Below are 226,424 nucleotides of genomic sequence, written 5' to 3'. Positions count from 1 at the left end.
GGATCGGGACTCCGGCCGTTTGGCTGATCGTCAATTACGCCGAATGCCGCTGGTAAGTGTCGATCACTCATCCGGGGCATTATGTGTCCTGGATCACTACCTCGGGTGTGAATGGCTGGATTTGCCGCGTGTGGGGGTTACGGACCGCTTTCAAGTAAGGACCAAGTGGGTGGAAGTGGTCGGGCGGTAGGGACACGCTGGGTGGTCGGTTGATACCGTGCGGTCAGATCCGGCGCTACCCAAGGGGTTCTCATGTACGAGGATGAGAAATCAGGCGTTCCGGCGGCTTGGAATGATCGTGCGCGCGCCGCGATGGATCAGATGCTCGAGAACATGAAGAACTTCAAGGTCAGCGCGGCATCCGGCCAGTTCTCGGTCTCGCCGGCGTGCGGCGAGGATCTGCTGAAGGTGATCCGGATGCTGCAGGACTGGCTCGGCGGCGGCCACGCGAACACCCTCGACCAGAAACCGATGCTCGGCGGCAGTTACGGCGCCCGCGCGATGGCGCCTTTCGTCCAGCAGATCGCATCCGACCAGCAGGGCTTTCTCACGCAGCTCACCCGGCTGCGCGATGTGCTTTCCGACGCCGAGAACGGCGTGCGGCAGGCAATGGCCAACTACCGGCAGAACGAGCACGCGGTCGCAGGCACTTTCGGTAAATAACGAAAAGAGGTGGCCATGCCGAACGAGTCCGACGGCGTCTACGTCGACGACCTGGGCACGGTGGGCACCACCGGCCGGGCCGAGCTCGCTGTCTCCGGTCTGATCGCCAAGATCGCCGGGCACGTCACCATCGCGCCACGGCCACATGAGAGTGCAGGCACCCGACAGGCGCCGATGCCCGAAGGCGTGCTGTACGAGAACATCGACCACCCCACGCTCAAGGCGATGGTCACCGAGAACGTCGATCCCGACCAGGTCGGCGTGCTGGCCAGCGCGTGGCAGAAGGCCGGCGCCAAGCTGACCCAGTTCCAGGACGACGTGACCGGCGCGATCAACAGCAGCCGGGATGACTGGCAAGGTGCGGCAGGGGAAGCCGCCCGTGAGTTCATGATCAGTGTGGGACGGTGGATCGGCGACGCGGGCCGGGGTGCCGAGCTGGCAGGCAAACAGGCCGCCAAGCACTCCGAAGCCTTGGCAGCGGCCAAGAACGCGATGCCGGAACCGGTTTCGTTCGATGTGGACGCCGCGAACGCCGAGCTGCGCCAGATCACCGACCCGATCACGTGGCTCTCGCGCTACGCCGACCACATGAAGGCCTACGCCGCCCAGAAAGCCGCTCAGCAGCGGGCCGCCGAAGTGGTCGCGACATACGACGCCGCACTGGCCGAGTCATCCACGATGCCCGCTTTCGCGCCTCCGCCCGTCATGGCAGGCGCGGGCGCGCCGATGCCTAGGACGCCGCAGGACGGCACATCGCCTATGTCCGCGTCTTCCAGTGTGCCCACGCCGATCAAATCGCCGGAGAGCGTGATTCCCGACGAAGCCCCGCCACAGGCTGCTGCGGCCGTGCCCATGGCGGGCGGCTTCGCGGCGATGCCGCTCGCGACACCCAGCGCCAGGTCGGTCGAACACGCCGTACCGGGAGCGCTGGCTGCTGAGAACTACCTGCTTGAGGGCGACGGGACGTTCGGGACCAAGCCGACGACTCCACCGGTGATCGGCGGATGACTGATTCGTTCACGCTGTCGCTCGCGGCGGTGGACATCCTGGCCGAGGCGCTTGGCGTGGACTGCCGCCGTTATCCGTTCCAGCTGCCCGGAATCGGCGACTTCGTCGACGATCGCGTGCGGATCGCACGGGCGGTGTTCGCGGATCTGACGCGACGCGGACTGGTCCGCAACGACCAGTTGAACCCCGACGTCGCGGAGGGGCTGCGGCTGATGTCCCGCTATCGCGTCTCGATCGCGGTACTGGGCACGTTGGACGACGAAAGTCCGTTGTACGCCAGGGTATCCACTGACGGCGAGCGTGGCTTGCTGGTCATCCAGGACGGCCAGATGTTCCGGTTCGAGTTCATCCGGCCGGAATCCTTGGCGCGCACCGCGGTCAGCCTGTTGCCAAGACTCCGCCCAGGGCACGGGCAATCGGTCACGATCGCGGCGAAATCCGCTGCCGCGGAGGAAAAACGCGAAGGCTTCGGCCGTGAGGTGCGGCCGGCGCGTACCGCGTCACAGGCGCAATTGATTGCAGCGCAAGAGATGCTGCGCAAGCCGAGAACCGGCGCCGGTTACTTCGTTGTGTCCGTTATGGACAGAGACGGCCGTGAGACAAGCGCACCGGGCCTGAGCTGGCTGGACACCGAGGACGGCCGGTACATGGCGCAGGCGCACCCGGACGATGGCGGCGGGACGTTCGCCCCCGCCGACACCATCCGCCTGGTGCAACAGCTGGAAAACCTGATGGACTCGCTGGCTTAGAGCTCGTCGGTGTCGTAGCCCGGCATCTTGCCGGTCACCACGAACACGACCCGGTTGGCGACCGACACCGCGTGGTCGGCGAACCGCTCGTAGAAGCGGCCAAGCAGTGTCACGTCGACCGCCGCGGCCACACCGTGGTCCCAATTGCGGTCCATCAACACCGTGAACAGGTGCCGGTGCAGGTCGTCCATCTCGTCGTCGGTTTCGTCGAGCGCACGCGCCAGGTCGATGTCCTGCGTCCGGATGACCTGCTCAGCCTGTTGCGCCATCTTGCACGCGACTTTGCCCATCTCGGCGAAGTAAGGCTTCACCGCCTCCGGCAGCACCGGGTTGGGGTGACGGCGGCGCGCGGCCTTGGCCACGTGCAGCGCCAAGTCGCCCATCCGCTCAAGGCTTTCCGCCGCGTGGATGACCGCGAGCACGGTCCGCAGGTCGGTCGCGACCGGTGCCTGCAACGCCAGCAACGCGTATGCCGATTCTTCAGCCTTCGCGCGGGCGTCATCGACCTTCGCGTCGTCGCCGATCACCTGCTCGGCCAGTGCCAGATCAGTCTCCAGCAAGGAACGAGTAGCCAGCGACATCGCGTCGCCGACCATGGAACACATGTCCGCCAGCTGATCGGCAAGTTGTCCGAGCTGGTCCCGGTAGGCCTCACGCATGGCGACAGCCTACGTGCAGGTGTCTGTTCTTACCGAATCCTCACGTGAACCGTGGGTGAACCACGGCCGACATCTAGGCGCAACCCTCGTCGCCCGCGTTGACGGTCGAGAGGTTCTTCGGTACCTCCGGCGCTGGTGGCGGGGCCTGGGTGTTCTGCCCGCCGGGGGTGCCCTGCGACGGGTTCTGGATCTTGCCGCCGAAGTCCTGGCCGAGCAGCAACATCACCGCGCCACCGAGCGAGTCGTCCTTCTCCAGCTTCGAACCGGGCACCGCCGCGGACACCGTGGTCGCCGCGTTGAGGTCCGTGCCGTACTTGACGACCGTGTTCGGGACCTTGATCCCGGACTCGACCGCTTGCAGCACCACGAAGCCCTGGTTGCGCAGCGCGGTCTGGGCACGCCTGCCGTCGCCGTCCTTCGCGCCGGAGTTGAGCACCTGCACCTTCACCGACTTCGGGTCGACGATCTGGCCTTGCTGGTTCTGCAACGATTCCGGCGGCGTCTGGCCTGCTTGTGCCTGTGGCGCACTGTCCGGCTGCTCGCTGGGCAACGGCACCTTGTTGATGATCGCGTTGAACAGTGCCCTGTTGTCCTTCTCCCGCAACACTTCGTTGCCGCGGCTGTTCGGATCGCCCACCGTGGGCACCGTGATGAACGTGACCTTGCCCGCGCCGACGCTCTGCAGCGAACGGCCGAGGGTGATCAGCTGGTCGGTGTCGATGCCCTCACCGAAGGTCGCCTTGGTGAACGCGCCGACGAACCCGCTGAGCTTGTTGGGATCGAGCAACACCTGACCGGACATCGCCTTGCGCAGCAACGAGGACAGGAACCGCTGCTGGCGCTTGATCCGGCCGTAGTCCGAGGTCTTGTCGCCTTCCTTCGAGGTCGGGCTGTCCCTGACGTGCCTGGCACGCACGAAGTTCAGCGCCGCGTCGCCGGCCAGCGTGACGTTCTGGCCGGGCTTCTCGATGATCCAAGTCTTCAACTCGATGTCGTACATCGGCCTCGACGCGCACACCTCGACGCCTTGAACGGCGTCCACCATGTCCTTGAAGCCGTGGAAGTCGATGCCGACGAAGTGGTTGATCTTCAGGCCGGTGAGGTTCTGGATCACCTTGGTGACGCACTTCGGCCCGCCGACCATGAACGCGACGTTGATCTTCTGGTTCGCGAGCGGCTTGGCCACCTCGCCGTACTCACGGGTCTTGGCGTCGTACTTCTCGCACGCCGGGATCTGGACTTCCAGATCACGGGGGAACGACACCATCACGACGCGTTTCCGGTCCTTGGGCACATGCGCGATCATGATCGTGTCCGAACGCGCGCCCTTGACCTGCGCGGCGGTGCCGACACCGTCCTCGGCCTCCGCGCCTTCGCGCGTGTCCGAACCGACCATCAGGAAGTTCTCGTCACCCAGCTGCGCGGCGCCGTCCTTGATGTCCGACGAGTTCTGGTCGAGCGCGGCGACGTCGTTGAACTGACCGTCGATCCATTCCTTGCCGCCCCACACGATGCCGGTGCCGACGAGCAGAACCGCGGCAATGGACGCGGCGGCTATCCGGCCGGACCGAACCAGCCGGTTGGTGGGTGGCTTGCGCGTGCCCCCGCCGCCGGTCGCCTCGCGCTCCGGCTCTGGGGGATCGACGTGCTGTGTGCGTTCGACGGGATCGACCACTGGCCGTTCGTTCACCGTGGGAAGATCGGCCAGTTCACGGTCGAGGGTGCCTGCTGCCTGGGTTTCTGCGAGGACGTCAGGCTCTTCGTCGCCCTCGCTTTCCCCTTTTAGCCACGGCATCAAGCGCTCGCGCTTTTCCTTCTTTAGTCGTTCCTCTTCGGCGAGTTCATCGTGCACCGCGGAGAAGCGCGCGAGGGTGGCGTCCACCCGGCGGATCTCCTTGACAGGCTCGGAGATGGCCTCCATCTCCGTGGTCATGCTGATGGCGTCGATCTCGCGGCGCGGCGGCAGCGGCTTGCGCTCCTTCGGCGGCGCCGGGCGCTTCAACGCGGGCGGGACCTGCCCGTTGCCGTTCGCTGGGTGCTCTTCCGGCTCGGCCGCAGGCGCCTGCGGGATCGGCAGCTGGGCCGACATCTGGCCGACCGGCCTTGGCGGACGGCCGTTCTGATCCGCGTTCGGCACGGGAAGCTGCTGGGACGGCTGCGGTACCGGCAGTTGCTGGGACGGCTGCGGCGGGCGCTGGGGCCGCTGCTGCTGGCCGGTGTGCCCGTTGGCCGGCTTGGCAGGCGCCGGGAGCGCCGCCGAGTTCTGAGGTATCGGCCGTGGGCCTGAGGTGTGCCCGCGCGGGGCAGGCGGGACCTTGGCGGCCGCGACCTGAGCTGCGGGTATCGAATATGTACCGGATGCTTGCGCGACTGGCCTCGGGGCCGGGTTCGGCGGCATCGGACGCTGTCCAGTCGCGTCACGCGACGGAATGGGCCGTTGTCCAGTCGCCTGCTGCCCGTTGGGCGGCGGCGCGGACGGCGGTTGCGGGGCGCGGCCACGGGGTTCAGGGCGCGGCATCTGCTGCGACATCTGCTCCGGACGCGGCTGAGCCTGCCTACGTGGCGGCGCGGCGCGGCGCTGTGCCTCCGGCGGAGGGGGCGGCGGTGCCTGCGGTGCCTTCGCCTGCTCGGCTTCGCGTGCTGCCCGTTGCGGGGCACGCGCCTGCGTCTGCGGTACCGGTTGACTCGCTGCGGGCGCACCGTTGACCTGCGGAATCGGCAGGTCTGTTCGCGACGTGTGGCGCTTGACCAGGTCCGAGACGCTGACGCCGCCCGAGTCCTCCATTGACCGTCTGCGACGGCGTGGCTGCTGTTCGGGTGACGCTTCCTCGGTCGAGTGACGACTGCGGCGAGCACCGGTGCCGTACGGGCGATCTTCGTCGGGCACCAGGTCTCCCTCCAATCTCAGTCACGTCACGATATCAACACGGCCCCGCTTGTCCAGACGCGCCGGGGAGCTCAAGTGTTGCAGACCGACAGTGGTCGTTGCCCAGCGATAGTACGGGCGGTGTCCACTGTTGACGACAGGCCGACGAACTTTGTTTACGTTCAGTACGCGGAATCGCGCAGGCTGCTAGGCCGAACGGGGGACGTCGCCCGCTAGTAGACCAGGGCCTTCGACTCGGTCACGGCCCGTCGCCCGGCCGCGGGGCCTGCCAAGAACGTTCTTCCGCCGACGCGGTACGCGACGGCGTTTCGTCCGGATTGCTTGGCGGTGTACAGAAGTCCGTCCGCCTGGCGCAGTTGGCGCTCCGGGCCGGAACCAAGGCTGAGGGTCGGCTCGTGGGCGATCCCGATGCTGACGGTCACCCGCAGCCCGAGAACGATCTTCGACCAGGGATAGCTCTCGATCTTGATCCGGGCGGCCTCGGCCATCGCGACCGCGGTCGAGCCGTCGACACCGGGCAGGACCAGCGCGAACTCCTCGCCGCCGTACCGCGCGCAGAAAGCGTCCTCCGGCAGGCCGTCCTGCAGCAGATCGACGACCCGTTGCAGCACCCGGTCGCCGATCAGGTGCCCGAAGGTGTCGTTCACCTGCTTGAACCAGTCCAGGTCGACCAATGCGACGGCAAGGCCGCCGACCATGGTGTGGCGGTCAGCGAGCAACGTGACCAGACGCTGGTCAAGATAACGGCGGTTGTAGCTGGCAGTCAGGCTGTCGCGGATGCTCTGCTCCCGGGCTTCGGCGTGCTCACGGCGCAACCTGTCGACTTCCCGGCGCAGCTGCTCGGGGATGCGCGGCGCTTCGGTCTTGTCGGCGTGGATGAGTTCGAGTGCGGAGCGGAGGTGCTGGTAGGCCTGGCGCCACTGGCCGCGCGAGGCCAGCAAGGTGGCGATCGACTCGTGCAGCTGGACAAGAGACGTGCCGTCTGGCGTGTTCGCGCCGCCTGTGTCCTCGTGCACGGCCCACTCCGGCGGGTCTGACACGGGCTCAGGCTCGGCGATATCGCGTCCGAGTCCGGTCACCGCCTTCACCTCCCTCAAGTATCTCTGTCGACCGGTTGGCGGCCCGGCTTGAGACACTGAGGGCAGGTGTATACAGAAATCCCTCATCTGGTGGATGAACGACTGCTCCAACCCAGTGATGGCGTGTGACACGCCTCGCAGTCGTCTTCAGTTTTGGCGGAGGCAAGGCATAAAGCCGTAAACGGTGCCGTCGAGCACCACGATCCGCTCGGATCCGATCTGATCGCCGAGTTTCTGGCCGTCCCGGCTGACAGTCAGCGAGACAGCGACGACATACACGTCACCGCGCGGCCGATCTGCCCCTTCGGGCACCCATTTCGTGTCCGGCCGCAACGTGGACAACGTCGGTTCGACGGTGATGGTGACACCGGCGAGTTCGCAGATGCGGTCGGTGAAGTCGGGGTGTTGCGTGCGGCGCAGGAAGTCCTGTTGGGCGGCTGGTCCTCGCTGCGCGGCGGCGTCGAAGTCGGTGAAGTACTTGACGATGAGGTCCTTGGCACCCACATCACCGGCGACGGGCCTGCCGTCGACCGCGGCCGAGCAGCCCGCCAGCAGCGTGACCACTGCGAATGCCGCTCGCATGGCTAGGAATTTATCGCCTTGGCGAGCTTCGCGGGTGCCTGCATGTGGGCAACGTGGCCGAGGTCGTCGAGCAGCAACAGCTCGGCTCCGATCGTGTACGCCAGCGTCTCGGTTGGCCTGCCGAACGGCATAGTGCCGACATTTTTGGCCCCGAGAACAACCTTGGCCGGCGCCTGTGGCGGTGTCACTTGGTCGTAGTCGATGTCGTACGCGAGCATGGCCTCAAGTTCCTGGATGGCCGACGGTACGAACGGCAACTGCGACCGCCACATCCGGTTGCCGCGATAGCGCTCCAGGACATCGGGCGGCGTCGGCGACACGTCAGTGACCAAGATCTCCATGGCGGCGTCGAGGTCGCCTGCCTCGACTGCCCGCTTTGCCCGTTCCACTGCCGTGCCAATGAAAGCTTTGAGTTGATGACCCGTCGCGATGGGCTCGTACAGGATCACGCTGTGTAGATCGTCGCGCTGTTGCGCGGTGAGCAACGCGATCACGGCGCCATAGCTGTGGCCGAAGAGAATTGAGCCGGGCCCAGCTTCGTCGAGAATGCGGTGCAGGTCCTCGATCTCTGTTTTGACGCTGTAGTCCGCGTTGAGGGCGATGCCATTGCGGCCACGGCGATCCCTCGCGATCACTTGATGGCCGGTGGAGACGAGTTCGGTACGGACGTCGTTCCACTGCGCCGCATCGGCGAGGACCCCGTGCACCACGACCATGGCCATGTTGAAAGGAACCCATTTCGGCGGTGAAGCATGCCGTGACGCGTGTCACTAGCCGCCGGAGTGCATGACATCCGCGCCCACGGGGACGGCGCGGTCGTCCGGATCGTCGAGCCAGCCGTCCGGCAACGTGACCTTCCCGGGTGAACCCTGACGCCCGCGCGGGCCTTCGGCGTCAGCGGGGAAAGGCGCGTCGTGGTCCAGTTGCGTGATCAGATCCTCGATCTGCCCGACGGTGTCGACCAACGCGAACTGCTGGCGCAGCTCGGATCCGATCGGGAAACCCTTGAGATACCACGCCATGTGCTTGCGCAGGTCGCGAATGCCCTTGTCCGGACCGAGATGCTCGGCGAGCAGCAGGGCGTGCCGGTGCAGGATCCGGGCGACAGTGCCGAGATTCGGGGCGTCCGGAATCGGCTCACCCCGCAGCGCTGCCTGAAGTTCAGCGAAAAGCCAAGGCCTGCCAAGGCAACCACGCCCGACGACGACCCCGTCGCAGCCGGTCTGCGCCATCATCTTGATGGCGTCGTCGGCGCAGAAGATGTCGCCGTTGCCCAGCACGGGAATGGTCGTCACGGCCTCTTTCAGCATCGCGATCTTCGACCAGTCAGCGGTGCCCGAATACCTTTGCGCGGCCGTGCGCGCGTGCAACGCGACCGCTTGCGCCCCTTCGGCTTCCGCGATCCGCCCGGCGTCAAGGAACGTCTGGTGCTCATCGTCGATGCCGACCCGGAACTTGACCGTGACCGGCACATCGCCCGCGGCGTCCACGGCAGCCTTGACGATGTCCCCGAAGAGCTTCCGCTTGTAAGGAAGAGCGGCCCCGCCGCCCTTCTTGGTGACCTTGGGAACCGGGCACCCGAAGTTCATGTCGATGTGGTCGGCCCGGTCCTCGCCGACGATGATCTTGGTGGCCTCGGCGATGGTGGCCGGGTCGACGCCGTAGAGCTGGAGCGACCGCGGGTTCTCGTGCTCGCCGAAGGTGATCATGTGCATGGTCTTCTCGTCGCGTTCGACGATGGCCCGAGCAGTGATCATCTCGCAGACGTACAGCGAGGTGGAGCTGCCGAATTCGCGGCAGAGCTGCCGGAACGCCACGTTGGTGATCCCCGCCATCGGCGCGAGCACGACAGCGGGATCGACCTGGTAGGGGCCGATTTTCAACGACGGAGTTCCAGCATTCACGTCCCTAAGGCTAGCGGTTACAGTCATGGTGCTACCGTGGTAGTACCGGACGAGCTATCATCAGGCCATGGCGGTGGAGAAGTTGAGTGTGTCCCTTCCGGACATCGTCGCGGCGCGAGCTCGGCGAGCAGCTGACCGGGCAGGCGTGCCGTTGTCGGCGTGGCTGGCGCAAGCCGCCGAGGCTGCTGCGGATCTTGCCGAGGCTCAGGCCGCCGCGCAGGAGTACGCGGCCAGGTTCGGTGAGCCGGATCCCGCTGAGCTGGCACAGATTCGTGCTCAGCTCGCGGAAGTGGGTGTCGGTTCGCCTGAGTCGCCGGAGGAGGCTTCGGCGCGTGCGGATGCTCTGGCCCGGCTTCTGGGATTGCCGAACGAAAGGCGAGCCGGTTGAGTGCTCGTGGTCTGATCTTGGATGCCGGGGCGCTGATCCACGTCGAAGGCAATCCCAGGGGACGCGTCTACGGGGCTTGCCGTGATGCTCTTGACGCGGGAACACCTGCGCTGTTGCCAACAGTCGTACTCGCACAGGTGTGGCGGGCGAGTCCCAAGCAGGCCCCGGTCTCGATGCTTCGCCGGATGTGCCGGTCCGTCCCGTTCACCGAGGATGTCGCGGAAGCAGTCGGCCGCTTGCTCGCGTTGGCTGGTACGGCTGACGTTGTCGACGCAGCCGTTGTCATTGCCGCGATTAGCCACGGCGGTGCCGTGCTCACCTCGGATCCTGGCGACCTTGGGAAACTCGCGAACGCTGCCGGTGTACAAATACCGCTGATTACCGTCTGATCGTTGTTGTCACTGTGTTGACTTCGGGCACTTGATCCGGCGGGTCACAGCTCCGGCAGCGGCTCGCCCACGAATGGCTCGCGTCCCTCGGCCAGCCAGAACACATAACCCCTCAGGTACGCCTCCATGCCGTTGTCCAGGTACGCCACGAGGTCAAGCGCTCCGTTCGCCGCTTCGACCTCTTCGTGTACCTCGCTGATGGACCACTTGTCGGCCAGCTTGATCGCCCATTCCCTGAGTCGCCCGCGATCAGCCCACCACTCGCGCACCGACGTCGGCGTCCAGTAGTCGTCACCGTCGGCGGCGTAGCCTTCCCACGGGTCGTCGATCGCCGCGTCGAGCACGCGCCTGACCTCGTCTGGATTCTGCGGCTGGCGGTAGATGAACTCCCGGCCATGGTCGTCGTCATACATGACGTGTTGTGGCGCGACCAGCCTGCCCGTCCAGCAGTTGTCGGTCGTGGCTCCGTAGAACGGGCCTGGGGTGTTGCGCCAATTGCGCTCCTCCCAGACGCCTTTGAGGTTGTCGGCTATGACGGGTAAGGGATTCCAGTACACGCGCCGGATCCTGCAACCTCCACTGGGCTTGAAGTCAAGCCCACGGCCCGACGCCGGAGATGCGGTCCGGCTTGATCCGGCCGATCAGCCCGGTCGGTGAGAACCTGTTGGGGAACGGGAAATCCGTGCCCAGGTACCGATGCGACTGCTTGTCCATGAACGCGGCCCACTCGTCGACGATACCCGGACCGTGGAACGTGACCGTGCCACGGACGATCAGGTGCTGGCGGAGTCCATGCGGGTCGTTCCGGTCATCCTCGATCATGACGGTGATCCGTGGGTCGCGGCGCAGATTCCGGGTCTTCACACGGAAGTCCTCCACGCCGAAGAGCAAGTCATCACCGTCCCTCGACACCCACATCAAGCTCGTTTGCGGCGTGCCATCCGGGTTGATGGTGATGAAGGTGGCGTAGCGGTCGGTCTCGAAGAGCCGGTAGGTGCTCGGCGGAAGCGTCGTCATGATCAGCAGCTTAGGAAGCCGATGGACACCCATCGGTACCCTGGGAACCGTGGGTGACTTTACTGGTGGGGACGTATTTCTGGCCGACTGCCCGGCCCGGCTGGCCGTCGAGATCATCACCGACAAATGGGCGGTGGTCACGTTGTACGGGCTCAGTCGCGGCCCACGCAGGCACGGCGAACTCATTGATCTCATCGGCGGCATCTCGAAGAAGATGCTGACCCAGACCTTGCGACGGCTCACCGAACACGGGCTCGTCACGCGCATCGCGTACGCGGAAGTACCACCGCGAGTCGAGTACGCCCTGACCGAACTCGGCACCACCTTGATGACACCGATCGAAATGCTCACCAAGTGGGCGGAACAGAACGGCGCCGCCGTCGTCGCCGCCCAGGAAGCCGCATCAGCTCAGTGAGCGTCGGGATTGCGGGCACGGCTGGGCGCCACCCGGTCGGGTTCGTTGGGCTGCTTGGGATACACCGGTGGCCACGGCGCGTCCATCAACCCAGCAGCCATGTCCCGGGAATGCATCTCCAGCAACGGTTCCAACGACTGCGGACGCATCGACTCCCACGGATCTCCCAGCGAAGCCAGCCGCTCGGGCACCGAAGCCAACGTCAACGACTCCGGCGAAATCGAGTCCACTTCGGACCAGAACAGTGGCGCCGAAACCGGCCCGGTCACCTTGTCCCGCACCGACCACGCACCGAAAACCGTCTTGTGCGGGGCGTTCTGGTTGTAGTCCACGAAGATCCGCTCGCCCCGCTCCTCCTTCCACCACGCCGCCGTGATCAGGTCCGGACGACGACGCTCCAACTCGCGGGCCACCGCCACTGCCGCTGACCGGACCTCGTAGGAGTTCCACCGCGGCTCAAGCCGCATGTACACGTGCAGTCCACGCTTCCCGGTCGTCTTCAGGTACCCCTCAAGCCCCAGCGACGACAGCAACGCCCGCAGCTCGTGAGCGGCTTCGACGGCCTGTGCGAACTTGGTCCCGGGCTGCGGATCGAGATCCAGCCGCAGCTCGTCCGCGAAATCGGGGTTCGCCGCCGTGAACGGCCACACGTGAAAACCGAGGCACCCGAGGTTCACGGCCCACGCGACATGCGCGAGGTCCGCGATGACCAGGGCGTTCGACGGCGTCCCGTTCACCGTCTGGACGACGGTCGTCTCCAGCCATGGTGGGACCTTCTCCGGCACGCGCTTCTGGAAGAACGACGGCCCGCCCGCGCCGCGCGGGAAGCGCTGCATCAGCACCGGCCGCCCGCCCATTGTGCGCATCAGCGGCTCGGCCACCGCCAGGTAGTAGTTGACCAGGTCGAGCTTGGTCTCGCCGCGAGCAGGGAAGAACACCCTGTCCGGGCTGGATACCGCCACCTCACGTCCAGCGACCTGCATGTTCCGGACGCTACCGGGCAGAATCGACGTGTGCGAGCGAGTCGGTTGCTTTCGGTCCTCCTGCTGCTGCAGGCCAGGGGCCGGATGACCGCGCAGGAACTGGCCGACGAGCTGGAGGTCTCGGTCCGCACGATCTACCGCGACGTGGAGTCGCTCAGCGCCGCGGGCGTGCCGGTGTACGCCGACCGTGGGCCAGCGGGTGGTTACCAGCTGCTGGACGGGTACCGCACCAAACTGACCGGGATGACCACAGCCGAAGCCGAGACGTTGTTCCTCGCCGGCCTGCCTGACCAGGCCAAACAGCTCGGGCTCGGTGAGGTGCTCGCGGCCGCGCAGCTCAAGCTGATGGCCGCGTTGCCGCCCGAGCTGCGCGAGCGAGCTCAGTCCATCCGGGAACGGTTCCTGCTCGACGCACCCGGATGGTTCCGGGAGGGCGAAGCCGCGCCCTATCTCTCCACTGTCGCCGCGGCCGTGTGGGAGCAGCGGCGGATCTCGGTGCGCTACCGGCGGTGGGGCAACGCGGAGGTGGACCGCCTGCTGGAACCGCTCGGAGTCGTGCTGAAGAACGGAACCTGGTACCTAATCGCTGCGAGCAAGGGCGAGCCGCGCACCTACCGGGTGTCGAGAATCCTCGCGCTGGAGCCGACGGATCAGAAGTTCGACCGGCCCCAGGACTTCGACCTCGGCAAATACTGGGAGGTCTCCGCCGAACGCGTGCAGGACACCCTGTGGAAAGGCGAAGCCACGGTCCGTCTTTCGCCAACCGGCCGCAAGATGGCGTTCCTGCTCGGCCCGGTCGTCGGCCGTGCGCTGCGTGATCACGAAGCCGAGCCCGACGAGGACGGCTGGATCACCGTCACCGTTCCCATCGAGACGAACATGCACGCCCTGCACGCCATCCTGCAGCTCGGCGCGGACGCGGAAGTCCTTGAGCCACAGGAACTCCGGGACATGTTCGTGAAAGCGGCCGCTGATCTCTCGCGGCTGTACTCCTAGCCGACGTCCCGAGCCATCAGGTCCTCTTCGGTTTCCCGGCGTACCAAGGGGCGGGCCCAGCCGTCGCGCACACCGACGATCGGTGGACGGCAGACCTGGTTGTAGTTCGAAGCAAGTGAATGGTGGTACGCGCCGGTCACGGGCACCGCGAGCACGTCACCCGCGTGCACGTCAGCGGGAAGTGAGACGTCTGTGGCGATCACATCTCCTGCCTCGCAGTGCCGTCCGACGACCGAAACGGTCCGAAGTGGAGCCGTGGAACTCCGGCCGGCGAGCCGAACCAAGTAGCGCGCGCCGTACAAGCTGGCCCGCATGTTGTCGCTCATCCCGCCGTCCACCGCGACATAGGAGCCCTTCACCGTGACGACACGGTAAAGCGTGATCCCCGCGTTGGCGACGAGGGCTCGGCCCGGCTCGATCGTCAACTGTGGCGCGGGCAGCCCGAGCGTGGCAGCCGTGTAGTTGACGGCGACCTGAACCCGTTGGGCGTACCCGACGAGGTCGAATTCCTGTTCACCAGGCAGGTACGGCACCGCGTGACCGCCGCCGAGGTCCAGTGACCGCGGCACGATCCCGTGCTGGTCCCGGATCTGGCCGATGAACTCGACCATCCGCCGGGCGGCGAGCTCGAAACTGGCCACGGACTTGATCTGCGAGCCGATGTGGCAGTGCAGTCCGTCCAGCCGCAGGCCTGGCTGCGCCAGCACGGCCGACACCGCGGTCATCGCCTCCCGCAACGGGAAGCCGAACTTCTGGTTCTCCACCCCGGTCGCGATCGCCTTGTGCGTGTGCCCGTCCACTCCCGGCGTCACCCGGATGAGCACACGCTGCGGATGTCGTGCCAGCGAGCCGAGCTGTTCGATCTCGTCGAGCGAGTCGACCACGATCCGGCCGACCTCGTAGCCGAGCGCCGCCTTCCAGTCTTCGGTTGTCTTTACGTTGCCGTGCAGCAGGATCCGCTCGGCTGGGAAGCCGACGGCGCGCGCGACCGCCAGCTCACCGGCTGAACACACATCCAGCGAGAAACCCTCCTCGGCCATCCAGTGCAGCACTGCACGGCAGGTCAGGGACTTACCCGCGTACGCGATCTCGAAGCCGGGCAACGCGGCCCGATAAGCCTGGCAGCGGCGCCTGACCTCGTCCTCGTCGAGGATGTAGGCGGGGGTGCCGAACCGTGCGGCGAGTTCGTTCACCGAGATGCCTGCGATGGACAGTCCCTCGGCTGTGGCGCTGGCACTGCGTGGCCAGACGTCCGGCTCCAGCTTGGTCTGCAGCGATCGACCTATACTCGGGAGCACATCTGTGAGAGTCACGTCCCCAGAACAGCGTCATTCAGCCGTTCCGGCCCCGGGCACGACGCGGTCATGATGACCAGAGGGGACTTGTTAGCGCGGTCTTGACGCCTCGAGTGACGGCGACCACTCAGAAGTTCTTGGCGATATCACGTGCTTTCTCGTGTGCTGTCCGGCGATCGGCGTCGCCGGTCGTGGTGACCAGATCCGGCCGGAACTGGATCTCGGTGATGTCGTGCACACCGGCCCAGCGCAGCCAGTTGTCCAGGTACGGCCGCTGGAAATCGGCTCCGAACGACGGTGGCAGCCCTTCGCCGTACACCGCGCTCGTGTAGATCACCGCAGCCTTCTTGCCCTGTAACAGGCCGGTGTAGCCGTGCTCGGGATCGAACGAGAACACCATGCCCGGCTGGCTGACGACGTCGATGAACTGCTTGAGGATGTACGGCACCGTCGCGTTCCACATCGGAACGCTGAACAGGTACCTGTCGGCGGCGTTGAACCGCTCGAACGTCCGGATCACCGCGTCCCATGCGTCGCCAGAGGGCTGCTGACCGGCGAACACAGCCATCTTCGCCGCTGCGGCCGCTGGACCGAACTCAGGCAGCGTGCCGTCCCACAGGTCAAAGGTGACGATCTCGTCTTCCGGATGCGTTTCCTCATACGTGTCAAGGAAAGTACGTGCGATCGCCAACGACTCGGACGCCTCGCCGCGTGGTGAGGCGGATATGTGCAACACAGTGCTCACGACTGACCTCTCGGTAGAAACGGACTTCGGTCCGGTTTCTTCAAGATTAGCGGACTACGGTCCGCTTGTCGCGCCGGTGAGGACCAGCTTGGTCAGTGCCACGGCACCTGAGGCGGCGCGTTCCGACGGGTAGTCGAGGGCTTTGTGCAGGTCAGCCGACAGTGGGGCGAGGATCGCGTGCGCGAGATAGTCGGCATCTAAGTCGGGACGGGCCTTGGCGAGCAGGATCGTCACGTGCCGATGCCAGAGCTGGTACGAGCCGATCCGATACCGAGCGCCTGGTGAGGCCGTCTCCGAGACGTGGATCAGATCGACATTGGCATCCAGGAAAGCCGCGTAGGCCTCGACGAACGCGATCAACCGGACATCGGCGGGCGCGTCCGGGCCGAGCGGCGGCGGGCCGGACAGGATGGCCTGTTGCAGCTCGCGTTCCCGGTCGTCCAGCAGTGCGACGGCGAGGCCGGACTTGTCGCCGAAGCGGCGGAACACGGTGCCCTTGCCCACCCGGGCCTCGACGGCGACTTGGTCCATGGACACCCTGGTCACGCCGTGCTTCTCGAACAACTTCGCCGCGGCCTGGAGAATCTTTTCGCGGTTGCGGGCCGCGTCGGCGCGTTCTCTCGGCGGCGTGGCACCGATCTTCAGTAGCTCATCGTCAGGCACAAGGGGACTGTAGTCCGAATCAGTGCTTGCCTGCGTACTCAGCCAGCATGTGTGCGAACTCGTGAGTGACCTTGTGCAGCGCACGCCGGTAGATCCAGCCCATGCCAGGCACTTTGGGCCGGAACGACGTGTGCCAACGGATGTCCGTGCCTTCGCCGTTCGGCGTCAGGTCGATGTCGGCGCGGTAGTCCTTCAGGGCGAGGCCGGACAGCAGGGTGTAGCTGAACCGCTTGTCCTGCACCAGTTCGGCGACCTGTTCGCGCATCTTGTACCGGCCGGTGTAGAAGTTGCGGATCGCGCCGACGCTCTCCGGCTCTGGTGAGCTGGCCTTCTCCAGTTCGAACCGCTCGAGTTTCGACCAGACCGGCCAGGTCGAGCCGTCCCGTAAGAGCGCGTAAACGCGGCTTGGCGCGGCGGCCGAATGGGCGTTGACCTCGAATTCCTGCTTCGCCATGTACCAGATGGTACATGTACCATGTGGTTCAATGGTAGACGCGAAGCAACAGCTGTTGTCCGCGGCAGTGGACTACGTGGCCGAACACGGAGTCGGTGAGCAGAGCCTGCGGCAGATCGCCGCCGGGCTCGGCACGAGCCATCGGATGCTGATCTACCACTTCGGGTCCAAAGAAGGCCTGCTCGTGGAGATCATCAAGGCGGTCGAGGCACGTCAACGCGAAGTCCTCGCCGACTTGGCGCATGAACCGGGCGAATCGGCCGGGGACATGGCCCGCCGGTTCTGGCGGCGGATCTCCGATCCGGCGCTGTGGCCGAACGTCCGGCTGTTCTTCGAGGTCTACGGCCAGGCACTGCAGGGCCGGCCTGGGACGACGCACCTGCTCGACGACGTGGTCCACGCGTGGCTCGACCCGGTCATCGCCCTCGGTATCGCCCAAGGCCTGTCCGAACAGGACGCTCGGGTGACGGCGCGCCTGGGCCTCGCGGTGACTCGCGGCTTGCTGCTGGACCTGCTGGCCACGGGCGACCGCGAGGCCGTGGACGCCGCGATGGAGCAGTACATCGTGAGTTACGAGGCTCAGCTGCCCGGCCGGACCAGCCCGCTCTCATAGGCCAGTACGACGGCCTGCGTCCGGTCCCGAGCGTTGATCTTGGTGAACAACCGGGAGACGTATGTCTTGACGGTCGCCGGGGTGAGGTCCAATTCGGCCGCGATCTCGGCGTTCGTCCGGCCTTTCGCGATCAGCCTGAGCAACCGGCTGTCCTGTTCGGACAGTTCGGGCAGCTTGACGCCGCCGGGCAGTGCGACGGTGTCCAGCAGGCGCCGGGTGACCGAAGGGGAGAGCACGGCGTCGCCTGCGTCAATCGCCCTGATGGCCTCGATGACGTGCTCGGGCGGAGCGTCCTTGACCAGGAACCCGCTGGCGCCTGCGCGCAACGCGGCGTAGACGTTGTCGTCGTGGTCGTAGGTCGTGAGCACGAGGACACGAGTTTTGGTGTCCTCGGCCAGGATCTGACGTGCGGCTTCGATCCCGTCCACGCGCGGCATCCGGATGTCGAGCAGCACCACGTCTGGCTGTAGTTCCTTGGTGGCGGCAACGGCTTCGGCACCGTCAGCGGCTTCACCGACCACGGACAGGTCCGGTTCGGATTCCACCGCCATCCGCAGGCCCATCCGGACAATGGGCGCGTCGTCGCAGATCAGGACCGTGATCATGCCGGCACCGGGAAGATCGCACGGACTGACCAGCCGCCTTCCGGTCGTGGACCGGCGCGCAGCGCGCCACCGGCGAGTTCGGCCCGCTCTCGCATGCCGGTCACGCCATGACCAGGGTTTACCGAGCCGCCTTCGCCGTCGTCGGTGATCTGCAGTTCGAACACGTCCGGCCAGTACTTCACGCTGACTGTGACGGCTTTGGCACCGGAGTGCCGAATGACGTTCGTCAGCGACTCCTGCACGATACGGAAGGCCGCGGCGCCTGCCGTCAACGGCATTCGCACTGGTTCACCCTCGATCTGGACCTCGACGTCCAGGCCGGTCTGCCTGGCTTCATCGACCAATGTGGACAGATGGTCGAGGGTGCGCACGCTGCCCTCCTGCACCGAGTCGAGCAGCATCCTGGTCTCCGCCATACCTTTCCGGCCGACGTCCTCGATCTTGACGAGCGCGGCGACTGCGGCCTCGGGCTTGGTCTCGGCGATCTTGCGTCCGCCGCCCGCCAGCACGACCATGCCGCTCATCGTGTGCGCCAACATGTCGTGCAGCTCCCTGGCGATCCGGGCGCGCTCCTCCGCTGCGGCTTGTGCGGCAACAGCTTCTCGCTCGCGTTCCAGCTGTGCTGTGCGTTCTTCCAGCTGGGCGAGGTAGGCGCGTTTGGTCCGGTGGTAGCGGCCAAGGAACCAGGCTGTGCCGACCCAGCCGAACGCGAGCAATACCGTGATCGCGAAGTTCTGATGGGTCTCCTCGGTGACGAAGTAACCCATCAGAACGATCACGGCGGTGGTCGCCCCGATCAGGCCCAGCACCGTCTTCGTCGGCTCGACTTTGATCGAGTACGCCGCCAGTCCGTAGAGCCCGAACCACGTGATGAACAGCAGCGGGCCTGCGGACTCCCAGTGCCACAACAAAGAAGCGATGAACACGAATGCCGTGCCGAGGAAGATCGCCCGAGGAAAGCGGCGGCGCCAGATCAGCAGCACACTGCCGGCGACGGCGACGGTGACCGGGAGCCAGCGGCCCCAGAAGAGAGTGGTCAGCACGACAGCGAGGATCGCGGCGAGCGCGATGTCCTGGCGGCGTTCGGTCCACATGGGCTCCACCATAGGCCCATCAACCCCGGTCAACTCGAACCATCACCCCTGGTCAACTCCAAATTCGGACCACAGGCCGATGCCCCCGACCCACCCGAATTCGTAGCGTGGAACCACACAAACCAGTCGGGGGACCAGATGAGAAAACGCATCACCTTGGCCGTGTTGGCCCTGGCCGCGGCCACGTTGTCGAGCGCGCCCGCATCCGCGGCCCCGCGCGCCATGGAGGTCAAAGACGTCGTAGAAGTCAGGCAGATCCCGGAAACCCGGATCTCGCCGGACGGCAGACAGGTCGCCTTTCTGGTGTCCGAACCGTCCGTGACCGCGAACAAGGTGGTCAGCCGGGTCATGGTCGCCGACTTCGACCGACCGGACCGGGCCAGATCGGTCTACGCGGGTGAACGGATGACCAACCTCGGCTGGCACGGCGACTCGATCACGTTCCTGAGCGCCGTGGACGGTGCCGACGAGGTCTGGTCGGTGCCCGCTGCCGGTGGCAGACCGCGCAAGCTGATCGACGCGCCGGTCCCGGCCGTGCCGATCGGCGGACAGCGGTTCGCGTTCTACAACTCCTACACACCTGCCCATGACGCGAAGGTCCTTCGACACGAATGGTCGCCGGACGGCCGCAGCCTCGCGTTCATCACGCCGCACCTGGTGCAGCCGGACACCCGCGCCGGAGTGGTGTACGACGAGAACAAGTACGGCCTTCAGTCCATTGTGGAAGGACAGTACAGTTCGGCTCGGGTCGGCGTGTGGCTGTGGGAGGCAGGTCGGCCCCGACATCTGACCGATCTGGACCTCGGCCCACAGGGCGGTCTCGGGCCCTCGGTGACGTGGGCGGCCGATGGCAGCCGGTTGGAACTGGCCTTCCGAGGCAAGTCCTGGGTGATCGACGTCCGAACGGGCGCGCAGGTCAACGTTCCGTTGTCGAACCCGCCTGCGCCGCCGTCACTCGGCACCGACAACTTCAGTGCGTTCTCCTATGCGGGAAATCGAGCCGCCGCCGTCCGTCAGACCTGGTCTGCTCCGCCTCGACTGGTGGTGATCGACGGCCAGCAGGTCCGTGACGGCCACAATCCCAACGCGCATTTCGCCGGAGTGCGGTTCCGGCCGCCCGTCGCAGCACAGTGGACAGACGTACACGGCCACCAAGCCAGTGGGTACCAAATCGTTCCGCCACAGTGCCAGTCGACGAGATGCCCGGCCATCGTCGTCACACACGGCAGGGATGCCTCGACCAACCGCTTCATGTCCGACACCCATGAGTGGCAGTACCCGTCACAGCTGTTCGCTGCCAAGGGATACGTCGTACTGGGGGTCGACGAATCCGCCACCGCCCCGGGTGGACCAGGCAAGGACTGGCCGGAGACCTTACAAAACCTGTTGGAACCCGTCGCCATGATGGAAGCCGCGGTGCGGTCTGGCATCGACGCCGGCTTCGTGGACCCGAACCGCGTCGGCATCGCGGGCTTCAGCCGCGGCGCCGAGGTCAGTCAGCTCGCCGCAGCCCACTCCACGATGTTCAAAGCCGTCTCCGCAGGCGAAGGAGGCAACGGCACAGTCGGATATTGGCTCTTCGGAGCCCAAGCCCCGAACACAGAAGAGACGGCAAAGCGCACCTTCGGCGGCTCACCCGTAGACCCCAAAGCAGCGGAACACTGGCGGCAGTTCGCCGCGGACTTACGAGCCGCGAATATCCGCACACCGATGCTGCTGCAGGCAGCGTCGTTCAACGCAGTGGCGAGCATGGAACTCCGCGCCTACCTGAAAGCCCAAGGTGTCCCCGTGGACCTGATCGTCTACCCCGGCGAAACCCACCTCTTCCACCAACCAGCACACCGCGCCGCGGCAATGACCCAGAACTTGACCTGGTTCGACCGCTGGCTCACTGCACCGTGATCGGACGGCTGGCGATGCCGTCCGTCGACCCGGCGGACGGCATCGATAATCACTAGTGAGATCCGCCAGAGTGCTCAGCGAAAGCGGTGGCACCTCGGGGATCCGCGCTGTGCGGAGCGGAGCGAGCCTAGGCCCTCTTGCAGGTGAGGTGATCTGGTCCGTCGGGGTGTCACGTCGCCGGAGGTATCCCGGTCGCTTCACTGATTTCCGACGCCTCACCGCCGGGTCCTATCCGGCGGCTCATGGACGAAGCCAAAGCCAGATCGCGGCGACGGTGATGGTGCCATCCAAGACGTAGGCCCGCTTGTCGTGCCTCCATCTTGGACAAACGTGGCTATTAGCCGGACCCTTCGTCGTTTGGCGTGCACAGTGTTGTTCGAACAGAACGTGGGAACGGACGCTGGGCGTGGTGCGGGGTGTCGGACCGTAAACAAAGACCCAGTAGGCCAACCGGAAGAACAAGGGCGGACGGCCTCCGGTCTTCGACCCGCGAGGCCTACAAGGAACGCAACACCGTCGAACGCTGCGTCAACCAACTCCGCCGACACCGCGCCGTGCCACTCGCTACGACAAGAATGAACTCATCTACCAGGGCGCCATCGACGTCGCCTCGATCCGCATCTGGCTCCGCCACCCAGTCACATGGTCACATGGTCACAGGCAGAGCCTGATCACGGCCGAGGATGGCGACCAGATCCTCAAGGATGCCAGCGAATTCCCCCGCCTGGATCTCCACCACAAAGACCGCTCCCACATGCCCGGGATGCTTGAGCAGCTGCTCCTCGCGCCAGAACTGGAACGTGAGCACCAGCTCGTCACCGTCGCGGAACAGGAAAGCAGTCACGTTGTCGGTCGTGGGTCCCCAGCGAACGAACCAGAACTGCTCCCTGAGCAGCTCATCCTCGTCGTCGTTCCCGGTCGCGGCGACGAACCGCAGATGGGTAGCCGCTGGCGACAGGCCTGTAAAAGGCAGGGTCCGCCCAAAGTACTGCCACCCGGATACGGTGGCAGCCTCATCGCCTCGCGCACAACGAACTCCGAAACCACATCGCACGTGTGAAGCGGCTCTGGTTGTCAGCAAACGGCATGATCACGGGACACGCTCTGAGCTGTGAGGAGCCCGCCCGCCAGACCTCGCGCGCCGCAGATCTGTCTCTGCTGACACGACCAGGTCGACCTGCCTTGTTTGTATTTAGTCACATTCCTCGCCCCTTTACCGGCGTTAGAATCGGAATGTTTCCTCCGCATCATCGCGACGCGGCGGACCAGGCGATTTCGACCGGGTGAGGAGCATGACGGAGACCGACAGGCCGCTCAGGGCCGACGCGCGGCGTAATCGGGCGCGGGTGCTTGAAGTCGCCCAGCAGGTCTTCGAGACCGAGGGGCTGGCTGTTCCGGTCGACGAGGTCGCCAAGCGGGCAGGAGTTGGCATCGGCACGGTCTACCGGCATTTCCCCACCAAGGAGGCGTTGCTCGAGGCCATCCTGATCAGCAGGGTCGAGGGGCTCGTCGCGGATGCGCAAGCGCTTGCCGACGCACCGGAGCCCGGTCCGGCGTTCTTCGGCTTCGTGGTTCGGATGGTCCGCAACGTCGTCGGCAACAAGGCCCTCGGCGAGGCGCTGGCTTCCTCAGGCCGTGACCCCGTCGAGGTGCTGGGGTCAGCCCACACGGAGTTGCGCGCTGCTCAGGATCACTTGCTTGCCCGTGCCCAACAGGCCGGCGCGGTGCGTGCGGACGTGACTGGCGCTGACCTGAAGGCGATCATCGTGGGGATCATCGCCGCCGAACGGCACGTCGACGGCGAGCCGGGCAGGCTGGGCTCGATCATGATCGAGTCCCTGCGCGCGTGAGAGCTCAGAGGTCCGCGAGGGTGTTCCAGAACATCAGCTCGTAGTTCAGCAACATGCGCCCGTGCCGCCGCGCCTCGTCCGGCTGCCAGCCGACGTCCAAAGCCGATTGAATTGCATTCAATGCATGCTGTTCCGGTTCGGGGACGGGCTTGGTGAAGAAGTCAAAGAATGCGCACGCGCGATCGTCGAATCCGTAGTGGGCGCGCAACGACGAGGCTATCGCCGCGCAGTATTCGCCCCACGCCGCAAAGTTGGCGAACAATGCCAACAGTGCGTCGACCGGTGAGGCGTTGAGCGCCAAGGACGCCACATATGCCGGATATGCCTGACATCCAGCCTGCGGCGTATAGCTGTCCAAATCGGCGCCTGATGCCTCGGCCAGTGGGACAAGCAGATTGAGCGCTACGCTCTCGCCACCGGCAAGGAAGCTGAAGAACTGTCTGGTGGACTGTTCCTCCGCGCGAGCGGCCAATGTCAGGAACGCCCGCCAGTCACTGGCGATTATGTGCCGTTCTTCACCGGCCAGCGCCGCGATGACCGACACTGGGGCCCGTCCGTCCGCAACCAGCGGTAGCAGGCGGTTTGTTCCAGGCAAAGGGGTGAGTTCTGCTTGGGTCTGACTCAACACTGCGCGGGCTGAGGTCGTCATTGCGCAAACGTTACGGGAACGAAGCATGGTGAACGTCACCTTCCCGGACACGTCACCACTAAGTTCACCGCACGTCTCAACCACATGAGAGCAGGAGGAGTACACAGGAGTATGGACTACCTACCGGACTTGGTCGCCGCGCAATGTGAGCGCGCGTACAAGTCCGAGATGGCCTACGAGCGTCTCGCCGGTGAAGCAGGCATCGGCTCCGAGCACGCCAGCCATCTGCTGCGGTTCGCGGTGCAGCGCATTGCCGAGGGCACAGCGACCACGGTGGATCCGTACGCCCTTGCCTCCGAGTGGATCCGCGCATCCCACTCACGCGCCCGGCCATGAGTGCCGGGCGCGCCACGCGACTCCCCCTCGCATCCGGCGTGTCCACGCCACACCAGCAAGACCCCTAGACATGCTGCTGTTCAGGCGCGGACACGCCTGTTACGTTCCGCTTATGGTCAACGATTGACTGCCGCGGCATTGGTTTGCAGGGGTGACTTGTCGACTCTTTTGGGAGACACCACTGCGTCACCCCACTGGAGCAGGGAGGGGCACCTGTGGTCGGGGTCGCGCGGGACAGCTGGCAGATCGAGCAAAAGGGCATTGACTGGGTCGGTGACACCGAGCGGCACAGCAGCCCGCCCAGCCTGTTCTGGCCGTGGACAGCGGCGAATTTCAGCTTCTTCACCGTGGCTTATGGCGTCTTCGTGGTGGGTTTGGGCCTGAATCCGTGGCAGGGCGCCTTGGCGGTGGCCATCGGGTTGGCGGTCTCGTACCCCGTTGTCGGCTTGGTCGCCCGGGCGGGTACCAAGGGTGGCGCGCCGACCATGACGCTCAGCCGGGCGGCCTTCGGGCACCATGGGAACAAATTGCCAACCTTCTTCGTGTATTTGTCGTTAGTAGGTTGGGAGACGGTCAGTGTCACGCTCGGTGTTCTGGCCACCCGCACGATCCTCGAGCGGATCAGTCCCGAACTGAACAACACACCCATGGTGGTTCTCGGCTTCGTGATCACGGCCGGGCTGGTCATGGCGATCGCGATCTACGGCTACGACGTGATCCTCCGGGTCCAGAAGTGGATCACGCTGGCTGTCGCCGTCGCGGTCGTCGGTTACCTACTGATCATCATTCCGGACCTCGACTTCTCGTCCAACACCGGAACGGCGGGCGTCGCGCTGGTGATCGGCGGCATCACGTTGGTGATAGCAAACGGCATCGGCTGGACACCAGGAGGCGCTGACTACAGCCGGTACACCAAAGGCTCGGCGAAGTCGGTGGTCTGGTGGACGGCGATCGGCGGTGCGACCGCGCCTGCCGTGCTGATGCTCTTCGGTGTGCTGCTGACGGCGGGTAATCCGGAGTTGGCCGCAGCGGCCGCAGCCGACCCGATCGGCGCGTTCGCCGTCGCCTTGCCGACGTGGTTCCTGATCCCGTTCCTGATGGCCACGATCCTCAGCGTGATCGCAGGCGCGGTGTTCAACCTCTACAGCTCAGGGTTGAACTTGCTTGCCCTCGGCCTGAAGATGCCGCGGTGGGTGGCGGTCGCGATCGACGGCGTGCTGATGGTCATCGGCGGGATCTACTTGGTCTTCATCGCGCCGAGCTTCTTCGCTCCCGTTCAGGCGTTCCTGATCGTCATCGGTGTGGTCACGGCGGCTTGGTCGGCGATCTTCGTGACCGACATGTTCCTGCACCGCAAAGGCGGCTACGACAAGGACGCGCTTTACGACCCGTCAGGCAGGTACGGTGCCTTCAACGCGGCCGGAGTGGTGTCGATCGTGGTGGCGATCATCGTCGGCCTCGGCCTTGTCACCTCGGCAGACGAGAACATCCGCACGATACTGGGCTACTGGCTCACGCCGGCTGCCGAAGCAGGCAACATCGGCGCCAGCAACATCGGCGTCGCCGTCGCGTTCGTCATCGGCGCTGCGCTGTATGGGTTGCTGAGCACGACTTTGCTGCGACCGGCTGGTCGTTCTGGTTGAGTGATCGGTCGTGCGCATCATCCTGGACACCGACCCGGGCATCGACGACTCGCTCGCGATCCTGTTCCTCGCGGCACAACCAGACATCGAAATCGTCGCGGTGGGAAGCGTGCACGGCAACGTGCCCGCCCCGGCAGCCGCCGAAAACGCCCTACGGGTCCTGGACATCGCGGGACTGCACAACGTCCCAGTGGCCGTCGGCGCACACCGCCCACTGGCGCAAGAACTGCGCACGACCGAGTTCGTCCACGGCGCCGACGGCCTAGGCGGCCAAGCAGGCCCAGCCCCAAGCCGCCGCCCAGCGGGCATCTCGGCCGCGGAACAGATCGTCACTCTGGCGAGAGCAAATCCCGGCGAGCTGACCCTGCTGGCGTTGGGCCCATTGACAAACGTCGCACTGGCAACGCTGCTCGAACCCCGCCTGCCGCACCTACTGCGCTCAGTCATGGTCCTCGGCGGAGCACTCGGCGTGCCCGGAAACGTAACCACCCACGCCGAAGCAAACATGTGGCACGACCCAGAAGCCGCAGACCTGGTGTTCGACAGCGGGTTCCCGGACATGACCCTGGTCAGCCTGGACGTGACGGAAAAAGCCCGAGCCGACGAAGCCTGGATGGCAGCACTGGCGGAAATATCAACACCCCGAGCCCAATTCGCCAGCGCGTTGCTGAAGCACTACTCGGACTTCTACTCAAGAATGTTCGGCTTCCGCACATGCACAATCCACGACCCACTGGCAGCAGTGCTACTTCAAGACCCGACTTTGGCGGAATACAAGGAAGTCGTGGTCACCGTGGAACTACGCGGCACCCACACCCGCGGTCAACTGATCACCGACTGGCGAAACATAGTCGACGACTCCGACATCGAAAGCAAAGCAGGCCAAGGAAGAACCCCAGTCCGCGCAGCGACGTCGGTGAACACGGAAGCCTTCCTGACCCGCCTGTTCGAAGCCTTGAAATAATCCTGACCCGCCCGACCTGGACAACCCCATCCCAGAAGAGGACATCCCCCACCACTCCCGGGGGACGACCCCGACCCAGTCTACCCGGGATAAGGCCTGGTCAAGGGGGTTACTGGCCGGTTGTGGACAACCAGATTTGCGAACGGTCCGCTGGTGCGGCGTCAGCCCGCCGTGCGAGGTGTTGACGAGAGCAGTGCCCGTACGTCCTCGGCGCGCGGGTCGTCCAAGTCCGTGAAGATGGCGAGGGCGTCGTGCCAGGACTCGCGGGCGGCCTCGGCTTCCCCGGTGTCGAGCAGCAAACGGCCTCTGCTGTGCAGGGTTTCCGCTTCGCCCCAGCGGTCGCCGATTTCGCGTCGTGTTGCCAGGGCTTGCTCGAAGTTTGCCAGGGCGTCCTCTGGCTTGCGCAGTCGTGCGTACAGGTCCCCGAGTTTGACCAGGGTGTAGCCCTCGCCGTGTTTGTCCGCGATTTCGCGGAAGATGTCCAGCGCTTGGGTCAGTTCGTCGAGTGCTTCGTCGTATCGTCCTAGTTCGCGCAAGGCGGTTCCGAGTGAGGCGCGCGCGATTCCCTGGCCTTGTTTGTTCGCGGTCAGCAGGGCTTCGTTGCCTGCGTGTTCGCGTTCGACTTCCGAGCGGATCCGGAGCGCTTCGAACAGGGAGTCCGCTGCCGCCGCGAACTCGTTCTGGTCGCAGTCGACGAACCCGATCGCCGTGAGTGTCCACGCCAGGCCGACTTGGTCGTTGATCTGCTTGCGGATTTCCAGGGCTTCGGCGAGGTGTTCCTTCGCGTCCTTGAACCTTCGGAGCTCACGGAAGCCGTGCGCGACGTTGTTCAACGTCCACGCCTCGCCGAAGCGGTCACCTAGCCGTCGGGCGCCTGCGATGCCGAGTTCGTGCGCGCTGATCCATGGGCTCCACCGTTTGCGCAGGAACACGAAGTTGAAGCTGCCGACCGGGATTTTCCAGGCGATCGCGTCTTCGCCGTATTCGAGTGCCAGCCGGGGTGCGGCGATCAGGTTCGGCATTTCGGCTTCGCACCATGCCAAGGCCTCGTCGTACGAACCGAACGTCAATGTGGGCAACGAGAACGGGCATGGCTCGAGCGGCGGGTCGAAGCGCTGCGGGGACAGCACATGGTTCGCCTCGAAGCACGTCTGCAAGTACCAGTGCAGAACTCGTTGTACCGCAAGGTTCCGGGCCTCAAGCGGTTCCTCTTCGAGTGCGCGTTCAGCCGCGTAGACGCGCAACAGGTCGTGGCACCGGTACCGGCCGCCACCCAGGCCTTGAACCAGGTGTACGCCAACGAGACGGTCGAGCAGTCGGCGTGCGTGGGGCACAGGGATGTCGGCCATCGCCGCTGCGGCATGCACGCTCAGGTGCGGGCCGCGATGCAGGCCGATCAGCCGGAACATCCGGGCTGCCTCGCCGGACAGGTCACGGTATGACCAGGAGAACACCGTCCGCACGGCGACCGAGTCGTCGTCTGTGGACAGTACGTCGAGGCGTTCTTCTTCCGCGCCAAGCTCATCGGCGAGTTCGTCCACCGAGTGGTGCGGGTGGGTCGCGACGCGTTCGGCCGCGATCCGCAGGGCGAGCGGCAAATGGCCGCATCGGCGGGCGAGGCCTGCCGTGGCCTCTGGTTCGTCGTCGGTCCGGGAGGTGCCAATCACCGTACGCAACAACAGGATTGACTCTTCTTCGCTCAGCGGCCCGAGCGTGATCCGCTGGTCCTGCCTGATCGGCAGGCCGCCGAGGCGCATTCTGCTCGTCACGATCACGCCGCACCCCGCGGAGCCGGGCAGCAGGTGTTCGATCTGACGAGAATCACGCGCGTTGTCCAGCACGAGCAGAATCCGGCTGCCGTCGAGCAATGACCGGTACAGGGCTGCGCGCTGGCTCGTCGACGACGGGATCGCGGCGGCGCTCGTGCCCAGTGCGACGAGGAATTCCTCGAGTACGACGTCCGGCCGGGACGGCTGGCCGTCCGGTGAGTAGCCGTGCAGGTCGACGTACAGCTGCCCGTCGGGGAACCGGTCTTTCACTTGGTGCGCCAGACGCAATGCCAACGCTGTTTTGCCAACGCCCGGTGGCCCGTCGATGGCGACTGTCCACGGTGTACCGGTCATGTCGCCCGACAGGGCAAGGTCCAATTGGCTCAGTTGATGCTCGCGGCCGACGAATGTAGCCGCTGCCGCGGGCAACTGGGCCAGTCTCGGCAGGCCTTCCGACGTCGCCAGCGCGATCAGCTGGCCGCTCGCCTCGAGGACTTGGTCGCAGCGCCTGGCCAGTTCCGTGGTCGGCGGTTTGTCCCCGGTTTCGACTTTGCCGATGTACCCGCGGGTGTAATTGACCAGCTCAGCCAGCTTCTGCAGGGACAGGCCGCGCCGGGTGCGCAGCCTGCGGAGCTCACGTCCGAATGGCGAGCTGTCATCCCCCAGCTTCACCTGCGGCATGTCTCCAGACCCAATCGTGTCGACGCCCCCACCCGAGGATTTCAGGGTTCTGGCTGCCAGAACAACCTGGGTGATCAGCGTCCCTCGATTGGAGTAGCCCTAACCACGAGGAGTCGCGGTCGTGATCAGCTCGGCCCAGTTCGGCCCCGCATCCGACCACTCCAGACCGGTGCGCACTACGGCGACCGTGGAGGTCTTGAAGGTGGTGTGGGTGCCGGTCAACAGCTCGACCAGGTCTTCCATGTCCGGGTTGTGGCCGACGAGCATCGCCGAGGTGACCTCCGGCGGCAGGTCACGGACCACTTCGAGCAACGGGCCGTAGTAGATCTTGGCGTGGTGCCGGACTTCGGGCTGTGTGGCCAGTTCGGCTGACGCCAGGTCCCATGTCTGCCGAGCCCTGAGCGCGGTCGAGCACACCACGAGCTGCAGGTCGGGCACGTTCTCGTTGAGCCAGCGGCCGACCTCCGGAGCGTCCCGGCGGCCGCGATCGCCAAGCGGGCGCTCCAGGTCGGGCACACCGTCCGGCCAGGCCGACTTGGCGTGCCGCAGCAGCGTGAGTTTCCTGGTCACCGGCCCAAAACTAGCAGGGTGAGGCCGACGAGATGATGGTCCGAAGTGTCGTTCAGCCGAGCCAGCGGCGAGCTCGCGACTGGCCAGAACACCTCGGAGTGCAGCGGGATCAAGCCGTACGACGGCAGCACGTAGTCCACGCGCAGGTTGCCGGGCGCGTTGTCGTTGAAGTCGCCGGTGTCGTAGCGCGGGTTGGTGCCGTGCTTGAGGTTCGCGCCGCCTTGCGTCTCCGCGGCTTCGACCGCACCGCGGCTGCTCGGCTTGGTGTCGATCAGCCGTCGCGAGTCCAAGAGCTGCTGGATCGCGCCCGGCACGCTGTCGCCGTCGATCGGGTCGGAGTTGTTGTCCCCGGCGATGACGAACTTGGCGCCACGCGGCAGCCCGCCGCGCTTGCCCTTGTCGTCGTAGAGGTAACCGGCCTTACCAGTGATGTAGTCGGCCCAAAGCCGGATCTCGTCGTGGTTGCGTGTGCCATTCCGATCTTCGGCGCCGTCGAATGCGGGCGGAGTCGGGTGGGAAACCAGGAAATGTACGGTTTGCCCCTTTATTCGCAGCGGCACATCCCAGTGCGATTTCGAGGAAAGCCGGAACACGTCGAGGGCTTGCGGCGAGTACCAGTCCGCCTTCGCCGGCGTGGCCGGGTCGTCCGGCAGCAGCGCGCCCGGCATGTCCTTCCAGCGGAAGTTCTGGAACGTGCGGACGCCCGAGCGGTCGATCGGGAACTTCGACAATACGAGCATGCCGTACTGACCTGGGAAAAGCCCGAAACCGTACGCGTCGTCCGGCCCGTCGGCGCGGCCGTCGCGGTTGAAGTCCAGGCCGCTCGGCACGCCGGTGTTCACTGGCGCGGTGTAGGCGTACGGGTAGTCGATCGGCTCGGCGCCGTTCTGGCCGCGCCGCAGGTAGTTGGCGCGGAACAGCTCGGCGGCCTGATTGTCCGGCACGTAGTCGAATTCGTTGATCAGCAGCACGTCCGGCCGGTCGAGCTGGATGACCTCGGCGACCTTGCGGGCCTGCGCGTTGTCCGGGGTGGACAGATCGGCGACCAGCTGCCCGGCGGCCGACCGGTTGAGCGAGGCGTTGAACGTCGAGAAACGGACCTTCTCCGGTCCGAAGCCGCGCTGTTCAGCCTGGGCAGGCTGGGCGGCGACCGCACCTAACAGGACACACGCAAGCAGCACCCGAATTCGCACAGCGGATGACTCTGCCACGCGTGAGCAACTGTCGCACCCACCCTGGGGTGAACTTTCGGTTCAGCCATCCAGGGGGCAAATAGTCCGTTGGATGGTGTTCACATGGACCGATTGTTTGTATGTTAGGCCGCCGATGAACCCATTTGGGTTAACCCAAAGGAGTTGTCTCGGTTGTCTCTCCCTGCACGGGCAACCGGTGTGACCGCTGCCGCCGCGGCCGTCGCATTGGTCCTGCTCATCCCTGCTCAGGCGCAGTCCGCGCCCAAGGCCGTGTCCGACCAGCCGGTCGACACGGTCAACGCGATCGCCTTGTCCGTGGTCAACGACATCCCGGTCGCGAAGGTCAAACAAATCGTCCGCAGCGATCACTTCCAGGTCGACCAGGAAGGCCGGATCAGATCGGTCGAGAAGAAGAACGCTCCGGCGGCGGCTCCGGCCGCGACGCTGGCCGTGCCGCCTGGCGTCGACGTGTTCAAGCTGCACAGCCGTCAGGGCTCGAACCGCACGATCTACCTCGACTTCACTGGTCACAGCGTCGAAGGCACGGCGTGGAACGGCGGTGCCCGCATCGACGCCCCGCCCTATGACGCCGACGGCAACCCGTCGTCCTACAACGACGCCGAGCGGGAGGCCATCTACCAGGCGTTCCTTGCTGTAGCCGAGGACTACCGGTCGTTCGACGTCGACGTGACCACCGAGGAAACGACCGAGGACAAGATCACCCGGTCCGGCTCCTCGGACCAGGTCTACGGCACCCGCGCGGTGATCACGCCCAAGGACGTCACCAACTGCCGTTGTGGTGGTCAGGCGTACATCGGCACGTTCGACGAGGCCAACCGGCACGCGAACTACCAGCCCGCCTGGGCGTACGCGACCAGTAACTACGACGGCAAGTCGATCGCCGAGATCGTCTCCCACGAGACCGGCCACAACCTGGGCCTCGGTCACGACGGTCAGTCCACTGGCGTCGAGTACTACGGCGGCCACACCAACTGGGCGCCGATCATGGGCGTCGGCTACGGCCAGCCGGTCACGCAGTGGAGCAAGGGCGAGTACACCAACGCCAACAACACCGAGGACGATCTGTCGGTCATCCCAGCCAATGGCGCCCCCACATTGGCTGACGACTTCCCGAACGACTCGGGCTCGGCCGCGTCGCTGACCGACAACACGCCGGTCACCGGAATCATCAGTACGGACGCCGACGTGGACGTGTTCGCCATCCAGCACGCGGGTGGAACGTTGACCGCGAAGGCGTTGCCCGCGATCTTCGCTCCAGACCTGGACATCAAGCTCACGGTCCGGGATGCGAGCGGCACGGTCGTCGCGACCGTCGACCCGCCGGTGCGACGCGTGAACACCAACGAGGCGAGCGGGTTGGACGCGAGCTTCTCGCAGAGCCTCGCGGCCGGCCGGTACACGTTCCAGGTCGAAGGCACGGGCGCCGGCAACCCGGCCAGCAACGGCTACTCCGGCTACGCGACGCTCGGCCAGTTCACACTGACCGTCGACGCGGGCTAACGCAGTACGAACACCTTCGTCAGGCCGAACGGCGATCCCGCCGTTCGGCGCCTGGCGTGGACGAGTCTGCGCGTGATCGCGGCCCGGCCGGTGGCGAGGATCGTCTGCTCCTCGACCGGGTTGTAATAGATGATCTTGAGTTCCCTCGGGTTGCGGTCGAGTGTGGCGACCAAGCGCTCGATCACCGTGGTGAAGACCGGTCCTTGGAACGGGTTGTTGAAGAACACCACGCTCACGTCGTCCGGGATCTCGTACTCGAGCACGTCGGTCTGCACGAGTTCGATGTCGCGGCAGTGGAGGCGTTGGCGGGTCCGCCGCACGTTGTCCTGCGCGATCTTGTGCAGCTCGTCGGACAGTTCGACGCCGATCACCCGGCCGAACGGGAACCTCGCTGCCTCAAGCACCATCCGGCCCATGCCCGAGCCGAAGTCGATGAACACGTCGCGGCCGGTGATCTCCTTGCGCGACAAGGTGCGGCGCAGAGTCCGCCAGCTCGCGGCGACGTAGTACCCGCGCCCCTCGCTGTCGATGCCGAGCTTGTCCAGCTCGATCAGCTCCGCGGTGCGGACGCCGTAGCGCTTCTCGTATGCCAGCTGGCCAAGGGTCCTGCGGAGCCGGGCGTAAGTGGTCTTCATGGCTCGCTTCCGGTCGGAGGGATGCATCCGATAGGTCCGATTTCACCCGGCCCGGCGTTACCGCCCCAGTCCGACGACTGCCCACAAGGGCTGTCCGAGGGAATAAAACAGACGCCCTAAGATGTTCTCAGCTGAGAACGTTGGCAACTGAAAGGTTCTGGGGTGTCTGACTTCAATACGCAGGTGATCGAGGAATTCCGCGCGAACGAGGGCAAAGTCGGCGGCATGTTCGACGGCGCGACGATGACCATCCTGACCACGACGGGTGCCAAGAGCGGCCGGTCGGTCAGCAGCCCGCTGGTGTACCTGCCGGATGGTGACCGCATCGTGATCATCGCGTCCAACGGTGGCGCGGACAAGAACCCGGCCTGGTACCACAACATCAAGGCCAACCCCGATGTCACCGTCGAGGTCGGCGCGGAGAAGTACGAAGGCAAGGCCGAGGAAGTCACCGACCGCGCCGAGCGTGACGCGCTGTACGCCCGCATGGTCGAGCGGGCGCCCGGCTTCGCGGACTACGAGCGCAACACCAAGCGCTTGATCCCCGTGATTGCCGTCTACCGCAAGAACTGATGTCCACTCTGGACGGACGATGAACTAGCCGTCAGGTTTGGAAAGTACGGCGGTAGGCGTCCGGAGGCACGCCAACCGTGCGATTGAAGTGACGACGAAGCGTCGCGGCGGTACCCATTCCGGTCGCCGCCGCGATGACGTCGACGCTGTTGTTGGTGGTCTCCAATAGCTCCTGGGCGCGACGGATCCGTTGTGTCAACAGCCATTGCAGCGGAGTGGTACCGGTCGCCGACCGGAAGTGGCGGCCCAGGTGGCGTGAACTCAAGTTCGCCTGCCTGGCCATGTCCTCCACAGTCAACGGTTCGTCCAACCGTTCCAGCACCCAGGGGAACAACTCTGTCAGCGGGTGATTGTCCTTGGCAGGCACGGGAGTCGGCACGAATTGGGCCTGCCCGCCAGCCCGATGAGGTGGCACAACCAAGTTGCGCGCAACCGTGTTGGCTATCGCTGAACCGTGGTCGGAGCGGACCATGTGAAGGCACAAGTCCATCGCCGCAGCTTTGCCCGCGGAAGTGAGTACGGTGCCGTTGTCGACGTAGAGCACGTCCGGATCGACCTCGACCTGCGGATATCGAGCGGCCAACGCGTCCGCATGTGTCCAGTGCGTGGTCGCACGCTTCCCGTCCAGCAGCCCTGCGGCGGCCAGTACAAAGGCGCCCGTACAGAGCGAGGCCACGCGAGCACCCCCCTCATGCGCCGCGCGTACCGCGTCGACCAGGTCAGCGGGTGGATCCCGCTCCACATCGGCCAACGCCGGAACGATCACTGTGTCGGCCCGTACGAGCTGGTCAAGGCCGCGATCCGGCTCGATCCCGAACCGTCCCGCCCGCACTGGGCGATCCCCGCAGACCGCGATCTCGTACCACTGCCTGACCGCCTCCGAGCCGAAGACTTCGTAGGCCATCGCCAGCTCGAAGTGGAGCATTCCGTCGGTGGCGGCCACCGCGACAGAACTCATGTCCGAAATTGTACGCATCACGTCGTTCCGGACACTGGTCAGCGACCGCCGCGATGATCAGGATGTCCAGTGTGGACAAGGTGATGGTGTACGGGGCCTACGGGCACACCGGACGATTTGTGGTGGCAGAGCTGGAAAAGCGCGGGTACGAACCGCTCCCGTCCGGCCGTGACGCGAACAAACTGGCGGAGTTCCCAGGAGCCCGGCCAGCCTCGGTCGACGACCCAGCTTCGCTGGACCGCGCCATGGACGGCGCGGCGGCCGTGATCAACTGCGCCGGACCGTTCGCGGCGACTGCGGCACCGGTGATCGACGCGGCAGCGCGCGCAGGCATCCCGTACGTGGACGTGGCTGCCGAGATCGAGGCCAACATCGACACGTTCAAGGTGGACGTGTCCACGTTGGTGGTCCCGGCAATGGCCTTTTTCGGTGGCCTCGGCGACCTGATGGCCACAGCCGCGATGGGCGACTGGACGTCGGCTGACTCCGTGCACGTCGCTTACGCGCTGAGCAGCTGGCACCCAACTGCCGGAACCCGTGCAGCGGGCGCGGTCTCCCGGGAGCGACGCAACGGCCGCCGCATCCGCTACGCCAACGGCCAACTGGAGTACCGCGACGACGCCCCACCGACCGAGGAGTGGACGTTCCCAGCTCCACTCGGCACCCAGCCGGTGATCGGCGAGTTCTCCATGGCCGACATCGTCACGATCCCCACGCACCTCGACGTGCATGAAGTGCGCACGTACATGACGACCAAGGCAGCCAAGGACGTGTTGACCCAGCCGGTATCCGACGAGCGCACGGCCGAGTCGTTCGTGGTCGACGTGATCGTGCGATCGGGAGCAGTAGAGCGTCGAATTGTCGCTCGCGGCCAGGACATCTACGCCGTCACCGCGCCGCTCGCGGTGGAAGCCGTCCACCGCGTCCTCAGCGGACAGACGAACGCGACCGGGGTCGTATCCGCAGGTGAGGCCTTCGATTCGGAAGATTTCCTGCGCGCGCTGTCACCGCAAGTGGAGGTCGAAATCGTGGGGGTATGGGGGGCTCGGCCCCCCAAAATTACGACGAGCGACTCGGCGAGGTTGCAAAGCAACCGAGCAGAGTCGCCCTGAGGGAGTGGGCCCCCGGGGGATCGAACCCCGAACCCGCGGATTAAAAGTCCGCTGCTCTGCCAATTGAGCTAGAGGCCCTAACTGCACCTAGCCTACCTAGTCGCGCGACCGAGTTATGCGGAGGCCTCACACCGCTGTGACCAGCATGTAGCTCATACCCAGCGACATGACTACCCGCGGCGCGCACGGCGGGCGTGTCGCAGACCACAGTGCATAAGCCAGGAAGTACGCGGCAAGCGCCCACGCGATGTACGGCAGGGCGAGGCCGGGCTGGTGGATCACCCAGGGACCGGACATGTGGTGGGCGTCGTGGGTGCCTGCGGCGAGCATGTAGGCCATCGCGGCGCCTGCCACGGCGAGGTCGAGTCGGCCGCGGATCGCTGCACAGGCTGTGAGCAGACAGAACAGCGTCAACCAACTGGCAGGTGAGAGGGGCCCGCCGACGGGTGACGACATCACCGCCATACCGGTTGCCATGATGACGTGGGCGACGTCGGCGGCACGGTCACCGTCGGGGTATGACGGATGCCGCCCGGCTGTGGCCAGGCGGCGTATGTGGAAGCCGGCGGTTGCCAGGAACGCGAGGGTGAGCAGCCACCGGATCCAGATCGGGCCGGCCATGCCCCCGTGCTAGGAGGGCGTGGTCGCCAGCAGTGCGTCCAGTGCACCGTCTTTCACGTCGCTGACCAGCGCGTGCAGTTGCGCGAGGCTCATCTGGATGCGCTGCCCGAAGTCGTCGGTGATCACGACGCGCTGCTCTTCCGTCGCGTCCGCGTCGATCCACAGTTCCGGGCAGCCGCAGTTGCACTGCCCGCAGAAGGTGGCGATCCGTTCGAGCTTGCTCATTGTCCTTGCCGTCCTCGGGTGCGGCGAAAATTCCGACTAGCAACCAAAGCAGAGCGCCTACGGTGCAGACCATCGGGCAATCAGGCGATTGACCGACACACACGGGGGATTACGCCTCGTGACGGATCACAGGGCGGTTACTCCATGCCGGTATTTGCACGTAGCCATAGGGGCGTGGTGTTGACTCTGTGACCATGGGAGCTCCGGTCAGTGCGCCGCCGACGCAGCGGGGTGACGCCGTGCGACGGATGGCTCGCTCCGCGCGCACCACGCCAGGTCGGTTGGGGATCATCGCGAGCGCGCTCGTGGTGCTGAGTGTGCTGACGGGTTTTGTCGCGGCCTTGGCGCTGCAGACGAAGCAGAACACGATCAGCAATCTCACCGAACATCGCGAACCGCTTGCCGCTGCGGCACAACAGATCTACCGGTCGCTCTCGGACGCCGACGCGACCGCATCGAGCGCGTTCCTCTCCGGCGGCCTGGAACCGGCCGTGCTGCGCGAACGCTACGAGGTCGACATGGCGCAGGCGGGTGCCGCGCTGGCCAAGGCAGCGTCGGATATCGGCGGGATTCCGGAGGCCGAGAAACAGGTCGACACGCTCGGCCAGCAGTTGCCGGTCTACGCCGGCCTGGTCGAGACGGCACGGACGAACAACCGCTTCGGATTGCCGATCGGTGCGGCCTATCTGCGTGAGGCGTCGACCTTGATGCGGACGAAGCTCCTGCCCGCGGCGCAGGAGCTCTACCGGATCGACGTCGGCAGGCTCACCGACGAACAGGACGACGCGACGAGCTTCCCGTGGCTGACGGTCGCGCTCACGGTTGTGCTGCTGGGCGCCTTGATCGCCACCCAAGTGCATCTCACGCGCAAGACCAACCGGCTCGTCAACGTCGGGCTCCTGGTCGCCACGATCGCCGTCGGCATCGGGCTGATCTGGGGCGTGGCCGCGGGTTGGGTGTCCGCCGCGGCTGTCGGCAGCGCGCGGGACGACGGCTCGCAGCAAGTGGATGTGTTGGTACAAGCCAGGATCGTGGCCTTGAAGTGCCGTGCCGACGAGACCCTCACGTTGGTCGCGCGTGGCGACGGCGCGATGTACGAGAAGGAATGGCAGGAGCTCGCGCCGACGATCTCCGGCAAGGGCGGCAGCGACAAGGATCTGCTGGTCAAGGCCCGTGAGGCGGCGACGGACTCGACGATCAGCCAGCAGGTCCGCGGCGCCATCGACAACGCGCAGGCCTGGCAGGAAGCGCACCGCCAGTTGCGTGAGCTCGACGACGGCGGCCAGTACGAGCGGGCCGTCGACATGGCCATCGGCGACAAGGACGACAGCGCGGCCAAGGCCTTCAACAGGTTGGACGAGAACCTCTCCGGTGCTATTCAGAAAGGCAGGGAGAAGTTCGTCGAGGCGACATCCTCGGCCGAGAACGCGCTGACCGGGCTGGTGCCCGGCGTCGCGGTGCTCGCGTTGATCGGCGCGGGCGGCGCCTTGGTGGGGATTCGGCAACGGCTGCGGGAGTACCGGTGATGAAACGAGTCGCACTGCTGCTTGTGGCGGCATTCGCGCTGACCGCGTGCGGCGGGCCGGGGCGCCCTGTCGACCTCGCCGTGGTGACGTCCGCCGACCGCCCGGAGCCGGAAGGATCCGGGCCAGGTCAAGCCAACGCCGCCGGCTCGCAGACGCCTGACTGCGGCGACCCGACAGCCAGCCTGCGGCCCGCCGGCCTCGGTATCGGCTCAGGCTCGACGATGGCCAAGATCAAGGAACGCGGCCGGTTGATCGCCGGTGTCGACCAGAACACGTACCTGTTCGGCTTCCGCAACCCGGCGACCAACGCCCTCGAGGGCTTTGACATCGACATGGCCAAGCAGGTGGCCAAGGCGATCTTCAACGACGAGAGCAAGATCCAGTTCAAGGTGATCAGCTCGCGCGACCGGGAAAAGGTGCTGGAAGCAGGCGAGGTCGACATCGTCGTGCGGACGTACACGATCAACTGCGAACGGCTGCAGAAGGTCGCGTTCTCGACCGTCTACTACACGACCGGGCAGCGCGTGCTCGTGCCGAAAGGCGCGCCGGTCAGCAGCATCGACGACCTCGCTGGCAAGAAGGTGTGCGCGAACGCGGGATCGACCTCGCTCGCCCAGATCGCCAAGCACCCGGCCAAACCCGTGCCGTGGTCGGTGATCAACTGGTCGGACTGCCTGGTGTTGCTGCAACAGGGCCAGGTCGCCGCGATCTCGACGGACGAGCCGATCCTGGTCGGGATGGTGGCGCAGGACCCGGCCGTGAAGATCGTCGGTCCGAAGCTGACCGAGGAGCCGTACGGCATCGGCATTCCCAAGGGGAACGTCGACATGGTCAAGTTCGTCAACGCCGTGCTGGATCGCGCCCGCGGCGACGGCTCGTGGCAGCAGAGCTACAACCGGTGGGTGGCGGAGCGGCTCGGCGAGTCCGCGACCCCACCCGCGCCGAAGTACCGGGACTGACAAGGGGAAGCACCGATGGCCAAGTGTCAGCGACCGGGATGTGGCGGCGAGACGGCGTTCGGCAAGTGCACCCAGTGCGGCGCACCGGACCAGCAGGCGTGGACGCCACCACAGCAGCCTCCGAGGCGTGAGGACGAAGCCGGGACCGGCTGGTTCCGGCATCCCGACGTGCTCAGCGGCTCCCAGCCCTCCCCGCCGAAGCCGAGTGCCCCCAATGCCACTTCGGGGGCGCAGCCGCCACATCGACCGTCCACGCAGCCGCCGCAGCCGCCGCGGCCGGTCACCCAGTCACAGCAAGCACCTCAACCCAAGGCCAAGCCTGATCCGGAAACCTTGACCATCAGGCCGGTCACGCCGCCGCACGGGCAGCCCGCACCGGCGCCAGGCCAATGGGCCCAAGGGGTTCAGGTCCCGGCTGTCCAACCCCAAGAGATGCATTCGCCGCTCGCGGACGTACCACAGCCGACGAGCGTCCTGGCGACCGCGGAACCGACGCAGAGCATCGTCCCGCCGAAGCCGGTTGTCGAGGAAGCCCCGCCGTCACAGGACTCCCAGCCCCGCAGCGACTCGGTGCCGTTCCCGGGACCTGGCCACGGCACGGGTTCGCGGCGGACGAGTTCCCGTGTCGCCCGCGGCCGTGGACTCGGTGCCGGTCTGGTCGACGTTCCCCCGGTGCCCTACCGGGATCCCACGTCGGCCGTGATGACCGATCCCGTTGTCGCGGAGAACAAACGGTTCTGCGGCAACTGTGGTGCCGCGGTCGGCCGTGGTGCCGACGGCGAACCGGGTGCCGCGGAGGGCGAGTGCCCGAACTGCGGGGCGCGGTTCTCCTTCAAGCCGCGACTTCGCCGCGGGGACATCCTCGGCGGGCAGTACGAGGTGCTCGGCTGCCTTGCGTACGGCGGTCTCGGCTGGATCTACCTGGCCAAGGACCACAACGTCAGTGACCGGTGGGTGGTGCTCAAGGGCCTGATCGACACCGGTGACCCGACCGCGCTGGCCGCGGCCGTCGCCGAGCAGCGGTTCCTGGCGCAGGTCGAACACGCGAACATCCTCAAGATCTACAACTTCGTGCAGGCGCCGGACCCGACCACAGGGACCTCGGTCGGCTACATCGTGATGGAGTACGTCGGCGGCCAGTCGTTGCGGCAGATCGCGCTGGAACACCACCGCACGCTCGGCCGCGCCGAGCCGCTGCCGATCGGCCAGGTGATCGCGTACGGCCTGGAGATCCTGCCTGCCATGGGTTACCTGCACAGCATCGGCTTGCTGTACTGCGATCTCAAGCCGGACAACGTGATCCAGACCAACGAGACCCTGAAGCTGATCGACCTTGGCGCGGTCCGCCGCGAGGACGATTACGAGAGCCCGTTGTTCTTCACGCTCGGCTACAGCGCGCCTGAGCTGTCCGAACGTGGCGCTTCGGTGGCGTCCGACATCTACACGGTCGGCCGCACGCTGGCGGTGTTGTCGATCGAGTTCACCGGGTACACCGGCAAATACCGGCACACGTTGCCGGGCCCGGACGAGATGCCGCTGTTCAAACTGTTCGACTCCTACTACCGGGTGCTCAAGCGGGCAACGCACCCCGACCCGGACCGCCGGTTCCCGACGGCCGAGGACATGGCCGAGCAGCTGACCGGTGTGCTGCGCGAAGTGATGGCGCTCGGCACGAACCGGCCGCGCCCCGGTGTGTCCACAGTGTTCGGTCCGGAGCCGCGGACCTTCGGCGCCACCGTGCAGACCGACGAACGTGGTGTGTCGCTGACGGTGCCGGATCCGTCCGAAGTGATCGGTGCGTTGCCGGTGCCCCAAGTGGACACCGACGACCCGGCGGCCGGTGTGCTCGCCGCGACCGTGGCGTCGGATCTGAACGACCTCGTGGAGGCGCTTACCCACGCACCGCAGAACTCCGTCGAGGTGCGACTGCGGATGATGCGCGCCCGCACCGAGCTCGGGGACATCGCCCGCGCGTCCGGCGAGCTGGAACTGGCCAGGCGGATGGCCTCGGACCCGCATGACTGGCGTCTGCAGTGGCACCGTGGCCTGCTTGAGCTCGCGATGCGGCGGCCGAACGAGGCTCGCGCGGCGTTCGACGCCGTGTACGACGCCCTTCCGGGTGAAGCCGCGCCGAAACTGGCGCTGGGGATCAGCCTCGAATACCTGCGGGACTACTTCGGCGCCGCACGTTTCTACGAGCAGGTCTGGCGGACCGACCGCTCGTACGTCAGCGCGGCCTTCGGTTTGGTACGGGTGTACCTCGCCCAAGGCGCACGTGCGGGTGCGATCGAGGTGCTCGAGTCCGTTCCGGACAGCTCGAGCCATTACGTTGCGGCACAGGTCGCCGCGATCAAGATCAAGGCCCGGGCCCACGAAGTGGCGAAGCTGGCCGAGCCCGACCTGTACGACGCGGCACGCCGACTCGAAAGGCTCGCGTTGGACGCGGAACGTCGCACACAGTTGTCGGTCGAGGTGCTGGAAGCGGCATACGGGTGGGTGAAAGCGGGCCGTCCGGGTGGTGGTCACGCGACCGGAACTGTCTTGGGCTGCAACCTTTCCGAGCGTGAACTACGCTTTGGTCTGGAGCGCTGCTACCGCGCTCTGGCGCGGCTGGCCAGCACACCGGAACAACGCCACGAGCTGGTCGACCGCGCCAACGCCATCCGCCCGAGGACACTCACCTGATGTGGAGACATATAGGTCGCGTGTGGACGAACGGTGAGCAGTTCCTGGTCATGGACAGGTACTTCCTGTACGCCTGGCAAGGCGAAAAGGACCAAGTGGACGCTCTCGCGGATCTGCACTGGTCGGAGACCGCGACGCAGGTCGGTACCGGAATGGCCGCGGTGGTGGCGGTCGACGGAGCGGTGAAACCGGAAGGCTGGCTCGAGGTCTTCAAGAACCGCAAGACCATCGCGATCGTGCAGGCGCAAGGCGAGCCGTACTCCCGAGCACTGGGCAAGGCGCTGGAGTACCCGGCCGACGGCGACCACGTCGGCGACGTCGTCCCGGTACCCAGCGGCGACATGTACTTCTTCTCCTCGATGCTCGGCGGTGACGGCGACTGGCCCAAAGCCAAGCCCGGCAAGGCACCCGTCAGCTGGGAGCCCGCCGAGGACGCACCCAACGGCCTGCGCTTCGACGTACCCCGCGGTGATTACGTGCTGCAAGTTCGGTGGATGACGGAGCCGGACGGGGAGACGTGCTTCGCGCGCTGGCTGTTCACGCCCGTCTTCATCTGATCAGCTGGGCTTCCGGGTAGATCTGCCGGTCGAACAGCGAAGTGTGCGTGTCTTCCAGGTGTTCGGCGAAGAACGCGGCGAGGTACGTGCGCTGGATCGTGACACTTCGACGTGGGTCGATGGTCCCGATCGCCGCACTTCGCTTGTCCGCCGGGAGGCCAGGGAGCTGCGTCAGCATCACCTGGGCGTCGGTGAAACTCGAGTGCTCGGCCGCGGGCAGGTACAGGTCCCGCTGCCAGCCGGTTGACTTCACCCAGAACGACCTCCAGTCGTCGGAGTGCTGGTGGTTGTGCGGTTCGCCGCTGCTCAAACCGCCGCCCATCAGCAGAAACGGCCGGTCCACGCCGGTCGTCGCGGCCTGGCCCGCGCGCGGATCCATGCTGCCGTCGAGGTTGGCACCGGCGTCGATCCGGCTATCGATGATCATCGCTTCCGCGGTGGTGAATCCACCCATCGAGTGACCGAACATGCCCACTGCGGACAGATCGACGCCCCGGGCGCCCAGCTCGTCCAGCACGAACGACGTGTCCTGTGCGCGCGTCCGCATCACCGTGGCGTTGTCCACGCCCCGGCCGAGCACCTCGGTCCGGTCGGGGAACTGCACCGGCCCGGTGAACGTGTGGTCGACCGTGACCACGAGGTATCCCCGGCTGGCCAGGTCCTCGACCAGGACCGTGCCCATCGACCGGGAGTGCCCGCCACCTGGCGAGTAGATGATCACTGGCCGGTGGCCGGGCAAGCGTGGAGCGTCGAGCCGGGCGTGTGTCTTCGTGCCCGCGAAGTCGGCCATCCCGGGGGTGATCCCGGCCGAGGCGAAGTTCTTGTCGTAGAAGTCCGCCACACCCGGCTTGAACTGGCTGGCCACCGGCCGCGCCGACGGCCAGGCCGGGTACCACAGTGACACCATGAGCTCGCGGGGTTTGGCCGACCACGGATCGAGCCGGTCATGGTCGGTCAGATGCAGTTCCGTCGTGCCAATCGGATACGGGCCGGTTGGACCGGAAAGCGTCATCCTCGCAGGCGCCGCGATCGCCGTCCCGGCCGGAATGAGTAGCGCTGTCAGCAGCACTGCGGTCATTTTTCTGAGCATGCGCCCTATGTTCTTCACCACGCGGGCCGAGGCCATCTGCCTTGTGGCAGTAACCGGACTATCCGAAAGTCATAGATCGACCAGGCCCGCCTCGTACGCGATGATCGCCGCACGAACCCGATTGGACACCTGAAGGCTCCGCAGGATCGCACTGACGAAGACCTTCACGGTGCCTTCGACGATGTGCAGCCGTTTGCCGATCTCCGCATTGGAAAGTCCTTGACCGACCAGCGCGAGCACTTCGCGTTCGCGCGCGGTCAGCGCGCCGACCAGCTCGCGGGCCTCAGGCCGGCCGGGGTTGACGTTCTGGATGGCCCATTTCGCGATCTTCGGCGACAGATACGCGGCGCCCTCGGCGACCGCCCGGATCCCGGCGAACAACTCGCGCGGATCCCCGGTCTTGAGCAGGAAACCGCTGGCGCCACTGCTGAACGCCGTCGCGATGTGCTCGTCATCGGAGAAGGTGGTCAGCATGATCACGCCCGCCCGCGGCACAGTCCGGGTGATCTCGGCGGCCGCTCTCAGCCCGTCGAGCTTGGGCATCATGATGTCCAGCAGCACGACATCGGGCTGGTGTGCCTGCGTGAGCTGGACGGCTTCGTGCCCGTCCGCTGCCTCGGCGACGACCTCGAACTCCGGCTCGACGGCCAGCACCGCCCGGACGCCCGCGCGGGTCAACGGTTCGTCGTCGGCCAGCAGCACACGGATCACGGAACGTCCTTTCGTGGCACGATCTGCTTGTCGGCCAATCGTCCGTCAACGAAGCACAGCCGGTAGTACAGCCGATCGTCGCGCTGTTCGGTCGCCCAATACCGTTGGCAGGCGTCACTGTCCTGGTCCGGGTTGCCGAGCATGGGGAACAACGGCAGCTTATCTTCCACAGAGGACTGTTCGGCGCCGACTGGGAGGCTGTCGAACACGGCAGGGGCGAGTCGGTTGTTCAGTCCAGCCACGACGTAGAAAGCCCCGCCTACCAGGAGAATCGTGGCCGCGGCGATCGCCGGGACCTTCAACGCCTGCGCAGGGTTCTGCTTTGCCTGCGGTAGCGGGATCGTGGCGCGCAGCTCGAATCCGCCGTCCTTCGGTCCCGCGTGGACGGTCAGGTGTTCTTTCAACCTGGCCAGACCTGTCCCGCTGGACACGGTTTCGCCGGATTCACCAGGCCCGCTGGTGATTGTGACGGTGTTGTCGACGCGGCGGATCGTGACGGGCGCGCCCCTGGCATGCTTGGCCGCGTTCGTAAGACCTTCCTGAACGACCTGGTATGCCAGCTCAGGCAGGTCATCAGGCGCGTCGATCTCCATGCCCGCGGCACGGGACCGTTCGATGAGCCCGTTGACACCGGTGCTTTCCTTGGCGCTGTCCAACATCACGATGATCTCGTGCAACCGCTCGGTCGCGTGCGCCACGTCAGCACGCAGCTCGCCCGCCAACTGCTGGTACTTCGGTGGAAGGTCCGTGGCGACTTCGAGTGCGGCGGCCCGCAGTGCGATCAATCCCCATTGGTGACCAAGGGAATCGTGCATGTCGCGGGCGATCCGGGCCCGTTCGTGGCTGATCTGGAACTCCCGCTGCCGTTCCAGCAACGCGGCCCGCTCCCACCCCGCCGCGGCGATTTCCGTGCGCTGCTGGCGAAATCGCCCGACCAGCCACGGTGCCATCACCGCGACGAGCAAGACGAGCACAGAGACGAACCAGTCGTAGAGCCCGACGGTCAAACCGTTGACCAGCACACTGACCGGAAGGACCGCGAGCACAGGCAGGAAGTTGATCCCCGCGACCCGCCGCCCGGCGAGGTAGCTGTACACCGCGACCGCGAGCAACGGCCATACCTGCGTCAAGGGCGCTCGCAGGACAGCCTCGGCTGTGGCGGCGGTGACCAGGACGGACAACGTCACAACGGGAAAGCGTTCGAAAAGGATCGCGGCCACGCCGAGGACGGCCAAGCCGATCGCCAGCTCGATCCAGTTTGCCTCTACGAAAAGCGGGACAAGGGGAATCGCCGCAGGCCACAGCGATTTCCATGGGACGGACATATTCCATGGTTATCACGGCCGCCGAGTGTCATGATCCGCTTATGGAGCTCCTGCCACACAACCCGTCCTCAGGCGTGTACCCGGCTTCGGATGACTACGTGCACGCGATGGAAGTCCGCAACCCGTCGCGGCTGGTCTATGTCGCCGGAACCATGGGCCTTGACCAGCACGGCGTGCCTGCCGCGAGCCTCGAGGAACAACTCGGCCTGATCTGGAACAACATCAGGACGATCCTGGCCGCCGCGGACATGACTGTGGACAACATCGTGCGGCTGACCAGCTACCTGCGTGACCCGGTCTACGCGGAGGCCAACGCTCGGGCGCGGGTCGAGGCGTTGAAGGGCCGCCCTGTCCCGACGACCGCGATAGTCGCTCAGACTCTGGAGAGTAGCTGGCTCGTCGAAATCGAGGTCATCGCCGCGGATTGACCTGCATCGTACCGACGGGCCGTTCGTGAATCTGGTTGTCCACAACCGACCAGTAGCCCCTTTCACCAGCACATATCCCGATAGACTGGCCAGGGGGCGTCCCCCGGGAGTGGTGAGGCCTGACGATGGTCAAGATCGAGTCGGGTCATCCTGGTCGACCTCGATGACGCCGAATTCCCGCCGTCTCTCCGCGTCCACATCGGTGGGCCAGATCGTCGTCCTGTCCGCGAGAGCGCCGGTCAGAACGGCCCGATCAAGGATCGCCCCGGTCAGGTTGGCGCCGCGAAGGTCCGCGTAACTCAGGTCGGCGTCGCGCAGGTTCACATCCTGCAGGCAAGTCCGCGTGAGGTTGGCTCTCGCCAACTGTGAGCGTTCGAGGTACGCCCGGCGGAGGTCAGCGCCGGTCAAATCGGCGTGCTCCAGTTGCACCTTGGCCAACACGGCGCGCGCGAGGTTGGCGTGCCGGAATTGCGCGCCGGCCAAGCGTGCGCCTCGAAGTGCGACGCTGCGGAGATCCACTCGCGACAGGTACATCACTTCCTCGGGTTGAGATGGGGTGCGGCGCCCCAAGACGCCCATCGCCGCCTGAATGTCGGGTGCACGGACACGCATCCACGGCAAATGCTCGTCTACGGACTGAGTGGGGTGTTGCGGTCCATCGGGAGCGCCGACAGGCCAGGGTGCGTGGTTACGCACAAAGGCAGCAAGGATGTATTGGATGGTGCTCCGGTCCGATGGGGAGTTCCTCGCGATTCGCTCCAGTGAGTAGATCCCGCCAATGCGCACGTCACGGTTGTCGCTCCCGATTTGATCGACGGCACGGGTGAAGCGCTCGGTGATCTGCCCATCGCGGTTGACGTAGGCCTGTCGCCACGCTGCCGCCGCGCCAGCGGTGACCAGCAGCCCTGCGGTCAGTTGAAGCAGGGTGGCGCGGACGTTGTTCTGTAGTTGGGCTTGTGCTTGTCGCAGTTGGATGCGTATCTCCGCGCTCGGCACACCTTGGAGCTCGGCGTCGCTCAGTGGTGGATGGAGCCACTGCGGCACCAGCGTCAGCCCGACGATCACGATGCTGAGCAGGCCGATGATTCCTACTGCCGCGCGCCAGAGCGTTTGTCGTGTCACAAGATGTGAGTCTTGTCCGGCCTTGTGACGCTGTGGAGTACGCCATTCAGGGCGATCGCCGCGGACTGAGGCGGGCTTCCAGGCCGTCGAGGATCGTTTCGAGGCCGAACTCGAAGCTGTGGTCCGGCTCGTTGGCGTACGTCTCCAGCCGTGCCTTCAACCGCGGAAACTGTTGCGCCAGCTCCATCACCTCGGCGCTGATGTCAGCGGACTTCCCGTCCCGTTGCGCCCGCAGTTGCGCCTCGACCTGCGCGGCATGACCCATCGCACGGCCGAGCACGAACAAGAAAACTGTGCTCAGTGCCGAATCGGCATCCGTGCCGACAAATCCGGCGGCCTCGTAAACCGCTAGAGCGTGATCGTCGTGCCGCATCTTGCCTGGGCCGTGAATCGGGTGAGTGCTCATACACGTCACGAGCCACGGGTGGCGGGTGAGCATCGAGTACAACCCGTGTGCCATCGATGAAGCCGCTTCCCGCCACGGCTCTGTCGCGGGAAGTGAGATCTCCCGCCACACCTCGTCGCCGGCGAGGACCACGAGGTTGTCCTTGCTCTTCACGTGCCAGTAGACGGCCGTCGCCGCGGAGTTCAGCCGAGCGCCCAGGTTGCGCATGTTCAGGCCGGCCAGGCCTTCGGAGTCCAGCAGGTCGATCGCGGCCTTGACGATCTGCTCCTTGGTCAGCGTGTCCCGTGGCATGCCTGCAGCCTACTTGCACAAAGTTCAAGTTTGGGCCTATGGTGACTTGCACATTGTTCAAGTCGAGGGGTCAAAGATGAAACGCCTGGTCACGGTCATTCAGCTGCTGTTGGCGGCGACGTTTGCCATTTCCGCGATCGGTGCGGCGTTGTTCGGGCCGCAAGCACAGGAACGAGGCATCGCGGAGATCCAGCGCCAAGGTTTCCCAGCGAGCTACCTCGCCGACCATGGCCTCGCGTTCGACGAGAACGCACTGAACATCGTCTTACCGATTCTGATCGCGATCGGGCTGGCAGTCCTCGCGTTGAAGGGCAACCGGACCATCTCGTTGATCGTGCACCCGATCCTGATCGTCCTCGGGGCGACCGTCATGGCCGCGCAAGTCTTCATCGAGAGCAGCGTGCAGTCCTACCTGGAGAACACGACCGTCGACGTGCCCGCGCTCGTGGCCGCGGCGAAGTCAGCCTTTCCGGCCTGGTATCCGGTCAACGTCCACGCCCGCTTCATCCTGGCGACCGTCGGTTCTCTGGTTGTCATCATCGTCCTGGTGTGGCAGCGAAACCGTGAAGGTGCTGCCCTTGCCAAGGTCTGAGGAAACCGTGACGTGGCCGCCGTGCGCCTCGACTACAGCAGCCACGATGGACAGTCCGAGGCCGGCGCCGCCATGCGTCCGTGATTCCGCGGCTCGGTAGAAACGCTCGAAAACGCGCTCGGTGTCGGCGATCCCCGGTCCGGTGTCCCGTACCTCGATCACCGCCCACGCGCCAACGGCGACAACCCGGACGTACGCCGAAGAAGTCGTGTGCTGCAGGACGTTGGACAGCAGATTCCCCAATACCTGCCGCAACCGCAACGCATCGCCGAGTACGGTCACCGGCGAGGCATCCAGGGCGATCTCCCGTCCGGGATCCGTCGCCACCGCGTCGGCGACGGCGTCGGCCGCCAACGCCGACAGGTCGACCGGAGCGCTTTCCAACGGCCGCCCCTGATCCAGCCGGGCAAGCAGCAGCAGTTCGTCGACGAGTTCGCCCATCCGGGCCGCCTCGGACTCGATCCGCCGCATCACCTTGGCGAGGTCGTCCGGCCGGGAAGCCGCGCCACGCCGGAAAAGCTCGGCATGGCCGCGGATCGTGGCGATCGGCGTGCGCAACTCGTGTGACGCGTCGGCGATGAACCGCCGCAGCCGGTCCTCGGACGCCTCCAGCCGCGACAGCATCCCGTTCAACGCAACCGAAAGCTTGCCGATCTCGGTGTTCGGCGGCGCCGAAGGCACCCGGCGGGACAGGTCACTCGAGCCGATTTCCGTCGCGGTGTCAGCGATGTCGTCCAGCGGCCGCAGACCCCGGCGGACCACGTGCCAGGAAAGCACACCGACCGCGAGCAGCGCGACACCGCCGGAGATGAAGGCCACGCTCAACGACCGTGACAGCAACTCTTCGGCGGAACGAGTGGTTTTCCAGTCCTGCAGGGCTCCCCAAGTCGCACCCAACGCGATGAAGAGGCCGAGAGCCAGCAGCCCGAGCACACAAAGGACAAGACGAGTACGCAGCGACATCAGCGCACCCGCACGATGTAGCCGATCCGAGGGATCGTATGGATGAGCGGCGGGTCGAACGTGTCCACCTTGCGCCGCAAGTAGGACACGTACGTCTGCACGACACCGTCGTTGCCGTTGAAGTCATATTCCCAGACGTGGTCGAGAATTTGCCGTTTCGACAGCACTTTTCCCGCGTGCACGACCAGGAAGCGCAGCAGTTTGAACTCGGTCGGCGTCAGCTCGATCAGCTCGCCGTGCCGACGGACCTCGTGCGCGTCCTCGTTGATCTCCAGGTCCGCGAACCGCAGGACTTTCGTGTCACCTTTGGTCCTGCGCAACACGGCCTGCACGCGCAAGACGAGTTCCTCGAGGCTGAACGGTTTCGTGACGTAGTCATCCCCGCCGACAGTCAGACCGGCGATCTTGTCCTCGGTCGCGTCCCGCGCGGTCAGGAACACCACCGGCGCCAGGCAGCCGGTACGCCGCAGCTTGCGGCAGATGTCGATGCCAGAACCATCCGGCAGCATCACGTCCAGCACGATCAGGTCGGGCTCGAACGACACCACCAGCGCACCCGCCTCCCGCCCGGTGCCCGCGATCGCGGTCTCGAACCCCTCGTACCGCAACGCGGTGGCCACCAGGTCGGCAAGGTAGTGCTCGTCGTCGACCACCAGGATCCGCCCCATGCGACTGGAGTCTGCCAGGCCGTTCTTAAGGAACTCTGTGACAGCGAACTCCCAGAACTCCGGCAGAACGGCCGAAGACCGGCTTGGTGGCCTGTACGGCATGGAGAAGCTGTCACGCTACGTCCTCGCGCACAAACGCTTGGTCGGCTGGCTCACGGTCGGTGTCGTGCTGCTCGGCGGCGCGGCCTTGGCGCTGCTGTTGCCGAACGTCTCCGAGCGCAACGCCTACCCTGGCCTGCCCGGTTACGAGGCCAACCAGAAGATCCTGCAGACCTACGGCACGGGCGGCTACGAACGGCCGTTCGTCCCGGTCATCACCTTGCCTCAAGGCGTCACCGCCCAAGACGTCGGACCGGCCTTCGATGCCGTCGCGCGGCAGACCAAAAGCCGGGTCGCCTCCTACGCCAACACAGGTGATAGCCGATTTGTCGGCGGCCAGACCACGTTCGGGCTGGTCTTCGGCGGCCCTGTTGAGCAGGGCGGCATTCCCGGCAGCGCGTTGGGTGAGGGCTCCGAATTCCACACCGCGATCGACGCGATCATGCGACCGCTCCTGCCACCCGGCAGCACGCTGGACGTCACCGGCCTCGATGCCCTCGCGACCGGCGCTGACACCGGCGGACTGAACGTCCCGGTCAAGCTGTTGATCACGATCGGCGCCGCGATCGTCATCCTGGCATGGGTGTTCAGATCGGCCCTCGCGTTCGTGCCCCTGCTCACCGCGCTGATCGCGTTGCCCGTGTCGTTCATCGGCTTGCTGATGGCCAGTCTGGTGATCGACGTCCACGAGACGACGTTGACGATGATCCCGTTGTTCGGCCTGGGAATCGCCATCGATTACGCACTCATCCTGGTCAGCCGATGGCGTGAGGAAGGCGATGTCCATCGGGCGATGGCCACGGCAGGGCACGCGATCGTGTTCTCCAGCGGCGCGGTCGCGATCGGTTTGCTGGCGATGATCGTGTTGCCCGTTCCGATCATGCGCAGCCTCGGCATCGGCGGCATGATCGTGACGGCCGCGAGTGCGTTGGTATCACTGACAGTGCTTCCGCTCCTGCTCACAAAAGCCAAGCCGGAAAAGGAAAGCACCGCGTGGGCGAAATGGGCGGCGACAATCGTCAAACATCGTTGGTCAGCCTTGATTTCCGCCGCAGGCGTACTCGTGGCGTTGTCCATTGCCGCGCTCGGCATCAACCTCAACGTCCCGACCACGGACAATCTGGCCCGGTCCGGAAGCGGCCACGACGGGCTCGTCGCATTGACTCAAGCCGGAATTCCCTCAGGTGTCCTGACTGCCTTCGACGTCTACGTCCCACCCGGTGTCGTCGGGGTCGACGAGACTTTGCGTTCTCTGCCCGGTGTTTACGCCGTCGCGGCACCTTGGGACGGCTTGCTGACGGTGTTGCCGGTCGAGGAAGGCGGTTCGGAAGCTGGCGAGGACACGATTCACCGGGTCAGGGCCGCGGTGCCGGACGGAGTCCTGGTCGGCGGAAACGTCACCCAGCAGATCGACTACGTCGAGGTGACGTATCGTGCCTTCCCCTGGCTGCTCGGGCTGATCGCGGTGATCACGTTCGTCATGCTGGCCAGGGCTTTTCGGTCGATCGTCCTGCCGCTCAAGGCGATCGCGATGAACCTGCTGTCGCTGGGCGCGGTTCTTGGCGCGACCGTGATCCTGTGGCAGTGGGGCTGGGGGACCGAAGCTGTGCTGGGCATCCAGCCGGACGGCGCGGTCGGCACCTTCATCCCGGTGACCGTGTTCGCGTTCCTCTACGGCCTGTCGATGGACTACGAGGTCTTCATCCTCGCCAGGATGCGCGAGGAGTACGACCGCACCGGATCGACGCACCAAGCCGTCATCCAAGGGATCGGCAAAACCGGACGGCTGGTGACGTGCGCGGCACTGATCTTGTTCTTCTCGTTCGCGGCCATGGCCACCGGCGGCGAGTTGGACGTCGCGATCTTCGCATCCGCTGTGGGGTTGGGGATCCTGATCGACGCGACGCTGATCCGGTCGGTCCTCGTTCCCGCGGTTGTCGCGACGATGGGGAAATGGAACTGGTGGCTGCCCGGCTGGGCAGCCACCGTCCTCAAGGTGCGGTCGTCACCGAAGAGCTGACTTGCTGAGCCACTTGTCCCAGCTGACCGCCCAGTCGTAGTAGTCGAACTGGGTGTCGGACATCTTCACGCTGCTGCCGGTCACCTCGACCGGGTCGCCGATCATCGCGCTGTCGAAGTAGATCTTCGCGTTGGCCGGCGACAGGTTGGCGCAGCCATGCGAGACGTTGCGCTTGCCCTGGTCCGGGATCGAAGGCGCGTAGCCGTGGATGAACTCGCCGTGGTTGGAGAAGCGCACTGCCCAAGGGACAACAACGTTGTCGTAGTTGTACCGCGGGTTGCTCATCGAGTACGTGTTGTGCTTCTCCATCACCACGTGGATCCCGCTCGGGGTCACGCGGCCCGGGTCGGACTCAAGACCGAAGCTGGCCGGGAAGTCGTGCACCACGGTGCCGTTCTGTCGGACGATCAGCCGCTTCGTCTGGGTGTTGGCCTCGACGGTCTGCTCCCGGCCGATGTTGAACGTCGCCGTGACGTCGTTCTTGCCGTACACGCCGTTTCCGAACGAAACGCCGTACAGCTTGGCGCTGACCGTCACCTTGGTCTCCGGCTTCCAGTACTCCTTCGGCCGCCAGTGCACCTCGGACTCACCCAGCCACGCCCACGCGCCCTCGGTCGGCACCGAGGTCTCCACCTTCAGCGCCTTCTCCACCGATGCCTTGTCGGCGATCGGGTTCTTGAAGTCGATCTTGACCGGCATCGCGACGCCGTACGTCTTGTTGTCGCCGACGTTCAGCGAGGCCTGCTCGGTGCGCTTCGGCTTCACAGTGGTGAAAGATCCGGTGATCGGCACCTGCTGGCCGTTGCCGCCGACCGCGGTGCCGGACCATGTGTAGGTCTTGCCGAAGCCGAGCTGCTCACCCACGGACCACGTCTTCTTGTCCGCCGCGAGCTCGCCCTTGACCTCTTTGCCATCCGGGTTGGTCAGCCGGATCTCGTTGATGGTGCCGTTTTCCACAGCTGCCTGGATCGTCCCGCCCGGGCTGGCGTCGGTCGCGCCGTTGGCCGGCTGCGTCGTCACCGTCGGCATGGTCACGGCGGCCGCGGGCGCCACGCCCGTGTCTGTCGATGTTCCTGGCTTCGGTGTGCCTTCATCCCCGCTGCACGCGGTCAACCCCAGCGCCGCAACGATCGCCAGGCTGGCGATCAGCTTGAAACCGCGTCGATTGGTCATGGTCCTTGCCCCCGTCCTCACACCCATCACGACGCGGTTCTGGGGCACGGCGTTGACACGCTGTCACTGTGACTCACATCACACTTCTGGGATGGCCGGGCGCCAAGGTCATCAGCCGAAAAGTTGTGGCAGGCAGCGCGCGCATCGGTACGTTCGGTAACGAGGGAGGATCACACGAACGGCCCAGCGGATAGTGAATTGAGGCAGTAGTGCGCCGAGTTTGCAGGCGATAGGCTCGTTCTCGCAGGCCGTAAGTTTCTGTGTTCGTGCTCCATCACGCTCGCGGAACAAAACGCGGGCGTGCTGCTTTCTCGCTGCAGTTGGCGAAGGGCGACGCCCGGGACGGCCCGGGATTGCACGGTGTAATCCCAAGCTGATCCGGCGACGGAGGCAGATGTATGGCTCAGGGCACTGTCAAGTGGTTCAACTCGGAAAAGGGCTTCGGCTTCATCGCGGTCGACAGCGGTGAGGCTGACGTCTTCGTGCATTACTCGGAGATCCAGGGCAAGGGTTTCCGTACGCTCGAGGAGAACCAGCGCGTCGAGTTCGAGGTCGGCCAGGGCACCAAGGGCCCGCAGGCCACGAACGTACGGCCTATCTGACCTGACAGCGAAGGGCCCTGGACGACGGATGCCGTCCAGGGCCCTTTGTTGTTCTCTCGGGGTTGTTGTGTCGTCAGCTCTGCGGGTACCGCGGCAACTGCTGGGCTTCCCACGACAGACGCTCCATGACCCATTCCTGAGCCAGTGCGTGCGGGGAGGTCTGGCGGTGCGCGGCCAGCTCACGGAGCTGCTCGTTCGCGATGAGGGACAGGCGCAGCTGGTAGACCTCGGCGTTGCCGAAGCGGCGGCCGGACGCGGTGGTTTCCACGTCGGCCTCGGGCGCGATGGCGGCCAAGTAGCTTTCCAGCTCAGTGTCGGGGGCGAGCTGGTCGGCTGCCGGGCGCCGGGTGTTGGCGCTCTTGCTGCGGCTGCGTCCCAATGATGGCAAAGGCACCCGGACACGATAACGGTTAGGTTGCGGGAAGGCATGCTCTGTGACCCGCGACACACCGGTGGAGTGCAACCATTCGCCGCCTGGGGCGTCTGTATCCCCAGGTCGAGTGCTGCAACTCGGACCCGGCATGTGCCGCATCACAGTGGCCCGTTCACAGTGCTGAGACCCCAAGTGAACGCCGACAGTGATCACCCGATAAGGTGAGGTCCATACCATCCGCCCCGAAAAAGCAGTGCACAACAAGCACGGCCAATCGGTGCACAAACTTGAATACATATACAACAGAACAGCAACTCCGATACCGCGCGTAACCAATAGCAACAACAAACGCAATAAGCAAAAAATAGCTATTGCAATAAGGTTGCGTTAGTTCCCCGTTAAAGTGCCCACGCTGGTTCGTAAGGAACCGGTACGTGGGGGTTTGGGGGGCTCGGCCCCCCAAAACAATTCGCGGGGGCCCGGTGCGAAGCCGACGAAGGAGGCGAGCACCGATGCGGAGGCCCCCGCGCCAGGGGGAGGAACGCGGGGGCCGGAGGGGATCTCCACAGGCGCTGACCGGGGGTGTGTCAGCTCCTAGATTGTTGCACGCTCACCTGTCGTAGGCGAGATGTCTGCGCCCAAAAATTCCAGGGAACTGTTCACTTGATGTTTCCCTGCCTGGTGAACGGCTGGGACTGGGTGTTGTCCGCTGTTCTGGGCGGATGAGATTCGCTTGTTCGCGGCAAAAGATTAGAACGTGTTCTAGCTAGCCAACTCGTATCCGGCTTCAGTAACGGCGGCTTTGATCGCGACGTCGTCCAACTGTGCCGAACTGGTGACGGTGACCGCGCCCGTGGCCAGATCCACTGTGACGTCGGTTACGCCATCGACCTCGGACAGCTCTTCGGTCACTGATGCGACGCAGTGCTGGCACGTCATGCCGGCGACGGTGTAGGTGGTCTGCAACTCCGGGTCCCTTCGCGACATGTCCTTACCCATAGGGGGTACAGGTACAGCGGCGGTTTGTGTACACAATATCGTCCACCGTGCTCACCCGAATGGCCCTACCCGCGGCCCGACAACACGCGTACTACCCACTACCGCCGGTGCCAAACGCGCACAAACGACTACCCACCGTCGTACCCGGTTCACTCTGCGGGGGGCTGTGTGCAGGGCTTTTAGTCCCATAACCTCACGGCCACAGCCGAGCCGGGGAGGCGTCATGAGCGGGTCCCTCGAAGTGCGGAACTTCTTGATGCAGCAAGACACGATGACCGGGAACGGAGCCGGGCTCACCGGCGGCGTCCCGGCCCAGCGCGGCGGAGAAACCTCGCGGGTCACCGACGAGCAAATCCGCAAGGCACGGCTCGCCGTTGCCCGAAGCGCGCTGGATGCCGACGACTGCCGACTGCTCCTGGACATGCTCGGCCTCGTGCCGGGCGATGACGGAATCCCGCCAGTCAGCCGGTAACGCCAGGTCAGGCAGCTGGGGACTGGGGGCGGCAGCACACCTCGTCGCGGATGTGACGAGGACCACCAAGTGGTCCATGGGCTCAACGAGGCGCCCATGGACCCGAAAACAGCCCGTTTCGCAAGGGTTTTCGCAGGTAGCGGTCTTTTGGATAACCCGTTTTGTAGGACCATGGGGTCGTGCCCTATAGTTCTCCTTGCTCCCAGCGGCAAGCCAAAGGGACTGGGCTCCCATCGTCTAGCGGCCTAGGACTCCGCCCTTTCAAGGCGGCAGCGCGGGTTCGAATCCCGTTGGGAGCACGCGGTAAAATGTAAGAAGCAAGGCCCAGTGGCGCAGTTGGTTAGCGCGTCGCCCTGTCACGGCGAAGGTCGCGGGTTCGAGTCCCGTCTGGGTCGCAGACGAAGGTCCGGTCATCATCCACCGGGCCTTCACGGCCAGGTAGCTCAGTTGGTACGAGCGTCCGCCTGAAAAGCGGAAGGTCGGCGGTTCGACCCCGCCCCTGGCCACGTAACTCGATTGACTCCTCTTGCTCGTCGCTTCGCGACTTCGCTCGGGATCTCGTTACATAATGTAGGGGGGCCGAGCCCCCCAAACCCCCCACGGTGCGTGCTCCTTTTCTTCCAGCGCTGGTTGCTTTTTGGTTTTACCAGCATGCTTTTGTTTGGCTGGCGTGGGTGCTTTGTGCTCTTTTGGCGCTTCTGCTCTTGGTCTGCGGGAATCGTGGTTGGTTTTGTTGCCTTTGGGCCTCTCTCTGAGGTGCGGGTTGTTTTCTTGGGGTGGGTTATTTCGTGGGGTTCTTGGGTCGTTGTTTCTCGGCTTTTGGGGGATAGGAAACTTTCCGTTCTCTAAGTTGGGTGGGCGGTGCTTGTCTTAGGGGCTTTGGGTTTTGGGGATGTTTTTCGCTTGGTTAGCTGGGTGGTGGTTTTGAAGGTACGTTCCGTACTCTAAGTCGGTTGCTGGCTTTGTCTTGGCGCTTTGGGCTTTATTGCGGCGTCTTGCCCAGTGGCTTGCAGGTGGTTTTGAAGGTACTTTCCGTTCTCTAAGTTGGGATTGATCTTCGGCTTGGGTAGCTGGTTGTTGCCTTGGGGATCTTGTTTCTCGCGAGCTTGTTCCGGCACCTCGGCAACTGGCTCGTCCTCTAAGCCGGGGCCATTGGTTGGCTTGGGTGTCTGCTCGTAGCTTGAGGATCCCGTTCCTGCGGTCTTGTCCCCTGTGACTTGTCCCCTCTCCGCGTTCCTTTCTGTCCTTCTCTGGTCTTGTTGTGTGTCAGCCCTCGGGTAGTCGGGTGAGGGCGACTATCCGAGGGCTGGGGGTGTGTTGGCTATTGGCGGCGGGATGCTGGGTCTACTCGGGCGTAGGTGAGCAGGTCGACCGTTGTGAAGCGGTCAGCGGTTCTTCTGGGGAAGGTTGGGCGCCAACTGGGTTGGGATGCCAGGTAGCTGCTTGGGTCCAGTTGCAGCAGGCCTATGAAGACCTCACCGACGATTCGGGCGCCGATGCCTGACAGGGTGATGCCGTCACCAAGGACTTGGGCTTCTTTGAGGATGTAGTACCAAAGCGGGGTGCTCGAGTCGAAGCCGACGTTGAACTGGCGCAGCTCCGGGAAGCTGTCCGGGCCGAGGACGGGGATGCCCATGGCGTTGGCGATCGCTTGACCGGACGGCAGCGACCACGTCACGTGGCGCAGCAGGTTGCGTTGCGGCAACGCGGTCGGCGGGTCACCGGTCGCGATGGCTTGCAGTGGCAGGTTGAACAAGGCCGTCGAGATCCTCGTGTCGATCCGCTTGTTCGGACGCACCTCGCCGTCACCGAAGTCGAAGAACGTCTGCCAGCCGATGAACCGGCGCCTCGCGCGGGCACGGCCGCGCAGATCGACCGGATCCGACTGACCCTGACCCGCCGGGTCGAAAATGAACCCGAAGAACGGGTTGCCGTTGTCGCCGGCCAGATTGGCCCGGTACGACGGGCGCACCATGCTGTGCCCGAAGCGGTACACCGCACCCTGGAACTCCACCGGCATGAAGTGCTGCCCCGCCGCGGGCCGGTAGTGCCTGCGACCGTGCCGCAGGATGTCCTGCGTCAAGCCGAAACCGATGATCTGCGGCAGGAACTCGTTCAGGATGATCCACTGGTAGTGCCAGGTGACCAGCCGCTTGGCCTCGTTGTACACCTGGTTGCTCGGTACACCCCGAGCGCGAGCCTCGTCGACCGCGCGGTTGTGAGCCAACAGGAACGCCACGTGCAGACCCGCGATCATCAGGTTCTCGTCGTTACGGGGATCGGCGATGATCGCGACCCGGTCGGAGCGCCGCGGCAAGTCCTCGAACAAGCCGCCACTCTCCACCCGGAACTTCACCCGGTCACCGGGATCGAACAGTTCCGGATTCGCCCCGGGCCCTCCGCCGTACACCGAATCCAGTGACAGGGTCGGGACCCGGGTATTGGGCGAAGTCTCCGGCTCGGTCGGCACCCCGAGCTGAGAATTCAGGTCGAACGTGAAGTCGTGGTCGATGAATTGCCCGAGAAATGTGGTACCGGCAGTGTGGAATGGATTGTCGACGTTGTTGGGGCTCAGCTCCGGGTTGGTGATCAACCGGATCGGGCCCTCGTGCAGCGGATCTCTGGCGTCCATCAGGCCGCCTGGCCTGCCAAGTTCCCGCAGCGCCTCCAGCACCCGCTGGCTGGGCTGCGCGAACGGCGGAAGCCGGAAGATCCGACCGAAGAACCTCGGATTGGTCGCCTCCGGTGCAGTTTGCGCAAAAGCCGTGCCATGCAATGAGGCAGCGGCCGCACCAGCGGTAACACCTCCGATGAATCCTCGCCGAGTGAAACGTGCAGGGTTTTTATTGTTTGATCCACTCACACAAAAATTGTCCATTTTTGACTGAATTACGGCCATGACGAACAAGTCCTAGGAGTGGCCCACATTCCCTAAGCGATCAGCCACCCGAGTCCCAGCCACCGGCACGCCAGGCACGCCGGGCAGCAGGTTGCCTGGCGGTGCAACAGGTCCGGCCAGCGGTTGGAGAGCTTGGGCGGTCAAGGGATCCTCGCCGATGCCGATGCCGATGCCGATGCCGATGCCGATGCCGATGCCGATGCCGATGCCGATGCCGATGCCGATGCCGATGCCGATGCCGATGCCGATGCTCGTGTCGCAGCTGATGTCGACGGTGCCGCGGCTGAAGCCGATGCCGATGCGGACGCTTGTGCTCTAGCTGAAACCGATGGCAGCGCGGCCTCCGGCCCCAACGCCAGCCTAGCCATCACCACCGACACCCCACCGCCCAGCAAGATCCACAAAGCCGAGTTGTCCACAAGCGCCAAGTAGTCCACAGCGCGCACGACACAAACCCTGTTGATCAACACCCGCTGATAGACTGGCCAGGGGACGCCCCCCGGGGAGTGGTGGGGGATGTCCTGGGGGCGGGGTTGGGGTTCGTCGAAGTCGGTCGCTTCTCCCCGCCATCTCTTCAGTTGCCCGAAACCCAAGTGCCACGGAGACACCGGGGATCAGCTTGGCGAGGTCGCGGCGCTGCACGCACTTCGGAGCCCGCTCAGCAAGGCCGGCATCACCAGCAGTGGGGGTGTCGCAGCCAGCCGAAGGATCTTGGACACCGGGACGGCGGCCCCTGGAGTGCCGTCAGCGGGACGATCGACGGCCGGCGCGCGGAAGGCGGCACAGAGTTTGTCAGGTTGGTGCTAGGTTTGGGAAAACATCACTGACCTGCGTCGATGCCTTTTTTGCTGGGTAATCTTATTCCGTTTGCGCATTGTGGTTGTGTTCACATTTGCCAGTTTGCTAAAGGGATTGCCGGGGCGTCCTGGAATGTCACTCGGCTGGGTGGCTGGGCAGTTCGATTGGGTGAAATACCCCGCGCGGGGGATTCTTGTGACGCGGGCCGTATCGGCGAATGGTCTAAGGTCGTTCACCAGGATGGCGCAGGAGCGACATGCTGCGTGACCACCAGGTTCGATGATGTTGGGCCGACCGGGTGATAGTTGCTGTCGGCGGTCACGGTGAGTCGCTTTTTCACGGTGACCCACGTGAATGGCTCAGAAGCGCCATTCGTAATGTTCCACAAGCGGTAACGGTGTCCGAAGATGGAACGACTCCCTTCGTGAGTGCGGGTCTGATCATCTTTTTCGCCGCTCCAACCTGCCATGGCTGCACACCAGGAGAGACTGCATGAGAGAACGGGCCGGGTCAGTGCGTCGTTTTCCTCCTGCCTCCCAGCGGCATATGCCCGAATCGGCCCGGCCCATGGTCGCCGCATGGGAACGTCGTTATCAACTTGCGGTCATCGGTGCGGATCTTGCGGTCATTCTCGGCGTGGTCATCACCGTCAACGCCGTCGTCGGCGCGGTGACCGCGTTGCACGCGAGCATCTTCGCGGTCTTCACCCTCGCAGCGGTTTTCGTTGGGCTGAGCGGATCCCGTGCTTGGAGCGCGGCGGCGCTCGGGGATGGGGCCGAGGAGTTCCGCCGCCTCTACCGTGGCTTGTTCACCGCGTTGGTGATCTTGGCGATCGGTGGCTACGCGCTGAGCCTTGAAGGCCTGCGCCCCTGGGTTTTCCTTGCCGTACCGGCGATGGCGGTGATCGACTTCCCGGTCCGCTATCTCCTGCGCCGCGTGCTGCACAAGCGCCGCCAGGCCGGCCGTTGCCTGCTGCCAGTGCTTGCGGCCGGTGGCGTCGGCACGGTCAAGGACCTGATCGAACGGACCCGCAAAGCGCCACACCAAGGCTGGCGCGTCGAAGCGGTCTGCACGGCAGACGGGCTCGGCACCGGTCCCGATGGACGGGTCGACGGAGTGCCTGTGGTCGGGCGGATCGAAGACGTCGCCGAGCAGGTGCAGCGGGGCGGCTACCGGATTGTCGCGGTGACGGCGGACGCGTACTGGACCCCGACGCGCCTGCAGCACTTGGCGTGGAAGCTGGAGAACACCTCCGCCGACCTGGTCGTCGCGCCCGTGCTGATGGAGGTCGCGGGACCGCGGCTGCACGTCACCGGCGTGCTGGGCATGCCCCTGCTCAAGTTGTCCGCTCCGGTTTTCACCGGCGCGCGCCGGGTGGTCAAGGAGATCGTCGACCGGATCGGCGGCGCGCTCCTCGTCGCACTGTTGAGCCCGTTCCTCGCGGCGGTCGCGTTGACCGTGAAGCTCGGCGACGGCGGGTCGGTGTTCTACAAGCAGCGCCGGATCGGCAAGGACGGCAAAGCTTTCACCATGATCAAGTTCCGGACGATGGTTCCGGACGCGCACGCTCAGCGCTACCAGCTGCTGGCCGTGAACGAGGCCGAGGGCCCGCTTTTCAAGATGCGCAAGGACCCGCGCGTCACCAAGATCGGCGCGGTTCTGCGGCGGTTCTCGATGGATGAACTGCCCCAGCTGTTCAACGTCATCGCCGGGCAGATGTCCTTGGTCGGTCCGCGTCCGCCGCTGCCGGAGGAGACCGAGCGCTACAGCTCCGACGCCCGACGTAGGCTGCTGGTCAAGCCGGGGCTCACCGGGTTGTGGCAGGTCAGCGGGCGTAGCGACCTGCCGTGGGAGGAAGCCGTCCGGCTCGACCTGCGATACGTCGAAGACTGGTCGCTCGCGCTGGACGCGCTGATCCTGTGGAAGACGGTTCGCGCCGTGCTGAAAGGCCAAGGAGCGTATTGATGATCTGCCGACTCTGCGGCTCGGCTGAGCTTCAGAGCGTGGTCGACCTGGGAGCAACCCCGCCGTGCGAGCGGTTTCTCGCCGCCGCGCAGCTGGACGAGCCGGAACCGACGTATCCGCTGCACCTGCGGGTCTGCACGAGCTGCTGGCTGGCCCAGATTCCTCCGCTGATCACGCCGGAGGACACGTTCACCGAGTACGCGTACTTCTCGTCGTTTTCCACGTCCTGGGTCGAGCACGCCCGCAAGTTCGTCGACAAGGCCGTCGAGAAGATCAACCCGGAGTTCGTCGTCGAGGTCGCGAGCAACGACGGCTACCTGCTGCAACACGTCGTGGCCAAGGGAATCCGGTGCCTTGGTGTCGAGCCTTCGGTCAACGTCGGCGCGGCGGCACGGGAAAAGGGCGTACCGACCAAAACGGCGTTCCTGGACAAGGAGACCGGCGCGAGTGTCCGTGCCGAACACGGTCCGGCGGATCTGGTTGTCGCGAACAACGTCTACGCGCACATCCCGGACATCCAGGGCTTCACCGCGGGCCTGCGGGAACTGGTCAAGGACGACGGCTGGGTGTCCATCGAGGTCCAGCACCTGCTCAGCCTGGTCCGCTACAACCAGTACGACACGATCTACCACGAGCACTTCCAGTACTACACCGTCGCGTCAGCCCAGCGAGCGCTTGCTTCGCATGGTCTGCACGTCGTCGATGTCGAACTCCTGCCGACCCACGGCGGCTCGATCCGGATCTGGGCGCGCCCGGTCAAGGCCGAGCCGGGTAAGGCGGTCGGGTTCGTGCTCGAGGAGGAACGGAAGGCCGGACTGCACGATCTGTCCGGCTACCAGGACTTCGCGCGCAATGTCGACAGCGTTCGGCAGAACCTGCTCAGATTCCTGCTCGGCGCGGCGGCCACCGGCAAGACGGTCGTCGGTTACGGCGCGCCCGGCAAGGGCAACACTCTGTTGAACCACTGCGGAATCCGGCCGGACATCCTCAAGTACACAGTGGATCGCAATCCGTACAAGCACGGCCGGTTCACCCCCGGCACGCGGATCCCGATCCACGCCCCGGAGAAGATCGCCGAGGACAAACCGGACTACGTCCTTGTCCTGCCGTGGAATCTGCGCACGGAACTGACCGAGCAGCTGTCCTATGTGGGCGAGTGGGGCGGCAGGCTGGTGTTCCCGATCCCGACACTGGAAGAGGTCAAGCCGTGAAGGTCGTGCTGTTCTGCGGCGGCTACGGAATGCGCATGCGCAACGGCATGGCCGACGACGTGCCCAAGCCGATGCAGATGGTCGGGCCGCGGCCCTTGCTGTGGCACGTGATGCGCTACTACGCCCACTTCGGCCACACCGAGTTCGTGCTGTGCCTCGGTTACGGCGCGCACCACATCAAGGACTTCTTCCTGACCTACCAGGAGACCGGGTCCAACGACTTCGTGCTCAAGGACGGCAAGGTCGAGCTGCTGTCCACGGACATCCGCGACTGGACGATCTCCTTCGTCAACACCGGCCAGGACTCGCCGATCGGCGAGCGCCTCCGACGCGTCCGGCACCTGGTCGATGGCGAGGAGATGTTCCTGGCCAACTACGCCGACGTGCTCACGGACGCGCCGCTGGACGAGATGGTCAACCGGTTCAGTGACAGTGACGCGGGCGCGTCGATGATGGTCGTGCCGCCGCAGTCCTCTTTCCACTGTGTGGACATGGGTGAGGACGGCAGGGTCAGCGGGATCACACCGGTCAGCAACCTGCCGCTGTGGGAGAACGGCGGCTACTTCGTGTTGCGCCAGGACGTGTTCGATCACCTGCCGCAGGGCGGCGACCTGGTCCAGGACGCTTGTGGGGAGCTGGCCAAGGAAGGGCGGCTGCTGGCCTACCCTTACCGTGGTTTCTGGCAGCCCGCCGACACGGTGAAGGAGCGGGCCGCTCTCGACGCCGCGTACGCACAGGGCGACCGGCCATGGATGCTGTGGGAGAACGATGCGGGCGTTTCGGCCTGATGCCCTCGACCGTGTCGTGCTGCTCGGCGCGCACTGCGACGACATCGCCATCGGCGCGGGCGGAACCCTGCTGACACTGTGCCAATCGCGACCAGGGCTGCAGATCGATGCTCTCGTGCTGAGTGGAGGCGCGACGGCGAGGGAGGCCGAGGAGCACGCGGCGCTTCAGTCGTTTTGCCCCGGCGCGGAGCTCAAGCTCACCGTTCTGGACCTGCCGGACGGCCGGTTCCCGGCCAACTGGGAGCGGGCCAAACAGGCCGTCGAGGATCTGCGGGCCCGTACCGAGCCCGATCTGGTGATCGGGCCCCACGCCCGTGACGCCCATCAGGACCACCGCACGCTGGCGGAACTCGTGCCGACCGCGTTCCGGGACCACGTGACCCTCGGCTACGAGATCCTTAAGTGGGAGGGGGATCTCGGTGCCCCGACCGTGTACCAGCCCTTGCCGGATGAGGTCGCTGAGGCCAAGGTGGAGAAGTTGCTCCGGTACTACCCCACCCAGTCCGGGCGGTACTGGTTCGACCGCGACACTTTCCTGGGGCTGGCGAGGGTTCGCGGCGTGCAGTGCCGGGCGCGCTATGCCGAGGCGTTCTACCTCGACAAACTGATCGTTGGCTTGGAGGCGTGACGTGCGTGTGTTGCTGACCGGACACCAGGGCTACCTGGGCACGGTGATGGCGCCACGGCTGGCGGCCGCCGGTCACGAGGTCGTCGGCCTCGACTCCGGGCTCTTCGCCGCCTGCGTGCTGGGGCCGCAGCCGCAGGACCCAGCGGGCCACCAAGTCGACCTGCGTGCGGTCACGGCCGATCACGTGTCCGGTGTGGACGCGGTGATCCACCTTGCGGCGCTGTCGAATGATCCACTGGGGTCGCTGGCGCCGCAGCTCACGTACGACATCAACCACCACGCCTCGGTCACGCTCGCCAGGCTGGCCAAGGACGCCGGAGTCAAGCGGTTCCTCTACGCGTCAACGTGTTCCGTCTACGGCGCGGCAGGCGACGGCCTGGTCGACGAAGACGCTCCTCTGCGGCCGGTCACTCCGTACGCGGAGAGCAAGGTACGCGTCGAGGACGATCTTCTCGAGCTGGCTGATTCGGACTTCACCCCGGTTTTCCTGCGCAACGCCACGGCTTTCGGCTTCTCACCGCGGTTGCGTGCGGACATCGTGCTGAACAACCTGGTCGGGCACGCGGTGCTCAGCGGCGAGGTCAAAGTCCTCTCGGACGGCACGCCATGGCGGCCGTTGGTGCACGCACAGGACATCGCGGACGCGTTCGCCGCGGCGTTGGACGCGCCGAAGGAAGCCGTGCACGCCAAGGCTTTCAACGTGGGCACCGAGGACAACAACCTCACGGTCGCCCAAATCGCCCAGCACGTGGTCGAAGCGGTCGCCGGGTCCAAGCTCGTGATCACCGGCGAGGCCGGTGCCGACCCGCGCTCCTACCGGGTGGACTTCTCCCGGATCCGTGCCGCGATGCCGTTCACGGCACAGTGGACGGTCAAGGCAGGTGCGGTCGAGCTGTTCGATGCCTACACCGAGCACGGCCTGACGCGCGAGGACTTCGAGCAGAAGTTCACCAGGCTGGCTTGGTTGAAGAAGAACGGCGGCCTCTGATGGGAAAGTCCCAGCGTGGGTCTCGTGCGTGTGTTGGCCGGGTAGCGCCGGCCAACACACGCATGAGGCTAGCTGGGCTGCCAGGGGCCTGCGGCGAGGTCCCGGCCGCTGATCTCGGTGACCGGCAATGGCCAGTCGATGGCCAGCGTCGGGTCGTCATAGCGCACGGCGATGTCCTCGCGCGGGTCGTGCGGCCGGTCGATCCGGTAGCAGACGTCCGCGATCGGCGTCAGTGCCTGGAATCCGTGCAGCATCCCCGGCGGGATGTACAAGTGCGTGAAGGTCTCGTCGTCCAGCCGGAACATCTCGTGGTGGCCGAAGGTCGGCGAGTCCGGCCGGGCGTCGACGACCACATCGGACACCGCCCCGTGTGCGCACCGCACGAGTTTCGCCTCGCCCCGGCCGGATCGGCCGTGCAGGCCGCGCAGCACGCCCTGCCTGGAGCGCGACTGCGAGTCCTGGATGAACGAGTTCGGGTCGATGCCGTGCTCCGCCGCGATGGTCGCGTCGAACGTCCTGGTGAACAGGCCACGCGAATCGTGGTGCGGGGTGGGCACGAACAACAGGACGCCGTCGATCGAGGTGGTCCGCACATGCATCGGTCCATCATGGCGTCCCCATGTTGACGCCGATCTGCCGGTCCTGCCGGGCCCGCCGCGGTGAGGTCGTACTCGACCTCGGCCGCCAGCCGGCGAGTGACTTCTTCCCGCCGCTCGCGGACAACGGCCCCGACCCGGTGTACCCGTTGCGGATGTGGCTGTGCGCGGAATGCGGCCTGGCGCAGCTGGCTGAAGACCCGACTGTGCCCGAGGAACCGCGCGGGGTCGAGCCTGCCGCGCTTGTCGCGCAGGCCAAGGACGCGATCGAACGCGTGATGCGCTCGGGCCTGGTCAAGGCGAACGCGCAGGTCTTCGAATACGGCAGCCCGCACGGCGGTTCGTGGCTGCCGATGCTTGCCGAGCACGGGTTGCGGGCGGTCGAGCAGCCGAGCGATCCCGCGGACGTCGTGCTGGACAGCTTCGGCATGATGCACAGCGCCGACCAGCACGAGGCCGTCGCCGAGCGGGCCAGGAGGCTGACCGACGGGGGAATCCTGCTGCTGCAGTACCACTCGCTGGCCACGATCATCCGAAATGGACAGTGGAATGCGCTGCGGCACGGGCACTACGCGTACTACTCCACGGCCGCGCTGACCAGGATGCTGTCCATCGCTGGCCTGACCCCGTGGACGGCATGGCGATTCGATCTCTACGGCGGCACCGTTCTGCTGGCCGCGGGCCGTGGCGGGCAAAGTGATCCCGAGGTCCGCGCGCTGATGGCCGAGGAGACCGGAAGCGGCGTCGACGACCCACGGATCGTTCGGTCGTTGCAGGAGACCGCGGAGAACAGCATCAACGCCCTGCGCGGCTGGTTGCAGCGCCAGCGCGGCACCGGCCGCCGGGTTTTCGGTTACGGCGCCGCGTCGCGTGCAGTCGCTTTGCTTGCCGCGGCGGGGATCGACAACACCATGCTGTCCGGTGTGGCGGACGCGTCCCAAGCCAAGTGGGGCAGGCGGATGCCGGGCACCGCGATCCCGGTGATCAGCCCGGCCGAACTGGTCCGAGCGAAGCCGGACGCGGTCCTGTTGTTCGTACCGGATCTGCTGGAGGAAGTCCGCGCCGCGCTGCCCGCGCTGGCCGGGCGCTGGGTGGTCGCCGAGCCGGTGCCCACCGAGGATCCGCAGACCCGCCGGATCATCCCGCCCGCGCGGCTGGCCGGTGACAACCGGTCATGAACCGCCTGGCCGTCCTGATCGTCCTGGCCAGCATGGTCTTCGGTGCGCTGGTCGGGTTCGCCGTGCCAACGCTCGGCGGGTCGGTGTACCGCAGCGGCGCGAACATCGTCTTCACGGCCGTCCAGATCCAGCCCAAGCCCGCGACGGCATCCGTCGCCAGGCACGTCTCCCAGCGGATGCCCAGCTGGGCGAAGGTCGCCGCGAGCGGTGCGGTGGCAGGTGAAGCGCACCTGGGCGCGGGCGAGTTCATCACCGCGCACGAGATCTCCGGGGTGCAGTCGCTGCGGATCGAGCTCCACAGCCCGAACCGGGACGGCCTCGCTGAGCGGACGACGGCCGCCGCGAACACGGTCATTTCCGTGGTCACACGGATGGAGTTCAACCGTGTGTCTGGCGTTGTGTCCGAACCGGGCGGCGAACCCGAGAACATGACGCGGGCCTGGGCGATTTGGGCGGCCATGTTGGGCGCGGTGCTTGGCGCCTTGGTCGGCTGGCTTGGCTGTTCGCTTCGACGACCTGGCCGGTGGGTCGCCCGGATCGCCGATGGCGGGTCACGAATCGAAGGCGCAGAAGCGTTTGCGGCCAGCGTCGACCACGAGATCCGGGCGCTGTGGTCTGCCGTACGCACTCGGCGTGGGCTGCTGGTCATCGGCCTTGGTTTCTTCGCCATCGCCGGCTACGCGGCGACGGGCTCGGTGGGCCCGCCGTTCCTGGCCCTGCTGGTCGCCGGGTACGCGGCATTCCGTGACCCACGGTGGATCGCGGGCGCGCTGCTGATCCTCGGCGCTTCGGTACTCCCGCCCAAGCTGGAGCTGGTGAAGGTCGGCCCGGTCACGCCGACCGTGCTCGAAGTCGCCGTACTGATCGGCCTGGTCGTGGTCTGGCGCAAGCCCGGTAAGTCGATCTTCATGTGGCCGTTGATCCTGGTCACGGCGGCTGTCGCGATCGGCTGCGCGCACGGGATCACCAGCGGCGGCGAGTTCTCCGAGGTCGCCGACGCCATGCGGGCGCTGCTACTGGTGCCGCTCGGGTTCGTGATCGTCTACCGCGCGTTCGCCGGAAAGCTCCCTCAACTCGTGGCGGTCGTCGCCATCGGCGCGGCCGTGGCCAGCGCCGTCGAGTTGCTCGCGGCGGTGATGGACTGGCAGCGGCTCTTGGTCGACGAGCGCACGTCCGTGATCACCGGCGATGACACGTCCGAGGTGTCCCGGCTGTCCGCGCCGATCCTGCCGCTGTGGGGGCCGCTGCTGATCTTGCTGGTCTCTGGGGCCTTCCCGACCAGGCCACGCTGGCGGCTGCTACTGATCGCGCTGCCCGGCCTCGCGCACGAAGCGCTGAGCTTCAACCGGTCGACGTGGGCACCGCTGCTCGGGTGCGTCGTGCTGGTGGCCGTTGCCAGGTTCGGCTCTCGTGGCCTGGTCAAGCGTTTGCTCGCCGCCGCGGCCTTGGGAGCGTTGGGCCTCGCGCTGGCGAGCGGCGGCGCGCTCGGTACGACGGGTGAGGCCCTCGCCGGGCGTGTGACCAGCGTGTTCAGCGGTGAGGCCCTGGTCGAGGACAGCCTGGCCGACCGCGTTCGCGAGAACACGGCCGCGCTGAACACCTTGCTGGCGCATCCGGTCGCGGGCAGTGGCGTCGGTGTTCCGTACGGCGGCGAGATCATTTGGTACGACGAGGTACACGACCGGACTGTGGTCGAGGCGCGGCCGTGGATTCACAACCAGTACCTGAGAATGTGGCTCTGGTTCGGGGTGTTCGGATTGTTCGCCGTCGGGCTGCTGATGGTCCGCGTGGCCTCGGCAGTCGTGCACAGTTGGCGCCTGCGAGCTCCGGGAACCGTGCTGGTCGTCGCGTTGGGGCTTGGGCTGGCCTGTATGGCCATGCAGTCGATCTTCCAGACGACCTTGATCGACCGGCCGTCGCTGATGGCGATTGCGCTTACCCTGGCAATGCTGGCACTCGCAGTCGGCTGGCGGCCGCGATTCGATCAGGTCGGACAAACGCCGTCATCAGCGAGAAGGATAATGACACGGTGAGGTTGCTCAAGAACGTAGCGTGGTGGCAGTGGCTGCTCGCGGCTGGTGTCGTGGTCGGCCTGCTCGGTGGTGCGTACTACAGCAACCGGCTCAGCAACGCCGTGTACACCTCGGCCTCCGAGGTGCTGATGACCGGGCAGAGCGACCCGAACCAGCCGGACACCGCGTACACCAGCAATCAGTACGTCAACCAGCGGATGACCACGTACGCCCAGATCGCGTCGAGTGCGCAGGTCACCGCACCGGCCGCGCAAGCGCTTGGGGTGGACCCGGCCACGCTCGCCACGCAGATCACCGCGACCGTCGCCGGCGACACGACTGTGTTGAAGCTGCAGGTCACCGGACCGAATCCGGAGACTGCACGGCGTAACGCGGTCGCCGTGACCCAGTCGTTCATCAACGCGATCACCAAGCTCGAGACCATCCCCGGTGGTGCGTCGCGAGTGGTCGTCAACGTGATCACCGACCCGACGACGCCGCCGGCCCGTTCAGCACCGGGGCTGTGGCTGCTGCTCATCGGCGGGTTCTTCGGCGGCCTCGTGCTCGCGGTGATCGCGATCCTGGTGTTGCGGTGGCTGTACCCCAAGCGTTTCCCGGTGCAGCTGCGGCGCGAGAAGAAGAGGCCTGTCGGCGAGGAGACCAGCCGGATGCAGCCGGTGACGCAGCCAGACAAGAACACGTGGGTGCCATGATCCGCGTGCTGATGGTCGGTTCCGCGCCGACCGAACGCGGTGGGATGGCGACTGTCACGAACCTGCTGCTGCGCCATGGCTCCGGGGTCGCCCAGATCCGGATGATCACCACCCACAAGGAAGGCCCGGCCGCGACTCGGCTGCGACTGTGGCTGACCGGCACCCTGCAGGTCGTGAAGTCGCTGCGGTACGCCGATGTGCTGCACGCGCACGTGTCCGAGCGGGGCAGCGTGATCCGCAAGGGCGTGCTTGTCTGGATTGCCAAGGCTTTCCGCAAGCCCGTGGTGTTGCACTGTCATGGCGCCGAGTTCGTCGACTGGTACCGGGGGCTGCCCGGCTTGGCCAAGCGCTTGATCGCGTTGACGTTCCGGCAGGCCGATCTGGTGGCGGTGCTCGGGTCGTCGTGGCGGACCACGTACATGGACCTGCTCGGCGTCAAACGCGTTGTGAACCTGGGCAATCCGATCGAGCTGCCGCGCACGGTGTCGGCGGCACCTGGCTTCAAGATCGTGTTCCTCGGCCGGTTCGGCGAGCGCAAGGGCTCGGCGGACGTGCTGTCTGCTGTGGCTGGGTTGTCCGCGCCGGTCGAGTTGGTGATGGCTGGTGACGGTGAAGTCGCGGAGACCAAGGCCTTGGCCGCGCGGCTGGGCGTGAACGCCCGGATCCGGACGTGGATCTCGCCGGAGGAGCGGGACGTGCTGCTGAGTTCGGCGCACGTGTTCGTTCTGCCGAGTCGCGACGAAGGCCTGCCGATGGCGATGCTGGAAGCCATGGGCCACGGCCTTGTTCCCGTGGTCACCCCGGTCGGCTCGATCGGCGAGGTCGTCAAGGACCGGGAGAACGGCCTGCTGGTGAAGGCCGGCGACGTCGGCGGGCTGACCCGTGCTTTGCAGTCCCTGCTTGACGATCCCGGCTTGCGGGCGCGCCTGGCCAAGGCAGCACGCTCCACAGTGGAGCCGTACGAGATCTCCCGTTACATGCAGATCCTCGGGCGGCACTGGGAGCGGCTCGTCACCTCGTGACCTGCGGGCGGATCACCGCGTTGCGCGGTGTGCTCGGCCCTGGTGACGTCGTCGGCCCCGTGGGCCGAGTCGTGGACGTGGCCGGGACGGTCTTCGGCCGCCAGTCCACTTTGTCCCGGGTGATCACCCACGGGTCGTTCATCAGCTCTTCGACGTACTTGTCCCTGGCCAGCTCCATGACTTTGTTCTCCCAGCCGTGCCAGCAGTGGAAGTACGTCATGGCCGGGTAGGTTTCCTTGATCCGCTTGATGATCGTGCGGGCGTCCCACGAACCGTCCAGTTTGGTCGACGGGCCGCATTCACCGAAGCCGACGGGTTTCCCGGTCGAGATGATGTCCTTGTAGTCGTTGTTCGGCGATTCGCCTTTGCGCTCGCCCAACATGTACATGTCGTCGTCGTACCGGGTCGGGCAGACCATGTCCACGTATTCCGGGCCCGGGTAGTACGACAGCGCGGGCCCGTCCCAGGACGCGCCGGGCGAGTACACCCAGAGAACGTTGTGCAGCCGCCGGGTCTGCGTGATGTAGTAGTAGACATCCCGGTACAGGTCACGCGCGAACGTCCGGCGGGTGGACATGTCCTGACCCCACCAGAACCACGACCCGTTGCCTTCGTGCAACGGTCGCAGCATCACCACGGCGCCTGCCTGCCCGAGTTCCTCGACCAGGTCGCCCATCTTCTCCAGCTGGCCGCGCCACACGTTGCGCTGCGGGCTGGAGTCCGAAGTGGCCAGCAGCATCCGCAGATCTGGCTTTGTCGCTTTCGGATCCTTCACCCAAGCGGAGTTCGCGCCACTGGAAGGGTTCCACGGGTTGGTCGGATGGATGTCCATTGTGATCAACCCGCCGCGCTTCCAGTGGTCGATCAGGATCTTCGAGTCCGCTCGCGTCCACGCGTCCCGGACCATCACGCCGACCATCGCGGGGTATTTCCCGGTGCGTTTCACCAACGCCTCGATGAAGTGGTCGAAGCTCGCCGCGGAGATGTCGTCGATCTGCTGTCCACTCACGACTCGTTGCGAGTCGCGCGTGGGCAGGTCGCGGAACCACTTCAGCAACGCCTGCGCGTCCGGCGTCGCCGCCGGGTCCGCGGTGATCGGCTTCGTCTCCTGTTCGGCCGTTTCCTCAGGTCCGAACCACTGCTGGTTGGCCAACGCGATGCCACCGGCTGCCCCGAGCGCGATCGCACCGGCCGCTGCCCCGATGAACCGGCGCCGTCCGATCTCCTCAGCCATGCGCACCATAAAAACACGACATTAGGCCAAATGTCGTAACCCTTCGCCGTTCAAATCCCCCTTACGGGTGATAAACAGCGGCTATCTGGCCGCCTGGGCGAGGACATCGGCGAGTCTCTCGACCACGAGCCCCGCGCTGTAGGTCTGCTCGAAGTGCTTGCGGCTCGCCGCACCGCGCCGCATCGCAACGTCCGGATCGGACAGTTCGGCGAAGGCCGTCGCCAGACCGTCGGCGTCGTTCACTCCGATGCCCGGCTCGCCCGGCGGCTGGAACTCCTGGAGTCCACCGGAGTCCGAAACGATCGGCGTGACGCCGAGCTGCATGGACAACAGCTGCACGCCGCTCTGCGACGCCTGGCGGTAGTGCACCACCGAGCCCTTGGCACGCCCGAGGATCGGCAGAACGTCCGAATAGGAGTAGCGCTCCCTGCGCCACTCGCACCGTGACGGAAGGTCCTGTTCGGACACGTCCAGTGGGCCGTCGCCGAGCAGGATCAGCCGATCGCCCTTGTGCTGCCCGGAAAGCAGGTACTTCTCCCAGGCCTTGAGCGCGATCGGCACGTTCTTGTAGGGCGACATCCGGCCGTACAGCACGAAGTCATGCCGCTCGGTCGCCACCGGCGGAAGGTCCTTCTCGCGGACATCGCTGGTCAAGGGCACCACGCTGGCCGGATACGGCAGCTGCTTGGCGACGTACTCGCTGAACGCGACGACTCGTGTGGCGCGGTTGCTGAACCTGCTGAACAGGTGGCGCTGCCAAGCAGGCCTTTGCTCGGTCTCGTCGTGCGGGGCGTCGTCGTGCACCAGGTGCACCATCGGCGCCAGCCTGGCCAGCATGAGCCAGCGCGGGTCCCAGACGAGCTCGACCACGACCACGCTCGGCTGCCACGCCTTGGCTTCCCGGACGGTCCGCATCAGCGGGCCGATGGTGCGCAGGTCCTTGGGCCGAGGGTCAAGGACACGCTCGTACTCCAGCGGTTCCATCTTCTCGTAGTGCTGATCGGACGTGATCAGCAGGCATTCGTGCCCGGCAGCCCGCAGCGCCTCCACGTGCACCCTGGACAGCGTGCGCATCCAGGGCGACAGCCACAGAACTCTCATCTGACCGCCGCGATCGCGGTCTCGTACGCATCCGTCATGGCGTCCACTGTGTACAGTTCGGCGGCCCGTCTGGCGCCCGCCGCGGCGAGCGGCGTGAGCCGGGCCGGTTCTTCGATGATCGGGCGCAGCGCCGTTGCCCATGCCGCTGCTGTGACTGTTTCGACGAGCACCCCAGCACTCCCATTGTCCAGCAAATCCGGCACAGAACCAACGGCAGATGACACAACCGGCAGACCTCGTGCCATCGCTTCGACGATGACCAGCGGGAACGCCTCGGCCCTGCTCGGCACGCAGAGCACGTCGAATGTCTGGAAAGCGTGGTCGGGCCCTGGCGACGCGCCGTGCCAGCGGACCCGGTCGTTCTCCGGCGCCATGGCCTGGAGTTTCACCCGGTCGGGGCCGTCGCCGTGCAGGTCGAGCGTCCAGTCGAGGTCCTTGAGCTCGTCGAGCGCCTCGATGAGCAGGTGCGGGTTCTTGTGCTCGACCATCCGGCACAACATGCCCAGCCGCACGGGTTTCTTCGGTGTGAAGCCACGATCCTGTTGCTTCGGTACACCGTTGGGTGCGATGAAGTGGTTCTGGTTCAAGTGCTGATGCCGGGTGATGGCGTCCCAATGCCTTGGCGACAACGCGATCACGCCGTCGCTGCGGCTGATCACCTTGGCCAGCTTGTCGCCGTACGTGGGCTTGCCGGCCTCTGCGGGCTCGTGCGTGGCCGCGAGCCATTTCCCGTGCCGGTTCAGCGCCTTCCACCCGGCGGCGAAACCCGCTTCGGTGTTCGTCACACCGGTGATCAGAACGGCGTCGTTGGTCGGCAGATCGACGAGCGGCTGCCACCACGGCGTGAGGACAAGCCGCACGCTCGGGTCGAGTTCCGGCGTCAGCGGCCCGAAGTGCTGCAGGCACGCCAACGTCACCGGATAACCCCGCCGGCTGAGCTCATTGGCCAGCAGGACCCGTTGCCGCTCGGCGCCGCCTTGGCACAATTCGTTGCTGGTCAACAAGATGCTCGGCTTCCCGGGGACGGCCCGTGCTTTTGCCGCCGCCTTCTCACGGCTCCGGTCCTGCCGATGCGACCGCTGCACGCGGTCGAGGACATTGAGCCCGGCGGTGAAGATCGCCCCCGGCCCGTAGTTGCTCATCCCGAGCATTTCGGCCTGGCCGGCCCTGAGCAGGTCCCTGGCCCGGCGTTCGGCCAAAGGATCACCCGCCATCGTGCCGCCCGCGGCATGCCGGACGTCGGCTTCATCGGCGAGGATCAGCCGCCACCCGTTGCTGTGCGCCCTGCGCTGCCACTCCGACTCTTCGCCGTACAGAAAGAACTTCTGGTCGAACCCACCAAGCTCGTTCCAGGCACTTCTGGAAATCAGCAGGCAGCAGCCGGAAAGATAGCCGTCGACCGCACCGGGCTGCTGGGGGTAGTAGTCGGAGAGAGCCTTGCCCCGCAGGCGTTTGCCGTAACCCGAATGGCTGACAAGACTGCGGAGGACGGTCTGCTTACGCCTGGCGACATCCCAATCCGGACCGCCGGCGTCGTCCTGCACCTTCGGCGAAACAGCAGCGACCCTCGGCTGCTGCAGCGCCGCCCGCGATTTGGCGAGCGGCCCGGTCAACTCGGCATCCGGGTTGAGCAGCAGCATGTCGTCTTCGGTCCGCGCAGCCAGACCGTTGATCGCGGCGGCGTACCCGACATTGCTGTCGGAGAACACCCATTCCACGCCCGGATACTCGCTTTGCAGCTCCCGAACCGCCGGACTGCCCTCGGACAGGTTGTCCCACACCAAAACCCGGCACCCGGACAGGTGCTTGTGGACACTGTCCAGGCATCGCCGCAGAAGATCCGCCCGCCGGTAGCTGACGACCAGCACGGAGAGCGGACGAGCAGCCTGACCGTCGATCACGCCGTCACCTTACTCACGCCTCAAACCGCCGAGTTAGCGACGCCGTGCGGGTTCGGGGTACCATGACACTGTTGCTTCAGCCACTAGGCTGGAGAAGTGGGCCCAGGTGCGCGTCCGGACGGTCGCTGCCTGGGCTTCGCGCTTCACTGGACCACTCCAGCGTCGAAAACGCACTCGACCAGCGGATCGATTCGGCGCCGCCAGTCGCCGCCAGCGCCGTGACACCAAGCGACGGCGTCAGCGATCCAAGTCCCTGGTTCACTCGATGAGGGCATGTGCTCATAGAGCAAGTCGTGCACACGGGCGGGTGTCTTCGCCAGTCTTGACCGGTCGCGTTTGTTGCCGGCTTGGTCGCGCGAGTCCAGCACAAGGCGTTGGACCCCGAGTTCGATCGCATCAGCGACCACGTGGTCCAGAAGCGTCCCGCGCACGGCTTCACTTGGTCCCTTTCCGAAGTAGACACGGACGCGGAACTCCGCAGCGACCATCCGTGCGATGATCAACCGTCTACGCGAATCGTTTTCGCTTTTGAAGTGCAGTCGTCGCTCCCCGGCCAGACACAGTCCACGAAGCAGACTCCGCGTTTTCTGCAGTTGTGGCACGGGAACCACGGCCGCCGCGAGCAGGTAGCAACCGCGCTCCGACTCGTCGACGAACATGTGCACCGAAACAGCGTCTCAGTAGCCCAGCGATGACGTCTCTGGGGGTCTGGTAGCGCCAATTTCCTTGCACACCACGTTGAATCTGGCGCGAATGAGCAATCAAGACTCGCCACGCAGCACTCGTACGGGGATCGTGTCGCTCGTGCGACGTCAGAGTTTTCGTCCGTCAGGCCGGGGTGTTGTTGCGGCCGGGTTTCATGGCGCCGAGCAGGGCGCCGCGCATTTCGTCGGGGATGGCGCCGCCGAACCAGGCGCCGACGAAGTAGCCGATCATTCCCGCGACGATGGGGAACACCAGCGGCAGTGACCACGTCAGCAGCATCGCCAGCAACGACAGGTTCAACCCCGGCACCAGGCGCACGATGTACGTCAGCGGCAGCGGGTCCACGCCGACCTTGCGCAGTCGGATCTGCGTGAACACGACCCCGGACAGTTCCGTGACGATCAGGGCGATGCCGCAGCCGACCGCGCCGTACATGGGGATCAACACGATGTTCAGCGTGATGTTCACGACCAGGTTCACCGCGGACAAAGTGGTCAGGAAGCGTTGTTGGTGTGCCGCCACCATGGCGTCGCTGATGATCGACGTCAGGAAGCTGATCGCGCACGCGATGAAGAACAACCGCAGCACCGGCGTTGCCCCGTCGGCGAATTCGTCCGTGCCGACCGCGGTCACCAGGCGTTCGGCCAGCGGTATGCCAAGGACCGCAACGGGTGTGGCGAACAGCAACAGGAACCGGTATCCACTCGCGACTGCCCGCCTGAACCGTTCCGGGTCGGTCGCGTAGCCCTCGTTGATCGTCGACAACGCTGTCCTCGAGAACACCTGAGGCAGCATGTTCAGCGTGAACGCAAGCTGGACCGCGATGCCGTATGCCGCGACTTCGCGAGTGTCGGACAACAGCGACAGCAGTACGCCGTCGACGCGCCAGTAGATCACCGCGATCAGCATGATCAAGGTGAACGGGATGCTCTCCTTGACCAGGCTGATGATCCCGTTCACGTCGCCGACCGGCCGGAGTGGCGTGAGTTTGTGGGCCGCTAAACCGGTCACCACCATCTTGATCAACTGAGGCAGGATCTGCACCGCGCACATCGCCAACAGTCCGGCGTCGGTGAACGCGATGGTGGCCGCGCTGGCCAAAGTGACTACGCGTGAGAAAAACTCGGCGGTCGCGACCGTTCCATAACGGACGTGTACGTCGAACACCGCGTCGAAACACGAAGCGATCGCGCTGCACACCAACCCCGCGGACAGCACCAACAAGGCCCCTTGGACCTGGGGATCGGAGTACGTCAGCACCCCGATGCTCGCCGCGGTCAGTGCCAGCGGCACCGCGTAGACCAACGAGAACGTCAGGTCCAGGCCGATCAGCCGGGACAGCGACGCGCCTTCGGTGCCGCTCACCCTGCGCACGATCACCGTGCCGATGCCCTGGGACGTCAGGGTCTCGAACAACCCGACGAACACGATCGCGGTCGTCATGATGCCGTAGCCGTGTTCGCCCAAGTACTGGGTGGCTATACCGAGAGTGACAATTGCGAGCGGCAGCGCCGTCACCCTCGCCACCACTTGGAGGGCGACCCCTCGCGCGATCGCCGCCGCCCTGGACACGGGCCGTAGTCTAGTAACTTCGCGTTGCCGCAGATCCCATGCGGTGCACAGGCGAGGTGGAGGTCAACACTGTGCGCGCTTATCTCGAGTTGTCGCACGGACTACATCCCGCCGAATGGAGTAGCCGACACGCTCGTGGGGAAGTCCCCGATCACTGGCCGTATGGGCTTGACCGGCTGGCGAACCACGGAGTGCAGCCGATCATGCGAATTCCGGCCAGCAGCCGTGTCGCTACGAGGATCGGCCGCGCGGCACGGCACCGCCTCGGTGGATACGAGTGGGTCGACGCGTTCCGCCGCACCACCGGCGACGTGATCTTCTGCTGGGACGAGTACTCAGGCGTGCCCGCCGCGCTGCGCGAACGCCGTAAGCCGGTGATCACAGGCGTGGTCTGGCTGACCGACGAGGTCGACAAGACCACCGCTTGGTTCGCGAAACGGGCCCTGCCGCGAGCGGCCAGGGTGTGGGCGTCGTCGAGTGCGATGATCCCGCGGCTCGAACGCGACTGGGGGGTCAGCAAAGCGCATCACATCCCGCTCGGGATCGACGTCGATTTCTTCACCGCCCGTCCGAAAACCGAGGAAAGTCTGGTTGTCAGCGCGGGCAACGACCGGCACCGCGACCACCACCTGCTGATCCGCGCGGTCAACAAAGTCCCCGGCGCCCGGCTGGAGATCGCCACCCGGCTGCCGATCCCGCAGGACTACGCCCGCACCGGGCTCAACGAGGGCCAGGTCCGGGATCTGTACCAACGGGCGAGCGTGATCGCGATCGCCACCACGCCCAACGTCCACGCTTCGGGATTGACCGTCACCCTTGAGGGTATGGCTAGTGGCCGTCCGGTAGTGATCCCGGACACTCCCGGCCTGACGGACTACGTCGAGAACGAGCGCACCGGCCTGATCTATCCGGCCGGCGATGAGGATGCGCTGGCGAAATGCGTGCACCGGCTGATCACCGACGAGGACATGGCCAAGGAACTGGGCGCGGCGGCACGCCGTAAGGTCGAACAGCATTTCTCGACCGAGCTGCAAGCCGCCCGGCTGGCGGAGCTCATGCTCACGATCTGAATCTGGAGTCGCAACTGTGTCGCGCGTGCGTGCCTGGGTGGAACTGATCCACTACCTCGACGCAGCCAAATGGCCGGAGCGCAACGCGACCGGCGAGGTCCCGAATGTCACCCCGTTCGGTATCGACGAGCTGAGCAGGCACGGTGTGGATGTGGCGTTCCGGAAGGTCCTCAAGGGACGTATTCCGAACGCGATCGCCCGCAGGGTGCGTGACCGTGCCGAAGGCCTGGAATGGGTCGAAGCCATTGCGTCCCAGAACAATCCGCTCAGGCGTAGTGCGGATGTCGTGCTGTGCTGGGACGAATACACCGGTATCCCGGCGGCTTCGTTGCCCGGTGGCCCGCCGGTCGTCAGCGGTGTGCAGTTGCTGACCGACCCCGAGGCCCGGACACCCCAGTTCCTCAATCGCGCGCGCAAGGCGCTTGGCCGTATGGAAGCGGTCTTCGTCCAGGCGCAGGGCATGATCCCGGTGCTGCGTGACGAGTGGAACGTGTCCGAGCGCAAGCTGCGGTTCGTCCCTTTTGGTATCGACGCCGACTGGTTCCGGCCGATCGACGGGGATGTCGACCGCGATCTGGTGGCCAGCGTCGGCGATGACGCTCACCGCGACCACGAAACACTGATCAAGGCGGTCGCGGACGTGCGCCGCCGGATGCCTGGCACCCGGTTGGAGCTCGCGACACAGCTGGACGTGGATCTGCCGGGAGAACTGGGCGTTCTGCACAGGGGGCATCTGGGCCGTAAGCGCCGTCAGTTCTACGGCCAGGCGAACGTGGTCGCGGTGGCCACGAAGCCGAACATCCACGGATCGGGCATGTCCGTGATCCTCGAAGCAATGGCGTGCGGACGCCCGTATGTCGTGACCGCGAGCGCAGGGCTGGAGGGCTACCTCAAGCACGGCCATGACGGTTTGGTTGTGCCGCCAGGCGATGTGGACATGTTCGCGTCCGCAGTAGGCGCGCTGATGGCCGATCCTGAGCGCGCCGATGCGATGGGCAAGGCAGGCCGAGCCAGGCTGGAGCGCGAGCTGACTACGGACGTCCAGGCTCAGCACCTGGCCGAAGTGATCAAGGAAGTGGCACGGCCGCGCTGACTTTCTCCTCGGCAGCCTCGGCCGGTGCCGGATGCCCGAGCTCGGTCAGCCACTCCCGGAACAGCTGGTGCAGAGCCTCGGCGCCGACCACATCCGCCGCTGGCATGAACTCGGTCGGGTAGACGAGAAAGCCCTGGGTCTGCGGCCCGCCGAGCCCGCCGTGGGAACCGACGTGCGGCTCGAACGGCGACGCGGTCTGGGTTTCCGGTTCGTACCGGCTGTTGATCATGATGTCGGCGCAGTGCGGGAACTCGTCGGTCCGGCGGATCAGGTCCGCGGCGTGCGGACCGTAGTCCTTCAGCGGGTCCTCGCCGATGACCACGCCGGTGGCCAGCCGGTGCAGCCCGTCGCGGCCGAGCACGACCGGCCCGAATTCGGAGCTGCGCACCAGCATGAAGCCCACGCCCGGGTGATCGACCAGCTGCGGCAACAGTTCCGGGTACTCGCGCTCGATCGTCTCCAGCGGCACACGGCCTTCGTGCTCGGTGAACGACACCATGGCCACGTGCCCGGACACCACCACGACCACGCCGGGAGCGACCCGTGCGACTTCGCCGGGCTCGCCGCTGGGTGAACGGTGCAACTCACGACTGACCCCGGCTCGTTCGACCCGGCCGCGCAGCCGCCGCGCGATCAGGCCACCTTCGGCCAGCGCCGCGTTCATCTGCCAGCCTTCGGCCGCATTGCGTGGCTTCGTCACCTTGGAGATGTCCGATGGTTCGCCGCCGCACAGCCTGCCGATGAGTTTCTCGATCGGCTCGCCGAACCGGTTCGCGAACGCCCAGCCCTGCGTCTGCCCGTGATCCGACAGCACGACAAGGTAATACGGCCGCGGCCCGAGCCGAGTCGCGCGATGCAGTCGTCCGATCTGTTGGTCGATCCCGCGCAGCACGGCCAACGCGTCGAAGCGCTCGATCCCGGAGTGGTGCGCGACTTCGTCGTAGCCAAGGAAGTCCGCGTACACCACGGGCCGCCCGGCCAGGATGTCCTCGATGATCGCTGAGACGACGACATCGCGCGTGATCACCGTCGTGCCGGAGCGGGCGATCGGGTAGAAGCCGCCGCGCTTGATCCGCGGTTTGACCCCGCGCCGCTTCTGGCTTGTCGAAGCCCAGATCTCCCTCACGATGTCCACGATCGCCGAGCCGAACGTGCGCACGACGTTCACCGGTCGGGCGAAGTACGTGTAGTAGCCGTATCCGGTCTTGGCGTGCCTGCCGCGACGAACTCCCTTGCCCAGCACGGGAACCGCGCTCATCGTCAGGGTCACGTGGTCCGCGTCGCCGGTGAAGAGGTTGCCGTGGCCCGCGCCGCCACCGGACAGCAAGCCTTTGCCGTTGGAGTGGCGCCGCTCGATCTCGGCCGCGTCCCGTGGATGCGCGCACGCCATCACGTGGTCGCGATCCTTTTCGTACCAACGGAATCCGAGGATGTCGTGGTTGTCGCCGTGCAGGATCCCGGACACGCTCGCGCCGGTCTGCGAGCTCCAGTCGGTGTGCCACATCGTCAGCGTGTGGGTGTCCTCGTTGAGCCACGCGGCCAGCGTCGGCATGTCACCGTCACGAACGGCCCGGCGCACGGTTTCGTAGCCGAGCCCGTCGACCTGCAGGAAGACCACGCCTGGCGGGGTGTCGTGCGGCATCTCCTTGGGCGTGCCACCGCGCCGGGCGATCCGCCGGAAGAAGATCTCGTCATCGTCGATCGCGAGCACACTGCTCATCAAGGCACCGACGGCCGCCATCCCGATCGTCACGGCGACGGCCGTCCGAAGGTTCTCGATCTCGACACCGGGCACCGTGTTGAAGATCGCCAAGGCACCCGCGCCGATCACGATGAAGCTGCCGAGACCCAGCGTGAACAGTGCGAACGGCAATGCGATCCGCAGGATCAGCGGCCAGACGACCGTGGCGATCAAGCCGAGGATCAACGCGCAGACGGTCGGCTGCCACCACTGCGTCATCGTGAAACCGGGCAGCAGCGAGTCGAACGCCCTCAGCGCCGCCGTCACGATGATCCAGATGAGCAACAGTCGTGCCGTCGCACGGCCGCCGCGCAGCAGCTTGCCCGCGTCGGGCGCGCGATGCTGATGGCGCGCGATGACGGCCATAAGAACAGTGACGACTAGAACGAGGGCCGTCGCTATCAGGCTCGCGACCAGTGGCGAGTCGAAGATGCCGCCGCTTGCCACGCCCAGCAGCGCGTACGCGGCCGCCCAGATGAGCGAGGCGATCAACGCCGTCGGCAGGAACCGCCGCCACGGATACGCCAATGCACCAGCAGCCAACAACACCGGGATACGCCCGGCCGGCAACAACCTGCCGACCACCAAGATCTGCCAACCGCGCCGGGAGAACTGCTCACGGATGCTCGCCACCCGGTCCGCGTGCTGATGACGCGCCAACCAACGGACCGCCGGATCGCCACCGAGACGGGCGATCGCGTACGTAGCCACGTCGCCGACATACGCACCGAGCGTCGACAGCAACAGCACCAACGGCAATGACAGCCCGGTGGTGGTCATCGCGACAGCCGCCCCAGCACCCACCACGGCCCCAGTCGGCACGATCGGGATGATCGAGCCCAGCAGCACACCGAAGAAGATCACCGGGTAACCGATCGACGACGTGGTCGTCAGGTCAAGCGCTAGGTTCATGCATCACCTCAGTGCCGGGTGGCGTCACGACGACTCGACAATTGCGCACGGCCGCAGCGAATTGGTGCCCAGGTTCGGCGAGTAGCCGCCGCATTCGCGGCGTCCGCGCCAGACCAGGTAACGCCAGCGTCCCCCAATGCACGGGCACGGCGATCCTCGGCTTGACCAAGTCGACAGCTTTCGCGGCCCTGAGCGGGTCGAGATGCCCTGGCCCCAGCGTCATTCCCCAGCCCCACACCGGCAGGAACGCGACATCCACCGGCCCCAGGTCGGCCATGCCGTCGTAGAGGTCCGTGTCGCCGGCGACGTAGATCCGCTTTTCGGCTTCGAGGACATGACCGACTGCTGGGGCGTGGGGACCGTGTGTGAGCCGTGGTCCCCAACGGTGTCCGGAATGGTGGGCGGGCACGGCCGTGACGGTCAGGTCGCCGTCTTTGAGGCTCTCACCGATGCCGAGTTCCTCGACGTGCGGAAAGCCCTTCCGCCGGAGCCACGCCCCTGCGCCCCGAGGTACGACGATGCGGGCGTGGCGGACCAGCCTCAGCGAGGGCAGATGGAGGTGGTCACCGTGCTGGTGGGAGATCAGGACAAGATCGACACCGGCCCACGTGGAAGGAGCGAGCGGCGGGACGACTCGGATCAGCGGGCCGACGCGGGGCGTGAGGACTGGATCCGTGAGCACAACTCGGCCACCGATCTCGATCCGAACTGTCGAATGGCCAAGAAAACGCACATGTCGAGTATCGGATCAAGCCAGGCCGGACGCACCCTGGAGCGACGAAGCCAACTGTGGGGTGGCGGGTTGCTGCGGCGCGCTCTGTGCCTACTTCGGCGCGCGGTGTGCCTACTTCGGCGCGCTCTTGGGTCGCTGCGGCGCGCGCTGTGGTTCTTTCGGCGCGCCCCTGTGTCGGGGTCGGCGCGATTTGGTGTGGAGCCTCTGCGCCGCAAAGGACAGGGAAAGCGGGCAGGACCTGCGGCCCTGCCCCGCCGACAAGCTTATTTGCGGCGCCACTCCACACAAAATCGCGCCGACTACCACTTTTGGCGCGCCTCTTCGTGCTCCGGGCGCGCCTTGTTGGTGGGCTGGGGCGCGCCTTCACTGTTGCTGGGGTGCGCCTTCGCTGTTGGCTAGGGAGCGCCTTCGCTGTTGCTTGGGGCTCGCCTTTTATTTGGGCTGTGGCGTTTCTTCGCCGTCGGCCAGGTTAACGGCGGACTCGGCGCATCGCTGCGCCCGCGAGGAGCATTACCGCAAAAGGGAGGTCGTCCCGCAGGTAGCGTCGGGCCAGGCGGCGTGGCTCCATCACCAACCGGTGCAGCCACTCCAAACCCAGCTTTTGCATCGACCTCGGTGCGCGCTTCGAGTCGCCGGACGCCATCGGGATGCCGGCCCCACAGCCGACGTACCACGCGTTCGGCAGCACTGCCCGCAGCCGCTGGATCAACTTCTCCTGCTTGGGGAAGCCCATCCCGATCAGCACGAGGCTTGGCTGGGCCAGCACGACCGAGTCGATCACCGACTGGAGGCTGTCCTCGCACTGGTCGAAGCCGACCGGTGGCGCCGCGATCCCGGCGATCTTCAGGCCGGGTGACTGCTCCTGCAGCACGGCGGCAGCGCGTTCGGCAACGCCTGGAGCGCCGCCGAGCAGGAAGACCGACCGGCCGTCGAGGGCGGCTGCGTGGCTCAAGGTATGAACGAGGGAGCTGCCGGTCACACGTTCGGGGATTTCTTCGCCCGCGATACGTCCGGCCCAGATCAACGGCATGCCATCAGCGACGGTCAGCGTGGCGGTCGACGCGAGTTCGACCAGCGACCTGTCACGGCTGATGGCTCGCACGATGTCGACGTTGGCCGTCAGGATCCAGCCGCCGTCCTGCCAGGTCTGTCGCACCTGGTGGACGACCTCCGCCTCGGTCAGTGCGTCGACCACTACCGTGCCAACTGGTACGCGCCGCTCTGCCACGCGGGCAGGGTACCGCTCTGTGTCAGCCCAGCTACCAGGTGTGGGAGGTTGTGCACGTGAACGAGGATTTCCGCAGGTCCACCGAGCTGCAGGAACGCCTGCACGACCTCGTGCCCGGCGGCGCGCACACGTATGCGCGCGGTGCCGACCAGTACCCGGAGGGCATGGCTCCCGTCCTGGCAAGGGGCAAAGGGGCGACCGTGTGGGACGTCGACGGGAACTCTTACGTCGAGTACGGCATGGGTCTGCGCAGTGTCACGTTGGGCCATGCCTACGCGCCGGTCGTCGAAGCGGTGCGCGAGGAACTGGGCAACGGGCTGAGCTTCTCCCGGCCGACCGAATTGGAGCTCAGGGCGGCCGAGGACTTCCTGAGCCTGGTGCCCGGTGCGGACATGGTGAAGTTCGCCAAGAACGGCTCGGACACGACGACCGCGGCGGTCCGGCTGGCTCGGGCGGCGACCGGACGGGAGCTGATCGCGATCTGCGATCAGCCGTTCTACTCCGTGGACGACTGGTTCATCGGCACCACCGCGATGGACGCGGGGATACCACAGTCGACGGTGGCGCAGGTCTGCCGATTTCGCTACAACGACCTCGAATCACTGCGAACGTTGTTCACTGAACACAGTGGACAGATCGCTGCCGTGGTGCTCGAGGCGGCGACCGCGTTGGCCGAACCACGCGAGGGCTTCCTCGAAGGTGTCCGGAAACTGTGCGACGACCACGGAACGGTCCTCGTCTTCGACGAGATGATCACTGGGTTCCGCTGGTCGGCAGGTGGCGCGCAGAAGTGTTACCGGGTCACACCCGATTTGTCCTGTTGGGGCAAGGCGATGGGCAACGGCTTCCCGATCTCCGCACTGGCAGGCAAACGGGAACTCATGGAACTCGGCGGGCTGCGCACCGGCGAGCCGAGAGTCTTCCTGTTGTCGACCACACACGGTCCGGAGTCGGTTTCGCTTGCCGCTTTCCGCGCTGTTGTCAAGGTATACAAGGGCGAGGATCCGATCGGAACCATGGAGCGATCGGGCACCATCCTGGCCGATGGCGTGAATTCCGCCGCGGCCGAACTGGGCGTCGGCGAGCACGTCTCGGTGATCGGCAGGCCATCCTGCCTGATCTTCACCACCAAGGATCACGAAGGGCACCCGTCACAGGCGTTCCGGACGCTCTTTCTGCAAGAGCTGTTGCGCCGTGGGGTGCTCGGCCAGTCGTTCGTGATCTCGGCCGCGCACACCGAAACGGACGTTCAGCACACTGTGGACGCTGCGACCGAGGCGTTGTCGGTCTACCGCAAGGCGTTGGAGGCTGGGAGCGTGACCGGATTCCTCGCCGGGCGCCCGGTTGCCCCGGCATTGCGGCGATACGCGGCGCCGCGCCGGTTGGTGCGCGACCATTCGTCTCAACAGCCCACGTGACAAAGGTAAATATTCTCGGGTTGACACTGACACGATCGGGCGTACTTTGCGTGACGTCGCGCGGTGTTCCGCTGGGCACCGCAGGTGATGCGTAGCTCCGTTCGGCCTACCCCGCGCCGGGGATGGCGGGGCCATTTGCCCGTTTTTCCCATCATTTCGGGTGAATCTCGCAGCCGATGAGTTGATCAGTCGGGAAGTCACCGACCAGACCCGCCGTACCGCAGCAGAAAAACCGGTTAACCCCACGCGTAACGGCTGGAACTGGCCGAACGACTGATGGTTTGGCGACGCACCGCAGCGCCGACACCACCTCGTTACGTACCAATGATTTTGCCGAACGACAGCGGGTGATCCACCGGATCGTCCGTGGGAAAGCCCTTGCCCGAACCCGAACGCCGGGGGGAATCAGACGATGGGTGAGCAAGCCAGTCCGACTCGCCATGGTGTGCATGGCCGCCTGTCGCCACAACGGGCGCGGCGCGTGCTGCCGATCGGCGAGCCTGGTCAGGCTCCGATCGCGGCGTGGGAGCCGCGATACCGCCGCTCGGTAGTGCTCAGCGACGTCTTTGCCACTGTGCTCTCGGTCACGGTGGTGGGCTTGCTGTTCGGTGCCCGCGGTTCGGACAACTGGCAGTACCTATGGGTTGTGCTCGGCGTGACCACGGTCGCGCTGGTGTTGTGTTCCCTATTGATGAACCGCGCGTGGAGCCCCAATGTTCTCGGGCACGGCGCCGACGAGTTCGGCAGGCTTGGGCGTGGGTTGTTCTCCGCGGCCGTCGTGCTCGCGCTCGGCGGACTCGCGGTCGACTCGACGAACATCCGGCTCTGGGTGTTCGTGGCGATCCCCGCGATCGCCTTACTTTCGTTTCCACAGCGCTATCTTTTGCGCCGGTTCTTGCACAAGTCACGCAAGGAAGGCAAATGCTTGCTGCCGGTGCTGGTGGCAGGGAGCACGGAGACCGCCCGCGATCTGATCGTGCGCACCAAACTGGCGCCGCACCTTGGCTGGCGCGTGGAAGCGGTCTGCACTTTCGACGGTCGCGGCGACACCGATGCCGACCTTGAAGGCGTTCCCGTTGTCGGGCGGTTGAAGGATCTTGCCGGGCACGTGCGGCGCGGTGGTTACCGGGTCGTGGCGATCGCGTCGGATCCATATTGGACCCCGCGGCGGCTGCAGGAGCTGGCGTGGAACCTCGAAGGCAGCGAAGCCGAAATGGTCGTCGCGCCGGTGCTGATGGAGGTCGCCGGACCGCGATTACACGTCAGCGCGGTACTCGGCATGCCGTTGTTACGCGTGAGCGCCCCGGTTTTCTCCGGCGCGCGCCGAGTGGTCAAAGAGATCGTCGACCGAGTCGGCTCAGGCTTGCTGCTCACCCTGTTCTCCCCCTTGATCCTGCTGATCAGCCTGCTGATCCTGACCGACAGCCGTGGCGCGGTGTTCTACCGCCAGCGCCGGGTCGGCAAGGACGGCAAGACGTTCATGATGATCAAATTCCGGACGATGGTGAAGGACGCGCACAAGATGCGCGGCACCCTGGCCAACGAAGGCTTTGGCCCGTTGTTCAAGATGCGCAAGGACCCTCGGGTGACCAAGGTCGGCGCGGTACTGCGCCGGTACTCACTCGACGAGTTGCCGCAGCTGTTCAACGTGGTGACCGGGTCGATGTCGTTGGTCGGCCCGCGGCCGCCGCTGCCCGAGGAGACCGAGAAGTACGGTCCCGACGTGCGGCGCAGGCTGCTGGTCAAGCCAGGGATGACCGGCCTGTGGCAGGTCAGTGGCCGCAGTGACCTGCCGTGGGAGGAATCGGTCCGGCTGGACCTCCGGTATGTGGAAGATTGGTCGCTCACCCTCGACGCAGTGATCCTGTGGAAGACGGTGCGGGCCGTGGTAACCGGGCAGGGGGCCTACTGAGATGGGAACTCGCCAATGAGGATCAGGCCCGTTCTGCTTGTTTTCGCCGTCGTGGCCGCGTTGTCCGCGGCGACACCCGCGTACGCGGAGCCTGTCGAGGTCGAAGCGACGGTATCGCCCAACGAAGTGCAACCGGGCGACACCTTCACGATCACCGAGACCGTCCACAACATCCACTCGTTCAGCATCCTCAACCCGACCATCCGCGTGCTCAGCACGCCGACACCGTTGACCGAGTACGCGGAGATGGTCAGCTGCACCGGTCCGATGGTCGCGTCGTGTGCCACTTTGGATGGTCCAAGTGGACCGATCGGCTACCAGGCGATCCTGGCCGAGGCGATGAGCGGCTTCGAATCGCAGACCGCGACCTTCACCCTGCGTGTCAAACCGGGTGCGGTCGATGCCGTGCACACGTTGCAAGCCCAGCTCTTCGGCCGCAACTACGGGATCTTCCCCGTCGACTTCGCCACGCTGACGGTGTTCAACCAGGCCGACGTCGCGGTCGGGATCACCGCGACACCCAAGCAAAGCCTGCTGGTGCCGAAGATCGACGTGACCGTGCGAGTCACCAACAAGGGACCGGGGAAGTTGCGTTCCGCCGAGGTTCGTGGCGGCCTCACTCGTGGCCTGGCGGCGAACGCGGGCACCAACTGCACCGGCGGATCAGTCCCGGTCTGCACTTTCGGTGAGCTCGCCCCGGGCGCGAGCGCGACGGGCACGTTCTCCGTCCCGATCGGACTGCTCTACATCGGACTGCCGTACCAGTTCTCGGCAACGAGGACCGCGTCGAGTCCGAATGACCCCAACAGCGCGAATGATTCGGCAACGACCACGTGCAGGGTTTTGACCCCGCTCCTGGTCAGCTGCGGTTGACCCCCGGCCGCGGCGGAAAGAAACTCGTGAGTTCGCGATTCGGTGAACTCACGAGTTTCTCCATAGGGGCACTGTGACCGAACCTTGACCTCCCTTTCGGGCGGTCTACCCCAAAAGTCGTAACATCAACCGGCGGATAGCCGATTTTTCCAGCGACAAACAGGGGTGAAGAGGTGTGGGCTGGAAGGCGGAACAATGCGTTCGGTATTCAGACGATCGCGACGAAGAATTGCTCACCTAGTAGGTGTCGCGTTGGTCGCGGCCAATGTGACAGTGCTCGGCGTTCTGCCGGGTTCGACCGCCGCAGCTGAGACCCCAGCCCCGTGTGCCCCTCCGCCGGCTCCGCCCAACCCAGTGGCCTGCGAGAACCTCGTCGCGCCGAACAACGCGGGCGACTGGATGATCACCGCGATCGACGACACGATCGCCGGCTTCACCGACAACATCAGCTACACCGTCGGTGAAACGGTCAGATTCAAGGTGAAGACCGATGCGCCACGGTTCCGGTACGACATTTACCGGCTTGGTTACTACGGTGGCGCCGGTGCCCGCAAGATTGTCGACAACGTCGAAGTCATCAACACGGTCAACCAGCCGAACTGCTTCGAGGACAATCCGGCCGTACTGGCGCAGGACACCGGAATTGTGGACTGTGGGAACTGGTCCACATCGATGACGTGGACCGTGCCGAACGGAATGGTTTCCGGCGTTTATTACACCGTGCTCCGCCGCGATTACGGAAACGGCGTCATCGGCGAGAGTGACATTGTCTTCGTCGTTCGTGACGACGCCAGCACGTCGGACATCATGTTCCAGACCGCGGATGCCACGTGGCAGGCGTACAACACCTACGGCAACCGGCCGACCCCCAACGATTCGCCAAGGGGCAACAGTTTCTACACCGGTACGGCGCAGGGCAACGGCGGCTCGGCCTACAAGGTCAGCTACAACCGGCCGATCATCGGTGGCGAGCAGGAGAACTTCTTCTTCAACGCCGAATACCCGATGTTGCTGTGGCTGGAGAAGAACGGTTACGACGTCACCTACACCACCAATGTGGACATGTCGCGTCGCGGCCACCTGCTGAAGAACCACAAGGTCTACATGCCCGTCGGCCACGACGAGTACTGGTCGAACGAGCAGCGCGCGGCCGTGGAGGACGCCAGGAACGCCGGCGTGAACATGGCCTTCATGACCGGCAACGAGATCTTCTGGAAGACCCGGTGGGAGCAGAGCCAGGCCGGCCCGGCCACGAACTGGCGCACTTTGGTCTGCTACAAGGAGACCAAGCCCGGCCAGGTCGATCCGCACCCGACCGAGTGGACCGGAACGTGGCGCGATGGCCGCAAGAGCCCGCCGAAGGACGGCGGCAGGCCGGAGAACGCCTTGCTTGGCCAGATCTTCACGGTCAACGGTGAACGCTGGGACCAGCTGGTCGTCCCGCCAGGCAACCGTCTGCAGCGCTTGTGGCGCAACACCCCGACCATGGGCACCCTGCCGAGCGAGGCGTACGTCTTCAAGCCGGGAACTCTGGGCTACGAGTGGGACACCGTCGAAGAGAACGGTTTCCAGCCGCCGGGCGTGGCACAGCTTTCCCGGACGACTGTGACGATGAACGACGGGAACTACGTTCTGCAGAACGAGGGCGACGTGTACGCCCCGGGAACCAAGACCCACGCGCTGACGCTCTACAAGCACCAGCCAAGTGGCGCGCTCGTCTTCGCCGCCGGATCCGTGCAGTGGTCTTGGGGCTTGGAGAACAAGCACATCCGCAACCAGGGAGACACCGCCGACCCGCGCATCCGTCAGGCGACCGCGAACCTGCTGGCGGACATGGACAATGTCCAGCCGCGGACGCCACGCGACATCACGCCGGCGACGATGACGACCGACACGACTGCGCCGACCGTCGTGATTGGAACGACAGTCTCACCGGTTGTCGGCTCGGCCTACACGTTCTCCGGCACGGTCAGCGACTTGGGTGGCAGGCCAGCGGGTGTCGAGGTCTCGGTCGACGGAACCTCCTGGCGCGCAGCGAACTGGCAAGCCGGTTCGTCGAGCTGGAACTACACGTACACACCGTCGAGGTCCGGTCCGGCGACCTTCCGGGTCCGTGCCGTCGACGACTCGGCGAACTTGTCGGGTGAGTTCACCCGCAACGTCACGGTGAACCCGAGGGCGTGCCCATGCAGCATCTGGGCTGACAACACCGTTCCCGCGACGCCGGACTCCGGCGACGGCACGGCTCTTGAACTGGGTGTGAAGTTCCAGGCAGCGTCGAACGGATACGTGCGCGGTGTCCGGTTCTACAAGGGAATCGGCAACACCGGCTCGCACACCGGTTCACTGTGGACGACCGACGGCACGCTACTGGCGACCGGCACGTTCCTCAACGAGACAGCGTTGGGCTGGCAGACACTGACCTTCCCCGAGTCGGTCGCGATCACGGCCAACACCACGTACATCGCCTCGTACCACACGAACACCGGGCATTACGCGGCCGACGCGAACTACTTCACGAACTCGTCGACCGGACTGGAACCGTTGACCGCCTTGCAAGGCACGGCAACCAACCCGAACGGTGTGTTCAAGGTCGGTGCGTCCGGCTTCCCGGACCGCAGCTACCAGAACGCCAACTACTGGGTCGACGTGGTCTACGGTTACGACCCCGGACCGGACACGCGCGCACCACTGGTCGCGTCGACCAGCCCGGTGACCAACGGCGGCAGCGTGGCGCTGAACGTGAAGCCGACGATCAGCTTCGACGAGCCGCTCGCCCCGGCGTCACTGCAGTTCTCGCTGACCGGCCCGAGCGGAAGCGTGCCAGGCACGTACGCCCTGTCCGCGGACGGCAAGACGGCAACGTTCACGCCGAACCAGCCGTTGTCGTCGGGAACGACGTACACCGCGCAGGTCCGTGCCTCGGACAACGCGGGTAACTCGATCCCGAATCCGCCGTACAGCTGGTCGTTCACCACGGGCAACCCGCGCCCGGCCACGTGCCCGTGCACGATCTGGGACGACTTCGCCACCCCGGCGGTCGCCGCGGTGAACGATCCGGCCGCGGTCGAGCTGGGCACCAAGGTCCGGTTCGACAGCCGGGGCACGGTGCACGGCATCCGGTTCTACAAGGGACCTGGAAACACCGGTACGCACACTGGTTCACTGTGGACATCCACCGGCACCCGCGTGGCGACCGGAACGTTCACCAACGAGTCGGGTGGCGGTTGGCAGACCTTGCTGTTCAACTCGCCAGTGAGCGTCCAGTCCGGAACGACTTACGTTGTCTCGTATTACGCGCCCAATGGCCGGTACTCCGGCACAAGCGGATACTTCAACGGCGTGGGTGCCGACTACGGAGCGATGCACGCGTTGCCAAGCGGTGTTGACGGCAACAACGGTGTGTACCGATACGGAGCCGGTGGCGGGTTCCCGACCAACTCGTATGGCAACACCAACTACTGGGTCGACGTGATCTGGCAGGCCGGTGCCAACGGCGACAGCACACCGCCGACGGTCACCAGTACGAACCCGCCGAACGCAGGCACGGGTGCCTCATTGACCGCTCCGGTCAGCGCGACCCTCAATGAACCGGTGGACCTGCCGACGGCCCAGTACACGGTGAAGGACTCCGGCGGCGCGGTCATCAACGGCACGCTGTCGCTGTCCGCGGACCAGAGAACCGTCTCGTGGACTCCGGCGGCACGCCTGACGGCCGGTGCGACGTACACGGCCAGCCTGAAGATCGCTGACGTGAACGGAAACATCATGCCGACCGCCACGACGTGGTCGTTCACCACGACACTCACACAGACGTGCCCATGCAGTCTGTTCAGCGAGGCAACCGTTCCGACGGTCACCGCGGCGAACGACTCGGGCAACTACGAGCTGGGTGTCCGGTTCAGCACCTCGGCGGACGGGTTCATCACCGCGGTGAAGTTCTACAAGGGAACCGGCAACACCGGCACGCACACCGGTTCGTTGTGGACGGCGGGCGGCCAGCAGTTGGCGACCGGGACGTTCACCAACGAGACGGCGACGGGCTGGCAGACGCTGACCTTCGCGACACCAGTGGCTGTCCAAGCTGGACAGAGCTATGTGGCCTCGTACACCGCGCCGAACGGCCGGTACGCGGCGGATGGCGGCTACTTCAACCGGACCGCGGTGACCAGCGTGCCACTGAGCGCACCACTGTCCGGGCCGGGTAACGCCAACGGCGTCTACAAGGCCGGGCCGGGCTTCCCGACGTCGACCTTCCAGGGCGGCAACTACTGGGTGGATGTGGTCTTCACACCATGAGGCCACTGGTAGTCGTCGCGTCCGGAGTGACGTGGGACGGGGTCAAGGGCTCGGAGCGGCAACTGGCCGAGTCCCTGACCCACCACGCCGACGTGCTCTGGGTGGATCCACCGGTCTCCCCGGTGACACCGGAACGCTTCCGGGGCAAGGCGGGCAGGATGTGGCGGCCGCGGTTGGGTCCGCTCGCACCGCGGATCGCCCGCCTGACCCCGGTCGGCCCGCCCGGCTGGACCAGGCCGGGCATCAGGTCGCTGACGTGGCCGATGGTCCGTGCCCAGATCGGGTGGGCGCTGCGGAAGTCGCGGCGCAGGCCCGATGTGTTCATCGCGTGCACGCAACACGATCTCCTCGGCAGGTGGGGAGATCGTGTCGTGGACGTGTTGTACGGCACGGACGACTGGGTCGCGGGTGCGTCATTGATGAACCAGGACGCGCATTTCGTGCTCCGGGAAGAGCGCGAAGCCATTGCCCGTGCGGATCTGGTGCTCGCTGTGGGCCCGGAGCTCGCCGAGCGATGGCGTGAGCTCGGGGCACATCCGATTGTCTTTCCCAACGGCTGTGATCCTTTGCCGTACCAAGTGTTGTCCGAACCAGGTCCGGTTCCGGCGGGCTTTCCGGCCCGGATCGCTGGGCTGGTCGGTCAGCTCAGCGACCGGATCGACATCTCGTTGCTGGAAGCGGTCGCGGACACCGGACTGGGCTTGCTGTTGATCGGTCCGCGTGAGCCAGACTGGGAACCGGGTAGATCGGACGGTCTGCTGCAACGGCCGAACGTGCACCACGTCGGTCCGGTGCCGTTCGAGGAGTTGCCGCGATGGTTCGCCCGGATCGACGTCGGCCTTACGCCTTATGCGGACACGGCTTTCAACCGGGCTTCGTTCCCGCTGAAGACGTTGGAGTACTTGGCGGCCGGGCTTCCTGTGGTGAGTACGGACCTGCCTGCGAGCAAGCGCTTGGCCAACGAGACGGACAGCATTCACATCGGCGCGGACGCGAAGGAATTCGCTGATGCTGTCGTGAAAGCAGCGATCGACAAGGCGTCGCCGGACGTGATCGACCAACGACGTTCCGTTGCGGCAAGCCATTCTTGGGCGGCCAGAGCGGACACTTTCACCCATCTGGCCGGATTGCGGCGATGAACAGTAAGAAACCGGGCTGTGCGGACGATGATGCAGGCGTGGCTCCCATACTCCTGCTGGGTGCAGGCGACCGCGCACGAGCGGCTCTAGCGGCCGTTCGCAGACGGCCATACGCGTGGATTCCCGTCGGTTTTCTCGACGACGACCCCACAATGCACGGCAAAGATGTCGACGGTGTGCCAGTCCTCGGTTCGATCGACCTTGTCTACGAACTGCCCGAAGCCGGGCTCGTGGCATGTGATCCGGGTGTACGGGACCGCGTTCTGCTGCCTGACGAGCGGTGGGTGATGCCCTGATGCGGATCCTGGTCTACCCGCACGCCATGGAGATCGGCGGCTCCCAACTCAACGCCATCCAGTTGGCAGGCGCGGTCCGCGACCGCGGACACGAGGTGATCGTGTTCTCCGAGCCAGGGCCGTTGGTCAAGAAGGTGCACGACCTCGGTCTCGAGCACATCGAAATCCCGCGCAACCGCCGTAATCCGTCCCCCGAAGTCCTCGCCACCCTGGTTCGGACGGTCCACAAGCGACGAATTCATGTCGTGCACGGCTACGAATGGCCGCCGGTCATCGAGGCCTTCTTCGGTCCCGGCTTGCGCTGGCGTACACCGGTTGTCGGCACCGTGATGTCGATGTCGGTGGTCCCGTTCTTCCCCAGGACAGTGCCGTTGGTCGTGGGCACCGAAGCCATCCGTGAGGCCACGCTGGTAGCCGGCCACCACAGGGTGACATTGCTGGAACCGCCCGTGGATACGGACACGGATCACCCGTCGGTCGATGGCTCGGTGTTCCGCAAGGAGCACGGGATCCCGCAGGACGAAGTGCTCATCGCGATGATCTGCCGACTGGTGCCGGAGCTGAAGCTGGAGGGCCTGCTCGCGGCCTGCGACGCCGTCGGCGCTTTGGCCGCCGCAGGCCACAAGGTGCAGCTGGTTCTCGTGGGCAATGGCCGGTCCCGTGGCGAGATCGAAGCCCGTGCTGCCAAGGCGAATGCTCTGGCCGGGCGTACGGTTGTCCGGCTGACTGGCGAGGTCGCGGATCCGCGCCCGGCTTACGCGGCCGCGGACGTCATCGTCGGCCAAGGCGGTTCGGCATTGCGCGGCATGGCTTTCGGCAAACCCTTGGTCGTCGTTGGCGAGCAAGGGTTCAGCGAGCTGCTGACGTCCGACACCGCACCACTGTTCCTCAAACAGGGCTGGTACGGCCTCGGCGGCAACGGCGTGCTGGATCTGCAGAAGCACATCGAGGCCCTCGTCGATTCACGTGACCTCAGAGGTTCGCTCGGTGAGTTCGCCCGCCGGCTGGTCGTCGACCGGTTCGCGCTCACCCGTGCCGCCCGCGTCCAGGAGGAGGAATACCTGTTCGCCGCCAGGACAAGGCCGGCGACCGGGGCGGTCGCGGCCGAGCTGGTCCGCTCGGGCAGCGGTGTCCTGGCGACGAAAGTCCGGACCAAGTACCAGAGGTGGCGTGGCACGGCCGCGACCGACGACGCCAACGCCACGCCTATCGTGGTGTCACGCGGGAAGCCCTGAAGACGAAGTCGTACATGCGGTGATCCGGGTTGTCCAGCGTCCGCGTCTCGGAGACCTCGACTTTCCATTCGTCCAGGGACAGCAGTGACGTGATCTCCTCGGCGCCGAAGAAGATGTCGTCGGGGACATCGATTTCGTGCCGGTGCATTTCCTGCTTGTCGTGCCCGACGATCAAGAGCGTGCCACCGGGCGCGACGGCTTCGGCGATCCGCTTGTAGACGAGGACCATGTCCTCTTTGGGCTTGAGATGTACATAGTGGGCGGTCACCAAGTCGTACGTGTCCGGTGCGTGCTCCTTGGTCAGGTCGAGGTGCAACCACTTGACCTCGGCGCTGTGTTCCTTGGCGCGCTCGAGTGCGACGCTGGAAACGTCCGCGCCGGTCACTTGCCAGCCGCGCTCGGCAAGCCAGATGGCATCCGCACCCTCACCGCAGCCGACATCCAGGGCCGTGCCCGGCTTGAGACCGGATACTTCGGCGACCAGTTGCGGGTTGGGCTTGCCACTCCACTTCCTGCTCGTCTCCCGGTACATGTCGTCCCAGAACGCTTCGTCCATCACACCGTGTTCCATAGTGCCGAGGATGCGCGCGCCCGTCCCGAACAGGCAACTTTTGTTGCTGAAACTGCAACGCGGGTAGTGCTAAGTCCACCACGAGCCGAGAACTCAGCATTACTGACTGTGCTCAGGCTGACCGGAACACTTCGGATTCATGCGAATACTCATGGCGTTGATAGCGGGGGCTCTTGTCGCGCCACTGGTCTCGGTCACGGCCCACGCGTCGGTGCGCTGGCGGCCGTGTGAACGCCTCCCGCTGGAATGCACGACGGTCAGCGTGCCGCTCGACTATGCCAAGCCGTCCGGCCCGAAGATCGACATCGCTGTATCCCGGAAGAAGGCCACCAAGGTCAAGCGCGGCGTTCTCCTGCTCAACCCAGGTGGCCCCGGTGATGCCGGGCTCGAAGAGCCGAAGTTCGTCAGCGACCACTCGGCGCTGGCCGAAAGCTATGACCTGATCGGCTTCGATCCACGGGGTACGGGCCGCAGCGCGCCGGTGACCTGCGGGTTGACCGATTCCCAGCGGGAGCCGTGGAAGGTCTTTCCCTATCCCGCGCCGGATGGCGACATCACCGACAACATTGCTTACGCCCGGCAAATCGCGAAGCAGTGCTTCGAGCACGACGGCCGCGTACTGCCGCACATCACGACCGCCAACACCGCGCGGGACATGGACCGGATCCGGATCGCGCTGGGTGAACGCAAGATCTCGTACCTCGGGTACTCCTACGGCACGTACCTCGGCGCGGTCTACACGACGTTGTTCCCGCATCAAGGCGACCGTTTCCTGCTCGACAGTGCCATCGACCCGGGCGGTATCTGGCGTACGGCGTTCCAGTCGTGGGGCCGGGGTATCGAGGAGTCGTTCGACCACTTCGCACAGTGGGCAGGCGGTGACGTTCGAGAGGCCTATTCGGAGCTTGCCGCCAAGCTGGGCAACCCATTCCGCAGTCAGGTGCGCACGATGTTGTACGCGGAGAGGCACTATCCAGCCCTGCTTGACCTGCTGAAGACCGGCAAGCTGGAACCAGCGAGGCTCAAGAGCGCCACATCGTCGGCGGTCTGGTGGGCGATCGCGTGCAATGAAGGCAAGTGGCCGCGCGATCCTGCCCAGTACCAACGGGATGTGTACGAGTCCAGGAAGCAGTACCCGATCGCCAACGGCCTGTCGGCCAACATCTGGCCGTGCGCCTTCTGGCCTGTGCCGCCGGTTGAGCCGGTCGGGATTCGCAAGGCGCAGGCGAAAGTCTTGGTGTTGCAGAACACCAAGGACCCCGCGACGCCGTTGAGTGGCGCGGTGGCGATGAGTTCGGCCCTGGGGGCGAAGTTGGTGACCGCGGACCAAGCAGGCCACGGCGTCTACCTGTACACGAATCACCCGGCTACCGCGGCCGCCACTGACTTCCTACTTGAGGGCACCGAGGGTTTTGCGCAACGGCCAGACAGCGGGCAAGTAGGCCAGCAATCCCAACGCGCCACCCAGGAGTAGTTGCAGCACGGACGGTTCGGTGAGCCACCGGACCACCAGGATCACCACGACCATGCACACGGTTCCGAGCACTGGCCGCGCGAGGGGGGCGGCCAGTGCCCGGACCGAAATCCCGGTCCTGGCCACGGCCATCGAGTACGCCGGCAGCACGATCAGCAGGGCAACCGCGGCGTGCGCGATGCCGACGCCTTCGATCCCGCCGAGCCACGCACCGATCGGCAGGCATATCAAGAGCGCCACGAGCCATCCGGCTTGCAGCCACAGCGTTGTGCGGGAACGGCCAAGGGCGACTAGGAAGTCGTATGCCAACTCCGACGCGACCCGGACGACCCCGAGCAATGCGAGGAACTGCAAGGCTACAGCCGACCCGGCCCACGGTTGTCCGTACAAAGTGGTCACGACCGGCAGCGCGAGCAGGCCGAGGACCGTGCAGACCGGCAAGCTCGGGATGGCCAGCACCATCGCCATTTTGGCGAAGACGGCCTGGCGTTCGGCCGGATCTTCCTGCACACGGGCGAAGGCAGCCAGCGACACCCGGCGGACCACCACCGAGAACACGTTCACCGGCCAGGACGCCAGGTTGAACGCCTGCAGGTAGAGACCGAGGGCCACGGCGCCGAGCATCGGGCCGGTGAAGAGCTTGTCGACGTTCCACATCGCCATCATCAGTAGGCTGGCACCGGCCAACGGCAACCCGAACGCGATCAGTTCCCGTGCGAGCTTGGGATCGAAGCCCAGCTTCGGCCACTTGCGGCTCAACGAGAACAACACCAGCGCCGAAACGGCGTTTCCGGCGATCTGTCCCCACGCCAGGCTCCACGCGCCGTGCCCCGTCGCGGCCAATGAGACCGTGAGGCCGGTCGTGACCACCAGGTTGGACAGGTCGACGAAGAACCGCAAACCCTGCTTGAACTCGCGGTTCATCAACTGGGCCACCGGTGAAGTGAGCCCGTCGACCAACGCACCGACACATAGCACCCGGACCACACCTGTGGCTTCGGCGACTTCCATGGCGTCCGCGAAAACGGGCGCGCCGAACCAGCACATCGCGTAGACGAACACGCTGGTGACTACCGAGATCGTGGTGACCGTCGGCCGGATGCGCTCTGGATCGCCTGGCCACCGCACAATCGCGAGGCTCACCCCGAGCTCGTTCAGCGACAACAACGCGATCAACGCGACGAAAGCGATCGCGTACACACCGAAGTCGTGTGGGGTGAGCAATCTGGCCAGAACGATGCCGGTGAGGAACGTGCCGAGCTTGCCCACCACCGTGTTGAGCAGGCTCATCCGCAGTGCCTTGCGGATCGGGGACTTGGTCGTGGTCACGCGATCCGCCGCCTGTCCCACCAGACGACCACAGTGGACACAGCCAGGATGATCGTCAGTTCGTCCAGCGGTACCCGGAACCGGATCCTGGTGAAGAACACCGCGAGTAGGAGCACGTTCAACGCGATCGCCCAGAGGCAGAGCTTGTCCACCCGCCGCAGCGGGAACCGTTTGGAGAGCATTATCCGGAGCACTGCCAGTGCGAGGATGGGGTAGTAGCTCAGCGCGGCCAGGAGATCAGAGGCTCCCTGGCCCTCGGTTTTCAGTGTGTCGCTGTAGGCGAAGTTGTGTGCGACCTTGGCGACGTACAACCCGGCGGCCTGGGCGGGGTTCGAGGTGATCCACTCGACGGCCTGGTCGCTGTAGAACTTGTCGATCCCGACCTCGTCCAGGTTCAACTCTTTGGCCCGTTGTTCGTACGCCATCACGTCGACGCTGGTCCCGCTGCTGCCGGTGGCGCTGGGGTTGTTGCCCAGCAACAGGTTCACGCCGTTGTTCGTGGACACCGGGATGAACGCACCCATCACAACGGCGTTTCGGATGCACCACAGGCCGGGGATGATCGCCGCGGCGACCAGCAGAACCGCGATCGCTTTCCTTTTGCGCCAGCCAATGAAGATCGCGAGCAGGAGCAGGGTCGGCGCGAACGACGGCACAGTGATCGTGAGGAACCCGGCGGACAGTCCGCTGGGGATGGCCCACACCCAGCGGTCCCTGGCCCGCAAGCCGAATTCCAGCATCATCAACAGCAGGAAGAGAGCGGGCATCTGCGGGTACAGCGCGGTCGCTGTGTACACGAACAACGGGTACGCCGCCGTCACGACCGCGACGAGCGCGCCCGCGACCGGTGAGATCCGGCGAGCCAGCAAATACCCGAACCACACCGCACCGGCCAGGCAGGCGATTCCCAACAGCCGCATGACGAACACGTTGCCGCCGCTCACCAGATGCAAGGGCAGCAGCAGGAACGGGTAGCCCGGCGGCCGGTATGCCGTGGAGTCCGTGCCGAACGCGAAGCCGCGGCCGTCTACCAGGGACTGAGTGAGCTCGAGGTAGACGTGCTCGTCGGAGTAGCGCAGGTCGTTGCCGAGGATGACGCCGTAGCCACCGGCCAGCATCAGGCTCAACCCGATCGCGGCGACGGCGATCTGTTTGCTTCGCTCGCTGAGCCAGTCGAACATCACGGTCGACCGGCGTAAAGCCAACTCAGTCATCGGACTGCTTCCCACATCGGCGGCAGGACAGGGTTTTGTGCTTTGACCGCTCGCAGCAACGCCCCGCTGGCACCGACGAGGACGAATGTCAGGCCGGTCGCGGTGGAGAACCACAGCAGGTCGAACGTGGCGGCTCCGAGCGCCACGATGGATTGCGCGGCGATCAGCGACAGCGCCAGATCGCGGACGACCGGGTCGGGACTGATCGCGCGAACCCTCGCCGCCGAGTACATCCCGGCGAGGAACAGGAAAACCAGGACAATCAGCCCTATGTAGCCATTTTGGACAAGCGTGCCGAGGTACTGGTTGTCCAGCGGTCCGTACTTCTCCGACAGGTACGTTCCGTTGCCACGACCGAGCAAGTAGTGCTTGGCGATCTGCTCACCGGCGGACTCGTAGTCGTCCGTGCGGCCCTCGATGCTCGGATCTTCGCTGATGTTGTCGAAAAGGCTGTAAAGCGTGCCGATCAGGCCGGGCACGACCAACCTGAGCACGACGAGGAATCCTGCCGCCGCGATCAACGCCTGGACCCGCCGCTTGCCGGTCCACCCGATCAGCAGCACCAGACCGCCGAGACACATACCCAGAATCGCCGAGCGGGACAACGAGACCACGGCACCGGCCGCGATGATCGCCAAACACAGCCACCACTTGCCGGCCTTCTGCCCGGCTTCCTTTGCCCGATAGGCGTAATGCGCGGCGAACGGGACACCGATCGCGCACACCACACCGAACTCGATCGGATGCCCAGTCGTACCGGCTGGCCTGCGGAACGTCGCCCGCTCCAACACGAACCCGTCATCGGTGACCGGTCGAAGACCAGGAACGGCAAGGTATTTGGTGAGGTCGAAGGCGAGCGCGAACTGCAGGAAACCAATGAACGCGACGACACCGATCAGGACCGTCATGGACTTCAGCAACATGTCGAGGCGCGCCAAGTTCTTCACGCCGTCGCACACCGCGATGCCGACACAGATCGTCCCGAACACCACCACGATCGTCCGGTCGGCGCCTTCCAGTTCGTCCATCGGGAGGTAGTTGCGGGTCGCGTAGCCGTAGGTCGCCAGTTGCGAGATCGCATAGAGGAACAACGCGGTTCTGGCGAGATTGCGCCCCTTCGCTACGCCAAGAGTGGTTACCAGTTGACAGCAGAACCAGATCACGCCGAGCGCAAGGCCGGCCAAAGTGGCTGGAGTGATGGACATCGGGATGCCGCTGATCACCAACCGGGCCGGGATCATCAACAGCATCAACAGGAAGACGCATACCAACGTGGCGCCGTCGGCTCGTTGGACGTCGGTCTGACCGGACACCGGGTTAGCCGGGTTTCTGCGTGACAGGGTGCATCCGCGCCGTCTCGCCTGAAGATCCGTTCTGCTCCAACGAGCCTTGTTGGTGCTGCCATTCCTGCTGGGCGCGCGCCCGGCTGCGCTTCTTCTTGCGCGACTGGGTGAAGCTCTCCATCGCGTACGCCGAGGACAAGCTCGCGATGAACCCGAGCGCGAGCGCGACGGCAGCGAACCTGACCTTGCCACCGGTCTTCGGCTCGGCGTTGGTCGGCGCGATGATGTCGACCGGTGCGATGAACGTGGAAGCCGGGGCCTTCAAAGCCTCCTGGCTCGCCTTGAGTTCGGCACGAGCCCGGTCGATCACCTTGGTCACTGTGTTTTTGGCGTCGTCCGGCGTGCGCGCCAAGGCAACGACGACAATGAACGGCCCAGTCAGCTGACCGTTGCCGATCTCGTACCCGATTTCCTTGCTACCGCCGGTCAATTGCTCCTGGACGATCGGATCCTGCAGCTTCTGGATTATGATCGTGGCGGAGGTGTTGAGGCTGCCGTCGAACGCCAGCAACGGGTTCACCCGATCGGCCGGTCCCTGCTGGCCTTCGGTGACCTTGGCGCCGTCGGTCGGCGAAGTCAGCACAATGGAGCCGGTGGACTCGTACTCGGTGTCGACCGAGAGGTAGACACCGGCAGCCAGGCCAAGGGACACCGCGAAGACCGGCACTGCGACGCGCCAGCGGCGCAGCAGCACCTTGATCGTCTTCCAGAAGTCCATCACGTCCCCGATCGGCGGTGGCTGGTGTTGCCCTCTTCCCGAGCAATCTGCGTGACCAGGGTTTCTGTTACGTGGTGTCATCACCCTCACGGGCAGGGTTCGGCTGGCGACTGTGTGCTTCGGTCATGGTGGTTGGGTTGGTGCCGCTGGGCTCGCTGCGGCGCGCTATGCCTACTTCGGCGCGCTGCTGTGAGGGGTCGGCGCGATTTGGTGTGGAGCCTCTGCGCCGCAAAGGACAGGGAAAGCGGGCAGGACCTGCGGCCCTGCCCCGCCGACAAGCTTATTTGCGGCGCTACTCCACACAAAATCGCGCCGACTACTGCTTCGGGCGCGCCTTTCTGTGCTTGGGCGCGCCTTCGCTGTTGGTTAGGGCGCGCCTTCACTGTGCTCCGGACGGGCCTTCGCTTGCGCTTGGGCGCGCCGCACGCTCGCATCATCCATGCCCCTTCGTGCATGCCTTCCGCCCTCAAGGGATGCCTGCTAACGGCCTGTGGCTACCCGGCGATGTCGTTGGCAGTGACCGGGCCCAAGATGGAGGTGGCGCGCCATGTACGTCGCCTCGGCGCGCAGTCCAGGTAGGACACCGCGCGTGTCAGGGCGGTTACCTGGAACCGTTTTCGCGCTCGGCACGGTCAGTCTGTTGACCGATATCTCCGCGGAGATGGTGACTGCGTTCCTGCCCGTTTACCTCATCTACACGCTGCAGATGAGTTACGTGCAGTTCGGATTGATTGACGGGCTGTACACCGGGGCGACCGCTGTCCTTCGTCTTGTTGGCGGTTATGTTTCCGATCGGACCAGTCGTCCGAAGCTTGTCGCCGTCTTCGGTTACGGGCTTTCTGCTGTCACCAAGCTGCTTTTTCCGTTGGCTGGTGCGTCGAGTGTGGGGATCGGCGGTGTGCTCGCGGTCGACCGTGCGGGCAAAGGGATTCGGACTGCGCCGAGGGATGCGTTGATCTCCTTGGCTACGCCGCCGGACCAGCTCGGTACCGCTTTCGGTGTTCATCGGGCCATGGATACGGTTGGGGCGTTGTGTGGGCCGTTGCTGACTTTCCTGATCCTGTATCAGTTGGGTTCTGCCGCTGGGCCGGTGTTTGTGGTGAGTTTCGTCTTCGCCGCGATCGGGTTGGTGGTGTTGCTGACTTTCGTCCGGGAGCGCCGGGGTCGGGTTCAGCGCAAGCGGGTGTCGGTCAAGGCTGGCCTCGACCTCATGCGGGACACCAAGTTTCGGCGGGCCACGATCGCGGCTGCGTTGCTCGGGTTGGTCACGATCAGCGATGCGTTTGTCTTTGTCGTGTTGCAGAAGGTTTCGGACATTCCGGTCGGGTTTCTGCCGTTGCTGCCGTTGGGTACTGCCGCTGTCTTTTTGCTTGCTGCTGCGCCGATTGGCCGAATGGCTGATCGGTTCGGGCGGTGGCGGGTGTTCTTCGTCGGGCACGTGCTACTTCTCGTTGCCTACGTGATGTTGCTTGTCCCGCAGGGTGGATTCACTACTGCGGCGGTTGCGTTGGCGGCACATGGTCTGTTCTACGCGTGCACGGATGGCGTTTTGTCTGCTTACGCCAGTGGGTTCGTTCCCGCTGACCTCCGAGCGACCGGGTTGGCGACCATCCAAACCGGACAGGCGTTGACCCGGATGGTGTCTTCCGTTGTGTTCGGCGTGATGCTTGCGGCGATGGCCATGTCCACTGCCGTCATCACGTTGGTGGTCGTGTTGGTTGTGGCACTGGTCGGGGTCGCGATGCTTGTGAGGTCCGCTTGAAGGCGTGGGTGTCTGGGCATCGGGTGCTCGTCGGTGTCGTCGCGATTGTGCTGCTTGTGCTCGGTGGCGGCGGATACGTGGCGTGGACTGCCGTTCAGCAACCGGCGGTCAGTGAGAACGCGCCGAAACCGGTCGCGGGCGATGTGATGTTCATCGACCTGAACGGCGGCCAGGATCGCGTGATCACGCGGACACCTGACGGTCAGCGCACCGCTGGCGCCTTGCGGTGCCAGCGGTTCTATCGGGCGGGCACTACGTCGGTGTGCCTGCGGCTCGCTGGGCCAGGCCCCAGCTATGAAGCCGCGGTGATGACGGCTGACAACTCCGTCATCAGAACGATTCCGCTCCCCGGAATTCCGAGCCGTGCGCGGGTGTCGGCGTCGGGCAACATTGTGTCGTGGACGTCCTTCGTGACTGGTGATTCCTATGCCGTTCCCGGTGGGTTCTCGACCCGTACCGGGTTCTTCGACCTGCGGACCGGCGAGGTCACCGAGTCGATCGAGCACTTCGACGCCACCGTCCAGAACCGGCCGATGAAGGCTGCCGACGTCAACTACTGGGGCATCACGGTCGCCTCGGATGACACCACCTTCTACGCCACGCTCGCCTCCGGCGGGCTGAACTGGCTGGTCAAAGGTGACCTCAAGGCCAAGACGCTGAAGAGCGTCCGGCAGAACGCCGAGTGCCCCTCGCTGTCCCCGGACGGCACCAGGGTCGCGTACAAGAAGCGGCCTACCCCGCTGGACAAGTGGGAGCTCGTCGTACTTGACCTGCGGACAAACCAGGAGGTCAAGCTGCCTGGCACGGCTGGCATCGATGACCAGGCCGCATGGATCGACGAGAAGACCCTCGCCTTCGGCATGGCCAAGGACGAAAACAAAACAGCGATATTTTTCGTGCCCGCCGACGCCTTGACACCGGCACACGCGGAGATTGATAACGCCGCTTCACCGGTTTCGGTGAAATAGTGGGGGCTGTGGGTGAACCTGTGGTCAGTGTCGTCATCGCGGCACACGACGAGGAAGCAGTGATCGCGCGCTGTCTGCGATCGCTGACCAGTGGGGCGAAACCGGGCGAGTTGGACATCATCGTGGTGGCCAACGCGTGCAGCGACCGGACCGCGCAGATCGCCAGAGCGGAACGGGCCCGCGTGGTGGAGACGCCGATCGCGGGCAAAGCGCACGCGCTCAGCCTCGGTGACGCGGAATGCCGGACGTTTCCCCGCCTCTACCTGGACGCCGACGTCGACCTGGATGTGACTTCGTTACGCCGCATGCTGACCGCGATCGATCGCGGGGCGCTCGCGTGCTCACCCGTTCCGCAGTACGACCTGCAAGGCGTTTCCGGTGTTGCCGCACGGTTCCACCGCGTGTTCGACCGGTTGCTCGCCGGTCGCCGCGGCTTGTCGGGAACTGGGGCGTACATGCTCAGCAAGGAGGGGCACGGCCGAGTTTTCCCGTTGCCAGAAGTAATATCCGACGACGGCTATGTGCATCGTTCGTTCTCAGCCAGCGAGCGCCGGTCTGTCGAGGATGCACGCTCTGTGGTGCGACCGGCGCGTACGGTTGGCGCTGTGATCCGGCGGCGGGCCCGTGTCCGGCTGGGCAATCGTGAGCTGGAACGCTTGGGGCGCAAGGCTGACGAGCCCGCATTGGGGATGGGCCAGTTGATGACGCTGGTTCGGCAGCGGCAGATCGGTGTGCTGGATGCCTTGTGCTTCCTGATAGTTCTGCTTGCCGACAAGGTCGTCGCACGCGGGCGGCGGATGCGTGGCACAGACGCGGCGTGGTCGGCCGATCGCAGTTCCCGTTAGGCCATTCTGCCTATCCCGCAATGGTTATTAACGACCTCGGTGTGCGCTGAAGTGACCGGATCACTTGCCCGAACGGACGCATTTGGCGTTGTTTTCCCAAACCGGTAACCCCCACCGCCTCCGCAACGACATTGGAAATGTCGGCCAGTAGGACAGGAAGAGGGCGCCAAGGTGACTCGTGGGCATGTACTGATCATCGTCCAGAACCTGCCGGTTCCCTTGGACCGCAGGGTCTGGCTGGAATGCCAGGCGCTCACCGCCGCCGGTTTCGACGTGTCGGTGATCTGTCCAAAAGGGCCGAATGACCCCGCATACCAGGAGTTATCCGGCGTTCACATCTACAAGTACGCCCCGCCGCCGCAGGCGAAGGGCGCGCTTGGATATCTGCTCGAGTTCGTCTACTGCTGGCTGCGTACCGCAAAACTGACGTGGAAAGTTTGGCGCAGGGCGCCTTTCCACGTGATACAAGCCTGCAACCCGCCGGACACGTACTGGGCGCTCGCCCGGTTGTGGCGTGCCCGCGGGGTGAAGTTCGTGTTCGACCACCACGACTTGAACCCGGAAGTGTTCCGCTCACGGTTCGGTGAACCGAAAGGCCTCGCCGCACGTGTCCAACTGGCCGGGCTCTACTGGCTGGAACGCAAGACTTTCCACACCGCCGACCGCGTGATCTCGACCAACCAGTCCTACCAACGGATTGCCTGGGAACGTGGTGATGTACCACCGGAGTACACGACTGTGGTGCGGTCAGGCCCGGACACGTCCGTGATGAAACCGGGTGAGCCCAAACCCCAGCTGCGCAACGGCCGCGAGCATCTGGTGGCTTGGCTGGGAATCATGGGCCCGCAGGACGGTGTCGACGGTGTGCTCGAGATCGCCCGAAAGGTCGTGCGCGAGCACGGGCGTGATGACGTGCAGTTCGCTCTGCTCGGTTTCGGTGACTGCCTTGAGGACCTGAAGAAGCAGTGCACCGAGCTGGGCCTGGACGACTACGTGACATTCACCGGACGCGTCGGCCCGCCGGAAATCGCCGACTACCTGTCCACCGCGTCACTCGGGCTCTCGGCCGACCCGCTGAGCCCGTTGAACGACGTGTCCACAATGAACAAGACCATGGAGTACATGGCGTACGCACTGCCTGTGGTGGCCTACCGTCTCACTGAGACAGTTGTGTCAGCGGGCGACTGCGCTGTGTATCTGGAGCCAGGAGACGCCGACGGGTTCGCCAAGGCCGTGATCGACCTGCTCGACGACCCCACCCGGCGCAAGGAACTGGGCACCGCGGGCCGCACCCGTGCCGAAGAGGTGCTCGACTGGCGGCCGCAGGCCCAGGCGTACGTCGGGGTGTACGAATCGCTGTTCGGTGTTGAGCCGAGCCTCTCCGTGCCGCCGTCACGGCCGGCCGTTGTCTGAAAGGCAGCACATGTTCGCCAGACGCATCGCGGTGGTCGGGACCGGTTACGTGGGTCTCACCACCGGCGCTTGCCTCGCGTCGCTCGGCCACCGGGTGGTGTGCGGTGACGTGGACCCAGCAAAGATCGAACGACTGAGACGGGCCGAGGTGGACATCCTCGAACCCGGCCTCGCCGAGCTCGTCGCCGAAGGCCTCGCGGCCGGTCGACTGTCCTTCGTGGTCGGTGCCCAGGCGGCGATCACCGGACACGAACAGGGCGCTGAGATCGTCTACCTCTGCGTCCCGACTCCCATGGGCGTTGGCGGCGTTGCCGACCTCAGCACGGTCGAGTCGGTCATCGACGAGGTCCGCGACCTGCTCAACCCGGGCACGGTCATCGTCAACAAGTCGACCGTCCCGGTCGGCACGGCCGAGCGCACCAAGGAATTGCTCAACCGCGCGGACGTATCCGTCGTCAGCAACCCCGAGTTCCTGCGTGAAGGCTCCGCGGTCGACGACTTCCTGAACCCGGACCGGATCGTGGTCGGGTGCGACGAGCAAGACGCTGCCGAGCGTGTTTCCGCTCTGTACGCGCGTTTGGGCGCACCCACGGTGCTGACCGACGCGGCGAGCGCGGAGTTGGTGAAATACGCGGCCAACTGCTTCCTTGCGATGAAGCTGTCCTATGTGAACGCGATGGCTGAGCTGTGTGAACGCCTCGGAGCCAACATCGCGGACGTCACCGAAGGCATGGGCTACGACCGCCGAATCGGCCAGGCATTTCTGTCGCCCGGCCCCGGCTGGGGCGGCTCGTGCCTGCCCAAGGACACGTCGGCGATGCTCCAGGTCGCGGACTCGGCCGACTTCGAGTTCCGGCTGCTGCGGGCCACCATCGACACCAACGAGCGGCAGCGCCAGCGGATCGTGGACAAGATCCGCCTTGCGGTGACCGGCAAGCGTGGCGGTTCGCTGTCTCACATGCGACTCGGCCTTTTCGGACTGACGTTCAAGGCCAACACCGACGACCTGCGTGACTCGCCCGCACTCGCCGTCGCCGCCCTGTTGCGCCAGGCAGGCGCCGAGCTTGTCGCGTACGACCCAGCTGTGCGTTCAGACAGTCTCCGCCCGGAGATCGGCTCGGTGACCGTGGTCGACGACCCCTACCTGGTCGGCAAGGAAGCTGACGCGTTGGTGATTTTGACGGAGTGGCCGGAGTTCCGGACCCTCGACTGGTCCAAACTGGCCGCGACGGTTCGCAACCCGGTGGTTGTGGACACCCGTAACCTGCTGGACAAGGACACTCTGGGCCGCGCGGGCTTCACTTGGGCCGGGCTCGGCTGCTAGCGGAACTTGCGGGCGATCGCCTTGAGCTGAGGGGCGATCGGCGACGCCTTGGCAGCAGCGACAGCGGCCCGGCTCATCCGCCGGGCCGACGTCCGCAGACCGGACGTGACGGCACCAATGCACACAGTGGACGATCCAGTCATCGCGCGCCGCTTGTACTCGTCTTCACCACGGCCAAGGTCGATCCTGGTGATGCCGAGGTCCGGTGCGGCCATCACCATCTCGCGCAACAGGATCCAGCCAGGTGAGTAGGAGCCGAACTTCCGGTCGAACACCGGGAACCACCAGTGCAGCACACCGTGGGACCGAATACCGAAGTGCGCGGCCAGCAGATGTGGCCCCGCGTACACAGTGGACAACAGCCCGAGCTCCGAGTCGAGCAATCGATAGAGCAAGTCCTGGTGCACCGGGTCCGCGAAGTGGTCCCGCGCACCGGTGGACGCGTATTGCTCACGCTTGAGTGCGATGACGTGGTCCAGCCCGTCGCGTGCCCGCACCGTGAACTCGACCGGACCCAGCTCACGCGATGCCTTGTTGGTGAGCCGGCGTGCTTCGGACATCTTGTCGCGCCCGCTCTTGTCGACTCGCTTCGTGTAGCCGTCCAGACCGCCGGACACGTCCATGACCGGCGAGACCCGCTTTTCCTCGACCCAGGGTTCGAAATCCTGGTAACCGTCCAGCAGGTGGTCGAACGCGAGTGACCGGATGCCAACGGACGCAAGCATTCTCTGCGGAGAAAGTCTGACACCCGGTTCGACGAGCGGTCCCTGGAAGTCGGCACCCGGTGAGCCCGCGGGTTTGGCTGAGCTTCCGGACTTGTGCAACGGCCAGACGAATCCGTCACCGATCAGCACCTCGACCGGCCGTCCAGCGTGGACGGCGGCGACGTACTCCGGCGTGAAGTAGGGACTGTCCCATCGGGAATCACCGTCTCGGATCGCCCGCCATGCCGCGAAGTTCTCGTCGGTCAGTGATCCGAAAGGGACGAGTCTCATTGTGGCAGCACCCGCAGTCTCCTGGACGGTTTCAGCAACCATTCAAGTGCTAGTTTGGCGGTCGGCCTGCCTGCCAGCGCACGGATCCCCTCGCCGACGACCACGGCCGCGTAGTACCCAGCCCAAGCCCAGAAACCGTAGTGGCGACGGACAACGCGCGTCCGGTTGACCGTGAGCAGCGCCCAGAGCATGGGATTGGTACCCGAGTCGCCGCCATCGTGCTCGAACACGGCATCCGGCGTGTACCACGTCACCAGACCCAGGTTGCCAGCTCGCAACGCGAAGTCGGTTTCCTCGCCGTACAACAAGAAAGACTCATCCCAGCGGCCAGCGGTCAGCACCACTTCGGCAGAGAGCATCAACACGCCACCGGTCGCCCACGCGGCAGGCCCGGCGAGGTCGTAGCGACGTGGATCGGTGATCAGCTCACCGAGAGAACCCCATCGACCAGCACGGTTCCCGCCGATCAACGCCTCGGCCCAAGCCCGCGGCACAGTCGGCGGGCGCCGCAACGACGGCTGCAAGGTGCCGTCAGGATTCTCCAGTTTTGGCGCTGCGATCCCGACGCCTGGTTGCTGGAAAACCTTGGCCAGCTTGGCAACCGCGCCGGGGCGGACCCGGACGTCCGGGTTGATCACCAAGACGGCGTCGTACGAACCAAGGGACGCGATCCCGGCGTTGATCCCGGCCGCATACCCCGCGTTGCGGCCAAGGTCGACGACGCGCACCGGCAACTCGGTGAAGTTCTTGGCGATTTCACATGTCGAGTCCCGGGAAGCGTTGTCAGCAACCACGATCTCGGTGAGGTCGACGCCGTCGAACCCGTCGGGGAGCGACGCCAGACACGAACCGAGAGCGTCCGCGCTGTTGTACGTCACAATGACGACGGCGACTCTCACGCCAACCTCATCGCGCTGGGCCACGAGTGCGTTTCACCAGTCCGGCGGCGAACCTGCGTGCTTCGCGGCGCAGTCCCGGCTGACCGGCGAGCACGTCCGCTGTCCAAGATGGATCAATGTCGTGCCGCAGACTGGTCCTCGCCTGCATCCACGACTCCGGTCGCGCCGCACCGCCGTCACTCGTATAGACCAGGCTCGCGCCCGCGTAACGCAATCGGCCCAACACAAGCCGGTCGTACGAGCCGAACGGCACCGCCACCCTGGTCACCGGATGGCCGATGATCTCGGCGAGAACCCGTGGCGCGGTAACCATTTCCTCGACCGCTTGGGGAAAGTCGACCCGCCGCCAGTCGCGGTGTGACCACCCGTGCGACCCGATCCGCATCCCGGCTGCCTCGAGCTCACGGACATCGGCGCGGTCCAGCCTGCCCGGTTCGCCGAGCAGCCCGGCCAGTACGAAGAACTCGGCGGTCAGCCCGCGTTCCAGCAGGCGGGGCAAGGCGATCTCGATGTCGGAGGAGTTGCCGTCGTCGAACGTGATGTGCACGTCCGGCCTGCCGATGACCGCGTCCATGACTTGTTCGAATTGCTCGACGGTGACCCACGTGCCGTCTTCGCCGGGTTCCAGGTCCCGTGGTGGTTTCCCGATGCCGTGCACGGTGAGGTTGATGACCTTTGCTGGCATCGACGGCCCTTCTCGTGGCGAGGTGTCCACTCGGGTATCGGAGCCGGGGCCCGGTTATTACCCCTTGACAGCCTCATTTGGTCTAGTCCACCGTGAAAGGCGCTGACTGTAGTCGGCCGCCTCCGGTCCGACACCGCCGCCTAAGACGTCGGAGGTGGGCTCCGCACCCCTGCATGCTGGAGGACACAAATGAAGATCATGCGGCGGATTCTTGTCGCGGCGGCAGCCGTGAGCATGGCTGTCGGTCTCGCGCCCAGCTCGAATGGCACAGCGAACGCCGAGACAAACGTTGCAGTGAATCCGATCCTCGCCGCTCCATACCTGTACCAGTGGAGCAACCCGCCCAACCCGACCACTGTCATGTCCCAGACCGGGATCAGGGCGTTCACGTTGGCGTTCATCCTGTCCAACGGAACCTGTAACCCGATGTGGGACGGAAACCGTTCGCTGACCGGTGCCGACATCACGCGCGTCAACCAGATCAGAGCCGCGGGCGGCGACGCGATCCCGTCCATCGGCGGCTGGTCCGGCCGCAAACTCGGCACGTACTGCTCAACCGCACAAGCACTGGCCGGCGCCTACGTGAAGGTGATCGACGCGGGCCGCTTCACCGCGATCGACCTGGACATCGAGAACACCGACGAGTTCTCGAACGCGGCCGTGCAGGACAAGATCCTGAACGCACTGAAGATCGTCCGCCAGCAGCGGCCCGCGGTGAAGATCGTGATCACGATCCCCACGGAGGTCAGCGGGCCCGAGACGTGGGGCAACAGGTTGATCCAGCGGGCACGCGACCTCGGCGCCCCGGTCGACGTGTGGACGGTGATGCCGTTCAACTTCAGCTCCGGCGGCGACATGGTCGCGATGACCAAGAGCTCGGTGACAGGACTGAAGAACCGCGTGAAGGCCGTCTACGGCCTGTCCGACGACGCCGCATGGCGCCGATCGGGCCTGTCGTCGATGAACGGCCGCACCGACACCGGCGAGATCGTGACAGCGGCCAACTTCCGCGCCATCGTCAGCTGGGCCAACTCGGTCCACCTGGCCCGTGTCTCCTTCTGGGCACTGAACCGCGACTGCAACAACTGCGGCGGCATCAGCCAAGGCCAATGGGAATTCACCCGCGCCAACGCAGCAGTCACCGGCTGACCCGTTGCGGCGGCGCCCAAGTCCCCCTTGGGCGCCGCCCGCGTCCCTTTGGATGCCGCCAACCCGGGCGTACGGTCCGTTCGCAAATCTGGTTGTCCACAACCCGCTGGTAACCCCTTTGACCTGCCCATATCGCCGATAGACTGGCCAGGGGTCGTCCCCCCGGGAGTGGTGGGGGATGTCCTTTTGTGGGGATGGGGTTGGGGATTCGTCGAAGTGGCAGGTCAGCTTTCCGAGTACTGGGGGGTGGTTGTCGACGGCCGGGCGGGTTGGCCAGGCCAGGACTGTGACGCGGCGGCTGGGTGTTTCCGTGAAGCTCCGGTTCCGGGCTTCTGAAAAGAATTGCAGGGAGGCCACCCAGAGGGAGGGGGCTTTCAGCTTGCATTTCTCCCTTGGTTTGGGTGGCGCGGGCGTCCCCTCCGGTACGGCCTGCCTGACGGAACCACGGGGCGTCAAGAGGTCGGTATCGCCGCCGCTGCGGGCTGGGTCGCGTTGGCCGACCTCCTGACACCCCGTGGTTGGACAAGCCCAGGCCATACCGGAGGGAACACCCCCGAAGCCCACCCCTGTGCTACCGCACCAGGAAAAGACCTCCACACCAGGACAAACCACCGCCCTGTCGAGCGACCCACTTCGACGGAAACCCTGCCGGAAGTGGGTTCGTCAAAGTCGCTTCGTGCAGCGCGGACCTGGGTGATTGTCTCGGCGCGGCAGCGCAGGGGTTGTCCCGCCGGGCTCTGCCCGAGTGGCAGGTCAGCTTTCCGAGTACTGGGCCTGTAGGTTGCTGCTGACTTTGCTGGTCGACTTCCTGCGCATGCGCGGCAGCACCACGATGCCGATCGCGGCGATCAGGAAGCACACGCCCTCGGCCAGAGTCGCCACCGTCGAAGTCTTCGCGCCTTCCCCGAGCGCGACGTAACCGATGCCGATCGCCACGATGGGGTCCGCGAGCGTCAGTGCGGCGACGACGAGGTCCGGTGGGCCGCTCGCGTGCGCTTGCTGGATGAACCAGACCGCGACGGGGATGGACAGGATCGCGCCGATCAGCGACCCGGTTGGGAAGTCGGTCGGGTTGCCGTGCTCCAAGCTGAGGGCCGCGAGCCGGATCACCACGGACGCGAACCCGAACACGACGCCGCCACCCGCGGCGAACGCCAGGCACCGCACCAGGCCGTGGCCGATGCTGCCGATCAGTCCGAGGAGCATCAGCAGCAGGCCGACGATCATGGCGATCAGTACCGCCGTCTCGTCGGAGACCCGCGTGACTTGGGCGTTCGATGCAGCCAGCGACGTGAAGCCGCCGACGCCGAGCACGATCGCGGCCAGTGACAGCCAGGTGCCGAGCGACAGTTGGGCGCGGTCCAGTTTGGCGGAGGCCACAGTGGTCACCGCGATACCCAGGACACCGATCGGCTGGATCACAGTGACCGGTGCGAACGCGAGCGCGCCGAAGTGCAGCGCGCTGCCGATGATCACGGCGAGCTGGCCCATCAGCCAGCGACGGTTGCGTAGCAGGTGAACTAACGCGGCGATGCTGACCAGCTTGCCGGTCTGGTTGTCACGGACCGCGGTGTTCTGCCACAACGCCCCCAGGCCGTTGAGCACTGCCCCGGCGATTGCCAGGGCGAGCGCCAGCCATAGCAGACTTCCCACAAAGTCAGCCTATTGGGCCTGGACACCTGACACCGGCCGATCGCCGTGCTTCCTAGGTCACAAACAGAACTCGGAGCACCGTGTGACCTGCTGTGTCAATCTAGGTTGACATCTGGACGGGTGTCAACCTAGATTGACGTCATGAGTGAGGCGACCAGGCTGGCGACTGCGGCCAGCGACAAAGATCCCAAGGTGGGACTGCGTGCGGTCGCGGCGTTGCGCAAGCTGCTCGAGTGGCTCGAGGCCGTGCAAGTCCGCAACGCGCGGGCCAACGGGTGGTCATGGCAGGACATCGCGAACGAGCTCGGGGTCAGCCGCCAAGCGGTGCACAAGAAACACGGGAGGGGCTGATGTTCGAGCGATTCACGACCACTGTTCGAAACGTGGTCATCGGGGCGCAGCACGAGGCGCGGTTGTCCGGAGCCGTCGAGATCGGCAGTACGGACCTGCTCGTCGCCCTGATCCGAAGCCAGGACGAGACGGCCGCGCGGCTACTCGACGGCCATCAGCTGACCGTCGAGGAACTGACCGAGGAGTTCGACCGCGTGAAGCGGCGCGGCGGGCTCACCGACGAAGAAGCGGCCGCGCTGTCCGCGGTCGGCGTGGACATCGAGAACGTCATCCGGAGCGTCGAGGCAACGTTCGGCAAGGACGCCCTGGCGCCTGCCGGGCGGCCCAAACGACATGTCCCGTTCAGCACCGAGGCCAAACGGACGTTGGAGCAATGTCTCAAGGAAGCGCTGAGCAGAAAACACAAGTACATCGGCTCGGAACACCTGCTGCTGGCGTTGCTGTCGCGCCAGTCGCTGGCCGGCAAGACCCTCGAAGCCAAGGGCGTCACGTACCAAGCCATCAGCGACCAAATCGCGAAGGCGTCGTGACGCGCATTCCGAATCTGCTGTTTGTACTGGTCAGGGCCTTGCTGAGGTAGGTCCATCCGTTCAGGGGTAGTCAACGTACCCTCAGACGCTGTAAAAAGCAGTGCGCCGGATGGCGTAACCGCTTCGACCTGTTGGTCGTTGCGTATCCATCCGGCGCACTAGCCGTGTCTTCTCGGGTTCCATCACACCCGGTCGGACACTCTGGCCGCTCGTCCTGCGAGTGGTCGGCACAGCCCCTCGTTGTGCCGGCCAGGCGTTGCAGCCAGTTGGGGAGCCCCGGCGCCGCGGGGGCATCGCGGCGCCGGGGCCCAGGTCCCGACCTGACCGGGCGCGGTCGGCAGGTCGGGTGGCTCTGGGGGTGTTGCCTGTGGACGCGGGAAAGCCCCGGGACATTCCTCGCCCAAGATGAGACGCACTCAGGGCAGAGTTATGCCGCGAAAAAGTGAAATCAGTCGGGCGGAGTCGCCGGCAGGCCCGCAGAGCGGCCCACCTCGGTGACGCTGTCCGTCGCGTGCAGCAAGCCCGCGTGCGGCGGAACCAGCGAAGTCTGCGGGATCAGGACGGCGAGCATGCCACGCGCGTCCCAGCCGCCATTGCCACCGGCCGACGCGGTCGGCGCGGGTGCGGCCGGAGCGACCGGGCCCGACGGACCCGGCAACGGACCGGGTTTCTGGTCGGCGGGCGCTGCCTTCTCCTGAGTGGAACCCACCCGGACCGGATGGGCGACGGCTTGCGTCCTGCGCGCCTCGTGCTGAAGACGGGGACGCTCGGCCGCGGGAGCCTCAGCCGCCGGTTCGGGTGTCTGCGGCACCGCCTCCGGCGCGGAAGTGACCGTCTCGACGGTGTCCCGTGCGGTGCTGGTGTCCTTGTCGGAACCGGAATTCTTGGGCTCCGGGGTGAGCAGATCGGTCACCGGCTTGGGCAGCAACGAATCGTTGTCGTTGCCACTGGGCGGCAGGACCGCGGGCGGGATGTCAGTCACCGTGTCGACGACCTTGTCGACCGTCTTCGTGACGTTGCCGACTGTTTTGGTCACCGTCTTCGTCACGGTGCCGACGGTGTTGTTGACCGTCGTGGTCACGTTGCCAAGCGTGTCGTTGAGCGTTGAGGTGACGCCGCCGAGCAGTCCGTCGACAAGGCCGGTGGTGTTCTTCTTCGCCGGTTTCTCAGTCGATTGCTGCTGCGACGAAGTGACCCCGGGAATCTCCGGCAGCTTGATGAGATCGGCGGACGCCGTGCCGCTGGTGAGCAGAACGCTGGCCAGCCAGCCGGCCGCGGTGAACCCGGCAACCAGGAGAAAACGCGTGACAAGGCGACGCAGCATCGGCAAGGCGCCACGCGCCTGACCTGAGCCGGTCACCAAGACCACCACCGTTTCCGCCTTACCAGCCTTGGACACGTCAGCGATGACACTCTCGCCCGCGCACTCGCATCGCCGATTGCACCCTAGCTTCGTAAGCGCCGCCCGGAAAGGCGGATCTCGTTGTCTGACCCCGGTGTGTCCATTCGGCAATGATCACGGTCCGTCGTATTCACCGAACTGGGTGATCCTTCTAGTGCGACTGGGCGAGTGCCAGGATATCCCGCCAATGTGTCCTTCGTGGACACTCAACGCACGATGCGGCTGTCCGAATGGGTGAGCCGATGGCAATGGCGGATGCCCGACCTCGTCTTGCACGATCCAGACGGGCCGCGGGAATGCCTTGTCCGAGCGGGACAATTGGTCGTCGAACCAGACGCCGTCCAACCGGTCTGTCAAGAACTGCGCCGGTGGGTCGACCGGATTGACCCAAGTGGACGCATCACGTTGCGCGCCGAATTGCGTGAGCGTCCCGTGGAAGTCGCGGCAGATGTGAACAGCCGATGGCGGGCCGCACCCAATCACGTCCACATCGCCGGCCCGATCATGCACGGCACACCGACATGGATCGGCGGCCCGGAAATCGACGTACCCGCGCCACGGCCACCCGCGCCGGAAACCTGGGACCCACCGGTCACAGTGGCCGTACTGGACACCGGACTCGACCCGCACCCGTGGTTCGCAGGCAGACACTGGTTCACCGAATGGGGACTGCAACCCGAAGTCCTCGACCACGACGTGGACGGAAACCCCGACTGGCAAGGCGGACACGGCACATTCGTCGCAGGCGTCCTGATCAGCAACGCACCCGGCGTCACCATCCGCCACCACCGAGTCCTGTCCTCCATGGGCCTCACCGACGACACAACAGTCGCGGCCGCACTGCGCACAATCCGAGCAAAAGGCCACATCGACATCATTCTGCTCACATCAGGCTGCTACACGGCCGACAACCAATGCCCACCGATCCTCGCCAACGAACTCGCCAAGTTCCCCGACACCGTGATCGTCGCCGCGGCAGGCAACGGCGGCAGCAGCCGCCCGTTCTGGCCAGCGGCACTCGACACAGTGATAGCAGTCGCCGCATCCGATCAAACCGGCACAATCGCGGGATTCTCCAACCGAGGACCCTGGGTCAACGCCACCGCGCCCGGCGTGGACATCACATCCAGCTACGTCCGCCTCAAAACAGGCACAGAAGGCGTCGCCCCAGGTACAGAAGCACGTGAATACGGCACAGCCCGCTGGAGCGGAACCAGCTTCGCAGCCCCCAGAATCGCAGCTGACCTGGCAAAACTCCTGCACAACGGGCACACCCCGGCCGAAGCGATCGACAGTCATTCACTCGGCCAGCCAACATTGTGAACGCGATTTAGCAACGACCACTGGCACGCACAGTCGCCGACGCGCTACTCTATGGATGCTCGCCCCCTCCCCCTCGGCGAGCCAAACGTCCCCGCTCCCCGGGACCCCCAGCCGGGTCGAGCGGGGACGTCCTTACGCGCACCCCTGGTCGCCTCGCTTCGCTTGGCTCCCCGGGGTTCGGACGATTATTTTGGGGGGCCGAGCCCCCAAACCCCCCACGGTGCTTGCTCCTTCTGACCCAGCGCTGGGCACGTTTTCTTTTACTTGCACCGGGCGCTGCGCGCCCTCTTTTACAGATTTGCGGAGCGCGCTGCGCGCCCTCACGCCTTTGCTTGGGCAGAATGGAATGGCGATGGAATGGCGATGGAATGGGGCGGTGCTTTGTGGGGAGTGGCTTTAAAGAGGGGAATGGTGGGCGAAGCGGAGGTTCGATTTTACATGGGGTGGCGGCGCGCTTAAACTTTCTGGTGCGGGGAGGCCCCAACCCGAGCATGAAGGATGAATGAAGCGTGTCATTGGGGTCTCCCCGGCTTCCTCCCCGTGCGCGCCGCAGGGGCCCCATGTCAAATCGAACCGTGGTAGGCACAAAGCGCCCGGAATTAGCGGACGGTAACTGGGTTCACTCGACTGGGTGGGATTGAAAAAGTTTGGAGCCGGCGTGGGGGTGGTCTCGTCTGACGGGACATGGATCAGCCTGATGAGCAGGGATGGCGGGAGCTTGTTGCCGCTCATGGGCCCAAGGTTTGGGCCGTGGCGCGGGCGTACAAGCTGAGTGATGCCGATGCCGATGATGTTTTTCAGACCACGTGGCTCAATCTTGCCGAGCATCTGAAGGATATTCGGGATTCCGGGCGAGTTTCGGCGTGGTTGGCCACCGCGGCTAAGCGGGAATGCCTGCGAGTTCTGTCGGTAAGGCGACCCTTGCCTGTTCGGTGGCAGCCGGAACTCGTCCAGGACGGCGTTGAGCACGTGATCCTGCGAGAGGAACGAGACCGGCAGCTCTGGCGGGCTTTCCGGACATTGCCGGACCGATGCCAACGCCTTCTCCGGCTGTACGTGTATGCACCGGAATTCAGCTACGCCCAGCTGGCCGACGCCATTGGCATACGAGCGGACAGCATCGGCCAGACCAAAGGCAGATGCCTGCGTGAGTTGAAAGGCCGACTGGACAAAAGCCTCTTCGACCAGGTCGACCCGATGCCCGATGTGATCGCCGTGCCCAGCCGGACCGGACCGCGGTTCACCACGTTGTCGCAAGGCGAGACCAGAAGCGCGGACGCCTCGCTGCGGTTCGGCGACCACGAGCGGAGCGTTCAAGTGGAGATCGGCGCCCTGCTCACCGGGGTGGTGACGCCCCGCGGCGACGTCCAGGTGTGGTGGCCGAACGGCATGGTCAGCGTGGACGTCGACTGCCACGGCCTGTTCAAGGCCGACGTGCCGTCAGGGCCGGTGCGGCTGGCGGTCGATGGCGTGGTGACCGACTGGTTCGTCCGGTGAGTCACACCGAGGCGCTCGAATCAGTCGAACGCGGTGACTACTCCCAAGCGCTGGTCGCGGCCCGTGAAGCACTCGACCGGACCAGCGAAACAGATGCCGGGCAGGTCAGGCTGACCCTCGCGTGGATCGAGCTGGAACGAGGCAACCCAAGGAGATGCGCCAGAGAACTGCGTAGAGCAAGGGAATTCGGTGTTTCCCCAGCCAGAGCGCGGTGCTTGGACGGCTTGCGGCTGTGCGCGATCGGTGCGTACGAGCAAGCGGTGACCGAGTTGTCGGCGGCCATGGAGTTCCTCCACAGCGATCCGAAGTGGCTCAGCAACGCGTTGATCGGACGCGGCGTGGCACGTGGTTATCTGCTGAGCTTGGCTGCGGCGGACCGTGATTTCGCGGCGGCGGCGAGGATTCTGACCCAGTTGGGGGAGCACGAACGGGTGGCAACGTGCATCCATAACCGTGGTTTCGTTGCGCTGCAAGCAGGTGACTTGCCATCGGCGTTGGAACTGTTCGAGCAGGCCAGCGGTGGAATCCGGGCGGGCCGGGCGGAAGCGTTGATCGACCACGCCTCTGCCCTGCTGGCAGCGGGAATGACGAGGGACGCGAGCGCCTTGCTGGAGCGCGCCGAACCGTTGTTGGCCGGGCGGGAAAGCCGGTTGGCGGAAGCAGTGTTGGCGGCAGGCTACTGCGCGCTGAGAGCAGGGGACATCGATCACGCGGCACGCGAAGCCAAGCGAGCACAGGAACTCTTCCGGATACAGCGAAGACCCGCGTGGATCGCGGCGGCCGACGCGTTGGCGTTGCGGACGAACTTCCTGGACGTGGCCGCGGCGCGAAGAGTCGCGGATCGCTGCCTGCGCTGGGGAAAACGTACGGAAGCAGCAGAACTTCTGCTGGATGCAGCGAAAGTCGCGCCCGAGCTGCTGACCAAATTGGAAGGTGAGCGGCACGCGAACACTGCGCGGTTGCGAGCGATTGGTTGGCTGGCCAGAGCCAAACTCGCCAAGACATGGCAGGCGCGGTCGGCCGCGTGTCGCGCGGGGATGCAGGTCGTCACGGAATACGCGGCGGCGATGGGCGCGGGAGCGAGTGAGCTGGCGGCAGAGTTGGCAGCGGTCGCGATCGAGGGGACGAGCAGTGCGCGCACGGTGTTCGGCTGGATTGAGCGGCAGCGGATCGTTGTGTTGCCGCGGGCGGACAACTCCGACTTGATCCAGCTTCGGAGCGCGGAAGCCCGGGGCGACACGCGCGAAGCAGCGAAGTTCGAAAACCGGATCCGCCGCTGCACTCAGGCCATCACCGGAGATGAGCTTGGCGCTGGTTCTGTCGATCGTGTGGAGGCTGAGTGTGGTGGCGGGCGTGCCGTTGGTTCTGCTCGTGACCTAAAAGCTGAGTGCGGTGGCGGACTTGGCGCTGGTTCTGCCGATCGTGTGGAAGCTGAGCGCGGTGGCGGGCGTACCGTTGGCTCTGCCGATCACCCAAAAGCCAAACGCGGGGGCGAACTTTCCGCGGCCACCGGCGATCGGCGGCGGGACACCGTCGCACGCATCCGTGAGCTTGCCGCCGCCCTTGGCGACACCATGCTTGTCACCTTCGCCTTCTGCCACGGCGAACTGCTTGCCTGCACCATCGCCGATGGCCGGGTTCGCAGCCATCGTCTCGGGCGACTCGACCCGATTCAGTTCACCTATTCCACCGAACTGTCAGCCGCGCTTGACCGCCAGATCCTCCAGCCCTTGGCCATCGGCGACCGTCCGCTCGTCCTCATTCCTGCGGTGGGCATGTCCGACATGGTTTGGGCAGCGCTGCCTTCGTGCGCCGGGCGGCCCGTTTCTGTTGCGCCATCCGCATCGGCATGGCTGTCCGCGACCCGCTCAACCCGTGGCGCAAGGAACTTCGCCGTGGCGGGCCCCGGCCTCACCCACGCTCAACGAGAAGTCGCCGTTCTCGGACATGCCACTGGCGAGTCCACAGTGGATAATGTGCTTGCGAACATGGACGGCGCTGACATCGTGCACATCGCGGCCCATGGCACGTTCCGCCACGACGCGCCGATGTTCTCCTGCCTCCGGCTGTCCGATGGCCCGCTCTACGGTTACGACCTCGCCCGCCTCAAGCGGGCACCACGGATCCTTGTGCTGTCCGCGTGTGAAGTCGCCCGCGCCGATGTCTTCACGAACGTTCTGCTCGACCGCGGCGGCCAGGCCTTGATCGCGAGTTCACGGCCCGTGCCGGACGAGGCCGCCGTCGATCTCATGATCGCGCTGCACCAGCACCTCAAGGCCGGGGTCGCGCCCGCAACGGCGTTGGCGGACGCGCAAGCCCGGTACGGGCACCTCGGCTTCAGCTGCTGGGGTTCGGGATGAGTTTGTGCAGCCGGGCCACGGCCTCGTCGAGCACCTCGTCCTTCTTGCAGAACGCGAACCGCACCACGTGCTGCCAGTTCTCCGGCGTGTCCGTGAAGACTTGCACCGGCACCGCCGCGACACCGATCCGCTCCGGCAGTTCCCGGCACAGCTGGAAACCGTCCGTGAACCCAAGCGGTCGCACGTCCGCGCACACGAAATAGGTCCCCTGGCTCGGCCTTACCCCGAAACCGGCCTCCGTCAGACCTTCGACCAGGCGGTCTCGTTTGGACTGCAACTGCGTACGCAAATCGGCGACCCACGCGCCTTCGTGGCGCAGCGCGTGTGCGACGGCGGGCTGGAAAGGCGCACCGCCGACGAACGTCAGGAACTGCTTCGCCGCCTTCGCCGCCGCGACCAGCTCGGCCGGGCCGCACATCCAGCCGATCTTCCAGCCCGTGCAGTTGAACATCTTGCCCGCGCTGGAGATCGTCAACGTCCGCTCGGCCATACCGGGCAAAGAGCCCAAAGGCACATGGGACAGACCGTCGAAGATCAGGTCCTCGTAGACCTCGTCGGTCACGGCGATCAGGTCGTGCTCCACGCACAACTCGGCGATCGCGGTCAGCTCGGAGCGGGTGAACACCGTCCCGGTCGGGTTGTGCGGGGTGTTGATCAGGATCAGCCGGGTGTTCGGCGTGATCGCCGCCCGCATGGCGTCGATATCCGGCGCGAACCTGCCTGTCTCCGGGTCCTCCGCCAACGGCACCACGCGACGAGTCGCGCCCGAGAGGGCCACGCACGCGGCGTACGAGTCGTAATACGGCTCGATCAGCAGCACCTCGTCACCTGGTCCGGCCAGGCCGAGCAGCGCTGACGCGATGGCCTCGGTCGCACCGACCGTGACCAGCACCTCGGTGTCCGGATCGAAGTGTGTTCCGTACCGGGTCCGGTGCTCGGCGATGGCCTGACGCAGCTCGGGACGCCCGGGGCCGGGTGGGTATTGGTTGATCCCCGACGCGATCGCGTTCTGCGCCTCGGCCAGCATCGACGCAGGTCCGTCGGTGTCCGGGAAGCCTTGGCCGAGGTTCACCGCACCGGTCCGGGTGGCCAGCGCGGTCATCTCCGCGAAGATCGTCGAGGTGAACGGCTGGAGCCGGGGTGTCAAAGCAGGACGACGCACGATGAGTCATCCTCACGGACAATGGACCTGTGGAGCAACTGGGTGCCGTTCCCCGGGCCGCCGAGAAGCAGCGTGCGCTACGCAGGATGAAGCTGGTGGCGCTGGCATTCCTGGTCGGCGCGACTGTGATCTTCGCCTTCGCATGGGCATGGGAGGCCAACGGCGGACCGGCGTGGATCGGGTACGTACGGGCCGCCGCCGAGGCGGGCATGGTCGGCGCCTTGGCCGACTGGTTCGCCGTCACCGCGCTGTTCCGTTACCCGTTGGGCATCCGGATCCCGCACACCGCGATCATCCCCAACCGCAAGAACGTGCTCGGTGACAGCCTCGGCGAGTTCGTCGGCGTCAACTTCCTGTCCGAGCAGGTCGTCCGCGAGCGGCTGGCCAAGGTCGACGTGACCAAGCGGCTCGGCGAGTGGCTCGCCCACCCCGAGAACGCCGAGCGGGTGACGTCCGAGCTGGCCACGGTCGTCCGGGGGATGGTCACCGTCCTGCGTGACGACGACGTCCAGGCGGTGTTCGAGCAGGCCGTGACCAAGCGGATCGTGTCGGTGCCGTGGGGTCCGCCGCTCGGCAAGCTGATGGAACGCGTCCTGGCTGACGGGACGCATCGACAGCTTGTCGATTTGCTCTGCGACCGGGCGTACGAATGGGTCAAGGAGAACCACGACAAGTTCGTCGGCATGGTCTCGGAGCGGGCGCCTTCGTGGTCGCCGAAGTTCGTCGACTCGATCGTCGCCGATCGGATCTACGGCGAGGTCATGTCGTTCGCGTGGGCGCTGAAGACCGACCCGAACCACCCGATGCGCCTGGCCATCGACCGGTTCCTGATCGGGTTCGCCGAGGACATGCAGCACGACCCCGAGATGATGGAACGGGCCGAGAAGGTCAAGCACCAGGTGCTCGAGCACCGCGAGGTGCAGAACGTGATCGGCTCGGCGTGGGCCAACATCAAGCGCCTGCTGCTGGACGCCGCCGAGGACCCGTCCTCCGAGCTGCGCAAACGGGTGCGTGAAGGCCTTATTTCCTTTGGCAAGCGGCTGACCGGCGAAGACGCGTTGCGCAACAAGGTCGACAACTGGGTGCAGGACGCGGCCGCGTACATCGTGCTGAACTACCGCGACGAGATCACCACGCTGATCACCGACACCATCGACCGGTGGGACGCCAAGGAGACCTCACGCAAGATCGAGCTGCAAGTAGGCCGTGACCTGCAGTTCATCCGGATCAACGGCACGGTCGTCGGTGCACTGGCCGGCCTGTTGATCTACACGATCGCGCACATGTTCACCTGACTATTCACCACGTGTATACGCGCGGTGTATAGTCGGCCGCGTGACGATCAGCAACACGTTGTTGGGCCTGCTCGAAGCGGGTCCAAGACACGGTTACGACCTCAAGCACGCGTACGACGAGCGCTTCGGGCATGACCGGCCGCTGCACTACGGGCAGGTCTACTCGACGCTGTCCCGATTGCTGCGCAACGGGTTGGTCGAGGAGAGCGGCGTCGAACCGGGTGGTGGCCCGGAACGCAAGCGGTACGCGATCACCGAGGCGGGCGTCACCAACTTGGAGACATGGCTGACCTCGCCTGAGGATCCGGCGCCCTATCTGCAGAACACGCTGTACACAAAGGTCGTCCTGGCGCTGCTGTCCGATCGCAGCGCCACGGAGATCCTCGATCACCAGCGATCGGCGCATCTGCGCGCGATGCGCGAGCTCACCAAACGCAAAACCGCCGGTGATCTGGCCGATCAGCTGATCTGCGACCACGCCCTTTTCCACCTCGAAGCCGACCTGCGCTGGCTCGAGCTCACCGCAGCCCGCCTCGACGACCTGCGAACGCAGGTGGTCACGTGACACCGCTGCTGTCGGGGGTCGACCTGCGCAAGGCGTTCGGCAAGACCACCGCGCTCGACGGCGCCGATTTCGAGATCTGGCCCGGCGAGGTCGTGGCGGTGATGGGGCCGTCCGGTTCGGGGAAGTCCACGTTGCTGCACTGCCTCGCCGGGATCATCCAGCCCGACAGCGGCACGGTGACCTACGACGGCCGTGACATAGCGACCATGCCGGACGGTCCGCGAAGTGCCTTGCGCCGCACGGAATTCGGGTTCGTCTTCCAGTTCGGCCAGCTCGTCACGGAACTGACGTGCCTGGAAAACGTCGCGTTGCCGCTCCGTCTGGCCGGGGTGAAACGCGCGGTCGCCGAACGGCAAGCCCGGGAATGGCTTGAGCGCCTGGAGGTCGGCTCCGTGGCGACCAAACGCCCCGGCGAGGTTTCCGGCGGCCAAGGACAGCGGGTTGCCGTCGCCCGGGCGATGGTGACCGAACCCCGAGTGCTGTTCGCCGACGAACCCACCGGCGCGCTCGATTCCCTGAGCGGCGAGCGCGTGATGAATCTCCTTGTCAGCACGGCAAAGCAGACCGAGACCGCGATCGTGTTGGTGACGCACGAGGCGCGTGTCGCCGCGTACTCCGACCGTGAAGTGACTGTCCGGGACGGGAAAACCATTTCCTTCAGCCCGGTGACGCGGCCATGAGACTCATAGCTGTTTGATGACGCGGCAAGGGTTGCCTGCAGCGAAGACCTTCTCGGGGAGGTCCCGGGTGACGACGCTGCCCGCGCCGACGACGGTGTTCGAGCCGATGGTGACGCCGGGGCAGACGATGACGCCGCCGCCCATCCATACGTTGTCGCCGATGGTGATGGGCGCGGCGGTCTCCCAACGTTGGCGGCGGGCTTCGTGGTCCTGCATGGGGTGCAACGCGGTCAACAGTTGCACCCGAGGTCCGATGGAGACGTCATTGCCTATGGTGACCGGGGCGCAGTCCATGACTATCGCGTCGTAGTTGAGGAAGCTGTTGCTGCCCATGCTGATCAGGTAGCCGTAGTCGCATTGGAACCGCGGCATGATCCATGAGCCTTCGCCCAGTGAACCGAGCAGTTGCGACAGGATTTCCTGCCGCAGTGCGTCGTCGGCTGATTTGGTCGCGTTGAACTCGTCCAGCAGTTCCTGGCAGCGCTTGCGCTCCGCCACCAGGACCGGGTCGCTGTCCTTGTACAACTCGCCGCGCAGCATCCGCTCTTTTTGATCACTCACTTGGCCAAGCTACAGCAGCAGATAGGCCGCATTGCCCAGTCTGAGCACGGTCTCGTGGGACGGCAGGGGCTCGAAGCCCAGTGTCGGCCCGCTGTTTCGGCGGTGGAACGCGATCAGGACCGCGTGCCGTGGCTCGGTCGAATCGTTGCGGGTGCCCGAATGCCACAGGTGGCTGTTGAACAGCCAGCACGTTCCCGCGGGCCCGGTCAGCAGCACTTCGTCCGGATGGGGCCCGTGCCCGCGCGGCGGTTTGAAGTTCTGGTCCACATGGGACCCCGGCACGACTCGGGTGGCGCCGTTGGTTGACGTGAAATCAGTGAGTGCCACGATCGCCGTGCACACTCGCCACTGGCCGGGACCGGCCCGGTCGGTCGCGTCCATGTGCAGTGCTTGGCCGCCGTGCCCGGGTTTTCCGGCGCGGTAGTGCATCTCCCTGATCTGGAAATCCGGCCCCAGCAGGTGCGTGACCGCGGCCAGCAGCGCAGGCCGCAGCCACAGCGTGTCGAACAGGCTGCCCTGGTCGAGCAGTCCCTTGAGGTGCAGCGTGCCGCCCTGGCGGCGGCTGCCCTCCAGCAACCGGGTGATCTCCCCGATCATCGCCCCGGCCGCCTGCGCGTCGATGAACCCGTCGAGCCTGCAGTACCCCAGCTCGTCGAGATCCTCTCGATGTCGTGGGACGAGCGCCTCGGGTGAGACCCCCAGCTCGTCCAGTACCTCCCGCATGCCTTTCAGGCTCGCTGTTCGGTGCGCGACCCGCCAGACATGTCACCTGATCAGGCCTCTTGTCGCGCATGGTCACGATTCTTGAGTTCAGCCATGAGTATCTTGCGCTTCAGCGGCCGGACGTGGTTCACCACCCGCATTCCGGTCCGCATCATCGCCAAACCCGCGCGGCCGATCACCGGCTTGTACGCCAACGAGTTCCCGTTGAACCTGGCGCGCGACTTCACCACCGCATCCCATGCGTAGCCGTGCATCTGACGCTCGAAGTCCGTGACCGCCTCCAAAACCGGTAGGCGCACCAAGTTGTCGCCGAGGATCTGCGCGTCACGCAGCGCGGTGTTCGCGCCGACGCCGAGGCCTGGCGTCATGGTGTGGATCGCGTCCCCGATCAACGTCACGTTCGAGCTCGGCCACGGATCCACCGGCTCGGACGTCCGGATGTTCAACGGGAAGCAACTGCTCGAGTCGGCCAGCTCGAACAGCCTGCGCAGGTTCGGGTGCCACGACTTGGTCCGCTCGACCACCAACTTGTGCAGCGCTGGCCCGGGCATCGACATGAAGTCCGGCGGCAGCAACCGCCGATGCGAACCGAAGCCCCACATGATGTAGTCCCGCGTGTTGTCGAACGTCATCCCCGGCCACGCCTTGATCAGCTCGGGATCGGTCTCGCCGCGCTGCCACTCGAACTCCATCACGTGGAAGATCGTGTTGATGCCCTTCGGCGCGAACACCATCGTCACGCCGCGCAGCATCCGCGGCGTCAGCAACCTCCGAGTCTCGTCGTTCAGCGGCAGCTTTCCCGTCACCCCGAACAGGTCGGTCTCGACCAGCTTGGCGTCCGGCAGGTATTGCTTGCGCACGTTGGACGAAGTCCCGTCCGCGCCGACCAACAGATCGCCGGTCGCCGAGGTGCCGTCCGCGAAGTAGGCGGTCACGGTCCCGTCCGGGTTTTGCGTGTACCGCTCGAACTTCTTGCCGAAGTGGACCACGTCCTCAAGGCCGGTCAGCAGAACCTGGCGCAGGGTCATCCGGCTGACCGACCGCTCGCTTGCCTCCGGGTCCACCGGCGCCAGCAGGTCCTCGTCCTCTGGACCGCCTGCCGAGAACAGCTCACCCAACTGCTCGGTGACGAAGTTCGTGTACTGCGGGCCGATCGCCGCTGTCGCCTTGAACGTCTCGAACAACGGGCGAGGCAGGCAACTTCGCAGGGCACGCGACCCATCTGGGGATATCCCGACGCGGTACCCGAACAGGCCATCGGTCCTGGTCCGGTCACGCTCGAACACGGACACCCCGATCCCCGCCCCACGCAGCCGCTGAGCCAAGCACAACCCACCAGTCCCCGCGCCCACGATCAACACATGCATCATTGGCTCCAAGATAGAGTAGCTTAGAAAATAGATCTCTCAATATCAGAGATATTAGGGATGGAGAGAGATTGTGTCAACGGGAGGGATGGGAGCTGGTGGGTTGCTGGGCAGGAGGAGAAGAGGTCCAGGGGAAGGAGGATGTGGGTGGTTGAACGGCAGAGTGGGGTCGCGGGTTGGCGGGAAGGTCGGCGGCTGGGCGGTCAGGCGGGCATGCGGGGCGTCGTGAGAGCGGGGTCGCTGCTCGGTGGGAGGTGCGGGCGGCTCGGCGGTCACGCGGGCATGCGGTGCGTGGCGAGAGCGGGGTCGCTGCTCGGTCGGAGAAGTGGTCGAAGGAGGATGCTGTGATGGCATCTGACGAGCAGCCGGGCGGGCGTGCCGAGCTTCTTGCCGCCATTGAGAACGCGGCCCGGATCTCCGCTGGCCGGGGCGTCTTCTTCCATCAGGCCGTGGCAAACCGGCTGGGCATCAACACTTCCGACCTGAACTGCCTCAACATCCTGCAGCTCAGCGGCCCGCTGACGGCTGGCCAGCTGGCCGAACGCGCCGGCCTGACCAAAGGCGGAGCCATCACCGCCGCCCTCGATCGCATGGAACGAGCCGGGCTCGTCGAGCGTGAACGTGACCCCGGCGACCGGCGCCGGACGATCATCCGGCACACCCAAGAGGCCCTGGACCGGATCGCACCTTTGATGCCAGCGGAGCCGTGGCAGGAGGTCTACAGCCACTTCACCGACGCTGAGTTGCGGACAATCCTCGAGTACACCGAGCGGTCCAGTGAGGCCGCGCGGATCTGCGTCGAAAGACTTCTCGGTACCTGACAGAAATTGTCAGGTACACCGGCCATGCTCATGGCATGAACAACTTCGAATGCACCGCATGGGACGAGAGCGTGTACGCCGGAGCCGAGGACGGCGCCAAGATCGGCGACGCGAAGATGACCTTCCGCTACTCCGGCATCCTTGAGGGCGAAGGGAAATCCGCCGGTCTGCTGATGTACACCGCTGACGGGACCGGCAACGCGACCGGAGCGGAGTTCTTCACCGGCAAGATCGACGGCAGGCAGGGCACCGTGATCCTGCGGACCACCAACACGTTCAACGCCGAGAAAGTCACCGGGACGTTCGAGGTCGTGCCGGGTACGGGCACCGGCGAACTCGAAAACGCCAAGGGGCACGGCAGCTACGAGATGAAGATGGGCACGATGTCCACCGAGTACACGTTCACCGGCTGATCGTCAGCACGCGCAGGGCGAGTTGGATTTCCAGCGCCCGGTCGGGCGAGTTCCAGTCCGGTCCGAGCAACGAGGCGATCCGGTCGAGGCGCTGCACCACCGTGTTCACGTGTACGTGCAGCACGTCCTTGGTCGCGGTCAGGCTTGAGCCGCAAGAGAAGTACGTCCGCAGTGTCCGGACCAGCTCGGTGCCACGGCGTGCGTCGTAGTCGAGCACTGGGCCGAGCGTGCGCTGTGCGAACCCGGCGACGTCCGCGCGGTCACCGAGCAGTACTCCGACAAAACCCAAGCCGGACAAGGAAGCTCCGGTGCCGTCCAACCCCAACGCCCGCAGTGCGCGCAGGCATCGCCCGGCTTCGGCGTGGGCCGCGGCCAGTTCAACGGGACCGGTTGCCGGCCCGGCCGCGCCGACGGTCACCGGGCAACCGACGGCCGTGGTCAACGCGTGCGCGACTTTGTCGGGATCGCCGTCGGGCGTCAGCAACACCACCTGCTCGGCGTGCACACCAACGAGAGCTGCTTGACCCGTGGCTGCGGCGGCGAGGCGCCCACGGGACACGCCGTCCGCGTGCGCGATCAGCACGCTGTGCGGCGCAGCCAGATTCACGCCAAGTCGGCGGCCGCGTGCGATCAGTGCCCCAGGATTGCGGTCGGGTGCCGTGAGCAGGTCCGTGAGCAGCTCACCGCGCACCTGCTCTTCGGCCTGTGCCACGGAACGCCGTAGCAGCAACAAAAGCGCGGTCACCTGTGCCGCGCGTTCGAACAGCAGCCGGTCCTCGTCGGTCAGCGATGCACGCCCGGTCAGCACGAGGCTGCCGAGCAGTTCCGGCCCGGCCAGGACCGCGCACACCCAGATGTCGCCTTGGGCCACCGCGCGCCCGCTTGCCTGGGCCCGGGCGATTGCTTGGGCGGGCGGGGCGACGGACATGCCAAGGCACGCCAGCTCGACCCCGGCCGCGTCGTGCAGGACGATCCCACCGCCGAGCACCTGGGCGACCGCCGCGGCCACCGAGTGGAAGTCGGCGCCACGCAGGACCAAGGCCGTGAGCTGGTCGTGGACTTCCTCGGCCCGCCGGATCGACGAGTTGGCCCGCCGGGTTTCCGCGAGCAGGTGCGCGTTGTCGATCGAGATCGCCGCCAGGTCGGCCAGTGACGACAGGAAGGCGACTTCCTCGGGTGTGTACGTCCGCGCGGCGCGGTCGGCCGCGTACAGCACGCCAATCACCCTGCGCCCCAACATAAGCGGTACGCCGACGATCGACACCAGGCCTTCGTCGCGGACTGCCGTGTCGATCGCGACCGTGTGCTTGAACCGGGGATCAGCGAGGTAATCCGGCGACGCGTACGGCAGGCCTGTCTGCGCTACCAAACCGCCGAGTCCTTCGCCGATGCCCAACGAGAGTTGTTGGAACAGCGCGGACACCGATCCCTCGGTGACCCGCATGTACGTCTGGCCGCCCGTCGAGTCGTTCATGCTCAGGTACGACACGTCGACGCCGAGCAGCATCCGTACCCGGTGCACGATCTGTTGCAGCACGGCTTCCGGGTCACGCAATCGTGCCAGGTCGTTGGCCGTGTCCACGAGCGCGGACAGCTCGGTTTCCCGGCGCTGGTGCTCAAGGAGCGTCCGCCGGACGCTCAGCGCGGCCTCGGTCGCGGCTTTCCACTCCGCGGCCTCGTCCTGCGGCAGGCCCGCGGCGCGGGTGGCGGCGAGCTTGGCCAGCTCAGTGCCATCCGCGCCGTCGGCCAGCAGCTCAAGCAGTTCCCGATACGCTCGCACGCACGTCATCCTGTCCCAAGTGCCTGCCCCGCGTCTCGCTGGCGAGCACCACGGCGACCACCGTGATCAGGCACATCGCCGCGACGTAGATCGAGACTGGGAGCACCGAACCGGTGTCGGCCAGCAACGCGGTCGCGATCAACGGCGCCACCGCGCCCGCGCCGAGCGACGCCAGCTGATACCCGATGGACGCACCCGAGTACCGCACGCGGGTGTCGAACAGTTCGGAGAAGAACGCGGCCTGCGGCCCGTACATCGCTCCGTGCAACACCAGGCCGAGCGTCACGGCCGCCGCGATCACCCAGAACGACTTGGTGTCCAGCATCGCGAAGAACAGGAACGCCCACACGCCAAGGCCGATCGCGCCGAACAGGTACACCCCACGACGGCCGACCCGGTCGGACAACGCACCCCACGCGGGAATCGCGACCAGGTGCACAGCGGAACCGATCACCACCGCGTTGAGCCCGGTGGATCGGGACATGCCGAGCTCCTGCGTCAGGTACACCAACAGGAATCCGGTGATGATGTAGAACGAGCCGTTCTCCGCGATCCGGGCACCCATCGCGATCAGCACCTCGCGCCAGCTGTGCTTGATGACCCGGATGATCGGCGCCTTCTCCGGCTTGTCGCCCGCCTTGGCCACCGCCTCAAGGAAAATCGGCGACTCCTCGATGCTGATCCTGATCCACAGCCCGATCAGCACGAGCACGGCCGACAAGAGGAACGCGATCCGCCAGCCCCACGACAGGAACGCCTCGTCGGACTGCACCGCCGCCAGAATCGCGAGCACGGCCGTGGCCAGCAAGTTGCCCGCGGGAACCCCCGCTTGTGGCCAGGACGTCCAGAACCCTCGTCGTTCCGCGGAACCGTGTTCGGACACGATGAGGATGGCGCCGCCCCACTCACCGCCGATCGCGAAACCCTGCGCCAGCCGCAGGACCGTCAACAGGATCGGCGCGGCCACGCCGATCGTCGCGTAGCCGGGCAGCAAGCCGATCAGGAACGTCGCGATCCCCATCATCAGCAGGCTGGCGACCAGCATCCGCTTGCGGCCGAGTTTGTCCCCGTAATGCCCGAACACCAGTCCACCGAGCGGCCTGGCGACAAAGCCGAGCGCGTACGTGCCCAACGACAACAGCGTGCCGTTGAGCGGATCGGACGTCGGGAAGAACACCTTGTTGAAGACCAGCGTCGCGGCCGAGGTGTACAGGAAGAAGTCGTACCACTCGACCGTGGTGCCGACCATGCTGGCGCCGATGATCTTGCGTAATGAGCCCTGGTTCGTGGTCGTCATTGGCCACACACCCTCCTCAACTGGCGGTCCAGCCGCCGTCCATCGCGATCGAGGTGCCGGTGACGTGGCTGGAGTGCGGGCCGCACAGCCAGAGCACGACGTCGGCGACGTCTTGCGGTTCGATCAGGCGCTTCACCGCGGTGCGGTCGAGGATGATCCGCTCGACCACCTCCTCGGCGCTGATCCCGTGCGCGTCGGCCTGTGCGGCGATCTGGCCTTCGACCAGTTGGGTCCGCACGAAGCCGGGGTTGACGCAGTTGCTGGTCACGCCGTGCGGCGCGCCTTCGAGGGCGGCGACCTTGCTGAGCCCTTCCAGTGCGTGCTTCGCGGTGACGTAACCCGATTTGAAAGCGCTGGCCCGCAGGCCGTGCACGCTGGAGATGTTCACGATCCGGCCCCAGCCGTTGCGGTACATGTGCGGCAGGGACCGCCGGATCAGCAGGAACGGCGCGGTGACCATCACCTGCTGCAGCAGTGCGAACTTCGCCGGATCGAACTCGTGGATCGGCGCGACGTGCTGCAGTCCGGCGTTGTTGACCAGGATGTCGACGTCGGCCGGCAGCGAGTCGACGTCCTTGGCCAGATCGACTTCGTGCGCCTCGCCACCGATCTCGTCAGCTGCGGACTTCGCCGCGGGACCGTCGAGGTCGGCGATGTGTACCTTCGCGCCGCTGTCGGCCAGTGCACGGGCGCATGCCAACCCGATGCCGTGTGCCCCGCCCGTGACGAGAGCGACCCGCCCTGTGTGAGGTACGCCACTGCTCATGGCTATTCACGCTAGGTGCCACGCGCTGCCACGGCTATGTGCGATCACCACACACTCTGTTGCACCTATGTGTGGATTGCGGCGGGGACCGCGCATGCGGCTTCGACGATAAGTAGTCTGGCGGGTGTGATTTGCCCGAAGTGTCAGAACGCGATGCAGACCGTCGACCGTGGTGGCGTCCACCTCGACCAGTGCCAGGGCTGCCGGGGGATCTTCCTCGACCGTGGTGAGCTGGAGCAGATCGTCGCCGCCGAACAGCGCTACCAGCAGCAATATGCGGCGCCTCCGCCCATGGCGCCTCCGCCCATGTACCGCGGCGACTCGGCCCCACCGTACCGCGGTGGTCACGGAGGTCACGGCGGTTACAAGGACTCCGCCCCGCCATATGGCGGTGGCTACGGGCACCGTGGCGACTCGCCGCCGCCGTACGGCGGTCACGGCTACGGACAGCACGGCCACAAGCGCAAGCGCAAGAGCTTCCTGGAAGAGCTGTTCGACTGATCAAGTCGCCAGTGGACCTGAAGATCTGCATGGGCTGCGGCGCGCGGATGGACGTGCCCGTGGTCCTGGCCGACGAGGCTGTGCTGGTCTGTGCGGAATGCGGTCATCGGCAGCCGTTCCTGCGGTTGCCGATGTTCGCCTTGACGGGCCCGAGCGGGACAGGGAAGTCGACGGTCAGCCGTCTGCTGACCAGCCTGCTCGGTGACCAAGTGGTCGTGCTGGAACAAGACGTCCTGTGGACGGCAGGCCTGCGCGACCCGCACAACGACTTCCAGCTGTTCCGATCAACATGGCTGCGGATGGTGGGCATGATCCACCAGAGCGGACGACCAGTCGTGTTGTGCGGAACAGTCGTGCCCGTGCAGTTCGAGGAGATCCCTGAACGGCCACTGATCGGCGACATCCACTACCTCGCGCTCACGTGCGACCGGTTGGTGATGCGCGAGCGTTTGCGCGCGCGGCCTGCCTGGCGCGAGTGGGACGAGCCCCGCATCGACGAGATGCTCGAGTTCAACGACTGGGTGCGACGCGAGGCAGCGAACATGAAGCCGCCGATGCGCCTGCTCGACACAACCCACAAGCCCGTCGAAGAGACCGCCCGCGAGGTCGCGGAGTGGGTGCGGGCTGGGCTGGCCGCGACCAAACTGCCCGCCTGAACTGAGGGTCTTCGCGGGCACTGGTGCCTTGACGTGCGAAAGCCCCGGCCTTGTTGGCCGGGGCTTTCTTGCCGCTATGGCTCAGTTCTGAGCCAGAGTCACTTCTGAGTGGTCTTGCTGGCGGCGTTGGCCTTCGTGGTCGTCGTGGTGCGCGTCGCGGCCGGCTTGCGGGCCGGGGCGGTGCGGTTGGCGACCTTGCGGGTCGTGCTGCGGACCTCGTGGGCGACGTCGTCACCCAGGTCCTCGACGGCCTCGGCGGTCTCGTCGGCGAACTTCTTGACGTCGCGGGCGGCCTTCTCGCCGACCGAGCGGGTCTTGCGGGTCACCTTGGCGAGGACGTCCTCGGCCAGCTCGCGGGCGTCGGTCGCCACGTCACCTGCGCGGGCCTGCGCCTGGGCGATGGCGTCTTCCAGCTGGTCGACGACCTTCTTCACCTGCGGCTGGGCGCGGAACTTCTCCACGGCCTCCTCGCCCTGCTCGGCCAGCTTCTTGTACAGGTTCACCGCGGCCTCGGTGTACTCCTCGATCGCCTTGCGCAGCTCGGCTGGATCCAGCTTCGAGCGCAGCGTGCTGACGTCGGACGGCACGTTCTGCACGGCCTCCTTGGCCTGCTCGGCAGCGGTCTCGGCACCCGAGCGGGCCTTGCCGACGGCCTCGATCACGGTCTTGGCGACCAGGTCGCCTGCGCCGACGGCGGCGAGCAGCGAGGTGCGGACGGGCTCGACGGCCTTGCGCACGTCCTCAGCGTTCGGACGGGTCATGTCAATCACTCCTCAGTGGGTTTCGTGTTGTCCACATCGGACTTATCCACTGTGGACCCAAGTGCTGTTGATCGCTGGGCCGCGTTCTCCTTGCGGAAGGACTCGTAGACGTCCAGCAGCACTTGCTTTTGACGCTCATTCAGTTCTTGGTCGGCCCTGATCGCGTCGGCGACCGGGCCGCCGGTCGGCAGGTCGAGAATCCCGGCCTGCACGTACAGCGCCTCGGCCGAGATCCGCAGGCCTTTGGCGATCTGCTGCAGGATCTCCGCGCTCGGCTTGCGCAGGCCCCGCTCGATCTGGCTCAGGTACGGGTTCGACACCCCGGCGAGCTTGGACAGCTGGCGCAACGAGATCTTCGCGTTGCTGCGCTGCTGGCGGATGTACTCGCCGATGTCCCGGCCGAGATCGGCGACCTTGTCCATCGGCGACTGGTGTTCGTCTGTCACCGTGGTCATCTCCTCTCGACATGTTCCACGGTAGGCCGGAGTGCTAGCTATTGCAAGCGGGGTGCTTGCACATCCTCGGTGGGGTCGGTCACATCGGGCTAGAGTGATGGGCGGTGAGCGTGAAAGCGGATGTGGAAGGCACCGCGGCACGACTGCGGAGCCGGCTTGTCCGCGCGCTCGTTCGCAACGGCACACTCACCGATCCGACTTGGCGGGACGCCTTCCTTGCTGTCCCGAGGCACGCTTTCCTGCCGCGCTACTTCCAGCAGCGAGCCGGTCGTTGGGAGGCGGTCGAGGAGGGCGACGAGGACTGGCTGACTCAGATCTACGCCGACCGTGTGCTCGTCACGCAGCTCGACGGCGACAGTTCGCGCTGGGAGACCGCCCGCAGCAACGGCCCTGTGCGCGGTGCGCCGACCTGCTCGTCCAGCATGCCGACCATCATGGCCGTGATGCTGGAAGCCTTGCTGGTCAAGGAGCATCACCGGGTTCTCGAAGTGGGTACGGGCACCGGCTACAACGCGGCGCTGCTCAGCGTCCGCCTCGGCGACGACCGAGTGTCCACAATAGACATCGACGAGTCGCTCGCCGGCCCGGCGGAACGGCACCTCGCCGAGTGCGGTCTTCGGCCGACTTGCGCGGTGATGGACGGTGTCAAGGGCTACCCGCGAGGCGCGCCCTACGACCGCGTCCTCTGCACGTGTGCGGTCCCGCGGATCCCGCTCGCGTGGCTTGAGCAAACCCGTCCCGGCGGCGTCGTGGTGACCACGCTCAGTCGTCCGCTCGGTGCAGGGCTGCTGCGCATCACCGCGGGCGAAGGGGCGACAGGGGAAGGCAGAGTGCTTGCTGACGATGGCCGTTTCATGCCGCTGCGAGCGCCGCAAGCCCATGAGGTGTCGTGGCCGGAGATGGACGCCCCAGGCAGCACGCGGTCGACAACGTTGCCTGCCGGTGTGATCAGCCCGACGAGCCCGTTCGAGTTCTTCGCGGGCTTGGAGTTACCCGATGTGCATGCCGCCGGTGCGTCGCGGTGCGTGCTGATGACACACCCGGACGGCTCGTGGGCGCGGCACGAGACCGACTTCGTCGTGCAATCCGGTCCACGCAGGCTATGGGACGAGGTTGAGGCCGCGTATGAGCTGTGGCGGACCCTCGGCGAGCCGCGACGGGCCCGGTTCGGCGTCTCGATCGATGGCGAACGCCAGGAACTCTGGCTCGACGAGCCGACCGGCGGGTACCGCTGGCCCCTGGCCTGACCTGGGCAATTTCATTCAGCGGAAATCCAGTCGGACTTTGCGAAGTCTTGACCATGTGGTCATAGCCTCACGCGGCAACGTAGTCTGAGGATGTGCCGACGTTCGCCTATTACATCGTGACGGCCATCAACTGGGCTGCGATCCCGGTGGGTGTGTTCGCGTTCGTGCACGCCTTGCTCCAGCGTGCGGACGCGTTCACGGCGATCGACCGGATGACGAAGCCGGCATGGCTGGGCATCACCGGCGGTGGCGCGGTGGCCCTGGCGCTGTTCTCGTTCGCCAACTTCACCATGATCTTCTGGATCGCCGGGCTTGTCGCCGTCCTGGTCTACATCGTGGATGTGCGGCCGAGGCTGATCGAGGTCCAGCGCGGCAACCGGTGGTGAGCTGGCAGGCCTACGGATCGGGTGACCCGGTCACGATCGTCGTCCCAGGTCTTGGCGCTACGCCAGGGGAAGCGCGGATCCCGGCATCCGGCCTGCCCGGAACCCGTGTCGTGGTCACGTTGCCGTCGCACGGCGACGAGCCGGACGCACCAGAAGGCTATTGGCGCTACGAAACCATCGCCGCGGACGTCGCCAGAATCGCCGACGAGGTGAAGGCCCAGAAGGCCATCGGCGTTTCGCTCGGCGCGGCCGTGCTGACCAGGATCGCGGCTGAGGACCCTGACCGGTTCGACCGGATCGCCTTGCTGCTGCCCGCCGTGCTCGACCAGCCACGCTCGGCCGAAGTGCAAGCGGTGCTGCGCAAGCAGACCAGCGAGGACGAGATCGTCAAGACTTTGCCGACCGGTTACGCACTCGGCGACTACGTGCAAGCGCGCGCCAAAGCGATGCGCAGGCTGACCACGGCCATCGACGAGCTCGCTGGTCAGTTCCCCATCGCAGACCGGGAAGCGCTGCGCCAGGTCACCGCGCCGACCCTGGTCATCAGCGCGGTCGGCGACCCGCTGCACCCGGCCGAGATCGCCGAGCAAGTCGCGTCCGCGTTCGCCAAAGGGCAGCTCGAGGTGTTCGAATCGAAGGCGCCGTTGATCACTCACCGGGCTCAGGTACGTAGCCTGCTGCAAGTAGCCTGGCGGGCATGACTTGGACAATCGCGGGCTCGTTGCAGGTAGCGGACGCCACTGACCGGACCGACCTGCTTGCCGCGCCCGTCGCCACCGCGCTCGCTGCCCTCGACCCGAGCGATGCTGCCCGCGTCGGGGTTGTGCAGATCGACCCGGAACTCGCTGACACCGCACAGTTCTGTGAGGCCTACGGCTCGTCGATGGAAGCGTCCGCGAACTGTGTCGTCGTCGCAGGCAAGCGCGCAGGTGAGGAGCGTTTCGCCGCGTGCCTCGTGCTCGCGACGACCCGCGCGGATGTCAACGGAGTGGTCCGGCGCAGGCTGGACGTGCGCAAAGCGTCGTTCGCGCCGATGGACACCGCGGTAGAGCTGACCGGCATGGAGTACGGCGGCATCACGCCACTTGGACTGCCGGACGGCTGGCCATTGCTGATCGACGCGGCCGTCGCGGCAGCGCCGGAACTCGTGATCGGCAGCGGGATCCGGGGCAGCAAGATCCTCATCCCTGGCGAGGTGCTCGTGAAGCTCCCCGGCGCCGAGGTGGTCGAAGACCTAGGCCGCTGAGTACTTCTGCAGCAGCGCCACGGCTTCGTCGACGTCGTCGGTGACGAGGATCCACTGTTCGGCGTCCCGCCCGCGCGCCAGTTGCTGGACCAGTGGCGCGGCGGGCACGTCGGTGGTCCAGAAGCCCTTGTCCAGGAACACCATGGGCGCGGCCGGGCCGACGGACTTGTAGTGGTTCTGCGTGTAGTCCTGGAAAACCTCTTGGACCGTGCCCGCGCTGCCCGGCGTGTACACGACTCCGCCCGTCGCCACGGTCAGCAGACCGTCTTCACGCACCGAGTTCGCGAAGTACTTGGCATGCCAGTGGCACGCGGGGTTGGGCGGTTCATGGCCGTAGAACCAGGTCGGGATGCCGATCGTCAGCGGCGTCGAATCGGGTAGCTCGCAGGCGAGTCCGGCGGCGAGCCACTGACCGATCGCCGTGGCGCCCTCGCCGAACCGTGGGGCTTTGGCCAGCTCGGCGTGCAGCTCGTCGATGTGGTCCGGCATGCGCACGCCGTAGGGCACCGCCTCCATGGCCCCGGGCCCACCACCGGTCAGCACAGTGAAGCCAGCACGACCCAGCGCGGCGCCTAGCCGCATCGCGGCGAGGTAACCCGCTGAGTCACGGGTCAGCGCGTGCCCGCCCATCACCGCGACGGCAGGGTTCCGGTGCGCCGCCAGCGTTTCGCCGAGCGCCGAGGTGATGGAGTGGTCGTGCAACCGCTCTGCCAAGGCGTGCAAGGGATCGGGTGTCCGGCCCTGTTCCTGGCTGTGCTGGTAGATCCGTGCGTCCGGAGTGTTCGCATAGGACTCCGGGCGGGCCGGGTCGAACCCGGCGAACAGCTCGGCCGGGGTGTACAGCGTGGTCCGGTAGACCTGATACGGCAGGTCGGGAATGGCCGGGAAGATCAACGCCCCGGCCGCTTCGGCCTGCCGTCGCGTCTTGCTCGACAGCTCGCACCCGAGCAGTACCGCGCCGTCCAAAGCGGTACGGAGCAGATCGTCCTCGCCGGTCAGATCCAGCCCGACGAGCACGACATCGCGCAGGTCATGACCGGCCGTGCGGTGCTCGCGCAACGCCGTGAGGTCGGTGATCTCGGTCCGCATTGCGGCAGCTTACTTCGGCCGCTCGCAGAACATGGTCACGTTCTTGAACTCCGTGCTGATCGCGACCGGGTGCCGCGGGAAAGTTTCACGTTACCCTCGCGAGGTGGAGAACATTCGCACCCGCGTGGTCAGGTTCGCCGATTCGGCCGGTCATGTCCACATCGGACTGAACGAGGGCGAGGTCGTCAGACGCCTGCCGGGCGAGTGGCGGATCGCGGACCTGCTGCGGGTCCGGCTTGAGGACATGCGCGCGATGGTGGCGCAGGCGAGCTCGGAGATCCCCGCCGACAGTGTCCGGATGCTCGCCCCGCTGGACGGTCTGATGGAGGTCTGGGCCGCGGGCGTGACCTACGAGCGCTCCCGCGACGCGCGGGTCGAGGAGACCACCGAACCGACCGTCTACGACCGTATCTACCAGGCCGAACGCCCGGAGTTGTTCTTCAAGGCACCGGCATGGCGAGTGGTGACCGACGGCGAGCCGATCTCGGTGCGCGAGGACTCGACAGTCAACGTGCCCGAACCGGAGCTCGGTCTCGTGATCAACGCGTTCGGTGAAATCGCCGGATATGTCGTGGTCAACGACGTCAGCTCGCGGTCGATCGAAGGTGACAACCCGCTGTACCTGCCACAGGCCAAGATCTACGCGGGCAGTTGCTCGGTGTCGGCGGGGATCGTGCCCGCGTGGCTGACCGACATCGAAGCCCTGGACATCGGGATGTGGGTGCACCGCGCGGGAGAGGTCGTGTTCGAGGGACACACGTCGACCGCGTCCTTCCACCGCCCGGCCGAGGGGCTTGTGCCGTATTTGACGTCTTTCCTGCGGTTCCCGGACGGTGTGGTGCTGTCGACGGGCACCGGGATCGTGCCGGATCTGGATTTCGACCTCAAGCCGGGCGACACCGTGGAGATCAGGATCGCGAACGTGGGCAGCCTCACCAACACCGTACTGCGCACGCGGGAGTGGCTGGATAGCGTGGAGTCATGATCGGACGTGAGATCCGGCTGGCCGCCAGGCCGGTGGGTGAACCAAAGCCGTCGGACTTCGAGATCGCCTCGGTCGAGGTGCCTGAGCCGGAGCAAGGGCAGGTACTTGTCCGCAACGTCGTGCTCAGTGTGGATCCGTACATGCGTGGCCGGATGAGCGAAGCGAAGTCCTATGCGGAGTCGTACCGCGTCGGCGAGGTCATGTGGGGCGGCGCCGTCGGTTCGGTCCTGAAGTCCACAGTAGACGGATTTGAACCCGGCGATTTCGTGCTGCACAACTTGGGCTGGCGCGAATACGCGGTGGTGGACACCGCTCAAGCCCGGAAGGTCGACCCGTCGGTCGCGCCGCTCAGTGCTTACGTCGGCATCCTTGGCATGACAGGGCTGACCGCGTACGTCGGCGTGGTCGACATCGCTTCGTTGAAGCCCGGCGACCATGTCTTCGTTTCGGGCGCGGCCGGTGCGGTCGGTTCGGCAGCCGGTCAAATCGCCCGGCTGCGCGGCGCGGCCCGGGTGATCGGCTCGGCCGGTTCGGCGGAGAAAGTCCGGTACCTCAAGGAAGAACTCGGTTTCGACGAGGCCTTCAACTACAAGGACGGGCCCGTCGCCGACCAGCTGCGCGCGGCCGCGCCGGACGGTGTCGACCTGTACTTCGACAACGTCGGCGGTGATCATCTCGAAGCCGCGATCGGCGCGATGAACCGGTACGGGCGCGTTGCCATGTGTGGCGCGATTTCCCAGTACAACTCGACTTCGGCGCCGCCGGGGCCGCGCAACCTCGGCAAGGTCGTCGGGTGGCGGCTGCGGTTGCAGGGGTACATCGTCAGCGACCACTACGACCGGATGCGCGACTTCATCGCAGAGGCCGGGGAATGGGTCCGGACCGGTCAGCTCAAGTACGCCGAGACGATCGTCGAAGGCATCGAGAACGCGCCCGAGGCCTTCATGGACATGTTGTCCGGCAAGAACACCGGCAAGATGATCGTGTCGCTCTAGAACACCACGGTCTTGTTGCCGTGCACCAGGACTCGGTTCTCCAGGTGCCAGCGCAGACCTCGGGCCAGTACGACCTTCTCGATGTCGCGGCCCTTGCGGACCATGTCCGGGATGCTGTCGGCGTGCCCGACGCGGATCACGTCCTGCTCCACGATCGGACCGGCGTCCAACTCCGCGGTGACGTAGTGGCACGTCGCACCGACGAGCTTCACCCCTCGTTGGTGCGCCTGGTGATAGGGCTTCGCGCCGACGAACGACGGCAGGAAGCTGTGGTGGATGTTCAGTGCCCGCCCGGCCCACTCCGCACACAGCTCCACAGGCAGGATCTGCATGAACCTCGCCAGCACGATCGCGTGTGGATCATGCGAGGCCACCAGTGAACGAACCTGCTCGAAAGCCGCTTCCTTCCCATCGCGCGGGAACTCGACGTGGTGGAACGGGATACCGTGCGCTTGAGTGATCCCCGCCAGTGAGGCGTGGTTGCCGATCACTGCGGGGATGTCGACGTCCAGCTCGCCGGAGGCCACCCGGCCCAGCAGGTCGTACAGGCAGTGCCCTTCCTTCGACACCAGGATCACGACCCGGCGGCGCTCACCGGTGTCCGTCACCGTCCATTCGCCGCCGAGTTCCGAGGCGACCTCCGCGAACTGCGCGCGGAGTGCGTCCATGCCGAAGGGCAAGGAGTCGGCCAGTACTTCCTGGCGGGTGAAGAACCACCCGGTGTCCTGGTCGGTGTGGTACGCCGCCTCGACGATCCAGCCACCTGCGTGCGCGAGGAACTGGGAGATCCGCGCGACGATACCGGTCCGGTCCGGGCAGCCGAAGGTGATCACGTACCGGCGTTCAGGCTGGGTCATGACCGGACATTCTCCTCAACCGCCGTTGACGGCTTGCAGCAACTCCTCCCGGCCGTTGAGGATCGCGTGGCTCGGGCGCTTCCATACCGCCCGGTACACCGCGTCCGCGGTGCCTGCCAGCGTCGCGTCGGCGTCGATCGCGGAGTCCTCGACCGGGCCTACATCGACGAAGCCGCCATGGGCGCGCAGCATCCACGCGCGACCCGCGTCCGCCGCGTGCACGAGGAGCGTTCCTTCGACCGTCACCTCGGGCCGCTTCACGCGCGCACGGAACGGCGAGATCGTCACGAGGACCTCGTCGATCCCGTCGGCGGCGAGTTGGGGGTGGAACAACAGCGTGGGCACCTTCTCCGACTGGGCGTGTTCGGCGTCGAGGCGGTGGATGGCCGTCTCGTGCGCCTGCCGACGAGCCCACCAGCCGTACGAGCCCAGCTCGGGCACGAAGCTCCAAGCCTCGGTGGCTGGGTCGTTCTCCCCGAGCACGGTCACCATCTCCATGCGTTTGTTGTCCCACCACGTGACCAGGTCGTCCCAGTCGGCGGGCAGCTCGGCCGGGGCGGGGCGTTTGTCCGCCCGCGTCAGCTTGAGCGCTCCGGTGACCATGTTGTGCACCTGTGCGATGTGCTCGACCAGATCCTTGACCGTCCACTCCGGACAGGTGGGGACCGGTGCCGACGGGCCGGCCGCGACCGCGGCGGCCTTCAGCGCCTCGGCCTGTTCCACGATGTGTGCCAAGTACGTCTCGTGATCCACTCAGCTGAGCCTAGTGGAATATGTCCCACGACAGGGTGACCTCGCCGAGCCGCCAGCGCTTCCGGGTATCCAGAACCGGCCAATCGTCCGCCGCGAGCCTCTGAACCGTCTCCACCCAACGCGCCCGCGGACCGTACGGGCTCAAAGGAGCGGCTGCTGCCCAGTGCGTGTCCAGCGCGGTGAGCAGGTCGTGGATCCGCTCGCCGGGGACGTTCCGGTGGATCAACGACTTCGGTAGCCGTTCAGCCAAATCGGACGGTTGCGAGAGGTCGGAAGGCAAGCACGCCAACGTGAACAGGAAGGGACCGTCGGCCGAGAGAGTCACCCAGCAGCAACGCCTGCCGATCTCGTCACATGTGCCCTCGACGAGCAGACCGCCGGGAGCCATGCGGGACAACATGGTCTGCCAAGCCGCCGCCGCGTCGGCCTCGGTGTACTGCCGCAACACGTTGAACGCGCGCAGCACCACCGGCCGGGCGCCTGCCAGCTCGAAGCCGCCACGCCGGAAGTCAAGCAACGGTGGATCAGCCACGGGCTTCGCCGCCGCGACCCGTTCCGGATCGAGCTCAAGGCCCAGCACCCGGACATCGGGCCGGACGGTACGCAGCCGGGCGGCGAGCTCGACCGTGGTCACGGGCGACGAGCCGTAGCCGAGGTCGACGACGAGCGGGTCGGACGCGGACCGCAGCACCGAGGCGACCCAAGGCGTACCGGTCATCCACCGGTCCACTTTGCGCAGCCGGTTCGGGTTCGTGGTGCCGCGTGTCGGGACGCCGAGCGCGCGGGCCCGGCCCGCCGCTAGCCGCGGTGTGCGAGCCATTTCTCGGTGAACGCTGCCTCGTTGGCCAGCAGCTTGAGCACCTGCTCACCGATCGACTTCTCGATCTTGCCACCGACAAGCGGAATGCTGACCTTGACCTCGAGCGATGTCACCCATTCCGTGCCGCCGTCCACGTCGGACAGCCGTGTGGTGCCGTTGATCTCGCCGGGAACGCCCTGCACGGAGGCCTTGACCGAGCCGGTTTTGTCCGGTCGCCAGGTCTCAGTCCGGTCAACGACCAGGTCGCCCTTCAGCAAGGTTCGGACCGCTGAGGGAAGATGTTCCGCGGCAAGCCCCTGGCGGACCCGGAACGTCGTGGCCTGTGCCGACTCCGTACGGTCGACTACGGAGGCGTTGTTGCCGCCGAGAGCTTCGAGCCGGTCGGTCAGGAACGCCGGATCGACGACCGCGGCGTACACGGAATCGGCAGGGGCGGCGAACCTCGCCCGGTGCTCCATACGGCTAGGCATGAACCGGAGGTTACCGTTGACGCCCGTGACGACCTCGCGTCCCGGCACTGACGTACGCACAGCGGTACCGCTGAGCGGGTACACGACGCTGCGTCTCGGCGGTCCGGCGACGAGGTTCATCGAAGCGAAAACCGCCCGTACGGTGGTCGACGCCGTTCGCGCCGCCGACGAAGCGGGCGAACCGCTGCTGGTACTCGGCGGCGGGTCGAACGTCCTGGTCTCTGACCACGGCTTCAACGGCACAGTCGTCCATGTCGCCACGAAGGGCATGACCGAGGACTGCACGACCCCCGGCCTGGTCCAGCTCACCGCCGAAGCGGGCGAGAACTGGGACGACGTCGTGGCCAAGACCGTCGCGGCGGGTCTCGGTGGCCTTGAGTGCCTGTCCGGCATCCCCGGCCTGGTCGGCGCCACACCGGTGCAGAACGTCGGCGCGTACGGCGTGGAGATCTCCGAGGTGCTCGTGTCGGTCGACCTGCTCGACCGGGCGAGCGGCGAAGTCCGCACGCTGACGGCCGATCAGCTGGGACTGGCCTACCGCACGAGTGTGCTGAAGGGCACAGACCGTGCGGTCGTCCTGCGAGTGCGGTTCGAACTGGCTGACACGGGCTTGTCCATGCCGATCCGGTACGCCGAACTCGCCAACACCCTCGGCGTCGTGCCGGGCGAGCGCGTGCCCGTCGACCGCGTCCGGCAGTCCGTGCTGGACCTGCGGCGCGGGAAGGGAATGGTCCTCGACGAGGACGACCACGACACCTGGAGTGCGGGCTCGTTCTTCACCAACCCGGTGCTGCCGCACGACGAGCTGCAGGAAGCCCTGGCCCGGATCGCCGCGCAGGTGGGCGCGGACGTGCGGATCCCGCAGTACCCGGCCGACGGCGGCGGGAAATTGTCCGCGGCCTGGCTGATCGAGCGTGCGGGCTTCGCGAAGGGGTACCCGGGACCAGGGAACCGTGTGTCGCTGTCGCACAGCCATACGTTGGCGTTGACCAACCGCGGCGACGGCACGACGGCGGACCTGCTGTCGCTGGCCAGGGAAGTCCGCGACGGCGTGCACAAGGTGTTCGGTGTGCAGCTCGAGGCCGAGCCAGTCTTGGTGGGGGTCACACTGTGACCCAAAGCAATGTGGCGCAGCTCACTTTAAGCACACCGGTTGCCCTTTGGTGCGTCTTTACAAGTAGATGGCAGAAGACATAGACGGAGGTTGACGTGCGGGCAGGGCGAAGAACGGTCATCAGTGCGTTCCTGCTTTCCGCCGCACTCGCCGTTGCCAGTTGCTCGACGACCGAGCCCGGCAACCCCAACGCCGTGGGCGAGGCTCCCGCAGACGGTGAGACCCGCCCGGTCGCCAAGATCGTCGCCGATCCGGCCGGTGAGGCCAAGAACGTCGAGGTCCTCAAGCCCGTCAAGTTCACCGTCACCGACGGCACGCTGACCGAGGCCACGCTGACCAACCCCGAAGGCAAGAAGGTCGCCGGCGAGATCGCCCCGGACAAGCTCAGCTGGACCAACACCGAGAAGCTCGGTTACGGCAAGACCTACACGTACACCGCCAAAGCCAAGGGCAGTGACAACAAGGACGTCGAGCTCAAAGGCAGCTTCACCACCATGACCCCGGCCAAGCAGGTCAGGGCCACGCTCAACCCGGTGGACAACGCCACGGTCGGCGTGGGCATGCCGATCAGCGTGAAGTTCGAGACCGCGCCGCAGGACAAGGCCGCCGCCGAGAAGGCGCTGAAGGTCGAGACGTCGCCGAGCAAGGTCGAAGGCTCGTGGGCGTGGCTGTCGGCGACCCAGGTCGACTGGCGGCCCAAGGAGTACTGGCCGGCCAACACCGAGGTCAAGGTCTCGGCCAGCCTCTACGGCGTGAACTACGGCAACGGCTACGGCCGCGCGGACGTGACCAGCAAGTTCAAGATCGGCCGCAACCAGGTGCTGAAGGTCAACACGCCGGACCACAACCTCAAGGTCTACCGGGACGGCAACCTGACCGCGACGTACCCGGCGAGCAACGGCAAGGACGCCGACCCGAACCTGAACACGCCGAACGGCACCGTCATCGTGATGGCCAAGGAAGAGGTCGGCGACTTCTCCAACCCGCGCTACGGCTACACCAACGTCAAGAAGAAGTGGGCCGTGCGGATCTCCAACCACGGCGAGTTCATCCACGAGAACGAGGAGAACCGCGCCAACATCGGCAAGGCCAACACCTCGCACGGCTGCGTGAACCTGTTCGAGGCCGACGCCAAGGCGGTGTTCGACTCGGTGCTGATCGGCGACCCGGTCGAGGTCACCGGATCCAAGGCAGCCTTCCCCACGACTTCGGACGTCAATGATTGGCTGTTCTCGTGGGACAAGTGGAAGAGCATGTCGGCGATCAAGTGACCCTGCACCAGGTCACCGGTGGAAACGGGGTTCGCCTCGCGGTCCGCACAGCCGGGCCGCCCGGCGCACCAGCGATCGTCCTGCTGCACGGCTGGGCCCAGTCCAGCGCCGCGTGGTCGGCCCAGCTGGCCGACCCTCGACTGACTTCGAAGTACCGCCTTGCCGCCCTTGACCTGCGTGGACATGGCTACTCGGACGTGCCGGACCCGGTGAACGGGTACGCCGACCCCGACGCGTGGGCCGACGACGTCGCGGCCGTGCTCGACCTCGTCGGCAGGCCGGTCCTGCTGGTCGGCTGGTCGTACGGCGGCGCCGTGATCACCGACTACCTGCGGGCGTTCGGCGACCAGGACCTCGCCGGGATCGTGTTCGCCTCGGCCGCGGTGGAGGTCGGCCGGGATCGCCCTGGCGCCGGACCGGGCACGGCGATGCGGGCGGTCGTGCCGTACGTGAACCTCGAAGACCTGGACATGGCCGCCCGGGGTTTCACCGAGTTCGTCCGGGGCATGTCTGAGGCACACCTGCCCGGCGAGCTGAGCCAGCGGATTGTCGGCGACGCCCTGCGGGTGCCGTGGGAGGTCCGGCGAGCCATGTTCCGGCGGGATTTCGACAGCTCAGGGGTGCTGCAGCTGATCACAGTGCCGACCTTGGTCGCGCACGGCCAGTTGGACGCCGTTGTCGAACCGGCTGTGGCGCAGTACACAGTCGGGAAGATTCCAGGGGCCGAGTTGCGTTGGTTTCCCAAGACCGGGCATATGCCCTTCGCCGAACGCACTGAGGAGTTCGACGGGATGTTGCTGGAGTTCGCCGATCGGGTCATGGGGGCCTCGGAGTGACTCGCTGGCTTCGGCCACCCCGCCGCGTCGCGCTGCTGTCGGTGCACACTTCGCCGCTTGAGCAGCCTGGGACGGGCGACGCCGGTGGCATGAACGTGTACATCGCGCAGACCGCGACCCGGATGGCCGAGCGCGGCGTCGAGGTCGAGGTGTTCACGCGGGCTACCTCATCCGAGTTACCCCCGGTGGCGGAGTTGGCGCCAGGGGTTCTGGTCCGGCACGTACCCGCCGGGCCCTACGAAGTGCTCGACCGCAGCGAACTGCCCGCGCAGTTGTGTGCTTTCACCGCGGCGGTTCTGCGGACCGAAGCGAACAACGAACCTGGGTTCTACGACCTCGTGCACTCGCACTACTGGCTGTCCGGACAGGTCGGCTGGCTGGCTCGGGACCGCTGGGGCGTCCCGCTCGTGCACACCGCGCATACGTTGGCGCGGGTGAAGAACGCGGCGCTGGCAGAAGGGGACACGCCAGAGCCGAGGGTTCGCGAGATCGGCGAGCAGCAGGTCGTCGACCAGGCGGACAGTCTCGTGGCCAACACCGAGATGGAAGCCAACGACCTGATCTGCCAGTACGACGCCGACCCGGCCAAGGTCAGCACGGTCTCACCAGGCGTCGACCTCAGGCAGTTCACCCCCGGCTCGCAGCTGGAGGCCCGGGCCGCACTGGGGATCGCGCTTGACGCGACGGTTTTCGCGTTCGTCGGCCGGATACAGCCGTTGAAGGCGCCGGACGTGTTGCTGCACGCGGCCGCCGAACTGCTGGCGCAAGGCCGGGTCGACCGGTCGAAACTGGTCGTGCTGGTCGTGGGCGGGCCGTCGGGCACGGGCCTTGAGCAGCCACGTGCGTTGCAGGATTTGGCCGTACAGCTGGGAATCCAGGACGTCGTCAGGTTCCTGCCGCCGCTGCCAGGACCAGCGTTGGCGAAGGTCTACCGTGCGGCGGACGTCGTCGCGGTGCCGAGCCACAACGAGTCGTTCGGGCTCGTCGCGATCGAGGCGCAGGCGTGCGGCACGCCGGTCGTCGCGACCGACGTCGGTGGCTTGCGAGTCGCGGTGAACGACGGTGTTTCCGGGCTGTTGGTGTCCGGGCACTCGTCGGTCGACTGGGCGAACGCGTTGGCTCGATCCGCTGAGCTGCGCGGGAAGTTGTCCGTTGGGGCACTCAACCACGCGCGTGCGTTCTCGTGGGACCACACCACCGACGAGCTGATCGGTGCGTACATGCGCGCTGCGGTAACGTTCCGGGAGGTGCAGGAGCGGGCGGAGGTGGCGTCGTGACCGATGTGGACGAGGTAATCAAGTCCACTTTGGACGAGCGGGAGATCGCCTACGACCGGCCGGAGCCCGGCAAGTTCTTCGTGACCCTGCCGGGAACCAAGAAGCTGCAGACCAACTGCTGGCTGATCGTCGGCGAGCACGCGCTCGTGGTCGAGGCCTTCGTCTGCCGCCGCCCGGACGAGGCGCATGCGGACGTGTACCGATTCCTGTTGCGCCGCAACGCGAAGCTCTACGGCGTGCACTACACGATCGACGGTGTCGGCGACATCTACCTGCTCGGCCGGATCGGTCTGCACGCGGTCACCACGGACGAACTGGACCGGCTGCTCGGCCAGGTCCTCGAAGCCGCGGACGGCGACTTCAACGTGCTGCTGGAGATCGGCTTCGCCACGTCGATCAAGCGCGAATGGGAGTGGCGGACCTCGCGCGGCGAGTCGCTGGCCAACCTCAAGGCGTTCGAGCATTTGGCGAAGCCGGACAGTGACCAACGGGTGTCTGACTCGTAACCCGGTCCGGACAACGACTCTCCCCACTCTTTCCGTCTCAGCTGCATGAGCAGACGAAAGAGTGGCTTATACATCTCTATCGCCGGGGCGGCTCTGCTTCTGGGGTTGACCGCCTGTTCGAGCAGCGGTGGTGACATGACCAGCGCGGGACACCAGGCCGCCGCGCCCGTGCCCGCGAAACCGAACAGCGCAGGCGGTAGCGGCGGTGTCGCGAAGGAGGCGCCCGCGCAGAACGCGCAGCCGCCTGCACCGGTCCAGGACCGGATGCTCGTGCAGACCGCGCGCATCGAGATGACCGTGAAGGCGATCTTCGACGCGGTCAGCGGCGCCCGTGCGATCGCGACGACCAACGGCGGCTTCACCGGGCAGGAGGAATCCCGCAACGACAAGGCGTCCATCACGCTGCGTATCCCGTCGGACAAGTTCGACGCGGCGTTGCGGCAGCTCGCCGACCTCGGCACCATCAAGTTCCAGCACAAGCAGGCCGAGGACGTCACCGAACAGGTCGTGGACCTCGACTCGCGGCTGCGCACGCAACGTGAAAGCGTGGCGCGAATGCAGGCGCTGCTTGCGAGAGCGTCAAGCGTCAGCGAGATCGCACAGATCGAAAGCGAGCTCACCCGCAGGCAGAGTGACCTGGAATCGTTGCAGGGCAGGCGGGACACCCTCGGCGGCAAGGTCGCACTGTCCACTGTGACACTTCAGTTGACACAGGAGAGCGCGCCACCGGTGCCGGTCGAAGCGGCCACGGGTGGCGGGTTCTTCGACGGGCTGTCCGACGGTTGGGGTGCCTTCGGGGAATTCTTCACGGTGACTACGCGTGTCCTCGGCGCGATACTGCCTTTCCTTGTCGCCCTCGGCATACCCGCCGGTCTGTGGTTCTACTTCCGACGCAAGCGTAGGAAAGCCGCGCGGCCAGTTACGGAAAGTGTTTGAAGTAAGGGCGTTTCACAGGATGGCCCGAGCGAGGGGGAGTCGCGTTCTCGAGCCATCCTGTGACACAAATCCCGCACCGTACGCGTGGGGCGGGGGGCACCCCAGCGTCCCCAGCGGGGTGCGGCTCGACAGGGGAGACGAGCCGCAGTCTGCTTCTGCCGACCGGGGAGTGCGTGGGAGCCGGTCGGTGGAAGCTTTGTCAACTTGGCAGAGTCATGCGATGACTTCAAGCCTGCCGCTTAACCCATTCGGGTTTTAACCTGGAAAACGAGTCACAGTTCTATTTCGGACTCGGTTCGCTGGACAACTGGCTGTGGGCGGGTGCGCCGAAAGGCCTTGCCGACGCGCACCTGTTCGGGTGAAACCCGGCCGGTCTGGCAGGCTCTCCGGTATGGCAGTCGGAACCCTGGTGTTGCTCCGCCACGGCGAGAGCGTGTGGAACGCACAGAACCTGTTCACCGGTTGGGTGGACGTACCCCTGTCCGAGAAGGGCGTCAAGGAGGCCGAGCGGGGCGGGCAGTTGCTGCGCGACGCGGGCATCCTGCCCGACATCGTGCACACATCGTTGCTGCGGCGGGCGATCTCGACCGCGAACATCGCCCTCGACGCGGCCGACCGGCACTGGATCCAGGTGCGCCGGGACTGGCGGCTCAACGAGAGGCACTACGGAGCGTTGCAGGGCAAGAACAAGAAGCAGACCCTGGACGAGTTCGGCGAGGAGCAGTTCATGCTCTGGCGCCGCAGCTACGACACCCCGCCGCCGCAGATCGAGCTTGGCTCGGAGTTCAGCCAGGACGCTGACGCACGGTACGCCGACATCGAGGTGCCGCGCACGGAGTGCCTGAAGGACGTCGTCGCCCGGTTCCTGCCGTACTGGGAGTCGGCGGTCGTGCCGGACCTGCGCGCGGGCCGGACCGTGCTGCTGGCCGCGCACGGCAACTCGCTGCGCGCACTGGTCAAGCACCTGGACGGGATCGACGACGAGACGATCGCCGGCCTGAACATCCCGACCGGCATCCCGCTGCGCTACGACCTGGACGACGAGTTGAAGCCGACCAACCCGGGCGGGACGTACCTCGACCCGGACGCGGCCGCCAACGCGATCAAAGCCGTGGCCAACCAGGGCAGGTAGTCGGTACGGTCCGATCAACGCCAGTCATCGGAGGAGGTGAGGGCCGTGTCTTCAACGTCGATTGCCATGCGCTCCCACCTCGTCCCGGCGTTCTGACCCGGGAGCGCGATTCCCGGAAGGACCCTTCATGACCGACCTGGTCATCCGCGCCCTGAACAAGGGCGAAGAGCACCTGTTCACCGGCTACGCCCAGCCCGACGTGGTCGGCTTCGCGATCTTCGGCCGGACCTACGCCGACTACCTGGCGAAGAACGAATACCGCCCCGAATGGACGTGGGTGGCGCTGCGCGGCGACCGCGTCGTCGCGCGCGCCGCCTGGTGGGGCGGCCCAGAAGACCCGTCGCCGATGACACTCGACTGGTTCGACTTCGAGGACCCCGCAGCAGGCGAGGCCCTTTTGAAAGCCGCCCCGTTCCGCGTCGAATACTGCCTCGCGCTGCCCCCATCCTGGCGGGACACACCTGAGGCGGCCCAAACCCGGATCGACGTGGCAACGCGGGCCGGCATGAAGCCGGTCGTCGAACGCCTTCGCTACACCTGGACCCCGGCCAACGGCCTGCCCGAGCGGCCAGGACGCCTCGAATTCCGCGCCGAACCGGACGACGAAGTGATCGTCGAGGTCCTCACCGCGATCCAACGCGGCAGCCTGGACGCACACAAAGTGGCCGACCTGAAGCGAATGAGCCCAGAGCAAGCAGCCCGGTCCGAACTGGAAGACCTCAAATGGTTCCCGGGCCCCCGCGAATGGTGGAAGCTCGCATACACGCCCTCCGGTGAACTGGTCGGAATCACCATCCCGACCAAGAACTACGCCAGCCCAGTCGTCGGCTTCATCGGCGTCGTGCCCGACCAACGCGGCCACGGCTACGCCTACGACCTACTCGTCGAGTGCACGCACCTGCTGGTCGAAGCGGGCGCCACGCAAATCCAGGCCGACACGGACGTGACCAACTTCCCAATGGCGGCGAACTTCAGGCGCGCGGGCTACCCAATCACCCAGGAACGAGTGTTCATGGACTTCTAGAGCAGCCCGAGCCCAAAAGAAGGCGCGCCCTAACCAACAGCGAAGGCGCGCCAGAAGCACAGTGAAGGCGCGCCCGGAGCACGAAGAGGCGCGCCAAAAGTGGTAGTCGGCGCGATTTTGTGTGGAGTGGCGCCGCAAATAAGCTTGTCGGCGGGGCAGGGCCGCAGGTCCTGCCCGCTTTCCCTGCCTTTTGCGGCGCAGAGGCTCCACACCAAATCGCGCCGACCAGTCACAGGAGCGCGCCGAAAAGAACCACAGCGCGCGCCGCGGCGACCCAAGAGCGCGCCGAAGTAGCCACAGAGCGCGCCGAAGGCGACCAAAAGCGAAGCCCCCACCCCAAAAAGGACATCCCCCACCACTCCCGGGGGGACGACCCCTGGCCAGTCTACCGGGGATAAGGCCTGGTCAAAGGGGTTACCGGGCCGTTGTGGACAACCGGATTTGCCGATGATCCCTTGGGCTCGGTTACAGCAGGCCCAGCTCCCGAGCCCTAGCCCCAGCCTGGAACCTCGAACTCGCCCCCAACGTCGCCATCAGCTCATCCACCCGGCGCCGGTAAGTCCGTAACGAGATCCCCATCGCCCGAGCCGCCCCCATGTCCGAAGCGCCCGAAGCCAGCAGCTCGAGGATCCGCGGCGCGACCACCCAGAGCTCCCCGTAAACCCGCTCATACTCCGCCAAGTCCGTCGACTGGCTCCAGACCGTGTTGAACAACGTCAACGCGCCCTGAACCACGCCGGGGATCCAGACGACCGTGAACGTCCGGTCACTGCCTGCGAGGATCGCCACCCGCCGGTCGACGATGATCGTCTCGTTCAGGTCGCTCGTCGTGATCCGCACCTGTACGCCTGCCGCGGCCACGTGCCGGGCGTGCTGTGCGCTGGTCGGGTCGAGCAGGACTCCCGGCCGGTAGAGCTTGCGGATCTTGCCCTGTGTCGGGGGCTGGTTGTGCGAGGCCCACGTGCGCACATCGCTTGCGGCGAAGGTCACTTCACGGGCTTTGTCGAAGAGGTGCCACGTGCGCTCGTACAGCTCGCGGTGCCCGCGTAGCACGACGACTCCAGCACGTGTCTCCATGAGGCTTCTGAGTCTTGTCTCGCCGACCCCGCTACGTCAACGGCCGGTCTTTTGGACACGATTGGGTGAACTGAGATTGACCTCCGGGCGAACATCGCGCCGAACGGTGTCGCGGGGATCACGGAAGGGCTCGTCGGACTAGTACAACCGGCCCCTCACCTGCTTACCATTCGGCTGTGACCGCATCGGCCTACCTGGCCTTGTCGATCTGCGTGCTGCTGATCGGCGGCATTGTCGGTTACTTCGTCGGACGGGCTCGCGGCCGCAAAACGGTGAGCAAGCCGACCGGTCCGACGGTGGCCGATCTGATCCAACGCCTCGTCCTCGACTCCCGTAACGGCATCGCCGTCGTCAACCCCTTCGGGGGAGTCGTGTTGTACAACTCCCGCGCCGCCGAGCTCGGCGTGGTGAGCAACAACCGGCTGGACGACCGGGCGCGTAAAGCCGCCGAGGGCGTGGCCGAGACAGGCGAAGCCGTCGACATCGACCTCACCCCCGTCGAGAGCAGAGGCAGACAGCCCGAGGCCGTTCGTGCGGAGATCCGCCCGCTGATCGACGGGTTCACGGTCGTGGACGCGGCCGACGAGTCCGAGGCTGTCCGGCTGGAGGCCACCCGGCGTGACTTCGTGGCCAACGTCAGCCACGAGCTGAAGACGCCGGTCGGTGCGATGGCGCTGCTCGCCGAGGCCGTGCTGGACGCGGCCGACGACGTCGAGCAGGTGCGCCGGTTCGGCAGCAAGATCCTGCGCGAGGCCACCCGGCTCGGCACGCTGGTCACCGAGTTGATCGCGCTGTCCCGGCTGACCGGCGCGGAGAAGCTGCCCGAGCTGAACTCGGTGGACGTGGACGCGGTCGTGCAGGAAGCCCTCGGCCGGGCCACGCTCACGCTGGAGTCCAGCGGTGTGGAGATCGCCACCGACGAACCCAGCGGCCTGCTCGTCGACGGCGACCGCACGCTGCTGGTCACCGCGTTGAGCAATCTCCTGGAGAACGCCGTCGCGTACTCATCGCCCGGCAGCCCGGTATCGATCAGCCGCCGCATGCACGACGGGTATGTCGAGATCGCCGTGACCGACCGGGGCATCGGCATCGCCGACGAGCACCAGCAGCGCGTGTTCGAGCGGTTCTACCGCGTCGACAAGGCGCGCTCGCGGGTCACCGGCGGCACGGGCCTCGGCCTCGCGATCGTCAAACACGTCGCCGCCAACCACGGCGGTGAGGTCAAGTTGTGGAGCAAACCGGGGACGGGCTCCACGTTCACCCTCCGGATCCCGGCACGACGGGTGAACGGAGACAAGGTTCTCGCGCGCATACCCGCGCCGGGTGCGGAAATCAAAACTGGAGGAGCGCTGTGACGAGGGTTCTCATTGTCGAGGACGAGGAGTCCTTCGCCGACCCGCTTGCCTTTCTGCTGCGCAAGGAGGGCTTCACCGCGGCCGTGGCCTCGACCGGCCAGCAGGCGCTTGAGGAGTTCGACCGCAACGGTGCGGACATCGTGCTGCTTGACCTGATGCTGCCGGGCATGAGCGGCACCGACGTCTGCAAGGCGCTGCGCCAGCGCTCGGCCGTCCCGGTGATCATGGTGACGGCCCGGGACAGCGAGATCGACAAGGTCGTCGGCCTGGAGCTCGGCGCGGACGACTACGTCACCAAGCCGTACTCGTCGCGTGAACTGATCGCGCGCGTGCGCGCCGTGCTGCGTCGCGGCGGCGAGGGCGGCCCCGAGGGCGAGCTGCTTCCGCAGGTGCTGGCGGCCGGTCCGGTGCGGATGGACGTCGAGCGGCACGTGGTGACCGTGGACGGCGCCGAGGTGTCGTTGCCGCTCAAGGAGTTCGACCTGCTGGAGTACCTGCTGCGCAACGTCGGCCGGGTGCTGACCCGCGGTCAGCTGATCGACCGGGTGTGGGGCGCGGACTACGTCGGTGACACCAAGACCCTGGACGTGCACGTCAAGCGGCTGCGCTCGAAGATCGAGCCGGACCCGTCGTCGCCGCGCCACCTGGTCACCGTGCGTGGCCTTGGGTACAAATTCGAGTCCTGACGAGCATGTGCCAGGCGGGCCGGTACAACCGCCAGGTAACGTTTCGGTTTATGCGCCTTGGCGTACTCGATGTCGGCTCCAACACCGTCCACCTGCTCGTGGTGGACGCGCACCGGGGTGCCCACCCGCTCCCGGCACGCTCCGAGAAGACGGTGTTGCGGCTCGCCGAGCGCATAAACAAAGCGGGTGACCTGTCGAAACACGGTGCGGACGAGCTGGTCCGCACCGTGGCGACGGCCAAGAAGTCGGCAGCCGACCTTGGCTGCGAAGAGCTGATGGCGTTCGCCACATCCGCGGTCCGTGAGGCCGACAACTCCGCACTGGTGCTGGACCGGGTCCGTACCGAGACCGGCGTGGAGCTCGAGGTGCTCTCCGGCGAAGACGAGGCGAGCCTCACATTTCTCGCCGCGCGCCGGTGGTACGGCTGGTCAGCGGGCAGATTGCTGGTCCTGGACATCGGCGGCGGCTCGCTCGAGCTCGCGGTCGGCCGGGACGAGAGCCCTGACCGGGCGATGTCCGTGCCGTTCGGGGCGGGCAGGCTGACCCGCACCAGGTTCCGCAGCGACCCGCCGAGCCGCGACGAGATCGCCGAGACAGCAGGCTGGCTGGAAGATCAGCTTGCGCCGGTGGCCAAAAAGATGCTCAAGTACGGCGAACCCGATCGGGTGGTCGCGACATCCAAGACCTTCCGGTCACTGGCCAGGTTGACCGGTGCCGCGCCATCCTCTTCCGGACCACGGGTGCGCCGGGTGCTCACCGAGGCCGGCCTGCGCCAGCTGCTCGCGTTCATCTCCAGGATGTCCGCGAGCGATCTGGCCGAGCTGGAGGGCGTGAGCGCGAGCCGGGCGCATCAGCTGGTCGCGGGCGCGCTTGTGGCGCAAGCCACGATGCGTGCGTTAGGACAGCCGGAACTGGAGATCTGCCCGTGGGCATTGCGCGAAGGTGTCATCCTGCGGCGGTTGGACCAGGAACCGAAATGACGGCGCGGAGCACTGGACTGTCGCGCCCGTATTGGGCACGGTGGAAGAGATGACACGAGGAGAGGAAGGGCCGGAGCGCACTCAGCGCACGGTGGCCGAGCTGCTGGCCAAGTACGGCAACAGCTCGGAGGAAAGCACGCCAAGAAGGCGTCGCCGCCGTGCCGATGACGCCGAGGAGACCGCTCCCCAGGCCATCATCGAGCGGGTCCTTTCCGACAGCGGGAACCTGCCGAGGATCCCCGCTGAGGAAGCACCGCCTCCCGCGGAGCGCAGGCAGGCCCCGGCCAGCAGACATCGGCCTACGCCCAACCCGCAGCAGTCTTCGGCCCAGCTGCCGAAGCCGGGCCAGCAGTCCTCGGCTCAACTACCGAAGCCGCAACCAACGCCGCCGCCACCTCCTCCCCAGGCCGCGCAGCCGACCCAGCGGCAGATGCCGCCCGTCGCGCCGCCGCCCGAGCGCCGCGCGCCGACCGAGCAGCGCAGGTTGCCCCAGAACTCCCAGTCGATGCCCCGGCCGAAGCCGCAGCCGCAGCAGAGCGCGCAGTGGCCAACGCCACCTCCCGGTGCCGCGCCGCCCCCCACCGCGGAGGCAGGCGGTCTGGCCGCGCGCTTGGACGGTCGGCAGGACAGCCGCAGTGACATGCGTCTCCCCGCAGTCGAGCCGCCGCAGCGGATGCCGATCGAGGGCGTCACCGAGCAGATGCCCCGTATCCCGGACGAGCCGCCGCCCGGTCCGGGTTCGCGCACGGGCCAGCACCCGGCGCCGCACCGCGTCGCCAGGACCCAGCGGTCCATGCAGATGCCGCAGCCCGCGTTCCCGCAGCACGAGCCGGACGAGCAGGACAACTACCCCACCGAGTACCACGGCTTCGAGCCGGTCGCCGCAGGTGGCGAGGCCACGCAGTACGTCGAGGGCCTCGAACGCGAGGACGACGAGCAGTACGACTCCCGCCCGTCGATGCCGTCCATCGAACTCGACCGGCCGGTCGCCGACGACGACTTCGACGACGTGGACGAGCCGGAGCAGGAGGAGAAGTCCGGCTCGCCGGTCAAGGAATGGCTGTCCATGGCCGGGCAGCTGGCGATCGGCGTGATCGGTGGTGCGGCGCTCTGGCTCGGCTTCAACTGGCTGTGGGGCCAGCTGCCCGCCGCGGCACTGATCGTCGCGCTCGTGGTGATCGTCGGCCTGGTCTGGGTGGTCCGCAAGATCCGGCGCGCCGACGACCTGCAGACCACGATCCTCACGGTGCTCGTCGGCCTCGTCGTCACGGTCTCGCCGGCAGCCATGCTGCTGCTCGCCAGATAGTGGCGCCCATCCAGGTCGGACTGTCCACGGCATCGGTGTGGCCGCAGAACGCGGCCGCGGGTTTCCAGATCGCCGGGGCGTTGGGCTACGACGGCGTCGAAGTGATGGTCTGGGCCGACGCGATCAGCCAGGACGTCGACGCGTTGCGCCGCTGCGCCCGTAACCACGGCGTGCCGGTCCTTGCCGTGCACGCGCCGTGTCTGCTGATCACGCAACGGGTTTGGTCACCCGACCCGGAAGTCCGTTTGCGCCGCGCTGTCGAGGCCGCGATGGACCTGAATGCTCCGACCGTCGTCGTGCATCCGCCCTTCCGCTGGCAACGTCGTTATGCCGACAAGTTCAGTGACTTGGTGGCGTCACTTGAAGACGAGTCAGGCGTGGCGATCGCGGTCGAGAACATGTTCCCGGTCAAGCCGTTGGCCCGAGCCAGAAGCGTGTCGGCGTTCAAACCGTCGATCGACCCGACCGAGGCAGGACACCGGCACTACACCATCGACCTCTCGCACACAGCGGCGGCGCAGGAAGATGCACTGGCGTTGGCGAAACGCATGGGCACAGGCCTGAAACACGTGCACCTGGCGGACGGCACCGGCCTGCCCCGCGACGAACACCTGGTACCAGGCCGAGGTAATCAACCGTGCGCGGAACTCCTGGAAACGTTGACAGCAAACGGTTTTGACGGCCAAGTAGTGCTGGAGACCAACACCCGCAGCGCCCGGAACCCCGCCGAGCGCGCCAAGGATCTCGCCGAGGCGCTGCTTTTCGCGCGCCTGCACCTCCACCAGGGCAACAACGACGCCGTCGAGAGCGAAGCGAGCGAGAGCAGTCGATGACTGGTGGCGATGCCGTCGACGTTCGCCCAGTTGCGTGATTGACACTAGATCACCTGCGTGCACAAGGGATACGGCCCGAAATGATCTTGCTACGTGGTCGTAGAGTCTGTCCGTGCACCCGCTGCGATCGCTGATCCTGGCGGCGGCCGGCAACGACGCGATCCGTCGTGTGGTGGCCACCGCTCCGGTCAGCCGAGACGTCGTCCGGCGGTTCGTCGCGGGCGAGCAGACGGCCGACGCGATCGCCGTGACACGTGAGCTCGTCGCGTCCGGACGGTCGGTCACCCTGGACCACCTCGGCGAGGACGTCACCGACGCCGAACAGGCCGATCAGAACGTCCGCGCCTACCTCGAACTGCTCGACGCGCTGCACGCCGAGGGCCTCGCGGCCAGGGCCGAGGTCAGCGTCAAGCTCTCGGCGGTCGGCCAGAAGCTGGACGAACGGCTGGCGCTGGCCAATGCGTCGCGCGTATGTGCTGCCGCTGAACAATGTGGCACGACGGTCACCCTCGACATGGAGGACCACACCACCACCGATTCGACTCTGCGTGTGCTCGCCGAGTTGCGCCGCACGTGGCCGTCGACCGGCGCCGTACTGCAGAGCTACCTCCGCCGTACGTTCGACGACTGCAAAGCTCTCGCCGGTACCCGGGTCCGGCTCGTGAAGGGCGCGTACGCCGAACCGGAGTCAGTCGCGTTCGACGAGCACGAGACTGATTTGAGCTATGTGCGGTGTACCAACGCTCTCCTCGCTGGTGATGGTTACCCGATGTTCGCAACCCACGATCCCCGTCTGGTGCGTATCGTCGCTGAACGGGCACGTTGGTACGACCGGAAGCCGGGAACCTACGAGTACCAAATGCTTTTCGGAGTCCGGCCAGACGAACAGCGCCGGCTGGCGCGGGAGGGGGAGACAGTGCGGGTCTACGTGCCCTATGGATCTCAGTGGTATGGCTACCTGATGCGCAGGTTGGCCGAAAGACCCGCCAACACAACGTTCTTCGCGCGTGCACTGGTCAGCCATTCGTGAACGGGCGAGGAAGCAACGTGATCTCGTTCAGTACAGCCGCTGCCATCCGTCCACTTGGTGATGGCACCTTCACCGCCGAACTGCCCGCCGAATGGACCGTTGGCGGCAAGCCGCACGGCGGTTTTCTGCTCGCGCTGCTGGCCAAAACCGCAGTCGCGTTGCACACCGGCAACGGCACGCCCTTGGTGGATCCCCTCGCGGTCAGCGCGCAGTTCCTGCACTCGCCCGGTGTCGGTCCCGCATTGCTGCGCACCGAGGTCCGCAAGACCGGCAGGCAGGCCACTGTGGTCGCGGTCAACCTCGAACAGCGCGGCCGTAGCTGCGTCGAGGCCGTGATCACCACGGGCCGGTTGCCGCGCGACCGTGCCGCGTGGACAGATCTGCCGAACCAGCCCGCCGAGCCGCCAGGCAACGCCATCGACATCTCGACTTTGCCGTCGGCGTCGATGTTCCGGCTGACCGAGGGCTGCGACGTGCGCCTCGACCCGTCCGGTGCGGGCTTCCTGCACGGGCATGTGGGCGACCCGTTGCGGCTACGGCTGTGGGCACGGCCGCGCGGTGAGCACGCGGACCCGTTGTTCGCGCTCGTCGCCGGGGACATCTCGATGCCGGTCACGTTCAACCTCGGCCGCATGGGGTGGTCACCTGCCGTGCAGCTGACGGCGCTGCTGCGGTCGCGGCCCGCGCCGGGGTGGTTGCGTATCCAGGTCGACTGCCGGGCCGTACATGGTGCGTGGTTCGACTCAGACGCCACCGTGGTCGACTCGACCGGGCGTCTGGTGTGCCAGGCACGCCAGCTGGCCCTGACAGCCACAACGGGCTGATCTGGCACGCTTACGGGTCATGACGACCATCGCTGTGCTGGGGGCGGGCAAGATCGGTGAGGCGCTGCTGTCCGGGCTGCTGTCCGGCGGGCGCAGGCCGGAAGAGCTGATGTTCACCGAGCGCTACCAGGAGCGCGCGGCCGAGCTGACCAAGCAGTACGGCATCCGCGCGGTCGACGTCCCCACCGCGGCCGCTGAGGCCGAGGTCCTCGTGGTCGCGGTGAAGCCACAGGACATCGATCCGGTACTGGACGACCTCGCGCCGGTCGTCAGCGACCGCAATCTGGTCGTCTCGCTGTGCGCCGGTCTGCCGACGACGCTGTACGAGCGCAAGCTGCCCGACAGCGTGCCGGTCGTGCGCGTGATGCCGAACACGCCGATGGTCGTCGGCAAGGCGATGAGCGTGATCTCCGCGGGCAGGCACGCCCAGCCCCGGCACCTCGAACTGGTCGAAGAGCTGCTGTCCACCGTCGGCGAGGTCGTCCGGGTGCCCGAGGCCCAGCAGGACGCGGTGACCGCGCTCTCGGGCTCCGGCCCGGCGTACTTCTTCTACCTGGTCGAAGCCATGATCGACGCGGGCATCCTGCTCGGCATCCCGCGCAACGTGGCCGAGAAGCTGATCATCCAGTCGGCGGTCGGCGCGGCGGCCATGATGGCCGAGACCGGCACGCATCCGGTGATCCTGCGTGAGGCCGTCACGTCCCCGGCAGGCACGACGATCATGGCCATTCGCGAGCTTGAACGCCACGGCGTGCGCGCGGCTTTGCTCGCCGCGATCGAGGCGGCGCGGGACCGTTCCCAGGAGCTCGGCAAGGCTCACGAGGACTAGCGGCGACGCCCTTCACTCGGCGTGTCGGGGCGCTGGCATGCACCAACGCGTTTGGCGGGTCGCATGTGTCACACGTGTCCCGCTACTCTCTTGAGAAGCACGTGCGTGTCGATACTGTCGATGGGGAAGATCGGCAGCGCGACGCGTGGCTAAGGACGCGTGAACCATGCCGACCAACAACAGAAGTGAGCCGACTTCGATCACCCAGGTGCAGTTCCTGACGGTGGCCGAGGTGGCCAAGATGATGCGGGTCTCGAAGATGACCGTGTACCGGCTGGTGCACTCCGGTGAGCTGCCGGCGGTGCGGGTCGGGAAGTCGTTCCGGGTACCGGAAAAAGAAGTCCACAACTACCTCGAGAACGCGTACTTCGACGCTGGATGAACAACGACGGCGGCCGCCGGGTAAACTCGGCGGTCGCTCGTGCGTGTGCCCCGATCGTGGCCCTGCGCGGTAGTGACCCACCAACAGACAAGGCAAGGAACCCGTATGGGCTCGGTTATCAAGAAGCGACGTAAGCGCATGTCCAAGAAGAAGCACCGCAAGCTGCTTCGCAAGACTCGTCACGCGCGTCGCAAGCAGGGCAAGTAACCGGCTTGAGCCGATCGGGTGAAACCTCTGGAAACCCGTGTGACCTGCGTTAACAGCTCGTATCTCCGGACGGGTTTCGGCCCGGCGGGCGAGTAGGCTACCGGCGGTCAGTACGCCTGTAGAGGGGATCGAATGACGCCCAAGGTCGTCTTGGTCACCGGAGCAGGCGGGTACGTCGGAGCGCATCTGGCCGCACGCCTCGCCGCCAACCCGGATATCGAACGAGTGCTCGGAGTGGACACCGCTCCGCCCGCCAAGGATCTGTTGAAGTCCATGGGACGGGCGGAGTTCGTCCGCGCCGACATCCGCAACCCGCTGATCGCCAAGGTCATCTCCTCGGCACGGGTGGACACGGTCGTGCACGCCGCGACCACGGACAGCCCGCCGGGACCGGCCCGTCGCACGGCGGTCAAAGAGATGAACGTGATCGGCACCATGCAGCTGCTGGCGGCCTGCCAGCGTTCGCCGCAGGTCGGCAAGCTCGTGGTGAAGTCCAGCGCGGCGGTTTACGGTGCGGGTGCCCGCGTCCCCGCCGTGTGCACCGAGGACATGGCGCCGAAGGACATCTCCAGCAGCGGGTACGCGAAGGACGCGGTCGAGGTCGAGGGATATGTGCGCGGCTTCGCACGCCGTCGTCCGGACGTGCGCGTGACCACCATGCGCCTGACGAACATGATCGGCCCGAGCATCGACACCGTGCTCACGCGGTATTTCGCGTTGCCCGTCGTACCGACTGTGCTCGGCTTTGACGCACGAGTCCAGTTGCTGCACCCCGAGGACGCGCTCGCTGTGCTCGAGCGCGCCACCACAACCGACCGCCCCGGCGTGTACAACGTCGGCGGGGACGGTGTGCTCACTGTTTCCCAAGCGATTCGACGGGCCGGGCGTGTCGCCGTGCCGGTGCCCCGGATCGCGATGCCCACTGCCGCGCGTGTGTTCCGTAGCGCGCGAGTCGTGGACTTCTCGAACGACCAGATCCAGTTCCTGAACTACGGCCGAGTCGTGGACACCACCCGGCTGAAGAAGGATTTCGGCTTCACACCGCGGTGGAGTACGCGACAGGCGTTCGATGACTACGTGCACGGCCGAGGCATGCACCCCGTTCTGAACCCGGAGCGCCTCGCCGTCCTGGAGAACAGGATCCGCCGAACCGATGGGTGAAAGGCTCATGCAGGAAGCCCAAGTGATTCCGCTGCGCAGCCCCGAACAACGTCGTCGGTCAAACCGCACCTTCACGGATCGCGTCGACAGCCGCCCGGTTGTCGCGCCAACTCCGTTGCGTCCCGCTCCCGAACCGGCTGGCGTGCAACAACATCTCGCCAATGCCTTGGGATTCTTGAGAAAGCGGCTGACCGGTGAGTACGCGGTAGACGAGTTCGGGTTCGACAAGCAGCTGACCGAGAACGTCATCCTGCCGCCACTGCGGCTGATCTACGAGAAGTGGTTCCGGGTCGAGGCGATCGGCACCGAGCACCTGCCGTCCGACGGCGGCGCGCTGATCGTGTCGAACCACTCCGGCACGTTGCCGCTGGACTCGGTGATGACCGGGATCGCGGTGCACGACAACACCTCACCGACCCGTTATCTGCGCATGCTCGGCGCCGACCTGGTGTTCCAGGTCCCGCTGCTCGGTGCGCTCGCCCGCAAGACCGGGCAGACCCTGGCGTGCAACGCCGACGCGGAGCGCCTGCTGACCGCGGGTGAGCTGGTCGGGGTGTGGCCGGAGGGCTTCAAGGGCGTCGGCAAGCCGTTCAAGGACCGGTACAAGCTGCAGCGGTTCGGCCGGGGCGGGTTCGTCTCCGCCGCGTTGCGCACCGGTGTGCCGATCATCCCGGTGTCGGTGGTGGGCGCCGAGGAGATCTACCCGAAGATCGGGGACCTCAAGCCGCTGGCGCGGCTGCTCGGCTTCCCGTACTTCCCGGTCACGCCGACCTTCCCGCTGCTCGGCCCGCTGGGTGCGGTCCCGCTTCCCTCCAAGTGGTACATCGAGTTCGGCGAGCCGATCAGGACCGACCAGCACGATCCGGCCGACGCCGACGACCCGATGATCGTGTTCAACCTCTCTGACCAGGTGCGGGAAACGATCCAGCAGACGCTGTACCGGTTGTTGGCCCAGCGTCCGGGGATCTTCCGAGGCTAAAAGAAACCGATCGCGTAACTGTTGTTCTCCCCGATTCGTTAATCGGGTGTGGACAGCGGACCGCGTGACGACCAGGCCGAGCGCTTTGCTCGCGCACTGGAGTCCGACGCTGCCGACGGGGAGTTCGAGCGCGAACTCGCGATCGTCGCCGCACTGCGCGATCTCGGGGGCAACCCGGACATCGGCCCGGACGAGCAGGCCCGCAAGCGGATGTTGGCCAAGGCCACGCCCGCGGTCAGCTCACGCCGGAGCCGGTTCCTCGTCGCCATGGCGGCGGCCGTGGTCCTGGTGTTCGCGCTGGCCGGGATGAGCCTGCTGCTGTCACGTGACGCATTGCCCGGCGACACGCTGTACGGCATCAAGCGCACGGCCGAGGCCGCGTCGCTGGGCCTGACCTTCGGCGACGAGTCCAAAGCGCTCAAACACCTCGAGTTCGCCAACGCCAGGATCGGCGAGATGGAGACCTTGGCGCAGCGGTACGTCGACCCGGCCGATGTCCCGGTCGGCGGCTACCTCACGGCCCTGACGGACTTCGACACCGATGCCGCGCAGGCGTCCCGCCAGCTGATCGCCTCGGCGACACGTGCTGACGTGCAGCAGCTCAATTCCTTGCGCCAGTGGACCGTGCAGCAGAACGCACGGCTGGCCGCGTTGATCCCGCGTTTGCCCACGCAGGCACAGTCGCGGTCGGAGATTTCACGGCAACTTCTGGACAAGATCACCGAACGGGCGACCACGTTGCTGGGTCGTGCCGACTGCTACCAGATCACCACCGGCAGCTCCGACGACGTGGGCGCATTGCCCGCCACGGACGAGTGTCACCGCGACACCGCTGCCACCGTTGCGCCCGGTGCCCCGAGCGCGCCCGTAAAACAACCCGTGCCACCACGAGTGCAGGCGTCCTACACCACACCGCCACCTGTCTCCACGGCGCCGACACCGCCCGTCACAGCCGCTCCGCCGGCGGTTCCGTTGGTGCCTGCTCCGGTGCCGCCGACACCGACCGTCCCGGTGCCTTCCGTGCCGTCCCAGCCGCAGCTCCCGGTGCCGATTCTGGAAGTTCCGCCCCTGCTGCCCGGACTCCCGGCGATCCGCGTCGGGTGAGACCGTTCGGGTCAGTACCCTGTCTGGATGGGGGTAACTCGCGAATTCCCGGAGGCTCGGTGGTGACCCGCAGGCGCGACAAGGACAGGCAACCGGAGCTCGAGCGGCTGGCCGCGCTCGCCGGTGCGGCGTCCGCCGACGCCGCGGTCGCGATGGAGACCGACGCCGCCCCGGTCACCGGCCCGCCTGACCTGACGGCAGCCGCGTTCTTCGACGTGGACAACACGATGATGATGGGCGCGTCGATCTTCCACTTCGCCCGCGGGATGGCCGCGCGCAAGTTCTTCACCACCGGAGACCTCGCCCGCTTCGCGGTTGAGCAAGCCAAGTTCCGCCTGCTGGGCAGCGAAAGCAAGGAAGGCATCCGAAAGAGCCGGGAAACCGGCCTCAGCTTCATCGCCGGCCACAGCGTGGACGAGATGCGGGCGCACGGCGAAGACATCTACGACGAGCTGATGGCCGACAAGATCTGGGCAGGCACCCGAGCACTGGCCCAGATGCACATGGACGCCGGTCAGCGCGTCTGGCTCGTCACAGCGACACCAGTGGACCTCGCCGCGATCATCGCCCGCCGCCTCGGCCTGACCGGCGCACTGGGCACGGTCCTCGGCAGCGAAAACGGCGTGTACACGGGCAAGCTCGTCGGCGACCTGCTACACGGCCGAGCCAAGGCACACGCAGTCCGCGCGTTGGCCGCCCGCGAAGGCTTGGACTTGCGACGCTGCACGGCGTACTCGGACTCGGTGAACGACGTGCCGATGCTGTCCGTCGTGGGGACAGCGGTGGCGATCAACCCGGACGGCGAGCTCAGGGACGAAGCCCGCAAGCGCGGCTGGGAGATCAGAGATTTCCGCACGGGTCGCAAGGCCGCCAAGATCGGCGTTCCTTCGGTCCTGGGTGCCGGAGCTATCGCGGGCGCGATCGCCGCGGGTTTGGCTTACCGACGGCGGGTCTCCTGAGGTTACCGAAGTCCCCTCGGCAAGAGTTGAGCGAGCCTGCGCACGGCACGGTGCTGCAGGGCTTTGATCGCCCCCTCGTTGCGGTGCATCAGTTCCGCGGTCTCCGCGACCGAGAGGCCTTGCAGGAAACGCAAAGCGATGCACTCGCGTTGGTCGTCCCCCAACTGCTCGATGCACTTGAGCAACTCGGCGTTCGTGATCTTCGACAGCACCTGCTGCTCCGGGCCTGCCTGAACCGTCCGGCCGTCGTCGACTTCGGCTTTGGGCACTTCGAGACGAAAGCGGCTCGACTTGACGTGGTCGAGCACCAGGTTTCGGGCGATGGTGACCAGCCAGGCGCCGACGTCGCGGCCTTGGTACGTGACCGACGTGATGCGGCGTAGTGCCCTGAGGAAGGTCTCGCTGGTGACGTCCTCAGCGAGTTCCTTGTCGCCGACGCGGATCAGGACATAACGGTAGACAACGTCGACATAACGCCCATAGAGCTTGCCGAATGCCGAGGTGTCGCCGCGCTGAGCACTGTGCACCAGGTCCCACGCCTGGCGGTGCTCGGCGTCCGGCTCGTGTTCCGAGCCGGTCTCCGGCCGTGTCTCGGCGCTTGAACGCGCCTGCCACGACGGTGAAGGCATCGGTACTCCCTCGTCGGTTCCCTGGGCGACCGCACCGCCGCACCAGAGCCGTAACGCAGCATACGTGTTGTTACTGCAAAGTAGGTAGCGGGTCGAAGTATGAGGATGAGACACGATAAGAGCACCTGCGTGACGCGAGTGGGGCATGCCACACTGCGTGTCGCGAGATGGCCCCGATAGATGAAGTGAGGTTCGCATGCCTGAGGCGCCGCGCAATGTGTCCGACCTGGTCGCCAACGCGGCCGAGAAGGCACCGGACCATCTTGCGTTCGCCGAAGCGACCAGCGACAACGCCGTGAGCTGGGCAAAGCTGGACAACGCGGTCAACGCCGAGGCTCGCAGGCTGCTGGACGCGGGCATTCAGCCCGGTGATCGCGTGGCCATCCAGCTGCCGACCGGGATCGGGTTCGTGATCGCGCTGTTCGGCGCGCTGCGGGCCGGTGCGACCGCGGTACCGATGGCCGTCGAACTGCCGGACCGCGAACGCGATCGCGTCCTTGACGACAGCAAGCCCAAGGTCGTCACCGATCAGGCGCCTGACCTGGACGCTTCCGCTGAGGCTGTCCGGGGCGCGCCGGGCGGTGAGGACATCGCGCTGCTTTGCTACACCTCTGGCACCGCGGGCACGCCACGAGGCGTGATGTTGTCGCATCGGGCGCTGCTGGCGAATGTCGAGCAGTGCGCCGCTTTGAAGCCCGCGCCGGTCACCTCGACCGACCGGGTTCTGCTCGCCGTACCGCTCTTCCATGCGTACGGCCTCGGCCCGGGGCTCTTCCAGGTCGCCTCGACGGCCGCGAGCGCGGTGCTGATGGACCACTTCAGCGTCGAGCCCGCGCTGCAGCTCTGCGAGGACTTCCGGATCACCGTGATCGTCGGCGTGCCGCCGATGTACCAGGCGTTCGCGCAGGTCCCAGCGGAGCGGCTGGCGACGTCGCTGGCGACGTTGCGGCTGCTCACTTCCGGTGCCGCGCCCCTTGAACCCAGTGTGCTCCAGGCCATGTACCGAGCCACCGGCCTCAACATCTACGAGGGCTACGGCTTGACCGAGACCGGTCCCGTGTTGACGTGGACGCTGGTCGGCGGCGTCGCGAAGCCCGGTTCGGTCGGCCGTCCGATCCCTGGTGTGGAGCTCCGGCTCGTCGACAGCGACGGAACGCCCGGCGGCGACGAGGACGGCGAAGACGATGCGGGCGTTGTGTCTGTCCGTGGCGCCAACCTGTTCAGCGGTTACTGGCCGGACGGCGCGCACGGTCCGGACGCCGAAGGGTGGTTCCGCACTGGCGACGTCGGCTACCTGGACGACGACGGCGACCTGCACCTGGTCGACCGCGCCAACGACCTGATCATCGTGAACGGCTTCAACGTGTACCCGCATGAGGTCGAGCAGGTCCTGGTCGAACTGACCGAGATCGCCGAGGCGGCCGCCGTCGGTGTGCCCGACGAGCGCACAGGCGAGCGGGTCAAGGCCGTGGTCGTACTGCGTGACGGCGCCGAACTGACGGAGGATCAGGTCCGCGAGCACTGCGCCGCGCGGTTGGCGAAGTTCAAGGTTCCCGGGCCCGTCGAGTTCGTCACCACGCTGCCGCACTCCATCACCGGCAAGCTGCGGCGCGCGTCGCTGCGCTAGCCGGATACCGTGATAGCCGTGGCTCATGTGACCGTAATGACCAGGGCAGGCTGTCACGCATGTGAGGTCGCCGAGGCCGACATCGCACGGATCTGCGGCGATCTCGGCGTTTCCTGGTCGGCCGAGGATGTCGACGCCGACCCGGAACTGCGCGCCGAATACGGCGACCGGGTCCCCGTCATCCTGATCGACGACAGGGAACACGGTTACTGGAAGGTTGAAGAGCCGCGCTTGCGCGCGGCCCTCAGCACTGCTTGACCATCTCCTGGAAGTTCTTCCTGAACTCGTCCTCGGTGAGGGCCCGGATGGTGGCCTTCGCGGCGTCGAGGCATGGTTTGGTCGCGGCGGAGCTCTGCTCGGCGCGTTGCTTGTCCGTCACCGCGCTGGCCCGCTCCTTCTCCGTGTCCTCCAATTGCTTCGTGGTCTTGGACAGGTTGCTCCGAACGGTCTGCAGCTCGCTGTTCGTGCCCTTGTGATCGCCTTGTTCGACCAGCCACAGCGCGCCGAACGCGCCTGCGGCAAGCAAGAACACGATGGCCAAGGCGGTCATCACCATCGCTGGCTTGTTCCGCGGCTTGCGCGGCGCAGGCGCCGGGTAAGCCGCCATCGGCAGCGGCCCGCTCGGGTGCTGGACCGGCATGCCTTGCGGCGGCGTCTGCGGAGTCGTTGCCGCGTAAGGACTTTGCGGCAGCACCGCAGCTGGGACCTGGTCGCCCGGCAGCGGCTGCCACGCGGCATCGCTTGGCGCGGCGATGTTCTGCGGTGGCGTGATCGTCAACGGCGGCAGCGCGGGCTGCTCGTCAGGTTGTTGGGCGTCCGGTGTGTTGTTGTCGGTCATCAGCCTTCGCCTCCACAGTGGAACCACGCGGTGTCGAACTTTTCCTCGAACAGCTGGAGGTTCCGCGCAAGCGCCGCCGCGTTCATTTCCTTTGTCGCCTTGGCGCAGTCCTGGTTGGCCCAGGCTGTGGTCTCGGCCGTTCGCCTGGCGTTGCCCGCCTCGGTGACCTGCTTGTCCAAGTCGGCCTGCTTCTTCTCGGCCTCACTCAACTTGGCTTTGACACCGTCGATCTCGGTGCGCACGACCGTGAGGTCCTCGGAAACCTTGCTGTGCTCACCCCGCTCAAGCAGCCACAGCGTGCCGAAAGTCCCAGCCGCGAGGACGAAGAGCACCAGGACGACGAGTGGAACAGTGATCCGCTTGCGTGCGGGCGGGTTCTGCGGAGTCATCTCAGTCATCACTCTTACTCACACCTCGCTCGGATCAGCCGAACAGCGGCGGCGATCGCCCGGTCTGACCCGTCGGATGACGTGGCTATGAGCTCACGGCCAGCCTCGGCACACGGCTTGGCAGCCGCGGCGTCCGCCTCGTACTTCTGGCGTTCGTCGTTGGCTGTCTTGATCCGGCCCTCGGTGTCGACGTGGCGTTTCTCCAGGCCCGCCACTTTCGCCTTGACGCCGTCGAGTTCCGCTCGTGCGGTGCCGAGCTGGCCGACCGTGGCCTTGTGGTCGTCACGCTCAAGGACCCACAACGTCACGAACCCCGCTGTGGCGAGCAGGAAAACCACCGCGACCGTCCAGAGGGCAAAGGTCTTGCGGCTCCGCGAGGGCGCCTCCTGCGGCGGTGGAGCCGGGTCGACCACGTATGTGATCGGCGGTATCGGAGTAGGGCTGCCCTCGTCGGTCATCAGGTCCCCCCTGATCGGAAACAAACCGTCGTCGGGCTTGGTGTCGTCGGAGGGGGCCGGAACGTAACGGACTTCTTACCGCTTGTCGTTCACAGATGCGAGCCATGCGGTCGAAGGCGTCGAATAGGTGTTGTGGAGAACTCTGACAACAGGCTGTCGCCGTGGCGCGCGGTGTGGGCGGGCGTCCTCGGCGTGGTCGCGGCGGTGGCTGCCGGGCACCTCGTCGCCGGGCTGCTCGACGGCAACGCGTCGCCGTTCCTCGCGGTCGGCAACACAGCGATCGACCTGACTCCGGACCCGGTGAAGGACTGGGCGATCGCCACGTTCGGCACAGCGGACAAACTCGTACTGCTGATCGGGATGGCCGTGGTGTTGCTCGGGTTCGCCGCGCTCGCCGGACTGCTGTCCCGGCGGAGCCCCGCACCGGGCACGGTCGTGGCAGTCGTCGTCGGTGCACTCGGCTTGATCGCTGTGATGATCCGGCCCGACCTCGGCCAGTTGGCGATTCTCGCGCCGCTGGCGAGCCTGTTCGCGGGTGTCTTCGTCTTCCGGCTCATGCATCGGCTGTCCCGGCCGCCGATCGAGTCGGCCGAACGCCGCAAGTTCCTGCAAGCTTCGGCAGGTGTGGTCGCGGGCATCGGTGTTGCCGGACTAGGTGGGCAACTGCTCGGCAGCCGTACCGATGTCGAGGGCTCACGCGCCGCGATCGGCCAGCTGACCCCGGCACAGCCCGCGCCGCAGATCCCGGCTGGCGCTGACTTTGTTCCTCGTACGACACGGTTTTTGACGTCCAACCGGGACTTCTACCGGATCGACACCGCGCTGAGCGTGCCGAAGGTGCGCGCGGAGGACTGGGTGCTGCGCATCCACGGCGCCGTCGACAAGGAACTGACCCTGCGCTACGAGGACATCCGGCGCTTGCCGTTGGTCGAACGCACGGTGACGCTGACCTGCGTGTCCAACGAGATCGGCGGTGACCTGATCTCCACGTCGAACTTCATCGGCGTGCCACTCAAGGAGATCCTCGCCGACGCAGGCGTGAAACCCGGATCCGATCAGCTCTTCTCCACCAGCGCCGACGGCTGGACTTGCGGCACACCGGTCGCCGACATCCTCGACCGCGGCCTGCTCGCGATCGGCATGAACGGCGAACCGCTGCCCGTCGAGCACGGCTTCCCCGCCAGGATGGTGGTTCCTGGCCTCTACGGGTACGTCTCGGCCACGAAATGGGTCGTCGACATCGAGTTCACCACCTTCGCCGACAAACAGGCGTACTGGCTCGAACGGGGCTGGGCCGCACGTGGCCCGATCAAGACCCAATCCCGCATCGACACCCCACGCGGCTCGGCGCAAGCGGGCAAGGTGACCGTCGGCGGAGTCGCGTGGGCGCAGACCCGCGGCATCGCGAAGGTCGAAGTCCGTGCCGACGGGCGGGAATGGATACCTGCGCGGCTGGCCACGGAGGTGAGCCTGGACACGTGGCGAATGTGGGAAGCAGACCTGGAGCTGGCGCCGGGCGAGCACACGCTCCAATGCCGTGCGACGGATCAAACGGGCTACACGCAGACCGATGTGATCGCCGACCCCGTCCCGGACGGCGCGACCGGCTGGCACACGGTGACCATCAGCGTGCGCTGACCTGCACCGACCGCCGTCCCCGGCAGCCACCCACCCGAGTGAACTTCGAGCGAAAGGACCGTTCGCGCGGCCATCACCCTTGCGAACCCCCAGCTCACCCCCCACCCCCGGTAGACTGGCAAGCGGGGAGCCCCCGGGAGTGGTGGGGGCTGCGCTGGGGGCGCATCTCTTCGCGGAAATGGGCTTGGAGCTGCGGGTTCTTTGGTTGGTCGGGGGATGGTGGCGTGGGGCATTTTTCGAGCTTGGTCGCGGGACGCCGTCGCATCGGGCGCGCGGGCTTGGTCGCGGCCGCGTCACACCCCTCCAAAGCGGCCCGCGAGGTGTTCGACTGTCCGGATGCGGCGGGGTTGGTTCGGGATGATTCCGATGCCACATCGAGGCCACAACACTGTCACCGAACCCTGGGCGGATGCATGCGATGGCGAGTTGCCCTTAAGAGTCCCTCATGTCACATTCCGCGGACGGCTTGGCCGGGGGATGCTCATCCAATGAGGTCCCTGGGCCGCTTGTCTGCGGGACGCGGTGTGAACCGCGTCAAGCCCAGTTCCAGCCACTTTGTGCATTCGTTCACAAATGGCTACCGTAAGCACATCACGCCGGACGCCTTCCAGTCTCCGGTGGTCGTGCGAACAGTCCGGGTTTCGGTGAGGAGTAGCAGCGTGGCGGCAGCGCGTGGGCATCGTGGCGGTGACCGGGAAGCTGCACCCAACGCAGCCGAAGTCACCATGCCGATCCCGCCTGTCTCAGACACCCCCATGCAGCGGGCGCGTGCCATCCCTGAGGCGGCCGTCGCCCGGCTCGCGGTTTATCTCCGTGTTCTCTCCGGAATGGCCGAGCAGGGCATCGTCACCCTTTCCTCCGAAGAGCTCGCCGCCGCTGCTGGTGTGAACTCCGCCAAGCTGCGCAAGGACCTTTCCTACATCGGTTCCTACGGCACGCGTGGCGTCGGTTACGAGGTCAGCGTCCTCGTCGACCAGATCGAACGGATCTTGGGCCTCACCCGCAGCCACAGCGTCGCGGTGGTCGGAATCGGTAACCTCGGACATGCCCTCGCCAACTACGGCGGGTTCCCGAGCAGGGGGTTCCCAGTGGCCGCGCTCTTCGACGTCGACCCCGATCTCGTCGGGGTGCCCGTCGGCGGCCTCCCGGTCAGCCACATCGACGACATCCCCAAGGTCTGCGCCGAGCGGGAGATCTCCATCGGCGTGATCGCCACGCCGCCCGCGGCCGCGCAGGCCGTATGTGACCGTCTGGTCGCCGGGGGTGTCGCGAGCATCGTGAACTTCGCACCCGTCGTGCTCCAGGTTCCCGACCACGTCGAGGTCCGCAAGGTCGACCTCGCGGTCGAACTTCAGATCTTGTCGTTCCACGTCGCGCGCAGGGCGGACAGCATGAACGTCAACGGGTCGGCATTGGGCGATGTCGACGGGGTGGTGATCGGCCGATGAGTGTCCTCGCGGTTGGGCTTTCCCATCGCACCGCGGACGTCGACCTGCTCGAGCGGGTGGCAGTACCCGCCGAGAAGACCGACAAGGTGCTCGCCGACCTGCTGCAGTGCGCGAACATCTCCGAGGCGATCCTCGTCTCGACCTGCAACCGGGTCGAGATCTACGCCGTCGTCGAGGCGTTCCACGGTGGCCTGTCCGATGTCGTCGACGTGCTGTCCCGGCACTCCGGTCAGCCGACGGCTTCGCTGTACCGCCACTTGTACGTGCACTACGCGGGCGCTGCCGTCGAGCACCTTTTCACCGTCGCCGCGGGTCTTGACTCGATGGTCGTCGGCGAGGCGCAGATCCTCGGCCAGGTGCGCTCGTCGTACAACATCGCGCGCGAACAAGGAACTGTCGGCCGCGTTCTGCATGAGTTGACGCAGAAGGCTTTGCGCGTCGGCAAGCGGGCCCACTCGGAGACCGATCTCGACCAGGCCGGTGGCTCGGTCGTCTCGGAAGCCTTGTCGGACGCGGAAAGCGTGCTGAACGGTCTCGCCGGGCGGAAAGCGCTCGTCGTCGGCGCCGGTTCGATGGGCGGCCTGTCCGTCGCCGCGCTCAAGCGTGTGGAAATCGGCGAAGTCGTCATCGCGAACCGTTCGCGTGCCAACGGTTCCCGGCTGGCGAACACCCTCGTCGATGACGGCATCCCGGCGACCGCTGTGGGGCTTGAGAACCTTGAGCGGCACATCGCCGACGCGGATGTTGTCGTCTCGTGCACGGGCGCGGTGACCGCGGTCATTCGCCAGGCCCACATTCTCAAGCGCGACAAGCCTTTGGTCATCTGCGACCTCGGCCTGCCGCGTGATGTCGAGCATGGCGTCGGTGACATCGCCGATGTCACGGTCGTCGACTTGGAAAGCCTGCAGCGGCGTCTTGCCGACGCGCCGAGCGGCCAGGGTGCCGCGTGGGCCGCGCGCATCGTCGCGGAGGAAGTCCAGGCGTACCTTGCCGCGCAGCGGTCCGCGGAGGTCACTCCGACTGTCACGGCGTTGCGTCGCCGTGCCGCCGAAGTGGTCGACTCCGAACTGCTCCGGCTCGACTCGAAGCTGCCCGATTTGGACGGTGCGGTGCGTGATGAGCTCGCCCGCACGGTCCGACGTGTTGTGGACAAGCTGCTGCACACCCCGACCGTGCGGGTCAAGCAGCTCGCCGCGAACCCCGCTGGCGCCGGTTACGCCGACGCGCTGCGCGAGCTGTTCGCACTCGACCCGGCGAAGCCGGACGCGATCACGAAGTCCCATGTGGACGGTGAACTCTGAGATGAAGCGGACCATCAGGATCGGGACCCGCGGCAGCGCATTGGCGTTGACGCAGACCCGTATGGTCGCCGACGCGCTTGAGCGTGATGGCGACGTGCACGTCGAGATCGTCACCGTGTCGACGCCCGGTGACCGGTCGGACAAGCCGATCGCGGAGATCGGTGTCGGCGTGTTCACGTCCGCCCTGCGCGACGCGCTCGCCGACGACGAAGTGGACGTCGCCGTCCACTCCTACAAGGACTTGCCCACCGCGCCGGACTCTCGGCTCGCACTCGCGGCCGTGCCGCAGCGCGAGGATCCGCGGGACGCGTTGGTGGCGCGGGACGGGTTGACGCTCGGAGAGCTGCCGCCCGGATCGACCGTGGGCACGGGTTCCCCGCGCCGGGCTGCCCAGCTGGAAGCGCTGGGCCTCGGGCTGCGAATCGTCGGCCTGCGGGGCAATGTGGACACTCGGGTGCGCAAGGTCACCGACGGCGAACTGGATGCGGTCGTCCTTGCCAAGGCGGGTCTTTCCAGGCTCGGCCGCCTCGACGTGATCACCGAGGTGCTCGAGCCGATCCAGATGCTGCCCGCGCCCGCGCAGGGTGCGCTCGCGGTCGAGTGCCGTGTCGACGACGTTGACGTCGAACACCTTCTTCGCTCCATTGTGGACGATCAAGCCACCAGGGCTGCTGTAGCCGCTGAGCGGGCCATGCTGGCCAAGCTCGAAGCCGGATGCAACGCGCCCGTTGGCGCACTGGCCGATGTCGTGGAGGACCTCGACGACGACGGGCGCGTAGTGATGCGCCTGTCGTTGCGTGGCGTCGCCGCGGTTTACGCGAAGGACGAGGACGGCAACCCCGTCGTCGTCGATCTGCTTCGCGCCTCGGCCACTGGTGACCTGACCGCTGCCGAGCAGCTTGGCCGTGACTTGGCCGCGGAACTGCTCGACCTCGGCGCCGGTGTGCTGTCCGGCCCCGAGAGCCGTAGTTGATGGGAAGTGCCCTGAAATGACGACCAATGCACGTAAGGCCCCTGGCCGCGTCGCATTCGTAGGCTCCGGCCCCGGGGACGCCGGGCTGCTGACGGTTCGCGCACGCGAGCTGATCGAGCGTGCCGAGCTTCTCGTGACCGACCCCGATGTGCCGGCCGGTGTACTCGCGTACGCCAAGGCCGACGCGGAGGTGCGGCCTGCCGTCGGCCAGCCCGCCGACGTGGCCAAGGACCTGGCGAACGAGGCGAAGGCTGGGCGCTCGGTCGTCCGGTTGGTCGCCGGTGACCCGTTGACGCAGACCGCGGTGGTCGCCGAGACGCAGGCGGTCGCCAAGAGCACCACTGCGTACGACGTCGTGCCTGGAGTGCCTGCGGGCACTGCGGTTCCGGCGTACGCGGGTGTCGCGCTCGGCTCGCAACACACCGAAGTGGACGTTCGCGGCACGGTCGACTGGGCAGGCCTGGCCGGTGTGCACGGCCCGCTTGTGTTGCACGCCAGCGCAAGCCACCTCGCCGAGGCCGCGTCTTCGTTGGTGGAGCACGGTCTTGCGCCGCAGACCCCGGTCGCCGTCACTTCCGACGGCACGGGTTCGTCGCAGCGCACCATCGACACCACGCTCGCTTCCCTTGCCGCGGACGCGGGTGAGCTCGTCGGGCACCTGATTGTCACTGTGGGACAAGAGGTTGCCGGGCGCTCCAAGCTGTCGTGGTGGGAGTCCCGCGCGCTCTACGGCTGGAAGGTCCTGGTGCCGCGCACCAAGGACCAGGCGCAGGAGATGAGCGAGCGGCTGCGGATCCACGGCGCGATCCCCTCCGAGGTCCCGACCATCTCCGTCGAGCCGCCGCGCAGCCCGGCGCAGATGGAGCGTTCGGTCAAGGGCTTGGTGGACGGCCGCTACCAGTGGGTCGTTTTCACCTCGACCAACGCGGTTCGCGCGGTGTGGGAGAAGTTCTCCGAGTTCGGTTTGGACGCTCGCGCGTTCTCCGGCGTGAAGATCGCTTGTGTGGGTGAGTCCACCGCGGCCCGCGTGCGGTCGTTCGGCATCATCCCCGAGCTGATCCCGTCGGGTGAGCAGTCCAGCGAGGGCCTGCTCGCGGACTTCCCGCCGTACGACGACATTCTCGACCCGGTCGACCGGGTTCTGCTGCCACGGGCCGACATCGCCACCGAGACGCTGGCGGCCGGCCTGCGTGACCGCGGCTGGGAGATCGACGACGTGACGGCGTACCGCACGGTCCGCGCCGCGCCGCCGCCCGCCGAGACCCGCGAGATGATCAAGACCGGTGGCTTCGACGCGGTGTGCTTCACCTCGTCCTCCACGGTCCGCAACCTCGTTGGTATCGCAGGAAAGCCGCACGCTCGCACGCTCGTTGCCTGCATCGGCCCGAAGACCGCGGAGACCGCGCGTGAATTCGGCCTGAGGGTTGACGTTCAGCCCGAGGTGCCGCAGATCCCGGCGCTGGTGGACGCTCTCGCCGAGCACGCGGCCCGGCTGCGTGCCGAGGGCGCGCTGCCCCCGCCCCGGAAGACGAAGCGGGCGCGTCGCTGATGTTCCCGAGTCATCGGCCCCGTCGGTTGCGCCGCACTGCGGCGCTCCGGCGGATGGTGAGTGAGACGACGCTGCGGCCGGAGCAGATGATCCTGCCGATGTTCGTGAAGGAAGGACTGACCGAACCGGTCGCCCTGTCCTCCATGCCCGGCGTGCTCCAGCACAGCCGTGACTCACTGCGCAAAGCCGCTGTCGAAGCCGTGCAGGCCGGTGTCGGCGGCCTGATGTTGTTCGGTGTGCCGGAGAAGCACGACGCGGTCGGCTCGGGCGGGACGGACCCGGACGGCATCCTGAACGTCGCACTGCGGGACGTGTACTCAGAAGTCGGCGACAGCACAGTGATCATGTCCGATCTGTGCCTGGACGAGTTCACCGACCACGGACACTGCGGCGTCCTCGACGCGCACGGCAACGTGGACAACGACGCGACCCTGGAGATCTACGCCGAGATGGCGGTCGCCCAGGCCAGCGCCGGAGCCCATGTGCTCGGCCCGAGCGGGATGATGGACGGCCAGGTCGGCGTGATCCGCGGCGCACTCGACGATGCGGGCTTCCAGGACACCGGCATCCTCGCCTACTCGGCGAAGTACGCCTCGGCGTTCTTCGGCCCGTTCCGTGACGCGGTGGACTCGCAGCTCAAGGGCGACCGCAAGGCATACCAGCAGGATCCGGGCAACGTCCGTGAGTCGCTGCGCGAGGTCCAGCTCGACCTGGCCGAAGGCGCGGACATGGTGATGGTCAAGCCCGCGCTGGCGTACCTGGACGTGATCAGGGCGACCGCGGAGATCTCGGACGTCCCGGTGGCCGCGTACCAGGTTTCCGGTGAGTACGCGATGATCGAGGCGGCGGCCGCGAACGGCTGGCTCGACCGGCGGCGCACGATCACCGAAACGCTCACGTCGATCCGCCGCGCGGGGGCCGACATCGTGCTCACGTACTGGGCAGTCGAGGTCGCAGGCTGGCTGCGCGAGGGCTGAGGGTAGCGTTCGTGGTGTGACGAGTTCAGGCAAATCGGACCCGACGCCGACGATGGCGCCGCGGATCGTCAACGTGGCGTTCTGGCTGACCATCGTGGGCTTCAGCATTCTGATCCTGGTCGCCGCCCTCGCGCTCGCGCTGAAGGACCAGTCCATCACGCTGGCGATCGAGAGCCAGGCGCAGCGGCCGGCGGACCAGCGGATTTCACCGGAGCAGATCAGGCAGGGCATCAACGTCGGTGTCTGGCTGAACCTCGCGTTCGCGGTCATCATCGGCCTGCTCGCGGCCTACATGGTTCGGCAGGTGCGGGCGGGTGACCGCAAGTCCAGGTTCCGCTTCACCATCCTGGCGATCCTGTTCGTGCTGCTGCAGTTGCTGCTGCACGGCCTGAACATCCCACTCATCCCGCTGGCGGGCATTCTCTGCGTGCTGACGTCGGTGGGTTTGTTGTTCTCCGGCACGTCGACCCGTTTCCTGAGCGAGGAGTAGGAGTTCGTCCCGTGTCCGACCCGCTCTTCCCCGCCCCGAAGCACACCCCGCCTGAGCAGAAACCGCCCAAGCCCGCGGTGCCCAAGGAAGTGAACATCGCCTTCGCGGTCTGGGTGCTGTCCGCTGTGGTGTCCGCCGTGCTGCAGGCCGTGGACGCGGACGTGTTCGTCCAGCAGTTCGTGCAGCAGTCCGCCGGCCGTCCGGAGGCGCAGCTGCCGCCGAGCACGATCAAGACGATGTTCTACTTCGCGCTCGGGGTGGTCGCCCTGCTGATGGTGCTGTTCGCGTGGCGGATGCGGGCGGGACGCAACTGGGCGCGGATCCTGCTCACCGTGTTCGCCGTTTTCGGCCTGCTCACCCAGGCCTCCGCGGTCGGCATGACGTCGGTGGTCGGGCTGGTCTCCGTGGTGATCACGGCCACCGGGCTGGTGTTCATGTTCATGCCGCCGTCCAACGAGTACTTCCGCCAGTTCCGCAAGGTGCCGCCGCGGCGATGAGCGGACCGGTCTTCTACGCCGAACCCGGTTCCACCTGGTGGCCGGTGTTGTGGGGACCGATTTTCGCCCTGGTCGGCGCGATCGTCGAGTGGACGACCGGGCCGGTGCACGTTGTCGCATGGGTGATCGTGGCGTTCCTGTTCGCCGGTGCCGCCGCGGTCTGGGTGCAGGCCAGGCGCAAGATCTGCTCGGTCGAACTGACCCACCTGGTCCTGCGGCAAGGCCGTGAGGAGCTGCCGCTCGAGCAGATCGCCGCGGCTGACGACGAGGTCGGAACGCCGATGGCCGCTCGTGTTCTCGGTGGTGGCCTGACTGTGCCGCGCAAGTTCGAGTCCGTTCCGGTGAAGCTGCACGACGGCACGACAGTGCTCGCGTGGGCCAAGGACGGCGAGGCGCTGCGGGCTGCCCTGCGCGAGCGAATCGACTCGTGAGAAGCTGCATGATGTGACTGCCCAGCCGAAGACCGCCCCGGAGCAGGAACCCGAGCTCCCGGCGCTGCCGCCGGTGCGTGCGAAGCTGAACCAGCCGAAGCGTGCGCTCGTCGCCGCGGCGGAGGTGCTGGTCGCCGCCGGGCTGATCTGGCTGGCTTTCTACCTGTGGCCGAAGGGCGTCGCGACCATCACCACAGTGCTGGACGACGGCCGCACGCTGGTGTCGCACCGGTACTACGGGCACTGGATGTCACTGGCGATCTTCTCCGGCACTATCGCGGGTGTGCTGGTGGTCGATGCCATCCGCCAGCTCGTGCTGGCCGCTCGCGCGAGGCCCAAGCACCGGGCCTGATCTCCTCCCAGCCAACTCCCAGGTTGCTTCCAGCAAGCTGGGAACTGCCGCGTCGAGCATTGCCTGCATGAGACGCGGACGCCGTGCGTGGTTGATCAATGGGGTACTCGTGGTGGCTCTGGTCGCCGCGGGCTGGGGTGCGTACACCTTCTTGTGGCCGAGTTCGAACGCGGCAACGCCGACTGGCGTCCGATCCGTCGCGGCGACCCGGACCGATGTCGTCGAGACTGTTTCGGCTGCGGGCAGCGTGGAAAGCAGCTACACCGGGACCGCGGATTTCGCTGCGAGCGGCACGATCACGCAGATCAACGTCAAAGTCGGTGACACCGTCAGCAAAGGCCAGCAATTGGCCAAACTGGACGATTCGCAGGCCAAGCTGCAGCTCGCGGCCGCCAAGTCCAGTCTGAGCGCGGCCAAGGAGAACCTGGCCAACGCGTCGGAAACCACCACGACTCAGCAGGGGCAGTCGTCGCAGCAGCAGAGCACGAAGTCGTTGCAGGCCCAGGTGGATCAGGCCGAGGTCAACGTGGACCAGGCGCAGGAAGCGGTGAACGCGACCACGTTGACCGCACCCGGCGACGGGACGGTGACCGCGATCAACGGAACCGTCGGCCAGAAAACCGGTTCGTCGTCCGGAGGTTCCACAGCCAACAACGGGTCCGCCAACTCGGGGAACTCGTCCACGTCCGCTTCGTCCGGGTTCATCACGATCACGAACCTGGCGAGCCTGCAGGTCAAAGCGAACCTCGCGGAGATCGACGTGGCCAAGGTCAAAGCGGGCCAGGACGCCACGGTCACGTTGAACGCCATGCCGGACACGCCGCAGGCAGCCAAGGTGTCCGCGATCGACCTCACAGCCACGACAGGCTCGAACAATGTCGTGACCTACGGCGTGACCCTGACGCTGAACACACCGCCCGCTCAGTTGCGGCCTGGTCAGTCCGCGAGCGTGGCGATCACGGTCGCCAAGGCCGCTGACGCGATCGCGATCCCGTCGGCCGCGATGCGCACGGTCGGCACGACGCACACAGTGAACCTGCTGGTGAACGGCCAGGAGACCAGCCGTGCGATCGAGATCGGCGTGCGCAGCGAGTCCTTGGTGCAGGTGACTTCCGGGCTGAACGTCGGCGATCAGGTCGTTCTGCCCACGGCTCCGGCCACCAGCAACCAGCAGGAACGCGGTGGTGGCAGCTTCGGCGGTGGCGGTCTCGGCGGCGGCGGTGTCCGGATCCAGCAGCCTGGTGGCGGCGGCGGGACAGGGCGATGAAGCCGGTCATCGAAGTCAGCGCGTTGCACAAGACTTACGGCAGCGGCGAAACCGAGGTGCACGCGTTGCGCGGCGTGGATCTGGCCGTGTGGCCCGGCGAATACCTCGCGATCATGGGCGCGTCCGGTTCAGGCAAATCAACTCTGCTGAACGTACTCGGCTGCCTGGACGTGCCGACCCGCGGAACGTACAAACTGGACGGAATCGACGTCGGTGATCTCAACGAACGTCAGCTTTCCCTGGTGCGCAACCGGAAGATCGGCTTCGTCTTCCAGTCCTACAACCTGGTTCCCCGAACGTCCGCGATGTCCAATGTGGAGCTGCCGCTCGTCTACGCCGGTGTCGGCCGAAAGGAACGACGCGAGCGAGCCATGGCAGCCCTGGAAATGGTCGGTCTCGTCGACCGGGCCGGGCACAAGCCCAACCAGCTGTCCGGTGGCCAGCAACAGCGGGTCGCGTTGGCGCGTGCGCTGGTGACCGGGCCGGCGATGGTGCTGGCCGACGAGCCGACCGGAAACCTGGACAGCGAAAGCACCGACGAGGTGCTGGCGGTGTTCGACCGGCTCAACCGAATCGGCCGGACGATCGTGATGATCACGCACGAGGACCACGTCGCCGGGCGCGCGGCTCGCATGGTCCGTGTCTCCGACGGCCAGATCGTCGAAGACACGTCACAGTGGCGCAGGACGGGAGCGCTGACGTGAAGTTCGGTGAAGTCCTTCGATTCGCCCTGCGCGGGCTCGCGGCGAACAAACTCCGTTCGGGGCTGACGACCCTCGGCATCATGATCGGCGTCGCTGCCGTGATCCTGCTTGTCGCTGTGGGCAGTGGGGCGTCGGCTTCGATCGAACAGAGCATCGCCGGCCTGGGCACCAACGTGCTCACGGTGTCGCGCGCCGGTGGGCAGAACGCCAACGCGCGGCCGTTGACCGTCGAGGACGCCAAGGCTTTGGTCGATCCCCTTGGCGCGCCTGACATCAAGGCCAGTTCGCCCGTGGTCTCGACTCCGGTCACGGCGGTCTACCAAGGCACCAGTTACGAAGTGCCGCAACTGATCGGCACGAACCCGGAGTACTTCTCGACGTCGAACAGCGCGCTGGCTTCCGGTTCGTTGTTCACCGCCGACGACGTGACTGCGGGCCGCAAGGTCATGGTCCTCGGCCCGACCACGGCACAGGAGTTGTTCGGCAACGCCGATCCGGTCGGCAAACAGGTGCTGGCCAACAACATCCAGTTCACCGTGATCGGCGTGCTGCAGTCGAAGGGCTCGTCTGGCCTGAACAACGCCGACGACACGGCGGTCGCGCCCTTGACAGCCGTGCAGAATTCGCTGACCGGCTACGGCCAGGTGAATCAGATCCTCGTACAGGCAACGAGCGCCGAGTCGATGTCAGCGGCGCAAGCCGAGATCACGGCGATCCTGACCGCACGGCACCGGATCTCGGCGAACCAGACCGCGGACTTCCGCGTGCTGAGCCAAGAACAGCTGCTGGCGACGCGCACGACCGCGACCGAGACGTTCACCGTGTTGCTGGCCTCAGTGGCCGCGATTTCCTTGCTGGTCGGGGGAATCGGCGTCACGAACATCATGTTGGTGACGGTGACCGAGCGGATCCGGGAAATCGGGATCCGCAAAGCGATCGGCGCGACCCGCGGCGTGATCCTCGGGCAGTTCCTGACCGAGGCGACCCTGCTGAGTCTTTTCGGCGGCGCGCTCGGCGTCGCCGCGGGCGTGGTCGGCAGCCAGTTCACCATCGCCGGGATCACACCGGTGGTCGTCCCCGGGTCGATCTTCCTCGCATTCGGCGTGTCCGCACTGATCGGCCTGTTCTTCGGCAGCTACCCGGCGGGCAGGGCCGCCTCACTGCGCCCGATCGAAGCCCTGCGTCACGATTAGGAGAGAGTTGATGACCGAACAGCAGCAGAACCCGATCGCCACCCCGGTGCCCGGCGATCTTGACCAGGAGCTCACCCAGGCCAAACGCGGGCTGTCCAAGGTCACCATCGGCCTCGGCGTCGTAGTGCTCGCGCTCGTCGCGTTCTTCGGCGGCGTGTGGACGCACTCCGCGGTCGCGGGTTCGTCGGGTGGAACCGCCGCTCAGCAACCGCAACGATCCGGCGGCGGCATGCGTCTCGGACCTGGTCAGGGCGGCGGCCAAGGCGGCACGTTCCGCGGCGGCACGATGGGAACGGTCGACCGCATCGAGGGCAACACGATCTACGTGAAGATGCCCGACGGCACCGAGGTGAAGGTGACCACATCGGACAGCACCAAGGTCGAGACGACCGTCGACGGCAAGATGTCCGACATCACCCCGGGCTCGTCGGTGATGGTCCAGGGCGAGCGCACGGACGATGGCGTGACCGCGAACACCATCACCAAACGTCCGTCCTCATGACGGACTTATGACCCTGGCGCGCGGGCCCGCCTGTTCCCCGACATGCCCGTGCGTCAGGCCACATCCGGTCACCTGTAAGACTGAAGTTGTGAGCACAGGTGTTGAGCAGGTCAAGACCTCGGCCCAGTTGTTCGAGCGCGCGAGTGCCCTCATCCCCGGTGGGGTGAACTCGCCGGTCCGTGCGTTCCACTCCGTGGGCGGCACGCCGAGGTTCATGGTCAAGGGCGAAGGCACATATCTCTGGGACGCGGACGGCAACCGTTATGTCGACCTGGTGAGCTCCTGGGGCCCGATGATCCTTGGGCACGCGCACCCGAAGGTCGTCGAGGCTGTCCGGGAGGCCGCGATCAACGGGTTGTCCTTCGGTACGCCGACGGCCGGTGAGGTCGAGCTGGCCGAGGAGATCGTCAACCGGGTGCGGCCGGTGGAGCAGGTGCGCCTGGTCAATTCGGGCACCGAGGCGACGATGAGCGCGATCCGGCTGGCGCGTGGCTACACCGGCCGCTCGAAGATCATCAAGTTCGCTGGGTGCTACCACGGTCACGTCGACGCTCTGCTCGCCGAAGCGGGTTCAGGTGTCGCGACGCTGGGGCTGCCGACGACACCTGGTGTCACGGGTGCTCAGGCCAACGACACGATTGTGCTGCCGTACAACGACGTTGACGCGGTTCGCGCGGCGTTCGAGAAGCACGGCGACACGATCGCGGCCGTGATCACCGAGGCCGCGGCCGGGAACATGGGCGCCATCGCCCCGATCAACGGCTTCAACGAGGGCCTGCGTTCGCTCACCGCCCAGTACGGTGCCTTGCTGATCATCGACGAGGTGATGACCGGCTTCCGTGTGTCGAGCTCTGGCTGGTTTGGGCTGGAGGGTGTCGCGGGCGATCTGTACACGTTCGGCAAGGTGATGTCCGGCGGTCTGCCTGCGGCCGCGTTCGGCGGCAGCACCGAGATCATGTCCCGGCTGGCTCCGCAGGGCCCCGTCTACCAGGCCGGAACCCTGTCCGGGAACCCGGTCGCGGTCGCTGCCGGGCTCACCACGCTGCAGAACGCCGACGCCGCGGTCTACGAGAAGCTCGACGCGAACGCGCACCGTCTCGGCGGCCTGTTCACCGACGCGCTCACCGAGAAGAGCGTCCCGCACCGGGTGCAGTACGCGGGCAACCTGGTCAGCGTGTTCTTCACCGAAGACCTGGTCACCAACTACGACGCCGCCAAGAAGGCCGACACCTGGCGCTTTCCCGCCTTCTTCCACGCGCTGCTCGAACGCGGTGTCTACGCCCCGCCGAGCGCGTTCGAAGCCTGGTTCGTCAACGCGGCCCTCGACGACGAGGCGTTCAACGTCATCGCCGACGCCCTGCCCCACGCGGCCGCTGCTGCTGCGGAGGCGGTCAAGTGACCCGCACGATCGTCCACATGCTCCGCCACGGCGAGGTCCACAACCCGACGGGCATCCTGTACGGCCGTATCCCCGGTTTCGGCCTGTCCGACCTGGGCCGACGGCAGGCGCTGACGGTCGCGGAGTTCCTCAAGGACCGTGACATCACGTATGTCGTGTCCTCGCCTCTTCAAAGAGCCCAGGAGACCGCGGCGCCGATCGTGGACTCGCACCAGCTCGAGGTGGCCACGGACGACCGGCTGATCGAGCCGACCAACGTCTTCGAAGGACAGCTGGTTTCTGTCGGTGCGGGCTCGCTGCGGTCGCCTAAGCACTGGAAGCACCTGATCAACCCTTTTCTGCCGTCGTGGGGCGAGCCGTACCTGCAGATCGCCCATCGCATGCTCGGTGCCGCGCATCGTGCGCGGGCGGCGGCCGAAGGCCATGAGGCGGTGTGCGTGTCGCATCAGCTGCCGATCTGGACATTGCGGCGGTTCCTCGAGGCCAAACGGCTGTGGCACGACCCGCGGCGCCGTGAGTGTTCGCTGGCGTCGTTGACCAGCCTGGAGTTCGAGGACGAGCGGCTGGTGCGGATCACGTACCAGGAGCCTGCCGGTGCCACCGACCCGAAGGTGACAGGCGCATGAGGAAGTTTCTCGCGATCGCGGCGGCCCTCGCGGCCGTCGCGGGGTGTTCGACCGGGACGGACGCGGTCGTGCGCGGCACGGAGTTCGACTTCGTCGCGCCCGGGGGCAAGCTGGAGATCGCCTACGAGGGCGCCGACCGCAAGAAGCTGCCCGAGCTGACCGGCGAGAGCCTGCTCGAAGCGGGCAAGCAGATCAAACTGTCCGACTACGCAGGCAAGGTCGTGCTGATCAACATCTGGGGTGCGTGGTGCCCGCCGTGCCGCGCCGAGGCCCCTGAGCTGCAGAAGCTGTACGACGAGAACAAGGACAAGGGCGTGCAGGTGCTGGGCATCGACGTCCGTGACGACAGCCGCAGCCAGCCCGAGGACTTCATGCGTGACCGGGACCTGACCTACCCGTCGATCTACGACCCGGGCAGCCGGTCCCTGCTGGCCCTCAAGGGCTATCCGCGCAACGCCGTGCCGAGCACGATCATCCTGGACAAGCAGCACCGGGTGGCGCAGGTGTTCCTGATCGGCAAGCTGAAGTCCGATCTGGAGCCGATCGTCCAGAAACTCGCGGCCGAGCCGGCCTGAGCGATGTGACCAGGGACCTAGGTCCCGGGTGCCGGTTCCTGGCCTGTCAAGGGCCGTGCATACCCTCTAATGCGTGAATCCGACCGAGATCGCGGTGTCGGGGCCGTTGCTGTTCGCCAGTGGCCTCTCCCTGCTCGCAGGGATGATCTCGTTCGCATCGCCGTGTGTGGTGCCGCTGGTGCCCGGCTACCTCGCCTACCTGGCGGCTCTGGTCGGCGCGGACGCGCCCGCGGTCAAGGCGGATGAGCAGACCAAGCGCGGCCGGTACCGGGTGCTCGGCGCGGTCGGCCTGTTCATCCTCGGGTTCACCGTCGTCTTCACCATCACTGTCGGCGGCCTGGTGTGGCTGTCGGACCAGTTGCTGATCAACGAGGACGTGCTGCAACGCGTCGGCGGCCTGGTGATGATCCTGATGGCACTGGTGTTCATGGGCCTGGTGCCCAAGCTGCAGAAGGACCTCAGGTTCCACAAGCTGCCGCGTGGCGGGCTGGTCTCGGCTCCGATCCTCGGCGGGATCTTCGGCCTCGGCTGGACGCCCTGCATCGGGCCGACCCTGTCGGGCGTGCTCACCCTGGCGGCCAGTACAGGCGGATCGAGCGCACGGGGGATCCTGCTGGTCCTCGTCTACTGCGTCGGTCTCGGCGTGCCGTTCCTGCTGATCGCGCTGGGCGCGCGGTGGGCCGTGCGGGCGACCGGCTGGCTGCGTGAAAACGGCCGCAAGGTCCAGATCTTCGGTGGCGCGTTGATGTTCGCGGTCGGCGTGCTGCTGATCACGGGCCTGTGGGGCGAGGTCATCGCCTGGATGCGCTACGCCTTCATCTCCGACACGGAGTTGCCGCTGTGATTCCGTTCCTGCGCAACACATGGCGTGGTCTCACGTCGATGCGGACGGCCCTGATCCTGCTGTTCCTGCTCGCTTTGGCGGCGCTGCCCGGAGCGTTGCTGCCGCAGCGGACGTTGAACGCCAACAAGGTCGCGGACTACATCGCCGAGCACGGCTGGTGGGGCAGGCTGCTCGACCAGCTGCAGTTCTACAACGTCTACGCCAGCGTGTGGTTCTCCGCGATCTACCTGCTGCTGATGATCTCGCTGGTCGGCTGCCTGTTGCCGCGGACGTTCGAGTATGTGAAGGCGTTGCGCACCAAGCCGGTGATCACGCCGCGCAACCTGAGCCGGATGCCGCACCACAGCGAGTCCACTGTGGACAAGTCAGCTGACGAGGTGGTCGCGCAGGCGACCAAGGCGCTGTCCGGCTGGCGCAAGGTGGAGCGGGAAGAGGAGAACGGCGCCCGCACGATCTCCGCCGAACGCGGCTACCTGCGGGAGACCGGCAACCTGGTCTTCCACTTCGCCATGCTCGGGCTGATCATCGCGCTGGCGGTCGGCAAGCTCTACGGCTACGAGGGCCAGGTCATCGTGAAGGCCGACGGCAGCCAGGAGTTCTGCAACGCAGGCGTGCTGCCCTACGACTCCTTCCAGCCGGGACTGCTGGTCGACGGCACGGGCGGCTCGCCGTTCTGCATGAAGGTCAAGTCGTTCGACGTGAACTTCCTGGACTCCGGACAGCCGGATCTGTACCGGGCCAACCTGGAGTACCAGTCCGGGGCGGACCTGCAGACCGGCAAGTGGGAGAGCTACGGCCTGGAGGTCAACTCCCCGCTGCGCACCGAAGGCGACCGGATCTACCTGCTCGGCCACGGCTACGCACCGGTGTTCACGGTGACCTACCCCAACGGCCAGAAGCGCACCATGGACACCCAGTGGCGGCCGACGAACCAGACCACGCTGCTGTCGGAGGGCGCGACGAAGTTCGACCCGCCAGGGATCACGAACGCCGAAGAGCGCCGGACCAAGCAGATCGCAGTGACCGGGCTACTCGCCCCGACTGCGCGGCTGCACGGTTCGTTGCTCGACTCCAGCTTCCCCGACCTGCGCGACCCGATGGTCGCGGTGGATGTCCTGCGTGGCGACCTCGGCATCGACAACGGCCGTGGCCAGTCGATCTTCACGGTCGACCAGAACCTCGTCGACGACGGCAGGCTGAAGAAGGTCGCGCGGGAGAACCTCAAGCCAGGCGGCGAGATCACGCTCGACGACGGCACCGTGGTGCGGTTCGACGGCGTGAAGCGCTGGGTGTACTTGCAGGTCTCGCACGATCCCGCGCAGGTGTGGGTGCTGGTGTTCGCGATCGCGATCATCACGGGTATCGGGGCGTCGCTGATCATCAAGCGACGCCGGTTGTGGGTCCGTGTCGTGCCCGCGGCCGATGGCCGTACCGTGGTCGAGGTGGGCGGGCTCGCCCGCACTGACCAGGCCGGATACGGCGAGGAATTCGAACGGCTCTCGGGTGCGGTAACCGGAGGGAAGAACTGATGGTCAACGAGACCCTTGCCCAGTTCGGTGACTGGACGTACGGCGCGACCGTCGTCGTCTACATCTTCGCGATGGCGCTCGCCCTGATCGAGCAGGCTTTCGGCCGGGTCAGGCCGAAACGTGCCGCCGCCCGCCAGCTCGCCACCGTCGGCGGCCCCAGCATCGCCGAGGAGCCACCCGCGCAGGCCATTGGGGCGCGGCCGAAGCGGGACCGGGCGGAGCGCTTCGGGCGGATGGGCGCCTCGCTGATGGTCCTGGGTGCGTTGCTGCACTTCAGTTCGCTTGTGCTGCGCGGCCTGGCCGTCGGACGGGTTCCGTGGGGAAACATGTACGAGTACATGTCCGCGGTCAGCCTCGTCGCGGTGGTCACGTGGCTCGTGCTGATGAGGAAGTTCCCGGTCCGCCGGTTGTCCGTGTTCGTGCTCCTGCCGATCGTGATCCTGATGTTCCTTGGCGGCACGGTGCTGTACTCCGAGGCCGCGCCGCTGCAGCCGGCGCTGCGCTCGTACTGGCTGATCGTCCACGTGGCCGCGGCGATCATCGCGTCCGGTCTGTTCCTGGTGCCCGGTGTGGCCAGCATCCTGTACCTGATCCGCAATCGTTATGACCACGATGCGACGAAGTTTGTCCGGCTCGGTGAGCGTTTGCCCGCTGCGGATGTGCTCGATCGGGTGGCATATCGGACCACGATCATCGCCTTCCCGATCTTCACGTTCGGTGTCATCTGTGGCGGAATCTGGGCCGAGGCGGCGTGGGGACGGTTCTGGGGATGGGACCCGAAGGAGACCGTGGCCTTCGTCGCGTGGGTGATTTACGCGGCCTACCTGCACTCTCGTGCCACCGCGGGGTGGCGTGGCGGCAAGGCGGCGTGGATCAACATCCTCGGATTCTCCGCGACGGTCTTCAACCTGTTCTTCGTCAACCTGGTGACTGTCGGACTTCACTCTTACGCGAACGGATGACCCGAACGAACGGGTAACCCCGTTCGACCTGCGCGCACAGCTACAGCTACCGTCGCAACGAGGTGGTCGAGGAGGTCTCGATCCTTGACGTCCGCAGGAGGGACACCGGGGTGACTGGACGCTACGACGACTCCGCTCAGCGGCCCGATGCCGCGTGGCAGCCGCCTAGCGGAGACAACCCTCCGGCCGATCACACCGCTGAGGACGAGACGGCCGCTGACCAACCCGAGCTGTACGTCGAGCCGTCCACCGACTCGGCGCCGTACCCGTCGTCGCCGAGCGACGCGAGCGAGTCCGGGCAGCACAAGGTGGCCAGCGAGTCCGGCCCGCACCAGGTTCCCGGCGGCTCTGGGCCGTACCCGGTTCCTCCGGGTGGTTCCGGTCCGTACCAGGTTCCGCAGGGCGGTTCGGGTCCTTACCAAGTGCCCGGCGGCTCCGGGCCCTATCAGGTTCCGCAGGGCGGTTCGGGTCCGTACCAGGTTCCTCCGGGCGGGTCAGGCCCGTACCAGGTTCCCCAGGGTGGTTCCGGTCCGTACCAAGTCCCGCAGGGCGGTTCGGGTCCTTACCAAGTGCCTGGCGGCTCTGGTCCTTATCAGGTTCCGCAGGGTGGTTCGGGTCCGTACCAGGTGCCTGAGCAGCCGCAGGGATACCAGTACCCCCAGCCGTATCCGCCGCAGCAGCAGCCCGCGGCTCACCCGGTGCCGCACGACTTGGCCAGCTCCCGGCTGATCAAGCAAGAGAAGGCGAAGCCGCAGTCCGGCTGGCGCAAGGCCGTCTACAAGGCGACCGGCCACCTGATCAACATGGGCGAGAGCGCGGAGGACGTGCAGCGCCGTGAGCTGATCGCCCGGGTCAGCCAGCCACTGCGGGGCTGCTACAAGATCGCGATGCTGAGCCTGAAGGGCGGCGTCGGCAAGACCACCGTCACCACGACGCTCGGCTCGACGTTCTCGTCACTTCGGGGCGACCGCGTGATCGCCGTGGACGCGAACCCGGACCGCGGCACGCTCAGCCAGAAGATTCCGTTGGAGACAACGGCAACTGTTCGCCACTTGCTGCGCGACGCGAGCCGCGTGACGAAGTACAGCGACGTGCGCGCGTACACCTCGCAGGGCCCGAGCAGGCTGGAAGTGCTTGCCAGTGAACAGGACCCGGCAGTGTCGGAAGCGTTCAGCGAGGACGACTACCGGCGCACGGTCGCACTGCTCGAGCACTTCTACAACATCGTGCTGACCGACTGCGGCACCGGCTTGATGCACTCGGCGATGAAGGGCGTGCTGGACATCGCCGACTCGCTGGTGATCGTGTCGTCCGGGTCGGTCGACGGCGCTCGCAGCGCCTCGGCGACCCTGGATTGGCTTGACGCGCACGGCTATCGCAACCTGGTCGCCAGGTCGGTCGCGGTGATCAACTCGGTCCGGCCGAAGTCCGGCTCGGTCGACTTGGACAAGCTGGCCGCGCACTTCGGCGCTCGGTGCCGCGCGGTGTGCCGGATCCCGTTCGATCCGCACCTGGAAGAAGGTGCGGAGATCGAACTGGACCGGCTGGAGCACGCCACCAAGATGGCGTTGCTCGAGATGGCCGCTACTGTCGCTGACGACTTCGCCACCGTGCAGTAGCGCCTCGTGTCAGGCCGGCGGATCCTCGCCGGCCTTTTTGTTGCGTTCGTCCAACCCGCGCAAGAACTCCGGGTCGTCGTCGGGGGCGGCCACGCCGCGCTCCCGGCGTGCCGTGACGCCGGCTGCCTGCGCTCCGAACGCGCGCCACAGCAGTACCGCGACGGTCAACGCTCCGACCGCGGCGAGCAAATACAGCATGTCGCCACCTCCTCGAGTGTCAGTACCCGAGGTTAGCCCGTTCGTCCGACTTGCGCCGCCACCCCATGCAGGCGATGGCCGAATGTGACGGACAGTGGTATCAGTCGTTATGACTGGCTTCGGTGGTCAGCTCGGCCAGCAGGGTTTTCACCTCGGACTCACGGAACCGACGGTGCCCACCCGGCGTGCGGATCGAACCGATCCGTCCGGCGGTGGCCCAGCGGGTCACGGTCTTCGGGTCCACCCTGAACAGGGCGGCCACCTCTCCAGGGGTGAGCAGTCGTTCGCCGACGTGACCAATGGTGGCTGTCATCTCCGCCTCCTTACACAAATTCCAGGCGTTCCGGTCGCATCGTGTCATCTCACCCGTCGGGTACTCGAACGGCTAAGTAAAGGTAAAGAGGTAGTAAGGGGCAAAACGCCCACTCTGGACATTACCCCCTCTGACCAGCTAAGACAGGCAGAGCTCGTTGCCCTCCGGGTCCGCGATCGTGACCCAGTTGAACGGACCCTGCGATCCGCGGTGCAAAATTTTTGCTCCGAGGGCGGTGAGCCTGGTCACTTCAGCCTCCCTGCGCTCGTCGCCGACCCTGATGTCGAGGTGGACCCTGTTCTTGCAGGTCTTGGCCTCGGGCACGAGCTGGAAGAGGATCCGGCGGCCCGACTCCGGGTGCAGGATGGCCTGGCCGACGCGCCAGACCAGCACGCCTTTGTGGGTCTTGGTGTCGGATTCCGAGGCTTTACCTTCGTCGACCATCTGCCGGATGAAGGCCTCCTTGCTGGGCTCGACGTCCCAGCCGATCGCCTCCGCCCACCAGTCGGCCAGCGTATGCGGGTCGGCACAGTCGATAGTCACCTGAAAGTCGTATGCCATGGCGGCGACCGTACTGCCGACTACCGACATTTCGCCGTGGTCGTAGGCTGCGTGCCGTGGACGACTTGGACCGCCGCATCATCAATGAGCTCAGGCTCAATGGCCGCGCCACATACGCGGAACTCGGCCGTCAGGTGGGGTTGTCCGCGTCGGCGGTGCACGAGCGGGTCGGCAAGCTCGAGACCAGCGGGGTCATCACCGGGTATCACGCGACGGTCGACCCGAGTTCGATCGGTCTCGGCGTCACCGCACTCGTCGGAATCCAGCCATCCGACAACGCCGAGGACAGCGAAGTCGCCATCAAGCTGGGCGAGTTGTCCGAGGTCGAGTCCTGCTGGGCGGTCGCGGGTGACGAGGCGTTCGTGGTGAAAGTCCGCGTCCCCACGGTCGACGAGCTCGAACGCACACTGGGGCGGCTGCGCCGGATCGACGGCGTCGCACGGACCCGCACCACGGTCGTGCTGTCCACGAGGTTCGAGGGGCGGCCGAACACCGTGACCGCCGAGTAGGCTGCGTGACTGTGGAAGCCCATTTCGGCAGGGACCTGGCGTTGTACACGGGGGCGCGGCTCGCGCTCGTCGCCGTCGTGACCGCGGTCCTCGTGCTGGTCAAGATCCCATTGCTTGTCGGGCTGGCCGTCGCCGTCGTGGTGGCGTTCCCGCTCAGCCTTGTGCTGTTCAAAGGCCTGAACCAGCGGGTCACCGCGGGCATGGCCGAGCGCGGCGCGGAACGTGCCCGGCTGCGCGCCGAACTCCGTGGCGACAAAGAGTCGTAGGGACTTCGATTTCCCGCCTGTCCCGTTCGTGGGGTGGACATGAAATACATGCTGCTGTTGCACGAACCGGACACCGACTGGACCGCGGTCCCCCAGCAAGAGCTGGACAAGGCACTCGCCGAGCACGCCGAGTTCATCCAGTACCTCACCGCACGCGGTCGCCCCTTCTCCGGCGAGGCGTTGCGGCCCTCCTACACGGCCACCACGCTTCGTCCGAAGGGCGATGACGTACTGGTGACCGACGGGCCGTTCGTTGAGCTCAAGGAGCACATAGGCGGCTTTTACGTGATCGAGGCGGACACCCTCGACGAAGCGATCGAGGTCGCCAAGCGCGCGCCGATGTGCTCGGGCGTGGAGATCCGGCCGATCTGGGACGCATGACCTTCGAGGCGGTGGAGCAGGCGCATCGGCGCGAGTGGGCCGCTGTGCTGGCCGCGACGATGCGCCTGACCCGTGACTTCGACGAAGCGGAGGACGCGGTCCAGGAGGCCTTCGAATCCGCCATGGCCGTCTGGCCGGAGGAAGGCGTCCCGCCGAACCCGGGTGGCTGGCTGACCACGACCGCGAAACGCAAAGCCCTCGACCGGATGCGCCGCGCGGACGCGTTGGCACGCAAGCTGCCGTTGCTTGTCGTGCCGGACGGTTCCCCCGAGGTGATCGAGGATCAGCGGCTGCGGTTGATCTTCATGTGCTGCCATCCCGCACTGGCGCTGAACGCACGGGTGGCGTTGACGTTGCGGTTGGTGTGCGGCCTGCCGACGAGTGAGATCGCCCACTTGTTCCTCGTGCCACAGGCGACCATGGCCGCGCGGCTGACCATGGCGAAGAAGAAGATCCGATCGGCCGGGATCCCGTTCCAGGTACCCGACGACCTCACGTCCCGGCTGCCTGCTGTGCTCGCCGTGGTCTACCTGGTCTACACCGCCGGGTCGACGGATCGCGCGCTGGAATTGGCTACGTTGCTGGAGTCGTTGCTGCCGTCGCCTGAGGTCTTCGGTTTACTGGCGTTGATCCGGCTCTCCGTGGCCCGCTCGGCTGCTCGGTTCGTTGATGGCAAGCCAGTTCCGCTCGCCGCGCAGGACCGCTCGTTGTGGGATCACGAAGCGATCGCCGCGGCTCTTCCCTTGGTGGAGAAGGCTTTGCGAGGCGGCGGGCCGTACGCATTGCAAGCCGCGATCGCGGCGTTGCACGCGTCGGCACCGACATATGCGGACACAGACTGGCCGCAAATCCTTGCGCTGTACGACGAATTGGTGGCGGTGTACCCGTCGCCCACTGCTGCCTTGGGTCGTGCGGTGGCGTTGGCTGAGATTGATGGCCCCGCAGCGGGTTTGGCCGAGGCCGACCGGCTTTCCGTTGACCTGGGCCACTATTACCTGCTGCACGCCGCCCGCGCGGAGTTCCTGCGTGCTCTCGGGCGTTGCCCGGAGGCGGCGGAAGCCGACCGGCTGGCGGCTTCATTGGCCCCGACCCCGGCCGAGGCTGCGTTCTTCAGGGAGCGCGTCGATTCGCGAGCCCGGCCATGATCAGTCAGGCTGGGACGGGTGTTGTGGCGAATTGTCCTATCTGTTGCTATCGCGACCGCGGCTGCCCTGCTGGCCGGTTGGCTGACAGGGGTGCTGGTTCGCTTCGTGGCGCGACGCCGCTACCGGCGGACCCTGACCAAGCTGCACGAGAACTGCCATAAGCCGTTCATGGCCGTGCTTGTGGTCGCGGCGAACTACATCGTGCTGTTCGAGTATGAAAACCGCTTCATCGCAGGCATCCGGCACGCGTTGCTGCTGGTGCTGATCGTGGTGGCGGCCTGGCTGGTGATCCGGGTCCTCTTCGTGATCGAGGACTTCGCACTGCAGCGGCTGAACATGGACGTCCCGGACAACCGGCGGATCAGACGGCTGCGCACCCAGGTCGCGTTGATCAGAAGACTGACCGGCGCGGCGATAACGATCATCGCCATCGCGTCGATGTTCATGACCTTCTCCGAACTGCGCACGCTCGGCGCGTCCCTGCTGGCCTCGGCCGGAATTGTCGGTGTGATCGCCGGTCTGGCGGCGCAGACGACGTTGACGAACGTCTTCGCGGGCATGCAGCTGGCCCTCACGGACTCCTTGCGTTACGACGATGTCGTTGTGGTGGAGGGAGAATGGGGCCGCATCGAGGAGATGACCCTGACGTACGTCGTGGTCCACCTGTGGGACGAACGCAGGCTGGTGCTGCCGACGACGTACTTCACCAAAACCCCGTTCCAGAACTGGACCCGCCACGAAACCCGCGTGATCGGCGCGGTCCAGTTGCACCTTGACTACCGCGCGCCGGTCGAGGTGCTGCGCGCCGAGGCCCAACGCGTCGTCGAATCCTCGGATCTGTGGGACCGGCGCGAATGGGTCCTCCAAGTCGTCGACTCGACCCAGCTGACCATGGTCGTACGGGTCCTCGCCTCCGCCGCGGACGCCCCGAGCGCATGGGATCTGCGCTGCGAGATCCGCGAGAAGCTGATCGTCTTCATGCGCGACAACTACCCGGAATACCTCCCGGGCGGCACTCAGCGAGTAATCACCCAGGAGTGACCTCACTCGACCAAAGCAAGGCAGCCCCACCCATCCCGGGGGCGTCCCCGATCCCATTCTATCGGGGTAATGCCTGGTCAAGGGGGTTACTCGCCGGTTGTGGACAACTGGATTTGCCAACGGACCGTTCGTGCGGAACAGCCGGGTCTGCGCCTACTGTGCATCCGTGACCACAGTCGATCGATGTTGTGAGACCACCCGGGACTGGGTGTGCGAGGCCGTGCGGATCATCGAGGCGGACGCCAACCGCAGCGCGGACACCCACCTGCTGACGTTCCCGCTCCCGGTGGAGTGGGGCGTGCGGCTCTACCTGAAGGACGAGTCGACACACCCGACCGGCTCGCTCAAGCACCGGCTTGCGAGGTCGCTCTTCCTCTACGCCCTGTGCAACGGGTGGATCACCAAGGGCACACCGGTCATCGAGGCCTCCTCCGGGTCCACCGCCGTGTCCGAGGCGTACTTCGCGCGTCTGCTCGACCTGCCGTTCATCGCGGTGATGCCCGCGTCGACGAGTACCGAGAAGGTCGCGTTGATCGAGCGGCAGGGTGGGCGCTGCCACTTCGTCGACGAACCGAGTGCGATCTACACCGAGTCGCGCCGCCTCGCGGCCGAGCTCAACGGGCATTTCATGGACCAGTTCACGCACGCCGAGCGGGCCACGGACTGGCGGGGCAACAACAACATCGCCGAGTCGATGTTCGAGCAGATGGCGTTGGAGCCGCATCCGGAACCGGCCTGGGTCGTCGTCGGGGCGGGCACCGGCGGCACGAGCGCGACCATCGGGCGTTACCTGCGGTACCGGTCGATGCGCACGCACCTTGCTGTCGTCGACCCGGAGCGGTCGGTCTTCTTCGACGCGTGGCGGGACACCTTGCCTGAGCTCACCGGTTGCCGTGGGTCACGGATCGAGGGCATCGGCAGGCCGCGGGTCGAGCCGTCGTTCGTCGGGCAGGTGATCGACCGGATGATCAAGGTGCCGGATGCCGCTTCCATCGCCGCGATCCGTTACGTCGAGCCGATTCTCGGCCGTCGCGTCGGCGGGTCGACGGGCACGAACCTGTGGGGAGCGTTCGAGGTGATCTCCGAGATGATCGCCGCGGGCGTGCAGGGCAGCGTGGTCACGTTGTTGTGCGACGGCGGCGAGCGGTACGGGCACACCTACTACGACGACGGCTGGGTGGCCGCGAACGACCTCGAACTTGAGCCGTACCACCGGGTCCTGGCCGACTTCTTCGAAACCGGCCGGTGGGCGTCATGACACGATCGCGGCAACCGTCGTCGCGACTGCCCAGATCAACATGGCGATCCCGGTGTCCTTGAGGACGGGGATCAACGCGGGCCCGACCGCTCCACTGTAGACAGCGCGGACGCTCGGCGAGACCTTCAGCGCCGCGAACAGGCCGAGCAGGAACCACGGGCTGGCAAGGAATGCGAGCACGAAGGTGACCACGAACGGGATCAGCGCGAGTACGGCGTAAAACGTCCGCGCGCCCTGATCGCCAAGGCGGACAGCCATTGTGCGCTTGCCGGACTCCGCGTCCGTCGGGCGGTCGCGCAGGTTGTTGGAGGCCAGTACCGCTGCGGAGAAGCAGCCGAGCGCGATCGACGCGATCACGGCGAGCCACGTAACCCGTCCTGTTTGGACATACAACGTGCCGAGAACCGGTACGGGACCGAAGAACAGGAACACCGCCAGCTCGCCGAGACCGACGTAGCCGTACGGGTTCTTGCCGCCTGTGTAGTACCAAGCGCCCAGCAGGCAGACGAAACCGACGGCGATCAGCCACCACTGGCCGCTGGAGATGACCAGTCCGAGCCCAGCCAGGCACGCGATGCCGAAGCACGCGAACGCGGCCGTCCGCACCGCCGCCGGTGGCACGAGACCCGAGCCGACCAGGCGCAACGGGCCGACGCGCTCGGTGTCCGTGCCGCGGATGCCGTCCGAGTAGTCATTGGCGTAGTTCACGCCGACCTGGAACGCCAGCGCCACGATCAGGGCGAGCAGCGCCTGCCACCACACGAACCCGTCGATCGCCACCGCCGCGCCGGCGCCGACCAGCACCGGCGAGATCGAGTTGGGCAACGTGCGGACTCGTGCGCCCGCCATCCACTGCGCGACTGTCGCCATACTGACAGTGTTGCAACTCAGCAGGTGACGGCGCCCGTGACCCCTGATACATACGCCTTGGCCACGTACCTGCCAGGCGCGATCCGCAGCCACCGGTCGCTCGTGCCCTGGCTGCCGGTCAGTTCCTCGCCCACGGTCTCGCACTCGACCCGTACCTGCGCAAGGTGCCCCGCGAGCCCGACGATCGGCGCGTTCGAGTTGGTGCCGCTGCGGACGTTCAACGTGTCGCCTGGCGTGCGGACATAGCCATGCGGGCCGGAGCCCGTCCACAGGTAGGTCACGGTCACCCACGCGTTGCCGGTCAGCTTCAGCGCGTCCCAGAACGTTCCGTCGCCGAGGTCGATACCGGCGGGATTGCGGACGTTCCGGCCGAACTGGTCAAGGCCGTTGTTGTACGCGTTCTGGTAGGCCGCTTGGGCTTGGGGCGTGCCCTGTGGCAGGTCCTGCCACTCCTGGCGCGGGTGGTTCCAGTAGTCGTCACGGGTGTTCCACGGGCCGACGTCCCACACCGGCGCCCACGCGCAGCGCCCGTTGGGCGCGCACACCTGGACGCTGTAGCTGCCTGTCTGTTTGGGCGACAGGCCGCGCCGGGACGGCAAGGCGGCGAAGTGGTCACGTTCGACGATGATGTGCCCGTTCGCGGTCTTCCCGCCCACGAGCCCCTCGCGAGTCGCGAACACGCGATACGACAGCGGTGTCGCGTTCGTCCTTGGTCGAATGGGGACGTGCCGCAGAGCAAGGCGCGCGCTGCGGACCTTTTCGTTGAATACCAAGCGAACCTGCACGGTCTTGGTGGACACGTCGAGCGTCCCCGTGTCGGTCCACTCAGTCCACCCGCCGTCCGGCAGCTTGCCTCGCAGGTCGAGCTGACCGCCGGAAACCGCGGCTGTGAAGGTGTTCACGGCCATCGGCAGCTCGGTCGGCGGATAGATGGCCATGCCCGTGTCGGCGGTCGAGATGCCGTCGGCGGTGCGGAAGACGCCCGTGCTTTCCTGGAGGTATTCGGCGAGCGGGACGTCGACCTCGAATTGAGTGCTGGCCAGAGCTGGAATGGCTGTCGCGGCTAGACAGACGGCAACTAGCGCAAATGCGCCCCAGCGTCTCATTCCGGCCGCCAGCATGAGGCTGTGCGAACACTGCTGGCGACGCTCGTGGGAGCGGTGATGAGCCTGGTCCCGTGGGTCGCGGGCCTGCTCACGCCCCGGATGGCGGTGACCTGTGGCGACACTTGGTCGTGCGTCTTCGCCTCGATGGGTGCCGCCGCTGTGGATCTCGTGTTCGCCGTGCTGTTCCCACTCGTGCTCACGCTGGCGTTCGTGCCGGTGCTGAGCTGGCTGTCGCTGCACTTGATGCGTGTCGAAGCGGCCGGGGTGATCACCACTGTCGCCGTGCTGCTCGTCCTGACCAGCTGGTTGGTTGCCAGACCAGCGGTTCCTTCGGTCGCCGCCACGATCATGTGGGCAGTGTGCTACCTCGTCGCCGAGGTGTCGGTCAGCTGGATCCGGGCGCGTCGCGCTCGATCGGGTTGAGTATCCGGCGTACCGCCGCCCGATCGACCTTTCCAGGGCCGCGCAGGGGCATCTCCTCGATCACTTTCAGCACCTTCGGCACCGCCGGAGCGCCGAGTTCGGCCCGTACGTGCCTGCGCAAGTGCTCGATGTCGACGTCGCCGACCACGGCAGCGGCCACGATCTGCCCCCACTCGGGATGGTCGAGCGCCACCACACAGGCCGCTTCGACGTGCCGTTCCAGCAGCCGCTCGACGGCATTGGCCGGGACCTTCACCCCGCCGGTGTTGATCATGTCGTCGGCCCGGCCGAGGATCTCCAGCTTGCCATCCACGATGCGGCCGAGGTCGGACGTGATGAACCAGCCGTCGGCGAAGCTCTCCTGGGTGAGATCCGGTCTGCCGCGATAACCCCTGGCCAGTACCGGTCCGGTGATGGCTACCCGGTCGTTGACGAGCTTCACTCGGACACCCTCAAGGGGCACGCCGTCGTAGACGCAACCGCTTGCGGTCTCGCTCATCCCGTACGCGGACACGAGTTTGGCCCCGGCGGCAGCCTCGCGTAGCTCGTCGGACAGTGGGGCGCCGCCCATCACGACCCCGTCCAAGCACCGCAGCGCGGCAAGGCCTTCCGGCACGGCCACGATCCGCGCGAGCTGCGTCGGGACGAGTGCCGTGTAGTGCCTGCTCGGGGCCTTGAGGACTTCCTTGACCGCCGCGACGAAGTCCGGGACCCGGAACCCGCTTTCCAGGTCGACGGGCACTGGCGGCATCTCCGACAGCAGCGACCGGACCAGCACCTGGATGCCGCCGATGTACCGCGGCGTTGTCGCCAACACCCAGCGACCCGGGCCGCCGAGGCGCTTGTGCGTCGCCTCGGCTGACGCCAGCAAGGCGCTCTTCGACAGCAGAACGCCCTTGGGTTCGCCGGTCGAGCCGGACGTCGCGACCACGACAGCCGTGGGGTCTGCCGGAGAGTCCTCGCCAGGCCCGAGCGGACCCGTCAAGGACTCGGGACCGCCGGGCAGCAGCGCGGGACCTGACCCGGCCAACGCGGCGGGCAGGTGCTCGAAGACCTCGGCAGGCGAGATCGCGACGACGCTTCTCATCAGTAGTAGTACGGGAAGGCCGACCAGTCGGGCGTGCGCTTCTGCAAGAACGCGTCCCGGCCTTCCACCGCCTCGTCGGTCATGTACGCGAGCCTGGTGGTCTCGCCCGCGAACAGCTGCTGGCCGACCAGGCCGTCGTCGATCAGGTTGAACGCGTACTTCAGCATCCGCTGCGCGGTCGGGGACTTGCCGTTGATCTCCCGCGCCCACTCCAGCGCGGTCTTCTCCAGTTCCGCGTGCGGGACGACCGCGTTCACCGCGCCCATCTGGTGCATCTGCTCGGCGGTGTAGCTACGGCCGAGGAAGAAGATCTCGCGGGCGAACTTCTGGCCGACCTGACGCGCCAGGTACGCCGAGCCGTAGCCGCCGTCGAAGCTGCCGACGTCGGCGTCGGTCTGCTTGAAGCGGGCGTGCTCCTCGCTGGCGAGTGTGAGATCGCACACCACGTGCAGGCTGTGCCCGCCGCCCGCGGCCCAGCCGGGCACCACGCAGATGACGACCTTCGGCATGAACCGGATCAGCCGCTGGCACTCGAGGATGTGCAACCTGCCTGCGCGCGCCGGGTCGATGGTGTCCGACGTCTCGCCACTCGCGTACTGGTAGCCGGTTTTTCCGCGAATTCGCTGGTCACCCCCGGAGCAGAAGGCCCAGCCGCCGTCCTTGGGCGACGGGCCGTTGCCGGTCAGCAGCACGCAGCCGACGTCGGAGCTCATCCTGGCGTGGTCCAGCGCCTTGTAGAGCTCGTCGACCGTGTGCGGCCGGAAGGCGTTGCGCACGTCGGGACGGTTGAACGCGATGCGCACAGTCCCCTGGTCCACGGCGCGGTGGTAGGTGATGTCAGTGAAGTCGAAGCCGGGGATCTCGCGCCAGGCGGCCGGATCGAACAGCTCCGAAACAACGGTGTCAGACACATTTGCGAGGATAGGCATGTGAACCCGTCGACTGCGCAAGCCATGGTCATCGCCGACGAACTGGCGCGCAACGACGTGCGGCACGTCGTCGTCTGCCCGGGATCTCGCAACGCGCCGCTGAGCATGGCTCTGGTCGACGCGGACGCCCAGGGCAAGCTGAAGCTGCACGTCCGCGTGGACGAGCGCAGCGCCGCGTTCCTGGCCATGGGGCTCGCCGTGGCGACCGGTCGACCGGCGGCGGTGGTCTGCACGTCCGGGACCGCGGTCGCGAACATGCACCCGGCCGTCCTCGAGTCGTACCACGCGGGCATCGGGCTGATCGTGATCAGCGGGGACCGCCCGCCCGAGCTGCACGGCAGCGGCGCGAATCAGACGATCGACCAGCGCAACCTCTTCGCGCCCGCCGCGATCCTCGTCGACTTCCCGGTGGCCGAGCGGCGGACCGGGCAGAACCCGGTGTGGCGCGGCCTGGTGTGCCGGGCGGTCGCGCAGGCCGAGTCGGGACGTCCGGTGCAGATCAACGTCCCGTTCCGGGAGCCGCTGGTCCCGACGTTCGAACCGAACTGGCCGGAGGAGCTGGAGGGCAGGCCGGACAACGAGCGCTGGACGACCTCAGCGCCGCCTCGGTCCGTCGCCAGCAGCCGGGTGGACTTCCCGCTGCCCGCGCGGACGTTGATGGTGGTCGGCAGTGGCCGGCCGGACCGTGCCGCCGCGGCCTGTGAGGTGGCGATGCGCGCCGGGTGGCCGATCATCGCCGAGCCGGTGGCGACCACAGGTGGGGCGAGCGTGCTGCGATGCGGACCGTTGCTGCTGGGATCTCTCGACAAGGCACCGGATCTGCGACCTGAAGCGGTCGTTGTCGTTGGCCGGCCGACGTTGTCGCGCGGTGTCCGTGGCCTGATGGGACGCGCACCGGTGTACGGGATTGGCGACCATCCACAGTGGACGGACCCGCAGTACGTCGCGATCCACGTTCGCGGCTGGCTCGACACCACGGATCTCGGGCACGTCCAGGGGCATGACCCGGAGTGGCTCACGTCGTGGCGAACGGCGGCCGAGCGTGCCGCGACAGCCGTCGACAAGCTGCTCGAAGAGGACGCCTGGCCGTCCGGGCTGCGCATCGCGCGTGACATCGTCGACGCTTTGCCGTCCGGTGCGATGCTCTTCCTGGGCTCCTCGAACCCGGTGCGTGACGTCGACCTGGTCGCCGAGACCCGGACCGACTTGGCGATCCACGCCAACCGAGGGGTCGCGGGCATCGACGGAAACGTCTCAGCCGCAATCGGTTTGGCATTGGGCGAACCAGACCGTCCTGGATATGCGTTGCTGGGTGATCTGACGTTCCTGCATGACTCCAACGGTTTGCTGATCGGGCCGGACGAGGCCCGGCCGAACCTGGCGATCGTGGTGCTCAACGACGACGGTGGCGGGATTTTCTCGTTGCTCGAACAAGGTGCCGCGGAGCACAAGAACAGTTTCGAGCGAGTCTTCGGAACGCCGCACGGCGCCGATCTGGCCGCATTGTGTGCGGGATATCGAGTACCGCATGTAGTCGCCGAATCACCGGAACAGTTGCGCGACGCGCTGCGGCCGCGACCTGGATTGCGAGTGATTGAAGTGCGCGCCGATCGCGCACGGTTGCGAGACCTGCACGCTCGGCTGCGAGCCGCGGTCGCCGATGCTGCGTTCGGGTGATCTCGCCTTGTGAGATAGCCACTTTGGTGGGTATTCGCGACCCGATCGCCCGATTAGGTTCGACTGCACCTTTCGCGAATTGGAGGGGGCAACCGAATTGCTTCAGCGATCCAGAGTGGCGATCGCCGCAACCGCGGCCGGACTCGTCACGGCGTTATTCGGAACGACCGCAAGTGCCGCGCCGACACCAGGCGCACCGGGCGTCGGGGATCCGTATTACCCCAACGACGGCAACGGCGGATACGACGTTTCCCACTACAACATCCGGATCACCTACAACCCTGCGACGGACCTGCTGACCGGGACGACCACGATCCTGGCGCGCTCCACGCAGGAGCTGTCCAGCCTCAACCTCGACCTGCTGCTGCCGATCAAGTCGGTGCGGGTCAACAACTTCCTGTCGCGCACGACCGCGAACACCGGTGAGGTGACGGTGACGCCGCCGTCGCCGATCGGCAACAACCAGAACCTCACGATCGTCGTCCAGTACGAAGGCAAGCCGTCCACAGTGAAGGACGCGAAGGGCGCCAACTACTGGAAGAAGACGCCCGACGGCGCACTCGCGGTGGACGAGCCGCACATCGCGCAGTGGTGGTTCCCGAGCAGCGACCACCCGACGGACAAAGCGACGTACGACGTGTCCATCGTTGTGCCGCAAGGCGTCGAGGCGTTGTCGAACGGAACCTTCGCCGGAACCCAGCAGACCCTGAACGGCTGGATCCGGTGGAACTGGCGCACAGTGAGCCAGCAGGCGACCTACCTGGCCTTCCTCGCGATCGGCCAGTACGAGATCCGCAGCAGCACAGCGCCGAACGGCCAACCAGTGGTCAGCGCTTACGGCGAGGACCTGGGCGCCAACGGCCCGGCCGCACGGGCCAGCATCGAGCGCACGCCCGAGGTGACCGAGTTCCTGGAGACCCAGTTCGGCCCGTACCCGTTCGAGGCCCAAGGTGGTGTCGCCTCCACGGGCATCGGTTTCGCGCTGGAAACCCAGACCAGGCCGGTGTACAGCACACTGTTCTTCCCGCGCGGTGCGAACACCAGCGTCGTCGCACACGAGATGGCGCACCAGTGGTTCGGCGACTCGGTGTCGGTGAAGACCTGGCGTGACATCTGGCTGAACGAGGGCTTCGCACGGTACGCGGAGTGGCTCTGGGCCGAAAACCAGGCCGAGGGCACGGCGGCGGAGATCGCGCAGTACTACTACGACCGCCGTCCCGCCGAGGACCCGTTCTGGCAGTTCGTCGTCGGCGAGCCCGGCGCGGGCAACGAGTTCAACATCGCGGTGTACGACCGCGGAGCGCTCGCAGTGCACGCGTTCCGCAACGCGGTGGGCGACGAGGCCTTCTTCGAGACCCTGAAGATCTGGCAGGCGACGAAGAAGAACGGAAACGGCAAGATCGAGGAGTTCATCGCACTGGCCGAGCGGATCTCCGGCAAGCCGCTGTTCGCCCTGTTCCAGACCTGGCTGTTCACCAAGGGCAAGCCGTCCCCCGAAGACCTCGGCAACCCCACGGCAGCAGCCCGCACGGCGAGTGCGGCCACGCCGCCGAAGGCGATCGAAAAGCTCGACCTGACCCGTGACGTCCTGGTGCGCACCAACCACCTGGACCACGACCACGCAGGGCATGACCACGCAGCTCATGACCACGCTGGTCACGACCACAACTAGTTGATTGCGAGCCTTGGCCTACCGGCAGCAAGCGGGTAGGCCAAGGCCGGTCACATCCAAAGCTTGTCATGGCCAGATCTGAGGGTCGATTGCCGAGCCTTGGCGTATCGACGGCATGCGGGTGGGTCGAGGCAGGTTATGGGCGTGCTGGTCGCGATCACGCTAGTTATGGCTGGAACTGAGGGTTGATTGCCGAGCGTTGGCTTGTCGGTGGCGTGCGGGTGGGGCGAGGCGGGCCATGGCCCGGGTTGGTCGTGGTCATGCTGGTGGGACTGTGGCTGAGGGGTGGCGTTGGGGCCTGGTCGTTGACGGGTTGGCGGTGGGGTGGGGGTTCATTGGTTGGTCGGTACAGTGCGGGCGTGCCAGTTGATGCGGCGGAGGGTCGGGCGGCGCGGGTGCGTCGGATCGCGGCGATCGTGTTGGTGTCGATCGGTGCCACGGTGACTTTGCTTGCCGTTGTCCTGGTGATTGGGGCGTATCGGGAGGACGCGGGGTTGAACTCGCGGGCGGTGCGGACCACTGCCGAGGTCTTGTCGGTGTCCTTCGATCGCACGCTGGTGCGCTACCAGACTCCGGACGGTGCCGACCACATTCCGCCCGATGGCGTCGGGTATCCCGCCGGGTTGCAGCAGGGGCAGTTGGTTGAGATCGAGTACGACGCGGCCAAGCCTGACCTGGTCAAGGTCGCGGGTCGGGGCGCCTACCTGACGTTGATGCCTGCGGGCACGTTGGTGTTGTTCATGTGGCTCGTGATCTTGCCCATCCTGTGGTGGATGAAGCGATACGGGCCGTTGTTCAGACGGAATCCACTGCAGTCGCTGTCTCCTGCCACCAAGTGAGCACCTCGTCGGAGACTCCGGGCGCTGCGACCAACAGGCCGTCCACCGGCAACGCGGTGTCTTCGCCGTGCCGGTCGAGGACCGACGCACCCGCTTCGATCGCCAAGGCGACCGCGCCGGCGACGTCCCACTCGTGGTAGCTGTGCAGTACGGCCGCGGCCGCGTGGCCTAGGGCGACCTGGGCGATCGCCAGGGCCGCTGAGCCCAGGACGCGGACGCCCGCGTGGGCTCGCGCCGCGCGCTCGATGAACCCGCCCATCCCTGGCCATGGCCCGGTTCGGGTGAGCTCGGTGCAGACGATCGCTCCTGCTGTGGTGAACCGGTCGGTCAGCGATACCTGGACGCCGTTGGCACGGGCACCACGGCCACGTGCGGCCGCGTAGATCTGCCCGCGGTACGGATCCGCCACGACCCCCACCACCGGGCCCGCCGCGTCCACCAAAGCCAGGCTGTACGCGCACCACGGCACGCCCGCGACGTAGTTCGCCGTGCCGTCCACCGGGTCGACAACCCAGCGGTACTCGGCGGCGTCCGAGCCGATGTCGGCGCCGAACTCCTGCCCGACCACCGGCATGCCGGGGAACTCGGACGTCAGCACCCGACGGGTGTGCCGTTCCAGGGTCCGGTCGGTGTCGGTGACCCAGTCGAACGGTGAGTCCTTGCCGCCGGGGCGCGCACCCCGGCCCGCTGTCGCGGTGATCACGTCGGTGGCGTCGTTGGCCAGCCGGCCGGCTACTTCCAGTGCCCGTGACAAGAGTCCCGGCTCAACTGGCCTGGGCGGGCGCGACGACAAGAGGGTCATGCCGACCTAGAGTGACCGCGCTGGGTGTCCGGTACGCGACCGGAAGGTGACCAGCGAAGGATCGCAAGACCACACGTTGGAAGTTTCGGCTTCGTTCCCCGGCACGTCATTCGCCCGTCGCCGGTCTGCTCGGATGTCCGATCATCGTGAGGTCCGTGCGAGTCGCCATCGTCACCGAGAGCTTTCTGCCGCAGGTGAACGGCGTGACGAACTCCGTTCTCCGCGTTGTCGAGTACCTGCGTGACCACGGTCACGAGGCACTCGTGGTCGCTCCTGGCCCTGGGCCGGACAGCTATCTGCACGCCCCGGTCGTCCGGACCCGTGCGGTCGACGTCCCGGTCGTCACCTCCCTTCCCATCGGTCTGCCAGGGCCGCGGATCACCTCGGCCCTGTTGGATTTCGAGCCCGATGTCGTGCACTTGGCATCGCCATTCGTGCTCGGCGCGGGCGGGCTACGAGCCGCGCGCCTGCTGGACGTGCCGACTGTGGCGGTCTACCAGACCGACGTGGCCGGATTCGCCTCCTCGTATGGCCTTGCCCGGGGTGCGGCCGTGGCCTGGCGGTGGATCCGCAGGCTGCACACCCTCGCCGACCGGACCCTGGCGCCCTCGACCGACGCCGTGCGCTCCCTGGTCGAGCACGGCATCCCACGCGTCCACCGCTGGGGCAGAGGCGTCGACACGAACCTGTTCAACCCCAGCCGCCGCGACAGCCAACTCCGCCGCGAGCTGGCACCCACCGGCGAGGTGCTCGTCGGCTACGTCGGGCGACTGGCCCCGGAGAAACAGGTCGCCAAGCTGGCCGCGCTGAGCGGCATGCCCGGCGTCCGGCTGGTGGTCGTCGGCGACGGCCCCGACACGGACAACCTGCGGGAAAAGCTGCCGCAAGCGGCCTTCCTCGGGTTCCGGACAGGCGTGCCCCTCGCCGAGGCCTACGCCAGCCTGGACGTGTTCGTGCACACCGGGCCACACGAGACGTTCTGCCAGGCCGTCCAAGAGGCAATGGCCTCCGGCCTGCCCGTGCTCGCCCCTGACTCGGGTGGACCGCGTGACCTGGTAGATCACGGCAAGACGGGTTTCCTCCTTCAGGACATGGACACGGAACTGCGTCCGGCCGTCACGGAACTGCTTGACCCGGCACTGCGCACCCGCCTGGCCACTGCGGGACGCCGTGCCGTCCAAGACCGCACGTGGACGGCCGTGTGCGATCAACTGATGGGGCACTACAGCGCGGTGACCCAGCTGGCTCAGGTGGCGTGATGCGCGTTGTCCAGCTCGCCAACTTCTACGGTCCGAAGTCCGGCGGGTTACGGACCGCGCTGCACCACCTGGGTGCCGGGTACTGCGCGCAGGGCCATGACGTGGTCCTTGTCGTCCCCGGCTCCGGCTATGCCGACGAGCCGATGCCCAACGGCGTGCGCCGGATTACGTTGCCAGCCCCCAGAATCCCGGGCACCGGGGGCTACCGGGCTGTCGACCCGTGGCGCGTACGGACCTTGCTGACCCGCCTCGAACCCGACCGCCTCGAAGTCTCGGACCGCCTGACGTTGCGCGGCATGGGCCGATGGGCCCGAAGCCACGGCGTGCCGAGCGTGGTCATCTCCCACGAACGCCTGGACAGGTTGCTCGAACAGTTCCTCCTTCCACCGCGATGGGCGCGCGACGTCGCCGACCGGGCCAACCGCCGAATGGCCGGGTACTACGACACCGTGGTGTGCACGACGGAATTCGCTCGTGAGGAGTTCGACCGCATCGGCGTGACGAACGTCCGGCGAGTCCCGCTCGGTGTCGACTTGTCCACCTTCACCCCGGCCCGAAGATCGGTGTCGCTAAGACAGGATCTGGCGGCCGGAGCGGAGACCCTGTTGATCCACTGTGGACGACTCTCGCCGGAGAAGCACGTTGAGCGCAGTGTGGACACGTTGGCACAACTGCATTCCGAAGGTCACAGTGCAAGACTTGTCGTCGCCGGTGACGGCCCGAGCATGGGATCGTTGCGCCGCCGCGCGACGGGCCTGCCCGTGACGTTCCTTGGGTTCGTTCAGTCCCGCACCGACGTCGCCCAACTGCTTGCCACGGCGGACGTCTCCTTGGCGCCAGGTCCACATGAGACATTCGGACTCGCGGCACTGGAAGCACTCGCGTCGGGAACTCCGGTCGTGGTTTCGGCATCATCGGCTCTCCGGGAGATTGTTCGGCCAGGGTGTGGCGCCGCGGTGGACGACCACGCGGACGCGTTCGCCGACGCGGTGGAAGACCTGCTCGAGGCTCCGGAGTCGCGGCGTCGGGAGGCGGCTCGGGCGCGGGCGGAGGAGTTCAGCTGGCCCACGTCTGTCGAGGGCATGCTGCAGGCGCTCAGCCTGGCCTAGTTCGCGCCGCCCAGACGAACTCCGAGGTCGCGCTGACCAGTTGGGGCGGGATATCCACAGCCGGGTTGAGGCCCGTTGTCGGTGGGGCGAAGTACGGGCATGGTTCAGGCAGGCCGAGCGCGGCGAGGTCCGGGAAGAACGAGTTCCGCAGGTGGCTGAGGCGGGCGAGGGCGGCGAGATACGCAGCATGCGCCGCGCGGGCCTTCGTGAAGCAGTGGCGGATGTTGTCGAGTAGTTCGGCACGTGTCATCTCCTCTATCGGAACGGCGTTTTCGCTCACATGTTCAAGTTACCGGCAGATATGGCGGTTCGGCAGGTCTTTCACTCGTTCGGGGATTTGCTGGCTTAGAGCGTGCTCAGGTGGCATCATGCGCACCTCGGTTCTCGCTTAGAGTTCGGTCATGTCCCGTGCCAGCCTTGAGAAGAAGCCGCGCGAGGTCGCCAAGATGTTCGACGGCGTCGCGCGCGGGTACGACCGGACCAACTCGGTCCTCACATTGGGATACGACCGGCGCTGGCGCGAGATGACCAGGAGGGTCCTCGACGCCCAGCCGGGCGAGCGGATTCTCGACCTGGCCGCGGGAACGGGCGTGTCGACGGTCGCGTTCGCGCGGGGCGGTGCCTGGTGTGTGGCCGCTGACTTCTCGGTCGGCATGCTCAGCAGTGGCGCGTCGCGTGAGGTGCCGAAGGTCGCCGCGGACGCCATGCGGCTGCCGTTCGCCAACGACTCGTTCGACGCGGTCACCGTGGTCTTCGGGATCCGGAACTTCTTCGACACCGAGGCCGCGCTCGCCGAGATGCGGCGTGTGGTCAAGCCCGGTGGCAGGCTGCTGGTCTGCGAGTTCTCCCAGCCGCGGTTCAAGCCGTTCCGCACGGTCTTCCACTGGGGCATGAAGCGGGTCGCGCCCACCATCGCCAGGGTCGTGTCGTCAAACCCCGAGGCGTACCGCTACCTGGGCGAGTCGATCAAGGACTGGCACTCCCAGCGCGGCCTTGCCGAGATCGTCGCCAAGGCCGGCTGGAGTGACGTCGAGTGGATGAACCTCACTTTCGGAATGGTGGCCCTGCACCGGGCCAAGAAGCGCTAGGGCTGCCCGGTCACCGAGCCGACGAGGTCGATCTCCTTCTCGCGGTTCACCGACGAGCGAGCCTTGACGTGGACGTACTCGGTGGGTTCAGCCTCGGTGTCCACCACCGTCGGCACGCTTGCTTCGCCGGTCAGCGAGCCCGCTGGGATCTCTATGGAGACGAACAGCCGGGTGCTCGACAACGGCCGTGCGGGCAGCGCTTCCTCGCCGGTGTTCGCTTTGAACCACTGCGGGTCCACGTCCACGGTCGACAGTTCCTGCCCTTGTGCCGGCGCGATGGCCCTGCCCCACACCGAGATCGGCGAGTCGGCCACCGCGGATGACGTCACGGTCCACGTCAACGCGCCGCCCTCAGCGGTCGTGGCAGGTGAGACGGTGATTTCGGGCGCGGGATCGTCGTTGAGCACGGACAGCCCGCCGCCGTAAGCGCCGGCCACGGAGCCTCGGACGGCTTTGGCGAACACGTCGTGCTGTTCTCCCCAACTCCACCGGGTGTTGCCGGTGACCTGCACGGGAAGTTCGATCGTGTGCTGCCCGGGCTGGATCGTGACCAGGCGCGTCTCGAACTCGCCCTGCCCGCCGCCGATGAACAGCCGGACCGTGCCTTCCCGGTCGCCCGACACGGAGACCGGAATCTGGTACGTCTTCGTCCCTGAGTCACCTTCCTGGACAGCCGTCGCACCGACATCCACGCGCGCCAACGGGCCCGGCCGCGGGTCTGGCAAACCGTTGTTCCAGCCATACGCGTCGACCAGCCAGGCTGTTCCGCTGCTACGCGGCGTGATCTCGAGCGAGGCGATCTGACGCAGGTCGATGCCGTGCCGTGGCAACGAGACGCGTACTTCCTGAGCCCACAGTGCTGACACGAATTCCGTCGCGGGGAGGCCGTCGAGCGTCACCGAGCCCAATTGGGCCTTACGGCCGCGGGTGTCCGTGACGGCGATGTCGAACTGGTTGGCCTTGGTGTTCGGCGGCACGATCAGCCGCAGCGCCAAGTCGCGTGACCCGACCAATGACACGGGCTGCGCGGGCTGCACAGTTCCCGAGCCGGACAACGCCACCGCGAACCGGTCCGGATCCTCGCTGATACCCCACAACCTGACGAAGTGCGTCTGCGGATCGGGGCCACAACCCTGCGTCTCGTCCTTGGTGACCTGCTTGCACACTCGGGCGGCGCCGCTGGTCTTGGTGGCGCCGTCAGGCAGGACGAACGAGATCCGCTCACCACCGACGGCGTGCGAGAGCACACGGGCCGGGTCGGCCGATGGTGCGCGTACGCCGCTGCCGTCAAGCAGAGGAAGCACGCGCCGGTCGCCGCCGACGAAGAGGTGCGCGGCCGCTGCGATGTACGTCGCACCGGCGGTCTGTTGTTGTGCAGCGGTGAGCCGGGTCGGCGTTCCTGGCGTGCACACCGCGTCGTCGGTCGCTCGGAAGTCGTCCCATGCCGGTGCCGCGGCCTGACCTGGCGTCCACTCGGTGTTGAAGTAGTTGTGGTTCGCGCCCACGAAATACAGCGCGCTGTGCAACGCGGCACCACGGCTGACACCCCGCGTCGCGTCGATGAACACCTGTCCCTGCAGGTCGGAGACGTCGCCGTCGCAGCCGGGCAGGATCGTGGCCGACGGCACGTCCGGTGCCGGGTTGTGGCCGAAGATCGTTGGACCGATCAGCAGCGTGCCGCGGATTTTCCAGCGGGTCGGGATGGTGTCGCCTGCCGGCGGGTTGAGGCTGTCGATCGCGGCTCGGTTGACGCCTTCGCCCCCGCGGGAGTGGCCCATCAGGAACACGTTCGACAGGTCGGCGACGGGTGCGGCCTTGACGATGTCCGGCGCGGAGTCGCGGCCTGCGCCCGCCCAGTCGGCCCAACGAGTCAAGTGGCTGCGTACCAAGGAAGAACGCCCCTGCGCGCCAAGGTCAAGGACGCTGGCGTCCTGCCCGTTGATCCCGTTCGCCGAGATGGAAACGGTCACGTAGCCCTGTGAAGCAAGCAGTTGCTGTGCTTGCTGGTAGCCCGCATGGCTGGGAATGGCCTTCTTACCCGGCGCACACGGCCAGCTGATGTCGATGAAGTCCGGATCCGCTGGGTCGTAGCACGTGGTGTGCCTGCCATGCAGGAAAACGGCGAGCGGGCGGCGACCAGGGGCGCCGACCGGTGCCACGACCAGACCTTGCATCTCGATGGCTTGCGGGTAGTCCGGCAGCCTGATCGAGTCCACTGTGTACTCACCGGCCGTCGTCTTGTACGGGCCGGGCACCCCGGGATCGACGGCACCCGCGGGTTGCGGCGCGGGCGGTGGCAGCGGCCGCGTCTTCATCGGCCGCGGCGGTTCTTCGACGTCCAGTCGCTTGCCCGATGCACGAACGGACAGCTCGCGTGGGTTGACCGCGGCCGTCGTGCTGAGTGTGAACGTGCGATGGTCGGCTGACGGGCGGGGACGGCCAAGCAGCCGGTCGCCGTCCCAGAATTCGATGGCGGCGTCGCCGACCGGCAGCGGTTTCTCTGATTTCCAGATCAACTCGCTGCCACTGACTGACCAACCCGCTGCCGTTTCCGGTGGTTGTGCCGCCTGTGCGGGCGTAGCCAAGCCAGCCACGACCAGCACAGGCAGCATAAGCCTGAGCAGACGCATGTGAATTTCCCTCCAGTTGTTCCCTCCGCAACTGGTTCTAGCGGCGTTGATCATGCGCCCGCAAGGGCCCTAGGTCTGATTGCTCACAAGCCTTCTTCGCCAACAGGTCACGTCAGCGGCTGACCCAGCGTTCCCGCCACGCGATGGTCAGCTCGACTGTCCGCAACACCTCCCCGTCGCCGAGCAGGTGCGTGAGCACGTCCCGTTCGACCTGGGAACACAGGTCGGACAGCCGGGCGGGGACGTCGACCCGGTCGATCGCCGGGTCCAGCGCGACGGAGATCTTGGCTCTGCCTCTGACTTTGCCGTTGGGGGCGAGCCGGGCACGTGTGTAGTCAACACGTCCGTCGACAACGTGTTCGTCAGCGAGCAGATGAGCGAACACCATTTCTGGAACGTCACGCGAGGAAGGCAGTTGCCACGAAACCCATATCGGCCGGAACACGGCGTCGTCCGGTTCTCCGACATGTGGATCGACTGGGCCGGTCCGCAGCAGTCGGTAGTCCGTCGCGGGTGTGTCTTCGATCCGGCCCGTACGCCGGGCGCCACGCCGTGCGGTCAAACCGCAGTCGCGGGCGAGCGCGCCGAGCCCAGCGCTGATGGGCAGGCATTTTCCGGACGCCGCCGTGGATCCCTTGCGTGCCGGGGCAACTGGCACGACCACGTTGACGAACGCGACTTCCTGCAACGTCGCCTCGGAGATGGACAGCAGGCCGATGTTGCGAGCCAACAAGTCCGCCGCGATCGCCGCGGAGGCCCCGATCCTGGCGGGCCCGACGAACGTCAGCAGCTGGGCGCAGTCCGGGACGCCGTCCGGTGCCCAGCCGAAGAGCTCGGTTTTCTTGCGCTGGTAGATGTCCGGCTCGTGCCGCAGCACCGACCACCATTCGCCGCGGACCCGGCCGAACCGGCGGTCGGTGACCTGCAGGCCCATGCCGTATTCGGCCGCCATCCAAGCGATGTTGCGCACCAACGCCAAGCGCTTGCGCGGATTGCCCGTGTCCAAAGCGATCAGCATGCGTAGCGCCAACCCGTTGGACACGCGGGGAGCCTCGCCCGAACCGTCGACCCGGAAGCGCGGCGGGGGATCCTTGAACGGAGCAACCGGCGACTGCAGGAACAAGATCGGCACCTCACCGCCCGCAGCCGTGGTCATCACCTTGTACGCCAGCGTGACCATCAGCGAGTCGGCGTAGTCCGGGCGCCACGAGTCGTGCCCGAGGGTCAGCAGGATCTCCGTGCTGTGCGCGGAGTCGTACAGGAAATCCGGGTTGATCATCACGCTGCCGCCGAACCGGCCGGCGCCGAGCTCGTCGGCGATCACTCCGGCGGGCGGGTAGCCGGGCGTTACCGGCGACCAGGTGTGCAGCTGGAAGCCGACGCCACCGATCCGGACCGACAGGATCTCGCCGACGCCTTGCGGTGGCTGGTGTTCGGGCTGTTCGTCCGCGAAATGCCCGACGCTGAACTGGATCGCCGGGCTCGCCGAACCGGCGGCCCGTGCGGCGATCTTGGCGAGCGCGGGGTACTGCCGGGTCACGTTAGACACGCGCATCACGCCCCAGGGTGGAGAAGTTCACGACACAGTCCCGTTTGCGGCGGTCGACAGCGCCGGTCAGCTCCGCGATCAGCCAATTCGGGCTGACCGTGCTGAACGGCACGCGGCTTCGTCGTTTCACCGCGTTGATCACGTTGTTGGCGACCATCGAGGCGGCGAGCACAGCCAGCAGCCAGATCGCGATCTCGAAGGGCAACGCCAGTGCGTTCGCTTGGGCCGCCGCCACGAACAGCGCGAGTGCGCCCGCGATGGTCATCGACACGTACGCGATGTATCTGGGAAACAGCCTGAGCTGACCGAGAACCGACCGGGCTGACGGGATGTCGAGCCTGGCCAGCAGCAGACCCGGCACCAGCAGGAGAACGGTGACGACGGCGTCGGCCGACGAAACCGGGGACTGCTCGTCGAAGTTCGGCTTGAGCCTGCCGCCGAAGTCGTCGAGGAAAAGGATGCCGCGGAACAGATCGGGTTGCAGGATCACCCCGAACGCGAGCACGAGCAGGGTGACCGCGAGCAGCATCTTGGACACGTTCGAAGCCAAGGACGGCGGATCGTCGACCAACGCGATGTACAGGTTCGCCTCGACCGGCTCGACCGACTGCGGATCAGACCCGAATGGCCTGCGCCGCCAGTGCGCGTGCCCGGCGTTGTCCCTCGGGTCGTTGTCCACGTACAAGTCCTTGTCCACATCGGACGCTTCGAGGTCGTCGGCCAGCCGCCGCAACATCGGTGCGGTGAACACACCGTCCGCGAGTTTGCGGTAGTGGTCGGCCTCGTACTTCTGCGAGAACTCCGATAACCAGCTGATCAGCTGGCCGTTGGCGGAGAACGAGGGCCGCCGGTTGGTGAAGCCCGCGTAGCACTCTTCTAGATACGTCTTGAAGGAGTCGAGGTCCAGACGGCGACGACGGCCGAACTCGGCGAGCCGTGACCCGATGCTCTGCAGCTCCTGTTCAAGCAGCTTGGGCGACACGGAGTTGAGCTCGTCGTACTCGTCCGCGACCGCACGGATGTCGTTGACCAGCGTGCGCAGCGCGGGCCCGTCCACGTCGCTGGTCAGGAAGAACCGTCGGACCGCGATCTCTGAGGGGACTTCGATGGTGACGTGGTACGAGTCGACCGCGCGTGGGATGACCGTCTGGTACCGGACGGTGAACTCGTGCCGGGGCGTCAGCCCACGACGGATCGTCGCCCGGTCCCGTAGATCCTGCGAGCGTGCGGGCATCACGGGCGCGTCGAACTGCATGAACACCTGAGGCTTGTTGGTCGGAACCTCCGTCACCAGCAGGTACTCCGACGCCGCGATGTCCAGCAGCCGCAGGAAAGCGCTGTCCTCGGGGAAGAGCTGGTCGATCGCCTGCTCGGCTCGTTCCCGGATGCTCTCGGAGTCAGTGGCGCCCCGGCGTGGCGCGTGATCGGCGGGTGTCCTCGGCGGCTGGACGCCTTTGTCGATCATGTTCGCGATCGCGGCCTGGATCAGCCAGCGGGACCGGTGCAGGCCACGGCGGATGCCGTAGAGCGGCTCGTCCGGGTCAGCGGTACGCGGATCAGCTTCGAGGAACATCCGGAACGCCTTGGACATGCCTTGGATCAACGCATTGGACGTCTCCGCATGAGTGGCACGCGGCAGAACCACATTGGTTGCGTCACGAACGACAACCGGGGCCTGATCGGTACGGGCCTGACGGGCTACAGGCAGCCACACGGTTTCTGGGGCCTTGGTGGCGTTGGGATCCGTCCGCAACGCCTGAAGCTGATCAGGGGTGAGGACGGTGAGGTTGATGTCGATGCTGACCGAGCGGGTCATATGAGTGGAGTCGACCAACGTGAGCGCTTCGGTCATCCGGTCGACGTGTTCCAGTCGCAACGCCAACGCGAGCAGGTTCAGGCCGAGCGCTTCTTGGTAGCTGTTGTGGGGCAGGGGCGAGGTAGGAATCGGCGTCTGCCATAACGCCGACCGCAACCGGTCCAAGGTCATGGGTTACCTCCGTGCCCATGGTGTCCCAGGTCACGTCCGCGACGCAGCTAGAATTGCGCCAAGGGGAGATCGTGAAACCATTCACAAGGGAGCCGCTGTGGGTACGCGACGACGCCCGGGTGACGACGCCGAAGTGATCGTCGTCGGCGCGGGCCCAGCCGGATCAACCGCCGCGGCGTACCTGGCCCGAGCGGGCGTGGATGTGTTGCTGCTGGAGAAATCCCAGTTCCCCCGCGAGAAGGTCTGCGGCGACGGGCTCACCCCGCGCGGCGTGAAGCAGCTGATCGACCTGGGCATCGACACCAGCGAAGAAGCGGGCTGGGTGCACAACAACGCCCTGCGGATCATCACCGGTGACCTGCAGCTGCACCTGCCGTGGCCAGAGCTTTCATCCATGCCGCCCTACGGCGTTTCCCGGACCCGTCAGGACTTCGACGAGTTGCTCGCGAAGGTGGCCGAGCGCGACGGAGCCCGCCTGCAGCAGAACACGACCGTGACCGGCGCTGTTGTGTCCCGGACCGGCCGGGTGACCGGGGTTCGGGCTCGTGTCGGCCGTGACAAGACCGAGGTGACGTACTCGGCGCCGCTGGTGTTGGCGTGCGACGGCGTGTCCGCCCGGCTGGCGTTGTCGGTCGGAATCGACAAGCACGAAAATCGCCCGATGGGAGTAGCGGTCCGGCGCTACTACTCCTCGCCGCGGTCCAAGGACGACTTCATCGAAGGCCACCTCGAACTGTGGGACCGCAGCGACCCCGCGAACCCGAAACTGCTGCCGGGCTACGGCTGGGTCTTCCCGCTCGGCGACGGCACGGTGAACGTCGGCCTGGGAATGCTGTCGACCTCCTCTTCTTTCCGGAGCACGGACTACCGGGCTTTGCTGCGGCAGTGGTTGGACGGGACGCCCGAGGAATGGGGCTTCCGCGAGGAGAACGCGATCGGGAAGGTCGGCGGGGCCGGTCTGCCGATGGGCTTCAACCGCACCCCGCACTACCGCGACGGGATGCTGCTGCTGGGTGACGCGGGCGGAATGGTGAGCCCGTTCAACGGCGAGGGCATCCAGTCGGCGATGGAGTCGGCCAAGATCGCGTCCGAGATCGTTGTTCAGGCTTTGGCTCGCGCGGAAGGGCCTTCGCGGGAGCGGGCTTTGCAGGCTTACCCGGTTGCGATGCGTGAGCTGTACGGCGGCTATTACCGCCTGGGCAACATCTTCGCGAAGATCATCGGAAAGCCGAAGATCATGCGGGCCGCGACCAAGTACGGGCTGCGCGTGAATTCGCTGATCCCGCTGATCCACAAGGGCCTGTCCGGCTGCTTCGACCCGAAGGACGGGGACGTCGTGGACCGGATGATCGCGGTAGCCAGCAAAATCGCCCCCAACCTCCGCTAAACCCGAAACAAAGCACCCCAAGGCAAAGCCCCGGAGCGAAGCGATGCGGCACCCGCAAGGGCACCGCGCGTGTCCACCGGCTCCGGCATGGTGTGTTGAACGCGAGCGGCGCACGGCGGCACCCAGCGGGGCTGGGAGCGAGTCGAGCAGTTTGACTCACCGTGCCGGAATGGTGGACACGCGCCGGCTCGCGGGCGAAGGAAGCTGCCTTCTCACCCCCAGCAGGGGTTGGCTGAGTCGAATTCCCGCTGCCTTCTGTTCCAGCGGGGTTGGTCGAATCGAATTACCGCGTGTCCGCCTTTGCGGCAAGCGTGAGTCCTCCATCCGACTCGCCACCAGCCGGGCTGGTCGCCGCCGTGCGCCGCGGATGGAGCGACTCCCACGCCGCAAAGGCAGACACGCGCGACGCTGGTTCGCACCCTGCTCACCCGCGCCTCGCTGACGCTCGGCCCGCGCTCACGGCAGCACGCCGGGCCGCCCCCTGCACACACACGAGTACGCCGGGTCGTGGCCTGCGCACGCTGGCCCTTATGGGAGCGCGGTGGTTTGCGGTCTGCGATGGGGCTCACATCTGGGGTTCTTGGGCCTGGGGGTTCCTTCTTGTGAGGCACGTCCTACACTTCCGTCACGTCTTGTGAATCGCTTCACAGCTTCACGAGACAGCTTGTGAAGACTTTCACAAGCTCGGCGACAAGCGTTCGCGCTGGTCGGGGCCCGAAAGGGCGGGGAATGGCATGGCTTGTTAGGCGTGCCTAACCGCCAGGGGTGTGAGCAAGACCCCTTAGGGTGCCGACGAGGGCGATCGATGCGCGGGGAAAGGACGGCGTTGTCAATGGTCGACGGCGTGAGCGTGCTGGCACAGAGCGGTGGTTCGGAACTCGGCTCGTACCTTCCGTTGGTGTTCCTGCTCGCACTGGGAGCGCTGTTCGCGGGGGTCTCGGCCACGCTCGGCGCACTGGTCGGGCCCAAGCGGTTCAACCGGGCGAAGCTCGAGGCGTACGAGTGCGGCATCGAACCGTCACCGCAGCCGGTTGTCGGCGGCGGCCGCGTTCCGGTCGCCTATTACCTGACCGCGATGCTGTTCATCCTGTTCGACATCGAGATGGTCTTCCTCTACCCGTTCGCGGTCACCGCGGACGCTCTGGGTGCGTTCGGCCTGGTGGAGATCGTCCTGTTCATCGCGACCGTCGGCTTCGCCTACGCGTATGTCTGGCGCCGCGGCGGACTGGACTGGAACTAGAGGGGCAAGCATGGGAATCGAAGAGAAGCTCCTCCCCAACGGAGTCATGCTGGCCGGCTTGGAAAAGCTGGTGAACTGGGCACGGAAGAACTCCGTGTGGCCCGCCACGTTCGGTCTTGCCTGTTGCGCGATCGAGATGATGACCGTCGGTGGCGCCCGCTACGACTACGCCCGGTTCGGCATGGAGCGCTTCAGCGCCAGCCCTAGGCAGGCCGACCTGATGATCGTGGCCGGCCGGGTCACCAACAAGATGGCCCCGGTCCTGCGCCAGATCTACGACCAGATGCCCGAGCCCAAGTGGGTCATCGCGATGGGTGTCTGCGCCTCGTCCGGTGGCATGTTCAACAACTACGCGGTGGTGCAGGGTGTCGACCACGTCGTCCCGGTCGACATCTACCTGCCTGGTTGCCCGCCGCGCCCGGAGATGCTGCTCGACGCGATCCTCAAGCTGCACCAGCGGATCTCCGAGGAGCCGCTGGGTGCCCGCCGGGCCGCGAAGCTGGCCGAGCAGGGCTTCCAGCCTGCCGAGCTGATCCCGTCCTCCGAGCGCTACGCCAAGAAGAAGGGCTGAGCGGTGACTACCCCAGGCGACGAGCAGTCGAGCGCTGAACGGCCGGAGCCCGGCCTCGAAGCCCGTGACACGGCCCCGAAACCCGGTGTGGTCGCGGGCAAGTCCCGCAAGGGCATGTTCGGTGTCTCCGACTCCGGTGACACCTCTGGCTTCGGCGGCCTGCGGCTGCCCGCGTACAGCCCGCCTCCGGCCGAGCGCCCTTACGGCGGCTGGTTCGACGAGGTCACCGACGAGATGATGGCGGCGTTCTCCCGCCGCAACGTCCCGGCCGAAGCGCTCCTGCAGGTCACAGTCGACCGCGGCGAGATCACGTACTACGTCGCCCGTGAACACCTGCTGAAGATCTGCCGGATCCTGCGTGACGAGCCCGCGCTGCGCTTCGAGCTGTGCAGTTCGGTCTCCGGCGTCGACTACGGCGTCGACGTGCCGCAGCGGCTGCATTCGGTCTACCACCTGACATCGATGACGTATCGGCGCCGGATCCGCCTCGAGGTCGCGCTGGATGTCGAGGACCCGCACGTGCCGAGCGTCGTCGAGGTCTACCCGACGGCCGACTGGCAGGAGCGCGAAGCCTGGGACATGTTCGGGATCGTCTACGACGGCCACCCGGCGCTGACCCGGATCCTCATGCCGGACGACTGGGACGGCCACCCGCAGCGCAAGGACTACCCGCTCGGCGGCATCCCGGTTGAGTACAAGGGCGCGGAGATCCCACCGCCCGACCAGCGGAGGTCTTACTCGTGACCACTAACCCGACTGACGCCACCACACCCGACGCGAGCGCCGCCACCGGCGACCCGTACGCCGCCGAACCGAGGCAGACCACCGAGGGACCGGTCTACACGCTGACCGGTGGCGACTGGGACCAGGTGCTCGAGGACGCCACGCACGACGAGCGCATGGTGATCAACCTGGGCCCGCAGCACCCGTCCACGCACGGCGTGCTCCGCCTGGTGATCGAGATCGAGGGCGAGACCGTCACCCAGGCCCGTGCGGTGATCGGCTACCTGCACACCGGGATCGAGAAGAACTGCGAGTACCGGACGTGGACGCAGGGCGTCACGTTCATCACGCGCACTGACTACCTGGCTCCGCTGTCGCACGAAGCCGCGTACTGCATGGGTGTCGAGAAGCTGCTGGGCATCGAGGCTCCGCGCCGCGCGCAGCTGATCCGCCAGCTGCTGCTGGAGATCAACCGGATCTCGTCGCACTTCGTGTACCTGGCCACCGGCGGTATGGAGCTCGGCTCCACGACCGCTGCCGCGCTTGGCTTCCGTGAGCGCGAGGTGCTGCTGCACACGCTGGAGTACATCACCGGCCTGCGGATGAACCACGCGTTCATCCGTCCTGGCGGTGTGGCTCAGGACCTTCCGGAGGACTGGAAGGACTACCTGACCAAGTTCGTCAAGACGATGGAAGAGCGCATCGCCATGTACCACAAGCTGTTCACTGGACAGCCTGTGTGGCGCAACCGCTTGAAGAACGTCGGCTACCTGCCGCTGGACGGCTGCCTGGCGCTCGGTATCACCGGCCCGGTGCTGCGGTCCGCGGGTCTGGCGTGGGACCAGCGCAAGATCGAGCCGTACCTGGCGTACGACGAGGTCGACTTCGAGGTCCCGACGTCCACCGACGCCGACTGCTGGGCGCGTTATCTCATCCGCATGGAGGAGATGTCCCAGTCGCTCAAGATCATCAAGCAGACGATGAAGCTGCTCGAGCCGGGCCCGGTCATGGTCGAGGACAAGAAGGTCGCGTGGCCCGCGCAGCTGACCATCGGCCCGGACGGGATGGGCAACTCGCTCGAGCACGTCCGCAAGATCATGGGCCAGTCGATGGAGTCGCTGATCCACCACTTCAAGCTGGTCACCGAGGGCTTCCAGGTGCCCGCGGGCCAGGTGTACCAGCCGATCGAGTCGCCGCGCGGCGAGCTCGGCTACCACCTGGTCTCCGACGGCGGCACCAGGCCGCTGCGCGTGCACGCCCGCGAACCAAGCTTCGTGAACCTGCAGGCAATGCCCGCCATGGCCGAGGGCGGGCTGATCGCGGACCTGATCGCCGCGGTCGCTTCGATCGATCCAGTCATGGGCGGTGTGGACCGATGACCACTTCTGGACCTGGGCAGACCTACGGCGGTTCCACCGTCGGCAGCGAGCCCACCTTCCAGTCGACTGTGGACGACTCGCGGGAAGCGGCGGTCGCGTCCGTGCTTCCTGAGGCGGAGACGGAGAAGCTGGTCACCGAGATCCGTGAGGACCTGAGCGTCTTCGACGGGATCGTGGACAGGGCGCAGGCGATCATCGCCCGCTACCCGCAGTCCCGCTCGGCGCTGCTGCCCATGCTGCACCTGGTGCAGTCGGTGCAGGGCTACGTCAGCCAGGCCGGGATCCAGTTCTGCGCGACTCAGCTGGAACTCGCGCCTGCCGAGGTCAGCGCGGTGGCGACGTTCTACACGATGTACAAGCGCAAGCCTTGCGGCGAGCACTTGGTCAGCGTGTGCACGAACACCCTGTGCGCTGCGCTCGGTGGCGACAGCATCTACGCCAGGCTGCGTGAGCACCTCGGTGAGCCGGGCAAGCCGCTCGGCCACGAGGAGACCGCTGGTACGCCTGGCGAGCCCGGCTCGATCACGATCGAGCACGCGGAGTGCCTGGCGGCCTGCGACCTCGGGCCTGTGATCCAGGTGAACTACGAGTTCTACGACAACCAGACGCCGGACAAGGCGGTCGAGCTGGTGGATGCCTTGCGGCGCGGCGAGAAGCCCGCACCGACCCGGGGCGCCCCGCTGACCGACTTCAAGGACGTGTCGCTGCAGCTGGCGGGCTTCTTCGAGCGCGAGTCCGATGTGGACGGTCCGTCGCAGGCGACGGAGACGCTCGCGGGCGCGCAGTTGGCGCAGGACCGCGGCTGGACCGCGCCGGCCATGCCGGCGACCGTGGCGTTCCCCGACCTGGAGAAGAAATGAGCACAGTCGACCCGGTGACGCCGGTACTCACCAAGCGCTGGCTGTCTCCCCGCTCCTGGTCCATCCAGACCTACGAGCAGCTGGAGGGCTACACCGCCGTACGCAAGGCTCTTGGCGCCACGCCGGAGCAGATCGTGCAGGTGGTCAAGGACTCCGGCCTTCGCGGCCGCGGTGGTGCGGGCTTCCCGTCCGGCCTGAAGTGGTCCTTCATGCCGCCCAACGAGGACAAGCCGCACTACCTGGTGATCAACGCCGACGAGGGCGAGCCGGGAACCTGCAAGGACATCCCGCTGATGATGGCGGACCCGCACTCGTTGATCGAAGGCTGCATCATCGCGTCCTACGCGATGCGCTCCCACCACTGCTTCATCTACGTGCGCGGTGAGGCCCTGCACTGCATCCGCAGGCTCAACCAGGCCGTCGCGGAGGCCACGGCCGCCGGATACCTCGGCACGAACATCCTCGGCTCCGGCTACGACCTCGAGATCACGGTGCACGCCGGTGCGGGCGCGTACATCTGCGGCGAGGAAACGGCTCTGCTCGACTCGCTGGAGGGCCGCCGTGGCCAGCCTCGCCTAAAGCCGCCCTTCCCGGCGGCGGCAGGGCTTTACGCCGCTCCCACCACAGTGAACAACGTCGAGACGATCGCGTCGGTTCCCTACATCATCAACGGCGGCTCGGACTGGTTCCGCAAGATGGGCACCGAGAAGTCGCCCGGCCCGAAGATCTACTCGATCTCCGGGCACGTGGAGAAGCCGGGCCAGTACGAGGCCCCGCTGGGCACCACCCTTCGCCAGCTGCTGGAGATGGCAGGCGGCATGAAGGACGGCATCCCGCTGAAGTTCTGGACCCCTGGCGGATCCTCCACTCCGATGTTCACCGCGGAGCACATGGACGTCCCGCTGGACTTCGAAGGCGCCGCGGAAGCTGGCTCGATGCTCGGCACCACCGCCGTGCAGGTCTTCAACGAGACGGTTTCCGTGCCGTGGGCCGTGATGAAGTGGACCCAGTTCTACAAGCACGAGTCCTGCGGCAAGTGCACTCCCTGCCGGGAGGGCACGTACTGGCTGACGCAGATCCTCGAGCGGATGGTCGACGGCAACGGCACCGAAGAGGACATCGACACGTTGCTGGACGTCTGCGACAACGTGCTCGGCCGGTCGTTCTGCGCGCTGGGTGACGGTGCCGTCAGCCCGATCCAGAGCGGGATCAAGTACTTCAGGGACGAGTTCCTCGCGCTGTGCCAGAAAAACCGCGAGAAGAACCGCAAGCCTGCACTGGCGGGAGCGAACTGATGACCGTTGCACCCGAGAAGAACGAGCTTGTCGTCCCCGAGGGGCACGTGAAGCTTGTCATCGACGGTATCGAGGTGGTCGCCCCCAAGGGCGAGCTGCTGATCCGGACCGCCGAGCGGATGGGGATCACGATTCCCCGGTTCTGCGACCACCCGCTGCTCGACCCGGCCGGTGCTTGCCGCCAGTGCCTGGTCGAGGTGGAGATGGGCGGCAGGCCGATGCCCAAGCCGCAGGCCTCCTGCACCATCACGGTCGCCGACGGCATGGTGGTCAAGACCCAGCTCACGTCCCCGGTCGCCGACAAGGCGCAGCAGGGCGTGATGGAGCTGCTGCTGATCAACCACCCGCTGGACTGCCCGATCTGCGACAAGGGCGGCGAGTGCCCGCTGCAGAACCAGGCGCTGGCGCACGGCCGCACGGACTCCCGGTTCGTGGACAAGAAGCGGACGTTCCCCAAGCCGATCCCGATCTCGACCCAGGTGCTGCTGGACCGCGAGCGCTGCGTGCTCTGCCAGCGCTGCACCCGGTTCTCCGCGCAGATCGCGGGCGACCCGTTCATCGAGTTGCTCGAGCGTGGCGCGCAGCAGCAGATCGGTATCGCGCAGGAGAAGCCGTTCCAGTCGTACTTCTCCGGCAACACCATCCAGATCTGCCCGGTCGGTGCGCTGACCAGCGCCGCGTACCGGTTCCGGTCGCGGCCGTTCGACCTGGTGTCCACGCCGAGCGTGTGTGAGCACTGCTCCTCCGGCTGTGCCGAGCGCACGGACTGGCGGCGCGGCAAGGTGATGCGCAAGCTCGCCGGCAACGACCCCGAGGTCAACGAGGAGTGGATCTGCGACAAGGGCCGCTTCGCGTTCCGGTACGCCACCGCTCCCAACCGCGTGCTGCGGCCGAAGGTGCGGGACAAGGCGACCGGTGAGCTGAAGGACGCTTCCTGGACCGAGGCCCTGCAGGTCGCGGCCGAGGCACTGAGCAAGGCCCGTGGCAACGCCGGTGTCCTGACCGGTGGCCGGTTGACCGTCGAGGACGCGTACGCGTACTCGAAGTTCGCCCGGGTTGCCTTGGGCACCAACGACATCGACTTCCGCGCCCGGCCGCACTCGGTCGAGGAGCAGGAGTTCCTCGCGTCCACTGTGGTCGGTACGACGCCGGAGACCGGCGTGACGTTCGCCGGGATCGAGACCGCGCCGACCGTGCTGTGCGTGGCGTTCGAGCCCGAGGAGGAAGCGCCGATCGTCTTCCTGCGGCTGCGCAAGGCGGCTCGCCGGGGCAGGACCAAGGTCTTCCACATTGGACAGTGGACGTCCCCCGCGGTCGAGAAGACGTTCGGCACGCTGCTCGCCACGCCGCCCGGCGGTGAGGCAGCCGCGGTGGACGCGCTGGACCAGCACGCGGCGGACGTGACCGAAGGCCTGGGCAAGCCGGGTTCGGTGGTTCTGGTCGGCGAGCGCGCCGCGCAGGTCCCGGGCCTGTTCTCGGCTCTGCTGCGGTTGTCGGCCAAGACCGGCGCCAAGATCGCGTGGATCCCGCGGCGCGCTGGAGAGCGTGGTGCGGTCGAAGTCGGTGCGCTGCCGACGTTGCTGCCCGGCGGCAGGCTCGTCGCCGACGCCGCGGCTCGCGCCGAGGTCGAGCAGGCATGGGGCCTTGAGCCTGGTTCGCTGCCCGAGACCCCGGGCCGCGACACCAGCGGCATCATCGAGGCCGCAGCGAAGGGCGAACTGACTGCGCTGGTCGTCGGCGGCGTCGACCCGTACGACCTGCCGGACCCGGACCGGGCCCTGGAAGCGTTGCAGACAGCTGACTTCGTGCTCAGCCTGGAGCTGCGGGAAAGCGCGGTGACCGCGTTCGCGGACGTCGTACTGCCGGTCGCCCCGTCGGTCGAGAAGGCCGGAACCTTCCTCAACTGGGAAGGCCGCCGCCGCGAGTTCGGCACCACTTTGGACGGAACCGGCGCGCTGCCGGACTGCCGGGTGCTGGACACGCTCGCGGTCGAGATGGACGCCGACCTGTTCACCCAGACGCCGACCGCGGCCGCGGGCGACCTGGCCAGGCTCGGCGAAACGAGCACTGCCAAGGCAACCGCGCCGGACGTCGAGTCGCGCCAGGCGGGCCTGCCGCAGAGCGACGGCCAGGCGCTGCTCGCCACGTGGCGTCAGCTGCTGGACAACGGTTCGCTGCAGGACGAAGAGCCGCACCTGGCCGGGACCGCCCGGCGCGTGGTGGCCCGGCTGTCCGAGCACACGGCCGCGGTCCTCGGTGTCGACAAGGCGGAAACCGTGACGGTCGAAACCGACCGGGGTGCGGTCACCGTGCCGTTCGAGTACGCGGACCTGCCTGACGGCGTGGTGTGGCTGCCAGGAAACTCCGGCGACGTAACGGTTCGCCGCACTCTCGGAGCCGTGCACGGCAGCGCCGTGCACGTCCACCCAGGAGGGACCGCATGACCAGGGCAGAGCTGCTGGCCGACGACCCGATCTGGCTGATCCTGCTGAAGGTGCTGTTCATCTTCCTGTTCGCGCTGCTCACCGCGATGATCACGGTGTGGGCCGAGCGGCGGCTGATCGGCCGGATGCAGAACCGGCCTGGTCCCAACCGGGTCGGTCCGTTCGGTCTGCTGCAGCCGATCGCCGACGCGATCAAGATGCCGTTCAAGGAAGAGATCATTCCGCGCACGGCCGACAAGGTGACCTACCGGATCGCTCCGGTGCTTGCCTTGGCACCGACGATGATCGGCCTCTCGGTGATCCCGTTCGGCGGCCAGGTGTCGATCTTCGGTGAGCAGACCGTGCTGCAGCTGGTCGACCTGCCGGTCGGTGTGCTCGTGGTGCTGGCGGCGTCGTCGGTCGGTGTCTACGGCATCGTGCTCGCGGGTTGGTCATCCGGCACTCCGTACCCGCTGCTCGGTGGTCTGCGTTCGGCCGCGCAGGTGATCTCGTACGAGATCGCGATGGGTCTGTCGATCGTCGCGGTGATCCTGCAGACGCACTCGTTGTCGCTGGGTGACATCGTCGACGGTCAGCACGGCCTGTGGTTCGGGGTGGCGCTGTTCCCGGCGTTCATCATCTACGTGATCTCGATGGTCGGTGAGACCAACCGGGCCCCGTTCGACTTGCCGGAAGGCGAGTCCGAGCTGGTCGCGGGCTTCCACACCGAGTACAGCTCGATGAAGTTCGTGATCTTCTACATCGCCGAGTACATCAACATGATCGTCGTCTCGGCGATGGGCGCGACGCTGTTTCTCGGCGGCTACATGGCCCCGTGGCCGATCTCGCTGATCAACAACAACTACTTCAACACCGGCTGGTGGCCGATGTTGTGGTTCATCGCCAAGGTCGGCCTGGCGCTGTTCTTCTTCATCTGGATCCGCGGCACGCTCCCGCGTTACCGCTACGACCAGTTCATGAAGCTGGGCTGGAAGTTGCTCGTACCGGTGAGCCTGGTGTTCATCGTGGTGCTCACCGTGATCAACGCGTGGGACTCGCTCGGCACCACCGGCATCCTGATCTCCCTTGGCTTTGGCGTGCTGTTGCTGATCGCCCTGGTGATGATGATCCCGGACCGCAGGGACCCGAGGGCGGGCCGCGTGCCGCTGTCCGGCGGTGGCTTCCCGGTGCCGCCGATCGACTTGCAGATTCCGAGCAAACCGAGGCGGACCAAGCAGGCCCGCTCGCGTGCCGGCAGGCGTCAGACCGTCGCGGCTGGCGCAAAGGAGGGCGACGATGGGGTTTCTTGATCCGCTGAAGGGTTTCGGCGTCACCTTCGGGATGATGTTCAAAAAGGTGGCCACCGAGAAGTACCCCGAGGTCAAGAAGGTCACCGCACCTCGGTATCACGGACGGCACCAGCTCAACCGGCACCCGGACGGGCTGGAGAAGTGCGTGGGCTGTGAGCTCTGCGCGTGGGCCTGCCCGGCGGACGCGATCTTCGTCGAAGGTGGCAACAACACCGAGGAAGAGCGTTATTCCCCGGGTGAGCGCTACGGCGCGGACTACCAGATCAACTACCTGCGGTGCATCGGCTGCGGCCTGTGCATCGAGGCGTGCCCGACCCGCTCGCTCACCATGACCAACGAGTACGAGCTGGCCAACGACAACCGCCAGGTACTGATCTTCACCAAGGAAGACCTGCTTGCCCCGCTGCTGCCGGGCATGGAGATGCCGCCGCACCCGATGCGGCTCGGCGACACCGAGCAGGACTACTACGTGAAGGGTCCTGAGCTGGCCAAGCAGGCGGGCTTGGAGGAGCACAAGTGAACGGGATTCTCCTGGCCCAGGCCGCCGAAGTCGCCAAGGTCTCGCAGGGAGAGGCGATCTCGTTCTGGATCCTCGCCCCGCTCGCGCTGGCAGGCGCGCTCGGCATGATCTTCGCCCGCAACGCCGTGCACTCGGCGATGTTCCTGGTGATGACCATGCTGTCGCTCGGCATCATGTACATGATCCAGCAGGCGCCGTTCCTCGGCTTCGTGCAGATCATCGTCT

222 protein-coding genes and 4 tRNA genes (1 of these 226 only partly in view) are annotated in these 226,424 nt (G+C 66.3%); 140 read left to right on the top strand and 86 right to left on the bottom strand.

What is annotated here, in order from left to right; genetic code table 11:
- Window positions 1–252 precede the first annotated feature (252 nt).
- The 3 genes from B9C43_RS14390 to B9C43_RS14380 are packed head-to-tail and all read left to right on the top strand — an operon-like array spanning window position 253 to window position 2,420.
- On the top strand, window positions 253–663 hold the full coding sequence (locus B9C43_RS14390; RefSeq protein WP_143446337.1) for a hypothetical protein: 411 nt from the start codon (window positions 253–255) through the stop codon (window positions 661–663).
- A gap of 15 nt (window positions 664–678) precedes the next feature.
- The gene (locus tag B9C43_RS14385) at window positions 679–1,671 is read left to right on the top strand and encodes a WXG100 family type VII secretion target (RefSeq protein WP_143446336.1); all 993 of its coding nucleotides are present in this window, start codon (window positions 679–681) and stop codon (window positions 1,669–1,671) included.
- Window positions 1,668–2,420: an ESX secretion-associated protein EspG gene (locus tag B9C43_RS14380; RefSeq protein ID WP_084426796.1), complete on the top strand. Its 753-nt coding sequence runs from the start codon at window positions 1,668–1,670 to the stop codon at window positions 2,418–2,420. The genes B9C43_RS14385 and B9C43_RS14380 overlap by 4 nt, the downstream gene beginning before the upstream one ends.
- Here B9C43_RS14380 and phoU read toward each other — a convergent pair.
- The 6 genes from phoU to dusB form a co-directional block, all read right to left on the bottom strand.
- Window positions 2,417–3,079, bottom strand: coding sequence for a phosphate signaling complex protein PhoU (gene phoU, locus B9C43_RS14375; RefSeq protein ID WP_033382158.1), 663 nt, complete (start codon window positions 3,077–3,079; stop codon window positions 2,417–2,419). The genes B9C43_RS14380 and phoU overlap by 4 nt on opposite strands.
- Window positions 3,080–3,152: 73 nt before the next feature.
- Window positions 3,153–5,966, bottom strand: a complete 2,814-nt coding sequence (locus tag B9C43_RS55580; protein ID WP_143446335.1) for an LCP family protein — start codon at window positions 5,964–5,966, stop codon at window positions 3,153–3,155.
- Between the two features lie 212 nt (window positions 5,967–6,178).
- Window positions 6,179–7,045, bottom strand: a complete 867-nt coding sequence (locus B9C43_RS14365) for a GGDEF domain-containing protein (protein ID WP_063750985.1) — start codon at window positions 7,043–7,045, stop codon at window positions 6,179–6,181.
- A gap of 147 nt (window positions 7,046–7,192) precedes the next feature.
- Window positions 7,193–7,627: a hypothetical protein gene (locus B9C43_RS14360; RefSeq protein WP_084426793.1), complete on the bottom strand. Its 435-nt coding sequence runs from the start codon at window positions 7,625–7,627 to the stop codon at window positions 7,193–7,195.
- A gap of 2 nt (window positions 7,628–7,629) precedes the next feature.
- On the bottom strand, window positions 7,630–8,349 hold the full coding sequence (locus tag B9C43_RS14355) for an alpha/beta fold hydrolase (RefSeq protein ID WP_084426790.1): 720 nt from the start codon (window positions 8,347–8,349) through the stop codon (window positions 7,630–7,632).
- A gap of 48 nt (window positions 8,350–8,397) precedes the next feature.
- Window positions 8,398–9,558 (bottom strand): tRNA dihydrouridine synthase DusB, encoded by a 1,161-nt coding sequence (gene dusB / locus B9C43_RS14350; protein ID WP_084426787.1) that lies wholly within the window; start codon window positions 9,556–9,558, stop codon window positions 8,398–8,400.
- Between the two features lie 40 nt (window positions 9,559–9,598).
- Here dusB and B9C43_RS14345 point away from each other — a divergent pair, with 40 nt between their 5' ends.
- On the top strand, window positions 9,599–9,919 hold the full coding sequence (locus B9C43_RS14345) for a hypothetical protein (protein WP_084426785.1): 321 nt from the start codon (window positions 9,599–9,601) through the stop codon (window positions 9,917–9,919).
- Window positions 9,916–10,308 carry a hypothetical protein gene (locus B9C43_RS14340; protein WP_033382149.1) on the top strand — a complete coding sequence of 131 codons (393 nt, stop codon included), beginning with the start codon at window positions 9,916–9,918 and terminating at the stop codon, window positions 10,306–10,308. The genes B9C43_RS14345 and B9C43_RS14340 overlap by 4 nt, the downstream gene beginning before the upstream one ends.
- A gap of 44 nt (window positions 10,309–10,352) precedes the next feature.
- Here B9C43_RS14340 and B9C43_RS14335 read toward each other — a convergent pair whose 3' ends face one another.
- A complete protein-coding gene (locus B9C43_RS14335) occupies window positions 10,353–10,865 on the bottom strand; it encodes a ferredoxin (RefSeq protein WP_143446334.1) in 513 nt (170 codons plus the stop codon).
- A 34-nt stretch (window positions 10,866–10,899) separates the two neighbouring features.
- On the bottom strand, window positions 10,900–11,325 hold the full coding sequence (locus B9C43_RS14330; protein ID WP_084426782.1) for a TIGR03618 family F420-dependent PPOX class oxidoreductase: 426 nt from the start codon (window positions 11,323–11,325) through the stop codon (window positions 10,900–10,902).
- Between the two features lie 49 nt (window positions 11,326–11,374).
- On the opposite strand from B9C43_RS14330, the gene B9C43_RS14325 reads away from it, so the two are divergent.
- Window positions 11,375–11,740 carry a winged helix-turn-helix transcriptional regulator gene (locus tag B9C43_RS14325; RefSeq protein WP_235038606.1) on the top strand — a complete coding sequence of 122 codons (366 nt, stop codon included), beginning with the start codon at window positions 11,375–11,377 and terminating at the stop codon, window positions 11,738–11,740.
- On the opposite strand, the gene ligD is transcribed toward B9C43_RS14325, so the two are convergent.
- Window positions 11,734–12,723 carry a non-homologous end-joining DNA ligase gene (gene ligD, locus B9C43_RS14320; protein ID WP_084426779.1) on the bottom strand — a complete coding sequence of 330 codons (990 nt, stop codon included), beginning with the start codon at window positions 12,721–12,723 and terminating at the stop codon, window positions 11,734–11,736. The genes B9C43_RS14325 and ligD overlap by 7 nt on opposite strands.
- Before the next feature lie 30 nt (window positions 12,724–12,753).
- Between ligD and B9C43_RS14315 the strand changes: the two genes are divergently transcribed.
- Window positions 12,754–13,719 (top strand): helix-turn-helix transcriptional regulator, encoded by a 966-nt coding sequence (locus B9C43_RS14315; protein ID WP_033382145.1) that lies wholly within the window; start codon window positions 12,754–12,756, stop codon window positions 13,717–13,719.
- Here B9C43_RS14315 and lysA read toward each other — a convergent pair.
- The 4 genes from lysA to B9C43_RS14295 all read right to left on the bottom strand — a co-directional run bounded on the left by lysA (window position 13,716) and on the right by B9C43_RS14295 (window position 16,876).
- Window positions 13,716–15,032 (bottom strand): diaminopimelate decarboxylase, encoded by a 1,317-nt coding sequence (gene lysA, locus B9C43_RS14310; protein WP_084426776.1) that lies wholly within the window; start codon window positions 15,030–15,032, stop codon window positions 13,716–13,718. The two genes, B9C43_RS14315 and lysA, sit on opposite strands and share 4 nt — an antisense overlap.
- 109 nt (window positions 15,033–15,141) lie before the next feature.
- Window positions 15,142–15,759: an FMN-dependent NADH-azoreductase gene (locus tag B9C43_RS14305; protein WP_033382143.1), complete on the bottom strand. Its 618-nt coding sequence runs from the start codon at window positions 15,757–15,759 to the stop codon at window positions 15,142–15,144.
- A 54-nt stretch (window positions 15,760–15,813) separates the two neighbouring features.
- Window positions 15,814–16,422, bottom strand: coding sequence for a TetR/AcrR family transcriptional regulator (locus B9C43_RS14300; protein WP_084426773.1), 609 nt, complete (start codon window positions 16,420–16,422; stop codon window positions 15,814–15,816).
- Between the two features lie 19 nt (window positions 16,423–16,441).
- Window positions 16,442–16,876 (bottom strand): SRPBCC family protein, encoded by a 435-nt coding sequence (locus tag B9C43_RS14295; protein WP_033382141.1) that lies wholly within the window; start codon window positions 16,874–16,876, stop codon window positions 16,442–16,444.
- Window positions 16,877–16,907: 31 nt separating this feature from the next.
- Between B9C43_RS14295 and B9C43_RS14290 the strand changes: the two genes are divergently transcribed.
- On the top strand, window positions 16,908–17,489 hold the full coding sequence (locus B9C43_RS14290; RefSeq protein ID WP_084426770.1) for a TetR/AcrR family transcriptional regulator: 582 nt from the start codon (window positions 16,908–16,910) through the stop codon (window positions 17,487–17,489).
- Here the strand turns inward: B9C43_RS14290 and B9C43_RS14285 are convergent.
- Both B9C43_RS14285 and B9C43_RS55575 read right to left on the bottom strand, forming a co-directional pair.
- Entirely contained in the window at window positions 17,456–18,094 is a 639-nt protein-coding gene (locus tag B9C43_RS14285) for a response regulator (protein ID WP_084426767.1), read from the bottom strand. The genes B9C43_RS14290 and B9C43_RS14285 overlap by 34 nt on opposite strands.
- Window positions 18,091–19,188, bottom strand: coding sequence for a sensor histidine kinase (locus B9C43_RS55575; RefSeq protein WP_160096517.1), 1,098 nt, complete (start codon window positions 19,186–19,188; stop codon window positions 18,091–18,093). Before B9C43_RS55575 ends, B9C43_RS14285 begins: the two co-directional genes overlap by 4 nt.
- Before the next feature lie 138 nt (window positions 19,189–19,326).
- Between B9C43_RS55575 and B9C43_RS14280 the strand changes: the two genes are divergently transcribed.
- Entirely contained in the window at window positions 19,327–21,090 is a 1,764-nt protein-coding gene (locus tag B9C43_RS14280) for a prolyl oligopeptidase family serine peptidase (protein WP_160096515.1), read from the top strand.
- A 646-nt stretch (window positions 21,091–21,736) separates the two neighbouring features.
- On the opposite strand, the gene B9C43_RS55570 is transcribed toward B9C43_RS14280, so the two are convergent.
- Entirely contained in the window at window positions 21,737–21,934 is a 198-nt protein-coding gene (locus tag B9C43_RS55570; protein WP_143446331.1) for a hypothetical protein, read from the bottom strand.
- A 448-nt stretch (window positions 21,935–22,382) separates the two neighbouring features.
- Between B9C43_RS55570 and B9C43_RS14270 the strand changes: the two genes are divergently transcribed.
- Window positions 22,383–22,940 carry a TetR/AcrR family transcriptional regulator gene (locus B9C43_RS14270; protein ID WP_033382129.1) on the top strand — a complete coding sequence of 186 codons (558 nt, stop codon included), beginning with the start codon at window positions 22,383–22,385 and terminating at the stop codon, window positions 22,938–22,940.
- A gap of 4 nt (window positions 22,941–22,944) precedes the next feature.
- Here the strand turns inward: B9C43_RS14270 and B9C43_RS14265 are convergent, their stop codons facing one another.
- Window positions 22,945–23,589 (bottom strand): transcriptional regulator, encoded by a 645-nt coding sequence (locus tag B9C43_RS14265; protein ID WP_084426759.1) that lies wholly within the window; start codon window positions 23,587–23,589, stop codon window positions 22,945–22,947.
- A 111-nt stretch (window positions 23,590–23,700) separates the two neighbouring features.
- Here B9C43_RS14265 and B9C43_RS14260 point away from each other — a divergent pair, with 111 nt between their 5' ends.
- From B9C43_RS14260 to B9C43_RS14250, 3 genes are all read left to right on the top strand, one after another.
- The gene (locus tag B9C43_RS14260) at window positions 23,701–23,925 is read left to right on the top strand and encodes a hypothetical protein (protein WP_033382127.1); all 225 of its coding nucleotides are present in this window, start codon (window positions 23,701–23,703) and stop codon (window positions 23,923–23,925) included.
- Window positions 23,926–24,140: 215 nt separating this feature from the next.
- Complete coding sequence (locus B9C43_RS14255) at window positions 24,141–25,568, top strand: purine-cytosine permease family protein (RefSeq protein WP_160096513.1); 1,428 nt, start codon at window positions 24,141–24,143, stop codon at window positions 25,566–25,568.
- 10 nt (window positions 25,569–25,578) lie between these two features.
- The gene (locus B9C43_RS14250; protein ID WP_084426754.1) at window positions 25,579–26,532 is read left to right on the top strand and encodes a nucleoside hydrolase; all 954 of its coding nucleotides are present in this window, start codon (window positions 25,579–25,581) and stop codon (window positions 26,530–26,532) included.
- 161 nt (window positions 26,533–26,693) lie between these two features.
- Here B9C43_RS14250 and B9C43_RS14245 read toward each other — a convergent pair whose 3' ends face one another.
- The 3 genes from B9C43_RS14245 to B9C43_RS14235 all read right to left on the bottom strand — a co-directional run bounded on the left by B9C43_RS14245 (window position 26,694) and on the right by B9C43_RS14235 (window position 30,745).
- Window positions 26,694–28,982: an ATP-binding protein gene (locus tag B9C43_RS14245; protein ID WP_084426751.1), complete on the bottom strand. Its 2,289-nt coding sequence runs from the start codon at window positions 28,980–28,982 to the stop codon at window positions 26,694–26,696.
- A gap of 99 nt (window positions 28,983–29,081) precedes the next feature.
- Window positions 29,082–29,552 carry a SixA phosphatase family protein gene (locus tag B9C43_RS14240; RefSeq protein ID WP_084426748.1) on the bottom strand — a complete coding sequence of 157 codons (471 nt, stop codon included), beginning with the start codon at window positions 29,550–29,552 and terminating at the stop codon, window positions 29,082–29,084.
- Window positions 29,549–30,745 (bottom strand): endonuclease/exonuclease/phosphatase family protein, encoded by a 1,197-nt coding sequence (locus B9C43_RS14235; protein ID WP_143446330.1) that lies wholly within the window; start codon window positions 30,743–30,745, stop codon window positions 29,549–29,551. Before B9C43_RS14235 ends, B9C43_RS14240 begins: the two co-directional genes overlap by 4 nt.
- A gap of 171 nt (window positions 30,746–30,916) precedes the next feature.
- Between B9C43_RS14235 and B9C43_RS14230 the strand changes: the two genes are divergently transcribed.
- Window positions 30,917–32,266, top strand: coding sequence for a zinc-dependent metalloprotease family protein (locus tag B9C43_RS14230; RefSeq protein WP_160096511.1), 1,350 nt, complete (start codon window positions 30,917–30,919; stop codon window positions 32,264–32,266).
- Here the strand turns inward: B9C43_RS14230 and B9C43_RS14225 are convergent.
- Entirely contained in the window at window positions 32,263–32,901 is a 639-nt protein-coding gene (locus tag B9C43_RS14225) for a class I SAM-dependent methyltransferase (RefSeq protein WP_084426742.1), read from the bottom strand. The two genes, B9C43_RS14230 and B9C43_RS14225, sit on opposite strands and share 4 nt — an antisense overlap.
- A gap of 162 nt (window positions 32,902–33,063) precedes the next feature.
- On the opposite strand from B9C43_RS14225, the gene B9C43_RS14220 reads away from it, so the two are divergent.
- Window positions 33,064–33,474, top strand: coding sequence for a nitroreductase family deazaflavin-dependent oxidoreductase (locus B9C43_RS14220; RefSeq protein ID WP_143446328.1), 411 nt, complete (start codon window positions 33,064–33,066; stop codon window positions 33,472–33,474).
- A 31-nt stretch (window positions 33,475–33,505) separates the two neighbouring features.
- Here the strand turns inward: B9C43_RS14220 and B9C43_RS14215 are convergent, their stop codons facing one another.
- Window positions 33,506–34,432: a helix-turn-helix domain-containing protein gene (locus B9C43_RS14215; protein ID WP_084426739.1), complete on the bottom strand. Its 927-nt coding sequence runs from the start codon at window positions 34,430–34,432 to the stop codon at window positions 33,506–33,508.
- A 62-nt stretch (window positions 34,433–34,494) separates the two neighbouring features.
- Here B9C43_RS14215 and B9C43_RS14210 point away from each other — a divergent pair, with 62 nt between their 5' ends.
- Window positions 34,495–35,544, top strand: a complete 1,050-nt coding sequence (locus B9C43_RS14210; protein ID WP_084426736.1) for a saccharopine dehydrogenase NADP-binding domain-containing protein — start codon at window positions 34,495–34,497, stop codon at window positions 35,542–35,544.
- 5 nt (window positions 35,545–35,549) lie between these two features.
- On the opposite strand, the gene B9C43_RS14205 is transcribed toward B9C43_RS14210, so the two are convergent.
- From B9C43_RS14205 to B9C43_RS14195, 3 genes are all read right to left on the bottom strand, one after another.
- A tRNA-Lys gene (locus B9C43_RS14205) sits at window positions 35,550–35,622 on the bottom strand.
- A gap of 48 nt (window positions 35,623–35,670) precedes the next feature.
- Complete coding sequence (locus B9C43_RS14200) at window positions 35,671–36,165, bottom strand: DUF5134 domain-containing protein (RefSeq protein ID WP_084426733.1); 495 nt, start codon at window positions 36,163–36,165, stop codon at window positions 35,671–35,673.
- 9 nt (window positions 36,166–36,174) lie between these two features.
- Window positions 36,175–36,390: a hypothetical protein gene (locus B9C43_RS14195; RefSeq protein ID WP_033382119.1), complete on the bottom strand. Its 216-nt coding sequence runs from the start codon at window positions 36,388–36,390 to the stop codon at window positions 36,175–36,177.
- Window positions 36,391–36,584: 194 nt separating this feature from the next.
- Here B9C43_RS14195 and B9C43_RS14190 point away from each other — a divergent pair, with 194 nt between their 5' ends.
- The 4 genes from B9C43_RS14190 to B9C43_RS14175 are packed head-to-tail and all read left to right on the top strand — an operon-like array spanning window position 36,585 to window position 42,117.
- Window positions 36,585–37,916 carry a hypothetical protein gene (locus B9C43_RS14190; protein WP_033382118.1) on the top strand — a complete coding sequence of 444 codons (1,332 nt, stop codon included), beginning with the start codon at window positions 36,585–36,587 and terminating at the stop codon, window positions 37,914–37,916.
- Window positions 37,916–38,875 (top strand): glutamate ABC transporter substrate-binding protein, encoded by a 960-nt coding sequence (locus tag B9C43_RS14185; protein WP_084426730.1) that lies wholly within the window; start codon window positions 37,916–37,918, stop codon window positions 38,873–38,875. The genes B9C43_RS14190 and B9C43_RS14185 overlap by 1 nt, the downstream gene beginning before the upstream one ends.
- 15 nt (window positions 38,876–38,890) lie before the next feature.
- Window positions 38,891–41,560, top strand: coding sequence for a serine/threonine-protein kinase (locus B9C43_RS14180; RefSeq protein WP_084426727.1), 2,670 nt, complete (start codon window positions 38,891–38,893; stop codon window positions 41,558–41,560).
- Entirely contained in the window at window positions 41,560–42,117 is a 558-nt protein-coding gene (locus tag B9C43_RS14175; RefSeq protein ID WP_033382116.1) for a hypothetical protein, read from the top strand. Before B9C43_RS14180 ends, B9C43_RS14175 begins: the two co-directional genes overlap by 1 nt.
- Here B9C43_RS14175 and B9C43_RS14170 read toward each other — a convergent pair.
- The 3 genes from B9C43_RS14170 to B9C43_RS14160 all read right to left on the bottom strand — a co-directional run bounded on the left by B9C43_RS14170 (window position 42,110) and on the right by B9C43_RS14160 (window position 45,243).
- On the bottom strand, window positions 42,110–43,195 hold the full coding sequence (locus tag B9C43_RS14170; protein ID WP_084426724.1) for an alpha/beta hydrolase family protein: 1,086 nt from the start codon (window positions 43,193–43,195) through the stop codon (window positions 42,110–42,112). The two genes, B9C43_RS14175 and B9C43_RS14170, sit on opposite strands and share 8 nt — an antisense overlap.
- An 81-nt stretch (window positions 43,196–43,276) precedes the next feature.
- The gene (locus tag B9C43_RS14165) at window positions 43,277–43,918 is read right to left on the bottom strand and encodes a response regulator (protein ID WP_084426721.1); all 642 of its coding nucleotides are present in this window, start codon (window positions 43,916–43,918) and stop codon (window positions 43,277–43,279) included.
- A complete protein-coding gene (locus tag B9C43_RS14160; protein WP_084426718.1) occupies window positions 43,915–45,243 on the bottom strand; it encodes a sensor histidine kinase in 1,329 nt (442 codons plus the stop codon). The genes B9C43_RS14165 and B9C43_RS14160 overlap by 4 nt, the downstream gene beginning before the upstream one ends.
- Window positions 45,244–45,284: 41 nt before the next feature.
- Here B9C43_RS14160 and B9C43_RS14155 point away from each other — a divergent pair, with 41 nt between their 5' ends.
- Complete coding sequence (locus B9C43_RS14155) at window positions 45,285–45,671, top strand: RidA family protein (protein ID WP_033382112.1); 387 nt, start codon at window positions 45,285–45,287, stop codon at window positions 45,669–45,671.
- Between the two features lie 129 nt (window positions 45,672–45,800).
- Here B9C43_RS14155 and B9C43_RS58455 read toward each other — a convergent pair whose 3' ends face one another.
- The 4 genes from B9C43_RS58455 to B9C43_RS14135 form a co-directional block, all read right to left on the bottom strand.
- Window positions 45,801–46,793 (bottom strand): pentapeptide repeat-containing protein, encoded by a 993-nt coding sequence (locus tag B9C43_RS58455; RefSeq protein WP_051895177.1) that lies wholly within the window; start codon window positions 46,791–46,793, stop codon window positions 45,801–45,803.
- A gap of 46 nt (window positions 46,794–46,839) precedes the next feature.
- Window positions 46,840–47,490: a TetR/AcrR family transcriptional regulator C-terminal domain-containing protein gene (locus B9C43_RS14145; RefSeq protein ID WP_084426715.1), complete on the bottom strand. Its 651-nt coding sequence runs from the start codon at window positions 47,488–47,490 to the stop codon at window positions 46,840–46,842.
- Window positions 47,491–47,950: 460 nt separating this feature from the next.
- Window positions 47,951–49,045 (bottom strand): sensor histidine kinase, encoded by a 1,095-nt coding sequence (locus tag B9C43_RS14140; protein WP_084426712.1) that lies wholly within the window; start codon window positions 49,043–49,045, stop codon window positions 47,951–47,953.
- Window positions 49,045–49,713, bottom strand: a complete 669-nt coding sequence (locus tag B9C43_RS14135; protein WP_084426709.1) for a response regulator transcription factor — start codon at window positions 49,711–49,713, stop codon at window positions 49,045–49,047. The genes B9C43_RS14140 and B9C43_RS14135 overlap by 1 nt, the downstream gene beginning before the upstream one ends.
- A gap of 37 nt (window positions 49,714–49,750) precedes the next feature.
- Between B9C43_RS14135 and B9C43_RS14130 the strand changes: the two genes are divergently transcribed.
- Window positions 49,751–51,832, top strand: a complete 2,082-nt coding sequence (locus B9C43_RS14130) for an MMPL family transporter (protein WP_200825546.1) — start codon at window positions 49,751–49,753, stop codon at window positions 51,830–51,832.
- Here B9C43_RS14130 and B9C43_RS14125 read toward each other — a convergent pair.
- The gene (locus B9C43_RS14125; protein WP_143446327.1) at window positions 51,818–53,005 is read right to left on the bottom strand and encodes a L,D-transpeptidase; all 1,188 of its coding nucleotides are present in this window, start codon (window positions 53,003–53,005) and stop codon (window positions 51,818–51,820) included. The two genes, B9C43_RS14130 and B9C43_RS14125, sit on opposite strands and share 15 nt — an antisense overlap.
- Window positions 53,006–53,403: 398 nt before the next feature.
- On the opposite strand from B9C43_RS14125, the gene B9C43_RS14120 reads away from it, so the two are divergent.
- On the top strand, window positions 53,404–53,607 hold the full coding sequence (locus B9C43_RS14120) for a cold-shock protein (protein WP_037265614.1): 204 nt from the start codon (window positions 53,404–53,406) through the stop codon (window positions 53,605–53,607).
- Between the two features lie 73 nt (window positions 53,608–53,680).
- Here the strand turns inward: B9C43_RS14120 and B9C43_RS14115 are convergent, their stop codons facing one another.
- Window positions 53,681–54,001 carry a hypothetical protein gene (locus B9C43_RS14115; RefSeq protein ID WP_033382108.1) on the bottom strand — a complete coding sequence of 107 codons (321 nt, stop codon included), beginning with the start codon at window positions 53,999–54,001 and terminating at the stop codon, window positions 53,681–53,683.
- Window positions 54,002–54,742: 741 nt separating this feature from the next.
- A complete protein-coding gene (locus tag B9C43_RS14110; protein WP_084426706.1) occupies window positions 54,743–54,967 on the bottom strand; it encodes a heavy-metal-associated domain-containing protein in 225 nt (74 codons plus the stop codon).
- A 235-nt stretch (window positions 54,968–55,202) separates the two neighbouring features.
- Between B9C43_RS14110 and B9C43_RS14105 the strand changes: the two genes are divergently transcribed.
- The 4 genes from B9C43_RS14105 (at window position 55,203) to B9C43_RS14090 (ending at window position 55,957) form a co-directional block, all read left to right on the top strand.
- A complete protein-coding gene (locus B9C43_RS14105; protein WP_084426704.1) occupies window positions 55,203–55,451 on the top strand; it encodes a hypothetical protein in 249 nt (82 codons plus the stop codon).
- A 226-nt stretch (window positions 55,452–55,677) separates the two neighbouring features.
- Window positions 55,678–55,750, top strand: a tRNA-Glu gene (locus B9C43_RS14100).
- A 22-nt stretch (window positions 55,751–55,772) separates the two neighbouring features.
- Window positions 55,773–55,846 (top strand) — tRNA-Asp (locus B9C43_RS14095).
- 37 nt (window positions 55,847–55,883) lie between these two features.
- Window positions 55,884–55,957: transfer RNA gene (locus B9C43_RS14090), tRNA-Phe, on the top strand.
- A gap of 815 nt (window positions 55,958–56,772) precedes the next feature.
- On the opposite strand, the gene B9C43_RS14085 is transcribed toward B9C43_RS14090, so the two are convergent.
- Entirely contained in the window at window positions 56,773–58,125 is a 1,353-nt protein-coding gene (locus B9C43_RS14085; protein WP_235038605.1) for a peroxidase family protein, read from the bottom strand.
- Window positions 58,126–58,473: 348 nt separating this feature from the next.
- On the opposite strand from B9C43_RS14085, the gene B9C43_RS14080 reads away from it, so the two are divergent.
- From B9C43_RS14080 to B9C43_RS14055, 6 genes are all read left to right on the top strand, one after another.
- Entirely contained in the window at window positions 58,474–58,782 is a 309-nt protein-coding gene (locus B9C43_RS14080) for a hypothetical protein (protein ID WP_143446324.1), read from the top strand.
- A 912-nt stretch (window positions 58,783–59,694) separates the two neighbouring features.
- Window positions 59,695–61,113 carry a sugar transferase gene (locus B9C43_RS14075; RefSeq protein WP_456077596.1) on the top strand — a complete coding sequence of 473 codons (1,419 nt, stop codon included), beginning with the start codon at window positions 59,695–59,697 and terminating at the stop codon, window positions 61,111–61,113.
- A complete protein-coding gene (locus B9C43_RS14070; RefSeq protein WP_143446323.1) occupies window positions 61,110–62,324 on the top strand; it encodes a class I SAM-dependent methyltransferase in 1,215 nt (404 codons plus the stop codon). Before B9C43_RS14075 ends, B9C43_RS14070 begins: the two co-directional genes overlap by 4 nt.
- On the top strand, window positions 62,321–63,112 hold the full coding sequence (locus tag B9C43_RS14065; protein ID WP_084426695.1) for a sugar phosphate nucleotidyltransferase: 792 nt from the start codon (window positions 62,321–62,323) through the stop codon (window positions 63,110–63,112). Before B9C43_RS14070 ends, B9C43_RS14065 begins: the two co-directional genes overlap by 4 nt.
- Entirely contained in the window at window positions 63,093–63,740 is a 648-nt protein-coding gene (locus B9C43_RS14060; RefSeq protein WP_084426692.1) for a PIG-L deacetylase family protein, read from the top strand. The genes B9C43_RS14065 and B9C43_RS14060 overlap by 20 nt, the downstream gene beginning before the upstream one ends.
- A 1-nt stretch (window position 63,741) precedes the next feature.
- Complete coding sequence (locus tag B9C43_RS14055) at window positions 63,742–64,728, top strand: NAD-dependent epimerase/dehydratase family protein (protein WP_084426690.1); 987 nt, start codon at window positions 63,742–63,744, stop codon at window positions 64,726–64,728.
- Between the two features lie 68 nt (window positions 64,729–64,796).
- On the opposite strand, the gene B9C43_RS14050 is transcribed toward B9C43_RS14055, so the two are convergent.
- On the bottom strand, window positions 64,797–65,327 hold the full coding sequence (locus B9C43_RS14050; protein ID WP_084426688.1) for a dTDP-4-dehydrorhamnose 3,5-epimerase family protein: 531 nt from the start codon (window positions 65,325–65,327) through the stop codon (window positions 64,797–64,799).
- A gap of 20 nt (window positions 65,328–65,347) precedes the next feature.
- Between B9C43_RS14050 and B9C43_RS14045 the strand changes: the two genes are divergently transcribed.
- The 4 genes from B9C43_RS14045 to B9C43_RS14030 are packed head-to-tail and all read left to right on the top strand — an operon-like array spanning window position 65,348 to window position 70,249.
- Complete coding sequence (locus tag B9C43_RS14045; protein ID WP_033390529.1) at window positions 65,348–66,502, top strand: class I SAM-dependent methyltransferase; 1,155 nt, start codon at window positions 65,348–65,350, stop codon at window positions 66,500–66,502.
- The gene (locus B9C43_RS14040) at window positions 66,499–68,535 is read left to right on the top strand and encodes an O-antigen ligase family protein (protein WP_084426685.1); all 2,037 of its coding nucleotides are present in this window, start codon (window positions 66,499–66,501) and stop codon (window positions 68,533–68,535) included. The genes B9C43_RS14045 and B9C43_RS14040 overlap by 4 nt, the downstream gene beginning before the upstream one ends.
- Entirely contained in the window at window positions 68,532–69,227 is a 696-nt protein-coding gene (locus B9C43_RS14035) for a YveK family protein (RefSeq protein WP_033390527.1), read from the top strand. Before B9C43_RS14040 ends, B9C43_RS14035 begins: the two co-directional genes overlap by 4 nt.
- Entirely contained in the window at window positions 69,224–70,249 is a 1,026-nt protein-coding gene (locus tag B9C43_RS14030) for a glycosyltransferase family 4 protein (RefSeq protein ID WP_143446322.1), read from the top strand. Before B9C43_RS14035 ends, B9C43_RS14030 begins: the two co-directional genes overlap by 4 nt.
- Here B9C43_RS14030 and B9C43_RS14025 read toward each other — a convergent pair.
- From B9C43_RS14025 to B9C43_RS14005, 5 genes are all read right to left on the bottom strand, one after another.
- On the bottom strand, window positions 70,239–71,483 hold the full coding sequence (locus B9C43_RS14025) for a glycosyl hydrolase (protein ID WP_160096507.1): 1,245 nt from the start codon (window positions 71,481–71,483) through the stop codon (window positions 70,239–70,241). The two genes, B9C43_RS14030 and B9C43_RS14025, sit on opposite strands and share 11 nt — an antisense overlap.
- A gap of 81 nt (window positions 71,484–71,564) precedes the next feature.
- Entirely contained in the window at window positions 71,565–72,584 is a 1,020-nt protein-coding gene (locus B9C43_RS14020; protein WP_084426674.1) for a glycosyltransferase family 4 protein, read from the bottom strand.
- The gene (locus B9C43_RS14015) at window positions 72,581–74,485 is read right to left on the bottom strand and encodes a glycosyltransferase (RefSeq protein ID WP_235038604.1); all 1,905 of its coding nucleotides are present in this window, start codon (window positions 74,483–74,485) and stop codon (window positions 72,581–72,583) included. Before B9C43_RS14015 ends, B9C43_RS14020 begins: the two co-directional genes overlap by 4 nt.
- A 143-nt stretch (window positions 74,486–74,628) precedes the next feature.
- A complete protein-coding gene (locus tag B9C43_RS14010; protein WP_143446321.1) occupies window positions 74,629–75,150 on the bottom strand; it encodes a hypothetical protein in 522 nt (173 codons plus the stop codon).
- A gap of 163 nt (window positions 75,151–75,313) precedes the next feature.
- Window positions 75,314–76,762 carry a flippase gene (locus B9C43_RS14005; RefSeq protein ID WP_084426668.1) on the bottom strand — a complete coding sequence of 483 codons (1,449 nt, stop codon included), beginning with the start codon at window positions 76,760–76,762 and terminating at the stop codon, window positions 75,314–75,316.
- 203 nt (window positions 76,763–76,965) lie between these two features.
- Between B9C43_RS14005 and B9C43_RS14000 the strand changes: the two genes are divergently transcribed.
- On the top strand, window positions 76,966–77,832 hold the full coding sequence (locus tag B9C43_RS14000) for a glycosyltransferase family 4 protein (protein ID WP_160096505.1): 867 nt from the start codon (window positions 76,966–76,968) through the stop codon (window positions 77,830–77,832).
- A gap of 25 nt (window positions 77,833–77,857) precedes the next feature.
- Window positions 77,858–78,925, top strand: a complete 1,068-nt coding sequence (locus B9C43_RS13995; protein ID WP_143446319.1) for a glycosyltransferase family 4 protein — start codon at window positions 77,858–77,860, stop codon at window positions 78,923–78,925.
- Here B9C43_RS13995 and B9C43_RS13990 read toward each other — a convergent pair.
- The 3 genes from B9C43_RS13990 to B9C43_RS13980 form a co-directional block, all read right to left on the bottom strand.
- Complete coding sequence (locus tag B9C43_RS13990) at window positions 78,900–81,578, bottom strand: VTT domain-containing protein (protein WP_084426660.1); 2,679 nt, start codon at window positions 81,576–81,578, stop codon at window positions 78,900–78,902. The two genes, B9C43_RS13995 and B9C43_RS13990, sit on opposite strands and share 26 nt — an antisense overlap.
- Entirely contained in the window at window positions 81,562–82,311 is a 750-nt protein-coding gene (locus B9C43_RS13985; RefSeq protein WP_084426658.1) for an MBL fold metallo-hydrolase, read from the bottom strand. The genes B9C43_RS13990 and B9C43_RS13985 overlap by 17 nt, the downstream gene beginning before the upstream one ends.
- Before the next feature lie 469 nt (window positions 82,312–82,780).
- Entirely contained in the window at window positions 82,781–83,539 is a 759-nt protein-coding gene (locus B9C43_RS13980; protein ID WP_084428120.1) for a WecB/TagA/CpsF family glycosyltransferase, read from the bottom strand.
- Window positions 83,540–83,595: 56 nt separating this feature from the next.
- Between B9C43_RS13980 and B9C43_RS13975 the strand changes: the two genes are divergently transcribed.
- The 7 genes from B9C43_RS13975 to B9C43_RS13950 all read left to right on the top strand — a co-directional run bounded on the left by B9C43_RS13975 (window position 83,596) and on the right by B9C43_RS13950 (window position 94,711).
- The gene (locus B9C43_RS13975; protein ID WP_200825545.1) at window positions 83,596–84,957 is read left to right on the top strand and encodes a glutamate-1-semialdehyde 2,1-aminomutase; all 1,362 of its coding nucleotides are present in this window, start codon (window positions 83,596–83,598) and stop codon (window positions 84,955–84,957) included.
- Window positions 84,958–85,369: 412 nt separating this feature from the next.
- Window positions 85,370–86,869 (top strand): sugar transferase, encoded by a 1,500-nt coding sequence (locus tag B9C43_RS13970; RefSeq protein WP_084426655.1) that lies wholly within the window; start codon window positions 85,370–85,372, stop codon window positions 86,867–86,869.
- Between the two features lie 15 nt (window positions 86,870–86,884).
- A complete protein-coding gene (locus B9C43_RS13965; RefSeq protein WP_084426652.1) occupies window positions 86,885–87,742 on the top strand; it encodes a COG1361 family protein in 858 nt (285 codons plus the stop codon).
- A gap of 252 nt (window positions 87,743–87,994) precedes the next feature.
- Window positions 87,995–92,041, top strand: a complete 4,047-nt coding sequence (locus tag B9C43_RS13960) for a DUF4082 domain-containing protein (RefSeq protein WP_235038603.1) — start codon at window positions 87,995–87,997, stop codon at window positions 92,039–92,041.
- Window positions 92,038–93,180, top strand: coding sequence for a glycosyltransferase (locus tag B9C43_RS13955; protein ID WP_084426646.1), 1,143 nt, complete (start codon window positions 92,038–92,040; stop codon window positions 93,178–93,180). Before B9C43_RS13960 ends, B9C43_RS13955 begins: the two co-directional genes overlap by 4 nt.
- Before the next feature lie 38 nt (window positions 93,181–93,218).
- A complete protein-coding gene (locus B9C43_RS55555; protein WP_143446316.1) occupies window positions 93,219–93,476 on the top strand; it encodes a nucleoside-diphosphate sugar epimerase/dehydratase in 258 nt (85 codons plus the stop codon).
- Window positions 93,476–94,711 carry a glycosyltransferase family 4 protein gene (locus B9C43_RS13950; protein WP_084426643.1) on the top strand — a complete coding sequence of 412 codons (1,236 nt, stop codon included), beginning with the start codon at window positions 93,476–93,478 and terminating at the stop codon, window positions 94,709–94,711. Before B9C43_RS55555 ends, B9C43_RS13950 begins: the two co-directional genes overlap by 1 nt.
- On the opposite strand, the gene B9C43_RS13945 is transcribed toward B9C43_RS13950, so the two are convergent.
- Window positions 94,683–95,282, bottom strand: a complete 600-nt coding sequence (locus B9C43_RS13945) for a class I SAM-dependent methyltransferase (RefSeq protein WP_084426640.1) — start codon at window positions 95,280–95,282, stop codon at window positions 94,683–94,685. The genes B9C43_RS13950 and B9C43_RS13945 overlap by 29 nt on opposite strands.
- 139 nt (window positions 95,283–95,421) lie before the next feature.
- Here B9C43_RS13945 and B9C43_RS13940 point away from each other — a divergent pair, with 139 nt between their 5' ends.
- The gene (locus B9C43_RS13940; protein WP_084426636.1) at window positions 95,422–96,756 is read left to right on the top strand and encodes an alpha/beta hydrolase; all 1,335 of its coding nucleotides are present in this window, start codon (window positions 95,422–95,424) and stop codon (window positions 96,754–96,756) included.
- Here B9C43_RS13940 and B9C43_RS13935 read toward each other — a convergent pair.
- Genes B9C43_RS13935 through B9C43_RS13920 form a run of 4 tightly spaced genes read right to left on the bottom strand, consistent with a single transcriptional unit; the run spans window position 96,673 to window position 101,360 of the window.
- Complete coding sequence (locus tag B9C43_RS13935; RefSeq protein ID WP_143446315.1) at window positions 96,673–98,085, bottom strand: lipopolysaccharide biosynthesis protein; 1,413 nt, start codon at window positions 98,083–98,085, stop codon at window positions 96,673–96,675. The two genes, B9C43_RS13940 and B9C43_RS13935, sit on opposite strands and share 84 nt — an antisense overlap.
- Entirely contained in the window at window positions 98,082–99,299 is a 1,218-nt protein-coding gene (locus tag B9C43_RS13930; protein WP_084426631.1) for a glycosyltransferase family protein, read from the bottom strand. The genes B9C43_RS13935 and B9C43_RS13930 overlap by 4 nt, the downstream gene beginning before the upstream one ends.
- Window positions 99,296–100,612 (bottom strand): O-antigen ligase family protein, encoded by a 1,317-nt coding sequence (locus B9C43_RS13925; RefSeq protein WP_235038602.1) that lies wholly within the window; start codon window positions 100,610–100,612, stop codon window positions 99,296–99,298. The genes B9C43_RS13930 and B9C43_RS13925 overlap by 4 nt, the downstream gene beginning before the upstream one ends.
- A gap of 4 nt (window positions 100,613–100,616) precedes the next feature.
- Window positions 100,617–101,360, bottom strand: coding sequence for a YveK family protein (locus B9C43_RS13920; RefSeq protein ID WP_033390509.1), 744 nt, complete (start codon window positions 101,358–101,360; stop codon window positions 100,617–100,619).
- Window positions 101,361–101,907: 547 nt separating this feature from the next.
- Between B9C43_RS13920 and B9C43_RS13915 the strand changes: the two genes are divergently transcribed.
- The 5 genes from B9C43_RS13915 (at window position 101,908) to B9C43_RS13895 (ending at window position 107,672) form a co-directional block, all read left to right on the top strand.
- Window positions 101,908–103,122, top strand: a complete 1,215-nt coding sequence (locus B9C43_RS13915; RefSeq protein WP_084426626.1) for an MFS transporter — start codon at window positions 101,908–101,910, stop codon at window positions 103,120–103,122.
- Between the two features lie 8 nt (window positions 103,123–103,130).
- Window positions 103,131–104,090: a hypothetical protein gene (locus B9C43_RS13910; protein ID WP_235038601.1), complete on the top strand. Its 960-nt coding sequence runs from the start codon at window positions 103,131–103,133 to the stop codon at window positions 104,088–104,090.
- A gap of 8 nt (window positions 104,091–104,098) precedes the next feature.
- On the top strand, window positions 104,099–104,935 hold the full coding sequence (locus B9C43_RS13905) for a glycosyltransferase (RefSeq protein WP_160096503.1): 837 nt from the start codon (window positions 104,099–104,101) through the stop codon (window positions 104,933–104,935).
- A gap of 171 nt (window positions 104,936–105,106) precedes the next feature.
- A complete protein-coding gene (locus tag B9C43_RS13900) occupies window positions 105,107–106,348 on the top strand; it encodes a glycosyltransferase family 4 protein (protein ID WP_084426617.1) in 1,242 nt (413 codons plus the stop codon).
- 10 nt (window positions 106,349–106,358) lie between these two features.
- A complete protein-coding gene (locus tag B9C43_RS13895; protein ID WP_084426614.1) occupies window positions 106,359–107,672 on the top strand; it encodes a UDP-glucose dehydrogenase family protein in 1,314 nt (437 codons plus the stop codon).
- Here the strand turns inward: B9C43_RS13895 and B9C43_RS13890 are convergent.
- The 3 genes from B9C43_RS13890 to B9C43_RS13880 are packed head-to-tail and all read right to left on the bottom strand — an operon-like array spanning window position 107,669 to window position 110,251.
- Window positions 107,669–108,667 carry a GNAT family N-acetyltransferase gene (locus tag B9C43_RS13890; RefSeq protein WP_084426611.1) on the bottom strand — a complete coding sequence of 333 codons (999 nt, stop codon included), beginning with the start codon at window positions 108,665–108,667 and terminating at the stop codon, window positions 107,669–107,671. The genes B9C43_RS13895 and B9C43_RS13890 overlap by 4 nt on opposite strands.
- Window positions 108,664–109,566 carry a glycosyltransferase family 2 protein gene (locus B9C43_RS13885; RefSeq protein WP_200825544.1) on the bottom strand — a complete coding sequence of 301 codons (903 nt, stop codon included), beginning with the start codon at window positions 109,564–109,566 and terminating at the stop codon, window positions 108,664–108,666. The genes B9C43_RS13890 and B9C43_RS13885 overlap by 4 nt, the downstream gene beginning before the upstream one ends.
- A 7-nt stretch (window positions 109,567–109,573) precedes the next feature.
- Window positions 109,574–110,251, bottom strand: a complete 678-nt coding sequence (locus B9C43_RS13880) for a polysaccharide deacetylase family protein (protein WP_084426604.1) — start codon at window positions 110,249–110,251, stop codon at window positions 109,574–109,576.
- A 189-nt stretch (window positions 110,252–110,440) separates the two neighbouring features.
- Here B9C43_RS13880 and B9C43_RS13875 point away from each other — a divergent pair, with 189 nt between their 5' ends.
- On the top strand, window positions 110,441–111,400 hold the full coding sequence (locus tag B9C43_RS13875; RefSeq protein ID WP_200825543.1) for a chitinase: 960 nt from the start codon (window positions 110,441–110,443) through the stop codon (window positions 111,398–111,400).
- A gap of 753 nt (window positions 111,401–112,153) precedes the next feature.
- On the opposite strand, the gene B9C43_RS13870 is transcribed toward B9C43_RS13875, so the two are convergent.
- Entirely contained in the window at window positions 112,154–113,053 is a 900-nt protein-coding gene (locus tag B9C43_RS13870; RefSeq protein ID WP_051897331.1) for a DMT family transporter, read from the bottom strand.
- A gap of 141 nt (window positions 113,054–113,194) precedes the next feature.
- On the opposite strand from B9C43_RS13870, the gene B9C43_RS13865 reads away from it, so the two are divergent.
- Both B9C43_RS13865 and B9C43_RS13860 read left to right on the top strand, forming a co-directional pair.
- Complete coding sequence (locus B9C43_RS13865) at window positions 113,195–113,404, top strand: HTH domain-containing protein (RefSeq protein ID WP_033391492.1); 210 nt, start codon at window positions 113,195–113,197, stop codon at window positions 113,402–113,404.
- Window positions 113,404–113,934: a Clp protease N-terminal domain-containing protein gene (locus B9C43_RS13860; protein ID WP_033391491.1), complete on the top strand. Its 531-nt coding sequence runs from the start codon at window positions 113,404–113,406 to the stop codon at window positions 113,932–113,934. Before B9C43_RS13865 ends, B9C43_RS13860 begins: the two co-directional genes overlap by 1 nt.
- A 448-nt stretch (window positions 113,935–114,382) precedes the next feature.
- On the opposite strand, the gene B9C43_RS13855 is transcribed toward B9C43_RS13860, so the two are convergent.
- The gene (locus B9C43_RS13855) at window positions 114,383–115,333 is read right to left on the bottom strand and encodes a hypothetical protein (protein ID WP_084426598.1); all 951 of its coding nucleotides are present in this window, start codon (window positions 115,331–115,333) and stop codon (window positions 114,383–114,385) included.
- 201 nt (window positions 115,334–115,534) lie between these two features.
- On the opposite strand from B9C43_RS13855, the gene B9C43_RS13850 reads away from it, so the two are divergent.
- The 3 genes from B9C43_RS13850 (at window position 115,535) to B9C43_RS13840 (ending at window position 120,516) form a co-directional block, all read left to right on the top strand.
- On the top strand, window positions 115,535–116,659 hold the full coding sequence (locus B9C43_RS13850; RefSeq protein WP_235038600.1) for a S8 family peptidase: 1,125 nt from the start codon (window positions 115,535–115,537) through the stop codon (window positions 116,657–116,659).
- A gap of 684 nt (window positions 116,660–117,343) precedes the next feature.
- The gene (locus tag B9C43_RS13845) at window positions 117,344–118,156 is read left to right on the top strand and encodes an RNA polymerase sigma factor (protein ID WP_084426595.1); all 813 of its coding nucleotides are present in this window, start codon (window positions 117,344–117,346) and stop codon (window positions 118,154–118,156) included.
- Window positions 118,153–120,516 carry a CHAT domain-containing protein gene (locus B9C43_RS13840; RefSeq protein WP_084426592.1) on the top strand — a complete coding sequence of 788 codons (2,364 nt, stop codon included), beginning with the start codon at window positions 118,153–118,155 and terminating at the stop codon, window positions 120,514–120,516. Before B9C43_RS13845 ends, B9C43_RS13840 begins: the two co-directional genes overlap by 4 nt.
- On the opposite strand, the gene B9C43_RS13835 is transcribed toward B9C43_RS13840, so the two are convergent.
- A complete protein-coding gene (locus tag B9C43_RS13835; RefSeq protein WP_084426589.1) occupies window positions 120,494–121,678 on the bottom strand; it encodes a pyridoxal phosphate-dependent aminotransferase in 1,185 nt (394 codons plus the stop codon). The two genes, B9C43_RS13840 and B9C43_RS13835, sit on opposite strands and share 23 nt — an antisense overlap.
- A gap of 86 nt (window positions 121,679–121,764) precedes the next feature.
- Here B9C43_RS13835 and B9C43_RS13830 point away from each other — a divergent pair, with 86 nt between their 5' ends.
- The 3 genes from B9C43_RS13830 to B9C43_RS13820 are packed head-to-tail and all read left to right on the top strand — an operon-like array spanning window position 121,765 to window position 124,218.
- On the top strand, window positions 121,765–122,973 hold the full coding sequence (locus B9C43_RS13830) for a DUF445 domain-containing protein (protein WP_084428111.1): 1,209 nt from the start codon (window positions 121,765–121,767) through the stop codon (window positions 122,971–122,973).
- A 40-nt stretch (window positions 122,974–123,013) separates the two neighbouring features.
- Window positions 123,014–123,538: a PadR family transcriptional regulator gene (locus B9C43_RS13825; protein WP_084426586.1), complete on the top strand. Its 525-nt coding sequence runs from the start codon at window positions 123,014–123,016 to the stop codon at window positions 123,536–123,538.
- Window positions 123,535–124,218 (top strand): ABC transporter ATP-binding protein, encoded by a 684-nt coding sequence (locus tag B9C43_RS13820; protein WP_084426584.1) that lies wholly within the window; start codon window positions 123,535–123,537, stop codon window positions 124,216–124,218. The genes B9C43_RS13825 and B9C43_RS13820 overlap by 4 nt, the downstream gene beginning before the upstream one ends.
- Window positions 124,219–124,221: 3 nt before the next feature.
- Here B9C43_RS13820 and B9C43_RS13815 read toward each other — a convergent pair whose 3' ends face one another.
- Genes B9C43_RS13815 through B9C43_RS13805 form a run of 3 tightly spaced genes read right to left on the bottom strand, consistent with a single transcriptional unit; the run spans window position 124,222 to window position 126,872 of the window.
- Window positions 124,222–124,779, bottom strand: a complete 558-nt coding sequence (locus B9C43_RS13815; RefSeq protein ID WP_033391476.1) for a sugar O-acetyltransferase — start codon at window positions 124,777–124,779, stop codon at window positions 124,222–124,224.
- Window positions 124,780–124,788: 9 nt separating this feature from the next.
- Window positions 124,789–125,502 (bottom strand): phytanoyl-CoA dioxygenase family protein, encoded by a 714-nt coding sequence (locus B9C43_RS13810; protein WP_051897327.1) that lies wholly within the window; start codon window positions 125,500–125,502, stop codon window positions 124,789–124,791.
- 50 nt (window positions 125,503–125,552) lie between these two features.
- On the bottom strand, window positions 125,553–126,872 hold the full coding sequence (locus tag B9C43_RS13805; RefSeq protein WP_235038599.1) for an FAD-dependent oxidoreductase: 1,320 nt from the start codon (window positions 126,870–126,872) through the stop codon (window positions 125,553–125,555).
- Window positions 126,873–127,216: 344 nt separating this feature from the next.
- On the opposite strand from B9C43_RS13805, the gene B9C43_RS13800 reads away from it, so the two are divergent.
- Together B9C43_RS13800 and B9C43_RS13795 are read left to right on the top strand one after the other, a co-directional pair.
- Window positions 127,217–127,690, top strand: coding sequence for a MarR family winged helix-turn-helix transcriptional regulator (locus B9C43_RS13800; RefSeq protein ID WP_084426582.1), 474 nt, complete (start codon window positions 127,217–127,219; stop codon window positions 127,688–127,690).
- Between the two features lie 35 nt (window positions 127,691–127,725).
- Window positions 127,726–128,103 carry a DUF3224 domain-containing protein gene (locus B9C43_RS13795; protein WP_084426578.1) on the top strand — a complete coding sequence of 126 codons (378 nt, stop codon included), beginning with the start codon at window positions 127,726–127,728 and terminating at the stop codon, window positions 128,101–128,103.
- Here B9C43_RS13795 and B9C43_RS13790 read toward each other — a convergent pair.
- From B9C43_RS13790 to B9C43_RS13780, 3 genes are read right to left on the bottom strand one after another with little or no spacing between them, the layout of a single operon-like run.
- Entirely contained in the window at window positions 128,093–129,892 is a 1,800-nt protein-coding gene (locus B9C43_RS13790; RefSeq protein ID WP_084426575.1) for a helix-turn-helix domain-containing protein, read from the bottom strand. The genes B9C43_RS13795 and B9C43_RS13790 overlap by 11 nt on opposite strands.
- Window positions 129,858–131,180, bottom strand: coding sequence for an MFS transporter (locus B9C43_RS13785; RefSeq protein ID WP_084426572.1), 1,323 nt, complete (start codon window positions 131,178–131,180; stop codon window positions 129,858–129,860). Before B9C43_RS13785 ends, B9C43_RS13790 begins: the two co-directional genes overlap by 35 nt.
- A 16-nt stretch (window positions 131,181–131,196) precedes the next feature.
- The gene (locus B9C43_RS13780) at window positions 131,197–131,946 is read right to left on the bottom strand and encodes a 3-hydroxybutyrate dehydrogenase (protein WP_084426569.1); all 750 of its coding nucleotides are present in this window, start codon (window positions 131,944–131,946) and stop codon (window positions 131,197–131,199) included.
- 126 nt (window positions 131,947–132,072) lie between these two features.
- Between B9C43_RS13780 and B9C43_RS13775 the strand changes: the two genes are divergently transcribed.
- Both B9C43_RS13775 and B9C43_RS13770 read left to right on the top strand, forming a co-directional pair.
- Complete coding sequence (locus B9C43_RS13775) at window positions 132,073–132,447, top strand: TFIIB-type zinc ribbon-containing protein (protein ID WP_268811562.1); 375 nt, start codon at window positions 132,073–132,075, stop codon at window positions 132,445–132,447.
- Window positions 132,448–132,476: 29 nt separating this feature from the next.
- Window positions 132,477–133,103, top strand: a complete 627-nt coding sequence (locus tag B9C43_RS13770; RefSeq protein WP_084428107.1) for a P-loop nucleotide/nucleoside kinase family protein — start codon at window positions 132,477–132,479, stop codon at window positions 133,101–133,103.
- A 98-nt stretch (window positions 133,104–133,201) separates the two neighbouring features.
- On the opposite strand, the gene B9C43_RS13765 is transcribed toward B9C43_RS13770, so the two are convergent.
- Window positions 133,202–133,864 carry a hypothetical protein gene (locus tag B9C43_RS13765; protein WP_033391482.1) on the bottom strand — a complete coding sequence of 221 codons (663 nt, stop codon included), beginning with the start codon at window positions 133,862–133,864 and terminating at the stop codon, window positions 133,202–133,204.
- 5 nt (window positions 133,865–133,869) lie between these two features.
- Entirely contained in the window at window positions 133,870–134,286 is a 417-nt protein-coding gene (locus B9C43_RS13760; RefSeq protein WP_033391481.1) for a helix-turn-helix domain-containing protein, read from the bottom strand.
- A 137-nt stretch (window positions 134,287–134,423) separates the two neighbouring features.
- On the opposite strand from B9C43_RS13760, the gene tgmC reads away from it, so the two are divergent.
- The 4 genes from tgmC to B9C43_RS13740 all read left to right on the top strand — a co-directional run bounded on the left by tgmC (window position 134,424) and on the right by B9C43_RS13740 (window position 137,198).
- Window positions 134,424–135,566: an ATP-grasp peptide maturase system methyltransferase gene (gene tgmC, locus B9C43_RS13755; protein WP_235038597.1), complete on the top strand. Its 1,143-nt coding sequence runs from the start codon at window positions 134,424–134,426 to the stop codon at window positions 135,564–135,566.
- 92 nt (window positions 135,567–135,658) lie between these two features.
- Window positions 135,659–135,952 (top strand): DUF2516 family protein, encoded by a 294-nt coding sequence (locus B9C43_RS13750; RefSeq protein ID WP_033391470.1) that lies wholly within the window; start codon window positions 135,659–135,661, stop codon window positions 135,950–135,952.
- Window positions 135,949–136,653: an alpha/beta fold hydrolase gene (locus B9C43_RS13745; protein ID WP_160096501.1), complete on the top strand. Its 705-nt coding sequence runs from the start codon at window positions 135,949–135,951 to the stop codon at window positions 136,651–136,653. The genes B9C43_RS13750 and B9C43_RS13745 overlap by 4 nt, the downstream gene beginning before the upstream one ends.
- Window positions 136,650–137,198: a YbaK/EbsC family protein gene (locus B9C43_RS13740; RefSeq protein WP_033391468.1), complete on the top strand. Its 549-nt coding sequence runs from the start codon at window positions 136,650–136,652 to the stop codon at window positions 137,196–137,198. Before B9C43_RS13745 ends, B9C43_RS13740 begins: the two co-directional genes overlap by 4 nt.
- Here B9C43_RS13740 and B9C43_RS13735 read toward each other — a convergent pair.
- On the bottom strand, window positions 137,187–138,287 hold the full coding sequence (locus B9C43_RS13735) for an LOG family protein (protein WP_084426563.1): 1,101 nt from the start codon (window positions 138,285–138,287) through the stop codon (window positions 137,187–137,189). The two genes, B9C43_RS13740 and B9C43_RS13735, sit on opposite strands and share 12 nt — an antisense overlap.
- Window positions 138,288–138,390: 103 nt before the next feature.
- Between B9C43_RS13735 and B9C43_RS13730 the strand changes: the two genes are divergently transcribed.
- Window positions 138,391–139,272, top strand: coding sequence for a fumarylacetoacetate hydrolase family protein (locus B9C43_RS13730; protein ID WP_235038596.1), 882 nt, complete (start codon window positions 138,391–138,393; stop codon window positions 139,270–139,272).
- Entirely contained in the window at window positions 139,269–140,267 is a 999-nt protein-coding gene (locus tag B9C43_RS13725) for an NADP-dependent oxidoreductase (RefSeq protein ID WP_084426560.1), read from the top strand. The genes B9C43_RS13730 and B9C43_RS13725 overlap by 4 nt, the downstream gene beginning before the upstream one ends.
- On the opposite strand, the gene purU is transcribed toward B9C43_RS13725, so the two are convergent.
- The 4 genes from purU to B9C43_RS13705 are packed head-to-tail and all read right to left on the bottom strand — an operon-like array spanning window position 140,264 to window position 143,167.
- Window positions 140,264–141,124 (bottom strand): formyltetrahydrofolate deformylase, encoded by an 861-nt coding sequence (purU, locus tag B9C43_RS13720; RefSeq protein WP_033391461.1) that lies wholly within the window; start codon window positions 141,122–141,124, stop codon window positions 140,264–140,266. The genes B9C43_RS13725 and purU overlap by 4 nt on opposite strands.
- A gap of 15 nt (window positions 141,125–141,139) precedes the next feature.
- Window positions 141,140–141,877 carry a maleylpyruvate isomerase family mycothiol-dependent enzyme gene (locus B9C43_RS13715; RefSeq protein ID WP_235038595.1) on the bottom strand — a complete coding sequence of 246 codons (738 nt, stop codon included), beginning with the start codon at window positions 141,875–141,877 and terminating at the stop codon, window positions 141,140–141,142.
- Window positions 141,878–141,887: 10 nt separating this feature from the next.
- The gene (locus B9C43_RS13710) at window positions 141,888–142,697 is read right to left on the bottom strand and encodes an SAM-dependent methyltransferase (RefSeq protein ID WP_084426557.1); all 810 of its coding nucleotides are present in this window, start codon (window positions 142,695–142,697) and stop codon (window positions 141,888–141,890) included.
- Entirely contained in the window at window positions 142,676–143,167 is a 492-nt protein-coding gene (locus tag B9C43_RS13705; protein ID WP_033391458.1) for a DUF2505 domain-containing protein, read from the bottom strand. Before B9C43_RS13705 ends, B9C43_RS13710 begins: the two co-directional genes overlap by 22 nt.
- 16 nt (window positions 143,168–143,183) lie before the next feature.
- On the opposite strand from B9C43_RS13705, the gene B9C43_RS13700 reads away from it, so the two are divergent.
- From B9C43_RS13700 to B9C43_RS13665, 8 genes are all read left to right on the top strand, one after another.
- Complete coding sequence (locus B9C43_RS13700; protein ID WP_407657102.1) at window positions 143,184–144,281, top strand: UDP-N-acetylmuramate dehydrogenase; 1,098 nt, start codon at window positions 143,184–143,186, stop codon at window positions 144,279–144,281.
- A gap of 95 nt (window positions 144,282–144,376) precedes the next feature.
- Window positions 144,377–145,552: a L,D-transpeptidase gene (locus tag B9C43_RS13695; RefSeq protein ID WP_084426552.1), complete on the top strand. Its 1,176-nt coding sequence runs from the start codon at window positions 144,377–144,379 to the stop codon at window positions 145,550–145,552.
- The gene (locus B9C43_RS13690; protein WP_235038593.1) at window positions 145,525–146,388 is read left to right on the top strand and encodes an alpha/beta fold hydrolase; all 864 of its coding nucleotides are present in this window, start codon (window positions 145,525–145,527) and stop codon (window positions 146,386–146,388) included. The genes B9C43_RS13695 and B9C43_RS13690 overlap by 28 nt, the downstream gene beginning before the upstream one ends.
- Window positions 146,385–147,665, top strand: a complete 1,281-nt coding sequence (mshA, locus tag B9C43_RS13685) for a D-inositol-3-phosphate glycosyltransferase (protein ID WP_235038592.1) — start codon at window positions 146,385–146,387, stop codon at window positions 147,663–147,665. Before B9C43_RS13690 ends, mshA begins: the two co-directional genes overlap by 4 nt.
- The gene (locus B9C43_RS13680; RefSeq protein WP_084426549.1) at window positions 147,662–148,171 is read left to right on the top strand and encodes a type III secretion system chaperone family protein; all 510 of its coding nucleotides are present in this window, start codon (window positions 147,662–147,664) and stop codon (window positions 148,169–148,171) included. The genes mshA and B9C43_RS13680 overlap by 4 nt, the downstream gene beginning before the upstream one ends.
- Before the next feature lie 135 nt (window positions 148,172–148,306).
- Entirely contained in the window at window positions 148,307–149,107 is an 801-nt protein-coding gene (locus B9C43_RS13675; protein ID WP_235038591.1) for a DUF4349 domain-containing protein, read from the top strand.
- A 391-nt stretch (window positions 149,108–149,498) separates the two neighbouring features.
- On the top strand, window positions 149,499–150,239 hold the full coding sequence (locus B9C43_RS13670; protein ID WP_033391454.1) for a phosphoglyceromutase: 741 nt from the start codon (window positions 149,499–149,501) through the stop codon (window positions 150,237–150,239).
- 127 nt (window positions 150,240–150,366) lie between these two features.
- Entirely contained in the window at window positions 150,367–151,263 is an 897-nt protein-coding gene (locus tag B9C43_RS13665; RefSeq protein ID WP_084426544.1) for a GNAT family N-acetyltransferase, read from the top strand.
- 465 nt (window positions 151,264–151,728) lie between these two features.
- Here the strand turns inward: B9C43_RS13665 and B9C43_RS13660 are convergent, their stop codons facing one another.
- The gene (locus B9C43_RS13660; protein ID WP_084426542.1) at window positions 151,729–152,340 is read right to left on the bottom strand and encodes a helix-turn-helix domain-containing protein; all 612 of its coding nucleotides are present in this window, start codon (window positions 152,338–152,340) and stop codon (window positions 151,729–151,731) included.
- A 218-nt stretch (window positions 152,341–152,558) separates the two neighbouring features.
- Between B9C43_RS13660 and B9C43_RS13655 the strand changes: the two genes are divergently transcribed.
- The 14 genes from B9C43_RS13655 to B9C43_RS13595 all read left to right on the top strand — a co-directional run bounded on the left by B9C43_RS13655 (window position 152,559) and on the right by B9C43_RS13595 (window position 164,975).
- A complete protein-coding gene (locus B9C43_RS13655; protein ID WP_084428097.1) occupies window positions 152,559–153,695 on the top strand; it encodes a sensor histidine kinase in 1,137 nt (378 codons plus the stop codon).
- Window positions 153,692–154,381 (top strand): response regulator transcription factor, encoded by a 690-nt coding sequence (locus tag B9C43_RS13650; protein WP_037265452.1) that lies wholly within the window; start codon window positions 153,692–153,694, stop codon window positions 154,379–154,381. Before B9C43_RS13655 ends, B9C43_RS13650 begins: the two co-directional genes overlap by 4 nt.
- Window positions 154,382–154,431: 50 nt before the next feature.
- Window positions 154,432–155,361, top strand: coding sequence for a Ppx/GppA family phosphatase (locus tag B9C43_RS13645; RefSeq protein ID WP_084426539.1), 930 nt, complete (start codon window positions 154,432–154,434; stop codon window positions 155,359–155,361).
- A 49-nt stretch (window positions 155,362–155,410) separates the two neighbouring features.
- The gene (locus tag B9C43_RS55550) at window positions 155,411–156,667 is read left to right on the top strand and encodes a hypothetical protein (protein WP_051898193.1); all 1,257 of its coding nucleotides are present in this window, start codon (window positions 155,411–155,413) and stop codon (window positions 156,665–156,667) included.
- Window positions 156,664–157,500 carry a sugar phosphate isomerase/epimerase family protein gene (locus tag B9C43_RS13640; protein ID WP_200825591.1) on the top strand — a complete coding sequence of 279 codons (837 nt, stop codon included), beginning with the start codon at window positions 156,664–156,666 and terminating at the stop codon, window positions 157,498–157,500. The genes B9C43_RS55550 and B9C43_RS13640 overlap by 4 nt, the downstream gene beginning before the upstream one ends.
- A 112-nt stretch (window positions 157,501–157,612) precedes the next feature.
- Window positions 157,613–158,530, top strand: a complete 918-nt coding sequence (locus B9C43_RS13635; RefSeq protein WP_084426533.1) for a proline dehydrogenase family protein — start codon at window positions 157,613–157,615, stop codon at window positions 158,528–158,530.
- 20 nt (window positions 158,531–158,550) lie between these two features.
- The gene (locus tag B9C43_RS13630; protein ID WP_185845850.1) at window positions 158,551–159,354 is read left to right on the top strand and encodes a thioesterase family protein; all 804 of its coding nucleotides are present in this window, start codon (window positions 158,551–158,553) and stop codon (window positions 159,352–159,354) included.
- 19 nt (window positions 159,355–159,373) lie between these two features.
- Window positions 159,374–160,183, top strand: coding sequence for a pyrroline-5-carboxylate reductase (gene proC, locus B9C43_RS13625; protein ID WP_084426531.1), 810 nt, complete (start codon window positions 159,374–159,376; stop codon window positions 160,181–160,183).
- Between the two features lie 166 nt (window positions 160,184–160,349).
- Entirely contained in the window at window positions 160,350–160,565 is a 216-nt protein-coding gene (locus B9C43_RS13620) for a helix-turn-helix domain-containing protein (RefSeq protein ID WP_033393879.1), read from the top strand.
- A gap of 105 nt (window positions 160,566–160,670) precedes the next feature.
- The gene (locus B9C43_RS13615; RefSeq protein WP_076993459.1) at window positions 160,671–160,772 is read left to right on the top strand and encodes a 30S ribosomal protein bS22; all 102 of its coding nucleotides are present in this window, start codon (window positions 160,671–160,673) and stop codon (window positions 160,770–160,772) included.
- A 132-nt stretch (window positions 160,773–160,904) separates the two neighbouring features.
- Window positions 160,905–161,933, top strand: a complete 1,029-nt coding sequence (locus B9C43_RS13610) for an NAD-dependent epimerase/dehydratase family protein (RefSeq protein ID WP_084426528.1) — start codon at window positions 160,905–160,907, stop codon at window positions 161,931–161,933.
- Window positions 161,926–162,912, top strand: coding sequence for a lysophospholipid acyltransferase family protein (locus B9C43_RS13605; protein ID WP_143446314.1), 987 nt, complete (start codon window positions 161,926–161,928; stop codon window positions 162,910–162,912). Before B9C43_RS13610 ends, B9C43_RS13605 begins: the two co-directional genes overlap by 8 nt.
- 48 nt (window positions 162,913–162,960) lie before the next feature.
- A complete protein-coding gene (locus B9C43_RS13600) occupies window positions 162,961–164,016 on the top strand; it encodes a DUF5667 domain-containing protein (protein WP_084426525.1) in 1,056 nt (351 codons plus the stop codon).
- A 62-nt stretch (window positions 164,017–164,078) separates the two neighbouring features.
- The gene (locus B9C43_RS13595) at window positions 164,079–164,975 is read left to right on the top strand and encodes an HAD family hydrolase (protein ID WP_033393883.1); all 897 of its coding nucleotides are present in this window, start codon (window positions 164,079–164,081) and stop codon (window positions 164,973–164,975) included.
- Window positions 164,976–164,977: 2 nt separating this feature from the next.
- Here B9C43_RS13595 and B9C43_RS13590 read toward each other — a convergent pair whose 3' ends face one another.
- The gene (locus B9C43_RS13590; RefSeq protein WP_051895886.1) at window positions 164,978–165,604 is read right to left on the bottom strand and encodes a sigma-70 family RNA polymerase sigma factor; all 627 of its coding nucleotides are present in this window, start codon (window positions 165,602–165,604) and stop codon (window positions 164,978–164,980) included.
- 196 nt (window positions 165,605–165,800) lie between these two features.
- Here B9C43_RS13590 and B9C43_RS13585 point away from each other — a divergent pair, with 196 nt between their 5' ends.
- Together B9C43_RS13585 and B9C43_RS13580 are read left to right on the top strand one after the other, a co-directional pair.
- Window positions 165,801–167,231, top strand: coding sequence for an AMP-binding protein (locus B9C43_RS13585; protein ID WP_084426522.1), 1,431 nt, complete (start codon window positions 165,801–165,803; stop codon window positions 167,229–167,231).
- A gap of 18 nt (window positions 167,232–167,249) precedes the next feature.
- The gene (locus tag B9C43_RS13580) at window positions 167,250–167,489 is read left to right on the top strand and encodes a glutaredoxin family protein (RefSeq protein ID WP_143446313.1); all 240 of its coding nucleotides are present in this window, start codon (window positions 167,250–167,252) and stop codon (window positions 167,487–167,489) included.
- On the opposite strand, the gene B9C43_RS13575 is transcribed toward B9C43_RS13580, so the two are convergent.
- The 3 genes from B9C43_RS13575 to B9C43_RS13565 are packed head-to-tail and all read right to left on the bottom strand — an operon-like array spanning window position 167,476 to window position 168,916.
- Complete coding sequence (locus B9C43_RS13575) at window positions 167,476–168,069, bottom strand: DUF2339 domain-containing protein (protein WP_084426519.1); 594 nt, start codon at window positions 168,067–168,069, stop codon at window positions 167,476–167,478. The genes B9C43_RS13580 and B9C43_RS13575 overlap by 14 nt on opposite strands.
- Entirely contained in the window at window positions 168,069–168,467 is a 399-nt protein-coding gene (locus tag B9C43_RS13570) for a hypothetical protein (protein ID WP_143446312.1), read from the bottom strand. The genes B9C43_RS13575 and B9C43_RS13570 overlap by 1 nt, the downstream gene beginning before the upstream one ends.
- Window positions 168,468–168,472: 5 nt before the next feature.
- Window positions 168,473–168,916, bottom strand: coding sequence for a hypothetical protein (locus tag B9C43_RS13565; RefSeq protein ID WP_084426513.1), 444 nt, complete (start codon window positions 168,914–168,916; stop codon window positions 168,473–168,475).
- A 132-nt stretch (window positions 168,917–169,048) separates the two neighbouring features.
- Between B9C43_RS13565 and B9C43_RS13560 the strand changes: the two genes are divergently transcribed.
- From B9C43_RS13560 to B9C43_RS13460, 21 genes are all read left to right on the top strand, one after another.
- Complete coding sequence (locus B9C43_RS13560; RefSeq protein ID WP_143446311.1) at window positions 169,049–170,554, top strand: molybdopterin-dependent oxidoreductase; 1,506 nt, start codon at window positions 169,049–169,051, stop codon at window positions 170,552–170,554.
- Between the two features lie 659 nt (window positions 170,555–171,213).
- Window positions 171,214–172,002: a redox-sensing transcriptional repressor Rex gene (locus B9C43_RS13555; RefSeq protein WP_407657089.1), complete on the top strand. Its 789-nt coding sequence runs from the start codon at window positions 171,214–171,216 to the stop codon at window positions 172,000–172,002.
- Window positions 171,999–173,303 carry a glutamyl-tRNA reductase gene (locus B9C43_RS13550; protein ID WP_084426511.1) on the top strand — a complete coding sequence of 435 codons (1,305 nt, stop codon included), beginning with the start codon at window positions 171,999–172,001 and terminating at the stop codon, window positions 173,301–173,303. The genes B9C43_RS13555 and B9C43_RS13550 overlap by 4 nt, the downstream gene beginning before the upstream one ends.
- A 1-nt stretch (window position 173,304) precedes the next feature.
- A complete protein-coding gene (gene hemC / locus B9C43_RS13545) occupies window positions 173,305–174,276 on the top strand; it encodes a hydroxymethylbilane synthase (RefSeq protein ID WP_033384577.1) in 972 nt (323 codons plus the stop codon).
- A 16-nt stretch (window positions 174,277–174,292) separates the two neighbouring features.
- Window positions 174,293–175,825: a bifunctional uroporphyrinogen-III C-methyltransferase/uroporphyrinogen-III synthase gene (locus B9C43_RS13540; protein ID WP_033384578.1), complete on the top strand. Its 1,533-nt coding sequence runs from the start codon at window positions 174,293–174,295 to the stop codon at window positions 175,823–175,825.
- Entirely contained in the window at window positions 175,825–176,802 is a 978-nt protein-coding gene (gene hemB, locus B9C43_RS13535) for a porphobilinogen synthase (protein ID WP_051895892.1), read from the top strand. The genes B9C43_RS13540 and hemB overlap by 1 nt, the downstream gene beginning before the upstream one ends.
- Window positions 176,803–176,818: 16 nt before the next feature.
- Window positions 176,819–177,292, top strand: a complete 474-nt coding sequence (locus tag B9C43_RS13530) for a hypothetical protein (RefSeq protein ID WP_143446310.1) — start codon at window positions 176,819–176,821, stop codon at window positions 177,290–177,292.
- Between the two features lie 11 nt (window positions 177,293–177,303).
- Window positions 177,304–177,789 carry a hypothetical protein gene (locus B9C43_RS13525; protein ID WP_051895895.1) on the top strand — a complete coding sequence of 162 codons (486 nt, stop codon included), beginning with the start codon at window positions 177,304–177,306 and terminating at the stop codon, window positions 177,787–177,789.
- Complete coding sequence (locus tag B9C43_RS13520) at window positions 177,786–178,220, top strand: hypothetical protein (protein WP_033384581.1); 435 nt, start codon at window positions 177,786–177,788, stop codon at window positions 178,218–178,220. The genes B9C43_RS13525 and B9C43_RS13520 overlap by 4 nt, the downstream gene beginning before the upstream one ends.
- A gap of 13 nt (window positions 178,221–178,233) precedes the next feature.
- Entirely contained in the window at window positions 178,234–178,572 is a 339-nt protein-coding gene (locus tag B9C43_RS13515; protein ID WP_235038590.1) for a hypothetical protein, read from the top strand.
- Between the two features lie 67 nt (window positions 178,573–178,639).
- Window positions 178,640–179,839 (top strand): efflux RND transporter periplasmic adaptor subunit, encoded by a 1,200-nt coding sequence (locus tag B9C43_RS13510; RefSeq protein ID WP_084426507.1) that lies wholly within the window; start codon window positions 178,640–178,642, stop codon window positions 179,837–179,839.
- Entirely contained in the window at window positions 179,836–180,543 is a 708-nt protein-coding gene (locus B9C43_RS13505) for an ABC transporter ATP-binding protein (RefSeq protein ID WP_084426505.1), read from the top strand. The genes B9C43_RS13510 and B9C43_RS13505 overlap by 4 nt, the downstream gene beginning before the upstream one ends.
- The gene (locus tag B9C43_RS13500) at window positions 180,540–181,736 is read left to right on the top strand and encodes an ABC transporter permease (RefSeq protein ID WP_033384599.1); all 1,197 of its coding nucleotides are present in this window, start codon (window positions 180,540–180,542) and stop codon (window positions 181,734–181,736) included. Before B9C43_RS13505 ends, B9C43_RS13500 begins: the two co-directional genes overlap by 4 nt.
- Window positions 181,737–181,746: 10 nt before the next feature.
- Window positions 181,747–182,238: a hypothetical protein gene (locus B9C43_RS13495; RefSeq protein ID WP_033384585.1), complete on the top strand. Its 492-nt coding sequence runs from the start codon at window positions 181,747–181,749 to the stop codon at window positions 182,236–182,238.
- An 88-nt stretch (window positions 182,239–182,326) separates the two neighbouring features.
- Window positions 182,327–183,637 carry a glutamate-1-semialdehyde 2,1-aminomutase gene (gene hemL / locus B9C43_RS13490; RefSeq protein ID WP_084426503.1) on the top strand — a complete coding sequence of 437 codons (1,311 nt, stop codon included), beginning with the start codon at window positions 182,327–182,329 and terminating at the stop codon, window positions 183,635–183,637.
- Window positions 183,638–183,654: 17 nt separating this feature from the next.
- Window positions 183,655–184,263 (top strand): histidine phosphatase family protein, encoded by a 609-nt coding sequence (locus B9C43_RS13485; protein ID WP_084428087.1) that lies wholly within the window; start codon window positions 183,655–183,657, stop codon window positions 184,261–184,263.
- The gene (locus B9C43_RS13480; RefSeq protein ID WP_084426501.1) at window positions 184,260–184,838 is read left to right on the top strand and encodes a TlpA disulfide reductase family protein; all 579 of its coding nucleotides are present in this window, start codon (window positions 184,260–184,262) and stop codon (window positions 184,836–184,838) included. The genes B9C43_RS13485 and B9C43_RS13480 overlap by 4 nt, the downstream gene beginning before the upstream one ends.
- A 73-nt stretch (window positions 184,839–184,911) precedes the next feature.
- The gene (locus tag B9C43_RS13475) at window positions 184,912–185,682 is read left to right on the top strand and encodes a cytochrome c biogenesis CcdA family protein (RefSeq protein WP_033384589.1); all 771 of its coding nucleotides are present in this window, start codon (window positions 184,912–184,914) and stop codon (window positions 185,680–185,682) included.
- Between the two features lie 38 nt (window positions 185,683–185,720).
- A complete protein-coding gene (gene resB, locus B9C43_RS13470; protein ID WP_143446425.1) occupies window positions 185,721–187,211 on the top strand; it encodes a cytochrome c biogenesis protein ResB in 1,491 nt (496 codons plus the stop codon).
- Complete coding sequence (gene ccsB, locus B9C43_RS13465; RefSeq protein ID WP_033384590.1) at window positions 187,208–188,173, top strand: c-type cytochrome biogenesis protein CcsB; 966 nt, start codon at window positions 187,208–187,210, stop codon at window positions 188,171–188,173. The genes resB and ccsB overlap by 4 nt, the downstream gene beginning before the upstream one ends.
- 62 nt (window positions 188,174–188,235) lie before the next feature.
- Window positions 188,236–189,792: a MinD/ParA family ATP-binding protein gene (locus tag B9C43_RS13460; RefSeq protein ID WP_235038589.1), complete on the top strand. Its 1,557-nt coding sequence runs from the start codon at window positions 188,236–188,238 to the stop codon at window positions 189,790–189,792.
- A 9-nt stretch (window positions 189,793–189,801) separates the two neighbouring features.
- Here B9C43_RS13460 and B9C43_RS13455 read toward each other — a convergent pair whose 3' ends face one another.
- From B9C43_RS13455 to B9C43_RS13445, 3 genes are all read right to left on the bottom strand, one after another.
- Window positions 189,802–189,990, bottom strand: a complete 189-nt coding sequence (locus tag B9C43_RS13455; protein WP_033384591.1) for a hypothetical protein — start codon at window positions 189,988–189,990, stop codon at window positions 189,802–189,804.
- Window positions 189,991–190,090: 100 nt separating this feature from the next.
- A complete protein-coding gene (locus B9C43_RS13450) occupies window positions 190,091–190,303 on the bottom strand; it encodes a BldC family transcriptional regulator (RefSeq protein WP_033384592.1) in 213 nt (70 codons plus the stop codon).
- Window positions 190,304–190,441: 138 nt separating this feature from the next.
- The gene (locus B9C43_RS13445) at window positions 190,442–190,864 is read right to left on the bottom strand and encodes a VOC family protein (protein WP_033384602.1); all 423 of its coding nucleotides are present in this window, start codon (window positions 190,862–190,864) and stop codon (window positions 190,442–190,444) included.
- A 56-nt stretch (window positions 190,865–190,920) separates the two neighbouring features.
- Between B9C43_RS13445 and B9C43_RS13440 the strand changes: the two genes are divergently transcribed.
- The 6 genes from B9C43_RS13440 (at window position 190,921) to cds1 (ending at window position 195,464) form a co-directional block, all read left to right on the top strand.
- Window positions 190,921–191,373, top strand: a complete 453-nt coding sequence (locus B9C43_RS13440; RefSeq protein ID WP_033384593.1) for an Lrp/AsnC family transcriptional regulator — start codon at window positions 190,921–190,923, stop codon at window positions 191,371–191,373.
- 5 nt (window positions 191,374–191,378) lie between these two features.
- The gene (locus B9C43_RS13435; RefSeq protein ID WP_033384594.1) at window positions 191,379–191,639 is read left to right on the top strand and encodes a DUF4229 domain-containing protein; all 261 of its coding nucleotides are present in this window, start codon (window positions 191,379–191,381) and stop codon (window positions 191,637–191,639) included.
- A gap of 39 nt (window positions 191,640–191,678) precedes the next feature.
- A complete protein-coding gene (locus tag B9C43_RS13430; protein WP_084426499.1) occupies window positions 191,679–192,020 on the top strand; it encodes a YciI family protein in 342 nt (113 codons plus the stop codon).
- The gene (locus B9C43_RS13425; RefSeq protein ID WP_084426497.1) at window positions 192,017–193,165 is read left to right on the top strand and encodes an RNA polymerase sigma factor; all 1,149 of its coding nucleotides are present in this window, start codon (window positions 192,017–192,019) and stop codon (window positions 193,163–193,165) included. The genes B9C43_RS13430 and B9C43_RS13425 overlap by 4 nt, the downstream gene beginning before the upstream one ends.
- A gap of 18 nt (window positions 193,166–193,183) precedes the next feature.
- The gene (locus B9C43_RS13420) at window positions 193,184–194,206 is read left to right on the top strand and encodes a mechanosensitive ion channel family protein (RefSeq protein WP_200825541.1); all 1,023 of its coding nucleotides are present in this window, start codon (window positions 193,184–193,186) and stop codon (window positions 194,204–194,206) included.
- A 166-nt stretch (window positions 194,207–194,372) separates the two neighbouring features.
- Window positions 194,373–195,464, top strand: a complete 1,092-nt coding sequence (gene cds1, locus B9C43_RS13415; RefSeq protein WP_084428082.1) for an L-cysteine desulfhydrase Cds1 — start codon at window positions 194,373–194,375, stop codon at window positions 195,462–195,464.
- Here cds1 and B9C43_RS13410 read toward each other — a convergent pair.
- On the bottom strand, window positions 195,459–196,334 hold the full coding sequence (locus B9C43_RS13410; protein ID WP_084426495.1) for a 1,4-dihydroxy-2-naphthoate polyprenyltransferase: 876 nt from the start codon (window positions 196,332–196,334) through the stop codon (window positions 195,459–195,461). The genes cds1 and B9C43_RS13410 overlap by 6 nt on opposite strands.
- A 17-nt stretch (window positions 196,335–196,351) precedes the next feature.
- Entirely contained in the window at window positions 196,352–197,440 is a 1,089-nt protein-coding gene (locus B9C43_RS13405) for a hypothetical protein (protein ID WP_084428081.1), read from the bottom strand.
- Window positions 197,441–197,461: 21 nt separating this feature from the next.
- On the opposite strand from B9C43_RS13405, the gene B9C43_RS13400 reads away from it, so the two are divergent.
- A complete protein-coding gene (locus B9C43_RS13400; RefSeq protein WP_033384608.1) occupies window positions 197,462–197,863 on the top strand; it encodes a hypothetical protein in 402 nt (133 codons plus the stop codon).
- Here B9C43_RS13400 and menE read toward each other — a convergent pair.
- Entirely contained in the window at window positions 197,826–198,950 is a 1,125-nt protein-coding gene (menE, locus tag B9C43_RS13395; protein ID WP_084426493.1) for an o-succinylbenzoate--CoA ligase, read from the bottom strand. The two genes, B9C43_RS13400 and menE, sit on opposite strands and share 38 nt — an antisense overlap.
- Window positions 198,950–199,861 (bottom strand): 1,4-dihydroxy-2-naphthoyl-CoA synthase, encoded by a 912-nt coding sequence (locus B9C43_RS13390; protein ID WP_200825540.1) that lies wholly within the window; start codon window positions 199,859–199,861, stop codon window positions 198,950–198,952. The genes menE and B9C43_RS13390 overlap by 1 nt, the downstream gene beginning before the upstream one ends.
- 18 nt (window positions 199,862–199,879) lie before the next feature.
- On the opposite strand from B9C43_RS13390, the gene menD reads away from it, so the two are divergent.
- From menD to B9C43_RS13375, 3 genes are all read left to right on the top strand, one after another.
- A complete protein-coding gene (gene menD / locus B9C43_RS13385; RefSeq protein ID WP_084426489.1) occupies window positions 199,880–201,556 on the top strand; it encodes a 2-succinyl-5-enolpyruvyl-6-hydroxy-3-cyclohexene-1-carboxylic-acid synthase in 1,677 nt (558 codons plus the stop codon).
- 115 nt (window positions 201,557–201,671) lie between these two features.
- Window positions 201,672–203,228, top strand: coding sequence for a M1 family metallopeptidase (locus B9C43_RS13380; RefSeq protein ID WP_235038587.1), 1,557 nt, complete (start codon window positions 201,672–201,674; stop codon window positions 203,226–203,228).
- A 359-nt stretch (window positions 203,229–203,587) separates the two neighbouring features.
- Window positions 203,588–204,067 (top strand): DUF3592 domain-containing protein, encoded by a 480-nt coding sequence (locus tag B9C43_RS13375; protein WP_033394099.1) that lies wholly within the window; start codon window positions 203,588–203,590, stop codon window positions 204,065–204,067.
- Here the strand turns inward: B9C43_RS13375 and B9C43_RS13370 are convergent.
- Entirely contained in the window at window positions 204,024–204,869 is an 846-nt protein-coding gene (locus B9C43_RS13370) for an inositol monophosphatase family protein (RefSeq protein WP_033394098.1), read from the bottom strand. The genes B9C43_RS13375 and B9C43_RS13370 overlap by 44 nt on opposite strands.
- A gap of 155 nt (window positions 204,870–205,024) precedes the next feature.
- On the opposite strand from B9C43_RS13370, the gene B9C43_RS13365 reads away from it, so the two are divergent.
- Both B9C43_RS13365 and B9C43_RS13360 read left to right on the top strand, forming a co-directional pair.
- Window positions 205,025–206,128, top strand: coding sequence for a glycosyltransferase family 4 protein (locus tag B9C43_RS13365; RefSeq protein WP_200825539.1), 1,104 nt, complete (start codon window positions 205,025–205,027; stop codon window positions 206,126–206,128).
- Window positions 206,128–207,237 (top strand): glycosyltransferase, encoded by a 1,110-nt coding sequence (locus tag B9C43_RS13360; RefSeq protein ID WP_033394096.1) that lies wholly within the window; start codon window positions 206,128–206,130, stop codon window positions 207,235–207,237. The genes B9C43_RS13365 and B9C43_RS13360 overlap by 1 nt, the downstream gene beginning before the upstream one ends.
- On the opposite strand, the gene B9C43_RS13355 is transcribed toward B9C43_RS13360, so the two are convergent.
- The gene (locus B9C43_RS13355; protein ID WP_084426485.1) at window positions 207,224–207,517 is read right to left on the bottom strand and encodes a hypothetical protein; all 294 of its coding nucleotides are present in this window, start codon (window positions 207,515–207,517) and stop codon (window positions 207,224–207,226) included. The genes B9C43_RS13360 and B9C43_RS13355 overlap by 14 nt on opposite strands.
- A 121-nt stretch (window positions 207,518–207,638) precedes the next feature.
- Here B9C43_RS13355 and B9C43_RS13350 point away from each other — a divergent pair, with 121 nt between their 5' ends.
- Entirely contained in the window at window positions 207,639–208,325 is a 687-nt protein-coding gene (locus tag B9C43_RS13350; protein ID WP_084426483.1) for a demethylmenaquinone methyltransferase, read from the top strand.
- On the opposite strand, the gene B9C43_RS13345 is transcribed toward B9C43_RS13350, so the two are convergent.
- The 3 genes from B9C43_RS13345 to B9C43_RS13335 all read right to left on the bottom strand — a co-directional run bounded on the left by B9C43_RS13345 (window position 208,322) and on the right by B9C43_RS13335 (window position 214,491).
- A complete protein-coding gene (locus tag B9C43_RS13345; protein ID WP_084426481.1) occupies window positions 208,322–210,955 on the bottom strand; it encodes a hypothetical protein in 2,634 nt (877 codons plus the stop codon). The genes B9C43_RS13350 and B9C43_RS13345 overlap by 4 nt on opposite strands.
- Window positions 210,956–211,067: 112 nt before the next feature.
- Window positions 211,068–212,504, bottom strand: coding sequence for a hypothetical protein (locus tag B9C43_RS13340; protein ID WP_143446308.1), 1,437 nt, complete (start codon window positions 212,502–212,504; stop codon window positions 211,068–211,070).
- Window positions 212,497–214,491 (bottom strand): hypothetical protein, encoded by a 1,995-nt coding sequence (locus tag B9C43_RS13335; RefSeq protein WP_084426477.1) that lies wholly within the window; start codon window positions 214,489–214,491, stop codon window positions 212,497–212,499. The genes B9C43_RS13340 and B9C43_RS13335 overlap by 8 nt, the downstream gene beginning before the upstream one ends.
- Before the next feature lie 97 nt (window positions 214,492–214,588).
- Here B9C43_RS13335 and B9C43_RS13330 point away from each other — a divergent pair, with 97 nt between their 5' ends.
- The 11 genes from B9C43_RS13330 to B9C43_RS13280 form a co-directional block, all read left to right on the top strand.
- A complete protein-coding gene (locus B9C43_RS13330; protein WP_235038586.1) occupies window positions 214,589–215,878 on the top strand; it encodes a geranylgeranyl reductase family protein in 1,290 nt (429 codons plus the stop codon).
- A gap of 832 nt (window positions 215,879–216,710) precedes the next feature.
- Window positions 216,711–217,118, top strand: a complete 408-nt coding sequence (locus tag B9C43_RS13325; protein ID WP_051897227.1) for an NADH-quinone oxidoreductase subunit A — start codon at window positions 216,711–216,713, stop codon at window positions 217,116–217,118.
- Between the two features lie 10 nt (window positions 217,119–217,128).
- Complete coding sequence (locus B9C43_RS13320; RefSeq protein WP_033390947.1) at window positions 217,129–217,689, top strand: NuoB/complex I 20 kDa subunit family protein; 561 nt, start codon at window positions 217,129–217,131, stop codon at window positions 217,687–217,689.
- Window positions 217,690–217,692: 3 nt separating this feature from the next.
- Window positions 217,693–218,433, top strand: coding sequence for an NADH-quinone oxidoreductase subunit C (locus B9C43_RS13315; protein WP_084426473.1), 741 nt, complete (start codon window positions 217,693–217,695; stop codon window positions 218,431–218,433).
- On the top strand, window positions 218,430–219,791 hold the full coding sequence (locus tag B9C43_RS13310; RefSeq protein ID WP_084426471.1) for an NADH-quinone oxidoreductase subunit D: 1,362 nt from the start codon (window positions 218,430–218,432) through the stop codon (window positions 219,789–219,791). Before B9C43_RS13315 ends, B9C43_RS13310 begins: the two co-directional genes overlap by 4 nt.
- Window positions 219,788–220,651, top strand: coding sequence for an NADH-quinone oxidoreductase subunit NuoE (gene nuoE / locus B9C43_RS13305; protein ID WP_033390944.1), 864 nt, complete (start codon window positions 219,788–219,790; stop codon window positions 220,649–220,651). Before B9C43_RS13310 ends, nuoE begins: the two co-directional genes overlap by 4 nt.
- Window positions 220,648–221,946, top strand: coding sequence for an NADH-quinone oxidoreductase subunit NuoF (gene nuoF / locus B9C43_RS13300; protein ID WP_084426469.1), 1,299 nt, complete (start codon window positions 220,648–220,650; stop codon window positions 221,944–221,946). The genes nuoE and nuoF overlap by 4 nt, the downstream gene beginning before the upstream one ends.
- A complete protein-coding gene (locus B9C43_RS13295; RefSeq protein ID WP_084426467.1) occupies window positions 221,946–224,390 on the top strand; it encodes an NADH-quinone oxidoreductase subunit G in 2,445 nt (814 codons plus the stop codon). Before nuoF ends, B9C43_RS13295 begins: the two co-directional genes overlap by 1 nt.
- On the top strand, window positions 224,387–225,679 hold the full coding sequence (gene nuoH / locus B9C43_RS13290; RefSeq protein WP_084426465.1) for an NADH-quinone oxidoreductase subunit NuoH: 1,293 nt from the start codon (window positions 224,387–224,389) through the stop codon (window positions 225,677–225,679). The genes B9C43_RS13295 and nuoH overlap by 4 nt, the downstream gene beginning before the upstream one ends.
- Window positions 225,666–226,199: an NADH-quinone oxidoreductase subunit NuoI gene (gene nuoI / locus B9C43_RS13285; RefSeq protein WP_084426463.1), complete on the top strand. Its 534-nt coding sequence runs from the start codon at window positions 225,666–225,668 to the stop codon at window positions 226,197–226,199. The genes nuoH and nuoI overlap by 14 nt, the downstream gene beginning before the upstream one ends.
- Window positions 226,196–226,424 carry the 5' end (the start) of an NADH-quinone oxidoreductase subunit J gene (locus tag B9C43_RS13280; protein WP_143446307.1) on the top strand. 605 nt of this gene lie beyond the right edge of the window, so 229 of the gene's 834 nt are visible here — the first part of the coding sequence; its start codon is at window positions 226,196–226,198; the stop codon falls past the right edge of the window. Before nuoI ends, B9C43_RS13280 begins: the two co-directional genes overlap by 4 nt.

Source organism: Kibdelosporangium aridum (genome assembly GCF_900176515.1).
GTDB lineage: Bacteria > Actinomycetota > Actinomycetes > Mycobacteriales > Pseudonocardiaceae > Kibdelosporangium > Kibdelosporangium aridum.
This window is presented reverse-complemented; position numbering and strand designations above follow the sequence as displayed.

What these genes read in the sequence shown, in the direction of transcription:
- B9C43_RS14195 (WP_033382119.1), bottom strand. Translation starts at nt 36,390, where the DNA reads ATGAGCAAGCTCGAACGGATCGCCACCTTCTGCGGGCAGTGCAACTGC.
- dusB (WP_084426787.1), bottom strand. Translation starts at nt 9,558, where the DNA reads ATGACTGTAACCGCTAGCCTTAGGGACGTGAATGCTGGAACTCCGTCG.
- B9C43_RS14190 (WP_033382118.1), top strand. Translation starts at nt 36,585, where the DNA reads ATGGGAGCTCCGGTCAGTGCGCCGCCGACGCAGCGGGGTGACGCCGTG.
- B9C43_RS13320 (WP_033390947.1), top strand. Translation starts at nt 217,129, where the DNA reads ATGGGAATCGAAGAGAAGCTCCTCCCCAACGGAGTCATGCTGGCCGGC.
- B9C43_RS14295 (WP_033382141.1), bottom strand. Translation starts at nt 16,876, where the DNA reads ATGGCGAAGCAGGAATTCGAGGTCAACGCCCATTCGGCCGCCGCGCCA.
- B9C43_RS14140 (WP_084426712.1), bottom strand. Translation starts at nt 49,045, where the DNA reads ATGTCGCTGCGTACTCGTCTTGTCCTTTGTGTGCTCGGGCTGCTGGCT.
- B9C43_RS13660 (WP_084426542.1), bottom strand. Translation starts at nt 152,340, where the DNA reads ATGGAGACACGTGCTGGAGTCGTCGTGCTACGCGGGCACCGCGAGCTG.
- B9C43_RS14200 (WP_084426733.1), bottom strand. Translation starts at nt 36,165, where the DNA reads ATGGCCGGCCCGATCTGGATCCGGTGGCTGCTCACCCTCGCGTTCCTG.
- B9C43_RS14060 (WP_084426692.1), top strand. Translation starts at nt 63,093, where the DNA reads ATGCGGGCGTTTCGGCCTGATGCCCTCGACCGTGTCGTGCTGCTCGGC.
- nuoF (WP_084426469.1), top strand. Translation starts at nt 220,648, where the DNA reads ATGAGCACAGTCGACCCGGTGACGCCGGTACTCACCAAGCGCTGGCTG.
- B9C43_RS14120 (WP_037265614.1), top strand. Translation starts at nt 53,404, where the DNA reads ATGGCTCAGGGCACTGTCAAGTGGTTCAACTCGGAAAAGGGCTTCGGC.
- B9C43_RS13445 (WP_033384602.1), bottom strand. Translation starts at nt 190,864, where the DNA reads ATGGCATACGACTTTCAGGTGACTATCGACTGTGCCGACCCGCATACG.
- B9C43_RS13345 (WP_084426481.1), bottom strand. Translation starts at nt 210,955, where the DNA reads ATGCGTCTGCTCAGGCTTATGCTGCCTGTGCTGGTCGTGGCTGGCTTG.
- B9C43_RS14170 (WP_084426724.1), bottom strand. Translation starts at nt 43,195, where the DNA reads ATGACCGCAGTGCTGCTGACAGCGCTACTCATTCCGGCCGGGACGGCG.
- B9C43_RS13405 (WP_084428081.1), bottom strand. Translation starts at nt 197,440, where the DNA reads ATGAGACGCTGGGGCGCATTTGCGCTAGTTGCCGTCTGTCTAGCCGCG.
- phoU (WP_033382158.1), bottom strand. Translation starts at nt 3,079, where the DNA reads ATGCGTGAGGCCTACCGGGACCAGCTCGGACAACTTGCCGATCAGCTG.
- B9C43_RS14180 (WP_084426727.1), top strand. Translation starts at nt 38,891, where the DNA reads ATGGCCAAGTGTCAGCGACCGGGATGTGGCGGCGAGACGGCGTTCGGC.
- B9C43_RS13920 (WP_033390509.1), bottom strand. Translation starts at nt 101,360, where the DNA reads ATGGACTTCTGGAAGACGATCAAGGTGCTGCTGCGCCGCTGGCGCGTC.
- B9C43_RS13370 (WP_033394098.1), bottom strand. Translation starts at nt 204,869, where the DNA reads ATGACCCTCTTGTCGTCGCGCCCGCCCAGGCCAGTTGAGCCGGGACTC.
- B9C43_RS13675 (WP_235038591.1), top strand. Translation starts at nt 148,307, where the DNA reads ATGACCAGCGCGGGACACCAGGCCGCCGCGCCCGTGCCCGCGAAACCG.
- B9C43_RS13790 (WP_084426575.1), bottom strand. Translation starts at nt 129,892, where the DNA reads ATGACGTGCGTGCGAGCGTATCGGGAACTGCTTGAGCTGCTGGCCGAC.
- B9C43_RS13295 (WP_084426467.1), top strand. Translation starts at nt 221,946, where the DNA reads ATGACCGTTGCACCCGAGAAGAACGAGCTTGTCGTCCCCGAGGGGCAC.
- B9C43_RS13575 (WP_084426519.1), bottom strand. Translation starts at nt 168,069, where the DNA reads ATGACCGACAACAACACACCGGACGCCCAACAACCTGACGAGCAGCCC.
- B9C43_RS13830 (WP_084428111.1), top strand. Translation starts at nt 121,765, where the DNA reads ATGAAGCTGGTGGCGCTGGCATTCCTGGTCGGCGCGACTGTGATCTTC.
- B9C43_RS14390 (WP_143446337.1), top strand. Translation starts at nt 253, where the DNA reads ATGTACGAGGATGAGAAATCAGGCGTTCCGGCGGCTTGGAATGATCGT.
- B9C43_RS14155 (WP_033382112.1), top strand. Translation starts at nt 45,285, where the DNA reads ATGGAGCTCCTGCCACACAACCCGTCCTCAGGCGTGTACCCGGCTTCG.
- B9C43_RS14125 (WP_143446327.1), bottom strand. Translation starts at nt 53,005, where the DNA reads ATGACCAATCGACGCGGTTTCAAGCTGATCGCCAGCCTGGCGATCGTT.
- B9C43_RS13325 (WP_051897227.1), top strand. Translation starts at nt 216,711, where the DNA reads ATGGTCGACGGCGTGAGCGTGCTGGCACAGAGCGGTGGTTCGGAACTC.
- B9C43_RS13540 (WP_033384578.1), top strand. Translation starts at nt 174,293, where the DNA reads ATGACGACCAATGCACGTAAGGCCCCTGGCCGCGTCGCATTCGTAGGC.
- B9C43_RS13865 (WP_033391492.1), top strand. Translation starts at nt 113,195, where the DNA reads ATGAGTGAGGCGACCAGGCTGGCGACTGCGGCCAGCGACAAAGATCCC.
- B9C43_RS14160 (WP_084426718.1), bottom strand. Translation starts at nt 45,243, where the DNA reads ATGTCCGTCCCATGGAAATCGCTGTGGCCTGCGGCGATTCCCCTTGTC.
- B9C43_RS13425 (WP_084426497.1), top strand. Translation starts at nt 192,017, where the DNA reads ATGACCTTCGAGGCGGTGGAGCAGGCGCATCGGCGCGAGTGGGCCGCT.
- B9C43_RS13740 (WP_033391468.1), top strand. Translation starts at nt 136,650, where the DNA reads ATGACTTGGACAATCGCGGGCTCGTTGCAGGTAGCGGACGCCACTGAC.
- B9C43_RS13550 (WP_084426511.1), top strand. Translation starts at nt 171,999, where the DNA reads ATGAGTGTCCTCGCGGTTGGGCTTTCCCATCGCACCGCGGACGTCGAC.
- B9C43_RS14245 (WP_084426751.1), bottom strand. Translation starts at nt 28,982, where the DNA reads ATGCCGCAGGTGAAGCTGGGGGATGACAGCTCGCCATTCGGACGTGAG.
- B9C43_RS13585 (WP_084426522.1), top strand. Translation starts at nt 165,801, where the DNA reads ATGCCTGAGGCGCCGCGCAATGTGTCCGACCTGGTCGCCAACGCGGCC.
- B9C43_RS13615 (WP_076993459.1), top strand. Translation starts at nt 160,671, where the DNA reads ATGGGCTCGGTTATCAAGAAGCGACGTAAGCGCATGTCCAAGAAGAAG.
- B9C43_RS14025 (WP_160096507.1), bottom strand. Translation starts at nt 71,483, where the DNA reads ATGGCTGAGGAGATCGGACGGCGCCGGTTCATCGGGGCAGCGGCCGGT.
- B9C43_RS13670 (WP_033391454.1), top strand. Translation starts at nt 149,499, where the DNA reads ATGGCAGTCGGAACCCTGGTGTTGCTCCGCCACGGCGAGAGCGTGTGG.
- B9C43_RS14175 (WP_033382116.1), top strand. Translation starts at nt 41,560, where the DNA reads ATGTGGAGACATATAGGTCGCGTGTGGACGAACGGTGAGCAGTTCCTG.
- B9C43_RS14225 (WP_084426742.1), bottom strand. Translation starts at nt 32,901, where the DNA reads ATGAAGACCACTTACGCCCGGCTCCGCAGGACCCTTGGCCAGCTGGCA.
- B9C43_RS14280 (WP_160096515.1), top strand. Translation starts at nt 19,327, where the DNA reads ATGAGAAAACGCATCACCTTGGCCGTGTTGGCCCTGGCCGCGGCCACG.
- B9C43_RS13890 (WP_084426611.1), bottom strand. Translation starts at nt 108,667, where the DNA reads ATGAGACTCGTCCCTTTCGGATCACTGACCGACGAGAACTTCGCGGCA.
- B9C43_RS14285 (WP_084426767.1), bottom strand. Translation starts at nt 18,094, where the DNA reads ATGATCACGGTCCTGATCTGCGACGACGCGCCCATTGTCCGGATGGGC.
- B9C43_RS13610 (WP_084426528.1), top strand. Translation starts at nt 160,905, where the DNA reads ATGACGCCCAAGGTCGTCTTGGTCACCGGAGCAGGCGGGTACGTCGGA.
- B9C43_RS13795 (WP_084426578.1), top strand. Translation starts at nt 127,726, where the DNA reads ATGAACAACTTCGAATGCACCGCATGGGACGAGAGCGTGTACGCCGGA.
- hemC (WP_033384577.1), top strand. Translation starts at nt 173,305, where the DNA reads ATGAAGCGGACCATCAGGATCGGGACCCGCGGCAGCGCATTGGCGTTG.
- menE (WP_084426493.1), bottom strand. Translation starts at nt 198,950, where the DNA reads ATGAGAAGCGTCGTCGCGATCTCGCCTGCCGAGGTCTTCGAGCACCTG.
- B9C43_RS13495 (WP_033384585.1), top strand. Translation starts at nt 181,747, where the DNA reads ATGACCGAACAGCAGCAGAACCCGATCGCCACCCCGGTGCCCGGCGAT.
- B9C43_RS13735 (WP_084426563.1), bottom strand. Translation starts at nt 138,287, where the DNA reads ATGCGGACCGAGATCACCGACCTCACGGCGTTGCGCGAGCACCGCACG.
- B9C43_RS14215 (WP_084426739.1), bottom strand. Translation starts at nt 34,432, where the DNA reads ATGAGTTCTGTCGCGGTGGCCGCCACCGACGGAATGCTCCACTTCGAG.
- B9C43_RS13785 (WP_084426572.1), bottom strand. Translation starts at nt 131,180, where the DNA reads ATGACGACCACGAACCAGGGCTCATTACGCAAGATCATCGGCGCCAGC.
- proC (WP_084426531.1), top strand. Translation starts at nt 159,374, where the DNA reads ATGACGACCATCGCTGTGCTGGGGGCGGGCAAGATCGGTGAGGCGCTG.
- B9C43_RS13895 (WP_084426614.1), top strand. Translation starts at nt 106,359, where the DNA reads ATGTTCGCCAGACGCATCGCGGTGGTCGGGACCGGTTACGTGGGTCTC.
- B9C43_RS13350 (WP_084426483.1), top strand. Translation starts at nt 207,639, where the DNA reads ATGTCCCGTGCCAGCCTTGAGAAGAAGCCGCGCGAGGTCGCCAAGATG.
- B9C43_RS14330 (WP_084426782.1), bottom strand. Translation starts at nt 11,325, where the DNA reads ATGACGACGCTTCCGCCGAGCACCTACCGGCTCTTCGAGACCGACCGC.
- B9C43_RS13725 (WP_084426560.1), top strand. Translation starts at nt 139,269, where the DNA reads ATGATCGGACGTGAGATCCGGCTGGCCGCCAGGCCGGTGGGTGAACCA.
- B9C43_RS13510 (WP_084426507.1), top strand. Translation starts at nt 178,640, where the DNA reads ATGAGACGCGGACGCCGTGCGTGGTTGATCAATGGGGTACTCGTGGTG.
- B9C43_RS13480 (WP_084426501.1), top strand. Translation starts at nt 184,260, where the DNA reads ATGAGGAAGTTTCTCGCGATCGCGGCGGCCCTCGCGGCCGTCGCGGGG.
- B9C43_RS13505 (WP_084426505.1), top strand. Translation starts at nt 179,836, where the DNA reads ATGAAGCCGGTCATCGAAGTCAGCGCGTTGCACAAGACTTACGGCAGC.
- B9C43_RS13930 (WP_084426631.1), bottom strand. Translation starts at nt 99,299, where the DNA reads ATGACTGAGTTGGCTTTACGCCGGTCGACCGTGATGTTCGACTGGCTC.
- ligD (WP_084426779.1), bottom strand. Translation starts at nt 12,723, where the DNA reads ATGCAGGTCGCTGGACGTGAGGTGGCGGTATCCAGCCCGGACAGGGTG.
- B9C43_RS13760 (WP_033391481.1), bottom strand. Translation starts at nt 134,286, where the DNA reads ATGGACAAGGTCGCCGATCTCGGCCGGGACATCGGCGAGTACATCCGC.
- B9C43_RS14185 (WP_084426730.1), top strand. Translation starts at nt 37,916, where the DNA reads ATGAAACGAGTCGCACTGCTGCTTGTGGCGGCATTCGCGCTGACCGCG.
- B9C43_RS14040 (WP_084426685.1), top strand. Translation starts at nt 66,499, where the DNA reads ATGAACCGCCTGGCCGTCCTGATCGTCCTGGCCAGCATGGTCTTCGGT.
- B9C43_RS14105 (WP_084426704.1), top strand. Translation starts at nt 55,203, where the DNA reads ATGAGCGGGTCCCTCGAAGTGCGGAACTTCTTGATGCAGCAAGACACG.
- B9C43_RS13945 (WP_084426640.1), bottom strand. Translation starts at nt 95,282, where the DNA reads ATGGAACACGGTGTGATGGACGAAGCGTTCTGGGACGACATGTACCGG.
- B9C43_RS13450 (WP_033384592.1), bottom strand. Translation starts at nt 190,303, where the DNA reads ATGACAGCCACCATTGGTCACGTCGGCGAACGACTGCTCACCCCTGGA.
- B9C43_RS14380 (WP_084426796.1), top strand. Translation starts at nt 1,668, where the DNA reads ATGACTGATTCGTTCACGCTGTCGCTCGCGGCGGTGGACATCCTGGCC.
- nuoI (WP_084426463.1), top strand. Translation starts at nt 225,666, where the DNA reads ATGGGGTTTCTTGATCCGCTGAAGGGTTTCGGCGTCACCTTCGGGATG.
- B9C43_RS13335 (WP_084426477.1), bottom strand. Translation starts at nt 214,491, where the DNA reads ATGACCTTGGACCGGTTGCGGTCGGCGTTATGGCAGACGCCGATTCCT.
- B9C43_RS14000 (WP_160096505.1), top strand. Translation starts at nt 76,966, where the DNA reads ATGCGAATTCCGGCCAGCAGCCGTGTCGCTACGAGGATCGGCCGCGCG.
- B9C43_RS14020 (WP_084426674.1), bottom strand. Translation starts at nt 72,584, where the DNA reads ATGAGAGTTCTGTGGCTGTCGCCCTGGATGCGCACGCTGTCCAGGGTG.
- B9C43_RS13950 (WP_084426643.1), top strand. Translation starts at nt 93,476, where the DNA reads ATGCGGATCCTGGTCTACCCGCACGCCATGGAGATCGGCGGCTCCCAA.
- B9C43_RS13860 (WP_033391491.1), top strand. Translation starts at nt 113,404, where the DNA reads ATGTTCGAGCGATTCACGACCACTGTTCGAAACGTGGTCATCGGGGCG.
- B9C43_RS55550 (WP_051898193.1), top strand. Translation starts at nt 155,411, where the DNA reads ATGACACGAGGAGAGGAAGGGCCGGAGCGCACTCAGCGCACGGTGGCC.
- B9C43_RS14290 (WP_084426770.1), top strand. Translation starts at nt 16,908, where the DNA reads ATGGTAGACGCGAAGCAACAGCTGTTGTCCGCGGCAGTGGACTACGTG.
- nuoE (WP_033390944.1), top strand. Translation starts at nt 219,788, where the DNA reads ATGACCACTTCTGGACCTGGGCAGACCTACGGCGGTTCCACCGTCGGC.
- B9C43_RS13570 (WP_143446312.1), bottom strand. Translation starts at nt 168,467, where the DNA reads ATGACTGAGATGACTCCGCAGAACCCGCCCGCACGCAAGCGGATCACT.
- B9C43_RS13430 (WP_084426499.1), top strand. Translation starts at nt 191,679, where the DNA reads ATGAAATACATGCTGCTGTTGCACGAACCGGACACCGACTGGACCGCG.
- B9C43_RS13970 (WP_084426655.1), top strand. Translation starts at nt 85,370, where the DNA reads ATGGGTGAGCAAGCCAGTCCGACTCGCCATGGTGTGCATGGCCGCCTG.
- B9C43_RS14345 (WP_084426785.1), top strand. Translation starts at nt 9,599, where the DNA reads ATGGCGGTGGAGAAGTTGAGTGTGTCCCTTCCGGACATCGTCGCGGCG.
- B9C43_RS14050 (WP_084426688.1), bottom strand. Translation starts at nt 65,327, where the DNA reads ATGCATGTGCGGACCACCTCGATCGACGGCGTCCTGTTGTTCGTGCCC.
- B9C43_RS13485 (WP_084428087.1), top strand. Translation starts at nt 183,655, where the DNA reads ATGCTCCGCCACGGCGAGGTCCACAACCCGACGGGCATCCTGTACGGC.
- hemB (WP_051895892.1), top strand. Translation starts at nt 175,825, where the DNA reads ATGTTCCCGAGTCATCGGCCCCGTCGGTTGCGCCGCACTGCGGCGCTC.
- B9C43_RS13520 (WP_033384581.1), top strand. Translation starts at nt 177,786, where the DNA reads ATGAGCGGACCGGTCTTCTACGCCGAACCCGGTTCCACCTGGTGGCCG.
- nuoH (WP_084426465.1), top strand. Translation starts at nt 224,387, where the DNA reads ATGACCAGGGCAGAGCTGCTGGCCGACGACCCGATCTGGCTGATCCTG.
- B9C43_RS14030 (WP_143446322.1), top strand. Translation starts at nt 69,224, where the DNA reads ATGATCCGCGTGCTGATGGTCGGTTCCGCGCCGACCGAACGCGGTGGG.
- B9C43_RS14145 (WP_084426715.1), bottom strand. Translation starts at nt 47,490, where the DNA reads ATGCCACGGGACACGCTGACCAAGGAGCAGATCGTCAAGGCCGCGATC.
- B9C43_RS13590 (WP_051895886.1), bottom strand. Translation starts at nt 165,604, where the DNA reads ATGCCTTCACCGTCGTGGCAGGCGCGTTCAAGCGCCGAGACACGGCCG.
- B9C43_RS13765 (WP_033391482.1), bottom strand. Translation starts at nt 133,864, where the DNA reads ATGACCCGTCCGAACGCTGAGGACGTGCGCAAGGCCGTCGAGCCCGTC.
- B9C43_RS14135 (WP_084426709.1), bottom strand. Translation starts at nt 49,713, where the DNA reads ATGGGGCGGATCCTGGTGGTCGACGACGAGCACTACCTTGCCGACCTG.
- B9C43_RS13875 (WP_200825543.1), top strand. Translation starts at nt 110,441, where the DNA reads ATGAAGATCATGCGGCGGATTCTTGTCGCGGCGGCAGCCGTGAGCATG.
- B9C43_RS13665 (WP_084426544.1), top strand. Translation starts at nt 150,367, where the DNA reads ATGACCGACCTGGTCATCCGCGCCCTGAACAAGGGCGAAGAGCACCTG.
- B9C43_RS14270 (WP_033382129.1), top strand. Translation starts at nt 22,383, where the DNA reads ATGACGGAGACCGACAGGCCGCTCAGGGCCGACGCGCGGCGTAATCGG.
- B9C43_RS14045 (WP_033390529.1), top strand. Translation starts at nt 65,348, where the DNA reads ATGTTGACGCCGATCTGCCGGTCCTGCCGGGCCCGCCGCGGTGAGGTC.
- B9C43_RS13565 (WP_084426513.1), bottom strand. Translation starts at nt 168,916, where the DNA reads ATGACCGACGAGGGCAGCCCTACTCCGATACCGCCGATCACATACGTG.
- B9C43_RS13805 (WP_235038599.1), bottom strand. Translation starts at nt 126,872, where the DNA reads ATGATGCATGTGTTGATCGTGGGCGCGGGGACTGGTGGGTTGTGCTTG.
- B9C43_RS13810 (WP_051897327.1), bottom strand. Translation starts at nt 125,502, where the DNA reads ATGCGGGAGGTACTGGACGAGCTGGGGGTCTCACCCGAGGCGCTCGTC.
- resB (WP_143446425.1), top strand. Translation starts at nt 185,721, where the DNA reads ATGCGGACGGCCCTGATCCTGCTGTTCCTGCTCGCTTTGGCGGCGCTG.
- B9C43_RS13990 (WP_084426660.1), bottom strand. Translation starts at nt 81,578, where the DNA reads ATGAACCTAGCGCTTGACCTGACGACCACGTCGTCGATCGGTTACCCG.
- B9C43_RS55575 (WP_160096517.1), bottom strand. Translation starts at nt 19,188, where the DNA reads ATGTGGACCGAACGCCGCCAGGACATCGCGCTCGCCGCGATCCTCGCT.
- B9C43_RS14260 (WP_033382127.1), top strand. Translation starts at nt 23,701, where the DNA reads ATGGACTACCTACCGGACTTGGTCGCCGCGCAATGTGAGCGCGCGTAC.
- B9C43_RS14355 (WP_084426790.1), bottom strand. Translation starts at nt 8,349, where the DNA reads ATGGCCATGGTCGTGGTGCACGGGGTCCTCGCCGATGCGGCGCAGTGG.
- B9C43_RS13360 (WP_033394096.1), top strand. Translation starts at nt 206,128, where the DNA reads ATGCGCGTTGTCCAGCTCGCCAACTTCTACGGTCCGAAGTCCGGCGGG.
- B9C43_RS13410 (WP_084426495.1), bottom strand. Translation starts at nt 196,334, where the DNA reads ATGGCGACAGTCGCGCAGTGGATGGCGGGCGCACGAGTCCGCACGTTG.
- B9C43_RS14210 (WP_084426736.1), top strand. Translation starts at nt 34,495, where the DNA reads ATGTCCAGTGTGGACAAGGTGATGGTGTACGGGGCCTACGGGCACACC.
- B9C43_RS14265 (WP_084426759.1), bottom strand. Translation starts at nt 23,589, where the DNA reads ATGACGACCTCAGCCCGCGCAGTGTTGAGTCAGACCCAAGCAGAACTC.
- B9C43_RS14385 (WP_143446336.1), top strand. Translation starts at nt 679, where the DNA reads ATGCCGAACGAGTCCGACGGCGTCTACGTCGACGACCTGGGCACGGTG.
- B9C43_RS13455 (WP_033384591.1), bottom strand. Translation starts at nt 189,990, where the DNA reads ATGCTGTATTTGCTCGCCGCGGTCGGAGCGTTGACCGTCGCGGTACTG.
- B9C43_RS13620 (WP_033393879.1), top strand. Translation starts at nt 160,350, where the DNA reads ATGCCGACCAACAACAGAAGTGAGCCGACTTCGATCACCCAGGTGCAG.
- B9C43_RS14075 (WP_456077596.1), top strand. Translation starts at nt 59,695, where the DNA reads ATGCCCGAATCGGCCCGGCCCATGGTCGCCGCATGGGAACGTCGTTAT.
- B9C43_RS13770 (WP_084428107.1), top strand. Translation starts at nt 132,477, where the DNA reads ATGGGCTGCGGCGCGCGGATGGACGTGCCCGTGGTCCTGGCCGACGAG.
- B9C43_RS13955 (WP_084426646.1), top strand. Translation starts at nt 92,038, where the DNA reads ATGAGGCCACTGGTAGTCGTCGCGTCCGGAGTGACGTGGGACGGGGTC.
- B9C43_RS13780 (WP_084426569.1), bottom strand. Translation starts at nt 131,946, where the DNA reads ATGAGCAGTGGCGTACCTCACACAGGGCGGGTCGCTCTCGTCACGGGC.
- B9C43_RS13800 (WP_084426582.1), top strand. Translation starts at nt 127,217, where the DNA reads ATGGCATCTGACGAGCAGCCGGGCGGGCGTGCCGAGCTTCTTGCCGCC.
- B9C43_RS13645 (WP_084426539.1), top strand. Translation starts at nt 154,432, where the DNA reads ATGCGCCTTGGCGTACTCGATGTCGGCTCCAACACCGTCCACCTGCTC.
- B9C43_RS13710 (WP_084426557.1), bottom strand. Translation starts at nt 142,697, where the DNA reads ATGGCTCGCACACCGCGGCTAGCGGCGGGCCGGGCCCGCGCGCTCGGC.
- B9C43_RS13940 (WP_084426636.1), top strand. Translation starts at nt 95,422, where the DNA reads ATGCGAATACTCATGGCGTTGATAGCGGGGGCTCTTGTCGCGCCACTG.
- B9C43_RS13705 (WP_033391458.1), bottom strand. Translation starts at nt 143,167, where the DNA reads ATGCCTAGCCGTATGGAGCACCGGGCGAGGTTCGCCGCCCCTGCCGAT.
- B9C43_RS13965 (WP_084426652.1), top strand. Translation starts at nt 86,885, where the DNA reads ATGAGGATCAGGCCCGTTCTGCTTGTTTTCGCCGTCGTGGCCGCGTTG.
- B9C43_RS14360 (WP_084426793.1), bottom strand. Translation starts at nt 7,627, where the DNA reads ATGCGAGCGGCATTCGCAGTGGTCACGCTGCTGGCGGGCTGCTCGGCC.
- purU (WP_033391461.1), bottom strand. Translation starts at nt 141,124, where the DNA reads ATGACCCAGCCTGAACGCCGGTACGTGATCACCTTCGGCTGCCCGGAC.
- B9C43_RS13880 (WP_084426604.1), bottom strand. Translation starts at nt 110,251, where the DNA reads ATGCCAGCAAAGGTCATCAACCTCACCGTGCACGGCATCGGGAAACCA.
- B9C43_RS13605 (WP_143446314.1), top strand. Translation starts at nt 161,926, where the DNA reads ATGGGTGAAAGGCTCATGCAGGAAGCCCAAGTGATTCCGCTGCGCAGC.
- B9C43_RS13915 (WP_084426626.1), top strand. Translation starts at nt 101,908, where the DNA reads ATGTACGTCGCCTCGGCGCGCAGTCCAGGTAGGACACCGCGCGTGTCA.
- B9C43_RS14110 (WP_084426706.1), bottom strand. Translation starts at nt 54,967, where the DNA reads ATGTCGCGAAGGGACCCGGAGTTGCAGACCACCTACACCGTCGCCGGC.
- B9C43_RS13845 (WP_084426595.1), top strand. Translation starts at nt 117,344, where the DNA reads ATGGATCAGCCTGATGAGCAGGGATGGCGGGAGCTTGTTGCCGCTCAT.